Genomic DNA, 230,686 nt, shown 5'->3' on the forward strand with positions numbered 1-230,686 from the left:
TTCAGCCTGCTGGTCGCGCACTTGGTAGCGGTGTTCAAGGCTCAGCGTATTGCGAATACGCTGCAGCACCTCTTCGTGAAGGAATGGCTTGGTAATGAAGTCGCGCACGCCCATGTTAAGCACGCGATGGCGTGTCTCATCATCAATTTGAGCGGTTAACACAATGGTGGGTGGCATCTGGTGCAAAAAGTGTTGCTGCAGCTGGTCGATAATAGCGTAGCCATCCAGGAAGGGCATGCGAATATCCAACAGCAGCAAGTCTGGCTTATGCTTTACACAGTGGGCAAGCACCTGGCGTGGGTCGCTAATACCGTGCACATTGGTAAAGCCGTGATCGTCCAAAAGATCCAGGAGCAGCTCTGCATTGGCTGCATTGTCGTCCACCACTAGCACATGCTTGCTGGCTAGATTCATGGCGATTTCCTCGGCGCTAGGTTGATAAATTTGGTCAGCGTGGCAGCGAGTCTGTCAATATCCAAGGGCTTGGTAAGATAGGCATCAAAACCCGCTGCGAGGCCATGCTTCACATCCCGTTCCATGGCATTGGCCGACAGGGCAATGACGTAGATGCCACGTAGTTGCACATCTTTTTGAATGATATCCAGCGCCTGGAAGCCGTTCATGCCAGGTAAGTGAATATCCATCAGCACCACATCGGGCAGCGAGTGGCGCATCATCTCCAGGCCGATTTCGGCGCTGGGTGCAATCAGCAATCTAAGCTCATCAATATCTTCAATGATATCTTCCATAAGCCGTTGGTTGGCGGGGTTGTCTTCAATGTATAACAAGTTGAAAACGCGCTGGTTATCAAAGTCAAAGCTGACGCTGTCTGATCCATGATGCGCCTTGGAGACTGCTTCCATGTCGGCCATCGGCAGGGTAAACCAGAACGTGGTGCCTTGGTCTGGCTTGCTATCAACACCAATTTGGCCGTTCATGCGCTCAATCAGCTGACGTGTAATTGCCAAACCTATCCCGGTTCCTTCGATGGCACCATATTCCGCATCCAGACGGTTAAAGGGCTCAAACAATTCATGGTGGCGTTCAGTCGCGATCCCAAAACCGGTATCGGTGACGTTAATGCGTATCTCGCTGCCCTGTTGCTCTGCGCAAATTATGATTTTGCCATTCGGACTATTGTATTTAATGGCATTGGAAAGCAGGTTTAAAAGCACCTGCTTGGTGCGTGTATAATCGGCTGCTACATGCCAGGGAGCTGATGGGGGCATGCGAATTAGCCCAATGCCCGCTGCTTTCATGTTGGCTTCTAGTGTCTGGCAGGCGTCATCCAGCACGTTCTCAAGCCACAGCGGTTCAATGGAAAAGGCCATTTGGCCTGCCTCTATTCTGGCCAAGTCAAGCACTTCGTTAATCAGGCTCAGCAAGTGCTGGCCACTTTTTTCGATCTGGTTGACCTGGCGCTGCTGCTTGCTGCCCAACGGCTCCCGGCGCCCTTTGCTGAGCAGCTGTGCAAATCCGATAATGGCGTTTAGCGGCGTTCGCAGCTCATGGCTCATCGAAGAAAGAAACTCGCTTTTGGACTTGTTGGCCTTTTCTGCCTGATCGCGGGCAGCGCCCAACTCGGCCATTACCTGCTCGCGTTCGGCCATTTGGCGGTAAAGATTGATCAGCAGGGCACAGGTAGCGGTAAACGGTTGCAGCCAGTCGAGCAAACCCTGATTGAGTGGCTGCTTGCTATTGGCAATTGCATACATGCCGATCAGCTGTTCGCCATTAAAAATCGGTACGCCTAGATAGTTATCTAGATGAGGGTGCCCAGGCGGAAAACCACTGCGCTGGGGATGGGTGAGTATCTCATTGGTCATGACGACTTCGCCAAAGGCATACACCCGACCCAGCAGCGAATGGGGGTTTGTCAGCATCATGTCGCCGCTGCGCAGACGCTGCATCAAGTGGCGTGATTCATCATTCCAAGAAAGATCGGTAATGGCATGGATTTTAAGCGTGTTAGTGGTCGTAGAAGGCAATACTTCACCAATCAGTGCATAGTCGCTGTCAGTCAGCTCGCGTAGTGCCTCCATTAAGAAGGTCCACAAACGCTCGCCGGACATCAATGCCTGATAATCCGTTATCCCCTGGTGGAGCACTTTAAGCAGGCTTTGCTCTTTATGAATGCGCTGGTTGGCCGTATGGATATCGCTTAAATCAGTTAAGATACCTAAAAACTCAACCACCTCCCCCTGGTCATTGGGTATGGCGTTGATGGCAAGATGGACTGGAACGCAATGCCCATCTTTGTGCTGGGCATCCACCTCTCGGCCGCGCCCGATTACCGTGGGTTCACCACCCGCCAGATAACGGGCAATAAAGCCATTATGATGGGCAGCAATATCGGCCGGTGTGAGAATGGCAACATTGTTGCCAATGAGTTCGGCTTCGGTGTAGCCCAAGAGCTGAAGGGCAAACGGGTTAACGGCAATGATGTTACCGGCGCGGTCGATACGCACCTTGCCAGTGGCACTTTTAGTAAAAAGCGCTTCAAAACGGCGTGCTGTGCTGGTAAGCGACTCTTTTAGTGTGTGCTGGCGTAGCAGCTCTTCAATCTGCTGGGCAAGCCCTTCAAGTATACGCTGCTCACGAGCTGAGAAGCTCCGCGGCTGACGACCAATAATGCAAAGTGTGCCGACCGGCAGGCCATCTTCTAAGCGTAGAGGGTGCCCTGCATAAAAGCGTATAAACGGACTGCTGCTGACCAGCGGGTTAGCGTTAAAGCGTGTGTCCTTTTGGGTATCTTCAACGACTAAAGGAGCGTCTTGAGTAACAGCGTGGGCACAAAAAGAGACGCTGCGAGAGGTTTCGCAGGCATCCAGGCCCTGACGTGATTTAAACCATTGGCGATCCGTGTCTACCAGCGAGACAAGAGCAATGGGAACGTCGAAAATTTCGCGTGCCAGCTGGGTGATGCGATCAAATGATTTTTCAAGTGGGGTATCTAGAATATTCAGAGCATGCAATGCCGCGAGGCGTTGTGCTTCGTTATCAGGCTTGTCAGCGGCTTGCATCAGCTATCCAAATGAAAAAATAGGTAAGTTAACCTATTAGTTATCGGTCATTGTCGAGCAAGCTTTAGCCAAGCCTAAGGAATTTTATTAGCCAGCGCCGGTACGGCGGCTGTAGCAATCGACTAGGGGCATGTTTAGCTTGATAAAACAGGCCGCGCAGATGACTGAAGCGATCAAAGCCCGTGCGCCCATGGTAGGCGCCCATGCCGCTTTCACCGATGCCGCCAAACGGCAACGCGGGTACGGCGTGGTGTAGCAAGGTGTCATTAAATACCAAGGCGCCGGAGCGCGTCGCGTGCAGTAAGCGTGATTGTAGTGCCTTATCGTCAGTAAACGCATATACCGCTAGCGCATGAGGGCGTGCGTTGATGAATCCGATAGCTGCCTCCATATGCTTGACGCTGATAATCGGCAGACAGCGGCCGAAAATCTCTTCGCGCATAATGCGCAGTTCCTGAGTAGGGTCAATCACCAACGCTGGCGCGTAGCTGCCGTGGTCGATAACCCGGCAGCCGTGATCACGAGCCTCTTCGAGCATGCTCTCAACGCGCCGGCGGTGGGCGTCGTTGATCGGGTCGGTTGCCTCCCTGTTGTCTGGCCGCTGTTTAAGCACTGCGCGGTTCAAGGCACTAACTAGCTGATCCAGATGGCGGCTCTCCACCAGAACATAATCAGGCGCCAGGCATGTTTGCCCACCATTGAGCGCCTTGCCGAAGATAATCGCCGCGGCGGCTTTTTCCATGTCGGTATCGCCTGCCACCAATGCCGGAGACTTGCCGCCTAGTTCAAGCGTAACCGGAGTAAGGTTAGTTGCGGCCGCGCTTGCGACCAAACGTCCCACGCTGGTCGAGCCGGTAAACACTAGGTGATCAAACGGCAGGCTGCTAAACGCCTGGGCAACATGGGCATCGCCTTCGACGACCGATAGCTCGTCTGGCGTAAAGTATTGCGCCGCCAAGCGTGCAAGCAGGGCACTGGTCTGGGGTGAGAGCTCGCTAGGCTTGAGCATCACCACATTGCCTGCGGCGAAGGCGTCGATGATGGGCAACAGCGCCAGACTCCATGGATAGTTCCAGGGTGAAATAACACCGACAATACCTAATGGCTGAGGGGCGATGCGTGCCCGGGCGGGCAATAGCCGCCAGGGAACGCCCACTCGCCAGGGGCGCATCCAGTGCCAGACATGGCGGCGAGTGTGACGGATTGCCTGAAGCACGGCATTGATTTCTGTCAGGCGGATTTCCACTTCGCTGCGGTGACCAAAATCTGCCTGAATCGCGCGGACGATTTCGTGCTGATGGCGTTTGGTCATGTGTGCCAAACGCAGCAGACGGGCGCGTCTGACACTCAAGGGTGGAAAAGGCGTTTGATCGACAGCATGCCGCTGAGCGTTAAAAATATTGGTTAAAGCATGCTTCATAGCTTCTCCTTATCGTTTGTTTTATGTGTCGGTCAGGAAAATAATGACGGGCTCGCGTTACGTTAACCTGCCTGTATTAATGATAAAGTAGCGGCAGGCAACCGGATGCCATCGCTTTGCTCTCTGGGAGATACCATGTCTGTGTGCTCACTAAGACGCTCTACGTTATCCGCCATGGAAGATATCGAGGCGAGTCAGTGGGATGCTTTGGTCGGGCGCGACCAGCCGTTTTTACGCCATGCATTCCTGCATGCCCTTGAAGCGAGCGGCTCGGTCAGCCATGACACGGGCTGGGAACCTTGCCATGCCTGCGTTTGGCAGGGTGGCCAGCTGGTCGGGGCATTGCCAATGTACCGCAAGCATCACTCCTATGGGGAGTATGTGTTTGACTGGGGATGGGCCGAGGCGTTTGAACGCGCTGGCGGCGCTTATTACCCCAAACTGCTCAGCGCCGTGCCGTTTACCCCAGTGCCTGGGGTGCGCACCCTGATCGCTGAGCAGTGCCCTCATAGCGCTGTTCGCGCTGAACTGGCTGCGGCCTGGCAGGCGTCTGACCAGACATCGCTTTCAAGCTGGCACCTGCTGTTTGCCAATGAGCGCGATGTCGACGCCTGGCAGGCGCAGTTTCCTGAGTTAATTACCCGCGAAGGCGTTCAGTTTCAGTGGCGGGATGCAGGTTTTGGCAACTTTGATGGCTTTCTGGAAAGCCTTACCTCCAAACGGCGCAAGATGATCAAGCGCGAGCGTCGCCTGGTAGCTGACCAGGGCGTGAGCCTTAAACGCCTTGAAGGGCATGACATTACGCAGGGCGCGTTGGCGCACTTCTATCGTTGCTATTCGATGACGTATTTTGAGCGCGGCCGCTCGCCCTACCTGAATCAGGATTTTTTTGAGCGTTTGCGCAACACCATGCCTGAGGCGCTGATGCTGGTGCAGGCGCAGTTGGATGGGGTGCCGGTCGCCTCAGCACTCTACTTTCGCGGTGATCAATCTCTGTATGGGCGTTACTGGGGAAGTGAGGTGGTCGCTGACTGCCTGCATTTTGAAGCCTGTTACTACCAGGGCATCGAGTACTGTCTCGAAAAGGGGCTTACGCTGTTTGATCCAGGTACCCAGGGGGAGCATAAGCTGGTGCGCGGGTTTGCGCCCCAACGAGTGCGCTCGCTGCACTATATGGCGCATCCTGGGCTGGCCGCTGGCGTGGCACGGTTTTGCCAGGAAGAGGGCGCGCATATCAAGGCTTATCGGGAAGCTGCCCAACAGGCGTTACCCTTCAAGTCATCTGTGGCTCGCTGATACTGCGTCATGATGGCATAATGCGCGCCGTTACGGCGGGTGGCGGCACCCTCTATTTACCATATCCTCAGGAGATCGGTGATGCACAAATGGCTGGTGGTTGCACTGGTTGCCGTGCTGGGCTTACTCCAGTATACGCTGTGGCTAGGCAACGGCGGCTGGCGTGATCTGCAGGTGGTTGAGCAGCGCGTTGCCGTTCAGGAAGCCGACAACCTTCCCATGCGTGAGCGCAATGCCCGCCTGGCTGCTGAGGTCACCGATCTTAAAACGGGTCTTGATGCTATCGAAGAGCGCGCCCGTAGTGATATGGGTATGGTACGAAGCGACGAGCAGTTTTTCTGGGTCCCAGGAGTTGCCATTGCAACTGAGCTACTGGGTATCAATGCCGGCCTGGTCACCCAACCAAGCCTGGGCCGCGAGCGGCCGACCCCGTGAGTGAATTTACGTTAAACGGCGATAGCACGCTTTGGCTGGTGGTGCCTGCCGCCGGGCAGGGGCGCCGTATGGGCGCCGATAAACCCAAACAGTATCTGACACTTGCCGGGCAGCCGATCATAGCCCACACCCTGGCGCGGCTGTATCAAGCGTTTCCCGAGGCGACGCTGGTGCTCTGTCTGGACAGTGACGACCGCTGGTTTCAGCCTGAATGGGTACCCTTTACCCGCTGGCTGCGCGTCACTGGTGGCAAAGAGCGTATGGACAGTGTCCTGAATGCGTTGCATGCCATACCGGCACAGGAGGCGGACATCGTCATGGTGCACGATGTCGCGCGCCCCTGTATTACACCGGATGATTTGCACGCGCTTTATCAGGCAGCAGCCAGCCACACGGCGGGTGCGCTTTTGGCGATGCCGGTGGCGGATACCATGAAACGGGCCAACAGCGAGCAGCAAAGCGCTCGAACGGAGCCCCGCGATGGGCTCTGGCATGCGTTAACACCTCAAGGGTTTCGCTACGCGCTGCTGCGTCAGGCGCTGGAAAGTGCACGCCACTATCAGCGCGTGGTGACCGATGAGGCATCTGCGGTAGAGGCGCTGAACGAACAGCCACTGCTGGTCAGCGGGCGGCGTGATAATTTAAAAGTGACTCACCCGGATGACCTCGCTCTGGCCGCCGCTATTTTATCAGCACAAAATGATCAGTTTAGTTAGGAGTGATAATGCGCATTGGCCATGGATTTGACGTACACCGTTTCGGCCCCGGCGACCATTTGATGATCGGTGGTGTCAAGCTGCCGTTTTCGCAAGGTTTTGTCGCCCACTCTGATGGCGATGTGCTGCTCCACGCCATTAGCGATGCGCTCTTGGGTGCCTGCGCGCTGGGCGATATCGGCCACCACTTTCCTGATACCGACCCCGAATGGAAAGGGGCGGACAGCCGTGCGCTGCTGCGCCATGTGGTGGAGCTGGTACAGGCCGAAGGCCTGGGAGTCATTAATCTGGATGCCACTATCATGGCGCAAGCACCTAAAATGGCACCCCATATTGAGGCAATGCGCCATACCATTGCGGATACGTTAGGCGTGGCGCTTGGCCAGGTAAACGTTAAAGCGACCACAACCGAGCAGTTAGGGTTTACCGGACGTGGTGAAGGCATTGCTGCGGAAGCCGTGGTGCTACTTGCACGGCCCGAGGCAAGGGATGAGTAAGTTACCCCAGTGGTCACGCCGTTTGGATACCGCATTTGGGCCGCCCAAGCCGGGCCAGTACCGCGCTAAGCCGGAAGATTTTCTGGTGGACGAGCAGCTTGATTTCACCCCGGAAGCCCATGGTGAGCATCTCTGGTTGCGGCTTGAAAAGCGCAACCAAACCACCCTGGAAATGGTGAAAAGCATCAGCCGGATTTGTGGCGTGACGCCGAGAGATATCGGCTATTCAGGCATGAAAGACCGCATTGCAGTTACCCGCCAGTGGTTAAGTGTCCACCTGCCGGGACGGGAAGCGCCTGAGGGGTTGGAAGCCTTATTAGCGGCGATTGGCATCAAGGTGCTGGAAAAGGCCCGCCACCCGCGTAAATTAAAGCGCGGTGTGCATCGCACCAACGCCTTTACTCTGCGGTTAACCGGGGAGGCCGTTCAGGCCGACGACTTTGAGCGTCGCTTCCTGGCGCTGTGCGAGCAGGGCGTGCCCAACTATTTTGGTCCCCAGCGCTTTGGTCCCGAAGGACGCAATTTACAGCGCGCCGAAGCGCTGCTGGCACGAGGCTGGCGTAAACGGGATGACCGCCAGGGCATGATGCTTTCAACCGCGCGCAGCTTTTTATTCAATGAGCTATTAAGCGCACGGCTAGCGGATGGTACCTGGAACCAGCCAATCGCCGGAGACACGCTGATGCTTGACGGTACGCAGAGCGTATTTGGTATCGACACCGTGGATGAAGGCTTGGCGGCGCGCGCAGTGAAGCTGGACGTTCATCCAACGGGCGTACTCTGGGGCGTTGGCGACGGCGCACAGGGCGAGGCAGGCGCTTATGAAACGCAGCTGGCTCGTCAGCATCCGGCCCTGTGTGAAGGGTTAGAGAAAAGCGCTGTAAAACGTGCACGCCGAGCACTGCGCATGCGATTGACAATGCCCCAGCTCACCTGGGAGGCAGATGCCGTGCTACTCTCGTTTGCGCTACCCCGAGGCAGCTTTGCCACTGCCGTGATTGGTGAATTGATTGACCACCCGGACATGGCGTAAGCAACTCAGACTGCCTGATTAACAAGGAGGCATCCATGCGACGACTGCTGCTTTCCAACGACGACGGTGTCTATGCACCTGGGCTTAAAGCACTGCATGACGCCCTTGAAGCACATGCCAATCTGCGTGTTGTGGCCCCGGACCGCGACCGTAGCGGCGCCAGTAATTCATTGACGCTATCGCGGCCGCTGTCATTAACCGCGCTGGATAACGGTTTTTATAGTGTGGACGGCACCCCCGCCGACTGCGTTTATCTGGGTGTTAACGGCATCTGGGATGAACGCCCGGACCTGGTGATTTCGGGGATCAACCATGGCAGTAATCTCGGCGATGACGTGCTTTATTCAGGCACGGTGGCTGCCGCCATGGAGGGGCGCAATCTGGGTATGACGGCAATTGCGATGTCGCTCTGTGGCGAGCGTCATTTTGAGACCGCCGCTAAAGTAGCGGCAAGCCTGATTGGTGCAGCCGACCAGCTTTCCCTGCCGCCTAGAACGTTGTTAAACGTCAATGTGCCTGATGTGCCGTGGGAGGCTATTAAAGGTGTTAAAGTTACCCGGCTTGGCTATCGTGGGCCAGCTGAGAAGCCGCTACCCGTTGAAGACCCGCGTGGGCGTACACGTTACTGGATTGCCCCGGTGGCGGCGAATGCCGATGATGGCGAAGATACTGATTTTGCGGCCATTGCAGCAGGCTATGTGTCGATAACGCCATTGCAAACTGATCTGACGCGCCACCCCGCGCGCAGCGATGTGCAGGACTGGTTGGATGCCTTTGCCTGAGCTTTCTCCGATTGAGCGACGCGGGCGAGGGATGACCTCTCAGCGGACGCGAGACCGTATGATTGACCGTCTCATTAAGCAGGGTATTCACCAGCCAGATGTACTGGAAGTGATGGCCAACGAACCCAGGCACCTGTTTGTCGATGAGGCCTTGGCGCACCGAGCCTATGAAGATACCGCGCTGCCCATCGGATTTGGTCAAACGCTTTCTCAACCGCTTACCGTTGCGCGAATGACCGAACTTGTGGTGCGTGCCACTCCGCGTCGGGTACTGGAAGTAGGCACGGGTTCTGGGTATCAAACGCTGATTTTATCGCGTCTGGTGAAGGAGCTTTACTCCATCGAGCGTATTTATGCCCTGCATGAGCGGGCAAATGAGCGGTTGTGGCGCTTGGAGGCCGAGGCGACGCTTGCCGTTGCCGACGGTGGGGAAGGCTGGCCCATGGCCGCCCCGTTTGATGTTATTTTGTTGACCGCCTGCGCCCAGACGCTGCCGGAAGCATTGCTTGAGCAATTGACCCGCGATGGCGTCTTGATTGCCCCCCTGGAAGAACCTGATGGCAGCCAATGGCTTACCCAGATAAAGCGCATTGGCGGGGCCTTTGAAAAGCGCCGGCTTGAGCGCGTCCGTTTTGTACCTCTGTTGCAAGGAGTAGTGGATTGAAGCGTAAATCCTTGAACGTGTTTCTAAAAGGCGCAGGTATGGGTGCTGCGGATGCCGTGCCTGGCGTCTCGGGCGGCACCATTGCGTTTATAACCGGCATTTATGAAGAGTTGATTGATACCATCAAGCAGTTTGGTCCAGGCGCTTTGGTGGTACTGTATCGCGATGGATGGCGGGCCTTGTTCCAGCATTTGAATCTGGCTTTTCTGATCCCTTTACTTGCAGGTGTTGCGATCAGCCTGGTGAGCGTTGCCCACCTGGCGCTATGGTTGATGGAAGCCCATCCGTTACTGCTCGATGGATTTTTCTTTGGCCTGGTGGCAGCCTCTGCTTTAGTGGTGGGGCAGGCCGGTCAGCGCTGGCGGGTGTGGTACATTATCCCTCTATTGATAGGGCTGCTACTCGCCCGGATGTTGCCCAGCTTGATGCCTCTCATTTTGATGATCGGCAATGAATCGCTGGTTGTTGTGCTCGCAGGCGCTATTGCGATTAGTGCCATGCTGCTGCCGGGCGTATCGGGCAGTTTCTTGTTGCTCACCATGGGACTCTACGGCACGATTATGGGGGCTATCCGCAGCTTCGATATCTCTATTATCATGCTGTTTGGGATAGGCTGCGTAATTGGGCTGGCGCTTTTTTCACGGCTGTTATCCTGGCTGTTAAAACGCCATCATGGCTTCACGTTGCAATTGCTTTTGGGATTCATTGTCGGTTCATTGCCGGTTCTCTGGCCATGGCGAGAACTTCTACGCTACCAGATTGGCCCGGATGGGCAGATGATTCCCCTGGCTTATCACTATTTATTGCCTGATGACTATGCAATGTTGACCGGTACGTCAGCGCAGGTTATTGGCGTGGTAGGCCTGATGGTAGTCGGTGCACTGCTGGTGGTATTGCTGAACCGCCGGGCAGGCACAAAGACAACGACTCATTCAACCGATACCGCTCAGCGCTGAATAAGGAGTAGGGTTTGCATGCGTAAAATCTTCATAATGTCAGCGTTGGTGTTGGCAATTAGCGGGTGTGCCAATCAACAGCACAACACCCCACAAATACGTGATTTGAGCGAAGCACGCCGTGCGGTGGAAAACTCGCCCCAATATACGGTGAAGGCGGGCGATACACTTTATGGTATTGCCTGGCAGCATAATCTGGATTACCGCCAGCTGGCGGCAATGAACAATATTGATGCGCCGTATCAAATCCAACCTGGGCAAACGATTGCCTTGCGTGAGGGGGCAGCCGCTAATGCGCCATCTCAGGATGTTGTGCCTCAGAATAATGCCCGCACTGAATCCCGCGGTGTGGTGGCTACCGGGCTAAACCCCCAGGCAACTGCTGTGGCAAGCAATGACCAGGAGCTTGATTGGCTACTGCCCGATGAATCCGCGATTGAGCGTAGTCAGCGACTCAGTGGTGAGCGTCAGGCGAGCGAGCGTGCCAGTAGCCAAGCAGTGGCCAGCGCCCAGGAAGTGGCTTCTAACAGTCGTCCGATTGAGGAGCCCGTCGCTGAAGTCGCGGTTGCCGAGACAAGTACGCCTACACCGACGCCTGCGCCAACGGCTGAGCCCGAACCAGAACCCGAACCAGCGGCCCAGCCTGCACAGGAGCCCGAGGAACAAGCTGTTGCGCAGGCCGAGATACCTGCTGCCGAACCGCCTGCTCAAACAGACCGTTCCTCGCGCACGTTCACACCTGCCGATACAATCAACTGGCAGTGGCCTACCGATGGTCAGGTGACTGGCAAGTTTGGAGAAGGCGACTCAATTACCGCAGGTATTGATATCGCTGGACAAAAAGGTCAACCTGTTAAAGCGGCTGGCCCGGGTATCGTTGTTTATGCAGGTAGTGGCGTACGCGGCTATGGTAACCTCATTCTTCTCAAGCATAATGATCAGTTCTTGAGTGCTTACGCTCACAATGACAGTTTAAACGTGAGTGAGAACGATGTTGTCGAAGCAGGTGAAGTCATTGCCACCATGGGCAATAGTGATGCAGAAAATGTCAGGCTGCATTTTGAGGTGCGCCGCGATGGCCAGCCTCAGGATCCCTTGACCTATCTGCCCTCACGTTAACCAGACGGCATTGCTAGGTAAAAGGCGCTACGCGACAAAGGAATAGTAGCAAGCTTTCTTGAATCAGCGTTTAAATAGCGGGTTCAAGCCAATAACAATAACGGTACGACACAATAATAACGGTACAACGCACACTGGGTGTGACTACCTTTATTTTTTAGAAAGGCGGGCAGGCGATACTACGGGGGTAAGACCATGAGTATGCTGGAGAAGGATCTACAGGAGGTTGACCTGGATGCTGCCGAAGAAGCGTTGGATGACGCTGATGATACTGCAGTGGAAGAGGATGCCTTTGAAAAAGCATTAGGGCGCGAGGATCGACAGTCGACCCAGAGCCTGGATGCCACACAAATTTACCTCAACGAAATAGGATTTTCGCCACTACTAACGCCTGAAGAAGAAGTTTATTACGGCCGCTTGGCGCGCAAGGGAGACCCGCTGGGTCGTTCTCGAATGATCGAGTCCAACCTGCGTTTGGTGGTCAAGATTGCACGGCGCTACCTTAACCGGGGCCTAACGCTGCTGGATCTGATTGAAGAGGGTAATCTGGGGCTTATTCGTGCAGTTGAAAAGTTCGACCCTGAGCGGGGGTTCCGCTTTTCAACTTACGCGACGTGGTGGATTCGCCAGACCATTGAACGCGCCCTGATGAACCAGACGCGCACCATTCGTCTGCCGATTCATGTGGTTAAAGAGCTTAATATTTATCTACGTGCCGCGCGTGAGCTGACCCAGAAGCTTGACCACGAAGCAACCGCTGAAGAGATTGCCGAGCATCTCGACAAGCCGGTCGATACCGTCAAGAAAATGCTGGGCTTAAACGAACGCGTCTCCTCGGTTGATTATCCTATGGGCGGAGAGAGCGATAAGCCGCTGATCGATACCCTGGCCGATGATGAAGTGCAAGGCCCTGAAGGTTGCTTGGTGGATGGTGACGTGCGTGAGCACGTTGATCTCTGGCTGGATGAGCTGAGTGACAAGCAACGTGAAGTGGTCGTGCGCCGCTTCGGATTACGCGGTCACGAAGCCGCTACCCTTGAAGAAGTGGGTGCGGAAATCGGCCTGACGCGTGAGCGTGTGCGTCAAATCCAGGTAGAGGCGTTAAAGAAATTGCGCCGATCCCTTGAGAAACAGGGCCTATCGCTTGAGGCTATTTTCGAAAGCTAGCCAACACGACCGACCCACAAGCACGATTTCAACGCACCGAGTTTATGCTCGGTGCGTTGTTGTTAGGGCAAGTAATGATGCTGATTTATTACCGATAAGCGAGAGATGTGATGCGCCCCCTAGTGGCCCATATCGATTTAGACGCGCTGCGTCACAACTATCAATTAGCATGCCAGTGTGCACCGCAAAGCCGCTCGTTAGCGGTGATCAAGGCCAATGCTTACGGCCACGGTGCCGTGGCATGTGCCCAGGCGCTTGAAAGTCAGGTGCCCGCGTTTGGTGTTGCCTGTATCGAAGAAGCGCTCGCCTTGCGTGAAGGCGGTATCACCAAGCCGATTGTGCTGCTGGAAGGCATATTCAGCGCTGCTGAGCTGCCGCTGGTAGACCATCACCAATTCTGGGTCGCCGTGCATAGTGCATGGCAGGTAGATGCGTTGTTGGCCTTTTCACCTCAGCAGCCGATTCCAGTATGGTTAAAGGTTGATTCGGGCATGCACCGGCTGGGGTTTGAGGTAAAAGAAGCGTCCGCTGTCTGGCAACGTCTTGACAACGCCCCCCAAGTCGCTGCATTGCATTTAATGAGCCACTTCGCCACTGCTGACGCCAGCGATGGGCGTTACTTTACGCAGCAGATGCAAGCGTTGCAGACGCTGGCCAAGACACTGGGTGCGCCGCTTTGCTTAGCCAATTCTCCCGCCACGCTTGCCTGGCCCGATGCCCATGGTGACTGGAACCGCCCAGGTGTAATGCTCTACGGTAGCGATCCTCTGGAAGTGGCCAATGATACTACCCGTCAGTTACGTCCGGTGATGAGCCTGCGCTCGGAAATTATTGCCCTGCGCGAGCTAAGCGAAGGCGAGCCGGTCGGTTATGGAGGGCGTTGGCATGCCAAGCGTCGTTCACGTATTGCGGTAGTCGCCGCAGGCTATGGTGATGGCTATGACCGCCACGCAGTAGATGGCACACCGGTGCTGGTCAATGGGCAGCGCTGCGCCATCGCTGGCAAGGTATCAATGGATATGCTGACGGTCGATGTGACCGATATCCAGAGCGCTGCCATTGGCAGTGAGGTGGTGCTTTGGGGAGCTGCCAGCAATGGGGCTGTGCTATCGGTCGATGAAGTGGCACGCTACTGCGACACGATTAGCTACACCCTGTTAACCGGCGTATTGCCACGCGTACCCCGGCACTATCAAGCGCCACAGTTTAGGTGTTAGGCATGTCGAAAACACGTTATCCACGTTCCTTTGCTCATCCGCGTTACTGGGGCACCTGGCTTGCCATTGGCGCCATGTACGTGGCGGCCTGGTTGCCCTGGGGATTAAAACTCTGGGTAGGCAAGGTGATTGGCCTGCTTGCCTGGCGGTTTGCCAAGCGTCGACGCCATATTACCGCCACGAACCTGGCACTCTGCTTCCCTGAAAAAAGCGCTGATGAGCAGCAAAAGTTGGTGAAAGATACCTTTATCGCCAACGGTATCGGCCTGGTTGAAACCGCCACCGGCTGGTGTCGCAGTGCTGAAGGGTTTCGCCATCGGGTGGCGTACCATGGCCAAGAGCATCTGGCTCATGCCAAGGCACAGGGCAAGGGCGTGCTGGTGGTAGGGATTCATTTCTCAACGCTTGATTTGGGTGGTGCGCTGCACTCTTTGTTCTTTCCTGCAGACGTGGTCTATCGACCGCACAATAACCCGCTTTTCGAGCGCTTCATGACGCGTGCCCGCTCGCGCATTTTTGGTCAGGCGATTGACCGGCATGATTTGCGAGGCGTGGTGCGGCGTATCAAGGCCGGGCATATTGTCTGGTATTCGCCCGATCAGGACTTTGGTCGCGATGTCAGCGTGTTTGCGCCGCTATTTGGCCAACAGGCAGCAACGATTCGCTTGACCGCCAAGATTGCCCGAATGACCGGGGCGCCGGTCGTACCGCTAATGTTTCACCGCAACCCGGATAACCGTTCCTATACTATCGAGTGTTTGCCCGCGTTTGAAAACTTTCCCAGTGGCGATGAGGTTGACGATGCCACTCGGATTAATCAGTTTATCGAGCGTGCCATTCGCAAGCATCCTGAGCAGTATCTCTGGCTACACCGACGCTTTAAAACCCGCCCTGAAGGGGAAAAGGGATTTTATTAGTGGGGGTGAATACTCTCGCGCGCTGGTTGCTCGAGACCTTGTGACTAATCGCGCTGGATCGTTAATCAAAAAAGCCGACTAGCGTCGGCTTTTTTACGTCTACTTGACTAAGCGATTAGTCCAGATTGCGCGAATAGAAGATTTCCAGCATTTCCTTACGCAGACGGCTTTCGATATCGCGTGCTTCTTCAAACGTGATATCGCGACGCGACGTGCCGAACAGGTAATTGTCGAGCTCGAAATCCTTGAGCAGCATCTTGGTGTGGAACATGTTGTCCTGATACACGTTCACATCCATCATCTGATACGCCTGCTTGGTATCTTCTGCCAGGTAATCCTGGATCGAGGCAATATCGTGATCAATGAACAGTTTTTTGCCATCCACATCGCGGGTAAAACCACGCACGCGGTAATCCATGGTGACGATGTCAGAATCAAAGCTGTGGATCAGGTAGTTCAGCGCTTTCAACGGGCTGATATGACCGCACGTTGACACGTCAATATCCAGGCGGAAGGTGCTGATGCCGTTGTCAGGGTGCGATTCCGGGTAGCTATGTACGGTGACATGGCTCTTATCCAAGTGAGCAACCACGGTTTCAGGCAGCGGGCCAGGGCCTGGCTCCGTTTTCTCAGGATTGGCGTCATCAAGCTCATGTTCAGCAATGAGAATGGTGACGCTAGCCCCGTGAGGTTCATAATCTTGACGGGCAATATTCAGTACATGCGCGCCGATAATATTGGTGACATCCTTTAAAATTTGCGTCAACCGCTCGGCATTGTAAAGCTCATCGATATAGTCGATATAAGCGGTACGCTGCTCTTCGGTTTTGGCGTAGCAGATGTCGTAAATATTAAAGCTCAGCGAGCTGGTCAGGTTATTGAACCCGTGGAGTCGGAGATTATCTGTCATGTCCGAACCTCCCTATGGCAGATGAAGATACCCCGACGAGCCAGCGTCGGAACCGAGAAAGAACCTACTGCCATGCGTGAAGCTCGCTTTGTAAAAGCGCGGACAGGGCAGTAAGGGGTAACGCAAGGAGGCGTATTATGCCCGGCCGGGGCAGGGTATGCATCCCGGCAGAGCATTTTTTTTACGTACGGTGTGCAGTACACCATAAGAGCAAACGCAGTGGCGCTGTCGTTCTGCTTCAAGCTTCTACAATCTCATAGGAGTGCGTAATATCAACGCCGCCTTTTACGAGCATGATAGACGCACTGCAGTATTTTTCTGCGGATAGTTCTACCGCACGCGCGACCTGCTTCTCTTTTAACGCCCGGCCTGTCACCACAAAGTGCACGTGAATCTTGGTAAACACTGCAGGCACTTCATCAGCACGCTGAGCATCAAGTTCAGCCACGCAGTCGGTGACATCCGCGCGCGCTTTATCGAGAATATTGAGGATATCAAACGCCGTGCAGCTACCCATGCCCATGAGCAGCATTTCCATGGGACGAGGCCCGGTATTTCGACCGCCATGATCGGGTGGGCCATCGATCACAACGCTGTGCCCGCTACCCGACTCGGCGATAAACTGACGACCATCCGTCCATTTTACCTTTGCTTTCACGTGGCTCTCCTTATCTAGGCGACGATAGGTAAGTCGCGCAGCATAACATCTCTTTGCCAGGGCGCACGTCTGAATGCCCGGCTATTCGTCCTCTTTAACGGCTATGGGTTAGCAAACTCTCCAGCGCTGTCAAACGCTCGGGTGTGCCTACGTCCACCCAGTGGCCGGTAAAATGCTCGCCACTTACGCGCTGCGCGCCCATGGCCTGTTTGAGAAGCGGTGCCAGGGCAAAGGCGCCGCTAGGTTTGCCGGCGAGTAGAGCCGGATGAATGATGCTGACCCCGGCAAAGGTCAGTCGCGGCGTACCTTGCGTGCTCACCCGCCCCTGATTCAAGGCAAAATCGCCTTCCGGATGATGCTCGGGGTTACTCACCAGCACTAGATGCGCCAGATCATCGTCTTTCAGCAGGGCGCGGGCGGGCAAGTAATCACTCCAGATGTCACCATTGACCAGCAAAAAGGGCTGGTCGCCTAGCATGGGAAGGGCTTTTTGAATGCCACCCCCCGTTTCAAGCGGCGTCGGCTCGTGGCTATAGTGAATGCGCAGGCCATACGTGCTGCCATCGCCCAGTGCCTCGACAATTTGCTCGGCACGGTAGCTTACGTTAATTACCACCTCGCTAATGCCAGCACGCACAAGCCGCTCAAGGTGATGCACAATCAAGGGCTTGCCCGCGACGGCAAGTAACGGTTTGGGGCAGTGATCGGTCAAGGGGCGCATTCGCTTGCCTAGCCCGGCGGCCAGAATCATCGCTTTCATGGGGTATCTTCCAGACGTTGAGCAATGGCCGGGCGCAGGGTGGTGCTCACCCAGTCTGCAAAGTCTGCATGTTCCGGCAGGGCGGCCAGGCTATCCTCAAGATGATCTATGAAGTGCGGCAAGCGCTCCAAATAGCCCTGCTTGTGATCGCGAAGGGTCAAGCGGCAGAAAATCCCCAGCACCTTGAGCGAGCGCTGGGCTGCCATGGCATGGCACTGAGTGATAAAAGCATCAAAGGGGAGAGCGGCCGATAACCGCCCATCGCGACGCGCCTTATCATGAAAAATGCCGACAAGATGGGTAAACTGCTCATTGCTAAACCGCCAGTATCGGCCACGCAATAGAGAAATAACGTCGTAGCTGATGGGGCCTGCCACGGCGTCCTGAAAGTCGATCATGTAAAGTTGCTCATGATTAACCATGAGGTTCATGGCATCAAAATCACGGTGTACGCTTACCGTAGGCTGAGTGAGCGCTGATTGAACAAGCGCTGCGCGAAGCACCTCCCAGCTTTGGGGAACGGGCAGCGCCAGCCACTGTTGCAGGCACCATTCAGGAAAAAGGTCGAGCTCACGCGTAAGTAACGGTGCATCATAGTCAGGCAGCGCCGCCGGGCTCGCCCGGTTTTGTAATTCGGCAATCAAGGCCAGCGCTTTTTCGTGGTAGCTGATCACTGAGGCTTCATCGGTGAACCGGTCCTGCAGGGGCGTGCTGCCCAGGTCGTCGAGCAGTAAAAAGCCATCCTTCAGATTGGTGGCATGGATCTTGGGTACAGGTAAACCGGCGGCGTACCAGCGGTTGCCGATGGCAACGAACGAGGAAGAGTCCTCCTGGGCGGGTGGGGCATCCATCACAATTTGCGTGTGACCGTCTGGAAGCGTTAAACGAAAATAACGCCGAAAACTGGCGTCGCCGCCTGCCGGGGAGAGAGTGATATTGGCCTGATTCAGGCGATGTTGTTCAGCGGCCCATCGGGTGAGGGCATCAATCCGTAAAGAGGACATGCAAGCTCCTTGCTGGTCGGGCATCATGCGGGCTGTATAATACCTATTCTGGATGCCAAGGATAATGAACATGGGCAAGCGATTTACGCGCACCTCACCAGTTGCGCATACGCTGATGGGCAGTTTGCTTGCTGGGGCCTCGTTCACGGCAGTGGCTCAGGATCAAACGTTGCCCCCCGAGGCACTTGATTGGCAGCCCTGGGAGCAGAGCGAAGCATCGCAACAATTATGCCGCGGGCGATATGTCATGCCCGGCTACCGGCTGCCTGTAGAGCAGAACCCGGAAACCCTGTCGGTTGAGACCCGGGAAGCGGATTACGCCGCTGATGGTGAAGCGCTTTTAAGGGGTGATGTGGTACTGCGGCGTGGAAATACCGAGCTTGAGGCCGAGCGAATCTTTTTGCCTGCCGATCGTCAGCAGGTCGATGCCGAGGGCAATTTGGTGCTGCGTGACGGTCAGGCTTTGCTGCGTGGAGACAACGCCACGCTAATGCTCAACGAAGACCGGGCCACTATCCGCAATAGTCATTATGTGCTGTATGAAGAACATTTGCGTGGCCAGGCAAGCCAGCTTGAGCAAATAGGTGAGGCGCGGTATCGCCTGCACGATGCCACCTTCACGACCTGTGACCCTGGTGCAAACACCTGGCAACTGGTTAGCAGTGATATACGGCTTAACCAAGAGTCGGGGTTTGGCACCGCACGCCACGCCCGCTTACAGGTAAAAGATGTGCCTATCTTTTACTGGCCATGGCTGCGCTTTCCCATTGATGACGCGCGCCATACTGGGCTGCTGTCGCCAGCGATCGGGTTTTCAACCGACGGAATTGATTACGCCCAGCCATTTTACTGGAACATCGCCCCCAATCACGATGCCACGATCACCCCACGCTGGATGACGGATCGCGGCCTGCTGCTCAATGGCGAATACCGTTACCTGCTGGACGATAGTGCGGGTACCGTGGAAGGTGGCTACCTGAGCAGTGATGACGGCAACTCCAATAACGATAACCGCTTTGCCGGTGAAGAGCGCTGGTATATCGATGCCCAGCATGCCGGCCGGGTGAATAGCCGCAGCAACTACAACTTGCGTTACGGCGCCGCTAGCGACGGCCGCTACTTCGATGATTTTGGCGGCGAGTTTGGCGACAGCGACCGCACGAGCATGGAGCGTATGGCCCAGGTGGATTACCGGGGCGAGCGCTGGCAGCTTGATGCACGGGCGCAGGGTTTTCAGCGCCTTGAAGACCCGCTTAATGACACCGACAAGCCGTTTTATCGCCTGCCCAGCCTGACCGCGAACTCCAACTGGCAGCTAGGTCACGGGCTCTATAGCGAATGGCGCTCCAACGCGACCTATTTCTGGCGTGATGTGGATGAGCGGCGCGTGCCGGAACGAGAAGCCGCAACAGGTAGTCGACTGCACCTGACCCCAGCGTTGGGTTGGCGTGGAGAGGAGTCCTGGGGGTACATCGAGCCGCGTACCGAGCTTTGGTATACCGCCTATGAGCTTGATTACGGCGAGCGGGAAACTGATCGTGGCACCTCGCCAACACGTAGCGTCGCGGTGACGTCAGTGGATAGTGGTTTGGTGTTTGAGCGCGAGCTGGAGCTTGGCAATCGGGATTACCAACAAACCCTGGAGCCACGCCTTAACTACGCTTACGTACCGCGTACCAATCAGACGCAGTTGCCCGACTTTGATAGCCGCGAGCGCGCCTTTTCCTGGGACCAGCTATGGTCGCCTCACCGCTTTTCCGGGGCTGACCGGGTGGGCGATCTTAACCGTGTGTCGCTGGGTGTACAGTCACGCTTGATTGAAGACAGCAACGGGCGGGAACGCTTGACGTTTGGTGTTGGTCAAAGCGTCTATTTTGCCGAGCGGCGTATTGACAGTGAAGGGGACCCTGACACGTTACCCGCAAGCCCCGAAGAGGACCCTAACGTTAACCCGCAGCGCTACTACCAGGCCACACGCGACCGCTCGCCTCTGGTTACCCGGCTGGACTGGCAGATCAATGATCGCTGGAGTACCGGCTACGAGTGGCTATACGATGACCACCGCGAGCAGACCGAACGCTCAAGCGTTGACCTGCGTTATCGCCATCCGGAAGGCCATGTAGTGAACCTTGGTTACCGCTGGGAGATCGAAGGGTTTGATCCTGACGTAGTGCCGGGCGATGACAGCTTTCGTAATTACAGCCGCGAAGAGTGGGATCTGTCGTTTGCCTGGAAAGCCAGTCCCAGTATTGATTTGATTGGCCGTTATCTGCACGATCAAACCAATGACCGGTCGCTTGAGCAATTGGCTGGGTTGCAATGGAACGACTGCTGCTACGGCGTGCAGCTTGTTTGGCGTGAGTGGGTAGATGATAACGACACGGCGCGCATTGAAGATGATTTCAACGATCGCGGGCTGTTTTTACGTTTTGTATTCCGTGGCTTAGGTGGCATTGGCCAGCAGGCCGACAGCTATTTTGAACGGACCATTCCCGGCTATCGTCCTACTCCCCTGTAACGACGTTGTTGAATGGCGACTGAAAGAGACCTTTTATGAAGACCAGAAATACGTTGCTAGCCCAAGCAAAGAAAGTGTCGGCCACGGGTGTCATGGCCCTTTGCATTGGTGCAGGCGCTTTCATGACTCCGCTGGTATCCCAGGCGCAAAATTATGCGTCTACCCAGCGTCAGCCTATTGATAGCGTTGTGGCCGTAGTCAACGACAACGTCATCATGCGCAGCGAACTCAACGGCCGCATGGCGCAGATAGAGCAGCAGGCTCAGGCGCAGGGCGGCTCGCTGCCGCCGCGTGCAACGCTTGAGGCTCAGGTGCTTGAGCGCATGGTAATGGACGAGGTCCAGCTGCAGCTGGCGCGGCGCGCCAACCTAACCATTGATGATACCGAGCTTAACCGCCAGCTGCGTACCATCGCTGAATCCAACAACATGACCTTGGAGCAGTTCGCGGATGCGGTGGAAAGTGACGGCATGACGCTTGCCGATGTGCGCGAAGATATTCGTCGTGAGATGCTGATGCGTCAGGTACAGCAACGCCAGATAAGCCAACGCATTTCGGTAAGCGACCGCGATGTTCAGCGCGTGCTGGACCAGCAGGGGAGCCAGAATGGCGACCAATCATTTGTTGAAGAGATTCGCGCCCGTCATATTCTGGTAGAACTCAACCCCACACGTAGCGAAGACCAGGCCCGTGCGCGTGCCCAAGAGGCGCGCCAGCGCTTGCAGCAAGGTGCTGATTTTGCCTCCGTGGCGCGTGAATTTAGCGATGACAGTGGCAGCGCCCTTAACGGCGGCGAGCTTGGTTGGGTGCGCCCCGGCCAGACCGTGCCAGCCTTTGAAGAAGCCATGCAGTCACTGGGCGCCAATCAAATCTCTGAGCCGGTGCGTTCGCAGTTTGGCTATCACGTGATCGAAGTGGAAGAGCGCCGACGCCAGAACGTGACCGAAGAGAGCCGTCGTGAGCAGATACGTCAGGCTATCTTCCAGCGCCGCGCCAATGAAGAGCTGCAAACCTGGCAGCAAGAAATCCGCTCGGAAGCCTTTGTGGATATTCGGCTCTAATGACATCCAGTACTGACCTGCCGCTGCTGATAACCACCGGTGAACCCGCCGGTATCGGTCCTGAGCTGGTATTGATGCTGGCGGCCCAAGGGCAGCTACCTGAGCAGACGGTGGCAATCGGCGATGTTGATATGCTGCGCCAGCGGGCCGCAGCGCTTGGCCTTGCGGTAGCGCTGCTGGAAACTCGCCCGGGTCAAGAGGTAAAGGCTGCGGTCGGCAAGCTTCCCGTATGGCCGGTCGCGCTCAAAGAGCCTGCCATGCCTGGCGTGCTTAACCCGGCCAACGCAGGCTATGTGCTGGCAACGCTTAAGCTTGCGGTTAACGCCTGCCAGACTGGGCAGGCGGCCGCTATCGTGACGGCTCCACTGCATAAGGGCGTGATTATTGAAGGTGGTTACCCAGACTTTACCGGGCATACCGAGTGGCTGCGCGACGCCTGCGGCGTGGATGATGTGGTCATGATGCTGGCAACAGATAAAGCGCTGCATGCCGGCAACCCCCATTGGCAGGGCACTGGTGATCTGCGCGTGGCGCTGGTGACCACGCATCTGCCGCTACGCCAGGTTGCTGATGCTATTACCTTTGAACGGGTCACGCATATTAGCCGTCTGCTGTCCGCCGACCTGACGCGTCAGTTTGGTATTGCCTCACCGCGGATTGCGGTGTGTGGTTTAAACCCCCATGCCGGTGAAGACGGCCACCTTGGCCGCGAAGAGCTTGAGGTCATTACACCAGCCCTTGATGCACTGCGCGCCGAAGGAATGGACATTCACGGGCCGCTGCCTGCCGATACGCTTTTTACGCCGCGCCACCTGGCGGGTGTGGATGCGGTGCTGGCGATGTATCATGACCAGGGGCTGGCAGTGCTCAAGTATGCAGGTTTTGGCCAGGCGGCTAATATCACGCTGGGCTTGCCGCTCGTACGTACCTCGGTAGACCATGGTACCGCGATTGATTTGGCGGGCAAGGGCGTGGCAGACCCCGGCAGCCTGAACGTTGCCCTATCGCTCGCCCGCCGTCTTGCCAATCAGCGAGCCCGTGCCGCTAGCTAGGTTTTGTATGCCTTGTCCTATATTGTTCCATTCGTTTTACATGCTCCACGACTGAAAAAACCTCCAAGGAACCCTGTTAGATGTCTCAAGTGCCCCAGCAGCACCGTGCTCGCAAACGCTTCGGTCAAAACTTTCTCCGCGATTTGGGGATTATCTCGCGTATTGTGCGCTCCATCGGGCCGCGGGAAGGGGATCGTCTCGTTGAAATCGGCCCAGGCCAGGGGGCATTAACCGGACCCCTGCTGGAAGCGGCCGGGGCGCTGGAGGTGATTGAGCTGGACCGCGATCTGATTCCTGGCTTGCGGGTGCAGTTTTTCAATTATCCAGAATTCGTGATTCATGAAGGGGACGCGCTCAAGTTTGATTTCGCGGCCTTGAAAGGTGATGGCCCGGCGCTGCGCGTGGTGGGTAACCTGCCCTATAACATCTCAACGCCATTGATTGTGCATCTGCTGACCGCGGGTAATGCCGTCGCTGATATGCATTTCATGCTGCAAAAAGAGGTAGTGGAGCGGCTTGCGGCTCAGCCGGGTGGCACTGATTGGGGGCGGTTATCGGTGATGGCCCAGTACTACTGCCAGGTTGATCAGCTGTTTATCGTGCCGCCCGAGGCGTTTGTGCCGCGTCCCAAAGTGGATTCTGCCATTGTGCGCCTGACCCCGCACGCCACCTTGCCCCATGTTGCAGACGATCCGGCGCTTCTGTTCGAGCTAGTGAAGCTGGCCTTTGGTCAGCGGCGCAAAACCCTGCGCAATAACTTTAAGGGTCGCGTTAGTCCTGAGACGCTTGAAGCCCTGGGGATCGACCCGACCCGCCGCCCGCAGACGCTGACGGTTGCAGAGTACGTGGCCATCGCCAACCAGGTTGGGGTGGATGATGCGGCAGGCGCTGAAGGGAGTGACAACGGGTGAGTGGTTTAGCCATTGAAGTCAGCGTGTCGCCTGAGTACCAAGCGTCAGAGTCCAGCGATGCGGAGTCACGCTATGTCTTTAGCTACACCATAACGGTACATAACCAGAGCCCGCATAGCGTTCAGCTAATGGCGCGCTACTGGAAGATTACCCAGGGTAGTGGCGATAGCCAGGAAGTGCGTGGCAAGGGGGTCGTTGGTCAGCAGCCGCTGATTGGTCCCGGCCAACGCTTTCGTTATACCAGCCGGGCTATTTTACAAACGCCCGTGGGGGTGATGGAAGGCGCCTATACGTTGCTGAATACCTATAGTCAGCGCGCCTTTGAAGTGCCGGTGACGCCTTTTCGATTAGCCGTGCCGTGCCAGCTGCACTGAGCACGGCTTTTGAAACCTAGGCTAAGCGTTGTTCCAGGTGATCGCACAGGCGAAGCGCCAGCTGAACAATCGTCAGGGTAGGGTTGGCGTGCCCCGCACTTGCAAACACACTTGAGCCCGCTACGTACATATTCGCCTGGGCGAAGAGCCGGCAGTCGGTATTAACGATACCTTCTTCAGGGCGATGACTCATGCGGGTTCCACCCATATGATGCCGACCGGCAAGCTCGCCGTCGGTGGGTATCGTGACGGGCAGAGCCGCCAGCCAGTCGGCCAGCTGTACACGTCCAATATTCTCTTCAAGCAAGTATTCGCCCAGCAGCATTAAACTCTCGCGAATGGTATGGCGATCAAGCGCTGACTGTGTCCATACCAGCCGGCTGCGCGGAATGCCCAGCGAATCCAGCTCTTCAGAGAGTTCCACACGGTTCTCAAAGCGGGGTTCCTGCTCCCACGCGGCCCTTAGCATGGCGCCGTGGATGACTCGGCCATCGGCCTGCCACGCCCTGATCTGCTCGCCAAGTGTAGGGGCCTGGGTGCTTAATTCCTCTATTAAAGCTTGAGAAGCCTCAGCGTTCATGCGGTGTAATCGCAAACCACAGTTGAGCATCTTCCGGCGTTCAAGGGCCTGCTCGCTAGGCGAAAGAAATACGTTATAGGTCTCATCCAGACCCAGCGCTTCGGGCTCGAATATTAGAGCCTGACCTACCGTCGCGTGAGGGTGCTCCATCCAGTAGCGTCCCAGCTTATCCGCATGGGGAATCAATTGCCCATTGGCCTGCTGGTTACACCAGAGCAGTAAACGAGAGTTTTCGATACCACCGCAGGCCAGTACAAAGTAACGGGCGCGCACCTGGTGTTGCTCGCCAGTATAGTTGCCAAACGTTGCGCGGGTAACATGGCCGTTTTCGGTTTCAAGGCCAAGCAGGTTGGCGGTCAGGCAGCACAGCAGGTGTTCGGATTCGCTGATCGCATCAGCGTACTTATGCTGGACGCGAACCGGTGTTCCCAAGGAATAATGGATACGCTGAAATTCTGCCCCCTCGATGGGCTCATCGGCCGCAATCGGGTCCAGGTCGAGCAGCTCGGCGGCGGCCGTAAAGTAAGGCGATAAATCGTCATTGTTGATTGGCCAGGCGGTCTCGGGGGCAGCAGACTTGGCGGTAAAATCATAAGTATCAAGCGAGCGACAAACGCCGCCCCAGTGGTTGGTAGAGCCGCCTAAGTGACGAAGCCGACTGACTTCCAGAGGAATATATGTATCGCCTTCCACCTCACCGCGATAGCTATCCTGAGAGCGCTCACTGAAGATTTCATCGCCCCCTTCGCACATGAGTACGCGGTGCCCCAGGTGGGAAAGCGTCACCGCGATAGAAACGCCCGCCGCACCGCTGCCAATTACGCACACATCGACCGTATCGCCCAGCTCGCTGAGCGTCTCGAAAGGCACGTACATCAGCGGTCACTCGCACGTAGAAGCCAGCCACCCACCATCACGGTAGGCTTTTTAGCCTGGGCTGCGAGGGGTTGGCGCGTGGCATGAGCATTGGGCAACAAGGTGGTAAACGGCACTAACGCCATGCCTATGCCCGCAAAGGTAGCGGTTTTTAAAAGCCTGCGCCGCGTGTAGGTAGACGTCATAATGGTTGTATTGTCCTTGATCGTCGCGAGTGTTTTACTTCGCTGATTGTTACCTGTCTTGTCTAAGGCAAAAGCGCTTAGATCCATTAGGCTTAATTTATATTGGTTCATGTTTGTCTATCCCACCAGCGCAATCCAGTGGGTACTGCATGGCATCTCACAATGTACGATTTTTTATGGTCAGTATCGTTTATTTTCATATAAGGCTTTGCACATGAGTACCTACGCGATTGGCGACCTGCACGGCTGTTACGCTGAATTTATGGCACTGCTTGAGGCGCTGCATTTTAATCCCACCAATGACACCCTGTGGCTAGTGGGCGATGTGATCAATCGCGGCTCTGGCTCGCTTGAGTGCCTGCGCGAAGCAGAAGCGTTAGGCAGTGCGGTGCGCTGCGTGCTGGGCAATCACGACTTTCACCTGCTGGTAGTAGCGCGTGGCGGCGGCAAACAAAAACGCCACGATACCTTGGATGGGATTTTAGCCGCTCCTGACCGTGAGCGGCTTCTGGACTGGTTGCAGTGTCAGCCGCTTGCCGTGAAACAGGATAGAACCCTCATGACCCACGCCGGGCTACTGCCCCAGTGGAGCGTTGACCAGGCCATCGCCTATAGCCGTGAAGTCGAGCAGGCCCTGGCAAGCGAGCAGTCAGGACATTTTTTGACGAAGCTGTTCGGCAACCAGCCTGACCGCTGGCGCGAGGAGCTTGAAGGGATGGATCGACTACGGTTTATAGTCAATGCCATGGCACGCATGCGCTTTATTGATGGCCAGGGGCGCTTGGAGTTCGACGCTAAAGAAGGGCTTGAAAGCGCGCCAGAAGGGTTTGCCCCCTGGTTTCAATACGCCCGTGAGGATAATCCAAGACTGCTGTTTGGCCATTGGGCGGCGCTTGAGGGCCGAACTCCTGGTACCCAGGTGCGTGCCGAGGCGCTAGATACCGGCTGCGTATGGGGTGGCGCGTTAACTGCGCTTAACCTGGATACTCATGAGCGGATCAGCGTGCCCAGCCAGCAGCGGGAGAAGCGCTAGTGGCTAAGCCAGAGGATCCTCGCACTGCGGGGCTTAATGTATACCGTGTGGGGGGTGCGGTGCGCGATGCACTGTTGGGTTGGCCGGTGTACGACAACGATTGGGTCGTGGTAGGCGCAACACCCGATGTCATGCGGCAGCGAGGCTTCAAGCCTGTCGGGCGCGACTTTCCCGTGTTTTTGCATCCGGATTCCGCTGAAGAGTACGCCCTGGCGCGTACCGAGCGTAAGTCAGGCCATGGCTATTCAGGGTTTGAGGTGCACGCAAGCCCGGATGTCACGTTGGAGGAGGATCTGCTGCGCCGCGATCTTACTGTCAACGCTATCGCCCAAGGAGCCGATGGTCAGTTGGTTGATCCTTTTGACGGCCGGGGCGATATCGAAAAACGCGTGCTGAGACATATTTCCTCAGCGTTCAGTGAAGACCCGCTGCGCGTGCTGCGCACGGCACGGTTTCTAGCCCGCTACGCACCTTTGGGGTTTTCCATTGCTCTCGAAACCGTGGCCTTGATGACCAAGGTAAGCCAGAGTGGCGAGCTTGAGCACTTGGCTGCCGAGCGTGTATGGGTTGAGACGGAAAAGGCGCTGGGCGAACCAAGCCCTGCGGTGTATTTCACAACCCTTGCCGAGTGCCAGGCGTTGAGTGTCTGGTTCCCTGAGCTTAGCGGTGAAGCGCTATCCCAAAGTCTGACATCATTGAAATATGCTCCTGCTCAAAGTCAGGCGCCGCTTGCCCACTGGCGCTATGCACTGTTGGTTTGCGCGCTGGATGATACGGCTCGCGAGACACTGGCCCAGCGCTTGCGGCTACCCAATGCCGTTGCCCAGCTGGCGCGCCATGTGGCATTAACCCTGGAGCTAGTAAAGGCGTCCATGGACGCTGTGTCGGTACTGCACTGGCTGGAACGCCTGGATGGCTGGCGCAAGCCCACTCAGGTGGATGCTCAGCTGGTATTGGTCGCAGAAGTGGCTGACGAAAAAGTCGCTGCCTTGGAGGCCGCCTGGAATAGCGCACGCGCGGTTAGTCCGCAAGCGATCATTGAACAGGGTTTTCAGGGAGCGGCGCTTGGGGAGGCGCTGCGTGAGCAGCGCAGGCTTGCGGTGGTGAATGCGCTTGAAAGCGCCTGACTATCGCGCTACTGCCTTGTAGGGCAAGACCTCCGCCCGGGATAGCCAAGCGTTACCCCAGGTAAAATCAACTGGCCAGAGACGTTGGCTGCCCAGTGAGAAGTTGTTCCAGAGCGTGGCGTAGGGCGTATCGCAGGCCGGGTGCCGTTCATCGGGAAGCAATTCGGCCAGCGGCTGCAGGACAAACGCGTTGTCGATGATTTCAGCGCGGGGTAGGGCAATATCATCGACCACGCCGCAAAGATCGCCGACCGTTAGCAGGTCGATATCCAGCGCCCGGGGGCTGTACTTGAGCGTATCGGGCTTGCGGCCATGAATGACTTCAAGCGCCTTGGCCCAGGCCTGAAGCTCGCCCGGGGAGCGGTCGCTTTCAAAAGCCACCACCAGGTTATAAAAGTTGCGGCCGCCGCTAAAGCCAACCGGCTCGCTTTCAAACACCCGGGAGATCTGCAATGGGCCAAAGGTGTCAAAGAGTGCATCCAGACACAGACGAATATGACGAACAGGCTCGATGTTGCTGCCTAAACTGACGGTAACCAGACTCATGGTTACTCCTTGGCGGTCGGTAACTCGCCACGCGTGATTTCAAGACCGACGCTGGCCGCCTGGGGCACGGCGCCGGGCTTGCGTACTCTTAAGCGTAGCCAGGAAATCGGGAATTCGTGTCGCAAACATTCCGCCAGGCGCTCGGCAAAGGTTTCCACCAGAGCGAACTGATGCGCATCGGCAAAACGCTGGATCCGCTGGCAAATGGCCGCGTAGTCCAGGGTCAGGCTTAAATCATCCGTTGCGGCAGCCGGGCGGATATCGGTTGCCAGCGTAAGATCCAGGCTTAACGACTGTTGAATGGTGCGCTCCCAATCGTAGACACCAATTACGGTATCTACCTTTAGCGCTTCGATCAAAATGCGATCCACGGGCTTTTCCTTGGCTGCAACAAGCCGGCGATTGTACGTTAGGATGAGGCGAAACGACAGCAGGACAGGAAAGACGCCATGGTATGGATCGTAATCGGCTATTTAAGCGGCAGCTGGCTGGCCGCGATTAGCGTTTGCCGAGCGGCGGGCGTGAGCGACCCACGCTACTGTGGATCCTGTAACCCTGGCTTTTCAAACGTTCTGCGCCTTTACGGGCCGCGCCTGGCGGGTGCGACGTTGGTTCTTGATGCGTTCAAGGGCATACCTGTGGTGCTCGCCAGCAAGATGATGGCGCTACCGATAACCTGGCAAGGGCTGATTGGGTTGTCGGTCATGCTGGGGCACAGCTATCCCGTCTGGTATGGATTTCGTGGGGGAAAAGCGGTGGCCAGCGCCTTAGGCGTACTGTTGATGCTGGTGCCGGGAGTGGCGTTAGTCAGTGCAGCCGTCTGGGCGCTGCTGGCATGGCGGCTTAAAACAGCCGCGCTTGCGTCTTTGGTGAGCGCCTTGATTGCCCCGCTTGCCTGTGCCTGGCTGGCGCCTGACTACTTGGGTGTGGTGGGATGCTTGAGCCTTCTGGTGCTGCTGCGTCATTGGCTCAATATTCGAAGGCTAAGGCGCGGTGAAGAGCCGCGCCTTAGGGGGTGATCATCAGGAGGCGCTGGGCGCTGCCAACTGCTCAAGCGGCCAGCGCGGGGTAGCCTGCATGACGCCGTCACTATCCTGCTCGCCAGCCGCCAGGCGCTGTGCGCCCACGTAGGCAATCATGGCGCCGTTATCCGTACAGAAGCGCCCACGTGGGTAGTACGCCTTGGCCTCACGCTTTTGACATTCAAGCGCCAGACGCTCGCGCAGCCGCTGATTGGCGCTGACGCCGCCTGCCACCACCAGCCGCTTAAGGCCCGTTTGGTCCAGCGCGCGGCGGCATTTTATCACAAGCGTATCAACGACCGCCTCTTCAAAGGCACGAGCAACATCGGCGCGGGCCTGCTCGTTAAGCTCACCCGCGGCTTCCAACTGGCGGATGGCGGTTAACGTATGCGTCTTAAGGCCTGAAAAGCTGAAATCAAGCCCCGGGCGGTCGGTCATGGGACGCGGGAAGCGAAACCGTTTGGGGTCACCCTGTTCAGCCAGTCGGGCCACTTCCGGGCCGCCCGGGTAGGCAAGCCCCAGCATTTTGGCCGCTTTGTCGAACGCTTCGCCGGCGGCGTCATCCACCGATTCCCCTAGTAGCTGATAATTCCCCAGGCCTTTCACCTCTACTAGCTGGGTGTGCCCGCCTGACACCAGGAGCGCCACAAAAGGAAATTGCGGGGCGTCCTCTTCCAGCATAGGCGCGAGTAGGTGGCCTTCCATATGATGCACGCCAAGTACCGGGATGCCCAAGGCACGTGCCATGCCGTGAGCGGTGCTGGCGCCCACCATCAGCGCGCCGACCAGCCCAGGCCCTGCGGTATAGGCAATGCCGTCAATATCCTGCCGGGTCAGTTTGGCGTCGATGAGTACCTGCTCAATTAGCGGAAGCAGCCGACGCGTATGGTCGCGCGAGGCCAGTTCAGGCACCACGCCGCCGTAATCCGCGTGCATGGCAATCTGGCTATACAGCGCATCGGCCAGCAAGCCGCTACCACCAGTCAATGAGGTATCGTAAAGCGCGACGCCGGTTTCGTCGCAGGAAGTTTCGATGCCCAATACGCGCATAGCAGAAAAGACTCTTCGGGTGAATATGGGTAAACGTCGTAGTCTACCATTGTCAGGCAATAACCGCGTAAGCATTTGCAAAGACGGTCTTTCACGACTAGACTATCGTGCGCTGTAAAACTGGGTCGTACACCGCACTGGCAGTTATGCAATCAGCGGTGTGCGTACTATCCGAACTCAAGACTCCTTAAGGTAGGTGAGTGCTTAATGCCTTCTGTAAAAGTACGTGATAACGAGCCGTTTGACGTCGCCCTGCGTCGCTTCAAACGTTCTTGCGAAAAAGCCGGTGTTCTCTCTGAAGTACGCCGTCGCGAGCACTATGAGAAGCCGACTGCTGAGCGTAAACGCAAAGCGGCAGCTGCCGTAAAACGCCACGCCAAGAAGGTTCAGCGTGAGCAAAAGCGTTTCGAACGGCTCTATTGATCCGTACCTGGGGAAGGTCAGAGTAGTTAGCTGGCCATCTCAAGAGGGATGCCAAGCGGCCGCCACTAGGTGGCCGTTTGTTTTTCGATTTATCTCTCGTTGTTTAAGGTGATCTGGCGATACGTCTGATGACCCTAAGCAACGCTTTAACTATCAGTAAACCAGCGCTCTGCGCGAGGATGTCCGCAGTTCATGGCAGGCCAGATTCCACAGCGTTTTATTGAGGACCTGCTCGGCCGCGTTGATGTGGTAGAGGTCGTTGGCGAGCGCGTGCAGCTAAAAAAGGCCGGCCGGAACTATGCTGGGCTTTGCCCTTTTCATCAGGAAAAAACGCCCTCTTTTACGGTGAGCGCTGATAAGCAGTTTTATCACTGCTTTGGCTGTGGCGCGCACGGAAATGCACTACGCTTTCTGATGGAGTACGACAAGCTTCCTTTTCCTGAAGCGGTAGAGCAGTTGGCCGGCCGTCTAGGGCTTGATGTACCTCGTGAAGGTGCTGATGACCCCCATGCCCGGGAGCGTGATAAAAAGCGCAAAGAGGGCGTTAACCTGCTTGAGCTTGCTGCCAGCTTCTACCGAGAACGGCTCAAGATGGGCGAAGGCCAAAGCGCTAAACGCTACCTGGAAGGTCGCGGGCTCTCATCTGAGGTGATTCAAACCTACGGGATTGGTTATGCGCCGGGCAGTTGGGAAGCGCTTAAACAACATTTAGGTGAGCGCGGTATTTCGGAGACTGTTCAGGTCGAGTATGGCCTGCTGATTCACCGTGAGGACACCGGGCGAACCTACGATCGCTTTCGCGATCGGGTGATGTTCCCGATCCGTGACTTGCGTGGGCGTACGATTGCCTTTGGCGGCCGGGTGATGGGCGATGAACAGCCCAAATATCTCAACTCGCCGGAAACACCAGTGTTTCATAAAGGGCGCGAGCTGTACGGCCTGTATGAGGCGCGTCAGGCATCCAGCAAGCTTGAACAGCTGGTCATGGTGGAAGGGTATATGGATGTGGTGGCACTGGCGCAATACGGCATTCATAACGCCGTTGCCACGTTGGGTACGGCCACGACAGAAGACCATTTAAGCCGCCTGTTCCGGCTGGTTAGCCGAGTGGTGTTCTGTTTTGACGGTGACCGTGCTGGGCGCCAAGCCGCTAGCCGGGCACTGGAAACTGCGTTGCCGCTGATGATTGATGGGCGTGAAGCGCGGTTTCTGTTTCTGCCTGAAAGTGATGACCCGGACACGCTGGTACGCCGTGAAGGGGCTGACGCTTTTCGGGATCGTGTTACCTGTGCGATGCCGCTTTCTGAGTTCCTGTTTGAGCAGGCCGCCCAAGGGCGTGATCTAAACACCGTGGAAGGGCGGGAGCGCTTTGCAAGTCAGGTGCTTGAAGCGTTGAACAAGGTGCCTGAAGGAATGCTCAGGTCGTTGCTGCTGGAAGCGCTTGCTAAACGCAGCGGGTTGGCTCAGCAGCAGTTGCAGGCGCTTTTGGAGAAGCGCACAGCGCCTCCCAAAGAGCATGCCTACTGGGAGCCGGTAGCAGAATCTGAGGCTGAAGAAAGCAGGGAACCTGAAAATGGCAGGCGGTCTAAGCCCAAGACGCGCAGCCAGGTACTGTCGCCGGTGGGGCGAATCGTGCAGCTGCTTTTGCATGAGCCGGGCATTGTATCGGCGCTGCCGGATACGCTTGAGTGGCTGCCAGAAGATGACTACACATCGTTATGCCGTGATTTGGTTGCCCTATTGCAGGCCGGACGTTACCGCAGCCCACAAGTGGTGTTGGCACATTTTCAAGGCAGTCCTCAGGGCCAGGTGTTGGCAGAACTTGCCAAGCGGGAATTACTGCTTCCAAAAGACACGCGAGAGGCAGAGCTTTTAAGTCTTTTAGAGTACTTGAAGAGCAAACAGCAGCAGCTGTCCCCGCAGAAAGAAGTAGAAACGCTGGTGGAGCAGTTTGCTGCGTTAGTTAAAAAGCAGGAGTCTGGTGAAAAGCTGTCGGCTGACGAAAGACAAAAGTTCATGAAATTGTTAGCGATGACTAAACACTAGATGAGACTTTTGGGGCGAGGGGGGTTGAATTTTGCTCATCTCAGCACCAGATAATGGTTAGTCGCCAAACGCTGAGCTAACCGAATAACCTAACACACCTGATTGACCGCGCAAATACGTTATGCTGGAAAAAGTTCAGTAAATTACGCTATACTGTTCGGCTTGTTGAGTTTAATCGATTCAGCGCTCTAGGTGTTTCATTCTTCTTCGTCGAGATAGGGTTTCTATGGCTGGAAATGCGCAGCAGCAGTCACGTCTGAAGGAGTTGATCGCGCGCGGCAAAGAGCAGGGCTACCTGACTTATGCCGAGGTCAACGACCATCTACCTGAGGATATCGCCGACCCGGATCAAGTGGAAGACATCATTGGCATGATCAACGACATGGGTATCCGTGTTGCTGAAGAAGCGCCTGATGAAGACACTTTGATGATGTCGGATCACTCCACGGACGAGTCCGCTGCGGAAGAGGCCGTTGCGGCACTTGCCGCCGTGGAAAGCGACGTGGGCCGCACCACAGACCCAGTACGCATGTACATGCGTGAAATGGGCACAGTAGAACTCTTGACTCGTGAAGGCGAAATTGAGATCGCCAAGCGGATCGAAGAGGGCACCCGTGAAGTAATGTCGGCACTGGCTTATCTGCCAGGCGCTGTCGCCTCGATTCTGGATGCTTACGACGCCACCCAGGATGAAGAAGCTCCTGGGCGTTTATCGGATCTCTTTTCCGGTTTCATCGACCCTGACGAAGGTATCCCCGGCGTTGCCGAAGCGGATGTGCCTGAGCCTGAAGTGGAAGCCGAGCTGGGCGATGACGACGACGTTGGAAGCGATGACGACGAGGATGACGACGACACAACCGCAAGTGAAGGTGGTCCTGATCCTGAAGAGGCGAAAGCCCGCTTTGAGCAGATTCGCGAGCAGAACGCCCTGGTTGAAGCTGCGCTTGCCAAGCACGGCCGCGGTAGCGCTGAGTTGAAGGCCGAGCAGGCGCGTCTTGCTGAGCTTTTCTCGCCTATCAAGCTTGTGCCCAAACACTTTGAGCGTCTGGTCGGCCAGGTGCGGATCAGCGTCGAGCAGGTACGTGCCCAGGAAAAAGCGGTCATGCAGCTTTGCGTAAAAAAAGCCAAAGTGCCGCGCAAGACGTTTATCAAGTCGTTCCCGGGTAGTGAATCCAACCCCAAGTGGCTGGATGCCTTCCAGGAAGCACAGCCCAAATACGCTGACCGTCTTGAACCGCTGCGTGCTGATATCGCTCGCTCCCAGCGTAAAATAGCTTTTGAAGAAGACATGGTGCAGCTCACCGTGGCGGACTTGAAAGAGGTGAACCGCAAGCTGTCGATTGGTGAGGCAAAAGCGCGTCGTGCCAAGAAAGAGATGGTTGAGGCCAACTTGCGTCTGGTTATCTCGATCGCCAAGAAGTACACCAACCGTGGATTGCAGTTCCTGGATCTGATTCAGGAAGGCAATATCGGCTTGATGAAGGCAGTGGACAAGTTCGAATATCGTCGCGGTTACAAGTTCTCGACGTATGCTACTTGGTGGATTCGTCAGGCGATTACCCGTTCGATTGCGGATCAGGCGCGTACCATTCGTATTCCGGTGCACATGATCGAGACGATCAACAAGCTTAACCGTGTGTCGCGCCAGATGTTGCAGGAAATGGGCCGCGAGCCGACGCCGGAAGAGCTCGGCGAACGTCTGGAAATGCCGGAAGACAAAGTACGTAAAGTGCTTAAAATCGCCAAAGAGCCGATCTCCATGGAGACGCCGATTGGTGACGACGACGACTCTCATCTGGGCGATTTTATCGAGGATGGTACGATGCTGCTGCCCATCGATATGGCGACCGGTGAAGGTCTGATCGAAGCAACCCGCAACGTACTGGGTGGCCTTACCGCACGTGAAGCCAAGGTACTGCGTATGCGTTTCGGTATTGATATGAATACTGACCACACGCTTGAGGAAGTTGGCAAGCAGTTTGACGTAACCCGTGAGCGGATTCGTCAGATCGAAGCCAAGGCGCTGCGCAAGCTTCGCCATCCGTCGCGCTCTGAGCCGTTGCGCTCTTTCCTGGATGAATAAATAATCCCGGGCAGGTAGCATGAAAAAGCCGCTGCTTTTAAACGGCAGTTGCAGCGTATTGACAAGACCCCACTTCAAGTGGGGTCTTGTCGTTTCAGGCCGGTACATTGCTAGCCGCTCCCCTAAACGTGAAACAGCTTCCCAGGCTTACCCAAGCCGGTTAGCAGAATTGGCGCGAACTATGGAAGCTCGCTTTATGTATCTTCTGGAATGCTATTTTTAATAGCCTCTCTTATATACACATCACGTCCTTCACCGAAATTCCGTTCAACGATATAAACTAATTCTTTAGTAGTGGATTTGTCGGCCGATATTCCTATGGTGGCTTAGTGCTCACGTGCCGCCTCATTACTAGAAAAGGCTCAGCGTGAATCAGGCTGCGCATACCCAGGCCCGTCTATAACAACGGGCTTGATAGATAGGCTGACAAGGAAGCGCAATGCGGCGATTAAAAATATGGTTAGTAGCAGGAATGCTGGCGTCGCCTTTGGCGCAAGCAGAGCTTAAGTTCGGTATCGTAGCGCCTGAAACAGGCGGTGCAGCCTCCATGGGACTGGAAATGCAACAAGGCATCCGGACCTATTTTGCCGAGGTCAACGCAGAAGGTGGCGTCAACGGGCAGTCGCTGACGCTCATTTCCCATGATGACCAGTATGACCCTTTACTGGCGGCAAAGCATACGCGTGCCATGATAGCTAATGAGAGCATTCTGGCCGCGATTGGCAACGTCGGCACACCGACAGCGGCCGTTACCGTGCCTATTCATAATGAAGCAGAAATGCTGTTATATGGCGCGTTTACCGGTGCCGGATTGCTGCGTCGATCCCCGCCTGACCGTTATATCGTCAACTATCGGGCAAGCTATGCAGAAGAAGCCGCCACCATGATTAACGGATTGCTGGAGGCTGGCATTGAGCCTGATGAAATCGCGTTTTTCACCCAGAACGATAGTTTTGGAGATGCGGGCTATCACGGTGCGATCAATGCGCTGCATGAAAGGGGAGTAACAGACACCGAGCGCTTGGCGCACGGGCGCTTCACGCGTGGCACACGTAATATCCACCAGGGCCTTGCTACCATTTTGCAGGCACCGGTACCTCCCCGTGCTGTCATCATCGTTAGTACGTTTGGGCCAGCCGCCGATTTTATTCGCGAAGCACGCAAGGACTTGGAGGACACGCTTTTTCTGAATGTTTCCTTCGTGGGTAGCCAGGCGTTGCTTAATGAATTGGGCGATATGGCGGAGGGTGTCATGGTCACTCAAGTAGTGCCTCCGTTGGATTCTGCGCTACCTGCCGTTGAGCGCTACCGCGCGGCCTTGCAGCGCTACGCCGATGGCGCCGAGCCCAGCTTCATTTCCCTGGAAGGCTATCTGGCTGCCAAGCTTTTCGTTGAAGGCGTCAAGGCGGCGGGCACTGCGCCTGATCGCGCTTCCATCGTGAATGGATTGCTTAGCCTTGAGAATGTCGATATTGGACTGGACGCACCCCTGACGCTCAGCGCTGACCTTCATCAAGCCAGTCATGCCGTATGGCCCACCATCATTCGTAACGGCCGTTTCGAGCCCGTGAACTGGGCCACGCTTACACCATAAAAGTGCGTTTTCCTTATCCCCTGACAGCGAAAAAATATGAAAAAATCCTTGAGTATTCGCGCCATGCTGATAGCGCTCTTTCTTGCTGCGGTAGTGGGAGCGCTCGTACTGGCCGTCACCGGATGGGCAACCAACCAACGGCTGATTAACTCACAGCGCTACATTATCAATGACGTGATGCCTTTGCAGAGCGCCAGTCGTAACCTAGTGATGACCATGGGCGAGTTCAGGCAGCGCCATACCGACCTATTGACTGCCGATGCGACTACGATTGACCAGATAATCTCACCAGAACTGCTTGCCTCACGTTTTGACGAAGCGCTTGAAACGCTGCGTAGTGGCCAAACGGCTGTTGAGCAGCGTGATCAGTTGACTACGATTGATACCAGCTATCAGCGCCTATTGGGCAGTGACAGGTTGCTTGAGCAGGTGCGCCGGGAAGCGCTTGTGCTGACTGAACAAATGAGCGAGCGCCTGGTGCAGATGCAGGCGATGATCAAGACGGTGATGCTAAGTGCCGAGGATATTGCTGGCCGTACCGCCCTGAGCCATGTGCGCCAGGAACGTAGCCAACGTGAGCTGATGCAGGCCTGGCGCGAAGATGGCATGACCACACTGCCTACGCCATTGCTGGACAGCATGTTTGAAGTGCAGCCGGATATCGGCCAGCTCAGCGGTAACGTTCGCATGGCCGTTGCGCTGCTGTCTGACTTGGGCAGGCAGATAACGTTAACCAGCGATCAGGATGCATTGGTGCATCTGCGTATCAATGAGATCGCCCAGCAGGTCATGCTGGCACGCCAGTCATTGGCAGCCATTGCCGAGGCGCCGAGTACTGGCTTTGAGCAGCGTGCCCTGATTGAAGACCTGGATCGCATCATTGTCGATGTTGAAGCGTTAATGGTCGGTGATGCGGAGTCGGTCTATGTACTGCGTGAGCAGCAACTGGAGATGGATATTCGCGTACAGGACGTGTTGGGCGAGGTGTCGATGGCGATGGACAGTATGCGCGCCCAGCTTCACGATATCGAAGCCTATGCGGTTCAGCAGGCCGATAGCGCTGCTGGCGAAGCTGAGTCACTGGCCAATGCCGGACGAACGCTGCTGATTGCGGTCACCCTTGCAGTGATTGCACTGTTGGCCATTTTTGGCTGGCGAACCCTGGTTCGCGTACTTGGCCCGTTGGTCACCATGCGTCGTCAAATGGAGAATATCAGCGGCGCCGCGGGCGGCGAGAATGCCGATCTATCCATGCGCCTGGAAATACAGCGTAACGATGAAGTAGGCCAGACAGCGCAAGCCTTCAATTGCATGATGGATACGTTTGAGGGCATGGTGGCACAAATTCGTGAAAGTGCTGAAGCCATTGCTTCAAGCAGCCGCCAGATCGCTGTGGGTAATGAAAACCTTTCCCAGCGCACCGATCAGCAGGCAGCATCGCTCGCCGAAACGGCGTCAAGTCTTGAGCAGATTACCGCGACGGTCAGGCAAACCGCCGATTACGCTGATCAGGCACGGGATGCCAGCCTCAGCGTCGATGGACGTGCCCGTTTGGCCGGTGATGTCGCTACGCGTACGACCGAGGCAATGAGCAATATCCGCGAAGCCAGCGAAAAGATTACCTCCATCATCAAGGCAATTGATGACATTGCCTTTCAGACCAACCTGCTGGCACTGAATGCCTCGGTGGAAGCGGCACGTGCTGGTGATCAGGGGCGCGGCTTTGCCGTGGTGGCCCAGGAAGTACGCATGCTGGCAGGGCGTAGCGCCGAAGAGGCCGCTCAGATTCGCCATTTGGTCGATGACAGCGTTGCCAAGGTGAATGAGGGGGAGCATCTGGTCAAGTCGTCCAGCCAGCATCTTCAGGAGATTATCGGCAGCCTGTCGTCAGTGACGCGCTACGTCACCGAAATTGCTGATGCGACCAAAGAGCAGTCAACGGGGATTGAGCAGATCAATCAGGCGGTTTCACAGCTTGACCAGGTAACCCATCAGAATGCACGTTTGGTTCAGGAAGCCTCAAGCGCCAGCCAGACCCTAGATGAACGTGCAGGCGATATGCATAGCCTAGTGGGGCGCTTTAAAGTGGGCGAGCAGGTAGGCCAGCGCCCTCTGGCACTCTCCGCTGACCGCGCCGGTTAATCTTGGCGCGCAGGGACGAGAAAGCGAGCCATGCGCGCAATCGCAACCGCAACAAAAAAAGCCCGCCGTATCTACGGCGGGCTTTTTTATTGGGCAAGCTTGACGCGTTTTGCCAAGCAGGAGAACTATAGCGTGTAGTAAGTCGCGGAACCCGGACCTACCGGCAGGCCAAGAATAAATACCCAGACAAAGAACAGCAGGCTCCAGCCGATCAGCATAAACAACGTATAGGGCAGCATGATCGCAACCAGCGTCCCGATGCCCATATCCTTGCGATAGCGCGACGCCACCGCAAGGATCAGGCCGAAATAGCTCATCATTGGGGTGATCAGGTTAGTGACCGAGTCACCAATCCGGTAGGCCGCCTGAATTACTTCGGGGGCGTAGCCCATCAGCATCAACATGGGAACGAAGATAGGCGCTGTCACCGCCCACTGGGCTGACGCGCTGCCCAGCGACAGGTTGACGAAGGCACATAGCAATATGAACAGCGCAAACAGGCCCGGGCCGCGCAGGCCCAGCGATTGCAGCAGGTCAGCGCCGGCAACGGCGGTCACCGTACCGAAGTTACTCCAGTTGAATAGCGCCACAAACTGGGCGGCAAAGAAGACCAGAACGATATACAGTCCAAGGCTGCTCATGCTCTTAGCCATGGCGTTCACCACATCACGGTCATTGTGCATGGTGCCCGCCAAGCGGCCGTAGACGAATCCCAACAGCGTGAAGGCGACGGCCACAATAACCACGATGCCGCGTAAGAACGGTGAGCCGCTGACAAGGCCTGTTTCCGGATTACGTAGAATACCGCCTTCGGGCACGACCATGACCGCGATCAGCGCAGCAAGCGCCAGGGCGGCAAGGCCGGTACCTTTCAGCGCGCGCTTTTCTTCCGCGCCAAGCCCTTCCATGCGCTGCTGGTCGATATCGCTCTCGGCGTAAGCTGAGTCGAATTTGCCCAGCTTGGGCTCCACGATGCGCTCAGTGACCAGACCACCAATCAGCGTCACGAAGAAGGTGCTGGCAAACATGAAGAACCAGTTGGCTTCAGCTCCCACGATATAGGCCGGGTCCAACAGCCGCGCGGCCTCCTGGGTAATCCCCGAAAGAAGCGGGTCGACGGTGCCGATCAGCAGGTTGGCGCTGTAACCGCCGGATACGCCGCAGAACGCGGCGGCAAGGCCGGCAAGTGGGTGGCGCCCCAGTGAGTGGAAGATCATGGCGGCCAGAGGAATCAGTACGACGTAACCAAGCTCCGCTGCCATGTTCGACATGATACCGGCAAATACCACGGCATAGGTTACGATACGTGGCGAGCGGTTGAGCACCAGGGCGCGCATACTAGCAGACAGCAGACCTGAATGTTCGGCAACGCCTACCCCCAACATAGCCACCAGTACGGTGCCTAAAGGGGCAAAGCCTGTGAAGTTGGTGACCATTTCAGTGACTAGGCGCCGCAAGCCTTCTGCATTGAGCAACGAGTTGACCGCAATTATCTCGCCCTCATTAGCAGGCCGAGGGTCGGCCACGGACACACCGAGCGCGCCGGCAATGCCGCTTGCGATAACCACGAAGATACACAGCAAGGCGAACAAGGTAACCGGGTGGGGCAGTAGGTTGCCCAGCCATTCGACGCTATCGAGAAAGCGAGTAAAAATGCCGCGGTTGGGACGGCTCTCGTGTGGATTAGGCTTATTCATAAGTTATGGGCCGTTGTTATTAAAAAAGTTGAAGAGGGGTATCGCGCGGAACACTACGGGGACGTGTGGCGCGGTGCAAATGGGTTTGCGTATAGCGGAATCCAAAAAATGAAACGCCGCCCAAGAAAGCTTGGACGGCGCTAAGACTTGAGGGGGCTAATTAAGACGCTAGGCGCTGAGATTTACGGATTCTAAGCGCCAGCAGTAAAAGCTCGATGGTGGCAAACAGAATCAGGCTATAGCCCAGAAGCTCAACAACTTCTTCGGCAACATCCTTGAAGATGCGTGCGTAGTTATCTTCAAGAACGGCACGCCAGAAGATTTGACGTCCATACAGGCGCGAAAAGATATAGGTAGTCAGCACGCCGCCAGCAAACAGGCCAAAGGCAAAGGTATTGCTGTAGTGTGCAAACTCGGCAATAAAGCGACGGCGCTGATAAATCACCCAGCCAAGAACAGGCACAATGATCAACGCCACAATGACCTTCCAACTGTTATCGGCAACGTACACATCCAGAAAGTAGTCCTGTTCGCGAACGAGAGAAGCGGCAATAAAAGCAAATAACAGTAACGTTACATTAGGGAAAACCTTGATTACTTGGCGGATATACAGCAGCAAACCACAGCAGCTGGCAAGCGTTAGCGTTTGGGCAAACTCGGTAAAGCCCAGCTCGGAAAAACGCACGGACGGAAAATAAAGAGCTTCATAATAAGCGCCCTGGGCGATACCACCGATAAAAAGCACGTAAAGCGTAGCCCGCAGTAACGTGGTGCGAAAATCGATGGGCCAAACAGGAGGAGGGAGGTGCATGCTTTTTCCTTCGGTGTCGAGATTTACAGGTCTTGCTGACGAAAAACATTCAGTTGCGAATGTTCATTATATCGTCACCTTTGTATGCTGGCACGCGACACTTGTTAATAATCCATAGGTAATAACGTTTAACCTATGAAACCTTTGATCGCTTTAGCTAGATAGGCCTATCACGTAAAAGCTGCCAGGGCGGCGGGGTCAGCGTGGCTGAGCATCCGGCAGTACGCGGGACATGTTGGCTACCAGGTAATCCACCAACTGGCGAATTTTAGGCGATAGATGACGGTGGCGTGGGTACACCGCCCACACGGCCGTATCGTGATGCTGAAAAGGCTCCAGTACCGCGACAAGTTCCCCACTGGCAAGATAAGGTGCGACATAGTAGTCAGGCAGCTGTGCCAGACCCAATCCCTTGAGCGCTGCATCCAGCAGGGCAGGGCCCGAGTTGCCACTCCAGCAGCCTTCAATACGCACCTCACGGCGCTGGCCGTTCGCTTCGAACAGCCAGTTGGGCCGCGAGCCTATCAAACAGCGATGCTGGCTCAATTCCGCCAGCGTATGCGGAGGCGGCGTTTGGCGAAAATAGGCCTGCGAACCCACAATGTATTCACGTCGCTCGCATAGCCGCCGAGCAATCAGGCTTGAATCCTTGAGCACGCCCATGCGAATGGCAATATCAAAACCTTCTTCAATCAGCTCTACCGGGCGATTGGTGAAATGCATATGAACCTCAAGCTGAGGGTGCAGGCACTGAAAGTCGTTGACCAAAGGCGCTATAAAGCGCTCGCCAAAGGTGGTCGCCGACGTCAGCTTGAGCAGGCCATGGGGCTTGGCCTGCAGTTCACTGATGGCCTGCTCGGCATCCTTTAAACCATCAAACAGGTGCTGGCAGTGTTCGACGTATAAAGCACCCGCATCCGTCAGGCGAATTTGGCGTGTGGTACGGTATAAAAGTTGAATGCCCAGCTGGTTTTCCAGCTGGCTAACCAGCCGACTGATATGCGAGGTGGAGACTTTCAGATGTTGGGCCGCGGCCGAAAAAGTGCCTAAGCGTACAACCTCAATAAACGCTTCAATGCGGTCCCATCGCTGCATAGTGATTCCAGTCAGTTCGTGGATTGTTGCTCAGTGGCAATAATCTTGTGAGTATATCCCGCTTTTTCCCTTACCCCCAGCTAACTTACACTGCCCGCACCTTGACTGCTTAGCGATATGCTTGGTCTATAGTACGGTTACTGTATTAAGGAGTTCATTCATGAAATCACGCGCAGCTGTTGCTCTGGAAGCGGGAAAGCCGCTTGAACTGGTTGAAATTGATGTAGAGGGCCCCAAGGCGGGCGAAGTTCTGGTCAAGATGGCGGCCACCAGCGTTTGCCATACTGATGCCTATACGCTGTCGGGTGCCGACCCTGAAGGCCTCTTTCCTTCAGTCTTGGGCCATGAAGGTGCCGGTGTGGTCCAGGAAGTGGGTGAGGGCGTCACCAGCCTCAAGCCTGGCGACCATGTTATCCCGCTTTACACCGCCGAGTGCGGCAAGTGTAAGTTCTGTCTTTCCGGCAAGACCAACCTGTGTGGCAGCGTACGCGCCACTCAGGGTAAAGGTGTGATGCCTGACGGTACATCGCGTTTTTCGCTGGATGGAAAAATGCTCCACCACTATATGGGCACTTCAACGTTCAGTGAGTACACCGTCCTGCCGGAAGTGTCGCTGGCGGTAGTTTCCAAAGAAGCGCCAATGGACAAGATCTGTCTGCTGGGCTGTGGCGTGACCACCGGTATCGGCGCGGTACTCAACACGGCAAAAGTGGAGCCGGGTTCCACCGTTGCGGTATTCGGACTCGGCGCAATTGGCCTTGCCGTTATCCAGGGCGCAGTCATGGCCAAGGCGGCACGTATCATCGCCATTGATGTCAACGCAGACAAGTTCGAGCTGGCCAAGCAGTTTGGGGCAACCGATTTTGTAAACCCCAAAGAGTACAGTGACCCGATTCAGCAGGTGATTGTCGACTTGACCGATGGCGGTGTGGATTACTCGTTTGAGTGCATCGGCAACGTCAATGTGATGCGCTCAGCGCTTGAATGCTGTCACAAGGGCTGGGGTGAGTCGATCGTGATTGGTGTGGCCGGCGCGGGGGAAGAGATTTCTACCCGCCCGTTCCAGCTAGTGACGGGACGCGTCTGGAAAGGCTCTGCTTTTGGCGGCGTGAAAGGCCGCAGTGAGCTGCCGGGCTACGTTGAACGTTACATGAACGGCGAAATCAATATTGATGACTTCATCACCCATGATATGCCGTTTGAAAAAATCAACGAAGCCTTTGAGCTGCTGCACGCCGGTAAGAGTATCCGTACCGTACTGCATTACTAAGTAGCTACTTGATACGCCCTCCAGGCGCGCGGGTATACCCTGCGCGCCTGCCTCTTCACAAGGAGCCTGCCCATGAGCATGAGTGAAACTCTAGAACTGGTGTCTGCCAACCGCAGCTTTGGTGGCTGGCACAAGCGCTACCGCCACTACTCCCGGGCGCTGGACTGCGATATGGAGTTTGCGGTTTACCTGCCTCCTCAGGCAGAAAGCGAGCGTCTACCGCTGTTATGGTGGCTTTCCGGGCTTACCTGCAACGATGAAAACTTCATGCAGAAAGCCGGTGCCCAACGATTGGCGGCTGAACTCGGCATCGCGATTGTGTGCCCGGATACCAGCCCCCGCGGTACCGATTTACCCGGCGAGCACGAAAGCTACGATCTGGGGTCGGGCGCCGGGTTCTACGTTAATGCGACCGAAGCGCCCTGGAAGCCGCACTACAGGATGTACGACTACATTATCGAAGAGTTACCCTCGGTCGTGCGCCAGCATTTTCCGGTGAACGGGCGCGAGTCGATCAGCGGACACTCGATGGGTGGTCATGGCGCCTTGATTCTGGCACTGCGCCATCCGGGACGTTTCAGCTCGGTTTCTGCATTTGCACCTATCGTCAATCCTATGGAATGCCCTTGGGGGCAAAAGGCGTTCACCAGCTATCTGGGAGACGATCAATCGCGCTGGCGCCAGTACGATGCCTGCGAGCTGGTAGCCAACGGTGCCTCACGACAGCGGCTATTTATCGATCAGGGTGAAGCCGATCAGTTTCTGGAAGAGCAGCTAAAACCTGAACGTCTGGAAGCCGTATGTGAAGAACATGATCACCCGCTTACGTTGCGCCGTCAGCCGGGTTACGACCATAGTTACTTCTTTATTGCCTCGTTCATTGAGGACCATCTGCGTTATCATGCGGAACATCTTATGAAACGCTAAGGATAACGATGCTTAAACGTACGCTGAGCCGCTTTCTTCGTCAGCTATGGCGTCTTGTGTGGCGCGGCGTGCTGCTTTTTGTCCTACTTTCCGTTGCCCTGGTTTTACTGTTCCGCTTTGTTCCGCCACCGGGTTCCATGGTGATAGTGGAACGCAAGATACAGAGCTGGATCAACAGCGAACCGATCAAGGTGCAGCGTCAGTGGCGCAGCTGGGATGAGCTTTCCAGCAGCGCCAAGCTCGCCGTCATTGCAGCTGAAGATCAGCGCTTTCCTGTTCATCGCGGGTTCGACATCGTCGAGCTTCGCCGTGCCTGGAAAACCAGCCAGGATGGTGGCCGCCTGCGCGGTGCCAGCACGCTTAGCCAGCAAACAGCCAAGAACGTTTTTCTGTGGAGCGGACGAAGCTGGACCCGGAAGGGGCTGGAAGCCTGGTTTACGCTGCTGATTGAAACGCTTTGGAGCAAGCAGCGTATTTTAGAGGTTTATCTTAATGTGGCTGAATGGGATAGCGGCGTTTTTGGCCTGGAAGCCGCTTCCCGACACTACTTTGGGGTATCGGCCAGCGCACTTTCTGATCGTCAGGCCAGTTTGCTGGCGGCCATCCTGCCCAGTCCGCGTACGCGCAGTGCATCACGCCCGGATGCCCAGGTAGAAAGGCGCAGCCAGTGGATTGCCCAGCAGATGCGTAATTTGGGCGGTGTTGGCTACTTGCAGCGTTTATAAACCTGAGTTGAGCACTGATAAAATTAATGTTTTATAAAGCTATAAAAAAGAGATAAAATAAAATATAAGGGATTTTAATTAAATTATTGTTTTTATTGAAATTTTTTATATAAATACAGAGGCTATCTAGCGTTATAGGGCGTTTTTTCTTACCTCGTTACATTCTATTACTGAAAAAATTGAACCTGTCCTGAATCATTGCGTCAGACCTTACACATTCACAACGTGTCAATGAGGTTTCTTTCTATGCAACGTTTAACTGCTTTGTTTTCTGCTGCCCTGCTCGCTACCGGCTTAATGGCTTCTACCGCCAATGCCCAACAAGCGCAGGACCCCGCTCAGGATCCTATGGCGACTCAACAAGCGGTACCCGCCCAGGATTTCTCTGACGAGCAGCTACAGCAGTTCGCCGATGCTTCTCAAGAAATCGCCGTGATCTCGCAAGAGTACACACAGCGTCTGCAGGAAGCAGGTGACGAAGCTGCACAACAGGAAGTTCGCGCCGAAGCCAATGATCGTATGATTGAAGTCGTGGAAGATAGCGGCTTGGATGTTGATACCTTCAATGCCATTGGTCAGTCCATTCAGCAAGATCCGGAAATGATGCAGCGTGTTCAAGAGATGGCCAGCGAGTCATAAGTCTCGTTTTTTTACTAGAAGCTGGCTTGATGATTAGCGGTAAGGTTAGTAACAGCTGAATTATCGTTTAGAACATGAAGTAGTTCGCTAGTGATCAATAAAGCCCGGCACGTGAGTGCCGGGCTTTTTATTGCGTCCAGGGTTTACGCTGCTCATTAACAGCTCCAAACTATCTTTTTGCCTGCCGGATATGTCTTAGGAGAATACATGGACATTGAGCTACTCGAAATTCGCCAATTCATGGGCCAGTTTCCGCCCTTTGATGGGCTCTCCGATGAGCTGCTTGATGTCATAGCTGAGCGAGTAGAGGTCAGCTATTTCAAGACCGGCAGCGATATTCTGGTGCTCAACGATATTCTAAACGAGCTATGTTTTATAAGAAGCGGAGCCGTTGAAGTCTATCGTCGACAGGGCGAGCTCTATAACCGCCTGGGTGAAGGGGATATCTTTGGCCACTTCAGCTTATTGCGTAATCATAAGGTGCGCTTTCCGGCTCAGGCGATTGAAGACACGCTCATCTACTTCATCCCCAACGATGTCTTTCAGCGTCTTTGTGAAGAAGATGACGATTTTGCAGACTTTGTAGAGCTTGAACGGCCACGCCTTGAAACAGTTGCCGAACAGCAGAAAAAGTCCAATGACATGATGGTGACGCGTATCCGCAAGCTGGTAACGCGTTATCCGGTTATGGTCGAGGCCAGCACCACTCTACAGCAGGTGGCGAATCAAATCAGCGAGGCGCAGGCATCGGCGGCTATCGTGATCAAGGAGTGCTCGGGAAATCCCCGCTATAGCTTCCAGGACAGCGAAGGTCAGAAATGGCGCATGGAGGGGATTTTTACCGATAGCGATTTTCGGACCCGCGTAGTGGCAGAGGGGCTTTCGCCTCAGGCTGCGATTGGCGATGTCGCATCGTCTCATCTGATTACCATTCAGTCAGATGCCTCAGTCTATGAGGCAATGCTTACCATGCTGCGCAATAACGTGCATCACTTGCCCGTCATCTACCGTCAGCGCCCGGTTGGAGTGGTGCATCTTTCCGATATCATTCGTTATGAAACCCACAGCGGACTCTATCTAGTCAGCAATATTTTTAATCAATCCAGTGCCCAGGGTCTTGCCCGATTGGCGCCTGACGTACGTGCTGCCTTTGTCAGAATGGTGCAGGAAGGGGCTAATTCACAAATGGTCGGCAGTGCGCTTTCAACCATCGGGCGCAGTTTTACCCGTCGCTTGCTGGAACTCGCCGAGGCGGAGCTTGGCCCCCCGCCAGTGCCTTACTGCTTTATGGTTAATGGCTCGATGGCACGTAATGAGCAAAGCATTGTGACCGACCAGGATAATGCGCTCGTTCTGTCTGACGATTTTGTACCCAAAGAGCATGACGATTACTTTTATGCGCTGGCCAAGTTTGTCAGCGACGGCCTGGATGCTTGCGGCTATACCTACTGCAAGGGCGATATCATGGCCACCAATACTCAATGGCGTCAGCCACTGAGCGTCTGGAAAGACTATTTTGAAGACTGGATTTCTAACCCCACGCCTAAAAAGCTACTGCAAAGTTCGATCTTCTTTGACCTGGACAGCATCTATGGCGAGGATCATTTCGTTGAAACCCTGCAGGATCTCGTCGCTAAAAGAGCCGCAGAATCCCCGCTGTTTCTAGCGGCCATGGCGCGCAATGCGCTCAATCGTACCCCACCGCTTGGGTTTTTCCGCACCTTTGTGATGGAAAAAGACGGCAAGCATAATAATTCGATTAACTTGAAGCGGCGGGGTACTGCGCCCATGGTGGATTTGATCCGCATCCATGCGCTGGCCTGTGGTTCAAAAGCCCAGAATACGTTTCAGCGGTTAAACGATATAAGCCAGACGCAGCTATTGGCGACCGGGGTTAGCGATAAGCTGAGCTATGCCTTTGAGTTTTTATGTATGTCACGGATACGCCACCAAATGATAGATATTCAGGAAGAGCGGGTGCCGGATAATAATATCGAGCCTGAAAACGTGGAGGATAGCGAACGGCATACGCTGAAAGATGCCTTTCAGGTGCTCAGCAATGCTCAGAAGTTTTTAAAATTCCGTTACCCCATGCCCGCGCAGCGGCCGAGGCAGTAATATGCTAGGTATTCGTCCACGTCAGCGCGTCACCCAGTCCGACTGGGCCAACTACATGGCACAGCGCGGGCAGCAGGCAAAAGATGATGCTATCAAGCGGTTTTTCTCAACGCCGCTGCCTGCAAGCGATACGCCTATTTCCGATGTGCCCATGGTTGCGCTCGATATGGAAACTACCGGTTTGGATGAAGATCGCCATGCCATTGTCAGTATCGGGGTCGTGCCGTTTACGCTTGATCGCATAAAGCTTGCCGAAAGACGTTACTGGGTCGTCAACCCCACAAGGCCGTTGGCGGAAGCGTCAATCGCTTTTCATCACATCACTCATTCTGAAGTAGCCGAAGCGCCCGACCTGGATATTGTTTTGGATGAGCTGCTGGAAATGTTGGCAGGTCACCTGGTAGTCGTTCACTTTCGTAATATCGAGCGGCCTTTTCTTGATACCGCGATCAAGGCACGGCGTGGCGAAGGAGTGATGTTTCCCATGATTGATACGATGTCGCTTGAGGCAAGGCTGCATCGCCAGACGCTGTGGGCCCGCTTTCGCCGTTGGCTAGGGCGGCCGCCTGTCTCGATACGTTTAAACGCCAGTCGCGAACGCTATGGCCTGCCTAACTATCAGGGGCATCATGCGCTTATTGATGCGCTGGCAACGGCAGAGCTTCTGCAGGCGCAAATTGCCAACCATTACCGGCCCGATACGCCTTTAAAAGATCTGTGGTGTTAACCTATAGCTACAAAAAAACGGGCAGCCAATTGGCTGCCCGTTGATTAAGTGCAAGCTGACAAGGATTATGCGGACCTTGGCTCGCTCATCAAGCCTTTAACAATCGCATAGCAGGCGACCAGCAGAATGATGGTGAATGGGAACCCGGTGGAAACCGCCATGGTTTGTAAGGCTGTCAACCCGCCACCCAGCAATAGCGCAATGGCAATGGCGCCTTCAATAATCGCCCAGAAAACACGCTGTGGCGTTGGTGCATCCACTTTGCCGCCCGCCGTGATTGAGTCAATCACGAGAGAGCCTGAATCGGATGAGGTCACAAAGAAGATAATTACCAGCAGAATCGCGATGAAAGAAGTGATTTGTGACAGCGGTAACTGCTCCAGCATGATGAACAGCTGCAGGTCGACGCCCGCATCGCGCACAGCGCTAATGCCTTGGCTCACATATTGATCAATTGCCGTGCCGCCAAAGGTGGTCATCCAGAGAACCGATACCACTGACGGTATAATAAGTACGGAAATCAAAAACTCTCGAACCGTGCGGCCACGTGATACGCGGGCGATAAACATGCCGACGTACGGTGACCAGGAGATCCACCATGCCCAGTAGAAGGCGGTCCAACCTTGGCTGAAGTTAGCATCTTCTCGGCCAAACGGGTTTGAAAGCGCGGTGAAATTAGCCGCATAGCTCCACAGGTTTTCAAAGAAACCCGTCGCAATGAACAGGGTCGGGCCTACTGCAATCACAAAGAACAGCAGTAACGCCGCCATGGCGATGTTGATTTTGGAGAGCAGCTGTACGCCCTTATCGACGCCGGCAACGATGGATGCGATAGCTACTAGTGTAATACCGACGATCAACAGGATCATCGTGATGTCGCCTTCAGGCGCGCCAAACAGATAGGTTAGGCCTGCAGCCGCCTGGCTAGCGCCTAGCCCCAATGAAGTGGCCAAACCAAATAGCGAAGCAAATACCGCCAGAATATCAATTACGTGGCCTGGCCACCCCCAAACGCGCTCGCCCAGAATAGGGTAGAACACCGAACGCATGGAAAGCGGTAAACCCTTGTTGAACGAGAACAGGGCCAGCGAAAGTGCCACAATTGCGTAAATCGCCCAAGGGTGAAGGCCCCAATGGTAAATAGTCGCTGCCATGGCAAGCGACGTGGCTGCTGCAGCATTCCCCTCAGCGCCTCCCAGTGGTGCCCAACTGTCACCATCAAGCGAGGTTCCGAAGTGGGTGAGTGGCTCATTCACGCCAAAGAACATCAAGCCAATGCCCATGCCCGCGGCAAACAGCATCGAGAACCAACCCATATAGGTATAGTCGGGTTTGGCGTCAGCCCCGCCAAGACGTATTTTACCCAGCGGGGAAAAAATTAAGCCAATACATAAAATAACGAATATGTTGGCAGCAGTAATAAAGAACCAGGACAGATTGCCGGTCAAGAAGCTGAAAATAGCATCATATATCGGCGCAATAGTGTCTTGCAGCGCCAGCGTTAACACTACAAATATCAGTACAACAACCGCCGAGATGCTGAATACCTTGCCATGCAGGTCAAGGTCAAAGCCCATTCTATTGGTCGTAATATTATCTTGGCCGATAACGTAATCGGTATCGATCAGGTTCGCTGCCCCCTCAGGAGCAGGAATGCCCTCTGAGCCCGGTTCATCCGGGGAATGATTAGGTTCTTGCTTATCCACGAGTGCCTCTCCGTTTTGATTAGAAAACACGCGCGTATGCGTCGTGTAGCTTTGATTAACTATATATTAACAAACATTGTATTGATGTTTTTTTGATCGTATTTTTTGTATAACTTTTTTTAAGCAAACGTGCCGGCTACAGCGTTTACTGCAACCGGCACACGATAGATAGCGGTTAGCTATCTAGCCACTGCTCTACAATATCCTGATTATCTTCTACCCATTGCTTGGCGTTATCGTAAGGATCACTGCCTTCTTCCTGATTCATCAGCATGACTTCGCCCATTTGCTCAGGGGTCCATTCAAAGGCATCAAGAATCGCATACGCTTCCGGCATATCGTCTTCGAAACCGCTACGTACCACAGTATGGATCTGTTCGGCACCACCGAACACGTTCTCAGGATCATCCAGATATTTAAGATCCCAGCGGGCGAACATCCAATGGGGTGTCCAACTGGTGACCACAATATCTTCTTCGTTATTAATAGCATTGCTAAGTGCGGCTACCATGGTGGCGTCACTGCCGCTACGTAAGCGAAGATCAAGATCATAGGTATCCACGACTTCTTCGGCCAGCCCCATCAGGCCTGCACCGGGGTCAATACCGATGATCTCGCTATTGAACGAATCGGCGTTATCGTTAAGCTCGGCGATCGAGTCAACGTCTGTGTAAGAGGGTACAACAAGGCCAAGCTTTGTGCCGTCCAGGTTGGGGCCTAAGTCCTCAACCTTGTCGCCAATACGTTGCATGTATTCAGCATGGGTTGTGGGTAACCATGCCGCCACGATGGCATCGGCGTCGCCTGTTGAGAGTGCCTGGAACATGGCAGCCGCCGAAAGAGATGTCATTTCAACGTCAAAGCCAGCCTGCTCAAGTACCGCAGCAATAACGTTGGTAGAGGCCACTTCTGATGACCACTCGACATACGCTAGGTTAACCGTACCCTGATCCTGTGCCTGAGTAGTTCCACTGATGGCTAAACCAGACCCTGCAATGAGTACTGCCGAGGCCAGCCGTATACGACGATTCAACATATGCGTTTTCATTCACTTGCTCCCTTTTGTCATTATCGCCTTGATAAAAATTGTATTAGGCGATTTCAGCATGGTCGTGAAAATCAATCCCATCAAGTCAAGCAGGCTGATAGTGCGCTTAACTCGACGTGCATGGTGCTCTCTAAAGGCTGTGGTCAGCCTATTTGGATGTTTTGCGAACTGACTGGGTCAAACGATCCAGCAGCATGGCCAGAATAACGACCGCAATACCTGCCTCAAAACCGTCGCCGGGGCGAAGACGCTGGATGGCACGCCATACTTCGCTGCCTAAACCATCCGCGCCGATCATGGCAGCAATAACCACCATGGAGAGGGCCAGCATGATGGTCTGGTTGATACCTGCCATTACCGTCGGTAGCGAAAGCGGCAACTGCACTTTAAACAGCTTCTGACTACGGGTCGCGCCGTAAGAGTCGGCGGCCTCAATCAGCTCAACAGGCACCTGGCGAATACCCAGCGTTGTGAAGCGGATGGCGGGCGGCATGGAGAATATTACCGTGGCAAAAATGGCCGATACCGAGCCAATACCAAAAAACGGGATGGCGGGTATTAGATAAACGAACGCGGGCATGGTCTGCATAAAATCGAGGGCCGGCATGATCACGCGGTAAAGCCGTTCTGACAGCGCGGCTGCAATGCCAACAGGAAGCGCGATAATGACCGCTACCAGCGTTGCAATGACCACCAGGGTCAAGGTCTCGATCATCGGGTTCCAAAGACCCAGGTTCCAGATTAATGCCAGGCCTGCCGCGCCACCAATGGCAAGCCGGGGGCCGGAAAGTTTCCAGCAAAGAAGGGCGATAATGGCCAAAAGCGCCCATTCCGGCAGCCACATCAAGCCATCGTTCAAGCTGTTGATACCGGTTTGGGTAAAGCGCGAAATACCCCGAGTAACAACCGAGTACTCACTTGTTAACCAGTTAAGGCCGGTTTCGATCCAACTGCCCAGAGGAAGACGAGGGATTTCCATTACTGCTCTCCTGCTTTGGCCAGTTCATCCAGTACGGCGCCTTTCACCACAACGCCCTGCAGCCGATGCTGTTCGTCTATAACGGCAATGGGAAAGCTCTTTTCACTAAACATGGTAAACAGATGATGCAAGGGCTCATCAGGTGGCACTTTGCAAAAGTCCTGGGTCAGGTAGCCGGAAATGCTTTCAGCACCTTCCTGAATGGCAGTGTTAGCGGCTTCCGCCTCAAGCAGGCCAAGTAATTGACGGTCACGGTCAGTCACGTAGATGGAATCAAGCGCATGCTCGCGCATGCGATGCAGCGCAGTACGCGGGCCGTCGCTATCTCGCGCCGTGGTGCGCAGTGGGCGCATGGCGCTTGCGGCGGTTAACACGCGTGAGCGGTCTACGCCTTCGATAAAACGGCGCACGTAGTCATTGGCAGGTTGAGTGAGAATTTCTTCTGGGGTACCTATTTGGACCACTTCGCCATCTTTAAGCAGCACGATGCGGTCACCGATATTAAGTGCTTCGTCTAAGTCGTGGGTGATAAAGACGGTCGTTTTCTGCATTCTGGTTTGAAGCTGCAAAAGTTCCTGCTGCATATCCTTACGAATCAAAGGATCAAGCGCCGAAAAGGCTTCGTCCATCAACAGTACGCTGGCATCGTTGGCAAGTGCTCGCGCCAACCCAACGCGTTGCTGCATACCACCAGAGAGCTGATTAGGGTAAGCATCCTCCCAACCTTCCAGACCTACCTGTTTAAGAGCGGTATGGGCGATCTGCTTGCGCTCTGCCTTGGCAATACCTCGAATCTCCAGGCCAAACTCGGCGTTTTGCTGCACCGTGCGGTGGGGGAAGAGCGCAAAATTTTGAAATACCATGGAAAAATGCCGACGGCGACATGCTAATAAAGCCTTTTCGCCTAGCGTAGGAATATTCTCCCCATCAATGATGATTTCGCCTTCCGTGGTATCAATCAGGCGGTTGAGGCAACGAATCAGGGTAGATTTGCCCGAGCCCGAAAGCCCCATGATGACCAGTAGCTCACCTTCATAAACATCGAAGGAAATATTGGAAAGACCCAACGTCTGACCTGTTTTTTCCAGAATATCAGAGCGCTTTAATCCCTGGTCGCGTAGCGCCAAGGCTTTTTTCGGCTGTTTGCCAAATACCTTACTCAAGCCGCGTACTTTAATTTTAACAGGACGCTGGTCAACCATTGGCTATGCCTTTTATTAGTAGTAGGCACTTTGTGTGACCGCTTTTCATTACTCAATGCCTGCTATAAAAAGCAGCCACACAAAGTACTCATAAATAAAAAATAGTTTTTTAATAGTTAATTATTAGAAAATATTATACATAAATGCATTGGTTGTGTCACAACGCCTCTTTCAACGCTGCCAACAAATGCCACATGTGCCATTTTTTACCCGGGCTACGGTCTTGGTCAGTATTTTATTTTTTTAATAGGTAACTGTTTTTAAAGTGCTTTATTGATTAATTTCAAGAATTGGTGTGATGCATGCAGAGTATAGGATAGCAGTTCAGGATATTTGCACAGGACGCCATGGAGGTAGAATTTATGGACAAGCATGTAAACGTAAAAATGAAACGCCCGCGTATACTTTCACTGTGCATGGCAGCTACGGCTGCAAGTGTTCTTCTCCTTGCAGGCTGTGGTGACAATGGCGAAGAAGAAATGCCGCCTGCGCAGCAGCCTGAATCTATGGACCAAGGTGCAGTTTCGCCACTCGAGACAGATGACACAGTCACTCAGGAACCTGCCGGTAATTCCCCTACAGGCCAAGCAGGCTCAACAGCTGATGATGCACCCGTTCCGCAAGAGTCTATGCAGCCTGAGGACGAAGCTCGTGAGAACCCAGTAAATGAAGAGCCCGGATTTGGAGAGGGTACGGACCCGATGCCAGGCGCCAATGAAGAAAATGATGACGAGCTAACTAGCGGCCAGTAACCGTTCAACGATCCCTACGATGATAAGCCGCTTCAGCTGTTCGTTCCCTGCGGCTGCTCCACACGGTTTATCATCCTTCCCCCCGCGCTTGCGGGGGTTTTTTTATCTTTGATTCCTTATTTGCCTAATATCGGTCAGCGCCTTGCAACACCAGGGGGCTTGGCTATGTTGATAAGGGTGAATACTCATATCCACTATGATAAGCAAAGGAGAGCGGCATGGTGATACTGAATAAATATCGCATCAAGGCACTATTACTGGCCTTCATCTGTGCCTTCAGTACGGTTTTATTGGTAGGCTGCGGAGAAGATAATCCCCCGAATGAAAATGCTCAACCTGAGCCTGAAGAGCCGCTAAACCAGGGGCCGATGGCAAATGACGATAACAATGGTATACCGCCAACAGAAGATGGCACCTGATCCATTAAGTAAAAAAGGTCCATTAAGTGAAAAAGGCCAGATGAGCGATTGCTGATCTGGCCTTTTAAATGGGTTGGTTCACTTACTCATCGCTGTCTTCAAGCCGACGATAGAGCGTTCTTCGCGCTATTCCCAGCAGCTCCGCTGTACGGCGCTTATTTCCACCTGTAGCTTCAAGTACTTTACGAATATAGCGCTTTTCCACCTCTTCAAGGCTTGGCCAGCGGGTAGGAGCAGGCGCAGGTAGCTGGGTGCCGGGTAGTATTTCACCATTCAAGGTTGGCGTAATTTCAACGCCAGCGTCTTGCGGTGAGTGTTCCCGCAGCCGCTCGGGCAAGTCCTGGTACTGTAAAATACCCTCTTCGCTCAGCGTTACCGCGCGCATGATGGCATTTTCCAGCTCGCGCACGTTGCCGGGGTAGGAGTAGTGAAGCAGGCTGTTGAGTGCATCGGGCTCGATCTGCTCAATCTGCTTATTCTGCGCCTCTGAGTGTTTATCAATCAGGGCAAAAATCAGATGCTCGATATCGCTGCCTCGTTCGCGCAAAGGCGGAATTCGAAGCGAGAAGGTTTCCAGACGGTAGAACAGGTCGCTACGAAAGCTTTCCTGTTCGATCTCTTTGTCCAGGTTGCGGTGGGTTGCGGCAATAATACGCACATCGACGGTTTCTTCACGCTCGCCGCCTACCGGACGCACGGTCTTTTCCTGAAGCGCCCGCAGCAGTTTAGCCTGCAGGTTAATCGGCATTTCACCAATTTCATCCAGAAACAGGCTGCCACCTTGAGCTGTCTGAAAAAGACCCTTACGCGCTTCGTTGGCTCCGGTAAACGCGCCTTTCACGTGGCCAAAAAATTCGCTTTCCATAAGGTCAGCGGGGATACTGGCACAGTTGACGGGCACAAAAGGAGCGTCATGGCGCGGACTTTCCTGATGTATTGCGCGGGCCAGAAGCTCCTTGCCGGTGCCGCTTTCCCCCAGAATAAGAATGGGTGCATTGCTTTTAGCCAGACGGGAGGCGTCATGAAATAGCGACTGCATGGCATCACTTTTACCCACGATGCCATGAAAGTGGCTAAGCTCCGTATCGTGTGAAAGCGATAGGCGCTGGCGTTCCAGTACCCGAAAGACCGCTTCACGAATGGCGTCCAGATCAAGCGGTTTGGTTAGGAAGTCATTAGCACCCAGCTTGAGCGCTTCAACCGCCTGATCGATAGTACCAAAGGCTGTAATAACAATGATTCCAAGCTCGCTGCCACTTTGACGAACCTGTTGTAAAAGCTGAATACCAGTCATCCCTGGCAAGCGTACATCGGTAATCATCATCGCCACAGGCGTATGACTTAGCAGAGCGATCGCCTCCTCAGCACTGGGCACGCCAAGTGTCTGATAGCCCGCATCGTTCAACTCTTCTTCTAAAAGCTCTCGTATAGCGGGGTCGTCTTCCACAATCAGCAAAGGTAAAGGGTGTTCCTGATGGGTCACAAATGTTGTCCTCAAGCGGATGCGGTTTCACTAAGGGGAAGCGTGATTTCGAATCCAGCGCCGCCAAGAGCGCTGTTAAACACGCCAATCGTACCGCCGTGGTCATTGATAATACGGTGAACCATGGAGAGTCCCAGGCCGCTGCCTTGACCCACCGGCTTGGTAGTGAAAAAGGGGTCAAAAACATGCTGATGATTGTCGACAGGAATACCTGGCCCGTTATCTTCTACATAAAGCGTCAATTCATGGTTATTTGTCCGAGCGCACACGCGAACGTGGCTTACATCAGGTGCTTGAGCGGCGTTACGCAACAAGTTGGTAAGCACCTGAACAATTTGCTGTCCATTGGCCAATAAATGGGGGGTAGGGGAGGGAAGATCAATATCCAGTCGAATATTTCGTGGCTCCAGCTCCTCTTCTACCAAGTCACTAGCACTTTGGATCAGTTGGTCTAATGCCAGTTCGCCCTTTTCGACATTGTGCTGACGACCTAATTCCATCAGCTGGCGGACGATTTCTACAATACGCTCCACTTCACCGCGAATACGCCCAAGCTTTGCTCGTTCATCGTCGCCTATGACATTGCGTCGCGCCAGCCTCTGGGCCTGGCCATTGATGACCGTCAGCGGGGCGCCAATTTCATGGGCGACTCCGGCGGCCAGAACGCCTAGCTCAGCCAGTTTTTTAGACTTGCGCAGGCGTTTTTCCAATTCCATCTCGCGGTTTTGACGCGCCTCGATATCGCGATCTTTTTCCGCCATGGCATCCAGCATGCCATTCAGACCTGAGGCAAGCCGGCGGTACTCGGCAGGGCCTTCTATGGTAGCACGCTGGCTTCGGTCGCCATCTTCAACCAGCAGCATAACGTGCAGCAAGCGGTTAAGCGGGCGCTCTATGAAACGTCTGAACCCCCACCAGATGCTGAACACAATGCCAGCAGCACCAATGACAAACACAAGCACGGCCACCACACTGATAAAACCGGTGTAATTTTCGATGCCAGTATTCAGCCGGTTAACCTGAAGCACGCCATGCACGGTACCGTCTTGCGTGCGCAGTGGGGTAATAGCGGAGTAGTAGGTCCAGCCTTCATGCTGGCGGTAGTTGCTATAAAGGTCATCACGCTCAATCACCTGGCGTATCTCCTCGGCAGTAAAGAGATCCTTGCCAAGGCCTAGCCCATACACCTCACGCCCTTGCAGGTCGAACACGTAAGCGCCGTAAATGCGATGAAACGAAAACGCCGACTGAAGAGCTTCTTCAAGCGGGGTAGGGCTGTCCCGGGCGACGGCATAGCTCAATGAAGTGCTGAGCGCCCGGGTGATAATTTCAACTTCGGTCTGTAATTTGGAACGGACATTGTCTTCCAGCGACTTGATCGCCACAAGGCTGAACACCACCAAGACAACAAACAGCGGTACGATGACGGTTAGGATAATTAAATTACGAAGTCGCATGCTGCATCCATGGTGGTGTTAAGCATTTCATCATTGAAAGGCGCCATTATTAAACATGTTAAGGTTGTGCTGCAGGGAGCAAGCGGTAGAGGCTGCCTTGGCTATCGTCGGTTAGCAAGTAAATAGCCCCGTCTGGTCCTTGGCGAACATCGCGGATGCGTCCTATCTGCCCTTCAAGAAGGCGTTCGCTTTCCGTTACTTGGTCGCCATCAAGCGTTAAGCGCAGCAGCATTTCACTGCTCAGCCCGCCTGCCAGCAAGTTGCCTTCCCAGGCGTCAAAGATGCCTCCACTGACTTCTGCCAGCCCTGAGGGGGCAAAGCGAATTTCAAAGTCATGATGGGGGTCGACCATGTCTGGCAACGAGTTTTCGCCCATGGGCTCGTTGGTAGCGTAATCGTTGCCCAGAGTGACGTCGGGCCAGCCATAGTTATTGCCGGGTTCAAGCAGGTTAAGTTCATCGCCCGTTAGTGGCCCGTGCTCCGAGGCCCAGACATCACCGTTATGCCGTACCACCAGGCCCTGAATATTACGGTTGCCCAGCGTGTATATTTCATCAAGCGTGCTGGCATCATCGACAAAAGGGTTATCGTCGGGCACGCCGCCGGTTTCAGTCAAACGCACGGTGGAGCCCGCGTGGTCATCGCTGGCCTGCGCCCTTGATGGGTCAGAGCCTCGATCACCGATGCTCATCAACAGCGTGCCATCGGTTAGCCAGGCAATGCGTGAGCCGTAATGGCGGCCGGGGCCAGAGGCGCGATCCTGTTCAAACAAGTGCTCTACATCGCCAAGTGCGTCACCTTGCCATTTCACCCGGGAAAGCGCGCTGCGGCTGCCATTATCGTCTGGCTTGCTCCAAGTGAAGTAGATCCAGTCGTGCTCGCCGTTACCGTTTCCAAAATCAGGATGCAGCACAATGTCCAGCAGGCCTCCTTGACCGTGATGATTCACACGGGGCACACCCTCCAGTACCTGTGATTGGCCATCTTCTTCAACCAGATTCAATTGGCCATTGCGCTCGCTGACCAGGTAGCGGCCATCCGGTAAAAACGCCACTGCCCACGGGTGCTCAAAACCCTCTGCTACACGCTCAAGGGTAACATCGATATGCTCGGTTTTGATCACATCGCCCACTGCCTCAGCCAGGGCGCTGCCTGCATTTACCGCAAGGCATAGCGCAGTGAACCCGGGCGTTAGCCAGCGAAACGTCATGTAAGCCTTGCTTGTATTATGCATAAAGAGCCCTTTTTGAGGTGAGGTAACCGCAAGGTAAGTGCTGAATTTCCCAGTCTAGCAGTGACTCTTCGCCTTTGGGCAGGGTTCCCCTTTAACGTTACATGAGTAGCGCCAAAAGAAGCGGGAGGTAAAACAGGGCTAACAGCGTCGAGCAAAATACCAGGCTTGCCACGTAGGCTGGTTCACGCTGTGCCCGCTGGGCAAACAGGTAGTTGAACACCGCTACCGGCATGCACATCTGAAGTACCAGAATACTTTGCGCGAGCGGCGGAAGCCCAAGCCACCCAGCAATCAGCCAGGCGGCGCCAGCTGCCAAGGGAATGCGCACCAGGCTAAACCCTAATCCTGAACGTAGGTTTTTTACCTGAATGCTTGCAAGGGAAACGCCAAGTGTAATCAGCATCAACGGCACGGTAAAACCGGACATGAGGCCCACGGTATTGGCAAGCCAAGGCGGTAGTGACGTATTGGTCAGCAGCAGCACCATGGAAATCAGTATGGCGTAAACCGTAGGCGTTTTGACGAGGGTTTTAAGCGGGTTGCCACGGCTGTTGAGGGCGGCTCCCAAGGTGAACTGAAACAGCGACACGGTAATCATCGCCGTAATGCCATAAGCAAAGCCAGCGCTACCAAATGCATAAAGTACGACGGGGAGCCCCATATTGCCGGTATTGGGATACATCATGGGCGCCAATAGAACCCGCCAATCCCGATTCAGCAGTTTGGCAACGCCAAAGGTTGCTACCCCCATCGTGATGATCACCAGTGCGGTGGCAAGCATGGTGCGGCCAAAGGTATTGGCATCGATATCCGCACCGGCTAATGAAGCGAGCACAAGCGAAGGAGTACCGATATTGAAAACCAGACGGGTAACAAAATCGACAGGGTATGGATGCCCTAGACGGATCCATAAAAAACCGAGCCCCGCGCCAGCAAGTACGGGGGCCATCACGGCGAATAGTTCGGCAAGCATTGATAGTCCTTGGCAGCAAGGGCTGGCTATTGTCGTTAATTCGCCACCTTACTGGCAAGTGAATGACCTAAATAGTTAGCGTGCTGGTTTTTCCATTCGTCTGGAATGCTGTTACGCAAAAAATCAAGCAGGGCATGCACACGGCGCGGCTGGTGCCCATAAGCGTATAGCAGCGTAATGGGCATCGCCGCGGGTGACCACTCGGGGAGGCAGGCGATCAGGTCGCCTGGGTGGTGATGCTCGCGCTGCTCTACCAGCCAGTGGGATAGCACGCCAATGCCCTGACCCCGCGCGATAGCGTCCATGTGCAACATGGCCAGGTCAACACGCAAACGTGAACGGGGCGGATGAAAGACAAAGCTTTCCTTGTCAGCATGGTGAAGGGGCAGACCTCCTTGAGTGGTGCCAAGAAGATCCACCCAATCATGCTGGCATAGCTCATCAGGATGTTGGGGTAATGAAGCCCCATCACGGTAAGTCGGGCTGGTATATAGGCCTCGATGGAGTTCCCCTACCGGCTCCTGATGAAGGCCACACTCGCCTAACTCTCCAAGCCAGACGTGTACACAGTGGCTATCCGGCGATGTAGGTAGCGCATCTAACGTTTGCAGCGTTAACTCAATATGCGAATAACGTTGTATGAAAGCATTGATGACCTCGCTTGCCCACCCTCTAGTCAGCGACGTATGCACCTTGAGCGTCAACTGCCCACTGATTTCCTCCTTGAGTTCAGCCAGCGCCTCCTGGCTATTGGCTGCCAACGCTAAAAGCTCTTGACAGTAGGTATGAAAAAGCAGGCCGGCTTCCGTGGGAATAAGACGATTGGCCTGACGGCGCAGTAACGGCTGATCAAGGCGATTTTCAAGTTGACTGATGCGTCGGCTGAGGGTCGATTTAGCTAAGCCCATGGCTTGCGCACTGCGCGTCAGGCTTCCGGTTGCCATTACATTAGAAAAAGCGTTGAGTTCATCAAAGTCGTACATAAGGAGTCGCCAAGGTCTTTACCAAATTTATTATGCCAGTCAGTGTCATGAATGAAAATAATTAGCATTTGGGTTGCGTGTTGATGAACGTAACGTACCGCCCTTTTTAGGAACGAAGGCGTTAAAATGATAATGCTAATAATTATCATTTTTTATTAATGGTTTTTCAATAAAGGAAGTGAAATGCCTGGCCTATTCAACCGAACATTATTTGCAACCGCTATTACCTCCATGTCCGCTGGCTCTGCCATGGCCCAGCAGTCTGAAGCCCTGAATAATATGGTCGTGACTGCCGCTGGGTTCGAGCAGCAAGTAGCTAACGCTCCTGCCTCGATTAGCGTGCTATCTCGCGAGCAGCTGGAGCGCGGACACTATCAAAATGTCACCGATGCGTTGCGCGATGTGCCCGGCGTTATTATAACCGGGGGTGGAGCAGGTGATAATGGAAGCGATATCTCGATTCGCGGCATGCCGTCGCAATACACGCTTATCCTGGTAGATGGCCGACCACAGAATTCCCGTGAGTCTCGCCCCAATGGTTCGGCCGGTTTCGAGCAGGATTGGCTACCACCATTACAAGCTATCGAGCGAATTGAGGTTGTGCGTGGACCTATGTCAACGCTCTACGGCTCGGATGCTATTGGCGGGGTTATCAATGTGATCACACGTAAAGTGGCAGACGAGTGGCACGGTAATGTGCAGCTTGATACTGTTTTGCAGGAAAACAGTGACTCGGGGGATAGCCGTCAAGCAAATTTTTATTTGAGTGGACCGCTGATAGAAGACCGCTTGGGGCTTCAACTGTATGGCCGTGCCTCTCAACGTGATGAAGATGACATCCTCAATGGCTACGAAGATAAAAGCCTGCAAAGCCTGACGGCGCGGCTAAGTTTGGCGGCCAATGACAATCATGATTTTACTTTTGAAGCCGGTATTACCGAGCAGGAGCGACGTTCACTAGTCGGGCGCTCGGCTCCCGCAGAGGACTGCCGGGGTGGGTGTACCGATAATATCGGCGAATATACTAATCAGCATGTGGCTGTGACGCATAGCGGCCGCTTTGATTGGGGGACCAGCGAAACCTTCATCCAGCGCGAGCAGAGTGAAAATAAATCACGCGATATTGAGATAACGAACACGACAGCAAAAACCAGCGTCATCATTCCGCTAGGTATGCATATGCTAACGGTAGGGGCGAACTATGAAGAGGAGTCCCTTGAAGATAGCACAACCAATCAGATTTCTGATCGCTCAAGGATTGAGGGCAGTCAGTGGGCGCTCTTCGTAGAAGATGAATGGATGCTAACGGATGCTTGGGCGTTGACCGGCGGTCTGCGCATGGATGACGATGAAAAGTACGGCAGCCATATTAGCCCACGCCTTTATAGTGTATGGAACATGACACCTGACTGGACACTAAAAGGTGGCGTCTCAACCGGTTTTCGGTCACCCAATTTACGTGAGATCACTCCGAATTGGGGGCAGGTCAGCCGCGGCGGCGATGTTTACGGAAATCCTGACTTAAAACCTGAGACATCGCTTAATAAAGAAATCGCGCTGCTGTATGCCAATCAAGCGGGCTTGAGCGGCAGCCTAACACTCTTCCATAACGATTTTGACGATAAGATTACTCGTATTGCCTGCCCTGAAGGTGTCTGCGCCGATGAGCCTAACCAGTTTGGCAGTAACCATACTTACCGGGTTAACGTTGATGAAGCCATTACCCGAGGGGTAGAAGCCAGTTTTGCAGCGCCGCTTAACAATGCACTTGAACTAATCGCCAGCTATACCTTTACCGACTCCGAACAGAAAAGCGGCGATTACGCGGGCGAGCCGCTCACGCAGCTGCCTCGCCATCAGGTATCGACCTCACTGGACTGGCAAGTGGACAGCAAACTCAGTCAATGGACCAAGGTCACGTACCGGGGCAAAGAGAGCCAACCAACCACGGGGCCCTCTCAAGGTTCGACTGTAGCACCATCTTATACCTTTGTTGATACAGGTCTTAGTTACCAGATTAATGGCAACACAACAGTCAGTGCCGGTATTTATAACCTGTTTGATGAGCGTATAACGTATGAGGAGTATGGCTACGTTGATGATGGCCGACGCCTTTGGCTAGGGCTTAATGTCTCTTTCTAACCACGTATAGCGTATATAAAAGTAGAAGCGGCTATCAGCAGATAGCCGCTTTTTTTATAAGGCATGCTAAAAAAAGCCCCGGCACTGGACCGGGGCATTAAGTCAGTATTGAAACAGTAGCTGGAACGTTGCGAGCTTCTGGAACGAACTATCTTCGCTTAGAAGTCATACGTTGCCGAGACCCAGAAACTGCGGCCATCCAGCGCAACGCCGTCAGTGGAGCGGAACGTCTCGGTGTAGTGGTAGGCAACGTAAGTATCGCTGTCGTATTGATAGGTGTCGTAGGTGGAGAAGTCCTTATCAAAGAGATTATAAATGGTGCCAGCCAAACGAACGTTGTCAGAAACCTGGTAGGAGCTGCGTAGATTAAACAGCGTGTAACCTTTCAGGGTATTGCCCAGTTGATCGACCAGAGCGGCTGACGATCCGGTTACACCGCTGCTAAAGCGCTCACGCGAAGAGTAGTACTCGCCTTCCAGAGCGGTGGACCAGCGGTCGTTGATCGCCCAGTTAAGATCGGCAGTCAGCTTGTGCTTGGGCGCGTTGGTGAGTGCTTGGCCTTCATTCTCGCCGGAAGTAACTTCGGTGTCGGTATAGGTATAACCACCGCTGATCGTCCAGGCAGGCGCAATTTGATAGCTGCTGGTCAGTTCAACACCGCGAGTTTCCGCCCGGTCAACATTGACCGACTGACCGAAGCTGTCCTGCTGAGTGAAGTTACCCACGCTCAAGCAGTTAGCGGCATTGGCAAACGGCTGATTACCATTGGAATCGATGAATTGGCAGTTGGGCAGGGCATCGCCATCGGCGATGCGATCACGGAACTGGGTGAAGAAGGCCGTGGCACCTACAGAGAAGCCATCGAGGTTGTTGTAAATAGCGCCCAACTCATAGTTGGTGCTTTTTTCAGGCTTGAGGTCGGGAGAGCCGAGACTGATCTCCTGACCCTGATTGGTGAAGCCATTGATGCCGTCGTGGAGCTGGTTGAGCGTGGGTGTTTTGTAGCCCTGGCTAATGCCGCCTTTCAGTGTCCAGTTATCAGTGGTTTCCCAGACCAGATAGCCACGTGGGCTAAAGTGACCGCCAAAGGCATCATGGTGCTCGTAACGCCCGCCCAGTGTCAGCGCCAGATCATTACGCAGGAACCACTCATCTTCAAGGAACATTGCCCAGCTTGACTGAGTGAATTTCTCGTTACCTGCCGTGCCGTCCTTGAGTTCGGCATCAATGTACTGGCCGCCAACGGTCACCATGTGGTCATCCAGCGGTGCAACAAATTTGCTGTCGACCACGATATCGCGGTTTTCCAGAAGGCGTGATTCGCCTCCCTGAGCGACATAGCCGTAGTCGGGCGCGTTGCCCGCTGGCAGTGTGCGGCCAAGTGATTCGGTAAAGTTGTGAGTAACGCTACTCTCCAGGGTGCCTGCGGCATAGCGGCCGGTGTGTCCTACGGCAATCTGGTCGCGGTTAAAGCGCAGTTCATCTTCATAGCCGAATGTGGCGCCTGGCTGGGGTGTTGCGCAGTCGTTACGGTTTAAGCCATCTAGGCTGCCCAGGCGGCAGTCTGAGTTGTCGTAAACCTGGCGGGAGCGCTCGGCGTCCAGCCACAGTTCGTTGGTATCGTCCGCTATAAGGTTTAAGCGTCCACCAATCGAGTAGATGCGCGCTTCTGAGGGGCGCGGGTCGCGTCCTACGCTGTTTTCTACCATGCGCTCAGAGCTGTCGCGATCATATACCCGACCGCGAAGCTGCAGGCCCAAGGTATCTTCCACAAGCGGGCCGGAAGCATAGAGATTGATCGCTGAATCATTGCCCGCATCGCGATCCTGTTGGAAGGTGTTCTCGACCGTAACAGAGCCTGCCCAGTCGGTGCCGACGCGCCGGGTAATAATATTGATAACGCCGCCCATGGCGTCCGACCCGTAAAGCGTGGACATGGGGCCACGAATAACTTCGATGCGCTCAATGGCCGAGAGCGGCGGCATAAAGCTGGTGGAGGTCTCACCAAAACCGTTGGGCGTGACATCGCCGGAGGTATTCTGGCGGCGACCATCGATCAGAATCAGCGTATAAGCACTCGGCATGCCGCGGATGGAGATATTGTACCCGCCGGTTTTACCGGTGCCGGAACGCACATCAACGCCCGGTACATCGGCAATGGCTTCGGCAATGTTGGAAAACTGCTTTTGCTCTAATTCTTCTCGCGTTACTACAGAGATACTCGCAGGGGCGCTATTTAACGACTGCTCATACCCAGCGGCGGTAACAACCATATTATTAAGCTGAGTATTCTCCTGAGCATTGGCCGCTCCAGCAGCAAGTCCAAGAGCAACGGCGCTGGTTAAAGCGTTGCGAGTAAAACGTGACATTGCGATCCCCTTGTTTATGACTTATCCGCTAATGATATTGATTATCAAATGAGGCAAGAATTCTAAGAAGAAAAGTTCCCATGCGCGAGTTAATATCAAGGAACGTTATGTTGCAATAGAAGCAACGTAAGAGGTGGCTTTATGCGTTGCTATAAATGGAACGAAAAATTCTATGAATTTCTCTGAAATATGGATGCGTTTGATTTTGAGAATCGTTACTATTAAAGAAATAAATTAACAGTAAGGGTTCACAATGCTGCGTACCGTACTGCGCCTTAGCCTGACCGGTGTATTGTTAAGTAGCTTGGCTGCCAATGCGCAAGCGCGGGAGCTGGATACTGCGTTTGGTGAAGTGGACGTGCCTGATGCACCAGAGCGTATCGTCACGCTTTATGAAGGCGCATTGGATGCGTCGGTCGCGGCGGGTGTCACGCCGATTGGGGCGATTGCTACGCGTGGCGGCAATGAGGTGGCGACTTACATCGGTGAGCATATCGATACCAGCCTGCTGGAAATGGTCGGTGTTGCTCGTGAAACCAATATTGAAGCCATCCTTCGCCTGGAGCCGGATCTGATTCTTGCTGCTCCCCAACTCCCCGAAGAGCAGTACCGTCTGCTTTCACGCATTGCCCCCACGGTTGTGCCCAATACCACAGGCTTCTCACAGGAAGGCTGGAAAGACGAGTCACGCCTTTTCGGGAAGGCGCTGGGTAAAGAAGCCGAGATTGTTGAGGCGCTTGAAGCCGTTGAGCAGCGCGCCGCTGAACTTAATGAGCGCCTCAGCGAGGCCGATGTGGGCGGTACCGCTTATATCGTGCGCTGGATGCCGGCAGGCCCGATGGTCATGTCGTCTGAACTGTTCTCGACTGGCGTTCTTGCTTCTACGGGGCTGACAGTTGATGACGAAGGCCTGGTCAAAGAAGGCAGTGCGCATAGCGATATACTGAGCCTTGAGAACCTCTCGCTAATTGATGGCGACTGGCTGTTTCTTGCCACACTTAACGAAGAAGGGCAGCAGGCCCTGGACGCCGCCGAGCAAAGCAGCGCCTTTACCCGCCTGAACGTGGTGCAGCAGGGCCATGTAGTTCCCGTCAATGGGCAAGTTTGGAGCAGTGCATCAGGCCCCTTGGCCGCTCAAGCTATTCTTGACGATATTGAAGAAGCCTTATTGCCGTGAAGGTTGCCTTCATACCGCAGCGTCTTGAACAGCGTACGCTGCTCGTATTACTACTCACCGCCCTTGTGGCGGTGAGTGTCGTTAGTCTACTCGTTGGCGCGGGCTCCGTTTCGCCCTCCCAGGCGTTTTCGATGCTGTTGGGTAGTGAGGACAGCGAGGCGTATTTCGTGGTGTGGGAGCTGCGTGCACCACGTACTCTGATCGGCATCGCCGTGGGTATGGCGCTGGGCGTATCCGGGGCCCTGTTACAAGCGGTGGCGCGCAACCCGCTTGCCGAACCCGGTTTGCTGGGAGTAAGTGCCGGGGCTGCCTTCGCCGTGGCGCTTGCGTTGGTGCTTGGTGCCAGTGCGGCCTCTTTACGTATTTCAGTCGCCCAGGTGGGCGCATTGGTGGGCTGCCTGTGCGTACTGGGCGTTGCCCGCTGGCGTGGAGTGGGCAACGACCCCATACGCTTGGTGCTCGCTGGGGCGGCTTTTTCAGCGCTGTTAGGCGCGATGACCTCCCTGATTCTACTGTTCGACCAGCGCTCCGCTGACGAAGTGCGCTTTTGGGTAATTGGAAGTCTGGCCGGGCGTCGCCTGGAAGACCTATGGGCCGTTTTGCCTTCCATGGCGTTTTGTACCGTGCTTATCGCTCTGATTGCCCGGCCTCTTTCGGCGTTGGCGCTCGGTGAACGCATGGCCTCTGGGCTTGGCCATCACCCCCAGCTTATTCGAGCGTTGGTCGTTCTTTGCGTTGCTCTGTTAGTGGGCGCGGCCACGGCGATTGCCGGGCCGATTATCTTTGTGGGCCTGGTCGTGCCGTTTATTGCCCGCGCCTTTGCCGGGCCGGATATTCGGCGTACCCTGTGGTTCTGTCTACCCATTGGCCCCTTGATTATTCTGGCGGCTGATATCATTTCGCGTGTGGTAGTGTCGCCTTCTGAGCTGCCGCTCGGCGTGCTGACCGCCTTGTGCGGAGCGCCTGTGCTGATTGCTGCCGTTCGCGCCCGCCGGTTACCGATGTTATGAACTTGCCTATGACGCTGCGCTGGTTGAAACCTGAATTCAGAAAACATGGCGCCGCCGCGCTGGTATCCAATGACTCTTCCATGGGAATAGCGCCGTATGATGATGTGCCAGTAAAGCCACCCAGCGGCTACTGGCGGTGGGGGGAGCGCCGAGGGGATGGGATCAGTATCCTGATCGAGCGACGCGCAGTTTGGGTTAATAGTGGACTGATGATAGTGCTGATGCTCGCCTGTATTGCTTACCTCAGCCTGGGTAGCGTCATTCTTGACCCGCGCGATGTCGTTCAGGCGCTGGCCGGGCAGGGCGATATGATGACCGGATTTATGGTGCAAGAGCTACGCCTGCCAAGACTTGTGGCGGCGTGCCTTACCGGCGGAGCATTCGCGCTGGCCGGCATTCTCATGCAAACCCTGGCCCGCAACCGGCTGGCGACACCAGGCATTATCGGGATCGATAATGGCGCTACTGCGTTTGCGGTGGCCTCGGTGGTGGGCATGAGCGTGTCACTGGCGCCTTCGGCGATGGCGTTGACCGGCGCCGTGACTGCCGCCGTGCTGACCTTTGGGCTTGCCGCAGGCAGCGGCACTCAGGGCTATCGTTTTATCGTGGCGGGCATTGGCGTGGGGGCTGTTTTCGGCGCCATTACCCAGCTGCTGTTGGCACGGGTAGCGATTGATACCGCCAATGCCGCTTACCCCTGGACAGTAGGTTCGCTGAATGCCCGCTCCGGTGGCTCGGTTCAACTGCTGGGCATTGGCCTGGCGCTTGGCTTTGTGGTAGCGCTAACCTTGGCGCGCTCATTAACCGTTTTACGGTTTTCAGAAGCCACGGCCAGCGGATTGGGAATCAACACGAGTGCACGGCGCATTCAAATATTGCTGCTCTCAGTGGCTTTAACGGCACTGGCCGTAGCTGTTGCCGGACCTGTGGGCATGGTGGGGCTCATCGGCCCTGAAATTGCGCGGGCGCTGTCTACTCCGCGCCATGTGCCGGTGGTTGCTGCTACGTTGGCAGGCGCGTTAGTAATGGTGCTGTCTGACCTGGTAGGGCGCACACTGCTGGCGCCTATTGAGCTTCCGGTGGGAATTGTCACCGCGATTATTGGTGGCCCCTGGCTTTTATGGATTTTGATGCGCCCGCAACGGAGCCACGCATGAACGATTTTCGAACTCCGCCGACGCTGGCTACCGAGGCGTTGAGTATGGGCTACGGCGCGCGGCGGGTAATTGATGGCCTGGATGTCAGTCTACCAAGTGCCAAGGTAACGGCCATTGTGGGGCCTAATGGCTGTGGCAAGTCAACGCTGCTGTCGGGTCTGGCGCGCTTGCATAAGCCGGATGTCGGTAGCGTGCTTTTAGACGGCAAGGATATTCAGCGCCTGCCGTCGCGCCAGCTTGCCACGCAATTGGCGTTGCTACCCCAGGAGGCGGTCGCGCCAGAAGGCTTGACGGTCACTGAGTTGATCCGCTTTGGTCGTCAGCCGCATCAGGGTTGGCTTCGCCAATGGTCAGCAGAGGACCAGCGCGTTGTGCAGCATGCCCTCCTGGCCGCAGGCCTTGAGGATCTAGCTGATCGGCCCATTGATGCACTTTCCGGCGGGCAGCGCCAACGCGCCTGGATCGCCATGACCATTGCCCAACAAACGCCGCTTCTTCTGCTGGATGAGCCTACCTCCGCGCTGGATTTAGGCCATCAGATCGAAGTGTTCGAGCTGGTCCGCCACCTGGCAGGCCACGGGCGAACCGTGGTGATGGTACTGCACGATTTGGCCAGCGCCTGCCGTTATGCCGATCATTTGATTGCTATGTGCGATGGAAAAATTGTTGCTCAGGGCGCTCCCGACAAGGTAGTGACGCCCGAGCTAGTACGCAAGCTTTACCAAGTGGAGTGCACCCTGCTGACTGACCCGGATACGGGAAGCCCCCTGCTTGCCAATGTTCGCCGGACCCAGCAGCCTGCCTGAGGGGGCAGACTGTGTCTGTAAAGAGTAGGGAAAAGGCTAACGGTTTATCAGCAGGGCATTCAGAGTGACCGGCACGTGTTCATCAATCTGCTGATAACCCAACATCGATAAAATGGTGCGTACCGTGCCATTGGCCATTAACGCGTTGCCATCCAGCGCCAATGGCTCAGCATGCGTTACGCGCACCTGATCGACGCCTTCGCGGGTAAAGCGTAACGGTACCGATTCCTGCTGATTAACCGCATCGGTCTGCACCCGAAACGTCAGCGTTTCCACCAGTGATTCGCCAATATCCAGCGCATCCAGCCGCTCAGGCGGCATCTGTGCCGTCAGAGTGACCAGCGTGGTATTGGTCAGCAGCCCGGCCCAGGGAGGCAGGTCATTAAAGCGCGAAAGCAGATCGGTCTGGCTTAATTTAAGCGGCAAACGCAGCGTGCCATCCGGTGAAATATCACCCTGCAAATTGCGCACCTGATGGTGATGCGCTTGCGGGGTCGCGCCATCTGTCTGGGTAATGGTCGCTTCTACGCGCGACTGGTCAGGATCAAGCTGCCAATCAGCCTGAACGGGTACCGCCAACAGCAATGGAACTAAGGCAATTAAAGCTTTCACAGCGCGTCTCCGCATAAAGAACTCCCTTCAAGACCCGCAAACCTGCAAAAAGTGCCATTCCTGCATGAAGATACGTTCATAAGGGGGTAGCCTCACCCCCGCACATTCGCTATTATATGCACGCTTTTCGGGCCTATAGCTCAGTTGGTTAGAGCAGGGGACTCATAATCCCTTGGTCGTAGGTTCAAGTCCTACTGGGCCCACCATTTCCAAGTTAGCGCGAAGCAAGCTCATTAAAGAATACTGGGTTGTCCTGAATCGTAGCTAACACTTTGGCTGCAAGGCCCGTAGGGTTGCGACGTTTTCCCTAGCTTTTGATGGTATCCACACTGGTTCCCATAGCTTCAGCAAACTCCGCTTGAGAGACATGAAGATTGGCCCGGATGGTCTTCACATCGGCCACCTTATAGCGTGTGATGCGGCTCGCCTGCGCTTTTCCCTGTTTGATCTCAACGGCTTCCTGCACCGATGTTTGCAGTTCGTCAAAAGTACTCATTAGGAAACCTCCCTCTTTCCACTCATCTTCAGCACTGTCTGGGATATGTTGACTACTACAGACTGCCAACAAAATTGGCTCGTCTAAGATTTAAGTCTTGTTTACCTCGGCCGATATCTACGGACGACCATATGGTCAACATCGGCGTGTCCCTTGATGGTACGCCTCAGTCATAAGGAGCCATCTTGAAGAACCTGACGATAGCCCAGAAGCTTCTGTTCTGCATCAGTCTATCCATGCTGCTGATAGTGGGTGGGGCTACAGTCGTCCAGTACCGTCTTTTTAGTGATTTGGTCACTGAACGAGTCACAGCAGAGGAGCTGCCGGCGACGCTGGAAAGCATTCGCAACGATATCGATGCTACGTTGACCGGACCTATCACTACCGCCCAGAGCTTGGCCCATAACCCTTATCTGCATTCCTGGCTTTCCGAGGGAGAAGTGGAGGAGGGGACTTCCAGAGCGGTAAGCTACCTTCAGACCATACAGAATCGCACAGGTGCAAGTAGTGTCTTCTACATTTCTGCGCAAAGCGGCAATTACTACACGGCGAATGGCATCGCACGCTCAATCAGCCGTGAGAAGGACCAGTGGTTCTATGACCTGGTAGACGCTACCGATGGAGATGCCTATCGGTTGGTTATCAATAGTGAGGATGGCCACGTCCAGGTCTTCATCAACCACGTCGTGGAAATCGACGGGCAGCGTCTTGGTGTCGCCGGCGTCGGTTATTCCTTGGATACCATGGCAGAGATGATACGTAACTATCGACTGGGGAAGAGTGGCAGCGTATTCCTGGCCAGCCTGGACGGAACCATTAGGGTTCACCCGGAGGGGGCCGCCCTAGCCGGGGAACCCATTTCGGCCTTGCCCGGGTGGGGGACTATTACAACTGAGCTGCTGGGTGCCGAGGGGTATCGCTATGCCATGGCACGTGATGCCCAGGGAGCCAAGCAACTGGTGGCCGCTATCGAGGTGCCGGGCACGGAGTGGGCAGTGTTTGCCCAGATTCCTCACGCCGAGCTGTTTGCCGATCTCAACCGAGCTGTGCTGCTCGTCGTATTGATCGTGGCACTGATCCTAGTAGCGAGTCTGTCGGTCATCGCCCTGCTGCTTAAGGCCCTGTTTCGGCCGATACGACGCACGGCCCATGCCATGCGGGAAATCGCCGAAGGAGACGGCGACTTGACGCTGCGTTTGCCAATCGATAGCCGTGATGAAATTGGTGAGCTAGCTACCCAATTCAATGCTTTCGTCGCACGTATGCAGGAAACCCTCCGTGAGGTGCGTACTAGCACTACGAGCGTCTACCGCGCTGCGGGTGATATTGCCCAAGGCAGTGAGGAACTGGCCTCACGAACCGATCAGGCAGCAGCCAACCTGCAGGAGACTTCCGCTTCGATGGAAGAGATTACCTCCACTGTCAATCAGAGTGCGGACTCGGCACAGCAGGCCAACCAGCTGGTGCAGTCAACGACAAAAGTTGCTCGTGACGGGGAGGCATCGATGGCTCAGGTGGAACGCACCATGGTCGACATCAGCCAATCAGCGGACAAGATCAGCGACATCATTAGCATGATCGACTCCATCGCTTTCCAAACCAATATTTTGGCTCTGAATGCCTCTGTAGAAGCGGCTCGCGCCGGTGAGCATGGTCGAGGCTTCGCTGTGGTCGCGCAGGAAGTGCGTATCCTGGCCAGCCGTTCAAGCGATGCCTCCAGCGAGATCAGGAGGCTCATCGATACCTCGGCAGCCCATACCCATGCTGGGGCGGACTTGGTCCGAAAGACCGGTGAGACCATGCGCGAGATCGTCGCCAGCGTATCGCGTGTTACCGATGTAATTGGAGAAATCAGTGCAGCTGCCAAGGAGCAAAGTAGCGGCATCGGTCAGGTGAATACCGCAGTCAGCGAGATGGACACCATGACCCAGCAGAATGCCATGATGGTTCAGCAGACCTCATGTGCGGCAGGGGACATGCGGAACCATGCTGAACGTCTGAACGAGCTGATCAGTAGTTTCGTTCTCGGAGGGGAGACGACCCAGAGTCAGTCTCCATCCTCACCCCGCTCATCAGCTAGGCCTGCCATGGCTTCCCAGAGCCTTTCGGGTAGAACAACAGAGGCTCGGAGGAGAACCCAGCCCGAGGGGGAAGCATGGGAATCGTTCTAAGATAGCTTGCTAGTCGAGCCGGGCAGTATCTCTATCGAGCCTTGCCTTATGGTGGACCCATTTATTTTTTTGTCGACGTGCTAAGGCAGAGTCTAGTGCCGCCATCAATCGGCGCTAGATCCGCATGCCGCCTCTAGTCAGGTCAGGGGGCTCATTTGCCCCCCCTTCCACTCATCTTCGGTTGCTATGACTTGTACCTGACTGCAAATATGGTTGTCATCTGGCTGCTAACAGGGTGATAACAGTGTATGTAGTGTACATCATGGAAAATTATAACTCATTAATAAGTCTTGGTTTACACGTCGCAGGCGCGATCCCAAAGTTTGTTTAGTTGCACTCATAATCTCTTTTTCGTAGGTTCAAGTCCTACTAGGTACACCACCCTTTCATGATTTCTGCAAAATCATCCCGCAAGCGTTACACCTACCAGCACTAACCCAAACACTGCCACACCCGCTGCCACCGGCAATCCCATTGAACGCACGCGCTGCCACACGAGTAGTGTCACCAAAAGCCCGATGGCCGTTGCCCCCCATGAAACAGCGCCGGGATTGACTGGCACGAGAGAAACCCCTAAAACCGCCGCGATCATCAGCGGGCCTAAGATGCTGATCCATTGAGGAATGCTGTTTAGGCCGGTATCGCTTCCTAGCCGGCGCTGCATCCATAGAAAGGGCACGACGCGTATAAGTAGCGTACCCAGTGCCGAGGCGATCACCGCCAACCAAAGCGCTGTGCTCATAAAACGTTCTTCCCTGGATGAAATTTCACCATATAAAAGCAGATAGCCCCGCAGGCGGCTGCAAGCGGGATGGCGACATTGCTCCAGCCATAAAGGGTGAAGAAGAGGGCAGATGCAATGGTGCAGCCCAAGGCTAACGCCCAGCGTTTATCGGTGAAGCGTGGCGCGACCATGGTGAGAAACAGTGCGGGCAGGGCAAAGGGCATGATCTCGCCCAGAAGTGGCCAACGAGCGGTAAGGGCTTCTCCACCGGTTGCACCCACGACGGTACCCGCAATCCAGACTACCCACGCTAGCAGTGCTGCTCCTAAAAACCAGCCAAAGCGCTCAGCTTCGCGAAGCTGAGGCAGGCGCGTATGGGCTAAGGCAAAGACTTGGTCGGTGAGGCCATGCATCAGCCAGAGCCAATGACGGCTAGGGGGGAGCCATGCAGCGAGGTTGGGCCCGTAAACCACATGGCGTATGTTAATCAGTAGCGTCAACGCGATCACCAGCCACAGCGGCGAGCCCGCGGCTACCATGCCGACAAATAGAAACTGTGAGGCGCCCGCATAAATCAATAGGGAGATAGCAGCCGCCTCCCAGGTAGTGAACCCGGCTTGGGTAGCCACTAGTCCAAACGATAGAGAAACAGGAATATAACCACCAAGCAGCGGAATGGCTTCTCGCACCCCTTTTAGCGCTGAGCGGGCGGATACGTGGCTCATGGAGTATCACCATTGTTACCATAGGTGATGGTCATAAGCAGCGTCGCCTCGGCATCTTCGGCGCGGTAAATATGCGGCTGATCAGCAGAAAAGGTGACAGGAACACCCAGCCTAAGCGGCATAGCTTTACCTTCCGGCCCGGCCTCCAGCCAGCCGCTTATCAAGGTAAGGGATTCCCAGGTGCCAGGCGTATGCGCCTCTGCGCGGCGTTGCGTGTGGGGCGCACAGCGCATCCAGTAAACATCTACGTGGGGGGAATCCTTACCCTGCTCAATGAGACGCACCTGTACGCCATTTTCGCCCAATGGTACGGTAATCGGCGCTATCAGGGTGCTAAAGGGGACGTTTAGCTGTACGGCCAATCGCCAGATGGTATCCAGAGTGGGATTGCCGTTACCTTGCTCAAGGCGGCATAAGTTGGATTTAGCCATGCCTGCTGCGTTTGCCAACTGCGAAAGCGATAGGCCTTGCTTCTGGCGTAGTGACTGTAAATGCTGGCCTAGCGTACTGAGTGAAAGCTCATCCATGAAAGACGTCTCATTGTTCGTTATATAGAACGTTCTATATAAAGAACACCTGCATGTCAACTACGTCTCGGCGAGACGTCTTTGGCATTTTATATGCATCTTTTTTGTATTAGTTGATAACTGTTCGCTGTAAGTAAGGAGGTGGGATGCATTCCTTGTCAATGCTTAAGCCAGTTAAGTCCATACTGTGGAGCGTGGCTCTGTTGTTGCTCGGCAATGGATTGCTTAATACGCTTCTGACCCTGCGCGGTACGACCGAGGGGTTTTCCAGTGCCCTCTTGGGTATGGTGATGTCGGGTTATTTTATTGGGTTTATTTGTGGCACTTGGGTAAGTCGACGTTTGATCAGGCGTATGGGGCATATACGCACGTTTGGGTTTTGTGCCGCTATTTGTGCTTCTGTAGCGCTCTTGCACCTGCTGTTCATCAATCCATGGGTATGGTTGCCACTACGCATTCTGTATGGACTCTCGTTTATTACCTTGGTCACAGTAATTGAAAGCTGGTTAAACAGCCAAACGGCCAGTCATGAACGCGGTCGTATTTTTGCGGTTTATATGGTGGTCAACTTGGGCGCATTAGCCGCTGCCCAGCAATTGCTGCGTCTCTCATCGCCGGAAGACTATCTGCTCTTTGTGTTAATCGCGATTTTTATCTGTTGGGCGCTACTGCCTATTACGATGACCCGGCGCGCGCAGCCCCAAATGTCTGAACGACCCAAAAGCAGCCTACGATCATTACTAGGCTTTGCTCCTTTGGCCGTGTCATCGGCTGGATTATCAGGACTGGCGATGGGGGCATTCTGGTCGATGACGCCCATTTATGCGACTCAGCTTGGCTTTGATACCAGCGGAGTAGGGCTGGTCATGAGTGTAGCGATTATTGGTGGGGCGTTGCTGCAGATTCCTATCGGACGGTTCTCTGATAAGCATGACCGTTCCAAAGTGATGACGTGGGTCGTGTTATTGGCAGCGGCAGTGGCCGCGTCCATGCCTTTTGCGCCCAATCATGAGGTGTTGCTAGGGCTTTATTTCGTCTGGGGGGGCTTGGCTTTCTCGCTCTATCCGTTGGCCGTGGCGCAGTTGGTGGATCAGTTACATCCAGATGAAATTGTCTCTGGCTCGGCGGATATGCTCGTTATGCACGGGGCGGGCTGCGCGGCAGCACCTATTTTGGCTGGTTCATTGATGACGTTGGTAGGAAGCCATGGATTGCCGCTCTATATTGCCACTGTTTTCGTTCTGTTGGGGGGCTATGCCCTTTACCGCCGCCGCCGCGTGAGTGACCTGAATACCCACACGGCCCACTTTGAACCTATGGTTCAAAGCAGCCCGGAAGTGTTGGAAATGGTCTTCGACGATACGCAGCCCGATCTCTTCGATGATCCTAGCTTTTATGTGCAGGCTGAGCGATAGAGGTGTTAGGACTAGCTTTTTGCCTCTCGCGCCCGGCAGGCTGCCGCCGTGAACAGTACGTCGGTCGAAGAGTTAAGTGCGGTTTCGGTCGAGTCCTGTACCACGCTAATCACAAAGCCAATCGCGACCGCCTGCATGGCCACTTCGGTCGGAATGCCAAACAGGTTAGCCGCCATGGGGATCAACATAAGCGAGCCGCCAGCAACGCCGGATACCCCACAGGCGGCAAGCGCCGATACCACACACAGTAATAGGGCCGTGGGGAAGTCGACATTGATACCCAATGTGTGCGTAGTGGCCAGGGTGATGATGGTGATGGTAATGGCCGCGCCGCACATGTTGATGGTGGCACCCAGCGGAATCGAGATGGAGTAAGTATCTGGGTCAAGCTTCAGTTTGCGGCATAGCTCAAGGTTCACCGGAATGTTGGCCGCCGAGCTACGCGTAAAGAAGGCGGTAATCGCGCTGCCCCGCAGGCAAGCAAATACCAGTGGGTAAGGATTCTGGCGGGTAGCGATATAAACCAACAGTGGATTACTCACTAGGGCTACAAACACCATACAGCCCACAATAATACTGAGCAGTTGTGCGTAGTTCAGCAGCGCATTAATGCCGGATTCTGCCAGTGTGCCTGCTACCAAGCCAAAAATACCCAGCGGGGCTAAGCGAATGACCAATGCAACAATACGCGAAATAGCGTTGGATAGATCGTTAAGGGCAGTGCGTGTGGTCTCGCTTGCCTGGCGTAGCATCAAGCCCAAACCTACTGCCCAGGCAAGAATGGCGATGAAGTTGGCCTCCATCAATGCGCTCACGGGGTTGGCGACGGCATTAAGTAGCAAGTGGCGAAGAATCTGGAAAATATCCCCCGGTGGGTTGCCGTCTGCCCGCGGGGCATCCAGTGTAAGCTCAGTGGGAAATGCAAAGCTTGCCGCCACGGCAATAAGGGCGGCAGCCAGCGTGCCGACAATATAGAGAACTAGTACCGAGCGAATATGGGTTGGTTGCCCCTGCCGATGGGCGGCAATAGCGGCCGCTACCAATACAAATACCAAAATGGGAGCGACGGCCTGAAGTGCGGCGATAAACAGCTGGCCCAGTAAGGCTACGTCACTGGCAATGCCCGGCGCGAAGGTGGCAAGCAGGGCACCTGCCATGATGCCGATAAGGATCTGAGGGATAAGGCCCAGCTGTAAAAGCGGGCGGAATAAGCCTGTGGCGGTTGCAATCATTGCGCGTCACTCAGGTAGTAGAAGGTGGATTGGCGCCATGGGCGCCGCCCAAAAAGGGCAGTATTCTACCATCTGTGATAATTCTGCGGGCTTTTGGTGAGAAGTTTATGGCGATAAGCCGTGAAAAACGCATAGGGCTTGCAAGCGGCCATGAAGCTGATTGTTCAGGATGCTGTACTTTCGTTGATTGACGTGTGCCGTGCTGCCGTTTTACCGCGGCGCCTTTTATAATTGCGACGGAGCTATCGAGCGCTGGTGGATGCAGGTGCTGATGGTTGGAAAATCAAAAAAGAAGGGAACGTTCTGATGCGATTCATATTGGGCTTGGCGGGGTGGGTACTGCTCTGTATGTCAACGGTGGTCAGCGCTGCCGATTACTATGTCGATATTACCAACCGTACCGGTTATACCCTCTATTACATGTACGTTAGCCCTGCGAATTCAAAGAGTTGGGAAGAAGATGTATTAGGAGAAGACGTGTTGGTGAACGGCGATACGCAGCGCGTCACGTTAACAGGCTATACCAACCCGTATTTTGATATTCGCCTGGTGGATGAGGACGATGATAGCTACACGTTCTGGACAGTGGATGTTTCAACACAGGATATAGTGGTAACGCTTGATCATCTTGATCAATAACAACTTGCTTCCCTTACCGTCCTGTTGGAACGGCAAGGGAAGCATCAAGGTAACGCTGGCCTGGAATAATTAGGCAGCGACCGTTTCGCGTGATGGCTGGTTGGCAGGGACAGATGAAAGCGTTTTGGCTGAGTTACTGGCGCTCATGGTGGCTACCATGGTGTAGCCTTTTTCGGTCAGCTCAATAACGTCAGGTGATGAACCCCATTTCAGCAGCATCTCGTCAAGCTGACGTTCTGCGGCATCAAACTGGCTGCAATGGCAAAGCAACTTGGCAATGGTGTAATCACACTGAGGTGTATCAAACATTTCTTCCTTGATCTCTTGAATAGCAAGTTGAAGACCGGCTTGGGAAATCTCTGCTAGATGGATATGGTGCATGCCACTACTCCTTGTGAATGCTGAGGTTATTTGTACGCAACTTGTACTCTTCGAGGGTAATATAGCTTCTCCCGAGAAGCAAACACCAATTGGTCGTAGCAGTGAAGTTAGGTCCAAAAAAAATCCCTTTACGCCAAGTAAAGGGATTTCGCTGTTCTTTTTTCTCGCTACTACATGATGGGTAATGTTGCGAGCAGTGTCACCACACAGCCTGCCAGAAAAGCCAGAGAAGCAAGTTTTACCATTTCAGTCTCTTGGCTTTTTTCGCGCCTATGCCGCTGTTCCGTAAGGTAATATTCAAGATGTTCGCGGCTGCCTGGTTTTGCTCCATTGTAAAGATGTTGACGTATCATCTCGACTCCTTGAGCGTTGCGGTTAGTGATTTCCCTCGCCCCCGCCTTTTAAAGCCCATGATAATGGGTAACTGCACGACATTTATTGATACACACTATTTTGTTTCAGCATAGACCACGATAAACAGAATTTGCTCAAAAAAAGCTATACAAAAAATTAATAATATTGTCACTGCCGTGTCACTAATGGGGTTAATGAAATTAAAACGACACGAGTATTCGTTAATTTCTTGAGATCATTCAGTAAGTAATAAACGTTAGCTTTGAAAATAAATGTTGGGTAGACAGGCCCCGAAGCGATACCTCGTTACAACCAAAGTTGTTAGACTTTGGTTGTAATTGCGGGTGATTTACTGGACTAATGGCTTATTGCAGTGAATAAAGGGCCCCAAGAAACGGTTGGGCCCTTGCTGATTGAAAGCAAATTGTCCGCTATTTTTCTACTGTGCTTTTTCGTTTACCTGACAAGAGCGGTACTTTTCCAATGCGCAGAACTGCCACGATGACGCTCTGGGATCAGCTTTGGCATTCCCACGACCAAGTCAAAAATCTACTAATGTGTGCGCTGCCAACATCAGGCACTCCGCGTGCGCCCACCTCAACCGGTGAAGGCCACGGGGGCACGGGGTCCAAACCGCCGCGTTCCCCCGCCTATACCACACCGCAAAAAGTTGGCTTGATTCTAGGGCCTGCGCTGTTTGCCTTTGTGCTGATGTTTTTTCACCCGGCAGATTTGAGTTTGGAAGGGCGGATGGTGCTGGCAACCACGCTATGGGTTGCCGTCTGGTGGATCACTGAAGCTATTCCCATTCCGGTTACCTCGTTACTGCCTATCGTGCTGCTGCCGATTACCGGCGCCCTGGAAGGCGGCGCGGTAACGGCGGCTTACGGTAACCCGATTATTTTCCTGTTTCTGGGCGGCTTCATGATCGCGCTGGCCATGGAAAAGTGGGACCTGCACAAGCGCATTGCCCTGACGATTATTTCCGTGCTGGGCACCAGTATTAATAATATTGTTTTCGGTTTTATGGCAGCGACCGGTTTCTTGTCGATGTGGGTGTCCAACACCGCAGCCGTCATGATGATGCTGCCTATTGGTACCGCCATTGTTTACCAAGTGACCCAGGAGCTGAATAAAAGCGAAGGGGACCACACTACCGAGATCGACAAGTTCAGCAAGGCGCTTATTTTCGGGATTGGCTACGGTGGCACAATCGGTGGTCTGGGTACGTTGATTGGTACGCCGCCCAACATCATTTTAGCAGCAGTGGTCAGTGAGCTGTTTGGGGTAGAAATCTCCTTTGCTAGCTGGCTGATGTTTGCCTTCCCGGTAGTGGTTGTTTTGCTGCTGCTAAGCTGGCTGCTGCTGACGCGGATTATCTATCCGATCAATTTCAACAAGCTGCCGGGCGGCAGAGAAATGATCCAGAAAGAGAAAGCGGAGCTGGGTCGTATCTCTTTTGAAGAGAAGGCAGTGCTGGGCATCTTCCTGTTTGCTGCTTTCATGTGGATTACCCGGTCATTCTTGTGGCAAGGGCAAATCATCAATATCCCCGGCATCAGCGATACCATGATCGCCATTGTCGCTGCTATTCTGCTTTTCCTGGTGCCTTCCCCCAATAAAGGCGGTTGCCTGCTGGGTTGGGATGTTGCAAAAGATGTGCCCTGGGGCATCCTCTTACTGTTTGGAGGCGGTCTGGCGATTGCCGCTGGTTTTGGTTCTACTGGCCTGGCCTCGTGGATTGGCGGGCAAATGAGCGTGCTGGAAGGGGTTAACTTCCTTCTGGTTATTCTACTGGCCACCGGCATGGTGCTTTTCCTTACCGAAATCACTTCAAACACTGCAACCGCCACGATGATTCTACCTGTACTGGCATCGCTGGCGCTGGCGCTGGATATCCACCCCTTCGTACTCATGGTGCCTGCCGCCATGGCAGCCAACTGCGCCTTCATGCTGCCGGTAGGTACGCCGCCTAACGCGATTATCTTCGCGACAGGTAAAATCAAGATCATTGAAATGGTACGTAACGGTTTCTGGCTTAATATCGCGGCAATGCTGCTGATCGTGGCCGCCGTGTACTTCCTGTTGCCGATACTGTGGGGAGTTGACCTGACCAGCTATCCGGATGCCTTCCGCAGGTAACGTGCATTAGAACAACATGCTTATCAAAGCCCCTATCATTAGATAGGGGCTTTTTTTACGCGCTTTGTTATTAACAAATAGCTAATTTTCTTGTTTGGTTTTCAGTCTGTTGTGAGGGCAGCTACTTTTTAAGGAGGAAAGCAACTTGATATAACCCACCGTTGGTTAGGAGTACGCAATGGAATTGCTTGAACACGTCACCGACTATCTAAAAGAGCATCAGCTCAAGCTGGCAACTGCCGAATCCTGCACGGCAGGGCTTATTGTTTCTGAGCTGGCGAGCGTCCCTGGCAGCGGGGAATCCATCGATTGCGGTTTGGCGGTCTATTCGCCAGAGGCGAAAAACCGCTACCTATCGGTTAGCTTCGATACGATTGAAAAGTATGGACTTACCAGTGAAGAAACCTCACGAGAGCTGGCAAAAGGCGCGCTGGATAAAAACGATGCCAATGTAGCCGTTGCCAATACCGGCGTGGCAGGCCCTGAATCAATGGATGATATTCCTGCCGGTACGGTGTGTTTTGCTTGGGCATTTCGCCATGACCAGAAAGTGTATCTGATAACGGAAACTCGGCACTTTTCTGGTGGGCGTAATGATGTCCGTCTTGCCGCCGCTCACTATGCGTTGGAATGCATTCCCAAGCATCATCGTGATGTACTGGAAGGCAACGCACCGCTTGATAAGTAGATAGAGGCGCATTTCTGACCTAGCCTGAAAACATGTCATTAATTCTTGATGACTGCTCAACGCTGCAAGGAGGCCAATATGACAGATCAACGGGAAATGCAGTCGCATATCCAAACGGCATTACAGGTAAAACCGAAGATTGATGCTCAACAAGAGGTGGAAACTCGCGTTGATTTCTTATGCCGCCAGATGATGGAATCCGGGCAACATGCTTTGGTGTTAGGAATCAGCGGCGGCGTGGATTCCACTGTTGGGGGGCGCCTGGCGCAACTGGCCGTTGAACGGGCAAGAGAGCAAGGAGTAAATGCTTACTTCTATGCCATGCGCTTGCCCTATGGCACCCAGCATGATGAAGAGGACGCTCAGCAAGCGCTCACTTTCATCAAGCCTGATCATGTACTCACCGTTAACATTAAACCGGCAAGTGATGCGCTGTTAGCCGAGCTTGAAGAGGGTGGTCTTGCGTTTAACGATGAAGGCCACCGGGATTTTGTTCTGGGTAATATCAAGGCACGTCAGCGCATGGTGACCCAATATGCCGCGGCAGGCGCCCGCGGCGGCTTGGTGGTCGGCACTGACCAGGCAGCAGAAGCGCTGATGGGCTTTTTTACCAAATATGGCGATGGCGCCTGCGATGTGGCGCCGCTTACTGGGCTTACCAAAAGCCAAGTGCGAGAAGTAGGCGCAGCGCTCGATGCCCCGGCCTCCCTGGTCGAAAAGCAACCCACAGCCGACCTGGAAACGCTCAAGCCACAGCTTGCCGATGAGGTCGCGCTCGGCGTCACCTATGTGGATATTGATGCCTTCCTGGTAGGAGACACCGTCAGCGATCAGGCATATAAAACCATCATTGATACCTATACGCGCACTGCGCATAAACGCCAACTGCCTATTGCACCTTAATGGCTGCGCCCCAGTCAGCGCTAAACGCCGCTCGCTTAGCTTGTTATGATGCAAACATCTAACCTGCTATTGAGCTTGCCATGCGTTTATTGCATACCGCCGACTGGCACCTAGGGCGTCTGTTTCATAACGTCTCGCTGCTTGAGGACCAGCGCCATGTTCTCGAGCAATTAATCAAGATCATCGACCAAGAATCCGTGGATGCGGTACTGATTGCGGGTGATGTCTACGACCGTTCGGTGCCGCCCGCAGCAGCAGTAACCCTGCTGGATGATGTGCTGGGCGAGCTTTGCCAGGTGCGTGGCCTGCCGGTCGTGATTATTTCAGGTAACCACGATGGCGCCGAACGGCTGCGCTTTGGTGCCCGGCATCTGCGTCAGGCCGGGCTGCATATCCTTTCCGATCTGGCTGACTGTTTTACCCCGGTTACGCTTACCCTCAACGGGCGCGACATCGATATTTTCGGGGTGCCTTACGCTGACCCTGAATACGTTCGCAGCCAATTTGGCGTTGATGTACGCGATTTCGATAGCGCTCACCGCTACCTGCTTGAGTGTATCGACAAGCACCGTCACGCTACCCGCCCAACGGTATTGATGAGCCATTGTTTTGTGGATGGCGGCAGCGCGTCGGATTCCGAACGCCCGTTAACCCTGGGAGGTGCTGAAAGTGTTGCCTGGGCGCCCATGCAACATTTTAATTACGTAGCACTTGGGCATCTCCATGGCCCTCAGTATCGCGGCGGAGAGCATATTCGCTACAGTGGCTCGCTGCTTAAATACAGCTTTTCCGAAGCGGCCCATCGCAAAGGCGTCACGCTGGTAGATATCGATCAGGCGGGCAGTGCACAGGTCAGGCAATTGCCCTTGATGCCACGTCGAGATGTACGCGTGCTGGAAGGCGAGCTGGAAGCGTTGCTGGCACAAGGAAAGCACGACCCCAAAGCTGATGACTATCTGCTGGTCAGACTGATGGACCGGCACGCTATTCTTGATCCGATGGGCAAACTTCGGGCGGTGTACCCTAATGTCCTGCATCTTGAAAAACCTGGCATGCTGGGCAGTCAGCAACGCCAGCAGTTGGACCGCGATCGATTGCGCTTTGATGCGTTGGATATGTTTAGTGATTTTTTTGAACAGACCAGTGGCGAGGCCATGACTTCTGAGCAGGCAAGCGCCATGAGTAAGCTGATTGCCCAGCTGCAGCGTGATGAGGAGCAGGCCCCATGACACCGCTTGCGCTCACCATGCAGGCCTTCGGCCCTTTCGCAGAACAGCAGTCGATCAATTTCTCCGAATTGGGTAAAAACCCGCTTTTCTTGATCAATGGGCCGACAGGCGCCGGCAAAAGCTCGATTCTGGATGCGATCTGTTTTGCGCTTTACGGCCAGACGACGGGCGAGGAGCGTTCGGGGACGCAAATGCGTTGTGACCAGGCTAAAGCCTCGCGGCTAACCGAAGTCACGCTGGAATTTTACCTGCGTGGCAGCGTCTACCGAGTGCGCCGGGTGCCGCAACAGGAGCGACCCAAAGCACGCGGGGAAGGCACTACTACCCAGAATGCGGAGGCCCAGCTATGGCGGTTAACCAAAAAAGGTGAGGAAGATGAATGCCTGGTGGCCCGAAACGTAGGTGAAGCAACCACCCAGGTGCAGACGCTTTTAGGCCTGGATGCCAGTCAGTTCCGCCAGGTGATGGTACTGCCTCAGGGCAAGTTTCGTGAACTGCTGCTGGCGGAATCCAAAGACCGCGAAAAGATCTTTTCCCAACTGTTTCAAACCCATATTTTTCAACGCATTGAAGAGCATTTACGCACTCAGGCTAACCAGATAGAGCGTGCCGTTAAAGATCACCAGCACCGTGTCCAGGGAATCTTGGATGCAAGCGATAGTGAGAGCGAAGCGGCACTTATTGAGACGCTTGAAGCGCTGGCCCCAGAGCATCAGGCTTCTGAGCAGGCGTTAACCATTGCCAAGCAGCAGCGTGAACAGGCCCAGGCAGCCGAGCGTCAGGGGCAGGAGTGCCAGGCGCTTTTTGATCGCCATGCGACACTGGGTACAGAAAAAAACCAGCTGTTACACCAACAGCCGGAAATAGAGCGCGCTCGAGAGCGCTTAAGCGCTCATGAACACACCCAAGCACTGGCCGAACCTTTTCACCGCGTGCAAACGGCGCAGCGAACAGCGCACGCTACCCAACAAGAGCGCGTTCAGGCTCAAACGGCCGTCGAAAAACAGCAGGCTGGCCATCGACACGCTCAGCAAGCGTTGCACCAAGCACAAATCCGCTGCCAGCAGTTGCCGGAACGCCGTGAACAGGCTGGCCGTTTACAGCAAGCTTTGGAGCAGTTTCAGGCACTTAATTGCGTCGAACAGGAATTGTACCAAGCCCAAAGTGCCTGGCAGGGCCTGCACCAGCAGCTAAGCCAACAAACGCAGCAGCGCGATACCATCGCCGAGCAGGGCGAGGCACTTGCCGCCAAGCTAAAAGCGGAACAGGTGGAGCGCAATAACCTTGCGGGCTGCGGTGAGGTGCTAAAAAGCCGCCAGGCGCTGCACGGTCAGCGGCAAACGCTGGCCGGGCTTGAATCCCAGCGCGCTGCGTTGGCCGGGCAGGTGGCTCAGGCGGTAAGGGATGTCGAGAGTCGCCAGCAAACGGTTGAACGCTATAAGCGTCGAGCCACCGAGCAGGAAATGCATTGGCATCAGGGGCAGGCCGCGCTTCTTGCCGCTCGGCTGGAAACTCATCAGCCCTGCCCGGTGTGCGGCAGCCGTGAGCACCCCGCGCCCGCCATACAAGAACAGCCCCCCGTTACTCAGGCTGATGTACAGCGGGCACGCGCGGAGTATGAGCAGGTGCATCAAATGCTGGTGCAGGCTCAACAGTTACAACAGAGGTTAACTCAGCAGCTCAGCCATAACGATGAGCAGAGCGAGTACCTGCGTCATACGCTGGGAGAGTGGGGAACCAAGCCGCTAAGTGCTTTGGAGGCCGCCTGCCAGGAGAGCCAGCGCCATGTTAAACGCTATCAAGTGCTTACTCGAGAACTGGCGGCGCAGGAACGTACACTTGAACAACAGCGCAGCGAATGGAAAGCGCTGGATACCCAGATAAAGTCCCAGCAGCCTCAGTTAGAGGCCGCCCAAAAGCGTTGCCACCAGCTAGAAGCCCAGTGTGAGCAGCTGCGTAGGGCGCTGCCTAAGGCGCATGGATCACTTGAGGCGCTGCAGGCAGAGCTTGGCCGTGTGCAAAGCGACATTCAGCAGTCTGAGGCGGTGTGGCAAGCTGCCCAGGAGAATGCCCAGCACGCGCAAACGGCGCTGGCCCGCGCTGAAACCACGCTGTCAGATACAGCTCAGCGCGCCGCCGCTGCTACGCAGGCGTTAAGCGCGGCCCAGAATGAATGGCAAAAGGCGCTGAGCGGCAGCGCTTTCGACAATGAGTCTGACTTTATTCACGCTCGCCTGGAAGCGCCCGAACGCCAAGCGCTTATTGAAACCGTCACCCTCTTTCAGCAGGCGCTGGCCAAGCTGGATGGTCAGCTTGAAGCGAGCCAGACACGTCTTGAGGGGCTAACGCCGCCTGATTTAACCGCTCTGGCTGAGCAAGTGGCTAGCGCGCAGGCGCATGAACAGGTTTGCGATCAAACCTACCAGCGCTTGGCGGCTCGGATTGCGCAGCTAACCACCACTCAGCAAAAGCTCAAGGCCGCCCACGCCGCCGAGGCGGAGCTTGAGGCCGAGTATCGGCTGTGGGGAACGCTAAGCGAGATCGCCAATGGGCGCACCGGGCACCGGATTAGCCTGCAGCGTTTTGTGCTTGGCGTGCTGTTGGACGATGTACTGATCCAGGCATCCGAGCGGCTAGTGCGAATGAGTCGGGGGCGTTATCAGCTGGTGCGCCGCGAAGATCCCTCAAAAGGTAATAAAGCGTCAGGCCTGGAGCTTGATGTTGCCGATACGTATACCGGTAAAAATCGACCCGTTGCCACACTCTCGGGCGGCGAATCGTTTATGGCTGCGCTGGCGCTGGCGCTGGGGCTTTCTGATGTGGTGCAGGCGTATGCCGGTGGCATTCAACTCGATACGCTATTTATTGATGAGGGCTTTGGCAGTCTTGACCAGGATGCGCTTGATCAGGCCATCGCCATGCTGAGCGAACTGCAAATGGGTGGGCGTATGATCGGAATTATTTCCCATGTCAGCGAACTCAAAGAGCAGATGCCTGTTCGTATAGAGGTACGTGCCAGTCGTCAGGGGAGTACGGTGCAAGTTCAAGGGCTGAGAATGCCCCTCCTGCGCTAAGCTCGGTTTTGGCTGTCCACTTACGTGATTTACTCACCCTGTCAGATCACCCTGTCAGAACAAGGAGTGCAAGGATGAACGCGAGTAAAATTCTTCAGCAATTGATGCAGCAGGCTGGCGGTAGTCAAACAGGCAGCAGCGGGGTCGATGTGAAAGGCATGCTGAGTGGTCTTTCCAAGCAGTTGGGCGGTGCCAGCAGTGGCCAAGGTGGTCATTCCTCCGGCGGTTTGGATATTAAAAGCCTGCTGGGCGGCGGCGCCATGGGCATGCTGGTGGGGTCCAAGCGTGGCCGCAGCATGGGCGGTAAAGCGCTTAAATATGGCGCCATTGCAAGTGTTGGCATGCTGGCGTGGAAAGCATGGCAGAGTTCACAAGCGGCCAAGAGTAGTGACGCCCAAGCTTCAGATGCGCAAGCAGGTAATCAGGAGGGCGAGCGGGTTGAGGTGCTCAGCGGCGAGTTTCAGGAACGGCGTAGCCTGGAACTCTTGCAAGCCATGATCATGGCTGCCCGAGCCGATGGCCATATTGATGAGCAGGAGCAGGCGCTGATAACCGAGCAGATTGACGCCCTGGGGGCGGATCAGGAGATGCATGAATGGGTGGAGCAGCAGCTCAAGGTCCCGCTTAACGCCGAAGCGTTGGCGCGCGAGGCCGACTCGCCCCAGGCCGCTCGCGAGATGTACCTGATGAGCGTCGCGGTCGTTGATGATCAAAATCCCATGGAGCGTGCCTGGCTAGATCAACTGGCGAGCGCGTTGAACTTGTCTGAAGAGATGACCCGCGAACTCGAGCGCCAGGCGGAGCAGGCCGGTTAATACGCAAAGAAAAGCGCCGCACGCCTTAAAGGCGTGCGGCGCATATTTTCAATGCATACAAGCGTAGCGGTTAAGCGACGTTATTCGCTGACCACAATGACGGACTTGGCATTAACAAACTCGTGCATGCCAAAACCGCCGTGCTCGCGCCCGTAACCAGAGTCTTTTACGCCACCAAAGGGCATTTCAGGTGTAGCCACGCCAAAGCCGTTGATGAATACCATGCCGGTATCGAAGTACTTGCTGGCAAGCTCCGTGGCACGTTTTGTGTCTTTGGAAATGATCCCGCCGCCAAGGCCATAACGGCTGTCGTTAGCAATGCGCATAGTGTCTTCATCATCCTTGGCACGAATCAGGGCCGCGACGGGGCCAAACAGCTCGTCATCATAAGCGGGCTGGCCGGGGGTAACGTTGTCCAGTACGGTCACCGGATAGAAAGCGCCTTTACCCGTGGGCTTTTCACCGCCACAAAGTATTTTGGCGCCTTTGCTGACACTTTGCTCTACCTGTTCGTGCAGCGCATCGCGCAGATCCACGCGTGCCATCGGGCCAAGATCCGTATCACTATCGTTCGGGTCACCGACTTTTAGCGATTTCATTTTTTCTACAAAGCGCTCTTTAAAAGCCTCGTAGTTGGCGTCTGTGATCACAAAGCGTTTGGCCGCTACACAGGTTTGGCCACCGTTAAACACGCGCCCGGTGACACAGGTATCGACCGCGACATCAAGGTCAGCGTCATCCAGCACCAGGAACGCGTCGTTTGACCCCAGCTCCAGCACGGTCTTCTTCAAGTTTTCAGCCGCTTTGGCGGCTACCTTGCGTCCGGCGCCATCGCTGCCCGTTAGCGTGACACCCCGTACGGCCTTATGAGCAATCACTTCATCGGAAACGTCGTGAGAAATGACCAGCGTACGGAAAACGTTTTCAGGCAGACCCGCTTCGCGGTAAATCTTCTCAAGCAGTAGGCCGCTGCCGGTCACGTTTTCAGCGTGTTTCAGCAAAACGCTGTTACCCGCCATGATATTGGCAATGGAGTAACGCACCACTTGATAGGCGGGGAAGTTCCACGGCTGAATGCCGTAAATAACGCCCATCGGCGAGTAGGTAATAAAGCCGCGCTCACCGTTGCCGGGCTTGCGCTCTTCATCGGCCAGCTTCTTGGGGCCGTGCTCAGCCGTGTAGTCGCAGATACCGGCACACAGATCGATTTCCTGGCGCGCCTGCTCCGGAGGTTTGCCCATCTCTTTAACAATCAGCTCGGCCAGCTCTTCTTTATGGTCGGTGAGCGTCTTGCCAATGGCTTTAACGATCTTGGCGCGCTGTTCAAGGGGTTGTAACCGCCAATCAAGAAACGCTTGGTGGCTTGCCTCGACAACCTGCTTCGCCTGGCTGGAATCCATCAGCGTATAGGTATTTAGTGTGTCGCCGGTCGTCGGGTTTACGGTCGTGATGCTGTTGCTCATAAGATCTCCTATCTTTAGATCAACGCTTCAATGTCCATATCGGTTAAAACCGACTGGTCTAATTTAGATGACTATCTACCTTAGTAGACAATCAGCCTTTATGCGTAACGGTGGGGCAGTATCATTTTTAAAGAGTTCATAAAGCGCTAATAAAAAGCGCGTACGTTTTTCATCAATGGTTGGCTGGCTTATATTAGCGACGGCTCAGCCCCGCTTTCTTAAGCCGGTTTTTTAAAGCCAGTATTTTAAAGCGAGGGCCATACTTCACTCAGCGTGCGCAGCGCCGCGTCAATGGTCGGTTCTTCTGAGCGATCATGGCGCCAGATCAAGCTAAGTGCGCAGGGCAGGCGAATATTATTGGCAACGACAAGGCCGCTTTCCTGACGCTCGGCCATGGCCAGAGCATCGCGTGCCAGGCTCAAGCCAACGCCCGCGCGTACTAAATCCAGCATGCAGGCTTCCTGATCGACCTGGGCAACGCGGTTGGGCGTGGCGCCACTGCTGGCAAGCGCATGTTGTAAAAGGCGGTGATGGGCAGAGTCCTCGGGCGTGACGATCCAGGGCAACCGGGCCAGGGCCTCCCAGCGTGTATCGGCTAGTTGGGCATCCCAGCCCATTGGGGCAACAACGTAATAGTGAAAATGGGTCAACTCGCGCCAGGCAAGCACCTCTTGGTCGGCACCCAGGCCGGGCGGCGCCAGGTAAAACCCCACGTCCAGGTCGCCTTGCTCAACACGTCTTAACGTACTGCCGCTCATCCCGTGATGAAGCTCGGTTTCAAGCTGCGGTGCCTGCGTCATTAAGCGACGCAGGAAAGCGCCCAGGCGAATAAATTCCGGGTCGACAATCGTGCCTATCTTGAGCCTGCCTCTTGGCGTGCTGTGTAACGTATTGGCCGTTTGCTCAAAGGCATTAGCGCTTGCCAGGGCTTTTTCGGCAGAGGGGAGCAGGGCGTGGCCATCGGGGGTTAGCGCTAAGCCCTGGGGGCGGCGTTCAAATAGGGTAAGCCCCAGACTTAGCTGAAGCTGCTTCAACTTTAGGCTGATAGCGGGCTGGGTAAGGTGCAATTGCTCAGCCGCGCGTGAGACGCTGCCTAGACGGGCGACCGTCACAAATGCCCGTAGTGTCGCGTATTCGTGCATGGAACCTCTTGGTTTTCGTTTTGTTATTAGCTGAGCTTATATCCCAATTTAAATTTACTCAATTGATCGTGCAAGCAATCACGTTAGTCTGGGGAGATACTATTTTTTCTGCTTATAAAGGTAGTCGTGATGACAACAACAGCAATTCAGCACTTTATTAATGGTCAGATCAGCGCAGGTAGCTCTGACGATGTTCAGGATGTGTTCAATCCGGCCACCGGCCAAGTAACCGGCCGTGTCACTCTGGCGTCACAAAGCGATGTGGATACGGCTGTAAAAGCGGCCATTGCAGCGTTTCCTGCGTGGGCTGATACGCCTCCCATTCGCCGGGCCCGGGTGTTATTCAAGTTTCTGGAATTACTGAACACCCATAAAGATGCCCTGGCTGAGGCGATCACCCAGGAGCATGGCAAGGTGTTTACCGATGCCCAGGGCGAGGTGGCGCGCGGGATAGATATTGTCGAGTTTGCCTGCGGCATCCCCCAACTGCTTAAAGGTGACTACACCGAGCAGGTCAGTACCGGTATTGATAACTGGACAACCCGGCAGCCGCTTGGCGTTGTTGCGGGTATTACGCCGTTTAACTTTCCGGTCATGGTGCCGATGTGGATGTTCCCTATCGCCATTGCCACGGGTAACACCTTTATTCTTAAACCAAGCCCGCTCGACCCTAGCGCTTCATTAATGCTGGCAGACCTTCTGAAGCAGGCCGGTTTGCCCGATGGCGTGTTTAACGTGGTGCAGGGAGGGAAAGAGTCTGTCGCAGCACTAATGGATCACCCCGAGGTAAAAGCTCTCTCGTTTGTCGGCTCGACGCCGATTGCTAACCTGATTTATGAGCGGGGTGCCAAACATGGCAAGCGGGTGCAGGCGCTGGGCGGGGCGAAAAACCATATGGTCGTCATGCCCGACGCACATCTGGATAAAGCGGTGGATGCATTAATCGGCGCCGCCTACGGCTCGGCGGGCGAACGCTGCATGGCGATTAGCGTAGCGGTACTGGTCGGTGACGTAGCAGATAGCGTGGTGCCCAAGCTTGCTGAGCGCGCTAAAGCGCTAAAAGTAAAAAATGGCATGCAGCTGGATGCCGAAATGGGGCCGATCGTAACGCGCCAGGCCCACCAGCGTATTACCGGCTACATCGAAAAAGGCGTGTCTGAAGGCGCGAAACTGATCGTGGATGGCCGCGAGTTTGATACTGCCCAGGTGGGTGATGACTGTGCCGACGGCTTCTGGATGGGTGGCACGCTTTTCGACCACGTCACGCCGCAAATGACGATTTATAAAGAGGAGATCTTTGGCCCGGTGTTGGTTTGCGTGCGCGTGCCGGATGTAGCGACGGCCATTCAGTTAATCAACGACCACGAATTCGGCAACGGCGTCAGTTGCTTTACCGAAAGCGGCAGCGTGGCAAGAGAGTTTGGGCGCCGCATTCAGGTGGGTATGGTGGGTATCAATGTACCTATCCCGGTGCCGATGGCATGGCACGGCTTTGGCGGTTGGAAGCGTTCACTGTTTGGCGATACCCACGCCTACGGTGAGGAGGGCGTACGTTTTTATACCAAGCAGAAGTCGATTATGCAGCGCTGGTCAGACTCGATTGATAACGGGGCTGAGTTTGTGATGCCAACTGCCAAGTAATAAGTTGATGCGGAGCAAGGCAAATGACACAACAACAAACCTTGGCATTTGACTACATTGTGATAGGCGCAGGCACCGCAGGATGCCTGATGGCCAACCGGTTAAGCGCCGACCCGAATAATCGGGTACTGCTGATAGAAGCGGGCGGGCGCGATAACTATCACTGGATCCATATTCCGGTGGGGTATCTGTACTGCATCAATAACCCGCGCACCGACTGGCTGTTTCGGACCGAGCCCGAGCAGGGCTTAAACGGCCGCTCGCTGATTTACCCGCGGGGTAAAACCCTGGGCGGCTGTTCGAGCATTAACGGCATGATTTATATGCGCGGTCAGGCGCGCGATTACAATCACTGGGCTGAGGTCGTAGGTGATGATGCCTGGCGGTGGGAAAACTGCCTGTCGGACTTTATGAAGCATGAAAGCCACTACCGGCTGGATGAAGGAGGCGATGCTGATGCCGAGCAGCGTGACTTTCACGGAGATAGCGGTGAGTGGCGGGTTGAAAAGCAGCGCTTGAAGTGGGAAGTGCTGGACGACTTCGCCGAGGCGGCCGTGCAGGCCGGTATTCCACGCACTCAGGATTTTAACCGCGGCAATAATGAAGGCGTCGCCTACTTTGAAGTAAACCAGCGTAATGGCTGGCGCTGGAACACGGCCAAGGCGTTTCTACGCCCTGCGCTTAAACGTAAAAACCTGACGCTTTGGCACTCTACCCAGGTGAATCGGCTCTACTTTGAAAATGATGAAGGTAGCCCACGCTGTAAAGGGGTAGACGTTACCCAGCGCGGGAAAAGCGTTAACGCCCACGCCAGCAAAGAAGTAATTTTGTGTGCCGGCGCCATTGGCTCACCGCATCTTCTGCAACTATCCGGTATCGGACCTAAAGCGCATCTTGAAGAGCACGCTATTAATGTAGTGCATGACCTGCCGGGAGTGGGCGAAAACCTGCAAGATCACCTCCAGATACGCTCGGTGTATCGTGTCACCAATGCAAAAACCCTAAACGCCATGGCAAGTACCTGGTGGGGAAAAGCGGGTATCGGATGGGAGTATTTTAGTAAGCGAACGGGGCCCATGAGCATGGCGCCTTCCCAATTAGGTGCCTTCACAAGAAGTGCCGATGAGTATGAGTTTCCTAATATTCAGTACCACGTTCAGCCATTGAGCTTGGACGCCTTTGGGCAGCCACTGCACGCTTACCCGGCGATTACCGCCAGCGTATGTAATCTGAACCCCACCAGCCGGGGGACGGTACGTCTTAAAAGTAATCATCCAGGTGAGCCGCCAGCCATTGCGCCCAATTACCTGAGCACCCCTGAAGATCGCAAGGTGGCCGCTGACTCCTTGAGAATCACCCGCCGTATTGCCGCACAGCCTGCTTTTGATAAATACAGGCCAGAAGAGGTTAAGCCTGGGGTTCAGTATCAAAGTGATGATGAGCTGGCGCGTTTGGCGGGCGATATAGGTACGACTATCTTTCATCCTGTGGGTACCACGCGTATGGGACGCGCTGATGACCCCATGGCCGTGGTCGATGCCAGATTGCGCGTGCGAGGGATCAAAGGCGTGCGTATTGCCGATGCGGGTATCATGCCGACGATCACCAGTGGCAACACAAATTCGCCCACGTTAATGATTGCTGAAAAGGTGGCGAATTGGATTTTAGAAGAAAATTCATTGCATTAAGTTTTTTTCAAGCATAATGTTGACGTGCGCTTTTGTTAAGTGCATGCTTTCTGCAGTAGGTTAGCAAGTCGAACGTTGTCAGCAGTACCGAACGCCCAAGCGTAAGTCTGGTGAAAGTTTCTTGTTCTACCCACTGCAATTCGGGTATTGCCCGGCTTTACATTAAGTAATATCGAGGATTTCGATCATGGCAACTGGTACCGTTAAGTGGTTTAACGACACTAAAGGTTTCGGCTTCATTTCTCCGGACGACAATGGCGACGACCTGTTCGCGCACTTCTCCGAAATTCAAGCTGACGGTTTCAAAACTCTGCAAGACGGCCAGAAGGTTTCCTTCGACGTTACTCAGGGTAAAAAAGGCCTTCAGGCTTCCAACATCAAGGTTCTGGGTTAATTCTCAGCATTTGATGTTCGCCACTAGCGTTTAACGCTAGCGTGCTAAAACCCCGCTTAAAAGCGGGGTTTTTTGTGCGCGTATGAAAACTTTATATTCTATTTCGATATTTAAATGTTTCTAAAAATAACTTTTTAGAATATGCAGTTGGCGTCACAATAGCACATGCTTTTTTGTTAGGGATGCTGCGTTATGACGCTGGATGCTTGGATTGCGGTAGCCGTAGTTGTCACCATTTTTCCGTTGATGGCCGCCTCGCGTTTGGGGCCGGATATCATTTTACTAGGCGCCGTCATTGTACTGATGACGCTGGGCGTGCTGGAGCCTGCAGAGGCGTTAAGCGGTTTCTCCAATAGCGGCCTGTTTACCGTTGCGTTTATGTACGTGCTGGTGGCCAGTATTCGTGAAACGGGCGGCATCGATTTAATTATCCGCTATGTGCTGGGGCGCCCCAAGACCGAGCGAGGCGCCCTGGTGCGGTTGCTGTTGCCGGTGGCTTCACTAAGCGGTTTTTTAAACAATACGCCAGTGGTGGCAACGTATATACCGGCGGTGATGAGTTGGAGCCGACGTTTGCGGCGCTCGCCCCAGCGCCTTTTGATGCCGCTCAGCTTCGCCTCGATTCTCGGCGGCACCATTACTCTGTTTGGCACCAGTACCAATCTGGTTGTTCATGGGCTGCTGGTCGAACGCTACCCAGACCTGGTCATGGGATTGTTTGATCTCGCCTGGGTAGGCATCCCTGTGGCCGTTGTCGGCCTTACCTATCTAATTATACTCGGCCCTCGGCTGTTGCCGGCCCGGGAGGGGCTGGCCAACGTGTTTGCCAACCCGCGTGAATTCACCATCGAGATGGAGGTAGACCGTGAAGGGGTGCTGGTTAACCGTACGGTTGAAGAGGCGGGATTGCGCCACCTGCAAGAGCTGTTTCTGGTTGAAATTGAACGCGATGGCAACGTTGTCAGCGTTGTCGGGCCTGGCGAGCAGTTAAAAGGCGGCGACCGGCTGGTGTTTGCGGGCACCAGCGATGCCGCGGTCGAGCTGCAGCAGATCCGTGGGCTTGTGCCTTCGCGCGATAGTGCCTCAAGTCTTGAAAAGGAGTTCAAGGAGCGCCGCTTGGTCGAGGCGGTCGTCTCCAACCAGTGCCAGTTTATCGGTCAGCGCATTCGCGATGGCCGATTTAGAACACTCTATGGCGCTGCCGTGCTGGCAATTTGCCGAGGCGGTGAGAGGGTTCGAGGTAACCTTGGGCAGGTGCGCCTGCAGCCTGCCGATGTATTGCTGCTGGAGGCACGCCCGCCGTTTATCGAGCGTCATCGCCAGTCAAAGGACTTTCTTTTGATCAGCGAGCTCAACGGCTCGGCAAGGCCGGTTCACGAAAAAGCCCCGCTTGCCTGGGGTATTCTACTGGGCGCTGTACTGCTGGCCGCCTTGGGGGTGGTCAGCATGCTGAATGCCGCCATGCTGGGGGCTGCGTTAGCGCTTCTGACCGGCTGCTGTTCGGTTGACGCCGCCAAGCGTGGGCTCGATAGCCAGGTACTGTTAACGATTGCGGCCTCTTTCGGAGTAGGCGCTGCGCTGCAAAGCTCAGGTGCGGCAGACGCGATTGCCGGTGGCGTTCTGAATATCGTGGGCGGTAATCCTTGGCTTCTGTTGATAGGTACTTACTGTGTCGTTGCGCTGTTAACCGAGCTTGTCACCAATAACGGTGCCGCCGTGATTATCTTCCCAGTGGTCATGGCTGCTGCCGAGAGCTTGGGGGTTAATCCCATGCCGTATGTGGTGGCGGTCATGTTCGCTGCCTCAGCCAGTTTTCTAACCCCGATCGGTTATCAAACCAATTTGATGGTGTATGGCCCCGGCGGTTATCGAATCAGCGATTTCCTGCGGGTAGGCGGCGGATTGAACGTCATTACCGGTATTATTGCGCTTGTCTTGATTCCTCTGGTGTGGCCCTTTTAGGCGCAATTGCTCGCCGTGAATGCCGGTTTGCGCTAGGGTGCTGTTTTTCAATTAAGTAAGGATGAACACAATGACCGCTCCGGGCGAACTGATTATTGAGCCGCAAAATGGTCAACCCGCCGATGCTTGCGTGTTTATTATTCACGGCTTGGGAGCCGATGGGCATGACTTCGAGCCGCTGATCCCCGCGCTACAACTGCCTGACGATGCGCACGTGCGCTTTATCATGCCCCATGCGCCCCGGCTGCCGGTAACGGTTAACGGTGGGATGGTGATGCCTGCCTGGTACGACATTCTGGCCATGGATTTGGGGCGCCGCGTTGATGAAGTGCAGCTCAAGCGCTCGGCCGAGCGTATTCAGGCGCTGATTCAGGAGCAGATTGATCAGGGAATCGTCAGTCAGCGAATTATCGTGGCGGGCTTTTCCCAGGGGGGCGCCGTGGCCTACCAGGCAGCGCTGTCATTCCCGCAGCCGCTTGGCGGGTTACTGGCCATGTCGACCTACTTTGCCACCGCCGACAGCATAGAGGCGAGCGAGGCAAACCGATCATTGCCCATTGAAGTACACCACGGTAACTTTGATCCCATTGTGGCAGAGACGTTGGGGCGCGCGGCGTTTGATCGCCTGAAAGAGCAGGGCTACACGGCCAATTATCGCCAGTATCCCATGGCTCACGCTCTTTGCCCCCAGCAGGTGGGGGATATCGGCCAGTGGCTCACCAAGCTTCTGGGATAATCAGCGCATCGACAAGTGATGCAAAGGCAGGCACAGTAACCTAACGATAAGCCGGTGCAAGGATAGCAAAGGCAGTGATAGCATCTTTTGATGGTGTAGAAGTAGGTTTAGCGCTCTGTATGGTGACAGCAGCGCTGTTTTGTTTATTTGACCGTCATTTGCTGCGTGCCTGCTGCTTTTTTGTGGGATTCACTCTTTGCATGGCGCTTGCCTGGCTGATACTGGAAGCGCCCTGGCTTGCCGGTGTTGAAGGACTGATAGGGGCGCTTTTAACCGCACCGTGCCTGTTTTATGCCTTGGGCAGCTTTTCGCATGCCGCCAAGCTGCCGCCTTATGATCACATCAAGGAACCGCTTTCTCGCGGTGTCATGCGTACACTATTGGCGCTCGCCTGGTGCCTGATGGTGGGCGCGACCGTGCGTTTTATCTTTCCCGAAATGGTCTATTCGCCCACCGAACACCCACTGCTATTGGCAGGCATTGTAATGATCGCCACGGCGATGGGGGCTTTTGCCTGGCATCGCCACCTGGTGCGGCGTCTGCTTGCCTTTAACGTACTCGGCTCAGGTGTATTTTTGCTTCTGGCGGGGCTTGCGGGAACGAGCGCGCAAGGTCAGGCGCTGGTTACGGTTGGCCTGGTGGTTGCCTGGTTAGGTTCACTTTTGGGCGCCTTGGTGATTCGCAGACTCTACCAGCTGGAAGGGCAGGTCGCCTTGTCGGACGAAAGCGCGCTCAAGGAGAAGGGCAAATGATGTGGCGCTTTGGTCTGGTAGAAAGCACGTTTGCACCCATGCTCACCAGCCACTGGGCGCTGGCGGCGGTTCTGTGCCTACCGCTTCTGTTCGGCGCTCTGGCGGCTATTTTCCCCCCAAAACGTATGTGGCCCGTTGCATTGGCCTGCGTTCCCATTCTCGTCGCCGGCTTATATCTGTTAATCGATACCCTGCAGGCGGACCTGCTACGCTGGCAGTGGGAGTTCTCTGGGGTGAGCATCGCTTTTCGCCTGAATGGATTGAGCATATTGCTTTTGCTGTTAACCCAGTGGCTGGGCGCTGCGGCAGCTCTCTATACACCTGGCCTGCTACGTATTTCAGAACCTGAACGTTTCGCCCGCTGGCTCTGGCCATTGATAGGGACAGTGATAAGCGCGCTGTCGCTTGCCTGGCTGGCAACCGACCTGCTTACGCTTTACATCGCTTTGGAAATGATGGGGCTGGCGGCAGTTGCCATGCTGCTGCTTTCCGGCAAGGTGGCCGCGCTGCAAGCGGGTATGCGCTATCTGCTGCTTACGCTGGTGGGGTCACTTGCCTACCTGTTAGGTGTCGCCCTGGTAGTCGGCTATTGGGGGCAGCTTGATTTGGCCGGGCTCGCCCAAGTGATGGAGCCAGGGCCGGTTGCCTGGATGGCGGCGGCGCTCATGGGGGCAGGGCTTGCCTTGAAGGCAGCCCTGTTTCCACTTCACGGTTGGCTCTCCCCTGTGCACGCCAGTGCCTGGACGCCGGTAAGCGCGCTACACGCCGGTCTGGTCGTCAAGGCATCACTGTTCGTGCTGCTTCAGCTGTGGAGCCTGTTGCTGCCGGATACCTTCTGGGCACCCCGCTTGATTGCCTGGATGGGAATGTTGGCCATTGTGTGGGGAGGGCTGATTGCCTGGCGTGCCGAGTCGCTGAAAACGCTGGTGGCCTCATCCACCGTCGCACAGCTGGGTTATCTAATGGTGGTGTTTCCCCTGTTGATCGGGCCGGATATCAGCCCGCTTGCCCGCGCACTTGCCTGGGAAGGGTTCTGGCTGCAGCTGATGGGCCACGCGCTGGCCAAGGCGGCGATGTTCATGGCGGCTGGTAATCTGATTCTGGCGACCGGCGAAACCACGTTAAAAGGACTTGCCGGTACCAGCCGCCGCCTGCCGCTCTCATTATTAGTTTTTGGGGTGGCCTCGGTAACGCTTATGGGGCTGCCGCCCAGCGCGGGCTTTACGGCGAAATGGCTGCTGTTACACGCCATGGTGGTCTCCCAACAGTGGTTGGCGGTTGCCGCGTTACTGGTCGGCACGCTGTTGACGGCAGCCTACATTTTCCGATTTTTTCGCTATTCGTTTATGGAAACAGCCCCGCGCCAGCGTTATCAGCCCCTTGCCCCCGGTATGGACATGATTGCGCTTTGCCTGGCTCTGGCGGCATTTGTGCTGGGGCTGCTTGCGCACTTCCCGCTAGAGCTCCTTCAAGGAGGTAGTGCATGAATGCTGCCTGGCTACCCCTAACGGCAATAGCTGCTTCATTGCTGGCTGCGGTCATCATCTTTACCCTGCCCGAAGACGCCAGGCGCCTGCGCACCAGCATTAACCTGTTGGCTGCGGTGATCAAGATCACGCTGGTTGCGCTGATGGTGGGGCGAGTGGTGCAGGGTGATGAGGCCATTTTCAGTTTTCAGATAGTAGGAAATATCGATTTTGTTCTGCGTGCCGATGCCCTTGGCGTGATGTTCGCCGGGCTTTCGTCGGTGCTATGGCTGTGTACCACGGTGTACGCTATTGGTTACCTGGAAGGAACCGCGAACCGTAAACGCTTCTTTGGTTTCTTCAGCCTCTGTGTGGCAAGCACGTTAGGCATTGCGCTCGCGGGCAACCTGTTTACCTTCCTGATTTTCTACGAAATGCTGACGCTTTCCACCTATCCGCTGGTGGTCCATTCAGGGACTGACAAGGCGCTGAAGGCGGGGCGGGTTTATCTACGCTATACCCTGACCGCAGGCGTCGTGCTGCTGTTTGGAGTGGTGCTTCTGTATAGCTTCACGGGCGAGCACTCGTTTGCCTCCGAACGCGGCCTGGGGGATTACTTGGGTGATCACCGAGCGTTACTCACCTTTATCTTCGCCCTGTTGGTCGGAGGATTTGCCGTCAAGGCTGCCATGGTGCCGCTGCATGGCTGGCTGCCTCGGGCAATGGTGGCCCCTGCACCGGTCAGTGCACTGTTGCATGCGGTAGCCGTGGTCAAGGCGGGCGCTTTTGGCATCTTGCGAATTATTTACGATCTTTACGGCATTGAGTTAAGCGTAGAGCTGGGGGTTACCACGGCGCTGGCCGTGGCGGCCTGTATTACTATTATTTATGGCTCATTGCGTGCCATCGCGCAGCAAGAATTAAAACCCCGGCTTGCCTTTTCTACCATTAGCCAGGTGTCGTATATCGTGCTTGGGGTTAGCCTGTTTGGCCCTTTCGGCACCATAGGCGCGCTTGCTCACTTGCTGCACCAGGGGCTGATGAAAGTAACCCTGTTTTTCTGCGCGGGCATCTATGCAGAGGAGTTAGGGATTCACTGTATTGATGAAATGAATGGCGCCGGCAAGCGCATGCCGCTTACCAGCCTGGCCTTTACGATAGGGGCGCTGGGCATGATTGGCCTGCCGCCGGTGGCTGGGTTTATCACCAAGTGGTATTTGGGAATCGGCGCCATTCAGGCCGAGATGTACTGGGTAGTTGCCGTGCTGGTGGCCAGCAGTACTCTCAATGCGATCTATTTTTTACCCATTGTGCATCGCCTGTGGTTTCGCGTGGGTCCCGCCCATGGGCATGGCACCTGGCCAAACGAGCAGCGACTGGGGCGCCTGGAAACCCATGGCTGGCTGCTCTGGCCGGCTGTTTTTACCGCGTTCATCAGCCTTGCCGCTGGGCTGCTTGCCGGGCTGCCGTTTAGCCCGCTTGATTGGGCGACCCGGGTTGCAGTGGGGGAATATCTACAATGATCACCCTGCTACTGATATTCGCCCTTTGCTGGCCGCTGTGTATCGCCCTTGCCAGCGCCTGGCAGGCATACCGTACTTCTGCATCCCAGGGGCGCTATTTGTCCTGGTGGTGGGTGAGTGCCGCGTGGCCATCGCTTTTACTGCCTTACGCAGGCGAAGCGCAGTGGGTAATCGAGGCCTGGATGCTGGGCGGACAGTGGTCGCTTGATGCGCTTAGCCGTCCCTGGCTTGCCTTTACCACGCTGCTGTGGAGCTTGGCCGCCGTGCATGCCCGCGGTTACCTTGCTAAAGAGCAGGTCAAGGCGCAGGTGGGAGATAGCAGCGCTGAGCGCCGTTTATTGCGCCTTACACTTTTATGGCCGCTTACTTTACTGGGTAACGTACTGCTGATTATCGCTCAGGATATCGCCAGTTTTTATTTGGGCTTTGCGCTGATGACGTTTGCAGCCTATGCCCTGGTGGTGCATACCGGCACGGATGAGGCGAAGTTGGGAGCCAAGGCCTATTTGATTATGGCCGTGCTGGGGGAGGGATTAATCCTGGGCGGACTGTTATGGGCGGCAGGCGATGCGCAGAGCGTGCTGCTTGAAGGCGTGCGTGAAGGCATCGCCAGTGCTGAACACGGCGCACTTATGGCGGCACTGCTCTGGCTTGGGCTGGGCGTTAAAGCAGGCGTTATTGGTCTGCATGTATGGCTGCCATTGGCGCACCCGGCCGCCCCGGCGCCAGCCAGCGCCGTGCTAAGTGGCGCAATGATCAAGGCGGGGCTGCTGGGCTGGTTATACGTACTGCCTTTGGGGGAAACATCACTTTCGCCTGAACTAACCCGGTTGGGAGACATCATGCTGATCGCCGGCCTGGCCGCCGCGTTTGGCGCAGCGCTCTATGGAGTTTGGCAACGTCATCCCAAGGCGGTGCTGGCATATTCAAGCATAAGCCAGATGGGCATGCTGACTGCCATGGTGGCCATGGGACTCGCCGCGCCCGAAGTATGGCCTTTGCTGCTGCCGGGCGTGGTGCTGTTTGCAGCCCATCACGCCCTTGCCAAGGGCGCACTCTTCATGGGCACCAGCATAAGTGAGCACCTACCTCGTTGGCCGTCAGCACTTGTCTGGATTTTGCTGGCACTGCCTGCCTTGTCGCTTACAGGAGCATTTGGCGCAGGCATGATCAGCAAGTGGACCGTAAAAAGCGCTTTATATGAGATGCATCACGAGTCCTTGATTACGCTGTTAACCTGGGCGGCTATCGGCACCTCGGGGCTGGTAGGCGTGAGTCTCTGGCGCCAGTGGCAGCAGCGCCATGCAGGCGGCAGTCACTCAGCGCAGTGGGGCGCCTGGCTTGCAGCGCTAACGGCAGCTCTTGTGACGCCACTGTGGCTGCCGCTTCCTGAGGGTAGTGTGGCTATACCGCCGCTAAAAGAGTGGGTCAGTCTGGTGTGGCCGCTGCCGGCAGGGGTAATGGCCGTATGGATCGGCGGGTGGCTAACGCGTCATTTACGCGTTGGCACACCGCCCGCCGGCGATTTATGGTGGTTTTATGCTTGGTTTGCGCAAAACGTTTTGGTAGCCATAAGGGGTATCGGACAGTGGTGTAGTGGTATTAAAGCGGCGAGTGTTAATGTCACTTTAGCCATTGAAAAGCGGATCATGGGGCGCTTAACTCAACTAACGACTATGGAAAGCTGGATGCGCCATCATACGAGCGGTTTGATGATGGCGCTAGCCGTCATACTGGCATTGCTACTAATGTGGGAAGGGGCGTAATGAGTCACGAGAATTCATCGAATCATCGAGGGCGTCGAGCCGAGAAGCCAGATGAAATTACGCGCCGTGGCTGGTTTGATATTGTTTGGCGCGTGCTGCGCGCGGCCAAGCGTGACCGTCTTACCATGTTGGCTGCTGGCGTGGCGTTTTACGCATTGCTAGCGCTATTTCCTACCATTGCTGCGGTGATCTCGCTGTGGGGATTACTGTTCGACCCGGTTGAAGCGGGTCGGCAGCTTTATGAGATAAGCCGCTTTATGCCCCCTGACGCTGCAAACCTTATTGACCAGCAGACCCAAGCAGTGGTCGAAAGCACCGAATCCGGCAATGTGATGGCGGTGTTTGCGGGCCTTTTAGTGGCGATGTATATCGCGTCCAAAGGGGTGGGTGTGCTTGTGATTGGTCTCAACGTGGTTTATGGCGAAAAGGAGCAGCGTAATATCTTTCTTCGCGGTGTTGTACTAATACTGCTGACGTTTGGACTGATCGGCATGACGCTTATATCGCTTGGCTTTATCGCTATCGTGCCTGTGCTGGTCGATGCCTTAACCGTGGAACCACCCTTTGATAAAGTATTTAAGTGGCTGCGCTGGCCTGCGTTATTGATCATCATGAGCTTTTTAATTGCCTTGTTGTATCGGTTTGCGCCTTATCGGCGAGCAGCGCAGTGGCGCTGGTTAAGCTACGGCACGCTGTTGGCCACTACCTTATGGCTACTGGGGTCAGGTGGGCTTTCACTTTATGTGCGCTACTTCTCGAGCTTCAGCGAGCTTTACGGCTCACTGGGCGCGGTAGTGGTGTTGATGATGTGGTTTTGGCTTTCAGCCTTTGTAGTATTGCTTGGCGCAGAAGTGAATAGTGAGATGGAGCGCCAGACCTCTCGGGACACCACCGTAGGCGAGGAGCGCCCGTTAGGCGAGCGTGAAGCCTTTGCCGCCGATACGTTAGGCGTCGAAAACCCCTGGAATGGCGATAAAGAAAAAACCCGCCAGTAGCTAGCTGGCAGGTTTACCGTACGTTTGCCGAGGATGTTAACCCCGCTATAAAAGCTCTTCAGCCGCCAGCGCCAGGCGCGAGCGCTCAACGCTTTTAAGCGTAATGTGCCCGGCATGCGGCCAATCACGAAAGCGCTCTACTACCGCCGCCATGCCGCAGGTGTTGGCGGTAAGGTAGGGTGTGTCGATCTGGCCAACGTTTCCCAGGCACACAATCTTGGTGTTACGTCCGGCCCGGGTCACCAGTGATTTAAGTTGTTTGGGGGTAAAGTTCTGTGCCTCATCGATAATCAAAAAGGTGTCGTTCAAGGTGCGTCCGCGCATAAAGCTTGGCGAGCGAATTTGTACCCGCGAGCCAATCAGCTGGCGTGTGGCACCGTTATCCCACGTTGACTCCCCCTCCTCGTTGCGCAGCAGGTTATCCATATTGTCGTGGAAGGCACCCATCCACGGCGACATTTTCTCCTCCTCGGTGCCGGGTAGAAAGCCGATATCCTCGCCCATGGGAATCGGCGCGCGGGTAAACACGATGCGTTCAAACAGCTTGGCATCCAGAGTTTGCTGGAAAGCTGCCGCAAGCGTCATGAAGGTTTTACCCGTGCCTGCGTTACCCGCAATGGTGACCAAGTCAATATCCGGGTCCATCAGCAGGTTAAGGGTAAAGTTCTGGCGGCTGTCGTGGGCGTGAACCCCCCAGACGCCTGCATGATGACGGTAATTGGTTAACAATTGCAGGCGGGCGGAGGAGGGGGAAAGTTCACGGATAATGGCTTCAAACTCGGCACCGTTTTCGCTATCCGATACCAGCATGCCCAGGTGCCAGTGACGGGGCATATCACCACTTAGCTGATAAAACGTCTGGTGATCTACGCGCTCAACCGTGACCTCAACATTCAAGGCTTCCCAGAGTGACGCACCGTCATGTCCGGCATCGGCATACACCTGGGCGCCTTCAATCATGGCATCGCTATCAGAGAACGCCCGGTCGTTATGGTAATCCTCTACGGGTACCTTAAGTGCCGCGGCTTTTACGCGCAGGTTGATATCTTTGGTAATCAGAATGACGGATGCATCAGGGCGTTCATCGCGCAGGCGACAGGTTTCAGCCAAAATGCGGTTGTCGGGGCTGTCGTCTAATGCGTCAAACGGTTTCAGGTCGTTGTAGCACAAAAAATGCAGGCGCCCCGTTTCCCCACTGATCCGGGGAATGGGAATGCCACGTTGAATTTCGTCAAAAGTGACTTGGTTGGTGAGGTCAGAGAGCGTACGACTGATTTGCCGCGCCGTACGGGCAATTTCACGAATTCCGTTTTTGTGCTTGTCCAGCTCCTCAAGAACCGTCATAGGGATAACCACGTCATGCTCGTCAAAGTGATAGAGCGCAGCGGGGTCGTGAATCAGGACATTGGTGTCCAGGACATAAAGCCTAGTCGCTTTCTTATCGAGTCTTACCATCGTGGATATAACTCCTTGGTTGACGGCAACATCGACACTGGCAGTTACATCTTACGCCTTTATGACACTTGCCTGTGTCGTTCCCCGGGCGTGTCCTTGGATCTCCTTGTGTGGCTCTTTTTACTAGCGTGGAAGGCAATCGCGTTTTTTTCCACTGTTATATTTCAATGGGGTGACCGTTAGCGCATATTTCCTAGAAAGCGCGCCACGTTAGCGAGAAGAGCAGTTGCCACAACACCTAGATTTTCACCCTCTAGATAACGGTAATAATGGCTATCCAGCGTCAGGTCGTGGTTCAGTGCGCAAAGCCTGTTACCTTCCAGTGCCTCTTTGACCAAGGGGCGGGGGAGAAGCGCCCATCCCGTGCCGTTAATCACCGCATCCCGGATTACCTCAAACATGGTGAAACCCAGGTAGTTAGCGGAAAACAGTGCTTCGTTTACCAGCTTATCCCCCTGGTCATAGGTGAGGCACACCTGGGTATATTGGGCGAGGTCGTCGCGGGTCACGTTAGGCAGGCGACTTAATGGGTGGCTAGGAGCGGCTACTAAAAACATGCTGACGGGCGCGAGGTTACTGGCATTAATGGAGACGCCTTCAGCGGTATACAGCCCAAAGGCGATATCCACCGTTTGACGAAGCACAAACTGGGGGTGCTCCTGAGGCGGCAGTAGGTAGACCGATATGGCCGTCAGCGGATAGCGCTGTTTTAAATCATGCATAACCTGCCGCCAAAACGCTTCAGGCAGGGCGTCATCGCGGGCAATACAGAGCTGGCTTTCAACGCCCTGGAGGTGCTGTTGGCAGTGCTTATTAATTCGGCTGGCGCTGGTTAGCAATCGGTAACAATCAGGCAGTACGCTTTCACCTACGGCGGTTAGTTGTAGACTGTTCCCTGAGCGCTCAAAGAGCGCGACGCCCAGACTATCTTCCAGCGCATTAACAGCTGCGCTTAACGTGCTGCGCTTGACCCCCGTGTGCCGAGCGGCGGCGGCGAACGAACCGTGTTCAGTCACATCAATAAACGCCTGTATTTGCTCTGCACGCATGGTGTTGCCTCATTGAGTGCCAAAATAGTTGGCGCTGAGCGATTGGTGAACCGTTAGTGTACTCACTATGATGGCTTGCGTTTATCACCTTCCATCGGAGCAACCCGCGTGACCCCCTTTATTGCCGAGCGCCGCGCGCTTAGATTTTCAGCTATTTCAGCAAGCCTTTTTGCATTCTCTGGTCTGGTCCTGGGATTGGCCAGCGGTTCAATCACTATTTTGTTCGATAGTGGCTATTCGCTATTAAGTCTTGTTCTGGCATCGCTTTCCCTACTCGCCTTGCAACATGCCCGTAAACCTGCGGATGATCACTACCCCTTTGGGCGGCTGACGGTAGAGCCACTTGCCGTACTGCTCAAAGGCGTGGTGATCGCGTTGGTGTGCCTGTTTTCAATGGTCTCAGCAGTATGGAGCTTGCTTCAGGGCGGGCGTCCGGTAACGCTCGATCTTGCCATACTGTTTAGTATCGTGAATGTCGGCGGCTGTTTATTGACCTGGTGGTGGTTGAAGCGCTACGCCCGGATTGCCCGCTCATCACTGCTGGCGGCTGAACTTCGCCAGTGGCAGATGGACACCGGACTAAGCGCGGCGGTAATGCTTGGTTTCGCCCTTACCTGGCTGTTAACCCTGACCCCTTGGGCCAGCTACGCTCGGTTTGCCGACCCGGTGATGGTACTGATCATTGCGGGCTACTTTTTGCCCATGCCGATCCGCATGGTGCGCGGGGCACTGCGCGAGCTGATGTTTGGCGAACCCATGGGCAGCATTCGCCAGGACATGGTGGAGGAAGTCGCTGACTTTGATATCGTCAGTGACGATGTGCGCATGGCTCAGGTAGGCAGTTTTCTGATGGTGGATATTCAGCTCGATAAGCAGCAAATGGACGATGCCGAAGAGATTGTGGAAAGCGTTGAGCAGCACTGCATACGGCGTAACTTGCGCCCCATCACCAGTATTACCCTGGTTACTACGTAAGCCACCCCATAAGCCTGCGAGTAAAAAGATTGACGCTATGAGGGAGGAGTGCTATCTAGCGCTACCGACAAACGGTGTCGGTCTTACATTGCACTTTTGAGGGTTTACAAAACATGCCACTGCGCCGCTGTTTGCCCGTGCTGCTCGCCACCATTCTGGTGGCTGGCTGCGCAAGTTCTACTGTTGCTCCCCGCTACACGACGAATAATCCCGATGTAATCCGGATTGGTGGGGAGCGCCCTGCCAATGCCGACCCGCGTACGGAAGACGCCGGTTCCTACTGCATGGAAACCGCCGAACGCTGGAACGAGCATGGCCGCACGCCGGATGGACAAACACTGTGGGCCAAAGATACCCTGCGCCGGGTCGTACCCTGCCAGTAAGGGCAAGTCGGTAGTCAGCATAACGCCAGCTCGATAAGCTGGCGTTATGCTATAAAGCGGCAACATATAAGTAAGGAATTTAATCGCCTTTTTTCTGCGGTTTACCTTTGCGCTGGGTACTTGCCATCTCTTCAAGCTCTTTTTCGCTCATCGAGTCGTACATATCCTTGGATGCACCTTGAAGCTCGCTCTTTTTGGTGTCCCCACGCTTGGCGGAAAGCGCGGCACCTGCGGCTTTTTGCTGGGCTTTCGATGTGGCTGGCATAATAAAGCTCCTGTCAATTGACTTTCCTTTAGGGCTTACGTTATTTAGCCTAGCAGGCAGGGGGAAGCTTTCCAGAGCTCTCCATTAGCGCTGCCCACTTTTATTAATAATTAAGAGAGCACCATGACACCAGCCATCAACACGGCAAAAAAAGCGGGTATCCTGTTTGAAATTCATGAATACCATCACGATGCGGCAGCAGAGTCCTACGGCCTGGAAGCCGCTGAAAAACTGGGGGTGGCTGCCGAGAAGGTATTCAAAACGCTGGTCGTGACGCTGGATGGCAAAGCGCTTGCGGTAGGCATTGTGCCGGTTACCATGCAACTGGGCCTGAAACAGATTGCCAAAGCCGCTGGGGCTAAAAAAGCTGTCATGGGCGTGCCTGCCGAGGTTGAACGTGCAACCGGCTATGTCTTGGGCGGAGTAAGCCCGCTGGGGCAGAAAAAGCGCTTGGCCACCTATATTGATGCTTCGGCTGCAAGCTTTGACACTATATTTGTCAGTGCCGGACGGCGCGGGCTTGAAATCGAGCTGGCGCCAAGTGATCTGGCAACCCTTTGTAAAGCTAACTTTGCGCCCCTTGCGGTATGAGAAGCACGCAGGGATAGGCACTTTCTGGTATGGTGCTTTCCTTTAATATGCATTTTGTTAGTTATCTTTTTACTGGCCGTTGAACGGCCCTGTAGGTCTTATTGTGTCAGACGCTTCCTTCTCATCGCTTGCCTTGCCGGCAGCGCTGCTTACCAACCTTGAATCGCTGGGCTATCATCAGATGACGCCGGTGCAGGCCCAGAGCCTACCGCCCATGCTTGCCGGGCGAGATGTGCTGGCGCAGGCTAAAACCGGGTCGGGTAAAACGGCAGCGTTTGGTTTGGCGCTGCTTGCCGAGCTGCGCGTAGAGGCGTTTGCCGTGCAAGGTCTGGTGCTTTGCCCCACTCGTGAGCTTGCCGATCAGGTTGCTGAAGAGCTTCGTCGCCTGGCGCGGGCCATGGCCAACGTCAAGGTATTAACACTTTGCGGCGGCGCACCGTTTGGCCCTCAGCTCGCGTCACTGGAACACGGCGCGCATATCGTGGTGGGAACGCCTGGGCGTATTGATGAGCATTTGCGCAAAGGGTCGCTGACGCTGGGTTCACTGCGCACGCTGGTGCTGGATGAAGCCGATCGCATGTTGGATATGGGCTTTCAGGCGACGCTGGATGCGATCATTGCCGAAACCCCGGCTGACCGCCAAACGCTGCTGTTTAGCGCAACTTTCCCGGATGAGCAGGAAGCCGGTGGGCTCGCTACCATGACGCGTGGCGTCATGGTGGACCCCGTGACCGTGAAAGTGGCCGAACTGCATGATGCCACTACCATCGATCAGCACTTCTATGAAGTGGCCAACGAAGATGCCCGCTTTGCCGCGCTCAAGCAGCTGCTGCTGGTCAACCGGCCTACTACCAGCGTGGTGTTTTGCAACACCAAGCGTGAAACCCAGACAGTAGCCGATCGTCTGGTGGATGCAGGATTTAGCGCTGTGGCGCTGCACGGTGACCTGGAACAGAAAGATCGCGATCGAATTTTGATACTCTTTGCCAACCAGAGCGCATCGATCCTGGTAGCGACTGATGTAGCGGCCCGTGGGCTGGATATTGCCCAGCTGGACGCTGTGTTTAACTACCAGATTGCCCGCGAGCTGGACGTTCACGTTCACAGGGTAGGGCGCACTGGGCGCGCCGGGGCAAGCGGTATCGCCTGTACCCTGGTCACGCCTCAGGAAACCTATCGATTGGAGCGCCTGGCGGATCTTCTGGGCGAGACGCTAACGACCGAAGCGTTACCCAAGGCAACCCACACAGCACCTTTTGAGCCACCCATGGCCACACTGCAGTTGGCGGGCGGCAAGAAGGACAAGCTGCGCCCAGGCGATATTCTGGGTGCGCTAACCAGTGATGGCGGGCTCAAGGGCGATCAGGTGGGCAAGATCAAGGTGCTGGCGCGCAGTGCGTATGTGGCCGTCACCTATTCAGCCGTTGACAAGGCTCAGGCCAAGCTTGAGCGCGACAAGTTAAAAGGGCGGGCCTTTCGCGTTCGCCGGATTCGTTATTAGACATCGCCGGTATTCGATAGTGTTAGCCGTGCCTACTCATCAAAGGAGCCATTGCAGCTACCCATGAAGACACCCAAACGATTACAGCCCCTGGTCGATGACGGCCTGATCGATGAGGTATTGATGCAGTTGATGAGCGGCAAGGAAGCGCAGGTTTTCGTTGTTCGCTGTGGTGATGACGTACGCTGTGCCAAGGTATTCAAGGAAGCCAAGCAGCGCAGCTTCAAGCAGGCGGTGCAGTATCAGGAAGGCCGTAAAGAGCGCAACAGCCGCCGGGCCCGCGCGATGTCGAAGAAAACCCGCTACGGCCAGAAAGAGCAAGAGCAGGCGTGGCTAACCGCCGAGGTGGATGCGCTTTACCGATTGGCGGCCGCCGACGTGCGGGTGCCCAAGCCTTACGGCTTTGTCGATGGCGTACTGCTGATGGAAATGATCACAGACGCTGAAGGTGATGTGGCTCCGCGTCTTGATGATGTCACGCTGACCCATGAACAGGCGCTGCGCTACCACGACAAGGTCATCACGGATGTGGTGCGTATGCTGTGCGCTGGCCTGATCCACGGCGACTTATCGGAATTCAACGTGTTGGTGGATGCCGAAGGCCCCGTCATCATCGATTTACCTCAGGCCGTTGACGCTGCCGGGAACAATAGCGCCGCCGCCATGCTTGAGCGTGATGTGGATAATATGCGCGCTTATTTTGGCCGCTTTGCGCCCGAGCTTCTGACCACTCATTACGCTAAAGAGATGTGGGCCCTGTATGAAGCAGGCGAGCTGCACCCGGACAGCAAGCTGACGGGCCACTTTACGTTCTCAACTCACACTGCCAATGTTGATGAGCTAATGGAAGTGATCGACGACGCCAAGGAAGAAGAGGCCGAACGTCAGGCGCGGATGCGTGATGATGACGACAGCGACGAGATCCCCCAGCCTTACTAGGCTCTGCTGTTCAAAGAGTAAGCTGGTGCGCTAGGACTCGCTCATCAGTAAGCGGCACTCATAGCCGGCGGCTTTCGCGATACACAAGGAGTGGATGTGAAGGGCATCAAGGTGAGCGCAGGGACGGCAAAAGGGCTAATCTCATCGCTTGGAGTAGGCGCGCTGGGAGGCGTTCTTTTTCAGCTCACCGGCTTACCCCTTGCCTGGATGCTAGGGCCGCTGACGGCCAACTTGCTGGTGTCGTCACAAGGCCTTAATGTGGTCATCCCCGAGCCGCTACGCAATGTCTTTCTCGCGGTCATGGGGCTAGTGCTGGGCAGTCAGGTGACTCCTCAACTCGCCAGCCGGGTGGTGGATTGGCCACTTTCCGCCGCGCTTTTGCTGCTTGGTGTGGCAGCCTCGACCGCGGTCGCGGCAGCGTGGTATCGACGTTGCGGATTTGATTCGGTCAGCGCCTGGTTTGGAGCCGCGCCGGGGGCCATGACTGCGATGATTCTACTGGGCGATAAATGCGGCGGTAATCCCCAGCGCATCGCCATTGCCCAATCGCTGCGTGTGATTTTGGTCATTCTGTTTCTCCCGCCGCTTTTCTGGACCTATGAAGGCGGTAGCGTGGAAGGCGCCACGCAGGTCTCAGGGTTTGAGCACGGTTGGATGTTGCTGTTGATTCCTCTTTTATTGCCTCTTGGCCGCTGGTTACGTTTTCCTACCCCCGCATTGCTGTTTCCCCTGCTAGTCGCCTCGCTTCTCTCGGGGGTTGATATTGCAAGTCTCAAGCTGCCTGACTGGGGCATGAACCTGATGCTATGGGTATTGGGCAGTGCCATTGGCTCGCGCTTCAAAGGCATGACGCGGCGGCTGTTCGGACGCTATCTGTGGCAGTCAGGCGTTGCCACGCTGCTGGCCTTGGGGGCACTTGCGGTATTTGCCGAGTTGATTCATCAGTTGGTAGGCGTGAGGCGCGATGTAGCGCTTTTGGCCCTGGCACCGGGTGGTATTGGTGAAATGGCTATTCTCGCGGTAGCGCTTAATATTGATCCGGTGTTTGTCGCTTTTCATCATCTTCTACGTATGGTGGCGCTGATGGTATTTGCGCCTTTTTGGGCGCGTTGGTTGTTGCGTCGCCAGACCGCTGATACATCCAGCGATAGATAAGTAACGTAAGGAACCCCCATGTTTTCTCGTCTGATGCACCCGCTGTTTCATTACTTTGAAACCCGTGTAAACCCCTACCCTGAAGGTGAGGTACAAACGCCGCCCCAAGGACTTTTGCCGTTTATCTGGCATTTTTCTCGCCCAGTGCTGCCGCTTCTGCTTGTGATGACGCTGTTCACTGCACTGGTGTCATCTGCCGAGGTGTTCTTCTTCAGCTACATGGGCGAGCTGGTGGATTGGCTTGGCAATGTAGAGCGGGAAGGCTTCTGGTCAGCTCACGGCCCTTGGCTTGCGGGCATCGGTGTCATGGTGCTGGTCGGGCTGCCGCTTCTGGTATTGGGTCAGTCGCTGATTACCCACCAAAGCATCTTTGGCAACTACCCGATGATTGGTCGCTGGCTGTCGCACCGCCATATGCTCAATCAGAGCCTGGCGTTTTATCAGGATGAGTTTGCCGGGCGCGTGTCCCAGAAAGTGATGCAGACGGCGCTGGCCATCCGCGAGACGGTCACCAAGGTCATGGGACTTCTGGTCTATGCGATTGTGTACTTCACTGGGGCCGCGATTCTATTGGGGCGGGCTGATCTTTGGCTATTGTTGCCCTTGGGGCTCTGGCTGATCGGTTATCTGGCCATCATGCGCTTTTTCGTACCTCGGCTGCGCGATGTTTCCATGGCCCAAGCGGATGCGCGTGCCCAGATGACCGGGCGCGTGGTCGACAGCTACAGTAATATTCAAACCATCAAACTGTTTGCCGATACCGACCGTGAGCAAGGCTATGCCCGCGATGCCATGGAAAGCTTCATGGTCACCGTGCACCGCCAGATGCGCTTGGTCACTATCATGAGCGTCTGCCTGACGCTGCTGAATACTGCGCTGCTGGTGGGCACGGCTGGAATGGCGATCAGTACCTGGTATTACGACGCTATTTCGCTTGGCGTACTGACCATCGCGATTGCGCTGGTGATGCGGATTCGGTTTATGTCTGACTGGATTTTATGGGAAGTGGCGGGGCTGTTTGAAAATATCGGTACCGTGCAGGACGGCATGAATACCATCGCGCGCGACCCTACCATTCGCGACGTGCCCAATGCGCCTGCGCTTGAGGTTCCTGCGGGCGAAATCCGCTTTGATGCTCTGCGCTTTAGCTATGAACAGGCCAAAGGGGAAAGCCGGACAGTGTTTGATGGCTTGGACCTGACCATCGCCCCGGGTGAGAAAATTGGCTTGATTGGCCGCTCCGGGGCGGGCAAGTCTACCCTGGCCAACCTGCTGCTGCGCTTTTATGACGTACAGGGTGGGCGCATCCTGATTGATGGTCAGGATATTTCGCAGGTCACCCAGACCTCGCTGCGCCACCAGATTGGCATGGTGACCCAGGATACTTCACTGCTGCACCGCTCGCTGCGCGATAACATTCGCTACGGCACACCTCAGGCAAGCGATGAGGATGTATGGACTGCCGTATGCCGCGCCCACGCTGATACGTTTATCAATGACCTGGTGGACCCCAAAGGCCGTCGCGGGCTGGATGCACATGTGGGTGAGCGCGGCGTTAAGCTATCCGGTGGCCAGCGTCAGCGTATCGCCATCGCGCGGGTGCTGTTGAAAAATGCGCCTATCCTGGTATTGGATGAAGCCACCTCAGCACTGGACTCTGAAGTGGAAGCCGCCATTCAGGAACAGCTGGATACGCTGATGGAAGGTAAGACGGTAATCGCCATTGCCCACCGGCTTTCCACCATCGCGATGCTTGACCGACTGATCGTGGTCGAGGAAGGGCGGATAGTGGAAAGTGGTACCCATACGCAGCTGCTGGCGCAAGACGGTATCTATGCGGGCCTTTGGAAGCGCCAGTCGGGCGGCTTTTTAGGCGTGGACATGTGAGAAGAGCAATCCTCTGCTAACGTATCTTTCACTGAATGGCTGAATCAGGAGATCATCAAATGCAAGTTGTAACGCTACAAGCACCCGGCGGGCTGGATAAGCTTAATGTGCAGGATGTTCCCGCTCCGGACGCGCCTGGCCCGGGTGAGATTCGGGTTCGAGTGCACGCAAGCTCCCTCAATTTTCATGATTACGGCGTAGTGGCAGGCAAGATGCCAACCGCCGACGGACGTATCCCGATGTCAGACGGAGCGGGAATCGTTGAAGACGTGGGTGATGGGGTGACCGAGTTTTCCGTCGGTGATCGCGTGGTGTCAACGTTCTTCCCCTATTGGCTAGAAGGGCCGGCGCGCATTGCTGATTTTACCACCACACCCGGCGACGGCGTGGATGGCTATGCCTGTGAACAAGTCGTGCGCCCGGCGCAGTGGTTCACCCATCAGCCCAAGGGTTACAGTCATGCTGAATCAGCCACGTTAACGACCGCCGGGCTGACTGCCTGGCGTGCACTGGTGGTGGATGGCGGCCTCAAGGCCGGCGATACCGTACTGGTACTTGGTTCAGGTGGAGTGTCCGTATTTGCGCTTCAATTTGCGCGTATGATGGGCGCAGAGGTGATTGCCACTTCGTCCTCCAACGAGAAGCTTGCTCGTCTCAAGGAGCTGGGCGCGGCGCATACCATCAACTACAAGGAAGAACCTGAATGGGGCAAGCGAGTGCAAGCGCTGACCCATGGCGCGGGTGTGGATCATATCATTGAGGTTGGTGGGCCCGGCACGCTGCCCCAGTCCATTGATGCAATCAAGATTGGTGGACACATCTCGCTGATTGGCGTATTGACCGGGCGCCAGGGCGACGTGCCGACGGCCAAACTGATGGCCAAGCAGGCTCGCTTGCAGGGGCTGATTGTGGGAAGCCGCCGCCATCAAATGGAAATGATCAAGGCGCTTGAAGCCAATGATATGCGTCCGATCATTGACCGCGAGTTTGCTCTATCGGAAATAGCAGATGCATTCCGCTATCAGGAAGCTGGCCAGCACTTGGGTAAAATCTGTTTAACGTTCTAAAAGTATCTTGCTGCAAGTAGACTCACCAGCAAGCGCTATTGATAGCGCGCTGGTGAGTACGTGCTTATTCGGCTAAACGACTATACACCACGCCTTTGATTTCCAACTCCCAGATAGTCTCGTAGGGTACAGTGATACTGCTGATATCGTCAGACGATTTATCGCTGTTACCTAATTGCTTTTCCGGAATAACGGTGGCATCCATCCCGCGAGCCTGCTGAATACGAGCGCTAAAACGATCACCCTCACGGTCAATCAGTACGCGTTCTCCCGCCATACATTTTTCAAGCTTGGCGTATAGCTCTTTCTCGCTAACATGAACAATGCTCATGATCGCCTCCTGCATAAACTCGAAGTTTGCGGGTAAAGGGTATTACTATAAAGATTGCATTTTAGCTGATAAGTTCGTATAGCCCCCATAACACTTAATATCGGCATACGCATCTTAATCTTGTTCAATCTATCATAAGCCTTGGGGCAGACGATGCCACAGCGTTCAATAAAGGCCGCTTCACCGCCATGGGAAATAGTGGCACTGGAAAAATTCTCAACCCCTCAAAATACCCAGGCAAGCCAATGGCGACGAAGCTGGCGAGCAGCCGCTACCTCGCTGGTTGGTAAGCGCGCTGCCGAGCAGCAGGCCAAGGATGAAGATGAGCTGCGCCTGCTGCCGGAAGTAAAGTTGGCGCACTTGGTGCCCCCCATCGACTGGTCCTCTGCTGCAGCGCTGCTTTCCCAAACGCTTTTTCAGCATAAGCTGGATAATGAGCCGGTGGTGTTCTTTATTACCCCGCCCCATGGCGGTCATGCACCGATAGTCAGTCACTGGGCGGAGCAGCAAGGTATTAACGAAATAGCGCCCCCGACCTATCAGGAACTCACCGGTGGGAGCCTTGAATGGGTGGAGCGCTGTGTGCCGCTCAAACGCTGGGCAGTACCCGCACTTGAACGGCATCTGCTGCGTCATTCTTATGGGCTTCAAGGCGTACGGGCGTTGCTGGAACGCGCCTTCAGCGGCCGCTTAGGGCAGGGAGTGATCGGTTGTGATAGCTGGACCTATGCCTATTTGCAGCATGTGGTAGGTGTCGAAGGAGCGCCCGTGTTTACCCTGCAGGCGCTAGGGGGCGAACAGCTAGCGCACTATTTTGCCGATATTGCCAATAATGGCAAGGATGATATCTGCGTGTATAGCACGCGCACCGGCAACCCAGTGTTGGGTCATTCGGAAGAGGACAATACTGCACACAAGGCATCGGCTCATAAAGAGCTGCAGCGTTTGGCGGCGCATTGCCGTGGGCACATGGGGATTGCGTGGCATTACTGGCGTGCGCGATTACGTGGGGCTGCGGCTGCAAAAGGGGACGATGCATCGCAAGACACGTCTCAAGAGCTGTGGCTGGTCGATGCCTTGGCCGATGCCGAGTTGTCAGCCGATACCGGTGATGTGGCCATGCTGGTACTGCATACGCTGCTGCTTCACGGCGGACTTGAGGATCAGGTGTTGGGCGATGTGCTGCCGTTTTCGCATCATGAGGCGTTAAATGCTCGGCTGGCGCTGGCCCGCCAGGGCATTCTTGCCCGCAAGGAGGATGGCCGCTGGCAGGTGGCACCGCTAAGCTACGCCAGCGTCCGGCAACTTCTGGAAACACGCAACTATCTTGTCGATCCGCTGTAGGAGACCTGATGGACGATCAAAAGCAGTACGCCAAACTCTTCAATGATATCGACAGCCAGGCCCTCATTAGCCTAGGTATTATACTCGCCAGCGTTATTCTGCTGACCGTTGTCAGTCAGCGTGTTTTGAACGGGCTGGCTAACCGACTGCATGGCCAGGTCCGCTTTCGGATATTCGCTCTGGTACCGCTCACCCGGCTGGTAATTCTAATAGTCGCATTGGCGATTGCCGTACCTATCATGATTGAGCCGTCACTGCGTAATATGGTGACGCTTCTGGGTGCTATTGGCCTGGCAATTGGCTTCGCCTTGAAAGATTACGTCAGCAGTCTAATTGCTGGCATGGTAGCTGCCGTGGAGCTACCTTATCGGCCAGGCGACTGGGTGGATATTGAGGGTACTTACGGCGAGGTGAAGCATGTCGGAATGCGCACCGTGGAGATACAGACACCAGATGATGATCTGGTCGCAGTGCCACATCTCAAACTGTGGGACACGGCTATTTACAATGCCAATAACGGGGAAACCAGCCTGCAGTGCGTGGCAAGCTTTTACCTTCATCCAGAGCACGAGGCGCAATGGGTACGCAAGGCCTTGCGGGATGTCGCCCTGACCAGTGCTTACCTCAAGTTTGATCAACCTATTATCGTGGTGGCCGAAGAGAAACCTTGGGGCACGCACTACCGGATTCGTGCCTACCCTGTGGACCCACGCCAGCAGTTTCTGTTTATAACCGACCTGACCGTGCGCGGTAAGCAGGTGCTAAGCCGGGCAGGGATCAAACCGGCGCTGCTGCCGCCTGACGTGGCGCTGGAGGCGCCGGATGTAGCAGGAGGACGCCGCGGATTACGCGACTAAAGCCGCCAGCGCTAAGCAAGCGGCCTTTGTGCACCGACTGACTATTCGCTTTCTTCAGGTAGCTCTGCGCTATGAAAGACGTTTTGTACGTCATCCAGTTCGTTAAGCATGCTTAAGAATTTCTCGAACATGACCACATCATCGCCTTCGATCGGCGTGGTGGTTTGCGGCAGAAACTGAATTTCATCGGCCTCAAAGTCGATTTCACCAAATGCATCCAGCAACGCCTGCTTGGCTTTTGCATATTCGGTATGCGGTGCGAAAACGGTAATACGATCTTCTTCCTGCTCGATATCAGTGACATCGACGTCAGCTTCCATCAGCGCTTCAAGCACGGCCTCTTCTTCTTGACCGGCAAAGGCAAAAATCGCGCAGTGGTCGAACATGTGGCTAACACTGCCGGGCGTGCCGATCTTGCTCTTAGTTTTGGTAAAGCAGCCGCGTACATCGCCAAAGGTGCGGTTGGGGTTATCGGTCAAACAGTCGACAATTACCATGGCATTACCAGGGCCGAAGCCTTCGTAGCGGGCCATGGAGAAATCTTCGCCGCCTGAACCACTAGCCTTGTCCAGTGCTTTATCAATAACGTGCGAGGGCACCTGATCTTTTTTCGCACGCTCCATCAAACCGCGCAGCGCAAGGTTGCCATTGGGGTCGGTACCGCCGGCCTTGGCGCAGACGTAGATCTCACGCCCATACTTGCTGTAAACCTTGGTTTTTGCTGCGGCCGTTTTGGCCATAGATTCTTTACGGTTTTGAAACGCCCTACCCATATTGAAGTCCTTTATTAGCCATGCAACGCCTGTCTTGATTGCAGGCGTCATTTTCATCAAAAAGGGGAAAATTTTACCCAACAGCGTACCATGCTAACAGCGTTATTTAAGCGCTATGGCATTATGCATGGATCAAACCCAGCTCTTGACGGCGTTGGCGTATACTGGCGTTTACCTATTACTAAGAGAATGTGAGTAAACATGCCGTTTTCACTCTGGTTATCGCTGGCGGCAATCTGCGCCATGGGGGCTATGTCACCGGGGCCAAGCCTTGCACTGGTATTGCGCCATACACTCGGCGGCGGGCGGTTGCCAGGCATTACGGCAGCGCTGTTTCATGCCTTGGGGGTCGGGTTTTATGCGCTTTTGACTGTATGGGGGCTAGGCGCCTTGATAACGCGCTCGCCTGAGGTTTTTCAACTGATTACCTGGGGCGGGGCGGCTTATTTGGCCTGGTTGGGTATTCAGGCGCTGCGAGCAGGTAAGGCAGGCGCAATAAGCGCAAGTGCCGTTGTCACCACTAACCGTCAGGCAGCAAAAGAGGGTGTGCTGGTCGCGTTGGGTAACCCCAAGCTAATTATCTTTTTCGTGGCCCTGCTTAGTCAATTTGTTACGCCGGACATGAGCATAATAGCCAAGGCGATCGTGATATTGACCGCTATGCTTATTGATGGCGGATGGTACGTGCTGGTGGCCGTCGGCTTGTCGCATTCACGGGTGCTGCCGTGGCTACAGCGCCATGCCCACTGGGTTAATCGGGTAACGGGCGTGCTGTTAATTGCGCTGGCGTTAAGGGTAGTGGCTGGCCCCATCACGATCGGGTGACGCATGTGAGACGCTGGTGTGCTTTCGAGGAGCGTGGCAAGGTAATGTTTATATTGCCTAAAAGGCCTAAGGCCCAACAATGACGATTTACGATAAAGACTGTTATACCCATCAAGGTCAACCGTTTAATCTGCGTGCCTTACGCGGGCAGGTGCTGCTGGTGGTTAATGTGGCAAGCCAATGCGGATTTACGCCGCAGCTAAAAGAGCTTGAGGCGCTGTACCAACGCTACCGTGACCGAGGCTTTACTGTGCTGGGTTTTCCCTGCAATCAGTTTGGCCGACAGTCACCGGAAAGCGCTGAAGCGTTTTGTAGCTTTGGCGAGCAGACGTTTGGAGTCACCTTCCCACTCATGGAGAAGGTCAACGTCAATGGAGGCAATGCTCATCCGCTTTTTGTGCTGCTTAAAAAGCAGGCGCCAGGGGTGCTGGGGACGCAAGCTATCAAGTGGAACTTCACCAAGTTCCTTGTAGACCGTGACGGCAACGTCATTGCTCGCTTTGGCCCAAGAGATCATGGTCGCCCGCTGAGGCTTGCAGTGGAAGCAGCGCTTGACCAAGGGTAGTTAGGTTTCGCCGCGGGCAACTTTGACCCGGTTCATAAGCTCAACCCAGCGGTGACGTACCATCATGGTGGTAAGCCCTGAGAAGAGCGCCCAGCTTTTACGCCGCCAGCCTTTCAGGCGCAGGTTATGTCTGACAAGCTGTTGCATTAGCTTGTAGTCATCAAACTTTCGCCATTCGCTGGCAATCGACAGCTGATGGCGTGACATTACCGGCGCCAGCTCCAGGCGAAACATCCACTCAAGCTCCACCAGCGACATGTCGTACCGCTGAATGACATCGACCATGCGGGCGTAATCGCGTTCGCTGGGTTCGTGGTCCAGCCATAAAGGGGCCAAGGCAAGCCAAAGGTCGCCGCGCTCGTCGACTAGCTGCTGTGCGTTCATGATGGCCTCATAGGCATTCAAAAGAAGGGGCACTATCGTGCCGTGAAAGGCAAGTAAGCTCAAGAGCGGACAGCGCTCGCTTGGCAGGCTAAAATAGCTGCCATGCTTACAGCAGAGTCATGCTGATAATGAAATCAATCCGATAGTGAGGTCCGATGTGATTATTAAACCTAAGGTGCGCGGCTTTATCTGCACGACCACTCATCCTAAAGGCTGCGAACAGAACGTTCGCGAGCAGATTGAAGCGACCCGCGCGCGTGGTTTGGATAAAAGCGCCGGCCCGAAAAAAGTTTTGGTGATTGGCGCTTCCAGTGGTTACGGCCTGGCGGCACGTATTACCGCTGCCTTTGGCTATGGCGCTGATACCTTGGGCGTGTTTTTTGAAAAGCCCAGCAGTGAGACCAAAACCGGCACGGCCGGTTGGTACAACAGCGCTGCGTTTGACAAGTTTGCCAAGCAAGAGGGGCTTTACAGTAAATCGATCAATGGCGATGCCTTCTCTTCTGAGGCGCGTGAAAAAGCCATTGAGCTGATCAAGCAGGATATGGGCGAGATTGATCTGGTGGTGTACTCACTGGCGTCCCCCGTGCGCAAGCTGCCCGATAGCGGTGAGCTCAAGCGTTCAAGCCTTAAGCCGATCGGCGGAACTTACCGCGCCACAGCCATCGACACCAATAAAGACACGATCATCGAAGCCGAAGTGGAACCCGCCACTCAGCAGGAAATCGACGACACCATTACCGTAATGGGTGGCGAAGATTGGGAACTGTGGATGGGAGCGCTTGATCAGGCGGGCGTTCTGGCCAAAGGCGCGCGCAGCGTGGCCTTCAGCTACATCGGCACCGAGATTACCTGGCCGATTTACTGGCACGGAGCACTGGGTAAGGCGAAGGAAGATCTGGATCGCGCAGCCAGTGCGATTGATGACAAGCTGAAAGTGAGCGGCGGCGGTGCTAACGTCGCGGTGCTGAAGTCCGTTGTTACCCAGGCGAGTGCTGCCATTCCGGTCATGCCGCTGTATATCGCCATGGTGTATCGCATCATGAAAGAGCAGGGTGTCCACGAAGGTACCATTGATCAGTTGAATCGCCTTTTCGGCGAGCGGCTTTACGGTTCAGACATGAGCACCGATGAAAAGGGTCGGCTGCGCCTTGATGACTGGGAGTTGCGTGATGATATCCAAAAGGCCTGTCAGGATCTCTGGCCGCAAGTAACCACCGAAAACCTGTTCGAGATTACCGACTACGCAGGCTACAAGCACGAGTTTTTGAAGCTGTTTGGCTTTGAGCGTGACGACGTCGATTACGACGCGGATGTAGACCCTAACGTTGCGTTCGATGTCGTTAGTCTCTAAGCCACTGCGCTGATTGTACGTCTGATTTGTACGTTTGAGTTGGACATCTGAATTGCCGGGCCTTTGCGCCCGGCAATTTTCTTTAGCACTGTTGAGTCGTGGTAAAAGCCGGTCGCGGCAGGAATAAAATCAATCGCTGTTAAACTTTTACCGCTGGGTATGCAAGGCATTGAAAGTTCTGCCATGGTTAGGAGGAGGGTGTAAACGCTTTGCCAAGGAGGAAATATGACCCGGACAGCACGAGTCGAGCCGATAAGTAAAAAGCAGGAGGACGCGATCATCGTATCAGGGTGGCGCGTTGTTGATGTTACCGAACCCGACGCCCCTCAGGAAATATCCCAGCACGAAACTGAGCCGCAGGCAATTGAAGCGGCGCGCCGCTTTGAGGCCGAAACGTCACATGAACCTGGCTCAGCGCCTGATGACACTCAGGACTACGATGCGTCTGATCCAAACGCAGGCAAGTACTTTCCATAATAAGTTCATTTCAATTTCTGGCCAGGAGGCGTCATGAAATCGATATGGCAAGCAGGGGTAGATAGTCTCTGTAATTTTCCCGAGTTGGCTGACAATATTGAAACGGATGTGGTGATCGTAGGAGCGGGTATTACAGGCCTAACGACAGCACAGCAATTAATTGAGAGCGGTAAACGCGTGGTGATTCTGGAAGCCCACCGCGTAGGAAGTGGTTGCACCGGTGGCGCAACCGGTAATCTCTATAGTCCCGTATCGTCTGGATTGGCACAAACCGGGGTTAAATGGGATGACGATACTCTTCAAGCCATTGTTCAGGCACGAGCTGGTGCTATCGATTTAATCGAAGAGACTGTTCATCGTTTTAATATCGACTGTCAGTTCAAGCGGGTCCCGCTTTATCGGCTGCTTACGGAAAATGATCAGAAGAGCGCCGAAGCATTGGAAGCAGAGCACGAAGCCATGATGCAGGCTGGGCTTAATGCCAAATCCTTTCTAGATATGACGCTGCCTTTTCCAGTAACCCATGGGGTAAGCGTCGATCATCAGGCACAGTTTAATGCCTTTCATTATGTTCAGGGCCTTGCGAAGGCGATTAGCCAGCATGGCGTCACTATCTATGAGCACAGCCCTGTGCGCGATATCGACTATGAGAACTGTATCGTTAAAACCGATAACGCCCAGGTAAAGGCAGCCGATATTGTATTGGCAACCCATACCCCCAAAGGGGTGAACATGCTGCAAACCGGTATGATTGCCTCCCGGGAGTATGGGGTCAGTGCCAAACTCAATGCTGAATCTTTTCCCGATGGCATTTTCTTTGTGCTGGACCCCTTTCATTCCGTACGTAGTTATCGCTTGAATGGCGAAAACTACATCATGGCGATTGGTGAAAAGCATCAAACGGGTGAGGAGAAGTCTGAACGCGAGCGTTATCAAGCATTGCGTAGCTACTTAAGCGCGCACTTTGATGTAGGCGAGTTTGAGTACGAGTGGTCCGCACAGCAGTACAGCTCGGGTGATGGCCTACCTTATATTGGGCGAACTTTTGCCAGCGACCATGTGTATGTGGCGACCGGCTTTGCCGCCGACGGTCTGACCTGGGGTACCGTCAGTGGAAGAATGATCGCCGATATCATCGAAGGGCGTGAGAATGCCTGGTACCGCTGCTTTGATTCGCAACGCTTTACGCCCGTTAATTCCGCCGAGCACTGGCTAAAAGAAAATATCTCCGTGGTGAAACACTTCATTAAAGATCATTTCGGTACGAAGAAGCTCAAAGAGCTTGATGAAGTGGCACCCGGCCAGGCAAAAGTCGTTACCTTGCATGGCGAAAAATTGGCTGTCTATCGCAATGAAACAGGCCATTTATCTGTTCTCTCGGCGGTTTGTCCTCATTTGAAGTGCGTGGTGCACTGGAATGATGCTGAAACAACCTGGGACTGCCCCTGCCACGGCAGCCGATTCGATCTTCAGGGCGAAGTGATAGAAGGGCCTTCCTTGCATCCCTTGGAACATCGCCATTCAAGCTCAAGCTAGGGCCGCCCAAAGATAAGCGTTTGCCCGATATTGGTTATTTAGAGTCCTGTCGTCTAACTTGTAAGAGTGAGCTTAATCAAGGAGAGACAATATGAAACGGACTACATTAGCTATTGCGATTGCTGCTCTTTGCACAGGGATGTCTGGCGGAGCATTTGCCGAGAATAGCCAGGCAGAAGAAGATCGGCCGGAAGGCGCAATGGATCAGCAACAAGAAGCGGTCAACGAACAGGAAGGATCGGAAGGCAAGCGTCCGGCGGCTATGGAGCATGGCTACGCCAGATCCTCTGCAGATGGTGATGAGCAGGGCAGTAATCCCGATGATCTTATGACTCAGCAGATTAGAGATATTGAAGGCAAGTCAGTGGTTAATCAGCAAGACGAGGAAATAGGTAATATTGATCGAATTGTAGAGCATAAAGAGTCAGGCGATCTCTATGCCATTATTTCCATTGGTGGACTTTGGGGGATTGGTGATGAAAAGGTAGCGCTGCCACTGGAAGATATTGTGCTTGAAGATGATCAACTGATCACTAATACAACTTACGGTAGTGATGAGATAGAAGCGTCCGCAGAGAAGTATGATGAAGAAAATTATAGCCAAGTAGACAATAACATGACCTTGAATCAGGCTCAGCAGCATCCTAATTAAAGTAGAGTTAAATAGGCTTAATAAAAAAAAGCGCTACGCTAGACGTTTTTAAATAACATAGAGTAATAAAATTGCCTTATTTTATTCTTCCGAGAATGAAGTAAGGCTTTTTTGTTGGCGTACTAAATTATCAAACAGTTAGCTATTAACTTTCATTCAAAATTTTAAGAAAGGTATTTAAAACTGTTTTATCTTCCGCCCGCTAACTAACTTTAAAAAGTAAGCCAAGCTAAGGAGGACATCACATGAAGCGAACAATGCTAGCCATTGCCATTGGTGCGATCTGCACGGGAATTTCAGTAGGCGTTTTGGCTAATAGTAATGATGCGTCTAGTTCTAGTGGCGATGGTCAGATGACACAGAATCAAGATGCAACGACTGCAGGTCAACAGCAAAGTACCGATACGACAAGTAGCCAAGGGCAGAGTAATACAGAGCGTCGTACAGGTACCCAGGGGCCTCAGCAGGATTCAGAAGGCGATAATCTGGACATGCAGGACCAAGAGGATGTAGACAACTCTGATATACGAGAAGAGCAGAGCGGTAACAGCATGGACACCCAAGATCAACAGGATGCAGGCAGTCCAGATGGCACCGGCAGTACAGGCAGTACAGGCAGTACAGGTAGCGGTAGTACAGGCGGCGGCGGTACTGGGGGGTAGCCTCTCAGTAATATTCAATCAAACGACAACGCCTTATTTTAATTAACTAGTCAATATTAGGCAGGAATAAGGCGTTTGTTATGTAATGCTTTAATTTAGATGAGCAGTTGGCGTTTAATAAATATTAACTTTTATAATAATTGCCTTTTAACTTTGATCTAAACCGATCATGTCTACTAGCCTTTTTAAGTGTAAGCCAACCCAAGGAGAGACATTATGAAACGGACAACACTAGCTATCGCAATTGGTGCCATTTGCACAGGACTTTCAGGTGGCGTTCTAGCTCAGGACAACAATCTGAATGACACGGATGCTTCCGAGCGCATGACCCAACAGCAAGATGCTACGGCGACCACCCAACAGCCAGGTACTGCAGGCAGCGGTCAGCGTCAGGCTAATGATGAAACCATGGATGTTCAGGTGGACCAAGAGCCTGCTGAGGTGAAAGTCGAGCAGGAATCACCGGATATTAGAGTTGAGCAGTCGCAGCCTGAAGTGACGATTGAACAGCCTGAGCCTAAAGTCACTATCGAGCAGCCCGAGCCTAACGTAACGGTTGAGGAAGCTGAGCCCAACGTTACCGTTGAGCAAGGCGGCCAAGCTGATGTAACGGTAGAGCAGGCTGACGATGCACAGGTTGACGTTAACAATGACGACGAGCAGGAGCGTCAGCGCGCCGAGCGAGATACCCAAGGTCAAGGCGGGTCATTAATGACACAGCAGGTTAGCGACCTGGAAGGCATGACCGTGGTTAATCAGGAAGGCGAAGAAATTGGTGATATCCAGCACATCGCCCAACATAATGATTCTGGCGATTTATATGCGATCATCTCGGTAGGCGGCATTTGGGGCTTTGGCGCCACTGACATTGCCTTGCCTGTTGATGAAATGCAGTTCGAAAATGATCAGCTGGTTATGAATACCGATTATGGTAGCGAGCAGATCGAAGAATCCTCGGAAGATTATAATGAAGACAGCTACACGCAAGTCGATGGCGATATGACGTTATCTGAAGCACAGCAGCAGTAACGCTTGATGGGTTAGCCACCCTTTACAGGCTATTGATCGGGGCAAGGCGTTTTCGTCTTGCCCCTTTTTAATGGGCGCTACTGTTTATATTCACGCTATGCGAACCCAGGTTTTAAACCTTTTTACGCTTCTGCCTGTTCTGCAACACTTGAACTGTTATTCAAATGCTTATCTGAGGTGGTTGCTAGAGGGGGATGTTCCGCAGTACTACTGGACGCAGATGGCTTCATGATCTCAACGGGCGCGTCACAGAAGCTGCTTTTCAACAATTCGTTATCGGCGCTCATATCGATACTTCCATGAAAAATGCTGCCATCTTCCAGTACGAGGCATGGAGAAACAATGGTGCCTGTCACTTGGGCACCCTTATGAATCGTTGCGCGGTGTGATGCCACTAGATTGCCTTCTACTTCGCCTGATACATGAAGTGTGTGAGCAAACACATTGCCTTTTAGGTAACTATTTGCGCTCAAAGTAACAGTGTGTTGTTTGCAGGTAATAATGCCGCTAACGCGCCCCTTCACGGTCAAATCTTCATCGCTACTGATATCTCCTTCTACTTGCGTATGACTGCCGATAACGGAGGTGCTTGGTCGTGCATTGCTGCTGTTAGAGGTACCAGATAACAATGCGGCCCTTGAGTCCGATGAGCCGGACGGCGTTGTTTTATGCTCAGCGGTGATATTCTTGGCTTTGCTAAACATCGTTAACTCCTGATAAATGGCGGTATAGCGCTTTTAATACCCGATTCGTTAAGCATAAAATTCACCGAGTACTTTAATCTGCTTACCTATTTGATAAAGCTCAGAGTTAAGCTGAATGAAGGAGGTTATTCGCGCCGCTAGAAAAAATTAAAGCGCGTATAACCTTAGTCTGGACAACAATATTGGCAGTGGCAGGACGGGTGTATGGGCATTGAAGCATGGCTTATTGTCATCGGTGTTAGTGCAATGACACTGATTGTGTGGGATGGCAGATGTCGTAAGGCAAAACAACGCCCTGCAGATCAGCCGACTTTTTGCACCACTCAAGGTGGACTTCAGATGCCTCATGCTGCTGTTTCTTTTGCTCCTGATGAAGTTGTTGAAAATACGCGACCTGAAGCGGGTATTACGCCGGTTATAGCTCCCTTAACAGAGGGCAGCCGGGTCGGAGCGGCAACGCATATTTCAGGTAACATAAAGGCCAATGAACCCGTGCTTATTAAAGGGAGCGTGCAGGGAAGGGTCGTTGTGTATCATCACTCCATTACGGTGACTTCAACCGGACACGTGGGTTCGTATATGAAAGGTAACTGTATTGCTGTTGATGGGCATGTAGTGGGAGCGTTGAAAGCTATTACCAAGCTCACCTTGCTTTCACAAGCGCGCGTACAAGGTGTAATCGAGACTCCATGCTTAGAGTGCGTTGCGGGTGCTTTGCTTCAGGCAAACGTGTCGCATAGTACCAGCCAGCAGGACGTGTGCACGGTTTCTTAAGAACTGCCATCTATCCTTATAGCCTATCCAGTACCCTAACGTTTTATCTAAACGTACACCTGCGCTAGGCGCTGCGACATCTTTTTGTAGCCAGAGTCGACGAGCGCTGCCCAAAATCGCGCAATTAGGTAAGATGGAACCTCATTTCCTGACGGCGTTTTGGCATGCAGCACAGCCTCTTAGCTTCTTCCACCACGTTTGCGCGACAGCGTATTGGCGTATTACTGCTGCCTGGCTTTTCCATGCTCTCCCATGCCTGCGCTGTGGAACCCCTGTTTATGGCCAATCAGCTAAGCGGCCAGCTTCTTTATCAAATTTTTACTCTGAATGGCGATGAACAGCCTGTACGCAGCAGCGCGCAACTGACCTGCAATACGGATTATACCCTTGAGGCTTCGCCGCCTGATCTGGATATGGTGCTGGTCTGCGCGCCTTCGCCATTGCCTTATGCGCTGCCTGCAAAGCTGGTGGAATGGCTACGCCAACAGCCAAATCGTACGGTGTTGGGCGGGCTTGCTGGTGGCGCTGAAGTACTGGCACGCGCAGGTTTGCTGGAAGGTTATCGGGCTACCTTGCCCTGGCAGCGTTTTGCTGCGTTTGCCCAAGCCTATCCGCAGGTAACACTTTCCCAGCAGCTGTTCGAGATTGACCGTAATCGCATGACCTGTGCCAGCGGCACCGCGGCAATGGATATGATGCTGACCATGGTGCGCCAGCAGCAGAACGACCGTCTGGTGGAGCAGGTATCTGAGCACTTCATGTGCGAGCGTATCCGCATGGCTGATGAACGCCAGCATGTGCCGCTGCGCCATCGCTTAGGCCATGCACCGCAAAGTCTGGTAGATGCTGTGACGCTAATGGAAGCCAATATTGAAGAGCCGCTTTCCACCCTGGAGCTTTCGGAACATCTCGGCATCTCCCGCCGCCAGCTTGAGCGTCTGTTCAAGAAGTACCTTCAGGCGGTACCCAGCCGCTACTATTTGAACCTGCGCCTGCAGGAAGCCCGCAAGCAATTACGGGAAAGCGACCGGCCTGTGGGCGATATTGCTTTCGCGACAGGCTTCTCTTCCGGCGCTCACTTCTCGACTGCCTACCGCAATCATTTTGGGTTAACCCCGCGTGAAGAGCGTTTAGGGTAACGCCGTCTAGGTCGCAAAATCTGCAGCCAGGTAACGACCACGCGGATAACTATCCAGAAATAATCTGAAATATGTGCGGCATTTCATAATTTACCGTCACATTGCTGAAAGCGGGCGACTGTATTTGCCCCGTATACTGCTTTTACTGATTGACTCTACTGGAGATATCGACCCATGAGCACGACCCCGACCCGGCCGGATTTCGACCACTACATGACGCCCAACTATGCGCCCCAGCAAATTATTCCTGTGCGCGGAGAGGGCAGTCGACTATGGGATCAAGAGGGACGTGAGTATATCGATTTTGCAGGCGGCATCGCGGTGAATTCGCTTGGCCACTGCCATCCAGTCCTGGTTAATGCCTTGAAAGAGCAGGGTGAAAAGCTTTGGCATCTGTCCAATATCTATACCAATGAGCCGGCACTCAAGCTTGCCAAAACGCTTGTCGAGCGCACCTTCGCTGATAAGGTCTACCTGTGCTCTTCGGGTGGTGAAGCCAATGAAGCCGCACTAAAGCTTGCCCGCCGCTATGCCGTGGATCACTACGGCGAGCAGAAGGACAAGATCATCTCCTTCAACCAGTCCTTTCATGGCCGCACGCTGTTTACCGTAAGCGTAGGTGGCCAGCCCAAATACTCCCAGGGGTTTGGGCCGGTACCCGGTGGCATCCTGCATGCCAATTTCAATGACCTCGAAAGCGTGCGCCAACTGGTCGGTGACGACACCTGCGCCATCATGGTGGAGCCTATGCAGGGCGAGGGCGGCATCATTCCGGCAACGCCCGAGTTTTTACAAGGCCTGCGCGATCTGTGTGATCAGCACAATGCGCTGCTGATTTTTGATGAAGTGCAAACCGGCGCAGGTCGCAGCGGTGAGCTCTACGCCTACAAGAATTTTGGTATTACACCGGACATTCTTACCAGCGCCAAGTCGCTGGGCGGCGGCTTCCCTGTTGGCGCTATGCTGACCACCGATAAGGTGGCGAAGTCGCTGGCCTTTGGTACCCACGGTTCTACCTACGGCGGTAATGCACTCGGTTCTGCCATTGCCCTGGCAGCCATTGAGTTTATCGATACCCCAGAAGTGCTAGAGGGCGTGAAAAAGCGTCATGACCTGTTCCGCGAACATCTTGAAACCATCAACCGCAAGCACGGCGTGTTCAAGGAAATACGCGGCATGGGGCTGTTGATCGGCGCCCAGATGTCGGATGCATTTGAGGGCCGCGCCAAGGATATCCTTCCGTTGGCTATTGAAGAGGGATTGATGGCGTTGATTGCCGGGCCTAACGTGTTGCGCATGGCGCCCTCACTCGTGATTCCTGAAGCGGATATTGCTGAGGGCATGGCGCGCCTGGAGCGGGCGATCGAGCGGCTTGTTGCCAGCGCATGAGTCTGCCAATGGCAGTATCAAGAGAGGGAGCAGCCACCATGCTGGTGATTCGTCCGGTGACAATTGCGGATATCGATGCGCTGGTGACATTGGCAGAGCATGCAACACCTAAGCTCACCAATTTACCCGCCAACCGTGAACGCCTTGAGGAGCGCATTGTGCGCTCCCAGGCAGCATTTAACGGCGATATTGAATTTCCTGGCAACGAGCACTACACCTTTGTTCTAGTTGATGAAGCGCGCGGCGATGAAGTGCTGGGAACAGCCACCATTCGTGCCCAGGCGGGCGCCCAGGAGGCCTACTATACCTATCGCCAGGAAACGCTGATTCATGCCTCCCAGCAGCTAAATGTGCGCCGGGAAGTGCAAACGCTGGCGCTGTCTCATGAAGTGTCGGACGCCACGCTGCTATGCGCCTACTCCTTGAATCCGCGCTATAAGGGTACTAGCGCCGAAAGCCTGCTGCGTCGTGCCCGGTTAATGTTTATTGCCCAGTATCCCGAGCGTTTTTCGCGCATATTAGCCGTGGCATTCCCCGGTTATCTGGATAACCAGAACGAATCGCCCTTCTGGGAAAGTGTGGGACATCATTTTTTTGCTCGTAGCTTTCACGATATCAACCATATTGCCGGGGTGCGTTCGAAAAGCTTTATTGCTGAAGTCATGCCACAGTTTCCGCTGTATCTGCCGCTGCTGACGCCTCAGGCCAGGGCGGCGATTGGTCGGGAGCACCCGGCCCATGAAGAAGCTTTACAGGAAATGCTTGCTGAAGGCTTTGTGCGCTCGCGCCATGTGGATATTTTTGATGCAGGCCCCATCGTTAAAGCCGAGCGCGAGCGCTTGGCGACGTTCAATCGGGCAGCCTGGCATCCGGTGCGGCTTCGCCCGCAAGAGAGCCTGCCCGACGCAGAACCTGCCTTGATCGCCAATCAGGCGCTGGGTAATTTCCGCTGTATTGTGGCTCGCTATGCGCTTTCGGCCACCGGGCAACTGATGCTGTCCGACGCGGATGCCAAACGTTTAGGCGTGGAGGAGGGGCGAGCCGTATTGGCCGCACCGCTGGCGCTGCCCTCGGCAGTGGATGCCTTTGATGAAGGAGAAATCTAATGCGCATTCGTCCCATTGCCCGCGCGGATGTGGATGGGCTGCTGGCGCTTGCGCAGCAGGCGGGGGTGGGCTTTACCTCGCTGCCCAACAACCGTGAGTTTCTGGCGGGCAAGATTGAAGCCTCCGCACGTGCTTTTGAAGAGCGTACCCCTGTCAACAACCGGCTCTACTTCTTTGTGCTGGAAGATGAAGACAATGGCGAGCTGGCTGGCTGCTGCGCCATTGAAGGCCAGGTAGGGAATGAAGTGCCTTTCTATAACTACCGGTTGGGTACACTGGCGCACTCATCGGTACAGCTGGATCTACACCGCACGATCGATACGCTGTTTTTAAGCTCGGATCACACCGGTGATGCGGAGGTGTGTTCGCTGTTTTTGCGTCCTGAATACCGTGGCGAGGCCAACCGGCATCTGCGCAACGGCGCGCTGCTTTCCAAGGCGCGTTGGTTGTTTATTGCCCAGTTTCGCGACCGTTTCCCCGAGAAGGTTCTCGCAGAGATGCGTGGCGTGTTCGATGAGAACAATAGAAGCCCGTTCTGGGAGAGTTTGGGCAAGCACTTCTTTCCCATGGATTTCAGCGAAGCTGACCGGCTTACGGGCCTGGGTCAGAAGAGCTTTATTGGCGAGCTGATGCCGCGCTTTCCCATTTACACCACTTTTATGGCTGAAGAGGCTCGGGCGTGTATTGGTCAGGTACACCGGCATACCCGTCCCGCGCTTGAAATGCTCAAAAAAGAGGGCCTGCGCTGGGAAGGCTATATCGATATCTTCGACGGCGGCCCTACGGTGGAAGCCTATATTGATGACGTGCGGGCTGTGCGCGATTCCGCGCTCTATCACGTTGAAGTGGCAGTGAGCGCGCCTGAAGAGAGCGTTAGCCGCTGGCTGGCAGCCTCGACCCAGCTATCATCGTTTACCGCCGCCTGGGTAGGCCGCGCGCCCAATCGCGACACTATCGTTTTAAGCAGTGCAGAAGCCAAGCGCCTGGGCGTTGCCTCGGGCGATACCCTGCGGCTTCTGGAAACCTGAAACAGTTAGGAGAACACGATGCACGCCCAACAGCAGCAGCTTATCAACGGCGCCTGGGTGGATGGCGCTGCAGAGTCGTTTGGCAAGCACGACCCCGTATCGGGCAATTTTCTCTGGCAGGGGACGGCCGCCAGTGACGCCCAGGTTGATGCGGCCGTGACGGCAGCCCGCGCAGCGTTCCCTGCCTGGGCAAAAGCGGCGTTCAGCGAGCGTCAGGCGCTGGTTGAGCGCTTTGCCGAGGTGCTCAAATCGCGCACTGAAACGCTGGCGGTGGCCATTGCCTCTGAAACCGGCAAGCCGCTCTGGGAAGCGCGCACCGAGGTGGCCGCCATGGTCGGCAAGGTGGCGCTTTCCATCAAGGCGTACAACGAACGTACCGGCGAGCGGGAAAAAACCGTAGGCAGCGCTAAAGCGGTGCTGCGCCATCGTCCTCATGGGGTGATGGCCGTATTTGGCCCCTATAACTTCCCCGGCCACTTGCCCAACGGCCATATGTTGCCAGCGCTACTCGCAGGCAACACCGTGGTCTTCAAGCCCAGCGATCAGACCCCATTAACCGCTGATCTAACCCTGCAGTGCTGGCTGGAAGCTGGGGTGCCTGCGGGGGTTATCAATCTTGTTCAAGGCGGCGTGCCGGTGGGGCAGGCCCTTTCTGTGCATCCAGGCATTGATGGGCTGCTGTTTACCGGCAGCGCCACGGTGGGCGGTATGCTGCAACAGCAGCTTGCCGGCCAGTTGGATAAGATTCTTGCCTTGGAACTGGGCGGCAATAATCCGTTGGTCGTCAAGGATGTGGATGACCAGCGCGCCGCGGTACTGACGATCCTACAGTCGGCATTTTTATCCGGCGGCCAGCGCTGCACCTGTGCGCGCCGCTTGATGATACCCCAGGGTGAGGTCGGCGACCGGCTGATTGATGCGCTTAGTGACGCGATTGCCAAGCTGCATGTGGCCGGCCAGTTTGAAGAAACACCCGCACCGTTCTATGGCGGCTTGGTAAGTGTGGCGGCCGCCGATGGCCTACTCAAGGCGCAAGATGCACTTGAAGCCCAAGGCGGTACGGTGATCAACCGCATGCAGCGCCTGCAAGACAACACCAGCCTGCTCAGCCCCGCACTGATCGACGTAACCGGCCTGGAAGTACCCGATGAAGAGTACTTTGGTCCATTACTGAAGATTCATCGTTACCGCGACTGGGATGAGGCGCTTACGCTTGCCAATAATACCCGCTACGGGCTTTCCGCCGGGCTGATTGGTGGCGAGCAGGCCGACTGGGACGATTTTCTGCTGAAGATTCGTGCTGGCATTGTGAACTGGAACCGCCAGACCACCGGTGCCTCCGGCGATGCGCCTTTCGGCGGTATCGGCGACAGCGGTAATCATCGCCCCAGCGCCTACTACGCGGCGGATTACTGCGCCTACCCGGTGGCTTCCATGGAGGCCGACACCCTGGAGATGCCTGAGACATTGCCGCCGGGAGTTAGCCTATGAGTGGGCTGGCTAACAGTAGCGCGTATGGCGTGCGCGAAGTCAATTTCGACGGCTTGGTAGGCCCGACGCATAACTACTCGGGGCTGGCCGTAGGGAACGTGGCTTCCATGAGCCATGGTGGCCTGATCTCCAACCCCAAAGAGGGGGCGCTGCAGGGGCTTTTAAAAATGAAGTCGCTGATGGAGGCAGGCTACGCTCAAGGCGTGCTGCCGCCCCAACAGCGCCCGGATATCAGCGCACTGCGTGATCTGGGCTTTAGCGGCAGCAATCACGAGGTGCTTGCTCGCGCCGCTAAAGAAGCGCCACAACTGCTGCGGGCCGTATGCTCGGCCTCAAGCATGTGGACAGCCAATGCCGGTACCGTAACGCCCAGCCTGGATGCGCCGGATAGTCGGGTTCACTTTACCCCAGCCAATCTGCAGTCAAGCTTTCACCGCTTTCTTGAACCGCAAACTACTGGCCGCGTGCTGCAAGCCATTTTTCACAGTGAACAACACTTTGTACATCATCCGATGCTGCCCGCCACACCTGCCTTTTCCGATGAAGGCGCGGCTAATCATACCCGCCTATGTGGCGAGTACGGTGAGCCAGGGGTTCACCTGTTTGTGTATGGACGTCAGGCATTTGGTGGCGAGCGCGAACCCAAACCCAAACCCAAACCCAAACGCTATCCCGCCCGCCAAACGTTAGAAGCCAGCCAGGCGGTAGCCCGCCAGCACGGGCTTGTTGAGTCGCAAACGGTGTTTGCCCAGCAGCACCCCGACGCCATTGATGCGGGCGTGTTCCATAACGATGTCATTGCCGTGGGCAATGGCTCCGTGCTGCTGTATCACGAAATGGCTTTCCTGGATGAAGAGGGTACGCTCGACGAGCTGCGCAGCAAGATGACGACGCCCTTGATTCCCGTTCGGGTGCCGGTTGAAGCGGTAAGCCTGGAAGATGCGGTGGCGTCGTACCTGTTTAATTCGCAGCTGCTTTCCAACCCGGATGGCACCATGACGCTGGTCGTGCCGAGCGAATGTCAGGAGCGCGAAGCGGTCTGGCGCACCGTTCAAGATTACCTGCTGGCAGGCAATAACCCGATCAGTGAGGTGGTGGTAAAGGACGTCAAGCAAAGCATGCGCAACGGCGGCGGCCCTGCTTGCCTGCGCCTGCGGGTCGTTCTGTCAGAAGCCGAGCGCGCAGCACTGACAGGTCGTGTGCTGCTCACTAATGATCTTTATGAAGATCTCACTACGTGGGTCAACCGCCATTATCGCGATCGCCTCGCAACACAAGACCTTGCTGACCCGCAGCTCGCAGAAGAATCCCTCACTGCCCTGGACGAGCTGACACAGCTTTTGAAAATGGGCTCGGTCTATCCGTTTCAGCTGGAGTAGGGTAGGCACTAGAAAAAAATTGAACGCCAAGTCATCGCCTTGGCGTTTTACGTTGTATGAGCATCGATATTCATGCAAGGCGGCAAGCGTAAGCACATCACAAGATAATTGGGCGTAAGGACAGTTCTGTCGCGTATAAGACTGAAAGAGCGCTAGGGCGTATAGTGTTGGTTGTTAGTAAAAGGCGGCCGCTCAAGGGGTTATGGGGAGCATCCGTTGGGAAGTCAGGTTTTGCTGGAGAGGGTTGATGTGAAAAAAGTGCTGATGAGCGCCTGCCTGCTTGGGAAAAAGGTTCGTTATGATGGCAATGCGCTGACGGTGGCGGATGAAGTGGTGGCGCGGTGGCGCTCTGAAGGGCGAATCGTTTCCGTGTGCCCTGAAGTGGAGGCGGGAATGAGCATTCCCCGAAAACCCGCCGAAATATCGAGAGGCAATGGGCAGCATGTCTTGAGCGGTGAGGCCGAGGTCATTGAAAAGGGCGGCCACAATGTCACCCACGAGTTTCTGGCCGGTGCTGAACTTGCGCTCGATCTATGCCGGAAGTTCGATATTAATGTTGCCGTGCTCGCCGAGTTCAGCCCCTCTTGCGGTAGTACGATGATCTATGATGGCAGCTTCTCGGGCAATAAAATCCCCGGCATGGGGGTGACGGCGGCGTTACTGCGCGAGCATGGCGTTCGCGTATTTAGCCAGCATCAGATGGTCGAGGCGGATAATACGCTGACGGGTAAAAGTGTTTGAATGCTGCAGGAGTAGTGAGATGACCCCAATCATTCGGCTGACTCATGACAAGGCGTACGCGGAAAACTTAATTCGTCACAACATGTCAGGCTACTACGAGCAGCTGGGCATGCACTGGGATCCTGATTTGTTCGATAAAAACTGGAGCGAGCTTGATGGCTACGAGCTGGTTATCAACGCCTCCAGAGTGGGCTTGTTGTGTTTAAATCATGATGAAAACGCCTGCTATATTCGAGAGCTGCAAATCGACCCGCTGTGGCAGAGGCAGGGTTTGGGAGCGGCAGCCATTCACTATGCACAAGAAACCGCCCGCCAGTTGGACATCCGTTTGCTGCGGCTTCGCGTGTTTTGCATCAACCCGGCGTTAGCGTTCTATGAGCGTATGGGGTTTCGCATCCGTAAAACACTGGATGATACCCATTATATGGAGCGAAGCATCTTGTAAGGCCCAAAAGCCTTCCAGCGTCATGGTGGGTCGATCTTGGCCTGCGGTTTAACTTTACCGATATTGAGCAGGGCAATGCCTGCCCCTATGAGTAAAATGGCGGGCAGCAAGCCCTCGGGGGCGACTTCCCCCTGAAGCAAGATGGCAACTGGCACGCCGACCACTGCCCCGACCGAGCCTAGCAGGCTCAAGAGTACCGGCCCACCGGTTTTCTGAAGCAGGAAAAGCAGTAAAAACTGGCCTGCAAACACCACTGATTGAATACCGATCAGCGCCAATGCAAGGCGCTGCCCCTCAGGAATGCCAAGCGAGAAGCCGGGCAGTAGGCTAACGCAGACCAGCAGGGCGACGGCGGCGACCAGCATGCCGGGGGCGAGGGCATCGCCCGAGACACCTGCCGGCCAGCGCAGCGTGCGATAAAGGTTGCCGATGGCCAGGAGCACCGGCCCCGCCAGGGCGAGACAAATCCACACATAGTCGGCATCCGGCGTAGAAAGCTTATGAGCCGCCAGGGTGATGGCGCCGGCAAGGGCGGAAATAACGCCTGCCGCCCGCAGCACCTGAAAGCGCTCCAGCTTTAATACCAACGCACCCACATAGGTAAGCAGCGGCGGCAGGGTAATCACCAGCGCCACGAAGCCCGCCCCAATATGCGGGATAGCCGAGAAGAAAATCAGGTTAGACCCTGCAACGCCCACAAAAGCGGAAACCAGGTAATACTCCAGCGTGCGGCCGGTGACAGGCGGCAGGTTGCCTCTCAATGCTGCCACCACTAAAAGAATGACGGCGGCGCCTGAAATGGACCAAAACAGAAAGGCGAGGGGGGAAAGCGCTACCTCACCGGCAAGCTTGGCCAGATTGGTCGAAAGGCCCAGCAGCGCGCCGCCCGTGACAAGATAGATAAAGGCGGCGAGCCGCCTACGTTTTAGTGTTCCAGCAGTAGCCTTTGATGATTGCATGGCGTGGCCCATGTGATGTTTGAATACCTTGATATCAAGGTATCTGGTTTTTTACCTTGACGTCAAGCTAAAAAACGGTAAGCATGTGCGGTATGGATCATGTCGATAAAATACTCACACAGTGGCAACGAGAGCGCCCCGACCTGGACGTCGCCCCCATGGGGACGCTCGGTCGGGTCAAGCGACTGCACCAGTGCTTGATGCGGCGCATGGATCAGACCTGGGCGGTGTATGGCCTCAATGATTCAAGCTTTGACGTGCTGGCCACGCTGCGCCGAGAAGGGGCGCCCTATGCGCTATCACCCAGTGATTTGATGGCCTCCACCATGGTGACGTCCGGTACCATGACGCACCGGCTTCAGCAGCTGGAAAAAGCGGGCTTGATCGAGCGGGTCAAAAACCCCGCGGATGGGCGAGGGTTTCTGATCTCGCTCTCGGAAAAAGGGCTGGCGTTAATCGATGAGGCCGTCGCGGCCCATGTGGCGACACAGGCCGAGCTAGTGAGCGGCTTAAGCGATGAGCAGCGCGTACAGCTGGACGAGCTGCTCAAGCAGTTCCTGGCGGGGCTTGAGTCGACATAGCGGGCGCCGGGTCTATCGGGCTACTCGTTTTGCTCGCGTACTCCTTGCGTTATGGCATTCATAAACGCTCGTACTCTGGCCGCATAGCGTAAATCGGGGTGAGTCAGAAACCAGAGTTCGGTGGTGAGCTCTTCAATCGGCTTGCTTAGCCGAATCAACTGGTCATCGGCATCTCCAAGGTAGCAGGGCAATACTGCAATGCCTGCCCCCTGGCGCACCGCCAACTGCATTCCCAGCATGCTATCCAGCCGGTAGCCTGTGTTTTTATCCATCATCCATTTTTCAAGCGCTACATCGCCCATATGGGTATCCGGCCCAATCCAGCTTTCTTCATCCATTGATCCAGTACCCAGCGGCAGAGAAGCCGTTTGCCAGCGTTTTTTCTGCCCGTAAATGGCCAGGCGGATATCGGCTAGCCGGCGGCCCACCAGGGTATCGGGCGGGCAACGCGTTGGTCGAATGGCGATGTCGGCTTCTCTTCGCGACAAGCTTTGCAGCCGGTTGGAGATAACCACTTCCAGCGTGATATCAGGATACTGCTGGCGAAAGGCTGCAAATAGCGGACACAGCCAGCCTGCAAACAGCGTGTCGGTGGTGGTGATACGCAGGCTTCCCGAAAGCTTCAGGTCTTGCCCGATAAGGCGGCGCTCAGCGCTATTCACTTCTGCCTGAACGCGTGTGGCCGTTGCCGCCAGATCCTCGCCTGCCAGTGTCGGGGTATAGCCATGACGATGGCGTTCGAACAGGGCAACGCCCAGGCGTTTTTCAATACCATTAAGACGGCGAAATATGGTGGCGTGGCTGATATGCAAGTGTCGGCCAGCACCTGACAGTGAACCTGCCCGAGTGATCGCCAGTATCACTTGAAGGTCATCCCATTTTAAATGCTGTTCAATCATGCAAGCCTGGTTCTCATATTTTGGGAATGTTGAGGCAAATATGAACAGGGTAGCCTGTCACTGAACCCAGCGACAGGTAAGGTGCTGTATGAACGTATTGATTATCCTGGCCCATCCAGAGCCGCGGTCGTTTAACGGCGGGCTGGTGGATACCGCCGTTGCTCGATTGAAAAGAGCCGGGCACTCGGTTGACGTGAATGATCTTTATGCCGAGCGCTTCGATCCGCTAGAACAGGCTGACCACTATTCCCAACGCGCCGATCAGGACTATTTCGCGCCCCTTGACGAGCAGCGCCACCATCACGAGAAAGCCGCCTTACCGGCGGATATTCAGCGGGAATTGGCAAGACTGGAGTGGGCCGACCTGGTGATTTTTCAGTTCCCCTTATGGTGGCATGCACAGCCTGCCGTGCTCAAAGGCTGGTTTGACCGGGTGCTGGTTTATGGAGGACGTTACACAAGCCGAATGCGCTACGACCAAGGCTACTTCAAGGGCAAACGCACCATGCTCTCGGTGACCGCGGGCTCGCCGGAAGCCGCCTTTCAACCCTTTGGCCGAGCCGGCAATATGGTGGCCTGGTTATGGCCCATTCACTCATCGCTTTATTACGTGGGGTTTGACGTGCTGGCTCCGCAGGTAAGCTACGGTGTTCAAGGAGGCGGAATTGAGTATAAGAAAGAGGATGCCTTACGCAAACATCTCAATGTCTGCAAACTGCGCTGGGCCGAGCGTCTAATGCATTGGGAGCGTGAAAAGCCGATACCGTTTGCCGGATGGGAGGACTGGGACAGCGAAGGTATGCTGCTAGCGACAAGCCCTTGGCGCTGGCGGCTAGGCTAAGCACATATACCGGTTAATACCGTGCTAAAGGCTTCGCTACTCAATCTTGTGTACACTTGGCGTTCGCAAAATAACGCCACGGGTAAAAGGTAGCCGGTATGTCCTTGGATTTTCGCTGGTCGCGGTTTGATGAGCTCAACACGCGCGAGTTTTACGAGATTGTGAAAGCGCGTGAGACAGTATTCGTGGTGGAGCAGCAGTGCGCCTATCAAGAGGTTGATGAGCTGGACCCGCTGGCTTGGCATCTTACCGCCACGGTTGAAGGCCAGCTTGCGGCGTATATCCGCGTGGTGGGGCCGGGCGATAAATTCGACGAGCCTTCCATTGGCCGAGTGATGACCCTTAAAGCCTTCCGGGGCCATCAGTATGGCCGTGCTCTTATGAGCGAGGCGATTCGTTTTACCGAGCAAACCTATCCTGGCCTGGGCATCAAAATTGGCGCTCAAGTTTATCTGACCGCTTTCTATGAGTCGTTTGGATTTAAGCGCGCAAGTGAGCCCTACGATGAAGACGGCATACCGCATATGGATATGACCAAGCCTGCACCCCACGTTTAAATGACAATGAAACAGAAGGCTATACCCGTGACCATTCCAGACGGCTGCTTTACAGAGAGTGAACGCCACGGGCTTTATCGCGCCATCTATGAGCGCCGTGACGTGCGCTCACAGTTTCTCCCCGACCCGGTTCCGGCCGACGTGCTTGTGCGTCTATTGCAGGCCGCCCACCATGCACCTTCTGTTGGGTTCATGCAGCCCTGGGATTTTATTGTCATTGAAAGTCGTGAGGTCAGGGCATCCATTTTGGCGCTGTTTGAGCAGGCAAACCAAACGGCGGCTGAGCGTTTTGACGGTGAGCGTAAAGGCCTTTACCGCAGCCTCAAGCTTCAGGGTATCGTCGAAAGCCCCTTGAATCTATGTATCACCTGTGACCGCAGCCGCGGCGGCCCTCATGTATTGGGACGCAACAGCATTGTGGAGACAGACCTGTTCAGCACTTGCCTGGCGGTACAAAACCTATGGTTGGCCGCAAGGGCTGAAGGGATTGGCGTCGGCTGGGTAAGCATTCTTGAGCAGGCTCAGCTAAGCAAGGTCTTGAACCTGCCTGATCACGTATATCCTGTGGCGTATTTATGCCTTGGTTATGTCAGCGAGTTTCTGGATCAGCCGGAGCTTGAAGCCAAGGGCTGGCGCTCACGGTTGCCGTTAAGCGAGCTAGTACATGGCAATCATTGGGGAGAAGCGCTCATCAATGAGCCGCTTGAAACGGCGTTAAACGAGCAGCCCATTTCCGGGAAAAACGCATAACGTTACGTTAAACGCTCGCTAACTCCCATAGTGATTGACGGTATATATCACTATCATATCTGCCTTTGCTAAATACTCTGGAAACCGTATGCACGATGCGATCACTATTGAGCGCCTGGACACGGATAGCCCGCATGTGCCCATCGTCGCCAGATGGACGTTCGAGACCTGGGGGCAGCAGCTGCACCCGGGGCGTACGTTTGCCGAGGCGGTGGAAGAGACCCGCTTGGAGTGCGGCGAGCGGGGCGTACCGTCGCTGTTCGTAGCGCTTGCAAACGGCGTGGCGGTGGGTACGGCCAGCCTGATTGCCGAGGATATCTCGAGCCGGCCTGAGCTTGCGCCCTGGCTTGCCTCAGTGTTCGTGCTGCCCCAGTGGCGCGGGCGGGGGATCGCATCACGCCTGGTTCAACGCGTGGAGCAGGAAGCGTTTGAAAACGGTATCAAGCGTTTTTATCTCTATACCCCGGATCAGCAGGCGCTCTACCGGCGCCTGGGTTGGCAGGATCTTGAGCAACTTACGTATGGTGGTGAGACGGTGACGATCATGTCGCGCCAGTTGACTGCCGAAAGGGATTGAGGAGGCATCATGATCAGTGGCCGCGCGCTGCACTATTTCGATACCGTGGCCCGCTGCCGCTCGCTGCGCCAAGCAGCGGCCAGGCTCAATATTGCTCCCACGGCCATCAGCCGCCAAATTGATCTATTGGAGGAGCAGCTGGGCGCGCCTTTGTTGGAGCGTGGCCCTAGCGGCATCAGTCTGACCGCCGCGGGCGAGCTGCTCGCCGCCCAGGCGCAGCATACCTTGCGCGACCTGGAGCGCGTTCAAGAGCATATCGCCGACTTGCAAGGCCTGCGCACTGGGCGCGTTCGCCTGGAAGCCGCCGAAGGCGTGGTGGCAGGGCTTTTGGCGCCTACACTGGCCGATATGGGAAAGCGCTACCCGCAGCTGCGCTTTAATATCGGTATCGCAAGCGCCGGGAAAATAGTGGAGCGGCTGCGCCTGGGAACGGCGGATATTGGGCTCTCATTTTTCATGCCACGCCACGACGATATCGTCATCGTGGAAAGCGCCCGGCTCGAGCATCACGCGGTAATGGCACTCGATCATCCACTGGCCGGCGCCCGAGAGGTTTCGCTCGAGTGTCTGGCCAGGCATCGCATTATTTTGCCGGGCGAGTCTTTCGGGGCGCGTCAGGCGCTAGAGCGCAGCGCTCACCGCGCCGGCATCACGCTCGTGCCTGCCTTCGATACCGCGTCGCTCGAAACTCAGAAGGCGTTGGCGCTGAACGGGGCGGGCGTGTTGATTCTGCCGCCCATGGCAGTCGCACGGGAGTGCCAGCGCAAGGAGCTTATCAGCGTGCCGCTGGCCCCTGACGAGCTGGAGCCGGCGCGCATTGATCTGTGCGTTTACCGCCACCGTATAAGAAGCTTCGCTGTCGATGCATGTCTTTCCCATCTCTCCGACTCCCTGCAAGCATTGGATAACCCGCCAACATAAAAGTGCACACAAAAAGTGGACACCATGGGTTTAAATTGGAATAGTGTGTGTCACCTGCGTACGCTATTGAGGCTTACACGCTACGCTGGCCATCTTTCCAATAACTAACGTTTGTGCCGATCGCGACTCGCGAGCGCGCAATTAGGGATCCTTTATGCGACGTCTGTTCGTTCTGCCCACTTCACGTGCCGGGTGGGGGCTTTTAGCTGCCTTCATCTGCTTGGTCGTGGCGGGCACCTGGCCGGTGATCGGCTTGCTCAATCGAGCCATGCTGGTGCTTGGCATACCGCTGATGATCCTGTGGAGCTACGCAATCATCTTTGCCTGCGTGGGCGTCATGCTTCTCGGCAACCGCATCGTAGAGAGGGACGATCATGAATAGCGTCTGGCCGTTAGTCATTACCCTGGGGTACGTGGCCATCACCATGGTGATTGGCTTGAAAGCGCGCGCCGGGCATCGCATGGACACCCTGGAACAGTGGGGTGTGGCCGGGCGCAGCATGGGGCCGGTGACGCTGTATCTATTGATCGCCGCGGGCAGCGTGAGTGCGTATACCTTCATGGGCGCGCCGGGCTGGGCCTACTCCAAGGGGGTGGCGGTCTTTTATGTGGCCATCTATCTCGCCTATCTCGCGCTGGTGGCGTGGTACTTTGGGCCGAAAGTGTGGCAGTTCGGCGAGCAGTTCGGCCACGTAACCCAGGCAAGCGCCATTGCCGACCGCTACCAGAGCCCGGCGCTGGGAGCGCTGGCGGCCCTTGTCATGGCGGTAGGGTCCATCGCCTATGCAGTGCTGCAGACCGTGGGCTCGGCGTACATTCTCTTCGTGATGAGTGGCGGCGCCATTCCCGTCTGGCTTGGCGTGATTATCGTGCTTGGCTGTATCGCGGTGTATCTTTACATCAGCGGCCAGCGCGCAATCGGGCGCACCAACGCTTTTCAGGGAGCGCTGATGCTGGTGGTGGCCTGGGCGGTTGGGCTCTGGGCGGTGCACAGCGCCACCGGCGGGCTCGACATGGGCGCGGTGTTCGAGCGTATCCAGACCGATCACGCCGAGTTTCTGACGCTGCCTGGAGCGCGCGGCGACATGAGTTTCAGCTTCTGGACCACCTCGATCATCGTGTCGATGTTCTCCTTCATGCCGCCGGTGTGGACCCAGTGGATGTGCGCAAGTTCGGCGCGTACGATTCGCCGCAGCGCCACCTGGCTACCCACGTATTACATCGTGATTCTGCCCATGGTGGTGGTCGGGTTTATCGGCATCTACTCGCTGCCGGATCTGGCCCGAGCCGATACAGTGGTGCTGGAGTACGCCATGGCCAACCTGCCAGTCGTGCTGGTGGGGCTTCTAGGCGCCGGAACGCTGGCCGCCTCGATGTCCTCGAGCGAGCCGTTCATTCACTCGGTGGCGCTGTCTACTACCAAGGATGTGCTGCAGCCGTTGTTCAAATTATCAGACGCGTTCACCGCGAAGCTTGCGCGCTGGCTGCTGCTGCCGGTGATGGCACTGGTGATCGCGCCGCTGGCGATTGCCGAGCCGGGGAGTCTCGTGATGATTCTGCTGGTGGGACTGGGGTTTGCCTCTCAGGTACTGCCTGCTTTCATTGGCATGTTCTTCTGGCCCCGGGCGTCAAAGCTTGGAGTAATGGCGGGCATCGTGGCGGGCTTTTTGGTTACCGTTGCATTTACCACCCTGTGGTCACATCCGCTGGGTATTCACGCCGGTTTTTGGGGGCTAATGCTCAACCTGCCGGTCTTTATTGGTGTGTCGCTGATGACGCCCGCCACTCAAGCCGATGTAGTCGAGCGGTTTTTCCGTATCTCGGCGCCGCGGGGCTTTAAGCACTTGGGGAAGTCTGTGTCTTAAACCCTTAATGAAGCCCGGCTATGCTGATGAACTAACATTCATCGACGCAATGTATCGAAAACATCGTCCATTGAAAACGTTCATCGAAAAAGGCAGTGCAATGAGCCAACGGCTAGCCGGGCGCAATCGCCCTCAACAGGTCATCGAGGCGCTCTATAGCGCCAATGAGGCGCTCTCCAGCGCACACCGCCAGGCTAAATTCGCCAGGATGGCCGTCTCGCCGTACCGATTTTTTGGCGACTCCGATATCCTTTACTGGCAGGACGTGTGGCTTGATTGGCGCTTCGCGCTGTTTGGCGGCTGGCCCGATACTCAGACCTGGCTGCATGGCGACGCCCAGGTCGCTCACTTCGCTGCCGTCGGCTACCACCACGAGCCCATTCATTACGGCCTAATAGGTGTGGACCGCGCCTTGATTGGCGACTATCAGTTCGATCTTTGGCGCCTGGCCACCAGCCTGGTGCTAGAGGCGTGCGAGCATACCGAGCTTTCAGCCAAGGCGGTCGATAAGGCGCTCTGGGAGCTGGGCATGGGGTATCTTGAAACACTAAAGGCGCATCGAGAAGGTAAGAGTCTCAAGGCCGAAGCGCCTAAAAGCGCACAGGGGCCACTCAAGGCGTTTATGGGCAAGGTGGCGGACAAGCAGCATCCCCAGCGTGCGCTGGACAAATGGACCGAGCTTACCGAGAGTAAAGGGCGCCAGTTCGCCTTGCGTCCGGGGCAGCTTGCCAATCTGCCGGCGGATGTCGCAAGCAAACTCAAGCGCATCATCGAAAACGAGTACCAGCAGACCCTGCAGGTGAGCACCAAAGAGGGCAATGAACCTCACTTTCGAGTAAAGGATACCGCCCGCCGGCTGAATGCTTCGGGTATCGAGCACTACTACGTGCTGCTGGAGGGCGGTGGGGAGCGCCAGCACGACGATGTGATTGTTGAGGTAAAAGAGCAGCGATCGCCCGAAGCGTTCCATCATCTCGGCAAGGCCGGTCAGCAGAGCTGGCAAAAGCTTTTCCCCAACGAGGGTCTGCGCCACGCGGCCGCCTTTCACGCTCTGAGTCCCCATACCGACTCCTACCTTGGCTGGCTCACCCTGAATGATCGAGTATTTTCGGTGCGTCAGATGCCGGGGTTTCAAAAGCAGCTGCCTACTCACAAGATCAAAGGCGGCAAGGCGTATCGCAAGCTGGCGCGCCAGTGGGGCGAGCTTCTCGCGACCCAGCATGTGAAAGGCGCCAAGGCGCTCAATCATGGGGAAAACAAGTTTGCGGTCGCGGTATGCGAGCGCATCGAAGGGCGCGAGGAGGAGTTTGTCGATAGTATATTCGCCTTTGCACACAGCTACGCCGACTGCGTCGAGCAGGATTACCGCCTCTTTATTGAGCATTTCATGGAAAGCACCGCCTGAAGCAGGGCGTGCTGACGGGGAAATAAAAAAGTCGAGCCAGGGGCTCGACTTTTGGGTAGCGTCTTATTGGCCGGCCGCGCCGCCGACTACGCCGCTTTGAAACGCGTTTGAGCGTTGGCGGCTGGTGGCGTCGCTTTGGCGCAAGTGGCTTGCCACGGTATCTTCCGGCGAGCCTGCCATTTCGCGAAACATGCCCATCGAGCCCAAAAGTGCCGAGGACTCGTAGGGCACGAAGACCCGTTCGCCCTTTTGCGCCATGTTGGGCAGCACCTTGATGTAGCTCTGGCCCAGTAGATAGCCGACCACGGTCCGCTTGTTCTCTTCGCTGTCGCCAATGGCATTAAGCACCAGTTTGATGGATTCCTGCTCACCTTGGGCGCGCAGAATGGCCGACTCTTTGTCACCTTGGGCGTTGAGAATGGAGGATTCCCGCTGACCCTGGGCCATGGCGATGGCGGCGGATTTTTCGCCTTCGGCTTCGGTCACGGTGGCGCGGCGTTTCCGTTCGGCGGCCATCTGCAGGCGCATGGCGGTTTCCACTTCTTCGGGCATGGCGATATCCTGCACTTCTACTCGGGATATCTTGACGCCCCATTTGGATGCCGGCTCTTCCATGGCGGCCTGAATCTCGTTGTTTACCTCCGCACGTGATTCAAACAGCTTGTCCAGCTCCATTTTACCGACGACCGAGCGTAGCGTGGTTTTGGCCAGAACCTCGACGGCCTGGCTCATGTTGACGACTTCATAAACCGCACGCTTAGGGTCGATGATTTGATAATAAAGCGCGCCATTGATGCGTACCGTCACGTTGTCGGTGGTGACGACCGGCTGGCCGGGGAAGTCCATTACCGTCTCGCGGCGGTCGATGCGAATCTCGTCGGTGGTGATCGCTTGGTACTCCTCGCCCATTTTGCGATAGCGCAGCATGGTGATGGCGCGGGGCTGCTCGATAAAGGGAACGATGATATTGATCCCGCTTTCGAGTACGCGATTAAACGAACCGAGGCGTTCAACCACCATGACTTCAGACTGGCGAACAATCACCAGGCCTTTGGAAATGATCACGATGCCGATGACGACAACAATCAAGCTAATCAATAAGCCGGGGCTAATAGGTAAATCCATACTCAAGGCTCCTTATGTAGGATGGTATCGTCTTGCAGAGGGTTAGACGCTGACGAGGGAAGGGCAACCAGCGCCGTGGTGCCTTCAAAACGCTGAAAGATAACGGATGTATCGGGGGGAAGTTCGGTAGTGCCCGTATCGATAACGCGTAGACGGTAGAAGTCGCCGTTAATTTTGATGCCTGTTGCATCGTCAAAGTCGCGTCGCAGCGTGTAGTAATAGTTGCCCTTTTCCACGCCTGTGCCGGTAGTGCCGTAGGCAACGCCACGGGGTGAAAAGCGCGGGCGGATTACCCAGATACCTATCGGTACCAGGACACCGGTAAAGATACCCATGCTTAAAAGCTGCCAGGGTAGCGATAGCCCCAATGCGGTAACGGCCGCAGTCAAGGCGGCGGCTATACCAAGCGCCAGTAGCACCATGGCGCCTGACGTTAACTCCCCCAAGCTGAGAAGTAGCGCCAGCACTAACCACGTATAGGCAGGATTCCAATCCATAGTGCCTCCTTCTAAAGTTATCGTCAGCCTACCTTAAGGCACGGTATTAAGTCTGCTTAATTCGCGCATAAGTAAGCGATAAACGTAAAACGCTTTAGTGCTATTCTGCCTGCTTTAAGAACCATAGCGCACAAAGGGGAATCGCGTGACAGGTGTGGTGTACTGGCTGGATATGGCAGGGGTTATTGTCTTTGCGCTGTCGGGCGTTATTCTGGCGTGCCGCTCCAAAATGGATCCGTTTGGCATGCTGGTACTGGCGGCGGTTACCGGTATTGGGGGTGGCACACTACGCGATCTGGTGCTGGGGGTGCGTCCTGTCTTTTGGGTGACCGATCCCACTTACTTATGGGTCATTCTGGCAACAGTAGGCGTGTCACTGGTGGGCTTTCACTATATTCATCGCCTGTCGCGGGGCTTTCTGCCCATTGCCGATGCGTTTGGGCTTGCCCTGTTTACCGTCATCGGCACCCATAAAGCGCTGTTACTGGGGACCTCTGGGGTGGTGGCGGTATTGATGGGCATGATGACCGGCGTGGCAGGGGGCATGATTCGCGACATGCTGGCCCAGCGCGTACCCATGGTGCTGCGCGAAGAGATATACGCCACTGCTGCCATGGCCGGCGGGATTGTCTATGTCACGCTGCAAGCCCTGAATGCGCCGCTGAGCGTAAGTATTGCCATGGCGCTTGCGCTTACTCTGGGGCTTCGGCTGGCGGCCATTCACTGGCACCTGGCGTTGCCGGTCTTTGCCTGGGTGACACTACCGCCCAAAGAGGTAGATTCAGCCGCCCCGCTTTCGACGCCTGCAAAAGCCAAAGAGCGGGTGAGAATGATTCGGCGCGAGCGCAAGACAAAGCGCTAACGGTGCGGTGGTGCGTCAAGAGTGGGCGATTGGGTCTGGCGCCAACGATCAAACCAACGGCGCGGCTGAAAGATATGCAGCTCCGGCTGGTTGTCTTCAAGCTCTACCGCTACTCCTAACGCGCCTAGGCGTGCATAAAGTGCACCATCTGCACGACGCTCGGCCAGGTTGATATCCGAAAGCAGCAGTAGCGGCCCGCCGGTTAAGACAAGATCCTTCAAGCTGGCGCGTTCGCCGTTAATCACAAGCTCGGCAAAGCCGCTAATATTACGCACGCTGAGTAAACGCCCCAACCATTCCTTTTCACGCGCCCGCTCTAGAAAAAGCCTGGCGAGCAGTCCTGTGTCGCGCATTTCAAGACCAACCTGACTGACTAAATGCACGGGGGCTGCCCAATCCAGCTGGGCTTTGTTCATGGAGAGCTGCACCCACCAGCCGGCATCCGCTGAAATGCCTTCATTCGGGCGAGTGATGTTTTCCAAGCGTAAAAAGGAGTTATCGGCGGTAAAGTGGCGCGTTTCCAGATCGCCGTCCGTCAATGTTAAGGAAAGGTGCAGGTCCCCGCGCAGGCGCTGATCAAGCAGCGCCATATCGGCGCCAAACGCTCGCAATGAAAGCTCTCCCTGAGCCTTCAGGCCGTCCAGCAGCCATTCGCTGGCAAGGCTTGCCTGTCCGCCTAACAGCGTAATACCGGCACTTTCGGGCAGGTAACGGTTATAACGAGTAAAGTCCGGCACTTCGGTAATGGGCAGGGCGATACGCGTAACAAAATACTCCGGCGCAGGCGTCGCCAGCACCTTACTCAACTGGTCTGTCTGGGTGGTGAGCTCAAAATGCCGTCCTTCTACATGAGGGCGCTCGTCATCTTTACGCTGAAGGGCAAATTGCGGAATGCCTAGCGAAAGCTGGGCCTGCTCGGCGCTGTCGATTTGTGCGGTCAGCTCGCCGCGTCCGGTGGCCAGGTAGTCCAGAAAAGCCACCTCAAGCTGGTTGGCATTGATACGCAATCGGGTAGGGGCCAGCAGGCGGTCATCGCGAAACGAGCCTTGGGCAAACAGTTGACCGTTACCTGATAGGGATACGCCGTGGGCAGCGGGTAAAAAGGTATTCAAGAAGCCCAGGCGCTGCACGCTACCCTCCAGTTTAAATTGCCCGCTAGGGGTGTCGGCGCGTCGTTGAAAGTGGGCCTCGCGGAGCACCAGAATACTTTCCAGGCGCTCACCGGGCTGCGTGTTATCGGCTACCTGCCAGCGCAGGCGGCTGCCGCTTATATCCAGAGAAGTGCTGTCGGTAGCAGCCTGATTAAGCAGCAGTGAAAGCTGCATGTCGCTGGTCAAGGTAGTGCGCTGGTCACTGCGCTGCAAACGGGTGGTTAATGCATTTCCCTCCAGTTGAATCTCGCCGCTCAGCTGCTCGCGGGTGACGCTAAGCACCCCCTGGCTTTGCGCCTGACCACTGATCAGCCTCAGCGGCGCCGGGTCGGGCAGGTAAGTGTTTATATAGGGTTGCAGGGCATTGATATTGGGCAGGCGCGCGTTGTGCCAGCTAAGCGTGGCGGTGGCCTGCTCGCGGGCCTTTATTGGGTCAAGCGGACTTTGAGCGGTCAGGTTGAACATCGCGTTATCCAGCAGCGTTCGCTCAAAGTGGGAAAGCGTTGCGTTGCTGAAATCAAGCGTGGCATCAAGGGTTGAAGCGTCGCTCAACTCAGCGTCCAGTGTACCGCTACCCTGAACCGCGACATCCAGCGCTTTGGCCGCGAGGTTCTCGGCTTCAATCCATAAGTGGCCGCTATGGGCCTGAGTGTCACGAACGCTGATATCGGCCACTATGCGACCATTGCCCGAGAGGCGAACTCCTTCGCCTTGCAGTGTATCGGCCAGATAGCGGTCCAGCATATCCAGCCGGGTTATTGTGCCTTCAAGCGTGAGCTTGGCATCCGTGGGCGAGACGAGATGGTCCAGACGCTGATTGGCGATACTGCTGGTCAGGCTTAGCTCGGTATCAACGGCGTAGGGCTGGGTGTCCGCCAGGATGACATCCGTAAGCAGGGTTTCAAACTCAAGTCGATCTTCGTTGACGCCGAGCGTTACGCTGCCTTTACCGGTTGCCGTGTGGCGGGGTGGCGGCGTGTCCGCAATAATCCACGCGGGTGGATGTTCTGGCTGACGAAGCCTCCGTTCATCCAGCGCCAGGTGTAATTCGGGTGCATTCAGGACAAGCTGACTGCCAGGCTCAAGGGTGCCCGAGGTCAGGTCAATATGACCGGCCAATGCGCCTCGGCCATTTAAAGATAGCCAAGGCAGCGCCTCCAGATAGGGCATAAAGACATCCCAGGCATCTGCCTGGGCCTGGATATCAAGCGTTGCTGAAAGGGCCGCTAACAGCTCAGGGTTAAGCTCACCTGTGGCCGGATCGGTGGGCGTGACCTCATCAAGTGACGCCACTGCTTCAAGGTTAATCGCGTTAACCAGCGTGGTTTGGTCACTTAGCCGTACTAAACGTCCCCCGGTGATTGCCAGATTAACCCTGGGTGTGGCTAAGCGTTCCCGACTTAGCGTTGTATCTACCACTTCTAGCGTGCCTTGTGCTTCAAGGGCAATATCGCCCACCGTCAGGCGGCGAATCCCTTCGGCATCCATGGCGTTAATATGCAGTTCGCCACGCAGAAGTGACAACAGCGAGAGGTGCAGCGTGGCGCGTTCAGCTTCAATGGTAATGGGCAGCGCATCATCTTCGCGCGCCAGATACAGGTTCTCTACCTCCCAGCGGCCTGGATGGCGACTGGCACCTTGGCTCCAACGGATTTCAATGCCTTCAAACTGAGAAATCCGCTTGGGTAACCACTGGCTATTGAGCAGCCAGTAGCTGCCCATCAGCCAAACCGCTATGATAAACAGCACACTGATCAACATTGCTAACGCAAAGCGCAATAAGCGTTTTTGGGCGATATTTGTGTTTGGCATACTCGCTTCCTTGCCTTAGTCTCCTGTTAGTGCGCGTTTTATGGCATTATGCGCGACGTTGGGCAGTTATGGGTTTTCGATTTCAACGCTAGGCAGGCAGCAAACGCCATGTTCAAGGATTTTTACTCGCAGAGCGGAGAGTATGTCGTTATCTCTGCAGAGCAGGCCAGCCGTTTCGCCAAAGGCGTGGCCGGCGATTACAACCCGATTCACAATCCGGATGCACGTCGTTTCTGCGTGCCTGGTGATCTGCTGTTTACTCTGATACTTGTGAAATTTGGGCTGTCGCGACAAATGGAATTTCGCTTCACCAATATGGTAAGTGCTAATACGCCGCTGTGCTTTAGTGAAGCGGATAACGGTGAGCTTCACGTATGTGACGAGAGCGGCAAGTGTTATCTCCAGGTGGTGCGCAGTGGTGAAACAACCTTTGATAAAACCGCCATTGAAGCATTTGCCCGTTGCTATGTGGCATTTTCAGGCAAGAACTTCCCGCACTATTTAAAGCCGCTCATGGAACAGCACGGGGTAATGTTCAATCCTAAGCGTCCATTGGTTATATACGATAGCATGGGGTTTTCATTAGAACGTCTGGATGGGTTTACCCCTGACCTTGACTTGACCCGCTCATCGCTGGATGTGCAGGGTAAGCGGGCGGATGCACTGCTTGAGTTTTCCATAGAATCAGCCGGTAACACCGTCGGAGTTGGCTCCAAGAAGCTGGTGGTTAGCGGCCTTTGCCACTATGACGCTACTGAGATGGCCGCGATTGTGGATGAGTTTTACCGTTTGAAGGCCGCTTACGAAGCCGCCTGATAGTGCGATGATGTACCCTGTTGAACGGCCACCCATGTTTAGCGGGTGGCCGTTTTTCCTTTAGGCTAGCTTGAAGCGGCCTCTACCGATGGGCCAGGCTGCACTATCGTTAAACCGGCCGTGGTAATCCGCCCTTCAAGCACGCCTTCAACGGATAGCGTCACGCTACCCAGCCTCAAGGCATCGCCTTCGCTGGGGCTATCGGTCAGGCGTTCGTGTAACAGGGCATCCAGCGTGCGGCTCATATCGTTGTCTAGCGCGATACCATACGAGTGGAGTACTTCACCCACGCTTGTGCTGCCTTTCAGGCGTAAGGTTTGATCGGGAAACTCACGGCTGTTGATAGCGGCGCCTTCGGCAAAAACACAGTCAACAAAGGGGCGTATGTCGGGGCGCAATACGACAAACAGGTGATCGCCAGGCAGCAGCATGGTAGAGCCTCTTGGCGGGATGACATCCTTGCCCCGGGTGACCATGGCAATCACGGTGCCATCAGGCAGCGCTATTTGTGATAAACGCCGGTTGGCAGCGCGGGCAAAATTCCCTAGGCGATACTCCACGATATCAGCATCGACATCTTCAAGGGCGGTAATTTCAAGGCTTGCAGCAGGCACGGCGGGCGGCTCTTCGGTCAGGCCTAATTTTCGCGCCACATAAGGAAGGGTGGTGCCTTGAAGCGTGGCTGAGATCAACACCACAAAGAAGACCACGTTAAAAATCAGCTCCGCGCCTTCCAGGCCAAAAATCAGCGGGAATATGGCTAGAATGATCGGCACGGAGCCGCGTAGCCCGACCCATGCCACTAGGCCCGTTTCCCGGTTGTTAAACCCGAACAGCTTGAGAATGGGCACTACCGCGAGTGGACGTGCCACCAGGATCAATATGGCTGCGATCATCAGACCTTCAAGCCAGACATCCAAAAGGGAAACCGGATTGATCAGCAGCCCAAGCACTACGAACATGACGATTTGGCTCATCCACGCCAAGCCATCGTGAAACAGAAACGTGCTGCGTTGAAAGGCGATCGGGCGGTTGCCAATCATCACACCGGCCACAAAGATGGCCAGGAAACCACTGCCGCCCAGGTTCGCGGCAACGCCGAAAGCGAAAAGGCCGCAGGACGCCACCAGCACTGGATAAAGCCCTGAGGTGACCAGCTGGATACGGTTAATCAGTTGAACGGATGCCCAGCCAACCAGTAAGCCCACCGCACCGCCAACGCCAATCTGCATGATAAAGAGCTTTAACAGACCCACTCCCAACGGCATATCATTGACCAGCACTTCGAGCAGGCCGATGGTTAAAAATATGGCCATGGGATCGTTTGAGGCGCTCTCGATTTCAAGCGTCGATTTAAGCCGCCTGTTGATATGAATGCCTGCGTTGCGTAACTGGGAAAAAACCGCGGCTGCATCGGTAGAGCCGACGATGGCCCCCAGCAATAAACCATCCAGTAGCGGTAGCTCGAGAATGTGGGCCGCCGCCACGCCGGTAATTAATGACGTAACCAATACGCCAAGCGTTGCCAGTAACGAAGCAGGCTTCCAGACCATGCGAATAGAGGACATTGGCGTTTGCAGGCCGCCATCAAACAAAATCATGGCCAGGGCCATGGTGCCCAGGGCGTGGGCTAGAATGGGATTATCGAAATCGATGCCACCAATTCCGGCTTCTCCTGCAAGCATCCCTGTTCCCAAAAACAGTACTAGCACCGGCATACCCAAGCGTGCCGATAGCTTGCTGGAAATAATGCCGATCAGCAGCAGGATGGCTGCCATTAAAATAAGTTGATCCACTTGAAACATACACGCTTCCTACCGAACGATGTAAACGGGCGCCCCGATAAAACGTGGTGCCATTTAGTAATAAAGTTCTGACAGTACGATTAATGCGTTAGGTAGTAGGTGGTGCGCGACTAGGTGGAAGGCAGCCGGGCGGGTTATCTGCCCATTGCGTGATCGTAAGCGGCAGAGCACAACCGCCTGTGCGGGCTATATCAACCGGTGCTAAATGCGCAGGTAAGGCAGCCTCGCCCGTTCCCCGGTCGCTGGCATCAACGGGTAGCGCCTTGCTACTGCGAACCCGTAGTGAATGGCCCTGCGTTGCAGCCGGCAGCAGCGATTCGCGTTGATCGACATGGCTGGATGAGCTGTGGGTACCGGCCGCAAGTGGAGAAGACGAAGACGGAGTAGCACACCAGAGCAGCAGAGTTAGGATGCATAGACCGGCATGGCTCAGCTTTGGGTAAATCACCGTGGTGAATGCGTGTTTCTGATAAGGCAAAGCGCCATCTCCGTAGTTGTACGCTTTATCATCCTTTATTGGTAAGGCAGGTCAAGCGGTTAAGGCAGGCTGGGCGTTATTTTTTATTGACGCATCTGTTGAAGACGCTAGTTCGTCTTAATCGCTAATTGACGTTTACGTTAACTAGCTGATATACCCTGTGCATGCCTTAAAAAGACATCGATAATGGCTCAATAATAAACACAATCTTTAGCAGGAGTAGCGTAATGGCCGTTCGCGAAATTCCCATGATCATTGATGGTCAGGCCGTCATATCCGAAAGTCCGGAGTGGCGTGACGTGGTTAATCCGGCGACCCAGGAAGTCGTCGCCCGAGTTCCCTTTTGTACCCCGGAAGAGGTTGAGCGCGCGATTGCGAGTGCGCAGCAAGCGTTTAAAGAATGGCGCAAAATGCCCTTGGGCAAGCGTATGCGCATCATGCTTAAGCTGCAGGCGCTGATTCGCGATAATACCGATGAGCTGGCTGCCTTGATTACTGAAGAGCACGGCAAGACGCTGCCAGACGCCAAAGGTGAAGTAGGCCGAGGCTTGGAAGTGGTGGAACATGCCTGCTCGATTACCTCGCTCCAATTAGGCGAAGTGGCTGAAAACGCGGCAAGCGACGTGGATGTTTATACCCTACACCAGCCGTTAGGCGTGGGGGCGGGGATAACCGCATTCAATTTTCCCATCATGCTGCCCTGTTTCATGTTTCCACTGGCGATTGCCACAGGCAATACGTTCGTCTTAAAGCCTTCCGAGCAAGACCCCAGTTCCACCATGCGCTTGGTAGAGCTTGCCCATGAGGCCGGCGTACCTGCCGGGGTATTAAATGTCGTGCACGGCGGCCCCGATGTCGCCAACCAGATTGCCGATCATCCGACCATCAAAGCGCTGTCGTTTATCGGCTCCAGCCACGTTGGTTCGCTGCTCTATAACCGTGCGGCCGCGGCGGGCAAACGTATGCAGGCGATGATGGGGGCAAAGAATCACTGTGTGGTCATGCCCGATGCCAACCGCAGCCAGGCGATCAATAATCTGTTGGGCTCGGCATTTGGTGCCGCTGGGCAGCGCTGTATGGCCAACTCGGTAGTGGTGCTGGTGGGTGAGGCGCGCCAGTGGATTGACGATATTGTGGAGGGCACGCGCAATATGAAAGTGGGGCCCGGCACGCAACAGGATGCCGATTTAGGCCCGCTGGTATCGCCCGCCGCCCGGGACCGTGTGGTGCGCCTGATTGAGGCAGGCGAGAAAGAGGGCGCCACACTGCTGGTCGATGGACGCAACTGCCAGGTAGCCGACTACCCGAAAGGCAACTTCGTCGGCCCTACGTTGTTCACCGATGTGACGGCCAATATGGCCATTTACCGCGAAGAGATATTTGGCCCGGTACTGTGCGTGGTGAACGTGGAAACCCTGGATGAGGCGATTGCCTTTATCAATGAAAACCCTAACGGTAATGGCACGTCTATCTTTACCAACTCGGGCTGGGTGGCGCGCTGTTTTGAAACCGATATCGATGTGGGGCAGGTGGGCATTAACGTACCGATTCCCGTGCCGGTTGCTTATTTCAGCTTTACCGGTTCAAGAGGTTCCAAGCTCGGCGATCTAGGACCTAATGGCAAGCAGGCCATCGCCTTCTGGACACAAACCAAAACGGTGACCGCACGCTGGTTTGAGCCGGAAAACGTGTCAAGTGGGATCAATAGCACCATTTCATTAAGTTAAATCTGACAACGTCCAGGCGCCGCTTGCTGGCGTCTGGACGCTGCTAGTAGCTCGGGCCTTCCGCTTAAAAATCGTGTAGCAGGCTGACACTTTCCTCAAGCAGCTTTTCAATCGGCTGAAGCTGACTTTCATGCAAAACCAACAACCCCGGCGCCTCTTTGGCGTTGGCGTCACTGCTTAACGGAACCAGAATCGCGAACTCGCCTTCTTCCAGGTGAAATTCATGAATTTCACGCGGGCCATGGGGCGTTTGGCACTGCGAGCAGCGATAAGCGTCGTCTTCCCCATATACCAGGCGATGGTACATTTTAAACAGCGTATAAAGAGCGAGGCCGCCTTCAAAGGCTGGCCAGCGCGCCGGGGTCGTTTTGATTTCATCCGTCACTATCTGCCCTTCAGCCTGCGCTTCGGCAATCGCGTTGGCCAATGGCGTGGCTAGAATGGCTGAGTCTTCGGCGGGTAGCGGAGCGTTTTGTTTCGCCGCCTGCTCAAAATCCCTGACGGCGCGCTTGAAATCCTCCAGCGTGTCCAGAGGGTAATCAAGATGCTGTAGGTCTCCTGGCTCAAAACTGCCGTTTTCCCAGCCATGAATCACGCGAAGCGTCATGGTGCCGCGTGCCATGGGGCGAGCCAAAAGCATATATAGCATTACGTGAAGATGAAGTTGGCGCTCATCCGTTTCGTTTTCAAAAGCGCGGTAGGGGTCAGCAAAGAGGGCGTTAAGACGGCCCTGGGTATGCTCCTTGGCTTCGGTGTATGGCATGGTAGTTTCCTGTAAGTGAGCCATCTATTCAGTAGGGCTCTTTTGGCATAGGTGCTTATCCGCAGCAGGCATTAACAAGCGTCGGTATTACCCCATGCCTCTATTAATAATATTCGAGCTTTGATTAGTCTAAGCAAGCTTGCAGATAATGAATAGCTGAAGTAGGCCGGTTTCCGCTCAGTTATTTAATTCATGGGATAACGGCACATGCGTGACATACCTTAACAGTCAGATAACAGATATTTGAGCGCAATAGTGGATTTTGACCGCTGGCTGTTTTTCGCTCAGGATACATGCCCTATCAGCTATGAGTAGTGGATTACTAAATGTCACTAAAATATCGTATTCCGGCCTGAAGTGTTTCCTGATTTATTTACGGAGCTTAGCGTGTCGCGCAGTAAAAATAGTTTAGCGCTATGATGAATAAAATCACCTGACAACTTGCGTGAAGAATTAAATGAGCTATCCCATACCGTCAGACGAAAAAGAACGCTTAGAGGCGCTATATGAGCTTGAGTTGCTCGATACGCCCAGCGAACCAGTGTTTGACCGTATTACCCGACTTGCCGCGAAGCTGCTTAATGTACCTGGCGTCACGGTTACCCTGATTGATGCCAAACGTCAGTGGTTCAAGTCACGTGTTGGCCTGGATATCCAGGAAACGCCCCGCGATGTCGCTTTTTGCGCCTACCCGGTTGCCGAATCTGCCCCCTTAGTGGTTGAGGATGCCTGCCTCGATAGCCGGTTTGCGCAGAACCCATTTGTTACCAAGCCTGGCGGGATACGTTTTTACGCTGGATTACCGTTAAAAACTACGCGGGGCCTGGTGTTGGGCACTCTCTGCACCATAGATACTAAACCGCGAAAGCTCAGCAAAGACGATTTTTCTGCGTTGCAGGACCTTGCCGATATTGTGACCGAAGAGATTCAGCTTCGTGAACGACTCATCCGTGAGCAAAAAGAAAAAGAGGCCTCCCAGAAAGCCTTGGCTAAGCTTCATCGTAGCCTTGAGCAGCAAATTGAGCAGCGTACTCACGAGTTTAAGTTGGTAATCGAAACGGCTTACGATGCCTATGTGAGTGTTGATGCTAACGACTGTGTGTTGGACTGGAACTTGGCCGCCACCACCATGTTTGGTTGGTCACGCGAGCAGGCATTGGGGAAGCCGATCAGCCAACTGATGCTGCCTGATGGCTTGCCCTGTGAAGCTGAAAACGTGCCGGTTACCTACCATGCGTGCCGTCGCGACGGCAGTCTCCTGCCTGTTGAAATCCGCTTTAAATCACTCACTTTCCATGGTCGCCAATGGCGCAGCCTATTCATTCACGATATTAGTGAGCGCCATCAGCTTGAGCGGCTAAGAGACCAGCAGGCCCGTGAAGATGTGCTGACCAAGCTTGCCAACCGCCGTGCACTGGATGAGCGACTGCCCGATGCCATGGCACGTGCCCGGCGGTTACAAAAGCCATTGGCGGTACTGTTTATGGACCTGGATGGCTTCAAGAAAGTTAACGACAGCCACGGCCACGCCGTTGGCGATGAGCTTTTACGTGAAATTGCCAAGCGCTTGATCGCCTCTGCCCGGGAGACGGATTTTGTATCCCGCTGGGCAGGTGACGAGTTCGTTTTGATTCTGGAAGGCGTTGAGCCTGAGTCGGTTAAGCCATTGGCGCAAAAGCTTATTGGCAAGATTGAGCAGCCATTGGTGATTGGTGAAACCACGCTTGAAGTCAGTACCAGCATTGGGGTCGCGATGTATATGCCGGGTGCGCCTGAGACAGCGCAAGAGCTGATTAAACGAGCCGATGTTGCCATGTACGAGGCAAAGAGGGCGGGCAAGGCCCAAGTACGCATCGCCTGAGTCGTACATTACGTTGATTAAACCAGGGGCGACTATGATTCGCAGTATTTTGGCAACGCCTAATGGGAACATTCAGGAGGGCGATGAGCAGCTGTTTGATCAATGGAAAGTGGTCCCCGATAGTCATATCTGGGTCGATATGCAGGGTGAAACTAACGAGTGCGTACAGCAGTTGCTTGAACGCTTTGAATGTCATCCGATGGCGATTCAGGATGCTCAGAAAGAGCGTCATCCACCCAAGATCGAAGAGTTCGATAACCATACGCTGATTATTTATCGCGGTATTTCATCCTTTGACGCCAAGCTTAACTTTGTTCCTCAGCAGGTCTGCTTTTTTATTGGTGAACGCTTTCTGGTGACACTGCACTCCGGTGTAGCCATGAGCATCGAGCGGCTTTTCAACGAACATGGCAGGACGCTCTTGGCGCTCTCGCCCGAGCAGGTAGCGCTTAAAATCATGTACACCTCGGCAGGTTACTACATTGATAGTCTGCTCGAATTCGAGGAGGAGTTAAGCGATCTTGAAGATGAGCTACTGGATAATGGCAACGACGTACTGATGCGCAAGATCACCGCCTACCGTTCTCGACTGGTCAAAATGCGACGGGTGTTTAGCTATCATAAGGGTATTACTCAAGAGCTGACGGCCTACGATTACAACCACCTGCCGCGTGAAAACAGTGAAACCCTGCATGCCATTACCGATGTGGCCGAGCGTTTTGAGCGGCTCTATACCCTGACCCAGATGTATTACGACATTTGCGGTGACCTGGTCGATGGTTATATTTCGATTTCATCGCACCAGCTTAATATCACCATGCGGGTTCTAACGGTGATTACTGCCGTCTTTGTTCCCTTGACGTTTATTGCCGGTATTTACGGTATGAATTTTGAATACATGCCAGAACTTGGCTATCGCTACGGCTACTTTTTTGTCTGGGGGGCCATGGTCGGAATCGCTGGCGTACTGATCTGGTTATTTAGGCGCAAGGGGTGGTTCTAAGCTGATAGGCATTTGAGTCACTCCAAGAGTTTGTTATGGTCGGCCAGTGGTTTTATTCCTTTACCAAGGAGCCTGTCAATGGCCGAATCTGCTACTGCCGTTCCTGCCACGATGGCCGCTATGCTGCTGACTGGACATGGGGACGTCGAAAAACTGCATTATCGTGAAGATGCCAAGACACCCACTCCGGGTCCGGGTGAAGTGCTGGTGCAGGTGACCGCAACGGCAAAAAATAATACGGACCGTAAAGCCCGTGAAGGGCTATATCCCACGAAGGAAAAGGGGGACGTTACCTCCTTTGCCATGGGGAAAACGCCAACGCTGACGTTCCCGCGTATTCAGGGGGCCGATGTGGCTGGTCGTATTGTAGCGGTCGGGGAGGGCGTGGAAGCCGAACGTATTGGCCAGCGTGGCCTGCTCGATTTCAATATCTATGCCGATGAGCGCCGGGATATCAATCTGACGCCCGACTATTATGGCCACGGCTCCGACGGCGGGTATGCCGAATATATTGCCGTACCGGCTGACCAGTTTCACCATGTGCCTAACCCAGAGCTGCGTGATGCCGAACTGGCTTCCATGGGCATGTGTTCGTACCAGACGGCCTACCATATGATGACCTCGGCACGGGTAAGTGCGGGTGAGCGTGTGCTGGTAAGTGGCGCGAGCGGCGGCGTGGGCACGGCATTGATCCAGCTCTGTCGAATTGTGGGCGCCATTCCTTACGCGGTCAGCCAGCCAGATAAAGCAGAAGCCTTGATCGCACTAGGCGCCGAGGCGGTGATTGATCGAGGCAACCTGCCGACCTTTGTTGAGCGCGTACTCGAAGCTACTGGCGGTCAGCCGATTGATGCGGTCATGGATCTGGTCGGTGGTGAAATGACTGATCTGTTTATCGATACCATGATTGTGGATATGCAGAGCCGTCAAACCTATCCGCGCCTTTCCATTGCGGGTGCCAGCGGCGGTAATCTCAGTGAGATCATGTGGACGCGTATCTACCTTTACCAAGTGCAGATTTTCGGTGTTTCCCACGGCACCCGGGAAGAAGCCGAGCAGCTCATTGACTGGATTCGCAGCGGTGAGCTCAAGCCCGTACTTCACGCCGCCTTCAAGCTTTCCGAGCTGCATGCCGCCGAGCACTACTTTGTGAAGCGGGGCAGTAATTACCTGGGTAAGATCGTGATTGTTCCGGATGCCCAGTGGGAAGCTCACGGTGTCCCCTTTGCTCTCACCTCTACTCAGGAGTCGCGCGCGTGAAGAATATCCATACCCTTCAACTGATGGATACCCACGCGGGCGGCGACGTTAGCCGTATCGTGACCGGTGGGATTGATGCGCTGCCAGGCGCCACCGTGCGTGAGCAGATGGAGTATCTGCGTGACGATGCCGATGGCCTGCGCCGGCTGCTGCTTGAAGAGCCCTACGGCATTCCTGAAATGTCGGTCGACCTGTTAGTACCTGCCACCCACCCTGAAGCGGTAGCAGGTTATATCATCATGGAAGTCATGGGGTACCCGATCTACTCGGGCTCCAATACGTTATGTACCGCGACCGCCGTGCTCGAGTGCGGGATAGTACCCAAGCAGGAGGGCATTCAGCGGTTTGCTCTGGAGGCACCGGCAGGCTTGGTTCAGATCGAAGCGCGTGTGCATAACGGGGTAGTGGAGTCGGTGACCTGTGAAGGGCTGCCAAGCTACATTGATACCTACCGCGATACCATCCAGGTGCCGGGGATTGGGGAGGTAACCTACTCGGTTGCCTACAGTGGCGGTTTTTATGCATTGGTGGACGCCACCAAGCTTGGCTTCAAGCTGATTCGCGAGGAAGAGCAGGCGCTTTCTGCGTGCGCCCATAAAATTGTGGAGGCCATTCAAGCCAAGCGCGGCTTCTCACACTATACGTTGGGTGATGTAGGGCCTTTGCCGTTTTTGCACTTTATGGGGCCGGAAGAGCAGGTGGGGGAAGGCTATGTGCGATCACGCTCCACAACCTATGTGCATCCCGGTGTAATCTGCCGAAGTACGACCGGGACAGGTACGTCCGCCCGGCTGGCGCTGATGAACTATGAAGGCCGCCTCAACGTAGGCGATAAGCTCGAAACGATATCGCTGCGTGAAACCGGGTTTATCGGCACTTTTACCGGCACTCACCAGGAAGGCGCTTATCAGGTAGTTGAAAACACGATCACCGGACGCAGCTACGTGCTGGCCCATTCTGATATTGTGATTAACTGCGATGATCCACTGGTGGCCTGTGGCGAGCTGCACCATATTCTGAGCGATCGCCATCACGCTAATGCGGTTAAGGAGAGTTCAATCAGGAGCGCTTAAGAGGTGGAGACCTTGCCTCGCAGCGACTTGGTCTTGCCTTTACGGGTTTTATGATCCACCCGGCGGCGCTGGGAACCTTTGGTCGGCTTGGTGGGGCGACGTACCTTCTGCGTCTTGGCAGCACTTACGATAAGGGCTTTAAGGCGGGCAAGGGCATCCTCTTTATTAAGCTCCAGCGTGCGGTAGCTCTGGGCCTTGATAATCACCACGCCCTCCTTGCTGATGCGCTGGTCATTGAGCATCATCAGGCGCTCTTTATAAAACGCAGGCAGGGTGGAACGCGGTATATCAAAGCGTAAGTGCACCGCTGAGGCCACTTTATTGACGTTCTGGCCGCCCGCACCTTGCGCGCGGATCTGGCTGATATCGATTTCCCAGTCGGCCAAGGTTACATGAGTGGAAATAGTGAGCATCCAGTCCTCTGTGTCACGGGTAAGTTATAAGGCTAGCACAATTGACGCAGAGGACGGCGCAATAAGCAGGCTACGCGGCGAGGTTATCGACCGGCTCACCATTAATAAACGCGACGAGATTGCCAAAGGCATCGCCAAAGTAGAGCTCATAACTATCTTTTTCAACGTAACCCAAATGAGGGGTCGCGACACAGTTGGGCAATGTAAGCAGTGGACCGTCACAGGTTGGTTCGCTCTCGAAAACATCGACTGCTGCACGCCCCGGCTTACCTGACTCAAGGGCATTAACCAGCGCGCCGGGCTCTATAAGCGGTGCACGACTGGTATTGACCAAAAGCGCGCTGGGCTTCATGCAGGCAAGATGCTCTGACGTGACGATTCCTTGGGTGTCCGCGTTCAGGCGCAGATGAAGACTAAGCACGTCGGCACGCTGAAAAAGATCATGCTGGCTCTCGGCCACCGCTAAACCTGCCTCAAGCGCCCGCGCTCTTGTGCCTTCACGACCCCACACTAAAACGTCCATTTCAAAGGCCCTACCGTAACGGGCTACCAGGCTGCCAATTTTGCCGTAGCCAAAAATACCCAGCGTGCGGCCTTTAAGGCCCGTGCCAAGAGTGCGCTGCCAGCGGCCAGCCTTGAGGTTTTCCACCTCCTCAGGAAGGTGGCGCATGGCGGAAAGTATCAGACCCCAGGTTAACTCGGCGGCTGCATAGGGCGATCCTCTGCCGGTCATGACGGTTATCCCATGGCGACGACAGGCGTCCAGGTCTACATGGGCTGCTCCGCCGCCGGTTTGGCTAATCACCTTTAAATTGGGTAAACGCTCAAGCAGCGCTGCGGTAATAGGCGTGCGCTCGCGAATTAATACTAACGCGTCGGCTGAGTGGAAGCGTTCAACCAGCGAGTCCATGTCGGTCAGCGTATCGTGATAAACCGTTACCTCATGACCCCTGAGCGCCTCAAAGGCATCCAGTTGGCGCACACAGTCCTGATAATCATCGGAAATCACGATCTTCATTGGCAGGTCCTTGGTAGGTATGAAATAACCAAAAAAAGCAGCATCAATACAGCCCTGTTATAAAGTGATACTACTCTCTAGCCCGGCAATCAAGGAGCAATACATGAGCGACTATCTGTTGGATGAATCACCGTTAAGTGCTGGAATTATCTACCGGCTGCTCTCGGGAAGTATCTGCCCCCGGCCAATTGCCTGGGTAGCCACTCAGAGCCTAGACGGTCAGGCCAATCTTGCGCCGTTTTCGTTTTTCAATGTGGCAAGCGTTAATCCGCCTGTTTTAGCCTTTTCACCGTTGCTGGATGGCAACGCGCAGCCCAAGGATACCGTACGTAATCTTGAGGAGATGCCTGAATGCGTAGTGCATATTGGCAGCGAAGCGCTTATTGAAGCGCTGAATACCACCAGTGCCAGCCTGCCTAGAGAAGAAGATGAGTTTGAATTGGCAGGTCTGGAAAAAGCTCCCATGGCGGGCATCACGGTGCCGCGTATTGCAGCCTCGCCGGTTGCCTTTGGCTGCAAGCTTTATGAGCTGATTCGGTTCGGCGATCAGCCGCTGGCGGGTACGCTGGTGCTAGCGCAGGTAGTGTCCATTCATATTGATGAAAGCATATGGGATGGTCGTCACGTGAATATTGACCTTTTAAAACCTATTGGACGCCTGGCGGGCAACGACTACGTACGTGCGACCGACCGTTTTGCTATCGAGCGGCCAGCCTAACGATAGACCTGGCACTAACAAAAAATAGTAAGCCATTGATATAAAATATTTTTTTTAATGAAAGTAGTTGCTAAATTAGTCTAAGTATAAATAAGCTTTAGTTGCGGCAATTTCTGCCGATACTTCTGTTGCGCATTCTTAATAGAAATAGCGTTTCAAACGCCCAAGTTGTTAATTTCTGTAATTTTTATTGGGAAATAGTGCCTGGTTTAAGCGCTTCGAGGTTATCCTTAGCTGCCTGAAAATGTGCTTTTTCTCAAAAAAATCAGACGTTACCTGCATGCCTCTAGACACAAGCGAACACGTATAATGAAAAAGACTTTCAGTATCCGCGCCATGCTAATCAGCCTTTTTATTATGGCCATGCTGGGTGCGGTTGCCCTTGCCGCGACCGGCTGGTTCACCAACCAGCGGCTGATCAACTCTCAGCACTATATTACCGGTGACGTACTTCCCTTACAGGATGCTAGCCGCCGCTTGGTGCTCACCATGGCCGCCTATGGCCAGCGCCATAACGAACTTCTAGCAGCAGAAAATGAGTCTGCTCTGGAAAACATCGTCTCTGAAGAAACGCTTAACCAGCGCTTTATGAATGCCCGCGAAGCACTTGAAAGGGAGGGCGCCGAGACGCAGCTGGCAACGCTTGATAATTACTATAATGCTCTACTCGATGGTGATGCCGAGCTTGAAATGGTGCGCCAGGTGGAACTTGGTTTGAAAGCGGAAATGGCGTCCCAGTTAAGTAACATGGAAATGTTTGTCAGCAGTGCGATGAGTAGCGCCGAAGAGATCGCCAATGTCTCAGTACTTAATCAGCAACGCTATGAGCGGGAACAACGAGACCTTATGGAGGCGTGGCGTGAAGATGAAATGACCACGCTTCCCACCACGATATTGGATGGCCTGTTTGTTCAGGGGGCCAATATTGGCCGTTACAGTGCGGATGTGCGTACCGCTCTGGCACTGTTGGCAGGGTATGGTCAGCAAATGGTGCAGGCACCCAATAGCGATGCACTTTCCATGCTGCGTCAGCAATTTATTGAAACTCAGTTCAGCCAGGTGCGCAGCTCTTTAGCGGCTATTCTCGATGCCCCCGATTCCGATCCAAATCAGGCGCGTATGGTGAATGCGCTGGCCGAGGTAGTCGATGAGCTTGAAAGCATCATGCTAACCGGGTTCATGTCGGTATCCATGCTGCGTGAACAACAGCTGGAACTTGGCGAACAGGTTCAGACAGCGCTTGCCAAGGTTGCAGGTGCCATGGATCAAATGCAGTTAGCGCTAGGCGAAGTAGAAAGCTATACCGTTGCCCAAGCGGATAACGCCGTTAATCGGGCTGAAGCCTTGGCTGCTACCGGGTTAACGCTATTGATTGGCGTAACGCTTGGGGTTGTCGCACTACTGGCTATTTTTGGCTGGCGTACGCTGGTACGTGTGTTGGGCCCGCTAACGGCCATGCGCCAACAAATGGAAAGCATTAGTGGCGCGGCTGGACAAAATGCGGACCTTTCCATGCGTCTTGCGCTACAGCGTAATGATGAAGTGGGTCAGACGGCCCAGGCCTTCAACCGCATGATGGATACGTTTGAGGGTATGGTGGCTCAAATTCGCGAAAGCGCGGAAGCCATTGCCGCCAGTAGCCGACAGATCGCCGCAGGTAACGAGAACCTGTCTCAGCGCACTGACCAGCAGTCTGCATCCCTGGCGGAAACGGCGTCAAGCCTTGAGCAGATCACCTCGACTGTGAAGCAAACGGCCGATTATGCAGACCAGGCAAAAGGGGCCAGCGGAAGCGTGGATCAGCGAGCTCGCTCAGCGGGTGATGTAGTCAAACGCACCACTACGGCTATGAGCGATATTCGCGAAGCGAGCCAGAAAATCACGTCGATCATCAAGGCAATTGATGATATTGCCTTTCAAACCAACCTGCTGGCACTTAACGCTTCCGTTGAGGCAGCCCGGGCAGGGGAGCAGGGACGCGGCTTTGCCGTAGTGGCCCAGGAAGTACGTAAGCTGGCCGGACGCAGCGCTGACGAGGCTGCCCAGATTCGCCATCTAGTGGACGATAGCGTTGCCAAGGTTAGTGAAGGCGAGCATTTGGTCAATGCGTCCAGCGCGCACCTGCAAGAGATCATCAGCAGCCTTTCAGAGGTTACCCGCTACGTAACGGAAATTGCCGATGCAACGCAAGAGCAGTCCACGGGCATAGAGCAGATCAACCAAGCGATCTCGCAGCTAGATCAAGTGACTCATCAGAATGCTCGGCTGGTTCAAGACGCTTCAAGCGCAAGTCAGGAGCTGGATGAGCGAGCTGGTGACATGCATACGCTTGTTAGCCGTTTTCGGGTAAGTGATGGCGCGGGCCACCAGGCGCTTTCCTTACCGCAGCAAGAGGAACCTGCCCAACTAACCTGACGCTATCGTTGGATCCTTACTCAGCGAACGTGCCTATGGCGCGTTCGCTGTTTTGCGTTTCAGGGGGTTGTTTTATGTACTCGGTGCCTGCACTCATCAATAAGCTGTAGTTCAATCCAAGCATTTACAAGGGGGCAAAATGACGACATTGGTGATTGGTGCCAACGGACAGATCGGCAAGCAGTTTTGTGAGCTTTCCCAACAGGCGGGTGAGCCTGTCAAAGCAATGATCCGCGATGAAAGTCAGGCTGAGTGGTTTGAAAAACGCCATATCTCAACCGTGGTAGCGGACCTTGAAGGCGAATTGGAGCATGCTTTTGATGGCTGTGATAATGTGGTGTTCACTGCCGGCTCAGGCCCGCATACCGGCCCTGATAAGACCTTGATGATTGATCTCTTTGGGGCTATTCGCGCGGCAGATATTGCCAGCCAACGCGGGCTTTCCCGGTACATTATGGTGAGTGCCATGCGTGCCGAGCAGCCGTTGGATGCACCGGAAAACATGCGCCCCTATATGGCGGCAAAATTCGCAGCTGACGCCCACCTGCGTCAGAGCGGTGTGTCCCATGTAATTCTTAAACCGGGGCGGCTTAGTAATGAAGCGGCCAGCCAGCGGTTTGCAAGCTCCTTTGAAGAAGCCGGAGATAACCAAATCTCCCGAGCGAACGTTGCTCACGCGCTGCTTCATGTAGTGCAAACGCCAAGCATTGTTAATCAGGAGTATTTACTGTTGGATGGCGAGCGCCCTATCGGCGATATCATCAGTTAGTGATGATGCCTAATGACGATGAGTGATGTGATGGATATCGACTTGCCGGTAGGCGTTATCGCCGATACACACGGCCTGCTGCGTGATGACGCCCTTATCTGTCTGGAGGGATGTGGGCTGATTCTGCATCTTGGCGATGTGGGGCAGGCGCCTGGCGATGAGGTAATTCTTGCCCGTCTGGCATCCATCGCGCCTTTGTATGTCGTTAAAGGTAATATCGATACCGCCCGTTGGGCCAAGCAGCTGCCTGAGGTACAAAACCTTACCGTCAATGGATGGCGACTGCATATGGTTCATCGCTTGGTTGATTTTGATGACGCCACGCCTTGTGATGTGGTATTACACGGCCACTCCCATAAACCGCGCAATGAGTGGCAGGGCGACAAGTTGCTGTTCAATCCAGGGGCGGCGGGCAAGCGCCGCTTCAAGCTACCTATTACGCTCGGCAAATTATGGCTTGAAGAGCATCAGATAAAGCGCGCCATTATGCACTTGCCGCTTTGATGGCGCGTTTTGGGTCGTAAAAAGCATTGTAGTAATGGCGTACTACCTCTGATGGAAAAGCGCTTGTTAGGCTTGTGTTACACACTCAGCGTGTGCTCGATGATAAAACAATAAGGAGTACGGAGATGAGCAGCAAGCGTATCTTGATGATTACCGGCGACTTTACTGAAGATTACGAAACCATGGTTCCCTTTCAGGCGTTGATGGCGGTCGGCCACCAGGTTGATGCCGTTTGCCCCGGAAAGACATCGGGTGAAACCGTGGCCACGGCGATTCATGATTTCGAAGGCGATCAGACCTATTCCGAAAAACCTGGCCATCGCTTTGCGCTCAACGCTGATTTTGAGCACATCAATCCCGCCGATTATGACGCCCTGGTGGTACCCGGTGGGCGTGCCCCGGAATACCTGCGTTTAAACAAAGATGTGTTAACGATGGTGCGGCACTTTTTTGAGGCCAATAAGCCTGTCGCTGCGATCTGCCATGGCGCACAACTGTTAGCCGCTGCAAAGGTGCTCGAAGGAAGGCAGTGTTCCGCGTATCCGGCCTGCCAACCAGAAGTTGAGCTGGCGGGCGGGTCTTTTGCCAGTATCGACGTAAGTGAGGCGGTAACCGACGGCAACCTAGTGACGGCCCCCGCTTGGCCAGCGCACCCGGCCTGGCTTGCTCAATTTATGGCGCTGCTAAATAAGTAATCGCTGGGTCGTCAACGTAAGCATATAAAGCGAAGCATACGCGCCTAACAGACATTGGGCGCGTAGCGTATTTGCCCACTATGCTAACGGCTTATCTGAACGTTAAGAGATCACGCCCATGTGTAAACTCTTTATTCACGCCAATCCTGAACTGTGGTCCAGCGCTACGCATTCATTGCGCATCGATGGCATGGTGACTAGCGTGTGAATGGAGCACTACTTCTGGCACATTCTGGAAGAAATCGCCACGCGTGATGGTATGAATACTGCTCAGTTGATTACCCGCTTGTATCATGAATCTATCGACGCTGGGCATGACTTGGGTAACTTCACCTCGTTTTTACGCGTCTGCGCGCTACGTTATCAAGCGCTTCAACTAACGGGAGATATCCCCACTCAGCATGGGGTACCTATCGCAACCCTGGATGCTGAGGGGATTTTAGCGCGTGAAAGCCGCCCCAAGCGCAACCAGATGCATTAGATGCATTAAGAGCTATCTCTCTAACGCCGAGAGAGCCGTATGGTTTAATAGCATTCTGATAACCGCCGTTCGAACGTTATAGCGAGTAGCGGTTGCGATGATAATGAAGGCCATCACTGGATAGTGGCGGATGTAGTAACTAACAGGATTTTCATGGCAGATATAGCAACAGCCGTACGCCAATTGCTAACCGCAGCACCTGACAAAGCGCTACCGATGACGTATCAGCAAGTGGCTGCATCAATGGGATTAACGCCTCCAGGAACAATACAGCGTGTTACTCAGGCGCTAGAGCAGCTTATGCGCGATGATGCCGCTACCCATCAGCCGTTTATCGCTGCATTAGTGGTAAGCCGCCGGGGTGATAATATGCCCGGCGCTGGATTTTTTGAGCTGGCCGTGGCGCTGGGTCGTTTTCCCGCTGACTCCACGCAGCATGCCAAGGCGTATCGCGCTGAATATCAGCAGGCGTTGGCATTGCGTTCAAATACATAATCTTATTTAGACGGCTTGCGTAACGGGTCAAGCAAATCGCTTAAGCCATTATGATCAATTTCCTGCATCAGTTGCAGCAGTTGACCAATCTCTCCCGATGGAAAACCCTCCCGTGCAAACCAGTTAAGGTACGGCCCAGGCAGGTCGGCAATCAGGCAGCCCTGGTGCTTGCCGAACGGCATCGTGCGAGTTACCAGTTTTTCAAGGTCTTCAGGTCTCATGTCTTACTTTCCTTTGGGCTTATCTATCGCGCTGGTTTCCGAAAAGATGTAATTTTGTTAGACTTTGGTCGACGAATAATACCCCCTCGATGCCGGGCATTTACAGCTTCGGCAAGTTATTTCTGTATCGTCAGGATATGACATGCATAAACATTTAAGTTTTTTACTCTGCACACCGCTTTTAGCGTTTGCAGCGATGCCCGTTGCGGCGGATGAGCCTGTTGATGTTGTATTGATTGGTGGCGGTATCATGAGCGCCACGCTAGGTACTTACCTTCAGGAGTTAGAGCCCGATTGGGATATCCATCTTTACGAGCGCCTGGGCCAGGTAGCTGAGGAGAGTTCCAACGCTTGGAACAACGCGGGCAGCGGTCACTCTGCCTTCATGGAAATGAACTATACGCCGGGTGATGGCGATCACGTTGAAATTGAGCGTGCGGTTAATGTTACCGAACAGTTTGAAATTTCTCGTCAGTTCTGGGCTCACCAGGTTGACCAGGGCATCCTGAGCGACCCCAAGGCTTTTATCAACTCGGTGCCACATCACGCGTTGGTGTGGGGGGAAGACGATGTCGCTTTCCTGCGCGAACGCTATGCACGCATGACCGAAAATCCGCTGTATGAAGGCATGGAATACTCGGAAGATCGCCAAGAGATCGCTGAGTGGATGCCGTTGGTGATGGCAGGTCGTGATGAAAACGAGCCCGTTGCCGCCACGCGCATGCAGATGGGTACCGAGGTCAATTATGGCGCCCAAACCCGCCAAATGATTGAAGGTTTGAGCGATAGCGATAACTTCACACTCTCGCTTAACAGTGAAGTGCGCGGCCTTGAGCGTAATGACGATGATACCTGGCACGTGACGATCAAAAACCTGGAAAGCGGTGATGAATCCACCGTTGACGCGCGGTTTGTGTTTATTGGTGCTGGCGGTGCCGCGCTGCCGCTGCTTCAGGAAGCAGGTATTCCCGAAGCTGATGCCTACGCCGGCTTCCCGGTGGGTGGCCAGTTCCTTTACACCACCAATCCTGAAGTCGTAGCCCAGCACCAGATCAAGGTGTATGCCAAAGCGGGCGAAGGTTCTCCGCCGATGTCAGTGCCTCACATGGACTTCCGTAATCTGGATGGCCAACCTGCGCTGTTCTATGGTCCGTTTGCCACATTCTCTAGCAAGTTCTTGAAAGAAGGCTCCTGGACTGACCTGTTTGGCTCCTTGACGTTTAGCAATATTTGGCCGACAACCCAGGTAGGGCTGCATAACTTCAACCTGGTGCGCTACCTGGTCGGCCAGGTGATGATGTCTGACGACGACCGCTTTGAGGCGCTGCAGGGCTTCTATCCTGAAGCAAACCGTGATGAGTGGAAACTTTGGACAGCTGGCCAGCGGGTTCAGATTATCAAGAACGATCCTGAGCGTGGCGGCCTTCTACAGTTTGGTACCGAAGTAGTAAGTTCTGAAGACGGCTCAATTGCAGCACTTCTGGGTGCTTCACCTGGTGCGTCAACCGCGCCGCCCATCATGCTGCATTTGCTGGAAAACGTGTTCTCTGAGCAGGTGCAAAGCGATGCGTGGCAGGAAAAATTGACGCAAATCGTACCGTCTTACGGCCAGCGCCTTTCCGAAAACCCGGAGCTGTTGCGTGAAATGCGTGTGTATACCGCAGAAACGCTCAAGTTGAACGAGCCGATGAATGCTGCTGAAACAGGCACAGATGCTCAAACAGAAGTGGAAAACGTACAGCCTGAATCTGAAGCCGCTGATGCCGGTGAAGAAAGCAGCGCTGACGAAAGTGCCGATACGCAAAGCGAAGAGCAGGACGCCGAAACACAAGAAGTTGCTCTGTAAGGTTTTGCCTACTCAAGCTTGAATGCACTGATGTGTCATATCAGGTGCAGTCAATAACGCTAGCTCCTTTCAAGGGGCTAGCGTTTTTTTTGGCTTCAATGATGAGGATTGGCAGCTTCACAAATCAGCTGGGCAAGGGCGCGGGCTGGAGTGCTCAACTGGCTACTGTCGCGATGGATCAAGCCTACATCGCGATGAAACGTATGCTCGCTGAGTGGGATGGCGCGTACCGCGGTTGGCCAGGGCTGCAGTGCGGCCACTTCTGGTACCAGGGCAATGCCCACGCTATTGGCAACCAGTTGGATAATTGTATCCAACTCGTCCACCTCACACAGTTCACGCACGTGACAGTGCTGGGCGCGTAAAAAGCGGTCGACCTGGCGGCCGCCAAACGAGGTGCGGTCGTAGCGGACAAAAGACTCACGGGCAAGCAACTCACGCCAGTCGTCGCCTTTAATAGCGGCTGGAACTATCAGCCGGTAAGGCTCATGGGCAAGCGTCGTCCAGCGTAAATCGCTATGCAGCGAGAAAGACGGGCGAATAATAGCCGCCATATCAAGCTCACCCGCATCCACCTGATTGACCAGCGCCATGGAAAGCCCTGGCAACACGCGGCTTTGGCAGCCTGGATAAGCACGGTGAAAGCGGGCCAGGGCACTGGGCAGTAGCGAGCGCTGAATGGAGGCGATAGCGCCTATGTTCACCGGGGTGCTGGTAGGCTTACCGGTATTGGCTTCGCCAAGCGTCCGGTAAAGGGCTAATAAGGTATGCGCCTGTTGAAGGACTTCCTGACCTTGCGCCGTTAATACCGCCGCGCGACCTTTTCGAGCAAACAGGGTAACGCCCAGCTGCTCTTCCAACCGCTTCATCTGTGCGCTGACAGCCGCTTGTGTTAAACCAATTTTTTGGCCTGCCGAGGCAAAAGTGCCTTCTTGAGCAACGGCTGTTAAGGTTTTCAATTCTCGTATCATTGATAAATAATATTTGTGAGTTGGCAAAAAAGATATTGATTTTATTTTTATATGGCTCGGCCTAGGATAACCATTACAGGTTGGCACTCTGTGTCACTCATTACATAACGATAGCGAGCAGGAGACCACTATGAGCCTTTCCCCTTTCCATCTGGCCATTCCAGTTTACGATGTGGCATTAGCCCGGGCTTTTTACAACGACGTTTTCGGCTTGGAAGAAGGGCGCTCCAGTGACAACTGGGTCGACTTCAACTTTTTTGGCCACCAGCTGGTCATTCATGGCCACCCTAAAACACCTAGCCAGGAAAATGCTCATACTAATCCTGTGGATGGTCATGACGTGCCGGTGCCGCATTTCGGCGTAATTCTGGAGTGGGATGAGTGGGAAGACCTGGCTGAGCGCTTGAAGTCACGCAACACCGTCTTTGTTATCGAACCTTACGTGCGCTTTAAAGGCGAAGTGGGCGAGCAGGCCACCATGTTCCTGCTCGACCCCTGTGGTAACGCATTAGAGTTCAAGGCGTTCAAGGACAAGAGCCAAATCTTTGCCAAGTAAGCGATAATTACCCCTGCAGCATCTGCTCCTGGCGGCGATGTTGTAGGGGAGATTCGCCAAAGTAGCGTTTATAGTCGCGGCTGAATTGCGGCACGCTACGATACCCCACCGCCAATGCCGCCTGATTGACGTTATGCCCCTGCTGCGACAGAAGCTGCTGGGCTTTTATCAGCCGCAGCCGCTTCAGATACTGGGTTGGGGAAGCGCGAGTGATCTGCTTGAAATAGTGATGAAATGTCGAAACGCTCATGCTGGCCTGCTGGGCCAGCTGCTCGACCCTAAACTCATCAGCGAAACTTACGTGAAGCTTCGACAGCACCTGCACTATTCGTGAGTAGTGCCCTTGGCCGTTCACTAGCGCTCTAAGTGCTGGCCCTTGCTCCCCTTTCAGCGCCTCGAAAACCACCTCACGAATGCGTGCTGCTCCCATGATGGCGCATTCTATTTCGCACGTCAGTGTACCGGCTAGCCGATCCACCGCATCCTGCATGCCTAATGTCATGGCAACCGACGCCATGGGTTTCGGGGAAATAGTCGGTGCGCTGATATCGCCCATGGCCATAACCATTTCGCTTAACAGCGCCGGATCCAGCTTTACCGAAATACCCAGCAGCGGCGCTTCGGGTGAACCATGGGTTTCACACTCAAACGGCAGCGGTAGGGTCTGTACCAAGTAGTGCCCGGGGTTATAGTGAATTTCACGATCGCCCAGATAGCCCACTTTCCGGCCCAGGGTAATAACGGTCAGGCTGGGCTCGTACAGTAAAGGAGTACGCGCTTGATGGCGCCCCAGACGAAGCAGTGAGACGCTCGGTAAGTGCGTCGGGGTGATGCCGTCTGCCTTGGTTAGCGCTGCAATAGTGTGTGCCAAGGACGGGTAGGTATGAAGCAGCGTGCTCATGAAGACCTGCCTGAAAAGTTTGGAAATGGATGGCTTCGGATAATAGTGTCAAAATATCGGCTATTTTTTGTTATTTTATCACACTTATATGGAGGAATAGGCAAAAAATACGGAGCTTCGCTCATCGTTATTGCAGCTCAATCGGCGAATAATGGTCAGGCGTCCTCATGGTCAAGAGGATCACCGATTTAAGGAGTTTTATCTGATGAGCCAAGCTAAATCCTACGCTGCCTTTGCGGCGGATAAACCGTTAGCGCCTTTTTCATTTGAGCGTCGTCAACCGCGTGCTGATGATGTCGCCATTGAGATTCTTTACTGTGGGGTTTGCCACAGCGACCTGCACTTTGCCCGTAACGATTGGGGCATGAGTCAGTATCCGGTCGTGCCCGGCCATGAAATCGTGGGTCGTGTCACTGCAGTAGGCGACAAGGTGAGCCGCTTCAAGGAAGGCGACCTGGTGGGTGTTGGCTGCATGGTCGACTCCTGCCGCACCTGTAGCGCCTGCAAAGATGGCGTGGAGCAGTACTGCCTGGAAGGGTTTACCATGACCTACGGCAGCCCTGATCGACAGGACGATACTATTACTCAGGGCGGTTACTCGGACGCCATCGTTGTCAGCGAGCACTTCGTGCTAAAAATGCCGGACGATATTGATCTTGCCTCCGCCGCGCCGATTTTGTGTGCCGGTATTACCACCTATTCACCGCTTAAGCATCACGGCGTGGGTAAGGGTCACAAGGTAGGCGTGGTCGGCATGGGCGGCCTTGGCCACATGGGTGTGAAGCTTGCCAAAGCGCTGGGGGCGGAAGTCACCGTATTTACCCGCTCTGATGCCAAGGTGGAAGAAGCCAAGCGCAACGGCGCTGACCACGTGGTGGTGTCGAGCGACCAGGCACAAATGGACGCGGTGGCGGAAACCTTCGATTTCATGCTGGATACCGTACCGGTACAGCACGACCTGAACCCTTACCTTACCTCACTCAAATACGACGGCACGCATATCATTGTTGGCCTTTTGGAGCCTATTGAGCCGGCTATTGAAGCCTTCAACCTGGTGTTCAAACGTCGAGTGGTAGCGGGCTCGCTGATCGGCGGCATCACTGAAACTGAGGAGCTGCTCCAGCTGTGCGCCGAGCAGAATATTACCTGCGATATCGAAATGCTGGATATCAACAACATCAACGAAGGCTTTGAGCGCATGGAGAAAGGCGATGTGCGCTATCGTTTCGTGATTGATATGGCAACGCTTAAAAATACCACTATTTAGAAGCGTGGATATTTATCTACCCACCCTGACCTCGGTCACGGTGGGTTTTTTTATGCCTTTTCGTTATACATAAGTCGATAGCACCCCGCAAAGCGCTTAAGCTTGGTTTGCTCCGGCCGATACCCATAAACGAACTATAAAAAAACAAAGGGATCAACAGGATGAGACATCTTTCAATTAAGTGGAGTTTAACGGCGGCGTTAGCCTTGATGGTGCTCATGATCGGATTGATCAGCGGGCTCGGGTTCTACGCCAATCACACCAGCGGCAGAACTCTTGAAGAGTTAACCGATATCAACGTGCGGTTAACCAATCTGGCTAACCGCACTCAGGTAAATGCGCTACGAGCGCAAACCTTCCTCGATCGTTTTGCAAGTTTCAGTACCCAGGGAAACCCTGAAAAAGGCCAGGAAAACCTGCAGCTAGCCATTGAGGCCGTGGCGGCGGCCCAGGCGAACTTTGACGACTTCAAGACTTTGCCAGTGCCTGTGGAAAGCGAGCTTGTCAGCTACCGTGAGGCTATCGTGCTGAGCTATGCAGCATTTATCACTGAAGGCATTGTGCCTTTGCTGGATGCGCCGCCATTTCAGGTGCAGCGCCGCCAGGAAGCATTAGGCGAGATTGGTGTGCAGTTAGACGAAGCCATGCATGATTTTATCGCCTACACCGAAGCGCAGGGGCAGCGTGTAATTGAGCAGGTGGAGACCCTGACCCAAACCATCGGAGTGATTGCGGTCGCTTTACTCATTCTTTCATTAACTGCCGCCATCATTATCCGCATGGCCATGATGCGCAGTGTTGTGCGCCCCCTTAATCAGGCAATCGCCCACTTCGCCACTATTGCGGATGGGAACCTGACTGACCGTATTGAAGCGCGCGGGCGTAACGAAATAGGTCAACTATTTAGAGCGCTGGCTGACATGCAAGCCAAGCTGAAAACCCTGGTACTTTCCTTACGCAGTAGTAGTGAAAGTGTTTTTAGTGGTGCAGGCGATATCTCGGCGGGAAGTCAGGATCTCTCTTCACGCACCGAACAGCAGGCGTCTGCACTGCAGCAAACGGCTTCCAGCATGGAGCAGATGTCGACCACCGTCAGTAAGAATGCGGAGACAGCGCAAACCGCTGATCAGCTATCGGGAGCGGCTTCCCAGTCAGCAGCGGCAGGGGGCGAGGAGGTTCAGCGCACGGTAGCTCTGATGCGTGAAATAGCGGCCAGCGCAAACCGCATTAACGATATTATCGGCGTTATCGACTCGATTGCTTTCCAAACCAATATTCTGGCCCTCAATGCCTCGGTGGAAGCGGCCAGAGCCGGTGAACAGGGACGTGGATTTGCGGTGGTGGCCAGTGAGGTTCGCTCGCTGGCTACACGCAGTGCCGCCTCGGCAAAAGAGATCCGTAGCCTGATTGAGCAGACGACCTCACAAATCAATAGCGGCGCTGAGCAGGCAGAACGCAGTGGCTCGACCATTTCACAAGCGGTGCAGGCAATCGGGCAAGTGACAACGTTGATGGGAGAAATATCCACCGCGAGCCGCGAGCAGAATGGGGGGATTGAGCAGATTAATGCTGCACTGACAGAAATGGATTCAGTGACTCAGCAAAATGCGGCACTGGTGCAGCAGACCAGCAGCGCAGCTAGCGCGCTTGAAGACCAAGCGCGCCAACTGGCAGAGCTAATGGCTACCTTTCGTCTTGATGAGCAGGCAGGCAGTGCTGACCAGAAAGCGTTAGTTACTCCACCTCTACCTGCTTCACATGCCATGCAAACGAATAGGGCTTCCGGTGCTAACCCTTCGCGGAAGGTGTTGGTCAAGGAAACCGATGATTGGGATGAGTTCTAGACCGACACTGCTGACCACCTACCCGTCTTGCTTCAGTCTTAATGCGTATTGGCAGGTGGGTGGAAAGCTTTATACGTGAGCGGATACGCGCAGGCGTACGTAATCGGCGGTCCAGTTGCCCTGACCGTCGCTTAAACTGTGGGAAAGGAGCACTAAGGTGTTATCAATAATTGAGTGGCGAAGATCCTCCTCCAAGCCGCTCAAAAACGGATTGGCGAAGGTTTCAAGCCAGCCCGCCATGCCGGTTGGCAGGGGGGTGGGTCTTGGGATCAGTTCAATTGTATCGACCTTGAACCCTACGGTTTGCAGAATGTTGGCGTACTCTTCAGTAGTGGGGAAGTACCATGGGTGACGCCCGCGAGAACTAATACCCCGAAACTGCAGGGAGGCAATCAGGGCCGTGCAGATAGCTGCTACGTTGCCGTGCCCCCCAAACTCTGCCACAAAGCGGCCGCCCGGCTTCAGCGCCCGCTTTACGCCAGCCAAAACCGCTTGAGGGTCAAGCATCCAGTGAAGCGCGGCGTTGCTGAAAACGGCATCAAACTCATGGTCAAAGGGGAGCTCATGGGCATCGACAACGCGTGCGGTAACACCCCGTTCGCGGGCAGCGGACACCATGTCTTCTGAACTATCCACGCCTAATACGTCAGCACCTAATTGGACCAGACGCTCGGTTAGTGCGCCATCCCCACAGCCCAAATCCAGAATACGCTGCCCCGGTTGAGGTGATAAAAGCTTAATCAGCTCGTGACCTAGTTTTGGAACAAAGGGAGCATTTTCAGCATAGTGGCTAGCATTCCATTCCTGGCCAGACGCGTGAGACGTAATATTATTCATGGCAGCTTCCTAGCATCGTTATATTTTGCACGGGGAGTATAAAGAGTATAGCTCGGTGCAACCTAACGTCTTCTCTCGCTAAAGAATATTTTTTGGCTGCATCACCTGACGTTATACGGGCAGGCGACGAATGACATTAGCCACTAGGAATCAGTTTGATTTATCGAATCCCTCCACCCTTATCCATGCAATGCAGATCCTTGTGCCGCGCAGCGAGAACGCCGTCGCGCCAGCATTGATGACTATTTAACGGCGCTTTATTCCAGCTAACCGAGGCTTTATCGCTTACTCAAAAGCTTCTACTCTTGGTAGATAGGCAATCAAATAGGAGCAAAGTGATGGCCGGGGGATGGGCAAAGGATGGTGCCGAGCAGGAGCAGATTGAAAGAACGCTGGATGATGCCGTGGAGCGAGCCCGTAGCCAGCTTCCACGTGGGGAAAGTCGTCGGTACTGTGAGGAGTGCGATGCCCCCATTCCTGAACCGCGGCGTCTCGCTGTGCCCGGCGTTCGGCTGTGTATAGCGTGTCAGAGCGAGCAGGATAAAAAACAGTCTAATGTCAGCGGTTATAACCGACGGGGGAGCAAAGATAGCCAGCTGCGTTAGCAGAGGTTTACTTGCATTGAGTAAATTTGCCCTCATTAGGTAAAGCGTCAGGTTCGTTATTTAGATAAGCGAGGTATCATGAACGACGTCATCAAGCTGCTGAAATCCCATCGCTCCATTCGTAAATTCAGTGACCGTCCCATTCCGCATGAATTACTGGTCGAACTTATCCGGGCAGGGCAGGGGGCGGCTACGTCCAGCCATGTTCAGGCCTATACCGTCATTCATGTTAAGAATCCTGCCAACCGAGAGCAGATTGCCGAGTTGGCGGGTGGACAAAGCTATATAGTCAACTGCTCAGACTTCTTGGTCTTCTGTGCGGATATGAAACGCCCTACCGAAGCATCAGAGCGGACCGGCGCCAATGTCATCCGCGGCATGACTGAACAGCTTCTGGTAGCTACCGTGGATACCGCCTTGATGGCGCAAAATGTCGCTACAGCGGCTGAGTCCGAAGGGCTGGGCATCTGTTATATCGGCGGTATTCGCAATAATCCTCAGGCCATCAGCGATCTATTGAAACTGCCTGAACACGTCTATCCCGTATTCGGGATGTGCCTGGGTTACCCAGAGCATGAGCCTGAAGTGAAACCCCGCTTACCGGTTGAGGCTATTTTAAAAGAAGACTACTACAGCGACGACGGCGAACAGGTCGAGGCATTCGATACCACCATGCAGGCTTACTATCAGTCGCGCAGTAGCAGCAATAAAAATACTGACTGGTCACATAACCTTACGCCACTGTTTGATAACAAGCTGCGACCCCACATGCGTGAGTTCTTGATTGAGCGGGGTTTTGAAATGAAGTAAGCGCCTTACAGGCGTAACCCTCGCTCTCGCTTCTGTTTTGACGTAATTTACTTCGTGAACGGTCTAATTCACTGTGGCCAACGGGCTGCAGTGATAACCTGTAAGTTGCCGTTGTCGAGGAAGCATAATGCATAAGCTACACACAGGTTTTAGCCTGATACTGGTGTCTTTATTAGTGCTCGCTGGATGCGGTGGGTCGGAAGAAGAGCCGCTACGTGAATTGCCAGAGCAGACATCTGCTCCCGCTCAAGTGGATGCGCCGGCCGTTGTAGATGAGCAGGTCGACCCATTGAATGTGACGATTTCTACATCCGTTTCACTGCGCAGTGACCGCCGCCTGATGGTAGAAGGCGAGACCAATTTGCCTGACAGTGCCCAGGTGCAGGTTGTTGTCGAACGTGAGTTGAGCCGCGTTCGTTGGCAGTCACGCACCGCGGTAAGCGATGGGCGCTTTAGCGCTGGGCCATTTGGTTCAGGAAGTGGTCTGCCGGATGGTGGGTACATGGTCCATGTACAACTCTCTGAAGCAAGTGTTCAGCCGGAAACTGTGCGCGAGCGTATTGGTGATAGAGGCGAGTATTTGGCGGGAGAGCTGGTCAGCCAGTCCCGCCATGGGTTAGGTCAGGTAGCCACCTACTCACGCCGTTTCTTGGTGGGGGATGAACCAAGACGTACACGTGACCAGGTGGAAGTTCATTAAACGATAGGGGAGAGATGCTTTAGACAGAACGCCAATGCGCTAACAGTACCGCATGAATTGCCGTATCAGAAGGCGCTTTTGCAAAATGCTCAAGAACAAAACGCTCATCGCGCAAAATGAGATAATGCCCTGCTTTATGGAATACATGCGTTGGGCCAAGTAGCAGCAGATCATTAGCCGCGACTGGTGTAAAGTCCGTATCAGGGCCGGGGGTAGCCATGACGCACGGCGCCTTCCAATCAATATTTAAAGACAGGTAGTGCGGAACAGTTATCGTGGTTGCCTGTACTTGCTCCCAGGGGAGAGGGCCAGTATGGGTCAACGTCAATAGCTGAGGAGCAGTATCACCTTCCAATAGGGTAGCCAGCGAGCAATCCAATGCCTCGGCAAGCGCAACTAAGCGCTCATGACCGATTTGCTTGATTGCCCCAGACTCCCAGTAAGAAATGGTGACATCAGACACACCAACTTTGCGCGCCAAGGCAGCCTTATTAAGCTTGGCCCTAAGCCGCAATTGCTTGATACGTGAGCCTAGCGATTCCATTTCGATTTCCTATAAATGAGCGTTATCAGCTCGTTAAGTTAACTTTTACCACTTATACGGTGATAGAAGCATTCTAGATGCATTTAAAGCTCTTTTTTATGCACAATCGCCAATTTTGGCGACAGCACAATTCTATGCGATTGTGTAAAACCGCGCATCCTGAAATCTATAACCTTATTACGTTTACTTTGACGCTTATATACGTAAGACGTTCCCTCCATGACGCTGTTGGTTGTGCGTAGGGTAGGTATAATATTGCTACGCTTTCTCGCTATAAGGATGTCTTGATGACCGTTCGCACTCGCATAGCCCCTTCCCCCACGGGTGACCCCCACGTTGGTACGGCTTATATTGCGCTGTTTAATTTATGCTTCGCGCGTCAGCATGGCGGGCAGTTTATCTTGCGTATCGAAGATACGGACCGCGTACGCTCAACGCCTGAATCCGAACAGATGATTCTGGATTCCCTGCGCTGGCTAGGACTTGAGTGGGATGAAGGTCCAGACGTAGGCGGCCCGCATGGGCCATACCGTCAAAGTGAGCGGGGGGAAATCTATGCCCAGTATGCTCAACAACTCCTGGACGCCGGTCACGCTTTTAAATGCTATCGCACTACCGAAGAGCTGGATGCGCTGCGCGAATCGCGCAAGGAAGCCGGCCTGCAGCTTGCATTCAAGCCGAGCGATTTAGCGCTGGATGATGCGGAAGTAGCTCGCCGTGAGCAGGAAAACTGGCCCTATGTCGTGCGCATGAATGTGCCAAGCGAAGGCGTCTGCGTTGTGAAGGACATGCTGCGAGGGACGATTGAAGTCGACTGGGCACAAATTGACGCTCAGGTGCTGCTCAAGTCCGATGGCATGCCGACTTACCATCTGGCCAATGTGGTTGATGATCACTTGATGGGCATCACCCACGTACTGCGTGGCGAGGAGTGGATCAACTCGGCGCCCAAACATCAGCTGCTGTACGAGTACTTTGGCTGGGAAATGCCCGAGCTGTGCCATATGCCGCTGTTGCGCAACCCTGATAAATCAAAACTTTCCAAGCGTAAAAACCCTACCTCGATCAATTACTATCGTCGGATGGGCTTTTTGCCCCAGGCGGTTACCAACTACCTGGGACGCATGGGCTGGTCGATGCCCGATGAGCGCGAAAAGTTTAGCTTGCCCGATATGATGGAAGAGTTCGATATTCAGCGTGTGTCACTAGGTGGACCGGTATTTGACCTTGAAAAGCTGACCTGGCTCAACGGGGTGTACATTCGCGAAGATCTTGATGATGACGCCCTGCTTAACGCGCTACGCGAATGGGCGTTCAATGACACTTATATCAAGCAGATACTGCCTCAGGTGCGTCCGCGGGTAGAAACACTTTCACAGGTAATGCCGCTGGCGGGGCACTTCTTTTCAGGGTTGCCTGAACTGAGCGAGGATGACTTCAATAGCGTCAAACTTGAGAAAGAAGAGCTGGTGAAACTGCTGCAGTTCTTGGTATGGCGCCTTGAGGCCGTGCCGGCTTGGAATAAAGAGGCATTGCTTGAAGAGGTGAAAAGTCTTGCAGTCCACTTTGAGCTAAAAATGAAGGCGTTCCTGGCGCCTGTGTTTGTCGCCATTACCGGAAGCACGTCCAGTACGTCAGTAATGGATGCAATGGCGATTCTGGGCTCGGATGTAACCCGGGCACGCCTGCGCAGTGCCATTGATGTGCTGGGTGGGGTTTCCAAGAAGCAGGCGAAACGCTTCGAGAAAGAGTATCGGGACCTGTAAATCGTTAAGCTGATCGCTCTGGGAAACGCCATTTTCCGTAGCCCTTATGAATTTGGCGTTTTCCTGTGTTCGAGAGGGTTGACGAAGGCGAGGGTAATCAGTACTATACGCTCCGTCTTCAGGACATGTGGGGCCTTAGCTCAGCTGGGAGAGCGCAACACTGGCAGTGTTGAGGTCAGCGGTTCGATCCCGCTAGGCTCCACCACTATTGTTGATGATTCGGTTACAGTCATCGCAATGAGGTTGCTGACTAATAGTCGGTAGCTTGATCGTTCAACGTCCCATTCGTCTAGTGGTCCAGGACACCGCCCTTTCACGGCGGTAACAGGGGTTCGAACCCCCTATGGGACGCCATCACTTTGCATGCTTCCCCATTTTTTAATACAGCAATGATCTCATTCATTTGCTGTGTTTTTGCCTGTCCGCTGCTTCTTAAAAGCAAGCTAAATTCTCTCTTATTGCGAGGATTTTCGCTTGACTTGTCCACTTTTTGTGATCTTTTAGGCGAGTTGTGCACAACTCGTTATATCTGCTCAAAAAAATATTCAAAATAGATTATTTTGTTTAAAATCAATTACTTATGCAAGGTCAAAAAATAACCAATTTAAGGCTAGGCCACTGTTCATGGCGATTGCGGGACGTTTTCGAGTGGTTATAAACAAGCTTATCCACAGATAGTGTGGAAAACATTTTTCTAAACCCGCTGGCGAGAATGTCAAGCCTTATTGCCAGTATCAAGCCGCTTTTTTAAGTGGTGCTTTCGTCTACTGCCGTACATTAAGGTTGGGGTTCTGTCGCGGCTATAGAGCGCTGTGGAGGTGCTAGGAGGCAAGGCTATGGCTAGGGTGTTAATGGGACATAAAAAGCGCTAGGGCGAAAGACAAAGGGGCATTGGCTTGAGGGTATAAACCAAGAAGGCCACCCGTGGGTGGCCTTCTGAACGATTAAACGTCGAGCAATTACTTCTTTGGATAATCGCGCTGATCGTGGCCCGTGTACAGCTGGCGCGGACGACCGATCTTGTAGCTTTCGCTGAGCATTTCGTTCCAGTGGGAAATCCAGCCAATCGTGCGTGATACGGCAAAGATGACCGTAAACATGTTGGTGGGGATACCCATGGCTTTCAGAATGATGCCCGAGTAGAAGTCGACGTTCGGGTACAGCTTGCGTTCGATGAAGTACTCATCTTCCAACGCAATCTGTTCAAGGCGCTTGGCAATCTTGAGCTGCGGATCATCGGCCAGGCCCAGTTCGGCCAGTACTTCATCGCAGGTCTCTTTCATTACCTTGGCACGCGGATCAAAGTTGCGATAAACGCGGTGACCGAAGCCCATTAGCTTGAACGGATCTTCCTTGTCTTTAGCCTTGTCAACGAACCGCTGAATGTTCTCTTCGGAATCGTCGCCGATTTCGTCAAGCATCATCAGTACGGCTTCGTTGGCGCCGCCGTGCGCCGGGCCCCAGAGTGCGGCAATGCCTGCGCTGATGCACGCAAACGGATTGGCGCCGGTCGAGCCTGCCAGGCGTACGGTAGAAGTGGACGCATTCTGCTCATGGTCGGCATGCAGCATGAAGATGCGATCCATGGCTTTCGCGTAAACCGGATTGATTTTGTACTCTTCGCAAGGGTTGCTGAACATCATGTAGAGGAAGTTCTCTGCATAGTTCAGGTCATTGCGCGGATAGTTGAACGGCTGGCCGATGTTGTACTTGTACGACATGGCGGCAATGGTAGGCATTTTCGCGATCAGACGAATAGCGCTAACCGTACGATCTTCTTCCTTGGTGATGTCCATATGGTCATGGTAGAACGCCGCCAGGCCGCCAACTACGCCACACAGAATGGACATCGGGTGCGCATCACGGCGGAACCCTTTGAAGAAGTTATTAATCTGATCATGCACCATCGTATGGTTACGAATACGCGCAGCGAAATCAGCGTACTGCTCGTCATTAGGCAGTTCGCCAAAGAACAGCGTATAGCACATCTCAACAAAGTTGGACTCTTTTGCCAATTGATCAATGGGGTAGCCGCGGTGCAGCAGTACGCCCTTGCCGCCATCGATATAGGTAATGGCAGATTGGCAAGAAGAGGTGGCCATAAAGCCGGGGTCGTAGGTGAACAGGCCTTCGGCCCCCAGGCCGCGAACGTCAATAACGTCGGGGCCAAGAGTGCCGGAGTACATGGGCAGCTCGATCGTTTTGTCTAGACCGTCTACCGTCAATGTTGCTTTCCTGTCAGCCATGCTGGCCTCCTTTCGGATTCGGGTTGGGACGTAAAGTCATTGTTTCGCTTACCGCGCCGGCGAAAAGGTTTGCCCACTATAGAAGCGTGCGACATTTTGTCAATTGGGCAAAACGCTAGGCATGGTGAATGCAAACAAGGTTATGCAGAGCTTATTTTTGTGAATAATATTTGTATATGGACGATACTGATCATAGTAGCGAAGTGTTAGAGCTTTGACGACTTCTTAACAGGCTTATCAAATGATCTAAGCTCTGTCACTATATCGATGCTGCATCGCAAAATCGACTCGGGTTGGCCGCTTTTTTTTGCACCATAGTCGAGTTAGGCCCGAGTTCGGTTTGTCAGCAGGGGCGAAGGTTCTTATAATCCTCGGCGCGCGACCGGGAGGTAGGTGGTCGTGCTTGACTTGGCAAACGGCCGAGCCCCTTCCAGCAACCACTGCCCGCTCGGGCTATGCCCGACCTGTCGCAGAGCGGGCCAAGAGAGTGTGTATAAGCCGTGAATAGCAAACGACCCGTAAATCTAGATCTAACTACGATACACTTCCCACTGCCGGCCCTGACGTCGATCACCCACCGTGTTACGGGTGTCATCCTGTTCGTTGGCCTGGTATTCGCTTTTTGGGCGTTGGGCAAGTCACTGTCCTCTCCGGCAGGCTTCGATGCGGTTAGCAACGCACTGGCCAACAACTTACTGGCCAAGTTTGTTGCCTGGGGGCTGCTGTCCGCTCTGGCGTTCCATTTCGTGGCAGGGATTAAGCACCTGTTAATGGATGCGGATATCGGTGTGACTCTTGAAGGTAGCATACAAAAAGCACAGATCACCGTAGTGGTCAGTGCGGTTCTGATTATTCTGGCAGGAGTCTGGGTATGGTAACCAACATCACAAGTTTTGGCCGCAGCGGGCTGTCTGACTGGTTGATGCAGCGCGTTTCTGCGGTTGTGCTGGCCGTTTATACGGTCTTTATGGTTGCTTACCTGCTGTTTAATCCAGATCTTGATTACTACACCTGGAGCAGCCTTTTTAACCAAACGTGGATGCGGATCTTCTCGCTGCTAGCCTTTATTTCCATTGCAGCACACGCGTGGATTGGCCTGTGGACCGTAACTACCGATTATCTCAAGTCCACTCGCCTGCGCGTGGGTGCCCAGACGCTGATCATTCTGGCCATCTTCGTCTATCTGGTGTGGGGCATTCAAATTCTGTGGGGAGCTTGATACATGTCTAACCTTCGTAGCCTGACGTTTGACGCCATTATTATTGGTGGCGGTGGCGCTGGCCTGCGCGCTGCTCTGGAGCTGGCCAAATCCGGTAAGAAGACAGCCGTTCTTTCCAAAGTGTTCCCGACACGCTCCCACACCGTTTCTGCTCAGGGTGGTATTACCTGTGCTATCGCCTCCGCCGACCCTGAAGATGATTGGCGCTGGCACATGTACGACACCGTTAAAGGCGGCGATTATATTGCCGACCAGGACGCGTCGGAGTACATGTGTTCTGAAGGCCCTAAAGCCGTATTTGAGCTTGAGCACATGGGTCTGCCGTTCTCCCGCTTTGATAACGGTCGTATTTACCAGCGCCCATTTGGCGGTCAGTCCAAGAACTTTGGTGAAGGCGGCCAGGCAGCACGTACCTGTGCGGCGGCTGACCGTACCGGCCACGCGCTGCTGCACACGCTTTACCAGAACAACCTGAAGAACAACACGACGTTCTTGAATGAGTGGTACGCGGTTGATCTGGTGAAGAATGGCAGCGGTGATGTGGTGGGCTGTATCGCCATGTGCATCGAAACCGGCGAAGTCGTTCACGTTAAATCCAAGGCAACCGTGCTGGCGACCGGCGGTGCTGGCCGGATCTTTGCTTCGACCACCAATGCCTTGATCAATACAGGCGACGGTATCGGTATGGCACTGCGTGCTGGCTTCCCGATGCAGGACATGGAAATGTGGCAGTTCCACCCGACCGGTATTTATGGTGCGGGCACGCTGGTCACGGAAGGTTGCCGCGGTGAAGGTGGCTACCTGATCAATAAAGACGGCGAGCGCTTCATGGAGCGTTACGCGCCCAACGCGAAAGACCTGGCGGGTCGTGACGTTGTTGCGCGCTCCATGGTTATGGAAATTCTCGAAGGCCGCGGCTGTGGTGAGAAGGGCGATCACGTCTTCCTAAAGCTTGACCACCTGGGCGAAGAAGTCCTGAGCAAGCGCCTGCCGGGTATCGTTGAGCTTTCCAAAACCTTCGCCCATGTTGATCCGGCGAAAGATCCGATTCCGGTCGTACCGACCTGCCACTATATGATGGGCGGTATTCCGACCAATATTCATGGTCAGGCGATTCTTCAGGACGAAAGCGGCAACGACCAGATCATCAACGGTCTGTTTGCCTGTGGTGAGGCGGCGTGTGTATCGGTTCACGGTGCTAACCGTCTCGGTGGGAACTCTTTGCTTGATTTGGTGGTCTTTGGACGTGCGGCCGGCATGTTTATTGAGGGCGCGCTGAACGAAGGTATCGAGTACCTGGATGCCTCCGAGTCTGACATCGAATCCGCCATGAAGCGTATCACCCGTTGGAACGAGTCTGAAGGTGGTGAGAGTATTCCGGCGCTGAAAGCGGAACTTCAGGACATCATGCAAACTTCTTTCGGTGTATTCCGTGAAGAGAAAAACATGGTGGAAGGCGTTCAAAAGCTTGCCGACCTGCGCGGTCGTATTGCCAACGCCCACCTGCCTGACAAATCCAACGCTTTCAACACTGCCCGTGTAGAAGCGCTGGAACTTGATAATCTGATGGAAGTGGCCGAAGCGACGGCAATTGCCGCCCTTGAGCGTAAAGAGAGCCGCGGTGCCCATTCACGTTACGATTACCCAGACCGTGATGACGTCAACTGGCTGAAACACTCGCTCTACTTCCCGCTCACCAAAGAGCTGAAGCAGCGCGACGTCAACTTCAAGCCGAAAACTGTTGATACGTTCGAACCCAAGGTTCGTACCTACTAAGCTCCGTATTGACGAGAGGGAGTTACAATGTCCAATCTTCAGGTATCCGTATACCGTTATAATCCGGAAACCGACTCCGCACCCTATATGCAGGAGTTCCAGGTCGATACCAAGGGACGCGACATCATGGTGCTGGATGTTCTGCACCTGATGAAAGAGCAGGATAGCGGTCTGGCGTTCCGTCGCAGCTGCCGTGAGGGTGTCTGCGGCTCTGACGGTATGAACATGAATGGCAAGAATGGTCTGGCCTGTATCACGCCGTTGTCAGACGTTGTAAAAAACAACAAGCTGACCCTGCGCCCGCTGCCAGGCCTGCCGGTTATTCGTGACATGGTTGTGGATATGGGAATCTTCTATAAGCAGTACGAGCGTATTCAGCCGTACCTGCAGAACGATACCCCGGCGCCGGCCATCGAGCGTCTGCAGTCACCTGAAGACCGTGAGAAGCTTGACGGTCTTTATGAGTGCATTCTGTGCGCCTGCTGTTCGACATCCTGCCCGTCGTTCTGGTGGAACCCGGACAAGTTCGTGGGGCCGGCCGGTCTGCTGCAGTCTTACCGCTTCCTGGCCGACTCGCGTGATAACGCTACCCGTGAGCGGTTGACCGATCTGGAAGACCCGTTTTCGGTGTTCCGCTGCCGTGGCATCATGAACTGTGTGGCGGTTTGCCCTAAAGGCTTAAACCCGACACGCGCCATCGGTAAAATCCGTGACTTGCTGCTCGCGGACGCAACATAAGTACCTTATGAGTAAATAAAATGCGATTGCCACGCAACAAGTCGCGTTTTACTACTTAAATCGTGGCGCTTCGCTTGTTATCATAGGGTTTGTCACAAGGTGCGGCGACGCGTCGCACCTTTGACCAGTCAAGTTTAAAAGCCGGTGCTGTGCGTACCGGCTTTTGAGCATGAACTGATAGAGAAACACTAGATTAGTAGGGCTTCCGGCCTCAGGTCGGCGCCGCCGGCAAATGTCCCGCCCCGCCGGCAGGGCAATAGCGATGTCGCTGTTTTTTGCAGCGATGCCGATACCACCCCATCAGTGCAGGGTGACCGAGAGATGCAACAAGGCATAATGGAGTTAATGTGGCGTTCCTCTCACGTTAGTGGTGGCAATGTCCACTACGTGGAAGCGCTTTACGAGCAGTACCTCGACGATCCTGATGCTGTCCCTGATGAATGGCGTAGCTATTTTGACCAGCTACCGCGTGAGGGCAGTGCCTCCCACGATGTTCCACTAAGCCCCATTCGTGATCAGTTCTACCAGCTGGGTCGAGAAAGTCGTCCCGGACGTGTTGCGGCGGCAGCCGACAGCGGTGAGAACAAAAAGCAGGTGAAAGTCCTGCAGCTGATCAACGCGTATCGCTTTCGTGGTCATCAGAAGGCTGACATCGATCCGCTTGGGCTGCGCAATCCCACCCCCGTCCCTGATCTCGATTTGTCATTTCATCAGCTGACAAAAGCTGATCTTGATACCGAGTTCCAGACCGGTTCGTTTTTCCTGGGTATTGATACGGCCCCGCTGCGTGACATCGTGGATGCGCTGGAGAAGACATACTGTCGCTCCATCGGCTGCGAGTTCATGCACATTGTGGACACCGAAGAGAAACGCTGGCTACAGCGCCGCTTCGAATCAGTACGCAGTGCGCCTAAATTCAGCGACGATGTGCGCAAGCATGTGCTTGAGCGTTTGACCGCTGCTGAAGGGCTGGAAAACTACCTGGCGTCTAAATATCCAGGCACCAAGCGTTTTGGTCTTGAAGGTGGTGAGGTCTTTGTACCGATGATGGACGAGCTTATCCAGCGTGCCGGCGGTTACGGTACAAAGGAAGTCGTTATCGGTATGGCGCACCGCGGTCGTCTGAATCTACTGGTCAACATTCTGGGTAAAAACCCCGCTGACCTGATTGACGAGTTCGACGGCAAAAAGGTGATCGAACGTGGTTCTGGCGATGTGAAGTATCACCAGGGCTTCAGCTCCAACGTCATGTCACCGGGTGGCGAAGTCCACTTGGCCATGTCGTTTAACCCGTCGCACCTGGAAATTGTCGCACCGGTAGTCGAAGGTTCCGTACGCGCGCGTCAAGACCGCCGCAACGATCCGGATGGCGACAAGGTACTGCCCATCAATGTGCATGGCGATGCAGCCTTTGCCGGCCAGGGTGTGGTCATGGAGACATTCCAGATGTCCCAGACGCGCGCCTATAAAACGGGCGGCACTGTGCATATCGTGATCAACAACCAGGTGGGTTTTACGACATCCAATCCGATGGATGCACGCTCGACCGAATACTGCACTGATATTGCCAAGATGGTTCAGGCGCCGATTTTCCATGTAAACGGCGACGACGCGGATGCGGTCTTGCACGTTACGCAGGTAGCGCTGGATTATCGTCAGCAGTTCAAGAAAGACGTGGTGATCGACCTCGTCTGTTATCGCCGTCGTGGCCATAACGAAGCGGATGAGCCGTCAGGCACCCAGCCGCTCATGTATGCCAAGATCAAGGATCATGCCTCTTCGCGCACGCTTTATGCCAAGCGCCTGGTTGAGGAAGGCGTTCTTTCTGAAGACGACGCCAAGGCGATGACGGAAACGTATCGCGATGATCTGGTGGCAGGTAACCATGTTGCTAATGCGCTGGTGCAGGAACCCAACAAATCCTTGTTTGTGGATTGGGCGCCGTATCTTGGGCATGAGTGGTCCGGCGATGCCGATACTTCAATTGATATGAAGCGTCTGCAACAGCTGGCGGCAAAGATGTGCGAGATCCCTGACGGGGTCGAAGTACAGCGTCAGGTTTCCAAGATCTACGAAGACCGCCGCAAGATGCAGGCGGGCGGCATGCCGATGAACTGGGGCTTTGCGGAAACCCTGGCCTACGCCACGCTGCTTGACCAAGGCCACCCGATCCGGATTACCGGACAGGATGTTGGCCGCGGTACGTTCTCACACCGCCATGCAGTAGTGCATAACCAGAAAGATGGTTCTACCTACGTACCGCTGCAGAACATGGCCGATGGTCAACCGCGTTTCACCATCCATGACTCCTTCCTGTCGGAAGAAGCTGTTCTGGCCTTTGAATACGGTTACTCGACAACAGCGCCCAATGATCTGGTCATTTGGGAAGCTCAGTTCGGTGACTTCTTCAACGGGGCTCAGGTGGTGGTCGACCAGTTCATCTCCTCCGGTGAAAGCAAGTGGGGCCGTCTGTGCGGCCTGACCATGCTGTTGCCCCATGGCTATGAAGGTCAAGGCCCAGAGCACTCATCAGCACGTCTTGAGCGCTTCCTGCAAATGTGTGCCGAGCACAACATGCAGGTATGTGTACCGACAACGCCTGCACAGATTTTCCATTTGCTGCGTCGTCAGGTTATTCGCCCGCTGCGTAAACCGCTGATCGTCATGTCGCCCAAGTCGCTTCTGCGTCACAAGGAAGCGGTGTCGAGCCTTGAAGATCTGGCCTATGGCAAGTTCCAGATGGTACTGCCCGATCAGGCGGATCTAACGGCTGAAAGCGTCACCCGCGTTGTGCTGTGTTCGGGCAAGGTCTATTACGACCTGGCTGCCTGGCGCACTGAAAACGAGCGTAACGATACGGCTATCATTCGTCTTGAGCAGCTCTACCCCTTCCCGAAAGAAGAACTTCTGGAAGTACTTCAGGCGTATACCAATGTGGAAGATATCGTCTGGTGTCAGGAAGAGCCTTTGAATCAGGGCGCCTGGTATTCAAGCCAGCACCACATGCGTACAGTGGCTGATATGCTCAAGGATGGCCTGGGACGCGAGTTGAAATTTGCAGGACGTCCTGCCTCTGCCGCACCGGCAGCGGGCTACATGTCCGTTCATACTGAACAGCAGCGCCAGCTGGTGGAAGACGCTTTTAATCTATAAAGCGCCCACCGGATTTAGAGAACATATAAGGGAAACGACATGGCTATCGAGATCAAAGCGCCGACCTTTCCGGAATCCGTTGCCGAAGGTAGTGTGGCAGCGTGGCATAAAAAGCCGGGTGATAAGGTCGAACGCGACGAGCTGATTGTTGAAATCGAGACCGATAAAGTGGTGCTGGAAGTTGTTGCACCGGAGGCGGGTGTCCTGACTGACGTGATGGCCGAAGAGGGCGATACCGTTCAGTCTGATCAGGTACTTGGCAAGATCGGTGAAGGCAGCGCTTCTGGCGACAGCGAGAAAAAAGAAGAGAAATCTTCTGGCGATGACAGCGCTGAAAAGTCTGAAGAGAAATCTGACGGCCAGAAAGAGCAGCAAGCCAGCGCCGGTAAGCAGCATGACATCAAGGCCCCAAGCTTCCCTGAGTCTATCCAGGAAGGCACCGTGGCTACCTGGCACAAGAAGGTCGGTGAGCCAGTTAAGCGTGATGAAGTGCTGGCCGATATCGAAACCGACAAGGTAGTGCTTGAAGTGGTAGCGCCGGCTGACGGCGCGCTCCAGGAAATCAAGGCCGAAGAGGGCAGCCAGGTAGAGTCCGAAGCGATTCTGGCGACCTTCGTCGAAGGCGGCGGCAGCGATTATGCTAACGCCACCGACAATAGGCCTGCAGCTTCTGCCGACGATGGTGCCAGCGACGAGCAGATCGGCGACAAAATTGTCGCTCCGGCAGCGCGTAAGCTGATTGCCGAACATGACCTTGACGTTGCCAAGATCGAAGGCACTGGCAAGGGCGGTCGCGTTCTGAAAGAAGACGTTCAGAAAGCGGTAAAAGATGGCTCTGCCAAGAAAGCGGCGAAGTCTTCTTCCGCACCGGCCAAGGCAGCCGCTGCTCCGGTTGCTGAAGGTGAGCGCACTGAGAAGCGCGTACCGATGACCCGCTTGCGTCAAACTATCGCCAAGCGTCTGGTACAGGCCCAGCAAACGGCCGCCATGCTGACCACGTATAATGAAGTGGACATGACTGAGATCATGGCCCTGCGTGCTCAGTACAAGGATACGTTCCAGAAAGCTCACGATATCAAACTGGGCTTCATGGGCTTCTTTGTAAAAGCCGCTTCTGAAGCACTCAAGCGCTTCCCGGATGTTAACGCCTCAATCGATGGCACCGACATTGTTTACCACGGGTATCAGGATATCGGCGTTGCAGTATCCACCGACCGTGGCCTGGTCGTGCCGGTTCTGCGCGATACCGACAGCATGAAAATTGCTGACGTTGAGCGCAAGATTGTCGACTTCGGTAAGCGTGGCCGTGATGGCAAGCTGGGTATGGACGACATGATGGGCGGTACGTTCACCATCACCAACGGCGGTACGTTTGGTTCGCTGATGTCGACGCCGATCATCAACCCGCCGCAAACGGCCATTTTGGGTATGCACAAGATCCAGGATCGTCCGATGGCGGTTGACGGTAAGGTCGAAATTCGTCCGATGATGTACCTGGCGCTCTCCTATGACCACCGCATGATCGATGGGAAAGACGCTGTTCGATTCCTGGTAACGATTAAAGAATTGCTGGAAGATCCGGCACGCCTGCTGCTGGACATCTAAGATACACAGGTAAAGTATCTTCGCGTATTGATATTATCGTACGCGCCACCATTGTTATGCAGTCGCACACAGCTTTCCTCCTGGTGTTTTAGACGGGAGGGAAGCCACCAAGCTAAAGGAGCCAACATGGCTGACAAGTTTGATGTGATCGTTATTGGCGCTGGCCCTGGCGGTTACGTTGCTGCCATTCGCGCAGCTCAAATGGGTTTGAAAACGGCCTGTGTTGAAAAATGGGTCAATAAAGAAGGTAAAACCGTTCATGGCGGCACCTGCCTGAACGTGGGCTGTATTCCTTCTAAAGCGCTGCTTGAAACATCACATAAGTTTGTTGAAGCGCGCGACCACTTTGCTGAAGTGGGCATTGAGGTCGACGAGCCGAAAGCTAACATCGCTAAAATGCTCGAGTTCAAGAACTCGGTCATCAACAAGAACGTGGGCGGCATCAGCGCACTGTTCAAAGCGAATGGCGTTACCTCGCTGGAAGGTAAAGGCAAAGTTACTTCTTCAACAGAAGTTGAAGTGACCGACCATGATGGCAATGCCACTACCTACACTGCTGACAATATTGTTATCGCCGCAGGCTCCGTGCCGGTTGAAATTCCGCCGACCCCGTTGACCGATGACCTTATCGTCACCTCTACCGGCGCGCTTGAATTCACTGAAGTACCCAAGCGTCTTGGCGTAATCGGTGCCGGTGTTATCGGCCTTGAGCTGGGTAGCGTGTGGAAGCGCCTGGGCGCTGAGGTTACCGTTCTTGAAGCCATGGACAGTTTCCTGCCGATGGTTGATAGTGCGATCGCCAAAGAAACCCAAAAGCTGCTTAAAAAGCAGGGCCTAGATATCAAATTGGGCGCAAGGGTTACCGGTTCTGAGGTCAAGGACAGCGAAGTTGTCGTCAAGTACACCGACGGCGACGGCGAGCAGGAAATGACTTTCGACAAGCTGATCGTATGCGTCGGCCGTCGTCCCTACACCCAGGGCGTGATTGCCGATGGCGTAGGCGTTGAGCTGGACGAGCGCGGCTTTATCTTTGTCGATGACCAGTGCCGCACCAACGTGCCGAACGTCTATGCGATCGGTGACTGTGTGCGTGGCCCGATGCTGGCTCACAAAGCGTCAGAAGAAGGCGTTATGGTGGCTGACATCATCGCTGGCCATAAGGCCGAAATGAATTATGACGTCATTCCCAGCGTTATCTATACCTCGCCTGAAGTGGCTTGGGTAGGGATGACCGAGCAGGATGCCAAAACGAAAGGCATCGAAGTCAAAACCGGCTCCTTCCCATTCTCGGCCAACGGCCGTGCGCTTGCCAACAATGCGCCTGAAGGCATGGCCAAGATTATTGCCGATGCCGAAACAGACCGCATTCTGGGCATGCATATCGTCAGCCAGCACGCCGGTGAGCTGATTGCTCAGGGCGTTATCGCTATGGAGTTCGGCTCCAGTGCTGAAGACCTGGCCTTGACCTGCTATGCCCACCCGAGCACGTCAGAAGCCATTCATGAAGCCGCTCTGGCGGTGGAAGGCCACGCTATTCATATGGCCAATCGTAAAAAGCGTTAAATAAGTTCAGCGGTAACCACCAAGCGCCACCACCAGGTGGCGCATCGCTTTCGGCTGTGTTGTAAAATAGCCGCCGAAAGTACAGGGATGGCCAGGTCAATTGATCTGACCATCGTTCGAGTCACATGCAACCAATGGCATGAATCGATGAACCTTCACGAGTATCAAGGCAAACAGCTGTTTGCCGATTATGGTCTGCCAGTGTCCAAAGGCTTTGCCGTGGACACTCCCGAAGAAGCAGTAGAAGCCTGCAAAAAGATCGGCGGCGACATGTGGGTGGTTAAAGCCCAGGTGCACGCAGGCGGCCGTGGTAAAGCGGGCGGTGTTAAGCTGATTAAAGATCCGGCTGAAGCAAAGGCGTTTGCCGAGCAGTGGCTGGGTAAGAACCTGGTAACCTATCAGACTGACGAAAAAGGTCAGCCGGTTGCCAAGATTCTGGTTGAAACCTGCACCGATATCGCCGATGAGCTGTATCTGGGTGCCGTGGTTGACCGTACTACCCGTCGTGTGGTCTTCATGGCCTCGACCGAAGGTGGTGTGGAAATCGAAACGGTTGCCGAGCAGACACCGGAAAAGATTCTGAAAGCCGAGATCGATCCGCTGGTAGGCGCACAGCCTTACCAGGCGCGCGAACTGGCCTTCAAACTGGGCCTGAAAGGTGACCAGATCAAGCAGTTCACCAAGATCTTCCTGGGTCTTTCCAAGCTGTTCCATGACAAGGATCTGGCACTGCTGGAAATCAACCCGCTGGTCATCACCGACGAAGGCAACCTGCACTGCCTCGACGCTAAACTTGGCCTCGACAGCAACGCACTGTACCGTCACCCGGACCTGCAAGCCATGCGCGATCCTTCTCAGGAAGATCAGCGTGAAGCCGATGCAGCGAAGTGGGAGCTTAACTACGTAGCGCTTGATGGCAACATCGGCTGCATGGTTAACGGTGCTGGCCTGGCCATGGGTACCATGGACATCGTCAACCTGTCTGGCGGCAAGCCTGCCAACTTCCTGGACGTTGGTGGCGGCGCGACCAAAGAGCGCGTTGCAGAAGCGTTCAAGATCATCCTGTCTGACGACAATGTTAAAGCCGTTCTGGTTAACATTTTCGGCGGTATCGTTCGTTGCGACATGATTGCTGAAGGCATTATCGGTGCCGTTGAGCAAGTGGGTGTCAACGTGCCGGTTGTCGTTCGCCTGGAAGGTAACAACGCCGAGCTGGGTGCTGAAAAACTGGCATCTAGCGGTTTGAACATTATCGCTGCTACCAGTCTGACCGATGCGGCTCAGCAGGTCGTTAAAGCGGCGGAGGGCAAGTAATGAGCATCCTGATCGATAAGAACACCAAGGTCATCTGCCAGGGTTTCACTGGTGGCCAGGGCACGTTCCACTCCGAACAGGCGATTGCCTACGGTACGCAAATGGTCGGCGGTGTTACGCCGGGCAAAGGCGGCCAGGAGCACCTGGGCCTGCCCGTTTTCAACACCGTTGCTGAGGCGGTCGAGAAAACTGGTGCAGAAGCCAGCGTTATCTACGTTCCGGCAGCGTTCTGTAAAGACTCTATCCTTGAAGCCGCTAATGCCGGCATCAAGCTGATTGTCTGCATCACCGAAGGTATCGCTACCCTCGATATGCTTGAAGCAAAAGTAAAATGCGACGAGCTGGGCGTTCGCCTGATCGGTCCGAACTGCCCGGGTGTTATCACTCCCGGTGAGTGCAAGATCGGTATCATGCCGGGTCACATCCACCAGCCGGGCCGCGTAGGTATCGTTTCCCGTTCTGGCACCCTGACCTACGAAGCCGTCAAGCAGACCACTGACCACGGTTTCGGTCAGTCTACCTGTGTGGGCATCGGTGGCGACCCGATTCCGGGTTCCAACTTCATCGATATCCTAGAGATGTTCGAGAAGGATCCGAAAACCGAAGCGATCGTCATGATCGGTGAAATCGGCGGTACGGCGGAAGAAGAAGCGGCGGCCTACATCAAGGATCACGTTTCCAAGCCTGTTGTTTCCTACATTGCCGGTGTAACTGCACCTCCTGGCAAGCGTATGGGCCACGCCGGCGCGATCATCTCCGGCGGTAAAGGCACCGCTGACGAGAAGTTTGCTGCCCTGGAAGACGCCGGTGTTAAAACCGTTCGTTCTTTGGCGGAAATTGGCGATGCGCTGAAAGAAGTGACTGGTTGGTAAGTCACGTTCTACCTGGCGCGTCAAAAAAAGCACCCTTCGGGGTGCTTTTTTATTGCCTTCGTGTTGGCGTTCTACGCCAGCCAGCCATGCAGTTAGGGCTTAATCATTACCCGGGGCGGCCAATGTCAGACTCAAGTGCTAAAGAGCGCTGCCGTAGGCTTCGAAAACCGAACCATAGCAGTACCGGCGCACCTGCCAGAATGTAAAGATGATAAGAGACTAGCCGCCAGATCAATACCGCGGCGCCAACCTGGGCCGTCGTTAAAAAGGGCATCAACAAAGCGCTGACGCCGATCTCGGCAGTACCGGCCCCGCCTGGCAGGAAGCTGAACTGGCTAGCTGCCATGCCTAGCATTTGGGTGAAGAAGGTCCAGAGCCAATCAATATTTCCTCCCACACCGGCCACCGCGAGATACAACAGGCTATAGCGAGCGAACCAATGCATCATTGTCAGTACCAACACCGTACCCAGCACACGCTTGGGAAGCTTGAGCGTGCGCAGAAAGGTGTGGCGAGCCCGTAAATAGCGGCGAAGCAGTTTACGTTGCCACGCGCGCCCAAAAAGAGACCTGCGTCCAGGCGATCCAATACGCCAGCGAGGCAATGTCCAAAGGCAAAGTGACACCAGCACAATCGCCGCCAGTAACCCCGCCAATGACCACCGAATCAGGGCCTGATAAGGCCAGCCCGTATCAACTGACAAGGTATACACGACCAACCCGCTCAATAAACTGATAAAAAATAGTGAGTCGAATCCTTGGTCGATCAAAAATACGCCAGCCCCTTTGGAAGGAGAGAGGTCTCGCCGCGCCAGAAGCGCCAGCAGGACGGCAGGCCCGCCGCTACCACCGGGTGTTGCGCAGAGGGCGCATTTGGAGGCAAGTTCGATGCCTAGAGCGCTTCGCTGGTTCATAGGACCGGCACGGCCGTTCAGCAACAGACGTAGCCGCCAGGCGTTCAGATTCCAGCACAGCACTGCCAGGGCAAGCATGGCCAGAAAGATGGAAAAGGGAAACGATGACAGCGCGCTCCAGGCAGCATCCCCCCCTATCCAGTGAGTAAGCAACAGTGGCGCCGCCAGCGCCAGAATAACGAAGAGCAAATGCAAGGGCCATCGTTGCCACGCGCGCTGCTTAACCGATTTTTGCATGATGAGTTAGTGTCTCGGGCTGGTGTAGCGTCTGATAATGATCCATCAGATCGCGGACCACCTTATCCCAGTTGAAGTTACGCTCGACATGACGGCGCGCATAGTGGCCGCTGGCGACAATATCGCGACGGAAAAGAGCGCGGCAAGCATCCGCCATGGCGCCAGGGTCAAGTGGTTCACAAAGTATACCACCCCCCAAAGGGACATTTTCAGCCAAGGCTCCGGTATTGGCTGCAATAACAGGAATGCCACAGGCCATCGCTTCCTGAGCCACCAAACCAAAGGTTTCACGGGTGCCAGCATGCAGGAAGGCATCACTACTGGAAAGAGCCCGGGCAACCTCATGGGCGTTACAGCAACGATCAATGACCGTCACGTTGGCAGGCACTTGGCGCGGCATGCCTGGGCCTATCAGTAAAAGGTGATAGTCGTCACCCAGTTGACGCATGGTGGCCAGCAGCACATCGATATTTTTTTCGCGCGAATAGCGGCCCACAAAGATCAGCAGACGCTTATCGGGGTCGATGTCCAACGAACTGCGCATACGAGGGTCATGGGCGCTGGGATGGAAGCGCTCAATATCAACACCCAGCGGTTGCACCCGCACATTAGCAACGCCCCATTCCATTAGTTGGTTAGCCAGGGCTTGAGATGGGGCCAAAACACTATCAAAGCGCGAGTAAAGGTCCACGACATAACGTTCAAGTCGTTTACATACCCGTTTGCCAAAGCGGTCACCCATCAGGCGCGGCAAATCAGAATGATAAAACCCCACCACCGGTACCCCCAGTTGCTGGCCCGCTGAAAGGGCTGCCCAGGCCGTTACATAAGGGTCGCCCGCTTCGATAAGGTCCGGTTTCAGATCTACCAGTGCTTGATGCCATGGCGTACGACGTACGGGAAAGCGGTAACCCTGGCCAAGCGGAAGTCGCGGTGCAGGCAGAGTATGCAGATCACCCAGGCTATCGCGTTCGGCGCCGGGAACCAGCAGGCTGGCGCGAAAGTCAGGATAGCGGCTCATGACGCGATGCTTGGCCTGAAGATAGGTGCGTACGCCACCACTGGAGGGTGCATGAAACATAGTCACATCGGCAATGTGCAAAGTAACCTCCAAGCCATAAAGGTGTCATGGGTTTACCATAAAGTAGAAATAAGTCAGTAATACGACAAGTGCTGATGGCTATTAACCACGCTGGCAGCCGTCAGCATTGTTTTCAAAAGTACCGTTCAAGCTTACGTAACAAGTAGTTTATAAGACTGTTTTTTCTCATCTTCTTACGCTTTTCCTCCTTTTTTTAGCGTATTTAACCTCCCGCTTATTAATGAAATATTTCTTATACCTTGACGTCTGCCAAGCAAGGTCTATTATTACCATCTATTGACCATCCATATAGATGGTATATGGATGGCATAGTTGGTTGGCTTAATATCGTTATTACGCTGTTAACCGGCAGTCAGCCGCTGTTAAAAATGAGGAAGTAAATATGAGCGTGCATGAACTGCGCCGTAAGTCTGGCGACTCCAGTGAAAAGATCACTATCAATCTAGGCGTTATCGATCTGGGTCAAATCGATCTTCTTGTTCAGGAAGGGTTCTATTCCAATCGAACCGATTTGATTCGTACGGCCATTCGTAATCAGCTAGCGACCCATTCTGAGGTCGTTAAAGAGACAGTAACCCGCAAGGCTTTCGTACTGGGGCTTGAACACTATAGCCGCGAGGATCTGGAAGCTCTGCAGGCAGCGGGAGAGATGTTGCAGATTCAGGTGTTGGGTATGGCCAGCATTGCTAATGACGTATCACCCGAGCTTGCCATTGCTACCATTGAATCGGTGGTAGTGCTAGGCGCTCTGCATGCAAGCGCAGCGGTGAAGGCCGCTCTTGCTGATCGCATCCACTGATGTACTGAAGAGGGGCTTTGATAATGATCGATGCCACCATGACCAAACGAATGGAAGAAGCGACGCGGCTTACCCGCGCCGGAAAATTGAGTGAAGCCATGGCGCTGCTTCAAGGTGCTGGGGATAACGTCAAAAGCCAGCAGGCACCAAAAGCTTCTTCTCAGCCGGGTAACGTGTATGAAAGTACCTGCCAGGTTGTTGACGAAGATTTTTCAACAGTAAAACCTACGCCTTCCTCTTCCTCCTATGAGCGTACCCGTAAAGCATCAGCCTGGGCCGATAAATGGTCCAGCTTTCAAGGCATGGCGCAGCCCAGCCCTACACCTGGCCGTTCTGAAGAAGCAAGGCCGGGTGCCTTTACCGCAGGTAGTTTCAGCAATCGAGCGGGTTCGCGGGATTACAAGCTTTTTCTGCCGAGTAGCTATCACGGCCAGGCGATGCCTCTTGTGGTCATGCTGCATGGCTGTACGCAGAACCCTGATGATTTCGCGGCCGGAACCAATATGAATCAACTAGCCGAGGAGCAGTCATTTTGCGTGCTTTATCCGGCCCAGCCGATAAGTGTCAACAGCTCCAAATGCTGGAACTGGTTCAAGGCTGAAGACCAGCAGCGTGAAGGTGGGGAGCCCGAAATTCTGGCAGGCATGGCCCGGCAGATTATTCAAACCCAGGGACTTGATGCCTCACGGGTGTATGTGGCGGGCCTTTCTGCCGGGGGGGCTATGGCGACAACGCTGGCGATGAATTACCCGGATCTCTTTGCGGCAGTGGGTGTTCACTCCGGGTTGCCTCATGGCGTGGCCAAGAGCCTGCCCGATGCCCTGGCCGCCATGCAGGGAGGCACGTCAACGCAGGCGGGACGCTTCTCCTCAGACGTGCCAGCCATCATTTTTCACGGCGACCGCGACACGACCGTTCACCTAAGCAACGCCGAACGCGTGGCGGCGCAATACGCCGTCACAAAGACCAAGAGGGATATTAACGCGGAACAGGGGCGGGTGGCGGGCGGCCATGGTTATACACGCACGGTCTATCACGATACCCTTGGCGAGGCGCGCCTGGAGCAATGGCGCATACACGGTGCCGGCCACGCTTGGGCCGGGGGAAGCGCGAAGGGAAGTTACACTGACCCGAAGGGGCCTGATGCAACAAAAGAAATGCTGCGCTTTTTCATGCAGCACCGTCAAAAAGATACTATGTGCTAATCAGCTGTGGTCACGATGATCATCAAAAAAACGGCGACGCCTGAGGGCGCCGCCGTTTCTATTTCGAGTGCTTGGCCTGTTTATTCGGCAGGCTTGGCCACCAGCGAGCGAGTTTCCTCGCGAGCTTCCACCAGTGCGACGCGCAGGCTGTCACCCAGCTTATAGCGTTCTTCGCCTTCGATCTGAATGCGTCCTTCTTTATCATCGATAACGACTTTGTCACGGTCGCTGTGCATCAAGGGGGCAGGCACGAACGCGGTTGCGCCATTTTCAATCAGGCGCACGCGCATACCGCCGCGGTTGATCGCCATGATATCGGCCTCAAACGTATCCTGATTTTGTGCAGCCGGGGTCAAAAAGCGCACGTAGAGCCAGTCTTTTACATCGCGCTCGGCCATACGGTTCAGGCGGCGACGCTCGGTGAGCTGCTCGGTTAACGCCTGGCTTGCTTCAGCCGGGGCCTGCTCACTTTTCAGCACGCGTTTGATCAAACGGTGGTTGACCATATCGCCATACTTACGAATTGGCGAGGTCCAGGTAGCGTAAGCGGGTAACCCAAGGCCAAAGTGCGGGCCGGGCTGAGCGGACATGCTGGTAAAGCCTTGGAAACGGCGCAGGCGGGCATCTAGCCAAGCGTCGTCACGGCTCTCAAGCGCGCGCTTAAGCTCTTTATAATGAGTGAGCTCGGTCAGTGCTTCACGATCAACGGTGATTTCCTGGCTGGCCAGGAACTCTTGCGCCGCTTCGGCCTTTTCCGGTTCAAAGGCACGGTGCACGTTAAAGATACCGTGACCGATATGGCTTGCCAGGAAGTCTGCACAGCAGGCGTTGGCTGCAATCATCGACTCTTCGATCATGCGGTTGGCAATGCGCCGCTCTTCGGTATTGATCGCCAGTACATTGCCCGCTTCATCCAGCTCAAACACGTAGTCCGGGCGGTCCTTGAAGACTAGAGCGTGCTCGTTACGCCATGCGGTGCGCGCTTCGGTCAGCTCGCGCAGGGCAGTCAGCTGCTCGGCAATGTTGTCCGCCGGTGCCCAGTCGCCCTGACCTTCGATCCAGTCGGAGACGTTGTCATAAACGAGTTTGGCATGAGACTTCACGTTAGCCGCGAAGAAGCGATAGTCACCCAGGCTGCCATCGGCATTGATGTTCAATGTGCAGGCCAGCGCCGGGCGCTCTTGATCTTCCCACAGCGAGCACAGGTCGTCGGCCAGCTGCTCGGGCAACATGGTCACGTTCTGCCCAGGCAGATAGACCGTAAAAGCGCGGGTACGGGCTCCCAGATCAGCGGCATGGCCCTCTTCCACATAGGCCGTGGGGTCGGCGATGGCGACGCTCAACTGCCAGCCGCCTTCGGGGCGCACGCTTACGTGTAGCGCATCGTCCATATCGCGGGTTTTTTCACCGTCGATCGTAAAGAAGGGCTGGGCGGTCAGATCTTCGCGCGTCAGGCCTTCATCGCGCAGTGGCCAGTCGCTACCGGCATCCGGGCACTCCTGTTCCAGCGCATGACGGGCAAGGGTTACACGCCATGGCACGGCGGGGTTATCCGCTTTGGCCACCAGCTCATCAATCTGAGCAAAGAAGCCGCGATCGTTCTCTTTAAGCGGGTGACGGACCAGCCGGGCAACGACCCAGTCGCCGTCGCTGATGCTGTCTTCATCCAAGCTGTTCTTAATACGTGACTTGAGCACGTTGCGGATGGAGGGGTGATCGGGCACCACGGCCAAGCGGCCTTCGCGCTTTTGAACCCGGGCGACAAAGCGATCAAGGCCTGCTTCGATCAGCTTTTCGGGCTCGACCGACTTTTTGTCACCGTTTTCGTGAATCACCGCTTCTACGCGGTCGCCATGCAGCACCTGCTTCATGGCGGGCGGCGGCACGAAATAGGATTCACCGTTATCGGTTTCGAGAAAGCCAAAACCTTTCTCGGTAGCTTTAATCACCCCTTCAGCGCGCGGGGTGGTGTCACGAATCTGTTGCTTGAGCTGAGCAAGCAGGGAATTATTCTGAAGCATGAGGTCAATCAGTTGGCGAGAGTAGCTTGCCACTATACGGATTCCCGAAGGCCGCGCCAATTATCCGCTGCGGAAGTTGGTGATGGTTAACCCACATCAACGCTTTACCTCGCTAGAGCGGGATCGGTTAAGCTAACCATTCATTTATGGGGAGCATGCTATGACACCGCGGCTGATTGTTTCGGATCTGGATGGCACGCTGCTAGGCAGCGATCATCGATTACACGCAGACACCATTGAGGTACTGAGAACACTTGTGAGCCATGGGCACCATCTAGTGCTTGCCTCGGGCCGCCACTATGCCGACATGCGTGTGTTCCGAGATGAGCTTGATGTCCCCATTCATCTGATCAGCAGTAACGGCGCCTACACCCACGACCCGGCCGATAAGCTGCTGGATGCCAACCATATAGACCCCCGCCAAGCCGCAGCGCTGATCCAGCTGCCGCGCCCAGAAGGCGTGCGTTTAAGCCTGTATATGGACGATGCCTGGTATATCGATGCCGAGTCGCCAAGACACCTGGAAATGCACGCCGCCACGGGCTTTGTCTATCAGGTGGTACCGCCTGAGCAGATGCCTACTGAAGGTATCGGCAAGATTCTTTACGGCGGCCATCCTGATGCGCTTTTCAAGATCGAAACCGCGATCCGCGAGAGCAGTGACGGCTCGCTGCACGTCACTTACTCAACCAGCGATTCGCTTGAGATCATGGCCGGCGGCGTCAATAAGGGCGTGGCGCTGGCGGCTCTGCTCAAGCGTATATCCATTGCGCCTGAACACTGCCTGGCCTTTGGCGATAACCTGAACGATGTCGAGATGCTCAGCCTGGTGGGCGAGCCGCATTTCATGCTCAACTCGCACCCCGACATGGCCGGGCACCTGAGTGCCGCGCGGCAGATCGGCCACCACGGTGAAGCGGCGGTAGCGGTATTGCTACGCGAGCGTTTTGGTCTGCCTGCCAACGGCTGAATCAGCGTTCCTGATGAGGGCGCGGAGCGGAAGCAGGCTCCTTATCCAACCGCTTGATCTGGCGCCAGAGATCCTGGCGCAGGTCAGCCATTCTGGGCTGCTCTTCAGGCGTGAACGCGACTGGGCGGCACAGGCGCTGGGCGCGTAGCCCCAAACGGGCGCTTAAAAGCCCGGTGGCCAGCCCCTGACCTGCCCGAGCGGAAAGCCTGCCGGCCAGGTGCAGCGATAGCATGTCCATGCTGGCATCGGTGGCCAGCTCGCTGGCGCCGGCAAAGGCCATGTTGCTCAGCACGTTGCGAAACAGGCGCAGGCGGCTGGCGTAGCCAAGCTCCAGACCATAAAGCCGGCACAGCCTGTCGACCATGACCAGGCTGCGCCAGGCCACCAGGGCCATGTCCACCAACGTCAGCGGGCTAATAGCCACCATGATGGCGGTTTCCCCGGACATTCGAGTGACCAGTCGCTGGGCTTCGCGGTCGCGTGGGGCGAGCAGGTGATGGCGCAGCAGGGCCTGGATCTCTTCACCGTTATGGTGCGGTTGGCAGGCGCGCTGAAAGGCCTGCCAGTGTGGATCATCTTCAGATAGCTTTAACTGCTGGCGCAGCTGCTCGGCCATCTTCTGGGCTTGGCTGGGCGAGCGCTGGGGCAGTTCGGTCAGGTCGCGGCGCAGCCGGTCGTGGCGCTTCAGGCGCTTCAACCGCCACAGCTCCTTGAGCAGCGACATTCCGCCCAAGCCAATCAGGCTGATACCGAACAGCTGCCACGCCACGCTCATCCACGCTGATTGCGACAGCGCCTCGGGAATGCCGGTGGCAAGTTCGATGGTGCCGAGCGTGGCACCACCGGCCAGCGCAAACATCAGCCCCCAGCGGCGCTTGCGCGGCGTGCCTAGGCTCGCTGCTGGAAGCGCCTGCTCCTCAGCGGCGGTCACCAGCGGCTGGTCGTCGTCGGTTGCCGCGAATATTTCGCGCTGGCGCAAGCGTTCGCGCTCGGTGACGCTTTCAGGGGTGTCGTCCAGGCTGAAGTGGCGCCGTGGCTGCGGGTCGGTCATGCGAGTTTATCTCCAATCAGCCAGTCAATGGCGGCATCCATGCGGATATGCGAAAGCGCATCAGAAGAGGACGGCATCGGTCTGAAGCTCGGGAAGTCAAAGCCCTGGTGCTGCCAGAAATCGGCGTTGGGCAGGCGGTTGGGTACATCGCCCGGGTAGACCAGCACGTCTTCGCCTTCAAGGGTAGTGCCGCGCAGTGCCGAGGAGCGCTTGCCGTCGTGCACCACTTCACGCGCCTCGGTGGCGCGAATGGCTGCAAGCGAAAGCGCCTTGACCGGCACGTTGGCGAAGCGCAGGTCTTTAAGCGGCTCGGCCAGAAGCGCTTCAAGCAGCTGCACCACGTGGCCGTGCTGGTCGGGTGTTACGTGATCCGCCTTAGTGGCGGCGATGGCAAGGCGGTCAATCTTGGGCGCAAACAGCCGCGAAAGCAGGCTGCGCTTGCCGTAGTCAAAGCTCTGCATCAACTGGCGCAGCGCGCGGGACAGGTCTTCAAACCGCTCAGGCCCGGCGTTAAGCGCGCCCAGCACATCAACCAGCACAATCTGGCGATCAAAGCGCCTGAAATGATCGCGATAAAAGGGGCGTACCACCTGCTGCTGATAGTAGCGAAAGCGTGCGGCAAGCGTGGCGTAAAGACTGCTGTCGGGCAGGGTGTCGAGCATTTCTTTTGGAGCATCCAGGTGCGGCAGAGGGAAAAACTGCAGCACGGGGGCGCCCGAAAGCTCGCCGGGCAATAAAAAACGCCCTGGCTGAAGATCGGAAAAACCGGCCTGTTTGGCGCGGCGTAATCCCTGTGCATACATCTCCGCCAGTTGCGCCAGTTGCGCTTCGTCGGCATCCGAAGCGGGGTCTAGAGATGCGACCGCGTCGAGCCATTCGTTAAACAGCGCACGCCGCTGCTCGCCTTCAAGCAGCGGTTGCGCCTGGCACCAACTGTAAAAGTCGTGCTGCAACAGCGGCAAGTCGAGCAACCATTCGCCTGGGTAGTCAAACAGATCAAGCGTCAGGTGGGCGATGTCCGGCGCAAACCAGCTGCTTTGGGCGGGGCGGTAGCGTAGCTGAAGGCGTAGTTCGCTAATACCCCTGGTAGGCTCAGGCCAGCGCGGCGGCGTATCGCGCAGAGCCGCCATGCCTGGGTCGTAAGGAAAGCGCGGCACGCCCAAATCCGGCTGGTTAAGCCGTTGGGCCCCCAGCAGGCGGCCATCCCGTGCGGCGGGCAGCAGGTCCAGCTGTGCTTCAACCCCTGCGTGACGCAGCTGGTTTACCAGCGAGGTTAAAAACGCCGTCTTGCCTGCCTGGGATAAACCCGTTACCGCCAGGCGCAGCTGACGGTCGCGTCCCCGCTCCAGTAAATTACTCAGTTCGCGGCTTAACGGCTGGCGCATCCAGGTACTCCCTTTTTTCTCATCATAACGCCATCAGGTGGTTAAGCGCTTTTTCAATACCGGCAGTCGAGCCGGCTATGCCCGTTAACAGCATAGCCAAAGGTTCGTGAACCGTGCATTAACCGCGACTTAGCGTGGTGCCCAGAAGATGCTGCGCACCGGGTACCAGCCAGACCGGGTCGAGGCGCGTGTTGGCGGCTTCAACGCACACAAAGTGACGCGCGGCGTCTGCGGGGGTATCGCCTGGCAGTGCGGTGTCGGGATGCCATACAACCGTTGAGTCACTCGACTGCTTGGCAATACGCAGACTGCGCACGCCGTCATTGAGCAGTACCGCTTCGTTGCTGTGATAGATGCGGTCGATTCCACCGCGTATCGCCAGGATCCCTTGCTGCTCGGCTTCGGCAAAATCACGCAGTTTATCCAGATAGCGCGCGCCGGAAAGGCCCTCAAGGCGGCAGTTATGCACCTCGTTAACAGCCAGGTACGTGTGCAGCGCGCCGCTGGTCTTCACCGGTGTATCGCCAATGTTTTCGCTGATCAGCTCGACATTCAAGCGCTGGGCGTTAGCCTGGATGACCACGCGCGCGGTTAGCTGGCTGTGCAGGCGCTGGTCAGGGGAGAGGTGGACTTCGATACCTTCAGCGTGCTCATCGACGGCGTCCAGGCGCCAGGCCGCCTGACGCGCCAACCCATGGAACGGACCGTTGCGCTCGGCACTTTCATCGGCATAACGCTCGTCGGCAAACCAGGGCCAGCATAGCGGGATGCCACCGCGTAGGGTGCCCGGCAGAGCCTCAGGTGTCGGTGTTACCCACAGCCAGTCAGTATCATTTTGGGGCTTGAAATGAAGCACCTGAGCACCTTGCAAACTGATCGCAAGCTCACCCCAGGGCATATTGAAAAGCACTACATCACGTCCTTCCCAGTTAGCCGTCTGCTGGCCTTCTGTATGGGCGATGAGGTTGGCAAGAGAATCAGGGATCATGGGTTTTCCTTAAAAGGGATGACATCAAATTAGGCAGAATTGTCGCGCTGTGTGCTATGGTAGGACAAGCAAGACGAATAGGTAAAACCCTGACTAAAGTGGATATCAAGGAGGCACTATGGGCTTTATTGCATGGTTGATCATTGGTGGTTTGGCTGGCTGGATCGCTGGCAACATCATGCGTGGCGGCGGCTTTGGCATTTTGGGCAACATCGGCGTAGGTATTGTCGGTGCGCTGCTGGGTGGTTTCATGTTCAGCCTATTAGGCCTTCAGGCTGGTGGTTTTATCGGCTCACTGGTCACCGCGACCGTGGGTGCTGTTGTCCTGCTCTGGATAATAAGTAAAGTTAAAAAAGCTTAGCACTGCCTAGCTTGCGTGTTAATTGCTGCCCGGCCTTGTGCCGGGCAGCGTCGTTTTACGCCATTAGATCAGTTTAGCTATCGGTCTTGGACCTACTTTCCGTTACACTAAGCCGCTTTATTCTGGCGCATTGCTGGTGGATTTTTGCTTTCGAGGTGTCTCTTGGTCGACGCGTTAAATGCCTGGTGGGCCCAACAGCTGGTGCTATGCGATTGGGCATTTACCCCTCATCCTCTTTCAGTGGATACAAAAGCGGCGGAACAGCGCCTTTTGCAACTGGGTATTACCAGCCGCAATGAACTGGCTGAACAGCTTTTTCATGCGTTAGGGAGTTCGACAGGCCAAGCTGACCGCTTGCTGGGGGCGCTTGAGTGGACAGCGCTTGCAGGCGCTGCCGGGTGGCTTGACGCCAAGCAGGCTAACACCTGGGCGCACCACGTGATTCGGCGTATCACTTCCGATTATGGCGATTTGCGCGCTTGGCTTTCAGATCTGCGCCGGGTGCTGGGTGCCAAGGGCTGGGAGATAGGCGCAGATGATCGTTTTATCGACGCCTGCCAGGCGCTGTCGGCCCTGGAAAATGAAGGCGAGGGAATCACTTGGGCAGTGCTTGAGGAAACGCTTTCGCAACTGCCAGCTCCGTCCTCTTTATGGCCTGAGGTGGCGCAAGCGCAGGCATGGCGTTTGTGTGCCCTGTTTCGCCCGGTCATCAGCTATCCGGCAAGTCATGCCGACTGGCCGGATGCCAGCCAGTGGCTTGAGCGTATCTGGCAGGTCAACGACCGTGAGCAGCTTCTGGAAGTAGCGCTATGGCTAAGTGCTCAGGGTGAGCGTCAGCGCTGGGATATCGAAGCCCGTGAGCTGCTGACCATGGATAACGCCCAGCGGCTTGCTTGGCAGCGCGATTCAATCCAGGATTCACCCTATGCCGGGGTTTTGAACGCCTTTGTAAGCCAGGGCGAACCGCTTGAATGGGCCGCCTGGGACTGGCTTCGGCTGGTTGAAATTGCCTGGGCGGGAGCTTGTTGCGGCTGGCTGAGCCAGGCCGAAGCGGATGATCTGGCGTGCCACGCGGCAGACCTTATCAGCCATCGCTACCATGATTGGCGCGCCATATTGAAAGCCTATATGCGCGGGCAAAGCCTTTTTGAAGGTGTCGATCGGCGCAATATGACGCCGAATGCGCACCATGTATTACTCATTAATGCCTCGCATAGCCCGTGGAAGCTTGCGCCTGCCAGTCTGCTTGATGAGACAACGCGCAAAGCCTCTCAGCAGCGCATCCGACAGTGGCGCAATACCCCACACCATTGGCTGCTGGCGATGGCTGGCGTCCGTGAGCCGGATGTAATGCTTCGCCAGCATGATCCCGCCGCACCCGTTGCCGAAGAGCGCCGCGCGGATGCGGCGCTTTACCTACAGGAGTCACTTGGCCTGCATGCCGATGAAGGCCCGCAGGTCATGGCCCGCTATTGGCTGCCTGCCCAAGCGCACCATCTGAATCAGCTGGCTGCCGATGCGGTGCACGGTGTGCTGCCGCCCTCGCAAACACTGTTTGGCCAGCCAACGCCTGATGAATTGAAGCAGCGTAATGCGGTCAAGGGTGTGAGCCGGCATGCGGCCACCATTCATATGGCGGAAAAATTCGCCTTCTACCTGCATATGGCGCTGGACAGCGGGCTGTTTGAACGCGAGCCGCTGCTGGCATACGCCAGCTCGCTGCGTAGCTGCCTATGCCGTTTCTATCCAAGCCCCAAGCGTCTGCTGGAGGCGTGGTTCGCCTGGGAAAGCTGCCTGCCCGAACCTGAGCACGCCTCTTTAATCAATGAAATTGCCTGGCACCTTGAAGACCCAGGCAGCCTTTTCTACTGGTTGGATTGGCGCCCTGATGCCTGGTGCGAGCCGGGCGGGCGGCCAACGCTTACGCACTTTACCGCTATGTCGCTGGTAGGGCCGCTCAATAGTGCTGTGTGGAGCGAGCCTCAGCCGGAAAGTCAGCGTGAGTGTACCGATATCCGTGAGTGGGTGGAGAGCCACTACCACCTGACTAATGCCGCCGATATGCAGGAATTTATAACCTTCATGTTGGAGGCAGGCGATCGGCAGGAGTACCAGATCAATTACGCCCCCTATACGCTCAATCCTGAGCGTCTGGAGGCTGAAATTGCCATTCTTGAGTCGGGTGACTGCGCCGAAGAGGAGCGCCATCACCTGCTTCGCTTGCGCCGCGTTCAGGGCAATGAAGATCGTTGTAATGATGTCGACATGGCCGCATGGGATATTGCCCAGCTGGTGGATCTGGCGATTGCCGCCCGCCAGCTTGGCTGGCTGGAAAGTCAGGCGTTTGCCGATGTGCTGGACCGTGCCTATCAACTGGCCGCTGATCACTATGCCGGTTGGCAAGAGTATGCCGCAGGCATGTATGCCGGGTTCTCCTTTTTCATGGGCGACACGCCTGAGCGTGAAAGCTTTTTAGCCGGATTCCGTCAAGCGATGGTGGCCTGGGTTTGCGGGGCACCGATTCTTGCCGGGCCTTGGGCCAGTCTGGATTTTCCGGGTAACAAGCCGCGCCATTTTGCACCGCTACATATCGATACCCTGCCGGGTGATCAACGAACATTACATTGAGGCTCGCCAAGCATGCATTATCTAGCTTATAGTCTGACATTTGTTGCCCATTTTACTTTCCCAAAAATGTTAAGAGGTTAAGCGCATGGTTGCGTTGCCACACCCTGCTGTGACCGCTGTCCGTGTTGTAAGTGTTTGTATTGTCGTCTCTTTTCTTGCTGGCTGCGCAGGCTCTTCTAATCGACCCATCGAGCCGCCCGAAGATTATTTTGCGATGACGCTACCTAGCATGAACAATGGGTTTAGCCCGCAAATGTCGCCCGTGAGCAATTCGATTGCCCAGTTGCGCAGTTTTCAGACACCGCCACCTACGTTGGTACGCCAAGCGCTACTCGAACAGCACCAGCGATGGTCGGGGACGCCTTATCGGATTGGCGGCACGACGGCGCAAGGGATCGATTGTTCAGCCTTGGTACGCAATGTTTTCCGAGAGACGTTTAATTTAGAATTGCCCCGTTCCACCTACGATCAGGTACATGAGGGACGCTCGATCGACCGCCAAGAGCTGCAGGCGGGCGATCTGGTTTTCTTCCGGCCCCCAGGACGTTACAACCATGTGGGGATTTACGTAGGGGATGGTTACTTTCTCCACGCCTCGACTTCCCAAGGCGTGATCATGTCCAGTTTGGATAATAGCTACTGGCAGCGTTATTACTGGCAGTCGCGCCGCGCGCTGGAGCCTACCAATCTGGCGTATTTAGGCAGTAACTTCATGCCGTGATAGCTAGTGGGCCGCAGGGCCCGCTATTAGGAATGGCATGATTGAAGACAAGACACGCGCCTGGTGGCGAGCCACAATGGCCCTATGCTTAGGGTCATTTTTGGTTTTTATCAATCTGTATGTGCCTCAGCCGTTACTCCCTGAGCTCAAGACCCTTTACGGTGTATCGACATTAGGCGTTAGCCTACTGATGTCGGTAGCTACTCTGTCACTGGCTTTTGCTCTTTTAGTATTCGGGCCGCTTTCTGATGCCATCGGCCGCGAAGGCATCATGCGTATTACCCTGTTGCTTGCCGGAGGCTTGTCGCTTGCGCTGGCGTTTGCGCCGAATTTTGAAAGCCTGCTGTTGTTGCGCTTAGTTCAGGGATTCGTGCTAGGGGGGCTGCCCGCCGTGGCGATTGCCTGGATGGGGGATGCGTTTGAGAAGCCGGCCTTGCTGAGCGCGGTAGGGCTGTATATTGGTGCAAACTCCTTGGGTGGTATCAGCGGGCGTATCGTGGGTGGGGCCGCCGCCGAGGTTGGCGGGCCGCAGGCGGCGTTCATTGCCGTTGGCGTGATGACGCTAATCGGCTGTGTGGTGTTTTGGCGACTACTGCCCAATAGCCGTACCTTTGTGCCCAAGCGTTTTCAGCTGCGCCGTGCGCTTGCCGATCTCGTCGGCCATTTACGCACCCCGGTACTCCTTGCTGCCTACTGCCTGGGTGGCATCAACTTCCTGATTTTTATCAATCAGTACAGCTACATTACCTTTCGCTTAGCCGCCGAACCCTACCAATTGGCAGCGACCGGCCTCGGGCTGATTTTTTTGACCTATCTTGGTGGTACCTTCGGCTCCACTATCTCCGGGCGTCTAGCCCAGCGATTTTCGCCCGCGACCTGCATGATGGCCGGCATCATCATCTTGATGGTGGGCACTGGCGTTACCCTGAGTAAATCGCTGGTGCTGATTATCCTGGGGCTGACCATCAACGCCTTCGGCTTTTTCATGGCCCACTCGCTGGCTTCCAGCTGGGTGGGTCGCTACGCCCAAGGCGCCCGCGGCAGTGCTTCCGCGCTGTATCTGGTGTTCTACTACGTAGGGGCAAGCCTCGGTGGCTTCTGGCTGGAGCTTTTCTGGCAGGGGGCGGGCTGGTCCGGCGTCGCCTGGGGCTCGTGGGTTCTACTGTGCATCACGCTGATGATCACCCTGGGCATGCGCCGCTTCGAGCAGCGTCAGGGTAGTTGATGATGTTCAGCGGCGTGCAGTCGGGCGTTTTCAAGATGGTAGCGGCGTTGGCACAGCCTTTTAAGCAGGGCCGCATCGTGGCTGATCACCAGAACGCCGAGCTTGCGCTTTTCGGCTTCCGCCTTTAACGCCTGCCAGAGGGCCAGCTGAGTTATCGGGTCGAGCATGGTCGAGATCTCATCGGCGATCAGGTAGCGCACCCCGGGCGCCAGCGCGCGCAGCACGCAAATGCGCTGCAGCTCGCCACCGGAAAGTGTGCGCACCGGGCGGTTCAGCCACTGAGACTTTATCCCAAAGGCGCGGCGCAGTGCTTCGGGCGGCTCCCAGGCTTCGTTCAGTACGCGGACAACCTGCCAACGCGGGTTGACGGCAAGCTCAGGGGATTGCGGCAGCCACTGCACCGGCCTGAGCCCCTTGGTGGAAAACCGCTCACCCTCTATTCGTATACGGCCAGCGGTCGGTTCGTCATACCCGGCAAGCAGCCGGCCTAGCGTTGATTTGCCGGCGCCGGAATTGCCGCTCAGCCCAACCCACTCTCCTGCTTCAATACGCAGCGATACATCCTCGAACAGCGGCGGCTGAGGAGGAAAGGCGTAACATAGCTGGCAGGCTTCAAGCAAAATGCGACTCCCTTGCGTATTCGGTATCTATTGTAAAGGCGTTATCCGGCAGGGCTTGCCAGAGTGCTCGGGCGTAGGCGCTTTTCAGCGTCTGGCCCGTACCTTGAAACGCGCTCGCGTCGGCGGTTTCCACGCAGCGACCTTCGTGCATGACCGTGACGCGGTCGGCAATGTTCAGCGCGTGACGCAGGTCGTGGCTAATCAACATCACCGCCTTGCCTTGCCGGGTCAGGGCAGCCAACGCATCAAGTACCCGGCCGCGCTGGGCCGGATCAAGCCCGACGGTAGGCTCATCGGCAATCACCAGCGATGCCTGGGTCACATGCGCCATGGCGGTAAGCACGCGCCGCGCCATGCCTCCGGAAAGTTCATGGGGGTACGCCCGGCGGGCGCGCTCATCAAGCTGGTAATGGGCCAGCGCCTGGCAGACCGTCTGCCGAGCAGAGGCCGGGGCAAGACCCGCCCGGCGCGCCGCCCAGTTCACCTGGTGCTGGCTGCGAGCCAGTGGGTCAAGGGCGCTTAGGGATTGCGGAATCAGCGCAAGCTCTCGGCCGCGCAGCGCGCGTTTCCGCGGCTCATCAAGCGGTGTCTCCTTAAAGAAGCAGCTGCCGCCTAACTGCGCACCCTTGGGCAAAAGCCCCATGATGGTATGCGCCAGCAGACTTTTACCGGCACCCGAGGCGCCCACGACAGCGTGCACGCTGCCCGCCGCCACGCTGAAGCTGAGCTGATCCAGGTGCGTGGCATAGCGGCGTCGCCAGAAGCGCGGATAGTAAGGCAGGGCAAGCGACAGTTGCTCGATACGTAGCATCAAGGCCTCCAGGTAGTCAAAGCGCACGCCGCAGGCCGCTGGCGATGCGTTCGATACCCAGCACCATCAGCAGTAGTCCAAGCCCCGGGAAAACGCCCAGCCACCAGTACCCCCCGCTCAGGTAGCGCATGGCGTCGGCCAGCAAGATGCCGATGGCCGGCTGGCTGGGGCTCAGGCCAACGCCCAGAAACGTGAGCGCCGCTTCATGCAAAATGGCGTGAGGAAACAGCAGCAGCGCCCCGACCAGGCAGTGGGGCAAAGCGTGGGGCAGAAAGTGGTGCAGCAGGATAAACCCCTGGGATTTACCCAGCGCCCGGGATATGCCGATATAGGGTGCTGCGCGCAGTTGCAGCAGCTCGGCGCGCAGCACGCGCGCAAGGCCGGGCCAGTGAGTGGTGGCCACGGCAATCACCACTGCCTGCAGCCCGCCACCGAGTGCAAAGGCAATCAGCAGCAGCAGGATAAGATGCGGCACACTGAGCAGCGTATCGATCAGTAGCCTGACCAGCGCGTCCAGGCGCGGCGAAAGGGTCGTCAAAAGTGCCAGACCAAGTGCGATGGCGCTGCCCAGCAGGGCGGCTAGAAGGCCTACCCGGAAGCTCAGGGCAAGCCCTGCTAGTGTGCGTGCCCAAAGCTCACGACCCAGGGCGTCGGTACCCAGCCAGTGGTCAAGGCCGGGCGGGGCCAGGCGGGCATCGAACTGCATGCGCCCCGGCAGGTCGCCGAGCCACCACTGACCGGATAACAGCGCCAGCAAAAGCAGCACCGCAAGGCCTGAGCAGGCAAGCGCGCGCAGCCGCGGCTGGGCGGCTTTCATGACGCGATTGACCCCGGCTTCCGGGGCCTGCGCATGCGCGGGTCAACCATGTGGTAAAGGCTGTCGGCCAGCATATTGCCGATACTCACAAATAGCGTGGTAAACAGGGCAATGCCCAGCAGCAGCGGCACGTCGCTGCGCAGCCCGGCCTCTACCGTTGCTTGGCCAAGGCCCGGGTAGGCGAACACCTGCTCGATCAGGATAGAGCCGCCGAACAGCTCGCCGAGTGACGCCAGTGCCAGCGTCAGCGCGGGAAGGCTTGCATGGCGCACGCCGTGGCGCCAGGCGATATCCGCTCGGGTGGCGCCTTGGGCAAAGGCGTGGGTAGCGATATCCGAGCGCATCAGCGCCACCATGCGCGCCCGGGTGTGCAGCGTGATCGAGGCCGTGCCCAGCAGCGTCAGCGTGCTGACCGGCAGTACCAGATGGTGAAGGCGGGTGGCCAGGTGGATATCCTGACTTGGCACGCCGACAGGCCCGGCGCAGCACGCCGGGGCCCAGCCCAGGTAAACCGAGAACAGCAGAACGCCCAGCAGCGCCAGCCAGAAGGTAGGGGTGGAGGCGGTCACGTAGGCGTAGGCGCTGATGACCTTGTCCAGCGGCGAGCGCTCCTTGGCGCCGGCCATCACGCCTAATGTGAACCCCAGCAGTAACGACAGCAGCCAGGCGCTGCCCAGTAGCGCAATCGAGCGCGTGAAGCGCTGGCCGATCACTTCCCCAACGGGCTGGTTGTAGACGTGACTTACGCCCAGGTTGCCGCTCATCAACTGCTGCAGCCAACGGCCAAACTGAAGAGGTGCCGGGTCGTCAAACCCCCAGCGTTGGGCGATGAGTTCGCGCTGCTCCGGGCTTACCTGGGCAGCCAGAGGACCGAGATAGGCATCTACCGGGTCGACTGGCGAGGCCATCATCAGCCCGAATGACACGCCGGCCACGCAGAGCAGTATCAGCCCCAGCCGCAGCAGGCGGCGTAGCGTGGCGAGCGCTAGTCGCACGTCCAGCGCCACTCAAGCAGATTGGCCGTTACCGGCCAGCCATGACCATGCGGGGCCACACCTAGATCGCCAACGTCCAGGCATGTATCTACCGCATAGACATGAGCCAGATTGACCATCCAGGCCCAGCTGGCGTCACCGCGCACGCCATAGCCGGTCTCCCCATCCCACTGAGCAGCCTGCCAGTGCCGGTTGGCTTCATGTGTATTCGCCGCCGCCTGAGCCGCCTCCAGGTGACGGTCCACGGCAGGGTTGGCGTAGTAGCCGCTGTTGTAGAAGTCGTTTCCTGCATGCTGGCTGTGGTAGAGGTAGTAGATCTCTTGGGGGCTATGACTGCCAAAGCCCATCACGACGGCATCCTGGTGCAGTGCCAGGCGCTGAATCTCGTCCCAGTGGCGCCCGGTTGGCTGCATGTCGATACCCAGCGGGCGCACCATTTCGGCGCTCACCTCGGCAAGCAGCTGCCGGGTGCTGTCACCGGCGGGGTAGGTCAGCCTGAAACGGGCGGGCTGGCCCTGCTTGTGGCGCAGGCCATCGCCCTGGCGCTGCCAGCCAGCAGCATCGAGCAGAGCTTTGGCCTGCTCAAGGTCAGGTGCCTGGATATCTTCATCGCGACGGCTCCAAGGCAGCCCGTCTGCCGGGCCGAACGCGGGGCGGCCGAAGCCGTTGAGCACAACGTCCACCAGCGTCTGGCGGTCAAGGGCTAGATTGATCGCACGGCGAATGGCAATGTCCGCGGTTACACCGTTGCCGATGGGCGCGCCGGAGGGCGCGCGCTGGCCCTGGGCGGGTTGCATGGGAAACATGATGCCCCGGTTGTCCACGCTCTGCATCGTGACGGCGCGCATGTGTGAAGGCAAAGCGTTTGCCAGCGCCGGCGGCAGGGCGGCCAGGTCGACATCGCCGGTACGCGCGGCGTTCAGCGTGGTGTCTTCGCCGGTAAACAGAAACACAAGGCGTTCAAAGGCGGGCGTTTGCCCGTAGAAATAGGGGTTGCGCTCGACGATCAACTGCTCGCCCTCCTGCCACTCCACCAACTGGTAGGGGCCCGAGCCAAGAGGATGGCGGCCATAATTCTCGTCATAGCCGTTTTCACGGCTGGCTGCGGGCACGATACCCAGCGTCACCAGCTGGTCGGCAAAGGTAATGCGCGGCTGGTGAAGCGTCAGCGCCACGCGATGGGAATCAAGAGCCGTGGCTTCTTTCAGCGCGCTGAGGTCTGCCCGCCCACCCGCCTTGGCCGCTGTATTGAAGGTATAAGCCACATCACTAGCCGTGAGCGCGCTGCCGTCTGAAAAGCGCGCATCGTCGCGCAGGGTGATGGTCCAGGTCAGTTGGTCGTTCGAGAGAGTCCAGGCGGTTGCCAGCTCTGGCTCCAGGTCAAGGTCCGCACGGCGGGAAAGCAGGGTCGACTGAAACAGCGGGTTGCCGTACTGCCCCCAGCCCAGCAGTGGGTCGAAGCCCTGCTCGGGCTCACCGCCAATGGCGAGTACCAGTTGCTCTTTAGCGCTGGCCGGGTTGGCAATCATAAGGCAACCGGCGGCTGCGCCGAGTATCAGGGTGCGAAGAAGTGATAGCATGATAATCGTCTGCTTATAATAAATAGTATGACCTTTTTACAATAACATCATACTCGAATCGTCAAAAGCCAATACGCACGCCATCATTTAAAGGAGACAGGTATGCAGCGCGTCACAGTCACATTGGATGAAGAGTTGCTGAACGCAGTCGATGAGCTGATGCGCACGCATGGTTACCAGAACCGATCGGAAGCGATTCGTGATTTAACGCGCAGCGGCTTGAAGCAAGTCAAGGAGCAGGCGGTGCCCGAAGTGCCCTGCATGGGCGCGCTTGTGTATGTGTATGATCACGCCGCGCGGGATCTGTCCAGGCGCTTGACCCGCCACTCCCACGATCATCACGATCTGACACTTTCGACGCTGCACGTGCATATCGACCAGGATAGCTGTCTGGAAGTCGCCCTGTTGAAAGGCCAGGGCCAGGAGCTCAAGCGGTTTGCCGATGAAGTGACATCATCGCGCAGCGTGCGCCATGGCCAGCTTGTGCTGATTCCGGATGCCTGAAAGTTCAGCCGGTGTGCTGCAGATACAAAAAGGGCGACCCGCAGGCCGCCCCTCTCGATAAGCGTAAGCTGGGCTGGATTGGCCAGCTCGCGTTGGCAATCAGTGCTCAACGCCGCCTTCACCGTGCACATGGCCGTGCTCGGTTTCTTCCTGGCTAGCTTCGCGAACGCTTGCAATCTCAACATCGAAGTTGAGGTGCTCACCGGCCAGCGGATGGTTGCCGTCAACGATAACCGTATCGCCTTCAACACTTTTTACTGTAACCATCAGCGGACCGCCTTGCGTCTGGGCCTGGAACTGCATGCCCGGCTCGATACCTTCAACGCCTTGGAAGGCATCACGCGGTACTTCTTGAACCAGCTGTTCCTGAACTTCACCGTAACCCTCTTCAGGCGTTACTTTGACGTTCAGCTTGTCACCGGCTTCGCGGCCTTCCAGTTCTTTTTCCAGACCCGGAATGATGTTGCCCGCGCCATGGAGGTAGGTCAGCGGCTCACGGCCTTCAGAACTGTCTAGCACTTCACCTGCATCGTTAGTCAGAGTGTAGTGGAACGCGACAACCGAGTTTTGTGCAATTTGCATTAAATAACCTTTCGGTGAGTGCATGTCCCAACATGGTAACGCGTGAGGCGTGGCTTGTCAGGGGATAAGAGCAGTTTTTACGCGTATCCGTCTTTTGCGGTATTGCGCCTCAAGATGACCAGGGATACCCTACACCCACCACTTTTCCCTCTTTAAGACCCTAATTCATCGGAGTTTGCTATGACGATCTTTCTTATTTGGCTGATTGCGTTTGGTCTGATTGCCTATTTTGTCGACCAGCGCTGGAGTCGTGGCGTTAGCCAAGGTCTTGACCGGTGCTTGCCTAATGTATTGAAAAGCCATGGTGAAAACCGCTTTCTATGGATCATGACACTCGCCGTGTTAGGCGCGACTACATTGGTTTTCCCCGTAGAAATGCTGCTGGTCGTTATCCTGATGGCGTTAATTGGTCTTCTGGTAGTAAAGCTTGCCAATTGGGCCAGCACTCTTACCCATTAAGCGCATTTGAATACATGTTAAAAAGCCCGGCCATCGCAAGATAGCCGGGCTTTTTGATATAGATCACATCAATAAAATACGCTACAGCATTAAATTAATAGGGGGCAACGCTCAGGTTGCCGCCGCTACCAATCAATCGCACGCGCTGGCCAGCTTGGTATTGATGGTCAGCTCGTTGTACAACGACGACATCGGTGCCGTCGTCACGACGAATTTCCATTTCCAGGGCACTCACGCGGTTGGCGCGATCTTCCGCTGCTGAACCAGCCACCGAGCCACCCAAGGCGCCTGCAACAGTTGCCAACTGACGGCCTGAACCGCCACCTACCTGACTACCCAAAAGGCCGCCGATGATGGCGCCGCCGCCGGTGCCCAGCAGGCCTCCCGCACGGCTGTCAGCCTGGATTTGCACTGGGCGAATAGCCACGATGGTACCGTAAGCAACGCTTTGGCCAGTTTGCGCTTGATTGCCGCGGTACACATCACCCGAATAGGGCGACGTGTTGGCACACCCAGCTAAGGTCAGGATGCTTAACGCAGCAACAGGTAGTAAACGTTTCATTAAAACCTCCATGATATGGCAACTTAAAATAGCAGTGACAGGACGCTTCAATTACAGAACAGTGTTCGCTAAAAGATAGCTGAAGCTACTCGCTATGACCAGCACTTGATTAAAAAGGTCATAAATCAAAGGGCATAGTTGTAGTGTAGACAGGGAATAAGAAAACAGTGTGCACATATAACGATAAAAACCAGGAGCTCAAGAGCTCCTGGTAGGCAGAATTTTCCGATGGCTGAGTAGGGGGCGTTAGCCAAACTGGTTCATCGTATTATCCTTACCGCCTGCTTTAAGCGCGGCATCGCCGTGGAAGAACTCCTTATGGTCATCGCCGATATTGGAACCTGCCATATCCTGGTGCTTCACCGTAGCAATCCCTTGACGAATTTCTTCTCTCTGAACGCCGCGCACGTAGGCCAGCATTCCTTCCTCACCGAAGTAGCCTTTTGCCAGGTTGTCTGTGGAGAGCGCCGCTGTATGGTAAGTGGGCAGGGTGATCAGGTGGTGGAAAATGCCCGCCTCGCGCGATGAGTCACGCTGGAAGTTGCGCGTCCACTCATCTGCCAATTGGCCAAGCTCGGTCTTGTCGTACTCGACGCTCATCAGCTTATCGCGGCTATAGGCCGATACGTCCTTGCCTTCCTGTTCCCAAGCATCAAACACCTGCTGGCGGAAATTCAGTGTCCAGTTGAAGGAGGGCGAATTGTTATACACAAGCTTGGCGTCCGGGACTACTTCACGGATACGGTTGACCATGCTGGCAATCTGCCCAACGTGGGGTTTTTCGGTTTCGATCCACAAAAGATCCGCGCCGTTTTGCAAGCTGGTGATGCAGTCAAGGATGACGCGGTCTTCACCGGTGCCGGGCTTGAACTGGTAAAGGCCGGAAGCAAGGCGCTTAGGCTTGACCAGCTTGCCGCCTTGCTTGATGACCACGTCGCCATTATTGATATCAGCGGCATTCTCGATCACGTCGCCATCCAAGAAGCTGTTGTACTGATCGCCCAGGTCGCCCGGCTGGTGAGTCACCGCGATTTTCTGAGTCAGTCCGGCGCCTAGTGAGTCAGTTCGCGCAACGATGACGCCATCCTCCACGCCAAGCTCTAGGAACGCATAACGCACGGCGTTGATCTTGGCCAGAAAGTCTTCATGGGGAACCGTTACCTTGCCATCCTGGTGGCCGCACTGCTTCTCGTCGGATACCTGATTTTCCAGCTGGATGCAGCAAGCGCCGGCGAGGATGAATTTCTTGGCAAGCAGGTAGGTGGCTTCGGCGTTGCCAAAGCCTGCGTCAATATCGGCAATAATCGGCACGATATGGGTTTCATGGTTATCGATCTTGTCGATGATTTCCTGCTCTTTGGTCCTGTCGCCAGCAGCCTTGGCATCATCCAGCGCACGGAACAGATGGTTAAGCTCCCAGGTATCGGCCTGTTTCAGGAAGGTGTAAAGCTCTTCGATCAGGTTGGCGACCGAGGTTTTTTCATGCATGGACTGATCGGGCAGGGGCCCAAACTCGGAGCGCAGCGCGGCGACCATCCAACCTGAGAGATAGAGGTAGCGGCGTTTAGTGGTGCCGAAGTGTTTTTTGATTGAAATCAGTTTCTGCTGGCCAATAAAGCCGTGCCAGCAGCCTAGCGACTGGGTGTACTGTGCAGTATCGGCATCATAAGCGGCCATATCGTTACGCATGATCGTGGCGGTGTAGCGCGCAATATCCAATCCGGTATGAAAGCGGTTCTGGGCGCGCATACGAGCTGCGTATTCAGGTTTGATAGCCTCCCATTTTCCACTTTGCGCTTCGCGTAACTGGGCCATGGCTTTAATATCGTTGAGCAATCCGGTCATGAGATACCTCCAAGGTCGTAATAGCGGTTCGCAAGTGGGTTAATAGGTTTGCTGCGCTTGCGAAGTGTTTTTGGCATTGACCAACATAAAGCTGATAGTTGGCGACGTTATGAGCAGGCTCGCTGGCGCTGCAGTGCAATAACTATTGACGACAATAAGGGATCCAACAATTGACACTTGGGGGCAGACGGGGTTGTAGCTCGACGACAACGGCTTAGCAAAACGGCGGGTTTAGGTAGTCGTTTTTCGTCAGGTATATAAACAGAAGACAAAAAAACGCCGCCCTAAGGCGGCGCTCTGGCGTCGTCAGCTGGCTAGGCCAGAAGATAAATCGAGGCCAGCTACTCTGGGTCTTCCTCACCCATAAAGCCCAAACTGCCTGAATTGACCAGCTGGGTCAGCAAAGAGGCGGCGCCTTCAAGCTCAAGCACTTCTTCGTACATCGGCTCGGTGTCTGCCAGGCGTTTTGCAAGCGCCTCTGAGCAAACGTGGCCATCGCCATCGACAAACAGCGTGGTACCGCTTGTATCGCTGCGCCAGGCAAAGCGTGATCCGGGCATGTGGAAAAGCGGTTCACCCTCTTGCAGATGCGCTACCACTGCGGCTTCTTCCATGGATGTATCCAGCGGCACAACCTGATCCATGTACTTAGGCTGAGTCATCACACGGCCAAACCACTGGGCGATTTGCTCAGGGTTGTCGAGTGTGGCCAGCATGAACTGTCGCATACGCTCAATGGCCGCATCGTCAAGCTCGCCGGTCTGGCTAGCAGGCGCCATGCCTGCATCGCTGTAGCGCTGAGAGGCAGGCAGCTGTTCGCCCAGGTAGTCGGCGTAAGAGGTAATCGACTCGTCCGCAGACGGCGCCCTGAAGCCTACCGAAATGGTCATGCAGTCATCGGTCTGGCTAACGCCGTGATGCGCCCAACCCGGCGGCAGGTACAGCATGTCGCCAGGCGCCAACGTCCAGTCGGAATCGGGCTCGATCTCAAAGGTTTCCAGAATGCGCAGGTCAATGCCCTGAACGATTGGAGCATCGTCCGGCTGCTTGCCACCCAGCTGCCAGCGACGGTGGCCGCTGGCCTGTAGTAAAAAGACATCGTACTGGTCGATATGCGGACCCACACTACCGCCGGGAGGGGCGTAGCTGATCATGATATCGTCCAGCCGCCAGCGGGGCAGGAAATCAAACTCGTCCATCAGCGCGGCGATAGAGGGTACGTAGTGATCTACGGCCTGAACGAGCAGACTCCAGTGGCCCTCGGGCAGGCGTTCAAACGTTGCTTCATCAAACGGGCCGTGGGAAACCTGCCAGGCACTGTCCGGGCCTTTCTCTTCGACCAGGCGTGCTTCTACGCCGGGTTCGCAGGCAAGCCCGGCAAGCTCGTCGGGCTCGATGGGGCTGACAAAATCGGGGATAGCACCACGAATCAGCAGCGGCTTCTGTTGCCAGTAGTTGGCCAAAAAATCTGCAGGCGTGAGATCGCCCAGCAGGGTGAGTGGCTTATCGTGTTGGCGCATGGTGATATCCTAATTGAGTGGCCGTCGCGTTTGTGAAAACGCTTATGACAAGCTGCCAAGGCGTTGGGTAAGCGCTTCTGCCTGGGCTTGTGCATTACCAATATAGCTTGCCGGTGAAAGCTCTTTAAGCTCTGCTTTAACGTCATCCGGCAGTTCAAGGGTGTCGATAAAGGTAGCAAAGCCTACCTGATCGATCCGCTTGCCGCGTGTCAGTTCCTTGAGCTTTTCGTAGGGCTTTTCAATACCGTAACGGCGCATGACAGTCTGGATCGGCTCGGCGAGCACTTCCCAACTGTTATCTAGGTCCTCATTCAAGCGTTCAGGGTTGGCTTCCAGCTTGCTGATACCCTTGAGGCTGGCGTGATAGCCGATCAGACCATAAGCCAGGCCCACACCCAGGTTGCGCAGCACGGTAGAGTCGGTCAGGTCGCGCTGCCAGCGGGAAATTGGCAGTTTCTGCGCAAGATGGCCGAGTACCGCGTTGGCCAGCCCCAGGTTGCCTTCAGAGTTTTCAAAATCAATCGGGTTGACCTTGTGAGGCATGGTGGAGGAGCCAATTTCACCCTCTACCGTGCGCTGCTTGAAGTAACCCAGCGAAATATAGCCCCATACGTCGCGGTCATAATCGATCAGGATGGTATTGAAGCGGCAGATGGCATCGAACAGCTCGGCAATGTAGTCGTGGGGTTCGATCTGCGTGGTGTAGGGGTTGAAACCGAGGCCCAGGCCTTCGACGAAGGAGCGTGCATTGGCTTCCCAGTCGATATCCGGGTAGGTGGCCAGGTGGGCGTTGTAGTTGCCTACTGCACCGTTGATCTTGCCCAGAATTTTGACGCGCTCGATCTGCTTGAGCTGGCGCTTTAAGCGATACGCCACGTTGGCCATCTCTTTGCCCAGCGTCGTGGGGCTTGCGGTTTGGCCATGGGTGCGCGAAAGCATCGGCTGTGCCGCATGGGCAATGGCAAGCTTGGCCACTTCATCGGCCACTTCGTGCATGGTGGGCAGCAGCGCCTTGAGACCGTCGGCCAGCATAACGCCGTAAGAGAGGTTGTTGATGTCTTCAGAAGTGCACGCGAAGTGAATGAACTCGGTGACCGCATTCAATTCGGCGTTACCGGCAATCTTTTCCTTCAGAAAGTACTCAACGGCTTTTACATCATGGTTGGTGGTGCGCTCAATCTCCTTGATGCGCTCGGCGTCCTCAAGGGAGAAGTCACGAATCAGCTGCTCAAGAAAGGCGCCTGCCTCGGCGGAAAGAGGCGGCACTTCGACGATCTGGTCGTGCTCGGCCAGACGCTGTAGCCAGCGGACTTCCACAATGACACGGGCGCGGATCAGACCAAACTCGCTGAAATGTTCGCGCAGGGCTGCGGCTTTGGAGCCGTAGCGTCCGTCAACGGGGGAGAGAGCAGTCAAGGCGGAGAGTTGCATGGCGTCGTTTCCAAGTAGTTCGAGAGTAAGTGATTCAAGAGCAAAAGCAGTGAGAAAGCCTGAAGTGGCACGCTAAGCGGGCCTAGCCGAGGCTGTCCAGCGCGCGGCGCAGCGCCTTACGCTGAAAGACCAGTTTCCAGCGGCGCCCCCCTTGCTGGTGCCATAAAAGCCCGAAACGGATACCGGCCAGCAGGCAGGCCCGTACGCGCTCCGGCATCATGCGGCTTTGCAGTAAAGAGGGGTCGCCCTGTACCACAATGCGCGTTTTAAACGTTGAGATGGTCTTCTGGTAGGCTTCACCCAGGCTTGCAATCACGTTTTCATGCGTGGTGCCAAAGTGCTCTGCCTGTCCCTGAATACGGGTCAGGTGCTGGCCAAGGGAGTCCATCATGGCGTTGTTGGTGCGCAGCTTGTTCATGACCAGCAAAATTGTGAAACCGTAGCGCAGCACCACCGGGTTTGCCTGTTTGCGGCCCACCAGAGCTTCGAGAGTTTCAAGACCCCGGCGCAGGTTGTTGGGGTGGCCGCCATAAATCGCTTCGAAGCTTTCCGGGTTGGTATCTACGGTGGCTTCAATCAGGGTATCCCAGGCGCGGGTATCTACCTGGCCGGTGCGGGCCAGCTCATCGACCAGGCTTGCAGCTTGAAACACGCCCGCCAAGGCAAGCGCCTGGCGCATAGAGGGAGAGTCCGGGGCGCGATGAATCGGCGTTGGCGTATTCATGCGCCTGTCTCCGCGGCGTTCCAGGTGGCGCGGATAACGCCGCCGCCCAAACAGATATCGCCATCGTAAAGCACCAGCGATTGGCCAGGCGTGACCGCCCACTGCGGATCGTCGAACGTGACTTCAACACCACCATCGGGCAGGGTGCGCATTTCACAAGGGCAGTCGCTCTGGCGGTAGCGGGTCTTGGCGGTAAACCGGCCTGACTGAGCCGGCGGCTCGCCCGCCACCCAGTCCATGGCTTCGGTCGCCAGCGTGTCGGAATAGAGCAGTGGATGATGCTTGCCCTGCACAACGATCAACACGTTACGTTCAAGATCTTTGGCTGCCACGTACCAGGGCTCTTCCGAGTAGTTGGCAAGCCCGCCAATCCCCAGGCCCTGACGTTGGCCCAGAGTGTAGTACATCAACCCCATATGCTCGCCGATGGTATCGCCTTCAGGCGTTTCGATCGTGCCGGGCTGGGCAGGTAGGTACTGCTGTAAAAAATCGCGGAAACGGCGCTCACCGATAAAACAGATACCGGTGGAGTCTTTTTTCTTGGCGGTAATCAGGTCGTGCTGCTCGGCTAGGGCACGGACGGCCGGCTTTTCAAGCTCGCCAACGGGAAACAGCGTGCGGGCAATAGCCGCTTCGGGCACCGCGTGCAGGAAATAGCTCTGGTCCTTATTGCCATCCAGCCCTTTAAGCAGGCGTGGGCGAACATCGCTAGTGCCTTGGCGGACCCGTCCTTCACGAACATAGTGGCCGGTGGCGATTTTCTCGGCGCCCAGCATTTCCGCATACTCGAGGAACACCTTGAACTTGATTTCCCGGTTGCACAGGATGTCGGGATTGGGCGTGCGCCCGGCCTTGTACTCTTCCAGGAAATGCTCGAACACATTATCCCAGTACTCGGCGGCAAAGTTGGCTGTATGCAGCTTGATACCCAGCTTGGCACATACTGCCTCGGCGTCGGCAAGGTCTTCCTTGGCCGTGCAGTATTCAGTACCGTCGTCTTCGTCCCAATTTTTCATGAACAGGCCTTCCACCTCGTATCCTTGCTGCTGCAGGATCAAGGCGGAAACAGACGAATCGACGCCACCCGACATGCCGACAATCACTTTGCCGGCTGCGGATGACTCGGTGATGGGTGAGCCATTGGTGGATGTCATTGGCATCCTCGGTTGAAGTGGTATGCAATTGGGCGGTGATTATACACGATGGGGGGTTGGTGCTTCGAGTGCTTCACTCTTGAATGACGTTCAATGGATAGCAGCGTTCGCTGACAGCGTCCTCAATGCGCTTGAGTACCAGCGGGCTTCTTAAACGGTTTTCGGCATTCAAGGCGCGGATTTCGTCAAGCGTCAGCCAGTGTGTCGCGACAATATCGGCATCTAACGGCGTGTCGAGAAAGCTCGCCGGTTCGGCTAAAAAACCGTGGCTATGAAAGGTTTGCCCGCCGGGGGCGTGAAAAACATACAGCCCCAGGTAGCCGGTGAGCGTGACACGCCAGGCGGTCTCTTCCTCTACCTCGCGAAGAACGGCGGCCATGGGCCCTTCGCCGGCTTCGACATGCCCGGCCGGCTGATTGAATACCGTTTTGGGGCCGCCCTTGGCTTCTTCTACCAATAAAAACCGGTTATCCCGCTGAATGACGCAGGCGGCTGTACTGTGAATGGCGATGCTTCGGGTAGTGCTCATGAGGTCTTCCTGTGGCGAGATACGGCCGGTTTGCCCGAGCGCCTGGTACTTTGCGCTTGGCGTGGGGCGTGCAGGGTTTCCTTGCGCCACTGGCCGAGTTGCAGGTCGCCCAGTTGCCAGGGGCCGATCGAGGCGCGAATCAACCTGAGTGTGGGAAACCCTACGTGGGCGGTCATGCGGCGTACCTGGCGGTTGCGCCCTTCGCTGATGGTAAGTTCAAGCCATGAAGTAGAGGGGTGGCGTTTCGGGTCTATGGCAGGCTCACGAGGGGCTAGAGCTGGCGGTCCTATCAACCGCGCCTTGGCAGGGCGGGTAGGGCCGTCTTTCAAGGTAATACCGGTGCGCAGCGCGTTGAGCGCCTTGTCATCAATCTGGCCTTCCAGTTGCACCCAGTACGTTTTGGGCTGCTTGTGACGTGGGTGAGCGATACGGTGAATAAGCGCGCCGTCATCGCTGAGTAACAGAAGGCCTTCAGAGTCATAATCAAGCCGGCCGGCCGCATAAACACCGGGTACATCAATAACGTCGGCCAGGGTTGCCCGCCCCTCGGTATCCGTGAACTGGGAGAGCATGCGGTAGGGTTTGTGCAGTAAATATAGGCTGCTCATAAAGTCTCTTACATCTTGCGCCGGATTTGTCGACAATCTCTCATGCGGTTAAAGTGCAGCGCTGGTATACTCCTGCGTGACCGCTGGAGTCGTCGTCAACACCACCGAAGTGATAGTAAAGCAGCGCGTTAGCTGCTTAGTGCGCTTCGCGGCACGGGCTATCGTCGAATGAGCCGCGTAGCTTAGGATTTTATAACTAAAGCGACAGAGAAAAGAGGTTAACGCAAAAATGTCCCAAACGCCGAAGATCATTTACACGCTTACCGACGAAGCCCCTGCGCTCGCGACATATTCCCTGTTACCGATTATTGATGCCTTTACAGACTCTGCCGGTATTGAAGTCGAGACTCGCGACATTTCCCTGGCGGCGCGCGTGCTGGCCCAGTTCCCTGACCTGCTTAACGACGAGCAGCGTGTCAGCGATGACCTGGCCGAACTTGGCAAGCTTGCCACCACGCCTGAAGCCAATATTATCAAGCTGCCCAATATCAGCGCCTCCGGCCCGCAGTTGAAGGCCACGATCAAAGAGCTTCAAGGCCAGGGCTACCCGCTGCCGGACTACCCGGAAGAGCCTAAAAACGACGAAGAAAAAGCCATCAAAGCGGCTTACGACAAAGCCAAGGGCAGCGCCGTTAACCCGGTGCTGCGTGAAGGTAACTCTGACCGCCGTGCGCCCAAGTCGGTCAAGAACTACGCCCGTAAATACCCGCACCGCATGGGTGAGTGGAGCAGCGACTCCCAGTCCCACGTGGCTCACATGAGCGAAGGCGACTTTTACGGCAGTGAGCAGTCCACCGTTATCGAGAAAGCCGGCAAGCTAAAGATTGAGCTCCAGCAAAAAGATGGCACTACTACCGTCTTGAAGGAAGGCCTGGCCGTTCTCGAAGGCGAAGTGATTGATGCAGCCTGCATGAGCAGCCGTCGCCTGCGCAGCTTTATCGACAGTGAAATCAGCGATGCCAAAGCGCGCAACGTGCTGTTCTCTCTGCACCTGAAAGCCACCATGATGAAGGTTTCCGACCCCATCATGTTCGGCATCGTGGTTGAAGAGTTCTACAAGAGTGCGCTTGAAAAGCATGCAGATGCGCTTAAAGCCGCTGGTTTCAACCCCAATAGCGGTATCGGCGATCTCTACAGCGCGATTGAGTCGCTGCCAAGTGACCAGCAGGAAGCAATCAAAAACGATATCGACGCGCTTTACCAAGAGCGTCCACCCTTGGCGATGGTCAACTCCCACAAGGGAATCACCAATCTGCACGTGCCAAGTGATGTGATTATCGACGCTTCCATGCCGGCGATGATTCGTGACTCCGGCAAGATGTGGGGCGCTGACGATCAGCTTCACGATACCAAAGCCGTTATCCCGGATCGCTGCTACGCAACCATCTACCAAGCGGTTATCGAAGATTGCAAAAAGCACGGTGCGTTTGATCCGACCACCATGGGCAGCGTGCCGAATGTGGGCCTGATGGCACAGAAAGCCGAAGAGTATGGCTCTCACGATAAAACCTTTCAGATCGCTGCCGACGGTACCGTGGTAGTGAGTGATGAGAACGGCAATACGCTGTTCAGTCATGACGTTGAAGCGGGTGATATCTGGCGTATGTGCCAGACCAAGGACGCGCCGATTCAGGATTGGGTGAAGCTTGCCGTTACCCGCGCGCGTGAAAGTGGCGTTCCCGCTATCTTCTGGCTGGACGCTAACCGTGCCCACGATGCACAGCTGATCAAAAAGGTAGAAACGTACCTTAAAGACCACGATACCAACGGTCTGGATATTCGCATTCTGGCGCCGGTAGACGCCATGGCGGTATCGCTTGAGCGTATTCGCAAGGGCGAAGACACCATTTCGGTCACCGGCAACGTGCTGCGCGATTACCTCACTGACCTGTTCCCGATCATGGAACTGGGCACCAGTGCGAAGATGCTATCTATTGTTCCGCTCATGAACGGTGGTGGCCTCTTTGAAACCGGCGCAGGCGGTAGCGCACCCAAGCACGTTCAGCAGTTCCTGGAAGAGAACCACCTACGTTGGGATTCTCTGGGTGAATTCCTGGCGCTTGCAGCTTCTCTTGAGCATCTAGGCAGCACGTTCGGCAATGCACGTGCCACAGTGCTTGCCAAAACGCTGGATGAAGCCAACGGCAAGTTCCTGGACAGCAACAAGTCTCCTTCACGCAAAGTGGGCGAGCTTGATAACCGCGGCAGCCATTTCTACCTGGCCCTTTACTGGGCACAAGCACTGGCCGCACAAAATGATGACGCCGAACTGAAATCACTGTTCGCCCGCCTGGCAGAAAAATTGAAAGCCAATGAAGAGACCATCGTTGCTGAACTCAATGATGTTCAAGGGAAGGCCGTTGATATTCAGGGCTATTTCCGTCCGAACGGCGAATTGGCAAGTCAGGCAATGCGCCCCAGCAAAACACTGAATGAAGCCCTGGCCATGGTTGCCAAGGGCTAACGTCGCATCGCCTTGGGCTACCGGGGCGTTGTAGCATAACCCTCGTCCCTGTAATGGGCGGGGGTTTTTTGACTTTTGCGGTATGCTATTTTTAGTACCGTGTGAACCCTTGTAGAACTTGAGCGTCATAGCTATTGACTGGTCACTATTGCGGGTTGCAATTGCTGAGTAGCACAGGCTGGGTCGTTCCTGAGTCTTTGAGATAACCAACAGTGCAATCTATGTCCAAGTTAGCGTTTGAGGTAACAGCGGCTTCCCATGGGATGGCCGGTATGACACGACCTGATATGCCCGATGATGGGGATACTGCCGTTCAGCAGGCTAAGCCCGAGCTGGCGCAGCCGCCTCTATATAAGGTCGTGTTACATAATGACGATTACACACCCATGGATTTTGTCATTGAGGTGCTGCAAGAATTTTTCAGTATGGACAGCGAGAAGGCTGTTCAGATAATGCTTGCTGTACATACCCAGGGTAAGGCGACCTGTGGCATTTTCACTCGCGATATCGCAGAAACGAAAAGTCATCAGGTAAATGAATACGCCCGTGAATGCGAGCATCCGCTGATGAGTGATATTGAGGCTGCAAATTAACAGCATTGATAAAAATTTGTCAGCGAAGGCTTGCAACCCTGCCATTTGTACCCGATGTTGAAAGTACCGGTCGATTAAACTGATCCGACGCAAGTCCTAGGGGGCGATACGCCCTAGGTAGTAGCTAAAAGGGGACTGCCATGCTGAGCAAAGAACTTGAACTGACCCTGAACACGGCCTTTACCGTGGCCCGCTCAAAGCGCCACGAGTTCATGACGGTTGAACACCTGCTGCTGGCGTTGCTGGACAATGCCTCGGCAGTGGATGTGTTAAAGGCGTGTGGGGCAAACCTCGACAAGCTGCGATCCGATCTGCAGGATTTTATCAATTCGACCACACCGTTGATTCCTGAAGGCCATGGGGATCGTGAAACGCAGCCTACGCTCGGTTTTCAGCGTGTGCTGCAGCGTGCGGTGTTCCACGTTCAATCGTCGGGAAAAAGTGAAGTTACCGGCGCCAACGTGCTTGTCGCTATTTTTTCTGAACAGGAAAGCCAAGCGGTCTATTTCCTCAAGCAGCAAAGCGTTGCTCGAGTAGATGCCGTCAACTACATCGCCCACGGTATTTCCAAGGTGGCAGGCCATGGTCCGTCACAATCAACCTCCTCCCAAGAGGGTGAGGATGTTGAAGAGGGCGCGACTGAAGGCGGCACACATCCGCTTAACGGATACGCCACCAACCTTAACGAGCAGGCACGGCTAGGCAAGATCGACCCCTTGATTGGGCGTGATCATGAGCTTGAGCGCGTGGTACAGATTCTCGCTCGGCGGCGTAAAAACAACCCGCTGTTGGTTGGCGAAGCTGGCGTAGGTAAAACCGCCG

General features: G+C 55.2%; 213 protein-coding genes, 3 tRNA genes and 1 pseudogene (2 of these 217 cut by a window edge). 140 read left to right on the forward strand and 77 right to left on the reverse strand.

Translation table 11 applies throughout. The features are described 5' to 3' along the window. From ELY25_RS10095 to ELY25_RS10105, 3 genes are all read right to left on the reverse strand, one after another. Positions 1–414, reverse strand: partial view of an EAL domain-containing response regulator gene (locus ELY25_RS10095; protein ID WP_126951162.1) — the 5' end (the start) only. 1,350 nt of this gene lie to the left of the window's left edge; only the first 414 of its 1,764 coding nucleotides appear in the window; it begins with the start codon at positions 412–414; its stop codon lies off the left edge, out of view. Continuing rightward, complete coding sequence (locus ELY25_RS10100; RefSeq protein WP_126951163.1) at positions 411–3,023, reverse strand: GAF domain-containing protein; 2,613 nt, start codon at positions 3,021–3,023, stop codon at positions 411–413. The genes ELY25_RS10095 and ELY25_RS10100 overlap by 4 nt, the downstream gene beginning before the upstream one ends. A 64-nt stretch (positions 3,024–3,087) precedes the next feature. Continuing rightward, entirely contained in the window at positions 3,088–4,443 is a 1,356-nt protein-coding gene (locus tag ELY25_RS10105) for an aldehyde dehydrogenase family protein (RefSeq protein WP_126951164.1), read from the reverse strand. Positions 4,444–4,578: 135 nt separating this feature from the next. On the opposite strand from ELY25_RS10105, the gene ELY25_RS10110 reads away from it, so the two are divergent. From ELY25_RS10110 to lpxL, 12 genes are all read left to right on the forward strand, one after another. Next, entirely contained in the window at positions 4,579–5,739 is a 1,161-nt protein-coding gene (locus tag ELY25_RS10110) for a GNAT family N-acetyltransferase (protein WP_126951165.1), read from the forward strand. Positions 5,740–5,820: 81 nt separating this feature from the next. Then, complete coding sequence (gene ftsB, locus ELY25_RS10115; protein ID WP_126951166.1) at positions 5,821–6,174, forward strand: cell division protein FtsB; 354 nt, start codon at positions 5,821–5,823, stop codon at positions 6,172–6,174. Beyond that, positions 6,171–6,890: a 2-C-methyl-D-erythritol 4-phosphate cytidylyltransferase gene (gene ispD / locus ELY25_RS10120; RefSeq protein ID WP_260579413.1), complete on the forward strand. Its 720-nt coding sequence runs from the start codon at positions 6,171–6,173 to the stop codon at positions 6,888–6,890. Before ftsB ends, ispD begins: the two co-directional genes overlap by 4 nt. Positions 6,891–6,898: 8 nt before the next feature. After that, positions 6,899–7,387, forward strand: a complete 489-nt coding sequence (gene ispF, locus ELY25_RS10125; RefSeq protein WP_126951167.1) for a 2-C-methyl-D-erythritol 2,4-cyclodiphosphate synthase — start codon at positions 6,899–6,901, stop codon at positions 7,385–7,387. Next, the gene (truD, locus tag ELY25_RS10130) at positions 7,380–8,420 is read left to right on the forward strand and encodes a tRNA pseudouridine(13) synthase TruD (RefSeq protein ID WP_126951168.1); all 1,041 of its coding nucleotides are present in this window, start codon (positions 7,380–7,382) and stop codon (positions 8,418–8,420) included. The genes ispF and truD overlap by 8 nt, the downstream gene beginning before the upstream one ends. Before the next feature lie 35 nt (positions 8,421–8,455). Continuing rightward, positions 8,456–9,202, forward strand: a complete 747-nt coding sequence (surE, locus tag ELY25_RS10135) for a 5'/3'-nucleotidase SurE (protein ID WP_126951169.1) — start codon at positions 8,456–8,458, stop codon at positions 9,200–9,202. Then, positions 9,189–9,866: a protein-L-isoaspartate(D-aspartate) O-methyltransferase gene (locus ELY25_RS10140; protein WP_126951170.1), complete on the forward strand. Its 678-nt coding sequence runs from the start codon at positions 9,189–9,191 to the stop codon at positions 9,864–9,866. The genes surE and ELY25_RS10140 overlap by 14 nt, the downstream gene beginning before the upstream one ends. After that, a complete protein-coding gene (locus tag ELY25_RS10145) occupies positions 9,863–10,822 on the forward strand; it encodes a DUF368 domain-containing protein (RefSeq protein ID WP_126951171.1) in 960 nt (319 codons plus the stop codon). The genes ELY25_RS10140 and ELY25_RS10145 overlap by 4 nt, the downstream gene beginning before the upstream one ends. Before the next feature lie 18 nt (positions 10,823–10,840). Further along, positions 10,841–11,941 carry a peptidoglycan DD-metalloendopeptidase family protein gene (locus tag ELY25_RS10150; protein WP_126951172.1) on the forward strand — a complete coding sequence of 367 codons (1,101 nt, stop codon included), beginning with the start codon at positions 10,841–10,843 and terminating at the stop codon, positions 11,939–11,941. A 195-nt stretch (positions 11,942–12,136) separates the two neighbouring features. Further along, positions 12,137–13,108 (forward strand): RNA polymerase sigma factor RpoS, encoded by a 972-nt coding sequence (rpoS, locus tag ELY25_RS10155; protein ID WP_126951173.1) that lies wholly within the window; start codon positions 12,137–12,139, stop codon positions 13,106–13,108. Between the two features lie 110 nt (positions 13,109–13,218). Further along, complete coding sequence (gene alr / locus ELY25_RS10160; protein WP_126951174.1) at positions 13,219–14,325, forward strand: alanine racemase; 1,107 nt, start codon at positions 13,219–13,221, stop codon at positions 14,323–14,325. 2 nt (positions 14,326–14,327) lie between these two features. After that, the gene (gene lpxL, locus ELY25_RS10165; RefSeq protein ID WP_126951175.1) at positions 14,328–15,242 is read left to right on the forward strand and encodes an LpxL/LpxP family Kdo(2)-lipid IV(A) lauroyl/palmitoleoyl acyltransferase; all 915 of its coding nucleotides are present in this window, start codon (positions 14,328–14,330) and stop codon (positions 15,240–15,242) included. Between the two features lie 115 nt (positions 15,243–15,357). Here lpxL and speD read toward each other — a convergent pair whose 3' ends face one another. The 4 genes from speD to ELY25_RS10185 all read right to left on the reverse strand — a co-directional run bounded on the left by speD (position 15,358) and on the right by ELY25_RS10185 (position 18,574). Continuing rightward, on the reverse strand, positions 15,358–16,152 hold the full coding sequence (gene speD, locus ELY25_RS10170; protein WP_126951176.1) for an adenosylmethionine decarboxylase: 795 nt from the start codon (positions 16,150–16,152) through the stop codon (positions 15,358–15,360). A 238-nt stretch (positions 16,153–16,390) separates the two neighbouring features. Beyond that, positions 16,391–16,810 carry an OsmC family protein gene (locus ELY25_RS10175; RefSeq protein WP_126951177.1) on the reverse strand — a complete coding sequence of 140 codons (420 nt, stop codon included), beginning with the start codon at positions 16,808–16,810 and terminating at the stop codon, positions 16,391–16,393. Between the two features lie 94 nt (positions 16,811–16,904). Further along, positions 16,905–17,570: an N-acetylmuramate alpha-1-phosphate uridylyltransferase MurU gene (murU, locus tag ELY25_RS10180; protein ID WP_126951178.1), complete on the reverse strand. Its 666-nt coding sequence runs from the start codon at positions 17,568–17,570 to the stop codon at positions 16,905–16,907. Next, positions 17,567–18,574, reverse strand: coding sequence for an aminoglycoside phosphotransferase family protein (locus tag ELY25_RS10185; protein ID WP_126951179.1), 1,008 nt, complete (start codon positions 18,572–18,574; stop codon positions 17,567–17,569). Before ELY25_RS10185 ends, murU begins: the two co-directional genes overlap by 4 nt. 70 nt (positions 18,575–18,644) lie before the next feature. Between ELY25_RS10185 and ELY25_RS10190 the strand changes: the two genes are divergently transcribed. The 5 genes from ELY25_RS10190 to apaG all read left to right on the forward strand — a co-directional run bounded on the left by ELY25_RS10190 (position 18,645) and on the right by apaG (position 24,490). Next, positions 18,645–21,092, forward strand: coding sequence for an LPS-assembly protein LptD (locus tag ELY25_RS10190; RefSeq protein WP_126951180.1), 2,448 nt, complete (start codon positions 18,645–18,647; stop codon positions 21,090–21,092). 35 nt (positions 21,093–21,127) lie between these two features. After that, positions 21,128–22,153 carry a peptidylprolyl isomerase gene (locus ELY25_RS10195; protein ID WP_126951181.1) on the forward strand — a complete coding sequence of 342 codons (1,026 nt, stop codon included), beginning with the start codon at positions 21,128–21,130 and terminating at the stop codon, positions 22,151–22,153. Continuing rightward, positions 22,153–23,205 (forward strand): 4-hydroxythreonine-4-phosphate dehydrogenase PdxA, encoded by a 1,053-nt coding sequence (gene pdxA / locus ELY25_RS10200; protein ID WP_126951182.1) that lies wholly within the window; start codon positions 22,153–22,155, stop codon positions 23,203–23,205. Before ELY25_RS10195 ends, pdxA begins: the two co-directional genes overlap by 1 nt. A gap of 80 nt (positions 23,206–23,285) precedes the next feature. Further along, positions 23,286–24,116, forward strand: a complete 831-nt coding sequence (gene rsmA / locus ELY25_RS10205; protein ID WP_126951183.1) for a 16S rRNA (adenine(1518)-N(6)/adenine(1519)-N(6))-dimethyltransferase RsmA — start codon at positions 23,286–23,288, stop codon at positions 24,114–24,116. Then, on the forward strand, positions 24,113–24,490 hold the full coding sequence (apaG, locus tag ELY25_RS10210) for a Co2+/Mg2+ efflux protein ApaG (protein WP_126951184.1): 378 nt from the start codon (positions 24,113–24,115) through the stop codon (positions 24,488–24,490). The genes rsmA and apaG overlap by 4 nt, the downstream gene beginning before the upstream one ends. A gap of 16 nt (positions 24,491–24,506) precedes the next feature. On the opposite strand, the gene ELY25_RS10215 is transcribed toward apaG, so the two are convergent. Further along, positions 24,507–25,946 (reverse strand): FAD-dependent oxidoreductase, encoded by a 1,440-nt coding sequence (locus ELY25_RS10215; RefSeq protein WP_126951185.1) that lies wholly within the window; start codon positions 25,944–25,946, stop codon positions 24,507–24,509. Next, the gene (locus tag ELY25_RS18015; protein WP_236995695.1) at positions 25,946–26,242 is read right to left on the reverse strand and encodes a hypothetical protein; all 297 of its coding nucleotides are present in this window, start codon (positions 26,240–26,242) and stop codon (positions 25,946–25,948) included. The genes ELY25_RS10215 and ELY25_RS18015 overlap by 1 nt, the downstream gene beginning before the upstream one ends. A gap of 103 nt (positions 26,243–26,345) precedes the next feature. On the opposite strand from ELY25_RS18015, the gene ELY25_RS10225 reads away from it, so the two are divergent. Beyond that, a complete protein-coding gene (locus ELY25_RS10225) occupies positions 26,346–27,164 on the forward strand; it encodes a symmetrical bis(5'-nucleosyl)-tetraphosphatase (RefSeq protein WP_126951187.1) in 819 nt (272 codons plus the stop codon). Beyond that, positions 27,164–28,291 carry a tRNA nucleotidyltransferase/poly(A) polymerase-related protein gene (locus ELY25_RS10230; protein WP_236995696.1) on the forward strand — a complete coding sequence of 376 codons (1,128 nt, stop codon included), beginning with the start codon at positions 27,164–27,166 and terminating at the stop codon, positions 28,289–28,291. Before ELY25_RS10225 ends, ELY25_RS10230 begins: the two co-directional genes overlap by 1 nt. Here the strand turns inward: ELY25_RS10230 and folK are convergent, their stop codons facing one another. After that, positions 28,292–28,837: a 2-amino-4-hydroxy-6-hydroxymethyldihydropteridine diphosphokinase gene (folK, locus tag ELY25_RS10235; protein WP_126951188.1), complete on the reverse strand. Its 546-nt coding sequence runs from the start codon at positions 28,835–28,837 to the stop codon at positions 28,292–28,294. It abuts the gene before it with no gap. A gap of 2 nt (positions 28,838–28,839) precedes the next feature. After that, entirely contained in the window at positions 28,840–29,208 is a 369-nt protein-coding gene (folB, locus tag ELY25_RS10240; RefSeq protein ID WP_126951189.1) for a dihydroneopterin aldolase, read from the reverse strand. Positions 29,209–29,286: 78 nt separating this feature from the next. On the opposite strand from folB, the gene plsY reads away from it, so the two are divergent. After that, a complete protein-coding gene (gene plsY / locus ELY25_RS10245) occupies positions 29,287–29,856 on the forward strand; it encodes a glycerol-3-phosphate 1-O-acyltransferase PlsY (RefSeq protein ID WP_126951190.1) in 570 nt (189 codons plus the stop codon). 3 nt (positions 29,857–29,859) lie between these two features. On the opposite strand, the gene tsaD is transcribed toward plsY, so the two are convergent. After that, positions 29,860–30,909, reverse strand: a complete 1,050-nt coding sequence (tsaD, locus tag ELY25_RS10250; RefSeq protein WP_126951191.1) for a tRNA (adenosine(37)-N6)-threonylcarbamoyltransferase complex transferase subunit TsaD — start codon at positions 30,907–30,909, stop codon at positions 29,860–29,862. Positions 30,910–31,116: 207 nt separating this feature from the next. Between tsaD and rpsU the strand changes: the two genes are divergently transcribed. The 5 genes from rpsU (at position 31,117) to ELY25_RS10275 (ending at position 39,197) form a co-directional block, all read left to right on the forward strand. Beyond that, the gene (gene rpsU / locus ELY25_RS10255) at positions 31,117–31,332 is read left to right on the forward strand and encodes a 30S ribosomal protein S21 (protein WP_008956349.1); all 216 of its coding nucleotides are present in this window, start codon (positions 31,117–31,119) and stop codon (positions 31,330–31,332) included. Positions 31,333–31,524: 192 nt separating this feature from the next. After that, a complete protein-coding gene (dnaG, locus tag ELY25_RS10260) occupies positions 31,525–33,378 on the forward strand; it encodes a DNA primase (RefSeq protein ID WP_126951192.1) in 1,854 nt (617 codons plus the stop codon). Positions 33,379–33,604: 226 nt separating this feature from the next. Next, positions 33,605–35,461: an RNA polymerase sigma factor RpoD gene (rpoD, locus tag ELY25_RS10265; protein ID WP_126951193.1), complete on the forward strand. Its 1,857-nt coding sequence runs from the start codon at positions 33,605–33,607 to the stop codon at positions 35,459–35,461. Between the two features lie 439 nt (positions 35,462–35,900). Then, positions 35,901–37,055, forward strand: coding sequence for an ABC transporter substrate-binding protein (locus ELY25_RS10270; RefSeq protein ID WP_126951194.1), 1,155 nt, complete (start codon positions 35,901–35,903; stop codon positions 37,053–37,055). A 36-nt stretch (positions 37,056–37,091) separates the two neighbouring features. Continuing rightward, positions 37,092–39,197: a methyl-accepting chemotaxis protein gene (locus ELY25_RS10275; RefSeq protein ID WP_185856091.1), complete on the forward strand. Its 2,106-nt coding sequence runs from the start codon at positions 37,092–37,094 to the stop codon at positions 39,195–39,197. A gap of 125 nt (positions 39,198–39,322) precedes the next feature. Here ELY25_RS10275 and ELY25_RS10280 read toward each other — a convergent pair whose 3' ends face one another. The 3 genes from ELY25_RS10280 to ELY25_RS10290 all read right to left on the reverse strand — a co-directional run bounded on the left by ELY25_RS10280 (position 39,323) and on the right by ELY25_RS10290 (position 42,800). Beyond that, positions 39,323–40,894, reverse strand: coding sequence for an AbgT family transporter (locus ELY25_RS10280; RefSeq protein ID WP_126951195.1), 1,572 nt, complete (start codon positions 40,892–40,894; stop codon positions 39,323–39,325). 160 nt (positions 40,895–41,054) lie between these two features. Next, on the reverse strand, positions 41,055–41,705 hold the full coding sequence (locus ELY25_RS10285; protein WP_126951196.1) for a hypothetical protein: 651 nt from the start codon (positions 41,703–41,705) through the stop codon (positions 41,055–41,057). 198 nt (positions 41,706–41,903) lie between these two features. Continuing rightward, positions 41,904–42,800, reverse strand: a complete 897-nt coding sequence (locus tag ELY25_RS10290; RefSeq protein WP_126951197.1) for a LysR family transcriptional regulator — start codon at positions 42,798–42,800, stop codon at positions 41,904–41,906. A 160-nt stretch (positions 42,801–42,960) separates the two neighbouring features. Between ELY25_RS10290 and ELY25_RS10295 the strand changes: the two genes are divergently transcribed. The 6 genes from ELY25_RS10295 (at position 42,961) to ELY25_RS10320 (ending at position 49,206) form a co-directional block, all read left to right on the forward strand. Further along, on the forward strand, positions 42,961–44,070 hold the full coding sequence (locus ELY25_RS10295) for an S-(hydroxymethyl)glutathione dehydrogenase/class III alcohol dehydrogenase (protein ID WP_126951198.1): 1,110 nt from the start codon (positions 42,961–42,963) through the stop codon (positions 44,068–44,070). Between the two features lie 72 nt (positions 44,071–44,142). Further along, a complete protein-coding gene (gene fghA, locus ELY25_RS10300) occupies positions 44,143–44,997 on the forward strand; it encodes an S-formylglutathione hydrolase (protein ID WP_126951199.1) in 855 nt (284 codons plus the stop codon). 8 nt (positions 44,998–45,005) lie between these two features. Then, on the forward strand, positions 45,006–45,722 hold the full coding sequence (gene mtgA, locus ELY25_RS10305; RefSeq protein WP_126951200.1) for a monofunctional biosynthetic peptidoglycan transglycosylase: 717 nt from the start codon (positions 45,006–45,008) through the stop codon (positions 45,720–45,722). Positions 45,723–45,968: 246 nt separating this feature from the next. Continuing rightward, positions 45,969–46,361 carry a DUF4168 domain-containing protein gene (locus tag ELY25_RS10310; RefSeq protein ID WP_126951201.1) on the forward strand — a complete coding sequence of 131 codons (393 nt, stop codon included), beginning with the start codon at positions 45,969–45,971 and terminating at the stop codon, positions 46,359–46,361. Positions 46,362–46,568: 207 nt separating this feature from the next. Continuing rightward, entirely contained in the window at positions 46,569–48,479 is a 1,911-nt protein-coding gene (locus ELY25_RS10315; protein WP_126951202.1) for a DUF294 nucleotidyltransferase-like domain-containing protein, read from the forward strand. A 1-nt stretch (position 48,480) separates the two neighbouring features. Next, positions 48,481–49,206, forward strand: a complete 726-nt coding sequence (locus ELY25_RS10320; RefSeq protein WP_126951203.1) for a 3'-5' exonuclease — start codon at positions 48,481–48,483, stop codon at positions 49,204–49,206. Positions 49,207–49,271: 65 nt separating this feature from the next. On the opposite strand, the gene ELY25_RS10325 is transcribed toward ELY25_RS10320, so the two are convergent. From ELY25_RS10325 to ELY25_RS10340, 4 genes are all read right to left on the reverse strand, one after another. Next, on the reverse strand, positions 49,272–50,912 hold the full coding sequence (locus tag ELY25_RS10325; RefSeq protein WP_126951204.1) for a BCCT family transporter: 1,641 nt from the start codon (positions 50,910–50,912) through the stop codon (positions 49,272–49,274). 175 nt (positions 50,913–51,087) lie between these two features. After that, entirely contained in the window at positions 51,088–51,960 is an 873-nt protein-coding gene (locus tag ELY25_RS10330; protein ID WP_126951205.1) for a glycine betaine ABC transporter substrate-binding protein, read from the reverse strand. 148 nt (positions 51,961–52,108) lie between these two features. After that, complete coding sequence (locus ELY25_RS10335; RefSeq protein WP_126951206.1) at positions 52,109–52,939, reverse strand: ABC transporter permease; 831 nt, start codon at positions 52,937–52,939, stop codon at positions 52,109–52,111. Continuing rightward, positions 52,939–54,141: a quaternary amine ABC transporter ATP-binding protein gene (locus ELY25_RS10340; RefSeq protein ID WP_126951207.1), complete on the reverse strand. Its 1,203-nt coding sequence runs from the start codon at positions 54,139–54,141 to the stop codon at positions 52,939–52,941. The genes ELY25_RS10335 and ELY25_RS10340 overlap by 1 nt, the downstream gene beginning before the upstream one ends. A gap of 362 nt (positions 54,142–54,503) precedes the next feature. Between ELY25_RS10340 and ELY25_RS10345 the strand changes: the two genes are divergently transcribed. Continuing rightward, on the forward strand, positions 54,504–54,893 hold the full coding sequence (locus ELY25_RS10345) for an LptM family lipoprotein (RefSeq protein WP_126951208.1): 390 nt from the start codon (positions 54,504–54,506) through the stop codon (positions 54,891–54,893). Positions 54,894–55,111: 218 nt separating this feature from the next. Next, positions 55,112–55,312: a hypothetical protein gene (locus tag ELY25_RS10350; protein ID WP_126951209.1), complete on the forward strand. Its 201-nt coding sequence runs from the start codon at positions 55,112–55,114 to the stop codon at positions 55,310–55,312. A gap of 82 nt (positions 55,313–55,394) precedes the next feature. On the opposite strand, the gene ELY25_RS10355 is transcribed toward ELY25_RS10350, so the two are convergent. From ELY25_RS10355 to ELY25_RS10375, 5 genes are all read right to left on the reverse strand, one after another. Beyond that, a complete protein-coding gene (locus tag ELY25_RS10355; protein WP_126951210.1) occupies positions 55,395–56,795 on the reverse strand; it encodes a sigma-54-dependent transcriptional regulator in 1,401 nt (466 codons plus the stop codon). 11 nt (positions 56,796–56,806) lie between these two features. Then, positions 56,807–58,252, reverse strand: coding sequence for a sensor histidine kinase (locus ELY25_RS10360; protein ID WP_126951211.1), 1,446 nt, complete (start codon positions 58,250–58,252; stop codon positions 56,807–56,809). Positions 58,253–58,310: 58 nt separating this feature from the next. After that, the gene (locus tag ELY25_RS10365; protein WP_126951212.1) at positions 58,311–59,486 is read right to left on the reverse strand and encodes a PQQ-dependent sugar dehydrogenase; all 1,176 of its coding nucleotides are present in this window, start codon (positions 59,484–59,486) and stop codon (positions 58,311–58,313) included. A gap of 97 nt (positions 59,487–59,583) precedes the next feature. After that, on the reverse strand, positions 59,584–60,459 hold the full coding sequence (locus tag ELY25_RS10370; protein ID WP_126951213.1) for an AEC family transporter: 876 nt from the start codon (positions 60,457–60,459) through the stop codon (positions 59,584–59,586). Between the two features lie 35 nt (positions 60,460–60,494). Further along, the gene (locus ELY25_RS10375) at positions 60,495–61,442 is read right to left on the reverse strand and encodes a LysR family transcriptional regulator (RefSeq protein ID WP_126951214.1); all 948 of its coding nucleotides are present in this window, start codon (positions 61,440–61,442) and stop codon (positions 60,495–60,497) included. A 183-nt stretch (positions 61,443–61,625) separates the two neighbouring features. Here ELY25_RS10375 and ELY25_RS10380 point away from each other — a divergent pair, with 183 nt between their 5' ends. After that, complete coding sequence (locus ELY25_RS10380; protein WP_126951215.1) at positions 61,626–63,584, forward strand: ligand-gated channel protein; 1,959 nt, start codon at positions 61,626–61,628, stop codon at positions 63,582–63,584. A 158-nt stretch (positions 63,585–63,742) separates the two neighbouring features. Here ELY25_RS10380 and ELY25_RS10385 read toward each other — a convergent pair whose 3' ends face one another. Further along, positions 63,743–65,953 (reverse strand): TonB-dependent receptor domain-containing protein, encoded by a 2,211-nt coding sequence (locus ELY25_RS10385; protein WP_126951216.1) that lies wholly within the window; start codon positions 65,951–65,953, stop codon positions 63,743–63,745. A 253-nt stretch (positions 65,954–66,206) separates the two neighbouring features. Between ELY25_RS10385 and ELY25_RS10390 the strand changes: the two genes are divergently transcribed. The 4 genes from ELY25_RS10390 to ELY25_RS10405 all read left to right on the forward strand — a co-directional run bounded on the left by ELY25_RS10390 (position 66,207) and on the right by ELY25_RS10405 (position 70,103). Further along, a complete protein-coding gene (locus ELY25_RS10390; protein WP_126951217.1) occupies positions 66,207–67,130 on the forward strand; it encodes an ABC transporter substrate-binding protein in 924 nt (307 codons plus the stop codon). Further along, positions 67,127–68,140 (forward strand): FecCD family ABC transporter permease, encoded by a 1,014-nt coding sequence (locus tag ELY25_RS10395; protein WP_126951218.1) that lies wholly within the window; start codon positions 67,127–67,129, stop codon positions 68,138–68,140. The genes ELY25_RS10390 and ELY25_RS10395 overlap by 4 nt, the downstream gene beginning before the upstream one ends. A gap of 80 nt (positions 68,141–68,220) precedes the next feature. Further along, entirely contained in the window at positions 68,221–69,297 is a 1,077-nt protein-coding gene (locus tag ELY25_RS10400; protein ID WP_422822378.1) for a FecCD family ABC transporter permease, read from the forward strand. After that, the gene (locus tag ELY25_RS10405; RefSeq protein WP_126951220.1) at positions 69,294–70,103 is read left to right on the forward strand and encodes an ABC transporter ATP-binding protein; all 810 of its coding nucleotides are present in this window, start codon (positions 69,294–69,296) and stop codon (positions 70,101–70,103) included. The genes ELY25_RS10400 and ELY25_RS10405 overlap by 4 nt, the downstream gene beginning before the upstream one ends. A gap of 36 nt (positions 70,104–70,139) precedes the next feature. On the opposite strand, the gene ELY25_RS10410 is transcribed toward ELY25_RS10405, so the two are convergent. After that, positions 70,140–70,715, reverse strand: coding sequence for a hypothetical protein (locus ELY25_RS10410; protein ID WP_236995697.1), 576 nt, complete (start codon positions 70,713–70,715; stop codon positions 70,140–70,142). Positions 70,716–70,844: 129 nt separating this feature from the next. On the opposite strand from ELY25_RS10410, the gene ELY25_RS10415 reads away from it, so the two are divergent. After that, positions 70,845–70,921, forward strand: a tRNA-Ile gene (locus ELY25_RS10415). 101 nt (positions 70,922–71,022) lie between these two features. On the opposite strand, the gene nadS is transcribed toward ELY25_RS10415, so the two are convergent. After that, positions 71,023–71,211, reverse strand: coding sequence for a NadS family protein (nadS, locus tag ELY25_RS10420; protein ID WP_236995698.1), 189 nt, complete (start codon positions 71,209–71,211; stop codon positions 71,023–71,025). A gap of 185 nt (positions 71,212–71,396) precedes the next feature. Between nadS and ELY25_RS10425 the strand changes: the two genes are divergently transcribed. Beyond that, positions 71,397–73,382 carry a methyl-accepting chemotaxis protein gene (locus ELY25_RS10425; RefSeq protein WP_126951222.1) on the forward strand — a complete coding sequence of 662 codons (1,986 nt, stop codon included), beginning with the start codon at positions 71,397–71,399 and terminating at the stop codon, positions 73,380–73,382. A 403-nt stretch (positions 73,383–73,785) separates the two neighbouring features. Here the strand turns inward: ELY25_RS10425 and ELY25_RS10430 are convergent, their stop codons facing one another. From ELY25_RS10430 to ELY25_RS10440, 3 genes are read right to left on the reverse strand one after another with little or no spacing between them, the layout of a single operon-like run. After that, complete coding sequence (locus ELY25_RS10430; protein WP_126951223.1) at positions 73,786–74,124, reverse strand: AzlD domain-containing protein; 339 nt, start codon at positions 74,122–74,124, stop codon at positions 73,786–73,788. Further along, on the reverse strand, positions 74,121–74,831 hold the full coding sequence (locus tag ELY25_RS10435) for an AzlC family ABC transporter permease (RefSeq protein WP_126951224.1): 711 nt from the start codon (positions 74,829–74,831) through the stop codon (positions 74,121–74,123). Before ELY25_RS10435 ends, ELY25_RS10430 begins: the two co-directional genes overlap by 4 nt. Beyond that, on the reverse strand, positions 74,828–75,358 hold the full coding sequence (locus tag ELY25_RS10440) for a helix-turn-helix domain-containing protein (RefSeq protein WP_126951225.1): 531 nt from the start codon (positions 75,356–75,358) through the stop codon (positions 74,828–74,830). Before ELY25_RS10440 ends, ELY25_RS10435 begins: the two co-directional genes overlap by 4 nt. 146 nt (positions 75,359–75,504) lie before the next feature. On the opposite strand from ELY25_RS10440, the gene ELY25_RS10445 reads away from it, so the two are divergent. Continuing rightward, on the forward strand, positions 75,505–76,773 hold the full coding sequence (locus ELY25_RS10445) for an MFS transporter (RefSeq protein ID WP_126951226.1): 1,269 nt from the start codon (positions 75,505–75,507) through the stop codon (positions 76,771–76,773). A gap of 11 nt (positions 76,774–76,784) precedes the next feature. On the opposite strand, the gene sstT is transcribed toward ELY25_RS10445, so the two are convergent. Beyond that, positions 76,785–78,005: a serine/threonine transporter SstT gene (gene sstT, locus ELY25_RS10450; protein WP_126951227.1), complete on the reverse strand. Its 1,221-nt coding sequence runs from the start codon at positions 78,003–78,005 to the stop codon at positions 76,785–76,787. 306 nt (positions 78,006–78,311) lie between these two features. Between sstT and ELY25_RS10455 the strand changes: the two genes are divergently transcribed. Further along, entirely contained in the window at positions 78,312–78,644 is a 333-nt protein-coding gene (locus ELY25_RS10455) for a hypothetical protein (RefSeq protein WP_126951228.1), read from the forward strand. Positions 78,645–78,713: 69 nt separating this feature from the next. Here ELY25_RS10455 and ELY25_RS10460 read toward each other — a convergent pair whose 3' ends face one another. After that, positions 78,714–79,025, reverse strand: a complete 312-nt coding sequence (locus ELY25_RS10460; RefSeq protein WP_126951229.1) for a hypothetical protein — start codon at positions 79,023–79,025, stop codon at positions 78,714–78,716. 170 nt (positions 79,026–79,195) lie between these two features. Continuing rightward, positions 79,196–79,378 carry a hypothetical protein gene (locus ELY25_RS10465; protein WP_126951230.1) on the reverse strand — a complete coding sequence of 61 codons (183 nt, stop codon included), beginning with the start codon at positions 79,376–79,378 and terminating at the stop codon, positions 79,196–79,198. Positions 79,379–79,880: 502 nt separating this feature from the next. Between ELY25_RS10465 and ELY25_RS10470 the strand changes: the two genes are divergently transcribed. The 6 genes from ELY25_RS10470 to ELY25_RS10495 all read left to right on the forward strand — a co-directional run bounded on the left by ELY25_RS10470 (position 79,881) and on the right by ELY25_RS10495 (position 88,230). Then, entirely contained in the window at positions 79,881–81,521 is a 1,641-nt protein-coding gene (locus ELY25_RS10470) for an SLC13 family permease (protein ID WP_126951384.1), read from the forward strand. 178 nt (positions 81,522–81,699) lie between these two features. Continuing rightward, the gene (locus tag ELY25_RS10475) at positions 81,700–82,209 is read left to right on the forward strand and encodes a CinA family protein (RefSeq protein WP_126951231.1); all 510 of its coding nucleotides are present in this window, start codon (positions 81,700–81,702) and stop codon (positions 82,207–82,209) included. Between the two features lie 78 nt (positions 82,210–82,287). Then, positions 82,288–83,112, forward strand: a complete 825-nt coding sequence (gene nadE / locus ELY25_RS10480; protein ID WP_126951232.1) for an ammonia-dependent NAD(+) synthetase — start codon at positions 82,288–82,290, stop codon at positions 83,110–83,112. A gap of 80 nt (positions 83,113–83,192) precedes the next feature. Further along, positions 83,193–84,341 (forward strand): exonuclease SbcCD subunit D, encoded by a 1,149-nt coding sequence (locus tag ELY25_RS10485; RefSeq protein WP_126951233.1) that lies wholly within the window; start codon positions 83,193–83,195, stop codon positions 84,339–84,341. Beyond that, a complete protein-coding gene (locus tag ELY25_RS10490) occupies positions 84,338–87,415 on the forward strand; it encodes an AAA family ATPase (RefSeq protein ID WP_126951234.1) in 3,078 nt (1,025 codons plus the stop codon). The genes ELY25_RS10485 and ELY25_RS10490 overlap by 4 nt, the downstream gene beginning before the upstream one ends. Positions 87,416–87,489: 74 nt before the next feature. After that, positions 87,490–88,230 carry a tellurite resistance TerB family protein gene (locus tag ELY25_RS10495; protein WP_126951235.1) on the forward strand — a complete coding sequence of 247 codons (741 nt, stop codon included), beginning with the start codon at positions 87,490–87,492 and terminating at the stop codon, positions 88,228–88,230. An 80-nt stretch (positions 88,231–88,310) separates the two neighbouring features. Here the strand turns inward: ELY25_RS10495 and ELY25_RS10500 are convergent, their stop codons facing one another. Beyond that, positions 88,311–89,693: an NAD-dependent succinate-semialdehyde dehydrogenase gene (locus ELY25_RS10500; protein WP_126951236.1), complete on the reverse strand. Its 1,383-nt coding sequence runs from the start codon at positions 89,691–89,693 to the stop codon at positions 88,311–88,313. A gap of 245 nt (positions 89,694–89,938) precedes the next feature. Further along, positions 89,939–90,835, reverse strand: a complete 897-nt coding sequence (locus ELY25_RS10505) for a LysR family transcriptional regulator (RefSeq protein WP_126951237.1) — start codon at positions 90,833–90,835, stop codon at positions 89,939–89,941. 129 nt (positions 90,836–90,964) lie between these two features. On the opposite strand from ELY25_RS10505, the gene ELY25_RS10510 reads away from it, so the two are divergent. The 10 genes from ELY25_RS10510 (at position 90,965) to ELY25_RS10555 (ending at position 103,758) form a co-directional block, all read left to right on the forward strand. Next, positions 90,965–92,476: a CoA-acylating methylmalonate-semialdehyde dehydrogenase gene (locus tag ELY25_RS10510; RefSeq protein ID WP_126951238.1), complete on the forward strand. Its 1,512-nt coding sequence runs from the start codon at positions 90,965–90,967 to the stop codon at positions 92,474–92,476. Between the two features lie 23 nt (positions 92,477–92,499). Continuing rightward, a complete protein-coding gene (locus tag ELY25_RS10515; RefSeq protein ID WP_126951239.1) occupies positions 92,500–94,164 on the forward strand; it encodes a GMC family oxidoreductase in 1,665 nt (554 codons plus the stop codon). A 187-nt stretch (positions 94,165–94,351) separates the two neighbouring features. Beyond that, positions 94,352–94,558, forward strand: a complete 207-nt coding sequence (locus ELY25_RS10520) for a cold-shock protein (protein ID WP_054641278.1) — start codon at positions 94,352–94,354, stop codon at positions 94,556–94,558. A gap of 192 nt (positions 94,559–94,750) precedes the next feature. Beyond that, entirely contained in the window at positions 94,751–96,520 is a 1,770-nt protein-coding gene (locus tag ELY25_RS10525; RefSeq protein WP_126951240.1) for an SLC13 family permease, read from the forward strand. 70 nt (positions 96,521–96,590) lie between these two features. After that, entirely contained in the window at positions 96,591–97,256 is a 666-nt protein-coding gene (locus ELY25_RS10530; RefSeq protein WP_126951241.1) for an alpha/beta hydrolase, read from the forward strand. 74 nt (positions 97,257–97,330) lie between these two features. After that, positions 97,331–98,008 (forward strand): hydrogenase subunit MbhD domain-containing protein, encoded by a 678-nt coding sequence (locus ELY25_RS10535; protein WP_185856111.1) that lies wholly within the window; start codon positions 97,331–97,333, stop codon positions 98,006–98,008. Further along, on the forward strand, positions 98,005–99,495 hold the full coding sequence (locus ELY25_RS10540) for a complex I subunit 5 family protein (RefSeq protein ID WP_126951242.1): 1,491 nt from the start codon (positions 98,005–98,007) through the stop codon (positions 99,493–99,495). The genes ELY25_RS10535 and ELY25_RS10540 overlap by 4 nt, the downstream gene beginning before the upstream one ends. Beyond that, a complete protein-coding gene (locus tag ELY25_RS10545) occupies positions 99,492–100,997 on the forward strand; it encodes a complex I subunit 5 family protein (RefSeq protein ID WP_126951243.1) in 1,506 nt (501 codons plus the stop codon). The genes ELY25_RS10540 and ELY25_RS10545 overlap by 4 nt, the downstream gene beginning before the upstream one ends. Then, entirely contained in the window at positions 100,994–102,763 is a 1,770-nt protein-coding gene (locus tag ELY25_RS10550) for a proton-conducting transporter transmembrane domain-containing protein (RefSeq protein ID WP_126951244.1), read from the forward strand. Before ELY25_RS10545 ends, ELY25_RS10550 begins: the two co-directional genes overlap by 4 nt. After that, complete coding sequence (locus tag ELY25_RS10555) at positions 102,763–103,758, forward strand: YihY/virulence factor BrkB family protein (protein ID WP_126951245.1); 996 nt, start codon at positions 102,763–102,765, stop codon at positions 103,756–103,758. Before ELY25_RS10550 ends, ELY25_RS10555 begins: the two co-directional genes overlap by 1 nt. Positions 103,759–103,803: 45 nt before the next feature. Here ELY25_RS10555 and ELY25_RS10560 read toward each other — a convergent pair whose 3' ends face one another. Continuing rightward, positions 103,804–105,213, reverse strand: a complete 1,410-nt coding sequence (locus ELY25_RS10560; RefSeq protein WP_126951246.1) for a PhoH family protein — start codon at positions 105,211–105,213, stop codon at positions 103,804–103,806. A gap of 179 nt (positions 105,214–105,392) precedes the next feature. After that, entirely contained in the window at positions 105,393–106,262 is an 870-nt protein-coding gene (locus tag ELY25_RS10565) for a LysR family transcriptional regulator (protein ID WP_126951247.1), read from the reverse strand. Positions 106,263–106,370: 108 nt separating this feature from the next. On the opposite strand from ELY25_RS10565, the gene ELY25_RS10570 reads away from it, so the two are divergent. Together ELY25_RS10570 and ELY25_RS10575 are read left to right on the forward strand one after the other, a co-directional pair. After that, the gene (locus ELY25_RS10570; RefSeq protein ID WP_126951248.1) at positions 106,371–107,237 is read left to right on the forward strand and encodes a cation diffusion facilitator family transporter; all 867 of its coding nucleotides are present in this window, start codon (positions 106,371–106,373) and stop codon (positions 107,235–107,237) included. Positions 107,238–107,350: 113 nt separating this feature from the next. After that, positions 107,351–107,620, forward strand: a complete 270-nt coding sequence (locus ELY25_RS10575; RefSeq protein WP_126951249.1) for a hypothetical protein — start codon at positions 107,351–107,353, stop codon at positions 107,618–107,620. A 79-nt stretch (positions 107,621–107,699) separates the two neighbouring features. On the opposite strand, the gene ELY25_RS10580 is transcribed toward ELY25_RS10575, so the two are convergent. Continuing rightward, positions 107,700–107,885, reverse strand: a complete 186-nt coding sequence (locus tag ELY25_RS10580; protein ID WP_126951250.1) for a DUF3008 family protein — start codon at positions 107,883–107,885, stop codon at positions 107,700–107,702. A 123-nt stretch (positions 107,886–108,008) separates the two neighbouring features. On the opposite strand from ELY25_RS10580, the gene ybaK reads away from it, so the two are divergent. The 6 genes from ybaK to ELY25_RS10610 all read left to right on the forward strand — a co-directional run bounded on the left by ybaK (position 108,009) and on the right by ELY25_RS10610 (position 115,025). Then, positions 108,009–108,476 carry a Cys-tRNA(Pro) deacylase gene (gene ybaK / locus ELY25_RS10585; RefSeq protein WP_126951251.1) on the forward strand — a complete coding sequence of 156 codons (468 nt, stop codon included), beginning with the start codon at positions 108,009–108,011 and terminating at the stop codon, positions 108,474–108,476. 103 nt (positions 108,477–108,579) lie between these two features. Further along, a complete protein-coding gene (gene dbpA, locus ELY25_RS10590) occupies positions 108,580–109,977 on the forward strand; it encodes an ATP-dependent RNA helicase DbpA (RefSeq protein WP_126951252.1) in 1,398 nt (465 codons plus the stop codon). 63 nt (positions 109,978–110,040) lie between these two features. Next, positions 110,041–110,916, forward strand: coding sequence for a PA4780 family RIO1-like protein kinase (locus ELY25_RS10595; RefSeq protein WP_126951253.1), 876 nt, complete (start codon positions 110,041–110,043; stop codon positions 110,914–110,916). A 96-nt stretch (positions 110,917–111,012) separates the two neighbouring features. Then, on the forward strand, positions 111,013–112,071 hold the full coding sequence (locus ELY25_RS10600) for an AbrB family transcriptional regulator (protein ID WP_126951254.1): 1,059 nt from the start codon (positions 111,013–111,015) through the stop codon (positions 112,069–112,071). Positions 112,072–112,089: 18 nt separating this feature from the next. Further along, complete coding sequence (locus ELY25_RS10605) at positions 112,090–113,958, forward strand: ABC transporter ATP-binding protein (protein WP_126951255.1); 1,869 nt, start codon at positions 112,090–112,092, stop codon at positions 113,956–113,958. Between the two features lie 59 nt (positions 113,959–114,017). Next, positions 114,018–115,025, forward strand: coding sequence for a zinc-dependent alcohol dehydrogenase family protein (locus ELY25_RS10610; protein WP_126951256.1), 1,008 nt, complete (start codon positions 114,018–114,020; stop codon positions 115,023–115,025). 64 nt (positions 115,026–115,089) lie between these two features. Here ELY25_RS10610 and ELY25_RS10615 read toward each other — a convergent pair whose 3' ends face one another. Beyond that, the gene (locus ELY25_RS10615) at positions 115,090–115,356 is read right to left on the reverse strand and encodes a hypothetical protein (RefSeq protein WP_126951257.1); all 267 of its coding nucleotides are present in this window, start codon (positions 115,354–115,356) and stop codon (positions 115,090–115,092) included. Positions 115,357–115,509: 153 nt separating this feature from the next. On the opposite strand from ELY25_RS10615, the gene ELY25_RS10620 reads away from it, so the two are divergent. Beyond that, the gene (locus ELY25_RS10620) at positions 115,510–116,700 is read left to right on the forward strand and encodes a hypothetical protein (RefSeq protein WP_126951258.1); all 1,191 of its coding nucleotides are present in this window, start codon (positions 115,510–115,512) and stop codon (positions 116,698–116,700) included. Positions 116,701–116,708: 8 nt separating this feature from the next. Further along, the gene (locus tag ELY25_RS10625; protein WP_126951259.1) at positions 116,709–117,557 is read left to right on the forward strand and encodes a mechanosensitive ion channel family protein; all 849 of its coding nucleotides are present in this window, start codon (positions 116,709–116,711) and stop codon (positions 117,555–117,557) included. 41 nt (positions 117,558–117,598) lie between these two features. Here the strand turns inward: ELY25_RS10625 and ELY25_RS10630 are convergent, their stop codons facing one another. Beyond that, a complete protein-coding gene (locus ELY25_RS10630; RefSeq protein ID WP_126951260.1) occupies positions 117,599–118,330 on the reverse strand; it encodes a YebC/PmpR family DNA-binding transcriptional regulator in 732 nt (243 codons plus the stop codon). 201 nt (positions 118,331–118,531) lie between these two features. Between ELY25_RS10630 and ELY25_RS10635 the strand changes: the two genes are divergently transcribed. Together ELY25_RS10635 and ELY25_RS10640 are read left to right on the forward strand one after the other, a co-directional pair. Then, positions 118,532–119,155: a LysE family translocator gene (locus ELY25_RS10635; RefSeq protein ID WP_126951261.1), complete on the forward strand. Its 624-nt coding sequence runs from the start codon at positions 118,532–118,534 to the stop codon at positions 119,153–119,155. Between the two features lie 79 nt (positions 119,156–119,234). Further along, positions 119,235–119,720 (forward strand): glutathione peroxidase, encoded by a 486-nt coding sequence (locus ELY25_RS10640; RefSeq protein ID WP_126951262.1) that lies wholly within the window; start codon positions 119,235–119,237, stop codon positions 119,718–119,720. Here ELY25_RS10640 and ELY25_RS10645 read toward each other — a convergent pair whose 3' ends face one another. Then, the gene (locus ELY25_RS10645; protein WP_126951263.1) at positions 119,721–120,104 is read right to left on the reverse strand and encodes a DUF7079 family protein; all 384 of its coding nucleotides are present in this window, start codon (positions 120,102–120,104) and stop codon (positions 119,721–119,723) included. Between the two features lie 157 nt (positions 120,105–120,261). Here ELY25_RS10645 and fabV point away from each other — a divergent pair, with 157 nt between their 5' ends. The 6 genes from fabV (at position 120,262) to ELY25_RS10675 (ending at position 125,814) form a co-directional block, all read left to right on the forward strand. Further along, entirely contained in the window at positions 120,262–121,458 is a 1,197-nt protein-coding gene (gene fabV, locus ELY25_RS10650) for an enoyl-ACP reductase FabV (RefSeq protein WP_126951264.1), read from the forward strand. Positions 121,459–121,683: 225 nt separating this feature from the next. Then, positions 121,684–121,935 (forward strand): hypothetical protein, encoded by a 252-nt coding sequence (locus ELY25_RS10655; RefSeq protein WP_126951265.1) that lies wholly within the window; start codon positions 121,684–121,686, stop codon positions 121,933–121,935. Between the two features lie 33 nt (positions 121,936–121,968). After that, on the forward strand, positions 121,969–123,471 hold the full coding sequence (locus ELY25_RS10660) for an FAD-dependent oxidoreductase (RefSeq protein WP_126951266.1): 1,503 nt from the start codon (positions 121,969–121,971) through the stop codon (positions 123,469–123,471). Positions 123,472–123,562: 91 nt separating this feature from the next. Then, positions 123,563–124,123, forward strand: a complete 561-nt coding sequence (locus ELY25_RS10665) for a PRC-barrel domain-containing protein (protein ID WP_126951267.1) — start codon at positions 123,563–123,565, stop codon at positions 124,121–124,123. Positions 124,124–124,368: 245 nt separating this feature from the next. Then, complete coding sequence (locus ELY25_RS10670; RefSeq protein ID WP_126951268.1) at positions 124,369–124,785, forward strand: hypothetical protein; 417 nt, start codon at positions 124,369–124,371, stop codon at positions 124,783–124,785. Between the two features lie 216 nt (positions 124,786–125,001). Then, positions 125,002–125,814 carry a PRC-barrel domain-containing protein gene (locus tag ELY25_RS10675; RefSeq protein ID WP_126951269.1) on the forward strand — a complete coding sequence of 271 codons (813 nt, stop codon included), beginning with the start codon at positions 125,002–125,004 and terminating at the stop codon, positions 125,812–125,814. 122 nt (positions 125,815–125,936) lie between these two features. On the opposite strand, the gene ELY25_RS10680 is transcribed toward ELY25_RS10675, so the two are convergent. Continuing rightward, positions 125,937–126,518, reverse strand: a complete 582-nt coding sequence (locus ELY25_RS10680; RefSeq protein ID WP_126951270.1) for a bactofilin family protein — start codon at positions 126,516–126,518, stop codon at positions 125,937–125,939. A 204-nt stretch (positions 126,519–126,722) separates the two neighbouring features. Here ELY25_RS10680 and ELY25_RS10685 point away from each other — a divergent pair, with 204 nt between their 5' ends. From ELY25_RS10685 to ELY25_RS10725, 9 genes are all read left to right on the forward strand, one after another. Further along, on the forward strand, positions 126,723–127,292 hold the full coding sequence (locus ELY25_RS10685) for a bactofilin family protein (RefSeq protein ID WP_126951271.1): 570 nt from the start codon (positions 126,723–126,725) through the stop codon (positions 127,290–127,292). Positions 127,293–127,456: 164 nt separating this feature from the next. Beyond that, entirely contained in the window at positions 127,457–128,431 is a 975-nt protein-coding gene (locus ELY25_RS10690) for a GlxA family transcriptional regulator (RefSeq protein WP_126951272.1), read from the forward strand. Positions 128,432–128,605: 174 nt separating this feature from the next. Continuing rightward, positions 128,606–129,820, forward strand: coding sequence for an aspartate aminotransferase family protein (locus ELY25_RS10695; RefSeq protein WP_126951273.1), 1,215 nt, complete (start codon positions 128,606–128,608; stop codon positions 129,818–129,820). A gap of 38 nt (positions 129,821–129,858) precedes the next feature. Then, positions 129,859–130,926: an arginine N-succinyltransferase gene (locus tag ELY25_RS10700; protein ID WP_126951386.1), complete on the forward strand. Its 1,068-nt coding sequence runs from the start codon at positions 129,859–129,861 to the stop codon at positions 130,924–130,926. Beyond that, entirely contained in the window at positions 130,926–131,954 is a 1,029-nt protein-coding gene (astA, locus tag ELY25_RS10705; RefSeq protein ID WP_126951274.1) for an arginine N-succinyltransferase, read from the forward strand. The genes ELY25_RS10700 and astA overlap by 1 nt, the downstream gene beginning before the upstream one ends. Before the next feature lie 18 nt (positions 131,955–131,972). Next, positions 131,973–133,445, forward strand: a complete 1,473-nt coding sequence (gene astD, locus ELY25_RS10710; RefSeq protein WP_126951275.1) for a succinylglutamate-semialdehyde dehydrogenase — start codon at positions 131,973–131,975, stop codon at positions 133,443–133,445. Beyond that, positions 133,442–134,824 carry an N-succinylarginine dihydrolase gene (gene astB, locus ELY25_RS10715; RefSeq protein ID WP_126951276.1) on the forward strand — a complete coding sequence of 461 codons (1,383 nt, stop codon included), beginning with the start codon at positions 133,442–133,444 and terminating at the stop codon, positions 134,822–134,824. The genes astD and astB overlap by 4 nt, the downstream gene beginning before the upstream one ends. 264 nt (positions 134,825–135,088) lie before the next feature. Next, positions 135,089–135,565 (forward strand): 2-thiouracil desulfurase family protein, encoded by a 477-nt coding sequence (locus ELY25_RS10720; protein WP_126951387.1) that lies wholly within the window; start codon positions 135,089–135,091, stop codon positions 135,563–135,565. Positions 135,566–135,584: 19 nt separating this feature from the next. Next, the gene (locus ELY25_RS10725) at positions 135,585–136,010 is read left to right on the forward strand and encodes a GNAT family N-acetyltransferase (protein ID WP_126951277.1); all 426 of its coding nucleotides are present in this window, start codon (positions 135,585–135,587) and stop codon (positions 136,008–136,010) included. A 20-nt stretch (positions 136,011–136,030) separates the two neighbouring features. On the opposite strand, the gene ELY25_RS10730 is transcribed toward ELY25_RS10725, so the two are convergent. Further along, on the reverse strand, positions 136,031–136,969 hold the full coding sequence (locus ELY25_RS10730) for a DMT family transporter (RefSeq protein ID WP_126951278.1): 939 nt from the start codon (positions 136,967–136,969) through the stop codon (positions 136,031–136,033). 92 nt (positions 136,970–137,061) lie between these two features. Here ELY25_RS10730 and ELY25_RS10735 point away from each other — a divergent pair, with 92 nt between their 5' ends. Beyond that, a complete protein-coding gene (locus tag ELY25_RS10735; RefSeq protein WP_126951279.1) occupies positions 137,062–137,550 on the forward strand; it encodes a MarR family winged helix-turn-helix transcriptional regulator in 489 nt (162 codons plus the stop codon). A 20-nt stretch (positions 137,551–137,570) separates the two neighbouring features. On the opposite strand, the gene ELY25_RS10740 is transcribed toward ELY25_RS10735, so the two are convergent. Further along, entirely contained in the window at positions 137,571–138,449 is an 879-nt protein-coding gene (locus tag ELY25_RS10740; protein WP_126951280.1) for a LysR family transcriptional regulator, read from the reverse strand. Positions 138,450–138,537: 88 nt separating this feature from the next. Between ELY25_RS10740 and ELY25_RS10745 the strand changes: the two genes are divergently transcribed. From ELY25_RS10745 to ELY25_RS10780, 8 genes are all read left to right on the forward strand, one after another. Next, a complete protein-coding gene (locus tag ELY25_RS10745) occupies positions 138,538–139,290 on the forward strand; it encodes an NAD(P)H-dependent oxidoreductase (protein WP_126951281.1) in 753 nt (250 codons plus the stop codon). A gap of 98 nt (positions 139,291–139,388) precedes the next feature. After that, entirely contained in the window at positions 139,389–139,847 is a 459-nt protein-coding gene (locus ELY25_RS10750) for a GNAT family N-acetyltransferase (protein ID WP_126951282.1), read from the forward strand. Between the two features lie 6 nt (positions 139,848–139,853). Next, positions 139,854–140,597: a 5,6-dimethylbenzimidazole synthase gene (gene bluB, locus ELY25_RS10755; protein ID WP_185856113.1), complete on the forward strand. Its 744-nt coding sequence runs from the start codon at positions 139,854–139,856 to the stop codon at positions 140,595–140,597. A gap of 88 nt (positions 140,598–140,685) precedes the next feature. Further along, entirely contained in the window at positions 140,686–141,174 is a 489-nt protein-coding gene (locus ELY25_RS10760) for a GNAT family N-acetyltransferase (RefSeq protein ID WP_126951284.1), read from the forward strand. Positions 141,175–141,183: 9 nt separating this feature from the next. Then, positions 141,184–142,095: a LysR family transcriptional regulator gene (locus tag ELY25_RS10765; protein ID WP_126951285.1), complete on the forward strand. Its 912-nt coding sequence runs from the start codon at positions 141,184–141,186 to the stop codon at positions 142,093–142,095. A gap of 154 nt (positions 142,096–142,249) precedes the next feature. Then, positions 142,250–142,477, forward strand: coding sequence for a hypothetical protein (locus ELY25_RS10770; protein ID WP_126951286.1), 228 nt, complete (start codon positions 142,250–142,252; stop codon positions 142,475–142,477). Continuing rightward, entirely contained in the window at positions 142,470–143,960 is a 1,491-nt protein-coding gene (locus tag ELY25_RS10775; RefSeq protein WP_126951287.1) for a sodium:solute symporter family protein, read from the forward strand. Before ELY25_RS10770 ends, ELY25_RS10775 begins: the two co-directional genes overlap by 8 nt. Before the next feature lie 100 nt (positions 143,961–144,060). Further along, entirely contained in the window at positions 144,061–145,365 is a 1,305-nt protein-coding gene (locus ELY25_RS10780; protein WP_126951288.1) for a DUF2252 family protein, read from the forward strand. 63 nt (positions 145,366–145,428) lie between these two features. Here ELY25_RS10780 and ELY25_RS10785 read toward each other — a convergent pair whose 3' ends face one another. Both ELY25_RS10785 and ELY25_RS10790 read right to left on the reverse strand, forming a co-directional pair. Beyond that, the gene (locus tag ELY25_RS10785; protein WP_126951289.1) at positions 145,429–146,490 is read right to left on the reverse strand and encodes an SPFH domain-containing protein; all 1,062 of its coding nucleotides are present in this window, start codon (positions 146,488–146,490) and stop codon (positions 145,429–145,431) included. Between the two features lie 2 nt (positions 146,491–146,492). After that, positions 146,493–146,987: a nodulation efficiency, NfeD-like protein gene (locus tag ELY25_RS10790; protein ID WP_126951290.1), complete on the reverse strand. Its 495-nt coding sequence runs from the start codon at positions 146,985–146,987 to the stop codon at positions 146,493–146,495. Between the two features lie 145 nt (positions 146,988–147,132). Here ELY25_RS10790 and ELY25_RS10795 point away from each other — a divergent pair, with 145 nt between their 5' ends. Then, the gene (locus ELY25_RS10795; RefSeq protein ID WP_126951291.1) at positions 147,133–147,849 is read left to right on the forward strand and encodes a trimeric intracellular cation channel family protein; all 717 of its coding nucleotides are present in this window, start codon (positions 147,133–147,135) and stop codon (positions 147,847–147,849) included. On the opposite strand, the gene ELY25_RS10800 is transcribed toward ELY25_RS10795, so the two are convergent. Further along, the gene (locus ELY25_RS10800) at positions 147,846–150,812 is read right to left on the reverse strand and encodes a translocation/assembly module TamB domain-containing protein (RefSeq protein ID WP_126951292.1); all 2,967 of its coding nucleotides are present in this window, start codon (positions 150,810–150,812) and stop codon (positions 147,846–147,848) included. The genes ELY25_RS10795 and ELY25_RS10800 overlap by 4 nt on opposite strands. 108 nt (positions 150,813–150,920) lie before the next feature. Here ELY25_RS10800 and ELY25_RS10805 point away from each other — a divergent pair, with 108 nt between their 5' ends. After that, on the forward strand, positions 150,921–151,628 hold the full coding sequence (locus tag ELY25_RS10805) for a DUF3581 family protein (RefSeq protein ID WP_126951293.1): 708 nt from the start codon (positions 150,921–150,923) through the stop codon (positions 151,626–151,628). A 65-nt stretch (positions 151,629–151,693) separates the two neighbouring features. Here the strand turns inward: ELY25_RS10805 and ELY25_RS10810 are convergent, their stop codons facing one another. Next, the gene (locus tag ELY25_RS10810) at positions 151,694–153,433 is read right to left on the reverse strand and encodes a potassium/proton antiporter (protein ID WP_126951294.1); all 1,740 of its coding nucleotides are present in this window, start codon (positions 153,431–153,433) and stop codon (positions 151,694–151,696) included. A 705-nt stretch (positions 153,434–154,138) separates the two neighbouring features. On the opposite strand from ELY25_RS10810, the gene ELY25_RS10815 reads away from it, so the two are divergent. Further along, positions 154,139–155,638: a CoA-acylating methylmalonate-semialdehyde dehydrogenase gene (locus ELY25_RS10815; protein ID WP_126951295.1), complete on the forward strand. Its 1,500-nt coding sequence runs from the start codon at positions 154,139–154,141 to the stop codon at positions 155,636–155,638. Between the two features lie 64 nt (positions 155,639–155,702). Here ELY25_RS10815 and ELY25_RS10820 read toward each other — a convergent pair whose 3' ends face one another. Next, positions 155,703–156,401 carry a hypothetical protein gene (locus ELY25_RS10820; RefSeq protein WP_126951296.1) on the reverse strand — a complete coding sequence of 233 codons (699 nt, stop codon included), beginning with the start codon at positions 156,399–156,401 and terminating at the stop codon, positions 155,703–155,705. Between the two features lie 457 nt (positions 156,402–156,858). On the opposite strand from ELY25_RS10820, the gene ELY25_RS10825 reads away from it, so the two are divergent. The 4 genes from ELY25_RS10825 to ELY25_RS10840 all read left to right on the forward strand — a co-directional run bounded on the left by ELY25_RS10825 (position 156,859) and on the right by ELY25_RS10840 (position 161,598). Next, positions 156,859–158,262: a sensor domain-containing diguanylate cyclase gene (locus ELY25_RS10825; RefSeq protein WP_126951297.1), complete on the forward strand. Its 1,404-nt coding sequence runs from the start codon at positions 156,859–156,861 to the stop codon at positions 158,260–158,262. Between the two features lie 34 nt (positions 158,263–158,296). After that, positions 158,297–159,265 (forward strand): magnesium/cobalt transporter CorA, encoded by a 969-nt coding sequence (gene corA, locus ELY25_RS10830; protein WP_126951298.1) that lies wholly within the window; start codon positions 158,297–158,299, stop codon positions 159,263–159,265. A 78-nt stretch (positions 159,266–159,343) separates the two neighbouring features. Continuing rightward, complete coding sequence (locus ELY25_RS10835) at positions 159,344–160,525, forward strand: alcohol dehydrogenase catalytic domain-containing protein (protein WP_126951299.1); 1,182 nt, start codon at positions 159,344–159,346, stop codon at positions 160,523–160,525. After that, complete coding sequence (locus ELY25_RS10840; protein ID WP_126951300.1) at positions 160,522–161,598, forward strand: proline racemase family protein; 1,077 nt, start codon at positions 160,522–160,524, stop codon at positions 161,596–161,598. Before ELY25_RS10835 ends, ELY25_RS10840 begins: the two co-directional genes overlap by 4 nt. On the opposite strand, the gene arfB is transcribed toward ELY25_RS10840, so the two are convergent. Continuing rightward, a complete protein-coding gene (gene arfB / locus ELY25_RS10845) occupies positions 161,595–162,011 on the reverse strand; it encodes an alternative ribosome rescue aminoacyl-tRNA hydrolase ArfB (protein ID WP_126951301.1) in 417 nt (138 codons plus the stop codon). The genes ELY25_RS10840 and arfB overlap by 4 nt on opposite strands. Before the next feature lie 70 nt (positions 162,012–162,081). Then, entirely contained in the window at positions 162,082–163,029 is a 948-nt protein-coding gene (locus tag ELY25_RS10850; RefSeq protein WP_126951302.1) for a D-2-hydroxyacid dehydrogenase family protein, read from the reverse strand. 103 nt (positions 163,030–163,132) lie between these two features. Here ELY25_RS10850 and ELY25_RS10855 point away from each other — a divergent pair, with 103 nt between their 5' ends. From ELY25_RS10855 to ELY25_RS10885, 7 genes and pseudogenes are all read left to right on the forward strand, one after another. After that, positions 163,133–163,747 carry a flavin reductase family protein gene (locus ELY25_RS10855; RefSeq protein WP_126951303.1) on the forward strand — a complete coding sequence of 205 codons (615 nt, stop codon included), beginning with the start codon at positions 163,133–163,135 and terminating at the stop codon, positions 163,745–163,747. Between the two features lie 309 nt (positions 163,748–164,056). After that, positions 164,057–166,162 (forward strand): methyl-accepting chemotaxis protein, encoded by a 2,106-nt coding sequence (locus tag ELY25_RS10860; RefSeq protein WP_126951304.1) that lies wholly within the window; start codon positions 164,057–164,059, stop codon positions 166,160–166,162. A 139-nt stretch (positions 166,163–166,301) separates the two neighbouring features. Then, positions 166,302–166,931 carry an SDR family oxidoreductase gene (locus ELY25_RS10865; RefSeq protein ID WP_126951305.1) on the forward strand — a complete coding sequence of 210 codons (630 nt, stop codon included), beginning with the start codon at positions 166,302–166,304 and terminating at the stop codon, positions 166,929–166,931. A gap of 12 nt (positions 166,932–166,943) precedes the next feature. Next, the gene (locus tag ELY25_RS10870; protein WP_236995701.1) at positions 166,944–167,435 is read left to right on the forward strand and encodes a metallophosphoesterase family protein; all 492 of its coding nucleotides are present in this window, start codon (positions 166,944–166,946) and stop codon (positions 167,433–167,435) included. Positions 167,436–167,560: 125 nt separating this feature from the next. Beyond that, positions 167,561–168,130, forward strand: coding sequence for a DJ-1/PfpI family protein (locus ELY25_RS10875; protein WP_126951306.1), 570 nt, complete (start codon positions 167,561–167,563; stop codon positions 168,128–168,130). Between the two features lie 118 nt (positions 168,131–168,248). Continuing rightward, a pseudogene (locus tag ELY25_RS10880) lies at positions 168,249–168,611 on the forward strand (ribbon-helix-helix domain-containing protein). A gap of 153 nt (positions 168,612–168,764) precedes the next feature. Then, the gene (locus ELY25_RS10885; RefSeq protein WP_126951307.1) at positions 168,765–169,106 is read left to right on the forward strand and encodes a hypothetical protein; all 342 of its coding nucleotides are present in this window, start codon (positions 168,765–168,767) and stop codon (positions 169,104–169,106) included. A gap of 2 nt (positions 169,107–169,108) precedes the next feature. Here ELY25_RS10885 and ELY25_RS10890 read toward each other — a convergent pair whose 3' ends face one another. Then, on the reverse strand, positions 169,109–169,327 hold the full coding sequence (locus ELY25_RS10890) for a DUF3820 family protein (RefSeq protein ID WP_126951308.1): 219 nt from the start codon (positions 169,325–169,327) through the stop codon (positions 169,109–169,111). 142 nt (positions 169,328–169,469) lie between these two features. Here ELY25_RS10890 and mqo point away from each other — a divergent pair, with 142 nt between their 5' ends. Further along, positions 169,470–171,173 carry a malate dehydrogenase (quinone) gene (mqo, locus tag ELY25_RS10895; RefSeq protein WP_126951309.1) on the forward strand — a complete coding sequence of 568 codons (1,704 nt, stop codon included), beginning with the start codon at positions 169,470–169,472 and terminating at the stop codon, positions 171,171–171,173. A 95-nt stretch (positions 171,174–171,268) separates the two neighbouring features. Here the strand turns inward: mqo and ELY25_RS10900 are convergent, their stop codons facing one another. Further along, the gene (locus ELY25_RS10900; RefSeq protein WP_126951310.1) at positions 171,269–172,144 is read right to left on the reverse strand and encodes a LysR family transcriptional regulator; all 876 of its coding nucleotides are present in this window, start codon (positions 172,142–172,144) and stop codon (positions 171,269–171,271) included. A 130-nt stretch (positions 172,145–172,274) separates the two neighbouring features. Here ELY25_RS10900 and ELY25_RS10905 point away from each other — a divergent pair, with 130 nt between their 5' ends. Then, positions 172,275–172,700, forward strand: coding sequence for a VOC family protein (locus tag ELY25_RS10905; RefSeq protein WP_126951311.1), 426 nt, complete (start codon positions 172,275–172,277; stop codon positions 172,698–172,700). A 7-nt stretch (positions 172,701–172,707) separates the two neighbouring features. Here the strand turns inward: ELY25_RS10905 and ELY25_RS10910 are convergent, their stop codons facing one another. Beyond that, on the reverse strand, positions 172,708–173,601 hold the full coding sequence (locus ELY25_RS10910) for an AraC family transcriptional regulator (protein WP_126951312.1): 894 nt from the start codon (positions 173,599–173,601) through the stop codon (positions 172,708–172,710). On the opposite strand from ELY25_RS10910, the gene ELY25_RS10915 reads away from it, so the two are divergent. The 3 genes from ELY25_RS10915 to ELY25_RS10925 all read left to right on the forward strand — a co-directional run bounded on the left by ELY25_RS10915 (position 173,584) and on the right by ELY25_RS10925 (position 176,712). Then, positions 173,584–173,793, forward strand: a complete 210-nt coding sequence (locus tag ELY25_RS10915) for a hypothetical protein (RefSeq protein WP_126951313.1) — start codon at positions 173,584–173,586, stop codon at positions 173,791–173,793. The genes ELY25_RS10910 and ELY25_RS10915 overlap by 18 nt on opposite strands. Before the next feature lie 13 nt (positions 173,794–173,806). Further along, complete coding sequence (locus ELY25_RS10920; RefSeq protein ID WP_126951314.1) at positions 173,807–174,868, forward strand: NAD(P)-dependent alcohol dehydrogenase; 1,062 nt, start codon at positions 173,807–173,809, stop codon at positions 174,866–174,868. 161 nt (positions 174,869–175,029) lie between these two features. Beyond that, positions 175,030–176,712, forward strand: coding sequence for a methyl-accepting chemotaxis protein (locus tag ELY25_RS10925; RefSeq protein ID WP_126951315.1), 1,683 nt, complete (start codon positions 175,030–175,032; stop codon positions 176,710–176,712). 69 nt (positions 176,713–176,781) lie between these two features. Here ELY25_RS10925 and ELY25_RS10930 read toward each other — a convergent pair whose 3' ends face one another. Next, positions 176,782–177,549 (reverse strand): class I SAM-dependent methyltransferase, encoded by a 768-nt coding sequence (locus ELY25_RS10930; protein WP_126951316.1) that lies wholly within the window; start codon positions 177,547–177,549, stop codon positions 176,782–176,784. A 338-nt stretch (positions 177,550–177,887) separates the two neighbouring features. Here ELY25_RS10930 and ELY25_RS10935 point away from each other — a divergent pair, with 338 nt between their 5' ends. The 3 genes from ELY25_RS10935 to ELY25_RS10945 all read left to right on the forward strand — a co-directional run bounded on the left by ELY25_RS10935 (position 177,888) and on the right by ELY25_RS10945 (position 179,664). Continuing rightward, the gene (locus ELY25_RS10935) at positions 177,888–178,154 is read left to right on the forward strand and encodes a DksA/TraR family C4-type zinc finger protein (protein WP_126951317.1); all 267 of its coding nucleotides are present in this window, start codon (positions 177,888–177,890) and stop codon (positions 178,152–178,154) included. A gap of 78 nt (positions 178,155–178,232) precedes the next feature. Next, positions 178,233–178,964: an oxygen-insensitive NADPH nitroreductase gene (nfsA, locus tag ELY25_RS10940; protein WP_126951318.1), complete on the forward strand. Its 732-nt coding sequence runs from the start codon at positions 178,233–178,235 to the stop codon at positions 178,962–178,964. Between the two features lie 127 nt (positions 178,965–179,091). Then, positions 179,092–179,664: a hypothetical protein gene (locus ELY25_RS10945; RefSeq protein ID WP_126951319.1), complete on the forward strand. Its 573-nt coding sequence runs from the start codon at positions 179,092–179,094 to the stop codon at positions 179,662–179,664. A 19-nt stretch (positions 179,665–179,683) separates the two neighbouring features. Here ELY25_RS10945 and ELY25_RS10950 read toward each other — a convergent pair whose 3' ends face one another. Continuing rightward, complete coding sequence (locus tag ELY25_RS10950; RefSeq protein ID WP_126951320.1) at positions 179,684–180,208, reverse strand: helix-turn-helix domain-containing protein; 525 nt, start codon at positions 180,206–180,208, stop codon at positions 179,684–179,686. A 287-nt stretch (positions 180,209–180,495) separates the two neighbouring features. On the opposite strand from ELY25_RS10950, the gene gltX reads away from it, so the two are divergent. The 3 genes from gltX to ELY25_RS10965 all read left to right on the forward strand — a co-directional run bounded on the left by gltX (position 180,496) and on the right by ELY25_RS10965 (position 182,328). After that, the gene (gene gltX / locus ELY25_RS10955; RefSeq protein ID WP_126951321.1) at positions 180,496–181,974 is read left to right on the forward strand and encodes a glutamate--tRNA ligase; all 1,479 of its coding nucleotides are present in this window, start codon (positions 180,496–180,498) and stop codon (positions 181,972–181,974) included. Between the two features lie 129 nt (positions 181,975–182,103). Beyond that, a tRNA-Ala gene (locus ELY25_RS10960) sits at positions 182,104–182,179 on the forward strand. 73 nt (positions 182,180–182,252) lie between these two features. After that, positions 182,253–182,328, forward strand: a tRNA-Glu gene (locus ELY25_RS10965). Positions 182,329–182,933: 605 nt separating this feature from the next. Here the strand turns inward: ELY25_RS10965 and gltA are convergent. Next, positions 182,934–184,220 carry a citrate synthase gene (gltA, locus tag ELY25_RS10970; RefSeq protein ID WP_126951322.1) on the reverse strand — a complete coding sequence of 429 codons (1,287 nt, stop codon included), beginning with the start codon at positions 184,218–184,220 and terminating at the stop codon, positions 182,934–182,936. 500 nt (positions 184,221–184,720) lie between these two features. Here gltA and sdhC point away from each other — a divergent pair, with 500 nt between their 5' ends. The 9 genes from sdhC (at position 184,721) to sucD (ending at position 196,460) form a co-directional block, all read left to right on the forward strand. After that, a complete protein-coding gene (gene sdhC, locus ELY25_RS10975; RefSeq protein ID WP_126951323.1) occupies positions 184,721–185,098 on the forward strand; it encodes a succinate dehydrogenase, cytochrome b556 subunit in 378 nt (125 codons plus the stop codon). Beyond that, entirely contained in the window at positions 185,092–185,439 is a 348-nt protein-coding gene (gene sdhD / locus ELY25_RS10980) for a succinate dehydrogenase, hydrophobic membrane anchor protein (RefSeq protein ID WP_126951324.1), read from the forward strand. The genes sdhC and sdhD overlap by 7 nt, the downstream gene beginning before the upstream one ends. Positions 185,440–185,442: 3 nt before the next feature. Next, positions 185,443–187,215, forward strand: coding sequence for a succinate dehydrogenase flavoprotein subunit (sdhA, locus tag ELY25_RS10985; protein WP_126951325.1), 1,773 nt, complete (start codon positions 185,443–185,445; stop codon positions 187,213–187,215). A gap of 27 nt (positions 187,216–187,242) precedes the next feature. Then, the gene (locus ELY25_RS10990) at positions 187,243–187,953 is read left to right on the forward strand and encodes a succinate dehydrogenase iron-sulfur subunit (protein ID WP_126951326.1); all 711 of its coding nucleotides are present in this window, start codon (positions 187,243–187,245) and stop codon (positions 187,951–187,953) included. Between the two features lie 321 nt (positions 187,954–188,274). Continuing rightward, the gene (locus ELY25_RS10995; protein WP_126951327.1) at positions 188,275–191,106 is read left to right on the forward strand and encodes a 2-oxoglutarate dehydrogenase E1 component; all 2,832 of its coding nucleotides are present in this window, start codon (positions 188,275–188,277) and stop codon (positions 191,104–191,106) included. A gap of 39 nt (positions 191,107–191,145) precedes the next feature. Further along, positions 191,146–192,711, forward strand: coding sequence for a 2-oxoglutarate dehydrogenase complex dihydrolipoyllysine-residue succinyltransferase (gene odhB / locus ELY25_RS11000; protein WP_126951328.1), 1,566 nt, complete (start codon positions 191,146–191,148; stop codon positions 192,709–192,711). Positions 192,712–192,837: 126 nt separating this feature from the next. Continuing rightward, entirely contained in the window at positions 192,838–194,274 is a 1,437-nt protein-coding gene (lpdA, locus tag ELY25_RS11005; protein WP_126951329.1) for a dihydrolipoyl dehydrogenase, read from the forward strand. A 147-nt stretch (positions 194,275–194,421) separates the two neighbouring features. Then, positions 194,422–195,588, forward strand: coding sequence for an ADP-forming succinate--CoA ligase subunit beta (gene sucC, locus ELY25_RS11010; RefSeq protein ID WP_106373464.1), 1,167 nt, complete (start codon positions 194,422–194,424; stop codon positions 195,586–195,588). Beyond that, positions 195,588–196,460 carry a succinate--CoA ligase subunit alpha gene (gene sucD / locus ELY25_RS11015; protein WP_106373463.1) on the forward strand — a complete coding sequence of 291 codons (873 nt, stop codon included), beginning with the start codon at positions 195,588–195,590 and terminating at the stop codon, positions 196,458–196,460. The genes sucC and sucD overlap by 1 nt, the downstream gene beginning before the upstream one ends. A 106-nt stretch (positions 196,461–196,566) precedes the next feature. Here the strand turns inward: sucD and ELY25_RS11020 are convergent, their stop codons facing one another. Both ELY25_RS11020 and ELY25_RS11025 read right to left on the reverse strand, forming a co-directional pair. Then, the gene (locus ELY25_RS11020) at positions 196,567–197,568 is read right to left on the reverse strand and encodes a glucosaminyl phosphatidylglycerol flippase (RefSeq protein ID WP_236995702.1); all 1,002 of its coding nucleotides are present in this window, start codon (positions 197,566–197,568) and stop codon (positions 196,567–196,569) included. A gap of 25 nt (positions 197,569–197,593) precedes the next feature. After that, positions 197,594–198,712, reverse strand: a complete 1,119-nt coding sequence (locus ELY25_RS11025) for an N-acetylglucosaminyl phosphatidylglycerol synthase (protein WP_126951331.1) — start codon at positions 198,710–198,712, stop codon at positions 197,594–197,596. A gap of 382 nt (positions 198,713–199,094) precedes the next feature. Here ELY25_RS11025 and ELY25_RS11030 point away from each other — a divergent pair, with 382 nt between their 5' ends. Beyond that, on the forward strand, positions 199,095–199,511 hold the full coding sequence (locus ELY25_RS11030) for a CopG family transcriptional regulator (RefSeq protein ID WP_126951332.1): 417 nt from the start codon (positions 199,095–199,097) through the stop codon (positions 199,509–199,511). 23 nt (positions 199,512–199,534) lie between these two features. Then, positions 199,535–200,716, forward strand: coding sequence for an extracellular catalytic domain type 1 short-chain-length polyhydroxyalkanoate depolymerase (locus ELY25_RS11035; protein ID WP_126951333.1), 1,182 nt, complete (start codon positions 199,535–199,537; stop codon positions 200,714–200,716). Between the two features lie 80 nt (positions 200,717–200,796). Here ELY25_RS11035 and ELY25_RS11040 read toward each other — a convergent pair whose 3' ends face one another. Then, a complete protein-coding gene (locus ELY25_RS11040) occupies positions 200,797–202,737 on the reverse strand; it encodes an exoribonuclease II (protein WP_126951389.1) in 1,941 nt (646 codons plus the stop codon). A gap of 160 nt (positions 202,738–202,897) precedes the next feature. Here ELY25_RS11040 and ELY25_RS11045 point away from each other — a divergent pair, with 160 nt between their 5' ends. Then, a complete protein-coding gene (locus tag ELY25_RS11045; protein ID WP_126951334.1) occupies positions 202,898–203,707 on the forward strand; it encodes an HAD family hydrolase in 810 nt (269 codons plus the stop codon). A 1-nt stretch (position 203,708) separates the two neighbouring features. On the opposite strand, the gene ELY25_RS11050 is transcribed toward ELY25_RS11045, so the two are convergent. The 3 genes from ELY25_RS11050 to ELY25_RS11060 form a co-directional block, all read right to left on the reverse strand. Then, positions 203,709–204,758, reverse strand: coding sequence for a YcjF family protein (locus ELY25_RS11050; protein WP_126951335.1), 1,050 nt, complete (start codon positions 204,756–204,758; stop codon positions 203,709–203,711). Beyond that, entirely contained in the window at positions 204,755–206,143 is a 1,389-nt protein-coding gene (locus tag ELY25_RS11055) for a YcjX family GTP-binding protein (RefSeq protein WP_126951336.1), read from the reverse strand. The genes ELY25_RS11050 and ELY25_RS11055 overlap by 4 nt, the downstream gene beginning before the upstream one ends. A gap of 118 nt (positions 206,144–206,261) precedes the next feature. Continuing rightward, positions 206,262–207,131, reverse strand: a complete 870-nt coding sequence (locus ELY25_RS11060) for a D-hexose-6-phosphate mutarotase (protein WP_126951337.1) — start codon at positions 207,129–207,131, stop codon at positions 206,262–206,264. A 118-nt stretch (positions 207,132–207,249) separates the two neighbouring features. On the opposite strand from ELY25_RS11060, the gene ELY25_RS11065 reads away from it, so the two are divergent. The 4 genes from ELY25_RS11065 to ELY25_RS11080 all read left to right on the forward strand — a co-directional run bounded on the left by ELY25_RS11065 (position 207,250) and on the right by ELY25_RS11080 (position 212,066). Further along, a complete protein-coding gene (locus ELY25_RS11065) occupies positions 207,250–207,492 on the forward strand; it encodes a GlsB/YeaQ/YmgE family stress response membrane protein (protein WP_126951338.1) in 243 nt (80 codons plus the stop codon). 162 nt (positions 207,493–207,654) lie between these two features. After that, positions 207,655–210,120, forward strand: coding sequence for a DUF1266 domain-containing protein (locus ELY25_RS11070; protein ID WP_126951339.1), 2,466 nt, complete (start codon positions 207,655–207,657; stop codon positions 210,118–210,120). A gap of 85 nt (positions 210,121–210,205) precedes the next feature. Continuing rightward, a complete protein-coding gene (locus ELY25_RS11075; protein WP_236995704.1) occupies positions 210,206–210,841 on the forward strand; it encodes a C40 family peptidase in 636 nt (211 codons plus the stop codon). 37 nt (positions 210,842–210,878) lie between these two features. Further along, the gene (locus ELY25_RS11080; RefSeq protein WP_126951340.1) at positions 210,879–212,066 is read left to right on the forward strand and encodes an MFS transporter; all 1,188 of its coding nucleotides are present in this window, start codon (positions 210,879–210,881) and stop codon (positions 212,064–212,066) included. Here the strand turns inward: ELY25_RS11080 and ELY25_RS11085 are convergent. The 5 genes from ELY25_RS11085 to ELY25_RS11105 are packed head-to-tail and all read right to left on the reverse strand — an operon-like array spanning position 212,054 to position 216,889. Further along, the gene (locus ELY25_RS11085; protein ID WP_126951341.1) at positions 212,054–212,686 is read right to left on the reverse strand and encodes an ABC transporter ATP-binding protein; all 633 of its coding nucleotides are present in this window, start codon (positions 212,684–212,686) and stop codon (positions 212,054–212,056) included. The two genes, ELY25_RS11080 and ELY25_RS11085, sit on opposite strands and share 13 nt — an antisense overlap. Continuing rightward, a complete protein-coding gene (locus ELY25_RS11090; protein ID WP_126951342.1) occupies positions 212,679–213,497 on the reverse strand; it encodes an ATP-binding cassette domain-containing protein in 819 nt (272 codons plus the stop codon). The genes ELY25_RS11085 and ELY25_RS11090 overlap by 8 nt, the downstream gene beginning before the upstream one ends. 16 nt (positions 213,498–213,513) lie before the next feature. Next, the gene (locus ELY25_RS11095; protein WP_126951343.1) at positions 213,514–214,314 is read right to left on the reverse strand and encodes an ABC transporter permease; all 801 of its coding nucleotides are present in this window, start codon (positions 214,312–214,314) and stop codon (positions 213,514–213,516) included. Further along, entirely contained in the window at positions 214,311–215,309 is a 999-nt protein-coding gene (locus ELY25_RS11100) for an ABC transporter permease (RefSeq protein ID WP_126951344.1), read from the reverse strand. The genes ELY25_RS11095 and ELY25_RS11100 overlap by 4 nt, the downstream gene beginning before the upstream one ends. Then, positions 215,300–216,889 (reverse strand): ABC transporter substrate-binding protein, encoded by a 1,590-nt coding sequence (locus ELY25_RS11105; RefSeq protein ID WP_126951345.1) that lies wholly within the window; start codon positions 216,887–216,889, stop codon positions 215,300–215,302. The genes ELY25_RS11100 and ELY25_RS11105 overlap by 10 nt, the downstream gene beginning before the upstream one ends. A gap of 102 nt (positions 216,890–216,991) precedes the next feature. Here ELY25_RS11105 and nikR point away from each other — a divergent pair, with 102 nt between their 5' ends. Beyond that, on the forward strand, positions 216,992–217,393 hold the full coding sequence (nikR, locus tag ELY25_RS11110) for a nickel-responsive transcriptional regulator NikR (protein WP_126951346.1): 402 nt from the start codon (positions 216,992–216,994) through the stop codon (positions 217,391–217,393). A gap of 99 nt (positions 217,394–217,492) precedes the next feature. Here the strand turns inward: nikR and ELY25_RS11115 are convergent, their stop codons facing one another. Continuing rightward, on the reverse strand, positions 217,493–217,975 hold the full coding sequence (locus tag ELY25_RS11115; protein WP_126951347.1) for an FKBP-type peptidyl-prolyl cis-trans isomerase: 483 nt from the start codon (positions 217,973–217,975) through the stop codon (positions 217,493–217,495). 180 nt (positions 217,976–218,155) lie between these two features. On the opposite strand from ELY25_RS11115, the gene ELY25_RS11120 reads away from it, so the two are divergent. Beyond that, positions 218,156–218,434, forward strand: coding sequence for a hypothetical protein (locus ELY25_RS11120; protein ID WP_126951348.1), 279 nt, complete (start codon positions 218,156–218,158; stop codon positions 218,432–218,434). 94 nt (positions 218,435–218,528) lie between these two features. Here ELY25_RS11120 and ELY25_RS11125 read toward each other — a convergent pair whose 3' ends face one another. The 8 genes from ELY25_RS11125 to ELY25_RS11160 form a co-directional block, all read right to left on the reverse strand. After that, entirely contained in the window at positions 218,529–218,996 is a 468-nt protein-coding gene (locus ELY25_RS11125) for an outer membrane lipoprotein (RefSeq protein WP_126951349.1), read from the reverse strand. A gap of 246 nt (positions 218,997–219,242) precedes the next feature. After that, a complete protein-coding gene (locus ELY25_RS11130) occupies positions 219,243–220,841 on the reverse strand; it encodes an isocitrate lyase (RefSeq protein WP_126951350.1) in 1,599 nt (532 codons plus the stop codon). 341 nt (positions 220,842–221,182) lie between these two features. Then, entirely contained in the window at positions 221,183–222,361 is a 1,179-nt protein-coding gene (locus tag ELY25_RS11135) for a cupin domain-containing protein (RefSeq protein WP_126951351.1), read from the reverse strand. Between the two features lie 42 nt (positions 222,362–222,403). Further along, a complete protein-coding gene (gene purB, locus ELY25_RS11140) occupies positions 222,404–223,792 on the reverse strand; it encodes an adenylosuccinate lyase (RefSeq protein ID WP_126951352.1) in 1,389 nt (462 codons plus the stop codon). Between the two features lie 82 nt (positions 223,793–223,874). Then, positions 223,875–224,516: a high frequency lysogenization protein HflD gene (hflD, locus tag ELY25_RS11145; RefSeq protein WP_126951353.1), complete on the reverse strand. Its 642-nt coding sequence runs from the start codon at positions 224,514–224,516 to the stop codon at positions 223,875–223,877. Then, on the reverse strand, positions 224,513–225,670 hold the full coding sequence (gene mnmA / locus ELY25_RS11150) for a tRNA 2-thiouridine(34) synthase MnmA (RefSeq protein WP_126951354.1): 1,158 nt from the start codon (positions 225,668–225,670) through the stop codon (positions 224,513–224,515). The genes hflD and mnmA overlap by 4 nt, the downstream gene beginning before the upstream one ends. Before the next feature lie 73 nt (positions 225,671–225,743). Further along, positions 225,744–226,199 carry an NUDIX hydrolase gene (locus ELY25_RS11155; RefSeq protein ID WP_126951355.1) on the reverse strand — a complete coding sequence of 152 codons (456 nt, stop codon included), beginning with the start codon at positions 226,197–226,199 and terminating at the stop codon, positions 225,744–225,746. Further along, a complete protein-coding gene (locus tag ELY25_RS11160) occupies positions 226,196–226,807 on the reverse strand; it encodes a pseudouridine synthase (protein ID WP_126951356.1) in 612 nt (203 codons plus the stop codon). The genes ELY25_RS11155 and ELY25_RS11160 overlap by 4 nt, the downstream gene beginning before the upstream one ends. A 229-nt stretch (positions 226,808–227,036) precedes the next feature. Here ELY25_RS11160 and ELY25_RS11165 point away from each other — a divergent pair, with 229 nt between their 5' ends. The 3 genes from ELY25_RS11165 to clpA form a co-directional block, all read left to right on the forward strand. Beyond that, complete coding sequence (locus ELY25_RS11165; RefSeq protein ID WP_126951357.1) at positions 227,037–229,271, forward strand: NADP-dependent isocitrate dehydrogenase; 2,235 nt, start codon at positions 227,037–227,039, stop codon at positions 229,269–229,271. A gap of 287 nt (positions 229,272–229,558) precedes the next feature. Further along, a complete protein-coding gene (clpS, locus tag ELY25_RS11170) occupies positions 229,559–229,864 on the forward strand; it encodes an ATP-dependent Clp protease adapter ClpS (RefSeq protein WP_126951391.1) in 306 nt (101 codons plus the stop codon). Between the two features lie 140 nt (positions 229,865–230,004). Continuing rightward, positions 230,005–230,686, forward strand: partial view of an ATP-dependent Clp protease ATP-binding subunit ClpA gene (clpA, locus tag ELY25_RS11175; protein WP_126951358.1) — the start only. 1,595 nt of this gene lie beyond the right edge of the window; the window shows 682 of its 2,277 coding nt (coding positions 1–682); its start codon is at positions 230,005–230,007; the stop codon falls past the right edge of the window.

The sequence above is a fragment of the Vreelandella populi genome, assembly GCF_003989825.1.
In the GTDB taxonomy this organism is placed as follows: Bacteria; Pseudomonadota; Gammaproteobacteria; order Pseudomonadales; family Halomonadaceae; genus Vreelandella; species Vreelandella populi.

Coding starts and splice junctions, on each gene's coding strand:
- ELY25_RS10610 (WP_126951256.1), top strand. CDS start 114,018: ATGCAAGTTGTAACGCTACAAGCACCCGGCGGGCTGGATAAGCTTAAT.
- ELY25_RS10915 (WP_126951313.1), top strand. CDS start 173,584: ATGAAGCAGCGTGCTCATGAAGACCTGCCTGAAAAGTTTGGAAATGGA.
- ELY25_RS10745 (WP_126951281.1), top strand. CDS start 138,538: ATGAACGTATTGATTATCCTGGCCCATCCAGAGCCGCGGTCGTTTAAC.
- ELY25_RS10335 (WP_126951206.1), bottom strand. CDS start 52,939: ATGGAAATCCCTCGTCTTCCTCTGGGCAGTTGGATCGAAACCGGCCTT.
- ELY25_RS10720 (WP_126951387.1), top strand. CDS start 135,089: ATGAGCGCCTGCCTGCTTGGGAAAAAGGTTCGTTATGATGGCAATGCG.
- ELY25_RS10685 (WP_126951271.1), top strand. CDS start 126,723: ATGGGCATTGAAGCATGGCTTATTGTCATCGGTGTTAGTGCAATGACA.
- ELY25_RS10770 (WP_126951286.1), top strand. CDS start 142,250: ATGCGACGTCTGTTCGTTCTGCCCACTTCACGTGCCGGGTGGGGGCTT.
- ELY25_RS10855 (WP_126951303.1), top strand. CDS start 163,133: ATGAGCGACTATCTGTTGGATGAATCACCGTTAAGTGCTGGAATTATC.
- rsmA (WP_126951183.1), top strand. CDS start 23,286: ATGTCTCAAGTGCCCCAGCAGCACCGTGCTCGCAAACGCTTCGGTCAA.
- ELY25_RS10345 (WP_126951208.1), top strand. CDS start 54,504: ATGGACAAGCATGTAAACGTAAAAATGAAACGCCCGCGTATACTTTCA.
- ELY25_RS11125 (WP_126951349.1), bottom strand. CDS start 218,996: ATGAAACGTTTACTACCTGTTGCTGCGTTAAGCATCCTGACCTTAGCT.
- ELY25_RS10465 (WP_126951230.1), bottom strand. CDS start 79,378: ATGATACGTCAACATCTTTACAATGGAGCAAAACCAGGCAGCCGCGAA.
- ELY25_RS10935 (WP_126951317.1), top strand. CDS start 177,888: ATGGCCGGGGGATGGGCAAAGGATGGTGCCGAGCAGGAGCAGATTGAA.
- ELY25_RS10285 (WP_126951196.1), bottom strand. CDS start 41,705: ATGCACCTCCCTCCTCCTGTTTGGCCCATCGATTTTCGCACCACGTTA.
- ELY25_RS10270 (WP_126951194.1), top strand. CDS start 35,901: ATGCGGCGATTAAAAATATGGTTAGTAGCAGGAATGCTGGCGTCGCCT.
- astA (WP_126951274.1), top strand. CDS start 130,926: ATGCGCATTCGTCCCATTGCCCGCGCGGATGTGGATGGGCTGCTGGCG.
- ELY25_RS10835 (WP_126951299.1), top strand. CDS start 159,344: ATGGCCGAATCTGCTACTGCCGTTCCTGCCACGATGGCCGCTATGCTG.
- ELY25_RS10950 (WP_126951320.1), bottom strand. CDS start 180,208: ATGGAATCGCTAGGCTCACGTATCAAGCAATTGCGGCTTAGGGCCAAG.
- ELY25_RS10545 (WP_126951243.1), top strand. CDS start 99,492: ATGAATGCTGCCTGGCTACCCCTAACGGCAATAGCTGCTTCATTGCTG.
- ELY25_RS11135 (WP_126951351.1), bottom strand. CDS start 222,361: ATGCGCCAACACGATAAGCCACTCACCCTGCTGGGCGATCTCACGCCT.
- ELY25_RS10945 (WP_126951319.1), top strand. CDS start 179,092: ATGCATAAGCTACACACAGGTTTTAGCCTGATACTGGTGTCTTTATTA.
- ELY25_RS10310 (WP_126951201.1), top strand. CDS start 45,969: ATGCAACGTTTAACTGCTTTGTTTTCTGCTGCCCTGCTCGCTACCGGC.
- ELY25_RS10575 (WP_126951249.1), top strand. CDS start 107,351: ATGCCACTGCGCCGCTGTTTGCCCGTGCTGCTCGCCACCATTCTGGTG.
- ELY25_RS10430 (WP_126951223.1), bottom strand. CDS start 74,124: ATGAGCACAGCGCTTTGGTTGGCGGTGATCGCCTCGGCACTGGGTACG.
- ELY25_RS10560 (WP_126951246.1), bottom strand. CDS start 105,213: ATGGTAAGACTCGATAAGAAAGCGACTAGGCTTTATGTCCTGGACACC.
- ELY25_RS10905 (WP_126951311.1), top strand. CDS start 172,275: ATGAGCCTTTCCCCTTTCCATCTGGCCATTCCAGTTTACGATGTGGCA.
- ELY25_RS10695 (WP_126951273.1), top strand. CDS start 128,606: ATGAGCACGACCCCGACCCGGCCGGATTTCGACCACTACATGACGCCC.
- ELY25_RS10140 (WP_126951170.1), top strand. CDS start 9,189: ATGCCTTTGCCTGAGCTTTCTCCGATTGAGCGACGCGGGCGAGGGATG.
- lpxL (WP_126951175.1), top strand. CDS start 14,328: ATGTCGAAAACACGTTATCCACGTTCCTTTGCTCATCCGCGTTACTGG.
- alr (WP_126951174.1), top strand. CDS start 13,219: ATGCGCCCCCTAGTGGCCCATATCGATTTAGACGCGCTGCGTCACAAC.
- ELY25_RS10460 (WP_126951229.1), bottom strand. CDS start 79,025: ATGCACCATATCCATCTAGCAGAGATTTCCCAAGCCGGTCTTCAACTT.
- ELY25_RS10675 (WP_126951269.1), top strand. CDS start 125,002: ATGAAACGGACAACACTAGCTATCGCAATTGGTGCCATTTGCACAGGA.
- ELY25_RS11155 (WP_126951355.1), bottom strand. CDS start 226,199: ATGAGCACTACCCGAAGCATCGCCATTCACAGTACAGCCGCCTGCGTC.
- ELY25_RS10800 (WP_126951292.1), bottom strand. CDS start 150,812: ATGCCAAACACAAATATCGCCCAAAAACGCTTATTGCGCTTTGCGTTA.
- ELY25_RS10850 (WP_126951302.1), bottom strand. CDS start 163,029: ATGAAGATCGTGATTTCCGATGATTATCAGGACTGTGTGCGCCAACTG.
- ELY25_RS10340 (WP_126951207.1), bottom strand. CDS start 54,141: ATGGTTGACCAGCGTCCTGTTAAAATTAAAGTACGCGGCTTGAGTAAG.
- ELY25_RS10930 (WP_126951316.1), bottom strand. CDS start 177,549: ATGAATAATATTACGTCTCACGCGTCTGGCCAGGAATGGAATGCTAGC.
- ELY25_RS10280 (WP_126951195.1), bottom strand. CDS start 40,894: ATGAATAAGCCTAATCCACACGAGAGCCGTCCCAACCGCGGCATTTTT.
- ELY25_RS11165 (WP_126951357.1), top strand. CDS start 227,037: ATGTCCCAAACGCCGAAGATCATTTACACGCTTACCGACGAAGCCCCT.
- ELY25_RS10670 (WP_126951268.1), top strand. CDS start 124,369: ATGAAGCGAACAATGCTAGCCATTGCCATTGGTGCGATCTGCACGGGA.
- clpS (WP_126951391.1), top strand. CDS start 229,559: ATGCCCGATGATGGGGATACTGCCGTTCAGCAGGCTAAGCCCGAGCTG.
- ELY25_RS10780 (WP_126951288.1), top strand. CDS start 144,061: ATGAGCCAACGGCTAGCCGGGCGCAATCGCCCTCAACAGGTCATCGAG.
- ELY25_RS10330 (WP_126951205.1), bottom strand. CDS start 51,960: ATGAAAACGCATATGTTGAATCGTCGTATACGGCTGGCCTCGGCAGTA.
- mtgA (WP_126951200.1), top strand. CDS start 45,006: ATGCTTAAACGTACGCTGAGCCGCTTTCTTCGTCAGCTATGGCGTCTT.
- ELY25_RS10520 (WP_054641278.1), top strand. CDS start 94,352: ATGGCAACTGGTACCGTTAAGTGGTTTAACGACACTAAAGGTTTCGGC.
- ELY25_RS11045 (WP_126951334.1), top strand. CDS start 202,898: ATGACACCGCGGCTGATTGTTTCGGATCTGGATGGCACGCTGCTAGGC.
- ELY25_RS10475 (WP_126951231.1), top strand. CDS start 81,700: ATGGAATTGCTTGAACACGTCACCGACTATCTAAAAGAGCATCAGCTC.
- ELY25_RS10815 (WP_126951295.1), top strand. CDS start 154,139: ATGGCCGTTCGCGAAATTCCCATGATCATTGATGGTCAGGCCGTCATA.
- ELY25_RS10640 (WP_126951262.1), top strand. CDS start 119,235: ATGACGATTTACGATAAAGACTGTTATACCCATCAAGGTCAACCGTTT.
- folK (WP_126951188.1), bottom strand. CDS start 28,837: ATGAGTCTGGTTACCGTCAGTTTAGGCAGCAACATCGAGCCTGTTCGT.
- ELY25_RS10605 (WP_126951255.1), top strand. CDS start 112,090: ATGTTTTCTCGTCTGATGCACCCGCTGTTTCATTACTTTGAAACCCGT.
- ELY25_RS10765 (WP_126951285.1), top strand. CDS start 141,184: ATGATCAGTGGCCGCGCGCTGCACTATTTCGATACCGTGGCCCGCTGC.
- ELY25_RS10920 (WP_126951314.1), top strand. CDS start 173,807: ATGAGCCAAGCTAAATCCTACGCTGCCTTTGCGGCGGATAAACCGTTA.
- tsaD (WP_126951191.1), bottom strand. CDS start 30,909: ATGCGCGTATTGGGCATCGAAACTTCCTGCGACGAAACCGGCGTCGCG.
- ELY25_RS10760 (WP_126951284.1), top strand. CDS start 140,686: ATGCACGATGCGATCACTATTGAGCGCCTGGACACGGATAGCCCGCAT.
- ELY25_RS10775 (WP_126951287.1), top strand. CDS start 142,470: ATGAATAGCGTCTGGCCGTTAGTCATTACCCTGGGGTACGTGGCCATC.
- ELY25_RS10350 (WP_126951209.1), top strand. CDS start 55,112: ATGGTGATACTGAATAAATATCGCATCAAGGCACTATTACTGGCCTTC.
- ELY25_RS10290 (WP_126951197.1), bottom strand. CDS start 42,800: ATGCAGCGATGGGACCGCATTGAAGCGTTTATTGAGGTTGTACGCTTA.
- bluB (WP_185856113.1), top strand. CDS start 139,854: ATGAAACAGAAGGCTATACCCGTGACCATTCCAGACGGCTGCTTTACA.
- fghA (WP_126951199.1), top strand. CDS start 44,143: ATGAGCATGAGTGAAACTCTAGAACTGGTGTCTGCCAACCGCAGCTTT.
- rpsU (WP_008956349.1), top strand. CDS start 31,117: ATGCCTTCTGTAAAAGTACGTGATAACGAGCCGTTTGACGTCGCCCTG.
- ELY25_RS10315 (WP_126951202.1), top strand. CDS start 46,569: ATGGACATTGAGCTACTCGAAATTCGCCAATTCATGGGCCAGTTTCCG.
- ELY25_RS10225 (WP_126951187.1), top strand. CDS start 26,346: ATGAGTACCTACGCGATTGGCGACCTGCACGGCTGTTACGCTGAATTT.
- hflD (WP_126951353.1), bottom strand. CDS start 224,516: ATGAATACGCCAACGCCGATTCATCGCGCCCCGGACTCTCCCTCTATG.
- ELY25_RS10630 (WP_126951260.1), bottom strand. CDS start 118,330: ATGGGTAGGGCGTTTCAAAACCGTAAAGAATCTATGGCCAAAACGGCC.
- ELY25_RS10380 (WP_126951215.1), top strand. CDS start 61,626: ATGCCTGGCCTATTCAACCGAACATTATTTGCAACCGCTATTACCTCC.
- ELY25_RS10445 (WP_126951226.1), top strand. CDS start 75,505: ATGCATTCCTTGTCAATGCTTAAGCCAGTTAAGTCCATACTGTGGAGC.
- ELY25_RS10595 (WP_126951253.1), top strand. CDS start 110,041: ATGAAGACACCCAAACGATTACAGCCCCTGGTCGATGACGGCCTGATC.
- nadE (WP_126951232.1), top strand. CDS start 82,288: ATGACAGATCAACGGGAAATGCAGTCGCATATCCAAACGGCATTACAG.
- ispF (WP_126951167.1), top strand. CDS start 6,899: ATGCGCATTGGCCATGGATTTGACGTACACCGTTTCGGCCCCGGCGAC.
- ELY25_RS10665 (WP_126951267.1), top strand. CDS start 123,563: ATGAAACGGACTACATTAGCTATTGCGATTGCTGCTCTTTGCACAGGG.
- sdhA (WP_126951325.1), top strand. CDS start 185,443: ATGTCTAACCTTCGTAGCCTGACGTTTGACGCCATTATTATTGGTGGC.
- ELY25_RS10190 (WP_126951180.1), top strand. CDS start 18,645: ATGGGCAAGCGATTTACGCGCACCTCACCAGTTGCGCATACGCTGATG.
- ELY25_RS10490 (WP_126951234.1), top strand. CDS start 84,338: ATGACACCGCTTGCGCTCACCATGCAGGCCTTCGGCCCTTTCGCAGAA.
- ELY25_RS10740 (WP_126951280.1), bottom strand. CDS start 138,449: ATGATTGAACAGCATTTAAAATGGGATGACCTTCAAGTGATACTGGCG.
- ELY25_RS10440 (WP_126951225.1), bottom strand. CDS start 75,358: ATGGATGAGCTTTCACTCAGTACGCTAGGCCAGCATTTACAGTCACTA.
- ELY25_RS11055 (WP_126951336.1), bottom strand. CDS start 206,143: ATGCGCCAGCCGTTAAGCCGCGAACTGAGTAATTTACTGGAGCGGGGA.
- ELY25_RS10110 (WP_126951165.1), top strand. CDS start 4,579: ATGTCTGTGTGCTCACTAAGACGCTCTACGTTATCCGCCATGGAAGAT.
- nadS (WP_236995698.1), bottom strand. CDS start 71,211: ATGAGTACTTTTGACGAACTGCAAACATCGGTGCAGGAAGCCGTTGAG.
- ybaK (WP_126951251.1), top strand. CDS start 108,009: ATGACACCAGCCATCAACACGGCAAAAAAAGCGGGTATCCTGTTTGAA.
- ELY25_RS10525 (WP_126951240.1), top strand. CDS start 94,751: ATGACGCTGGATGCTTGGATTGCGGTAGCCGTAGTTGTCACCATTTTT.
- ELY25_RS10400 (WP_422822378.1), top strand. CDS start 68,221: ATGGGAATAGCGCCGTATGATGATGTGCCAGTAAAGCCACCCAGCGGC.
- ELY25_RS10785 (WP_126951289.1), bottom strand. CDS start 146,490: ATGGATTTACCTATTAGCCCCGGCTTATTGATTAGCTTGATTGTTGTC.
- ELY25_RS10530 (WP_126951241.1), top strand. CDS start 96,591: ATGACCGCTCCGGGCGAACTGATTATTGAGCCGCAAAATGGTCAACCC.
- ELY25_RS10390 (WP_126951217.1), top strand. CDS start 66,207: ATGCTGCGTACCGTACTGCGCCTTAGCCTGACCGGTGTATTGTTAAGT.
- ELY25_RS10900 (WP_126951310.1), bottom strand. CDS start 172,144: ATGATACGAGAATTGAAAACCTTAACAGCCGTTGCTCAAGAAGGCACT.
- ELY25_RS10185 (WP_126951179.1), bottom strand. CDS start 18,574: ATGTCCTCTTTACGGATTGATGCCCTCACCCGATGGGCCGCTGAACAA.
- ELY25_RS10990 (WP_126951326.1), top strand. CDS start 187,243: ATGTCCAATCTTCAGGTATCCGTATACCGTTATAATCCGGAAACCGAC.
- ELY25_RS10860 (WP_126951304.1), top strand. CDS start 164,057: ATGAAAAAGACTTTCAGTATCCGCGCCATGCTAATCAGCCTTTTTATT.
- ELY25_RS18015 (WP_236995695.1), bottom strand. CDS start 26,242: ATGAACCAATATAAATTAAGCCTAATGGATCTAAGCGCTTTTGCCTTA.
- ELY25_RS10100 (WP_126951163.1), bottom strand. CDS start 3,023: ATGCAAGCCGCTGACAAGCCTGATAACGAAGCACAACGCCTCGCGGCA.
- ELY25_RS10510 (WP_126951238.1), top strand. CDS start 90,965: ATGACAACAACAGCAATTCAGCACTTTATTAATGGTCAGATCAGCGCA.
- ELY25_RS10925 (WP_126951315.1), top strand. CDS start 175,030: ATGAGACATCTTTCAATTAAGTGGAGTTTAACGGCGGCGTTAGCCTTG.
- sdhD (WP_126951324.1), top strand. CDS start 185,092: ATGGTAACCAACATCACAAGTTTTGGCCGCAGCGGGCTGTCTGACTGG.
- speD (WP_126951176.1), bottom strand. CDS start 16,152: ATGACAGATAATCTCCGACTCCACGGGTTCAATAACCTGACCAGCTCG.
- ELY25_RS10700 (WP_126951386.1), top strand. CDS start 129,859: ATGCTGGTGATTCGTCCGGTGACAATTGCGGATATCGATGCGCTGGTG.
- ELY25_RS10625 (WP_126951259.1), top strand. CDS start 116,709: ATGGACGATCAAAAGCAGTACGCCAAACTCTTCAATGATATCGACAGC.
- ELY25_RS10555 (WP_126951245.1), top strand. CDS start 102,763: ATGAGTCACGAGAATTCATCGAATCATCGAGGGCGTCGAGCCGAGAAG.
- ELY25_RS10910 (WP_126951312.1), bottom strand. CDS start 173,601: ATGAGCACGCTGCTTCATACCTACCCGTCCTTGGCACACACTATTGCA.
- ELY25_RS10405 (WP_126951220.1), top strand. CDS start 69,294: ATGAACGATTTTCGAACTCCGCCGACGCTGGCTACCGAGGCGTTGAGT.
- mqo (WP_126951309.1), top strand. CDS start 169,470: ATGCATAAACATTTAAGTTTTTTACTCTGCACACCGCTTTTAGCGTTT.
- ELY25_RS10825 (WP_126951297.1), top strand. CDS start 156,859: ATGAGCTATCCCATACCGTCAGACGAAAAAGAACGCTTAGAGGCGCTA.
- nfsA (WP_126951318.1), top strand. CDS start 178,233: ATGAACGACGTCATCAAGCTGCTGAAATCCCATCGCTCCATTCGTAAA.
- ELY25_RS10820 (WP_126951296.1), bottom strand. CDS start 156,401: ATGCCATACACCGAAGCCAAGGAGCATACCCAGGGCCGTCTTAACGCC.
- ELY25_RS10565 (WP_126951247.1), bottom strand. CDS start 106,262: ATGCGTGCAGAGCAAATACAGGCGTTTATTGATGTGACTGAACACGGT.
- ELY25_RS10360 (WP_126951211.1), bottom strand. CDS start 58,252: ATGCGACTTCGTAATTTAATTATCCTAACCGTCATCGTACCGCTGTTT.
- ELY25_RS10195 (WP_126951181.1), top strand. CDS start 21,128: ATGAAGACCAGAAATACGTTGCTAGCCCAAGCAAAGAAAGTGTCGGCC.
- corA (WP_126951298.1), top strand. CDS start 158,297: ATGATTCGCAGTATTTTGGCAACGCCTAATGGGAACATTCAGGAGGGC.
- ELY25_RS10655 (WP_126951265.1), top strand. CDS start 121,684: ATGACCCGGACAGCACGAGTCGAGCCGATAAGTAAAAAGCAGGAGGAC.
- odhB (WP_126951328.1), top strand. CDS start 191,146: ATGGCTATCGAGATCAAAGCGCCGACCTTTCCGGAATCCGTTGCCGAA.
- ELY25_RS11160 (WP_126951356.1), bottom strand. CDS start 226,807: ATGAGCAGCCTATATTTACTGCACAAACCCTACCGCATGCTCTCCCAG.
- ELY25_RS10660 (WP_126951266.1), top strand. CDS start 121,969: ATGAAATCGATATGGCAAGCAGGGGTAGATAGTCTCTGTAATTTTCCC.
- ELY25_RS11075 (WP_236995704.1), top strand. CDS start 210,206: ATGGTTGCGTTGCCACACCCTGCTGTGACCGCTGTCCGTGTTGTAAGT.
- ELY25_RS10865 (WP_126951305.1), top strand. CDS start 166,302: ATGACGACATTGGTGATTGGTGCCAACGGACAGATCGGCAAGCAGTTT.
- ELY25_RS11120 (WP_126951348.1), top strand. CDS start 218,156: ATGACGATCTTTCTTATTTGGCTGATTGCGTTTGGTCTGATTGCCTAT.
- ELY25_RS10690 (WP_126951272.1), top strand. CDS start 127,457: ATGCAGCACAGCCTCTTAGCTTCTTCCACCACGTTTGCGCGACAGCGT.
- ELY25_RS10615 (WP_126951257.1), bottom strand. CDS start 115,356: ATGAGCATTGTTCATGTTAGCGAGAAAGAGCTATACGCCAAGCTTGAA.
- ELY25_RS10435 (WP_126951224.1), bottom strand. CDS start 74,831: ATGAGCCACGTATCCGCCCGCTCAGCGCTAAAAGGGGTGCGAGAAGCC.
- ELY25_RS11130 (WP_126951350.1), bottom strand. CDS start 220,841: ATGACCGGATTGCTCAACGATATTAAAGCCATGGCCCAGTTACGCGAA.
- nikR (WP_126951346.1), top strand. CDS start 216,992: ATGCAGCGCGTCACAGTCACATTGGATGAAGAGTTGCTGAACGCAGTC.
- arfB (WP_126951301.1), bottom strand. CDS start 162,011: ATGCTCACTATTTCCACTCATGTAACCTTGGCCGACTGGGAAATCGAT.
- ELY25_RS10295 (WP_126951198.1), top strand. CDS start 42,961: ATGAAATCACGCGCAGCTGTTGCTCTGGAAGCGGGAAAGCCGCTTGAA.
- surE (WP_126951169.1), top strand. CDS start 8,456: ATGCGACGACTGCTGCTTTCCAACGACGACGGTGTCTATGCACCTGGG.
- ELY25_RS10750 (WP_126951282.1), top strand. CDS start 139,389: ATGTCCTTGGATTTTCGCTGGTCGCGGTTTGATGAGCTCAACACGCGC.
- ELY25_RS10215 (WP_126951185.1), bottom strand. CDS start 25,946: ATGTACGTGCCTTTCGAGACGCTCAGCGAGCTGGGCGATACGGTCGAT.
- ELY25_RS10495 (WP_126951235.1), top strand. CDS start 87,490: ATGAACGCGAGTAAAATTCTTCAGCAATTGATGCAGCAGGCTGGCGGT.
- ELY25_RS10805 (WP_126951293.1), top strand. CDS start 150,921: ATGTTCAAGGATTTTTACTCGCAGAGCGGAGAGTATGTCGTTATCTCT.
- ELY25_RS10645 (WP_126951263.1), bottom strand. CDS start 120,104: ATGAACGCACAGCAGCTAGTCGACGAGCGCGGCGACCTTTGGCTTGCC.
- ELY25_RS10995 (WP_126951327.1), top strand. CDS start 188,275: ATGCAACAAGGCATAATGGAGTTAATGTGGCGTTCCTCTCACGTTAGT.
- ELY25_RS11095 (WP_126951343.1), bottom strand. CDS start 214,314: ATGAAAGCCGCCCAGCCGCGGCTGCGCGCGCTTGCCTGCTCAGGCCTT.
- ELY25_RS11065 (WP_126951338.1), top strand. CDS start 207,250: ATGGGCTTTATTGCATGGTTGATCATTGGTGGTTTGGCTGGCTGGATC.
- ELY25_RS10470 (WP_126951384.1), top strand. CDS start 79,881: ATGACGCTCTGGGATCAGCTTTGGCATTCCCACGACCAAGTCAAAAAT.
- ELY25_RS10870 (WP_236995701.1), top strand. CDS start 166,944: ATGACGATGAGTGATGTGATGGATATCGACTTGCCGGTAGGCGTTATC.
- ELY25_RS11050 (WP_126951335.1), bottom strand. CDS start 204,758: ATGACCGACCCGCAGCCACGGCGCCACTTCAGCCTGGACGACACCCCT.
- rpoD (WP_126951193.1), top strand. CDS start 33,605: ATGGCTGGAAATGCGCAGCAGCAGTCACGTCTGAAGGAGTTGATCGCG.
- sucC (WP_106373464.1), top strand. CDS start 194,422: ATGAACCTTCACGAGTATCAAGGCAAACAGCTGTTTGCCGATTATGGT.
- gltX (WP_126951321.1), top strand. CDS start 180,496: ATGACCGTTCGCACTCGCATAGCCCCTTCCCCCACGGGTGACCCCCAC.
- mnmA (WP_126951354.1), bottom strand. CDS start 225,670: ATGACATCCACCAATGGCTCACCCATCACCGAGTCATCCGCAGCCGGC.
- ELY25_RS10455 (WP_126951228.1), top strand. CDS start 78,312: ATGCGATTCATATTGGGCTTGGCGGGGTGGGTACTGCTCTGTATGTCA.
- ELY25_RS10790 (WP_126951290.1), bottom strand. CDS start 146,987: ATGGATTGGAATCCTGCCTATACGTGGTTAGTGCTGGCGCTACTTCTC.
- truD (WP_126951168.1), top strand. CDS start 7,380: ATGAGTAAGTTACCCCAGTGGTCACGCCGTTTGGATACCGCATTTGGG.
- ELY25_RS11040 (WP_126951389.1), bottom strand. CDS start 202,737: ATGCTTCAGAATAATTCCCTGCTTGCTCAGCTCAAGCAACAGATTCGT.
- ELY25_RS10680 (WP_126951270.1), bottom strand. CDS start 126,518: ATGTTTAGCAAAGCCAAGAATATCACCGCTGAGCATAAAACAACGCCG.
- ELY25_RS11060 (WP_126951337.1), bottom strand. CDS start 207,131: ATGATCCCTGATTCTCTTGCCAACCTCATCGCCCATACAGAAGGCCAG.
- murU (WP_126951178.1), bottom strand. CDS start 17,570: ATGAAAGCGATGATTCTGGCCGCCGGGCTAGGCAAGCGAATGCGCCCC.
- ELY25_RS10515 (WP_126951239.1), top strand. CDS start 92,500: ATGACACAACAACAAACCTTGGCATTTGACTACATTGTGATAGGCGCA.
- lpdA (WP_126951329.1), top strand. CDS start 192,838: ATGGCTGACAAGTTTGATGTGATCGTTATTGGCGCTGGCCCTGGCGGT.
- ELY25_RS10725 (WP_126951277.1), top strand. CDS start 135,585: ATGACCCCAATCATTCGGCTGACTCATGACAAGGCGTACGCGGAAAAC.
- purB (WP_126951352.1), bottom strand. CDS start 223,792: ATGCAACTCTCCGCCTTGACTGCTCTCTCCCCCGTTGACGGACGCTAC.
- astB (WP_126951276.1), top strand. CDS start 133,442: ATGAGTGGGCTGGCTAACAGTAGCGCGTATGGCGTGCGCGAAGTCAAT.
- gltA (WP_126951322.1), bottom strand. CDS start 184,220: ATGGCTGACAGGAAAGCAACATTGACGGTAGACGGTCTAGACAAAACG.
- ELY25_RS10375 (WP_126951214.1), bottom strand. CDS start 61,442: ATGTACGACTTTGATGAACTCAACGCTTTTTCTAATGTAATGGCAACC.
- plsY (WP_126951190.1), top strand. CDS start 29,287: ATGGTATGGATCGTAATCGGCTATTTAAGCGGCAGCTGGCTGGCCGCG.
- ftsB (WP_126951166.1), top strand. CDS start 5,821: ATGCACAAATGGCTGGTGGTTGCACTGGTTGCCGTGCTGGGCTTACTC.
- ELY25_RS10620 (WP_126951258.1), top strand. CDS start 115,510: ATGCCACAGCGTTCAATAAAGGCCGCTTCACCGCCATGGGAAATAGTG.
- ELY25_RS10370 (WP_126951213.1), bottom strand. CDS start 60,459: ATGCTTGCCGAACTATTCGCCGTGATGGCCCCCGTACTTGCTGGCGCG.
- pdxA (WP_126951182.1), top strand. CDS start 22,153: ATGACATCCAGTACTGACCTGCCGCTGCTGATAACCACCGGTGAACCC.
- ELY25_RS10385 (WP_126951216.1), bottom strand. CDS start 65,953: ATGTCACGTTTTACTCGCAACGCTTTAACCAGCGCCGTTGCTCTTGGA.
- ELY25_RS11035 (WP_126951333.1), top strand. CDS start 199,535: ATGATCGATGCCACCATGACCAAACGAATGGAAGAAGCGACGCGGCTT.
- dnaG (WP_126951192.1), top strand. CDS start 31,525: ATGGCAGGCCAGATTCCACAGCGTTTTATTGAGGACCTGCTCGGCCGC.
- ELY25_RS10550 (WP_126951244.1), top strand. CDS start 100,994: ATGATCACCCTGCTACTGATATTCGCCCTTTGCTGGCCGCTGTGTATC.
- ELY25_RS10500 (WP_126951236.1), bottom strand. CDS start 89,693: ATGAGCAACAGCATCACGACCGTAAACCCGACGACCGGCGACACACTA.
- astD (WP_126951275.1), top strand. CDS start 131,973: ATGCACGCCCAACAGCAGCAGCTTATCAACGGCGCCTGGGTGGATGGC.
- sucD (WP_106373463.1), top strand. CDS start 195,588: ATGAGCATCCTGATCGATAAGAACACCAAGGTCATCTGCCAGGGTTTC.
- ELY25_RS10890 (WP_126951308.1), bottom strand. CDS start 169,327: ATGAGACCTGAAGACCTTGAAAAACTGGTAACTCGCACGATGCCGTTC.
- ELY25_RS10635 (WP_126951261.1), top strand. CDS start 118,532: ATGCCGTTTTCACTCTGGTTATCGCTGGCGGCAATCTGCGCCATGGGG.
- ELY25_RS11030 (WP_126951332.1), top strand. CDS start 199,095: ATGAGCGTGCATGAACTGCGCCGTAAGTCTGGCGACTCCAGTGAAAAG.
- ELY25_RS11090 (WP_126951342.1), bottom strand. CDS start 213,497: ATGCTACGTATCGAGCAACTGTCGCTTGCCCTGCCTTACTATCCGCGC.
- ELY25_RS10320 (WP_126951203.1), top strand. CDS start 48,481: ATGCTAGGTATTCGTCCACGTCAGCGCGTCACCCAGTCCGACTGGGCC.
- rpoS (WP_126951173.1), top strand. CDS start 12,137: ATGAGTATGCTGGAGAAGGATCTACAGGAGGTTGACCTGGATGCTGCC.
- ELY25_RS10485 (WP_126951233.1), top strand. CDS start 83,193: ATGCGTTTATTGCATACCGCCGACTGGCACCTAGGGCGTCTGTTTCAT.
- ELY25_RS10810 (WP_126951294.1), bottom strand. CDS start 153,433: ATGTTTCAAGTGGATCAACTTATTTTAATGGCAGCCATCCTGCTGCTG.
- ELY25_RS10885 (WP_126951307.1), top strand. CDS start 168,765: ATGGCAGATATAGCAACAGCCGTACGCCAATTGCTAACCGCAGCACCT.
- ELY25_RS10540 (WP_126951242.1), top strand. CDS start 98,005: ATGATGTGGCGCTTTGGTCTGGTAGAAAGCACGTTTGCACCCATGCTC.
- ELY25_RS10875 (WP_126951306.1), top strand. CDS start 167,561: ATGAGCAGCAAGCGTATCTTGATGATTACCGGCGACTTTACTGAAGAT.
- ELY25_RS10580 (WP_126951250.1), bottom strand. CDS start 107,885: ATGCCAGCCACATCGAAAGCCCAGCAAAAAGCCGCAGGTGCCGCGCTT.
- ELY25_RS11080 (WP_126951340.1), top strand. CDS start 210,879: ATGATTGAAGACAAGACACGCGCCTGGTGGCGAGCCACAATGGCCCTA.
- ELY25_RS10150 (WP_126951172.1), top strand. CDS start 10,841: ATGCGTAAAATCTTCATAATGTCAGCGTTGGTGTTGGCAATTAGCGGG.
- ELY25_RS10735 (WP_126951279.1), top strand. CDS start 137,062: ATGGATCATGTCGATAAAATACTCACACAGTGGCAACGAGAGCGCCCC.
- ELY25_RS10105 (WP_126951164.1), bottom strand. CDS start 4,443: ATGAAGCATGCTTTAACCAATATTTTTAACGCTCAGCGGCATGCTGTC.
- sstT (WP_126951227.1), bottom strand. CDS start 78,005: ATGATTGCAACCGCCACAGGCTTATTCCGCCCGCTTTTACAGCTGGGC.
- ELY25_RS11105 (WP_126951345.1), bottom strand. CDS start 216,889: ATGCTATCACTTCTTCGCACCCTGATACTCGGCGCAGCCGCCGGTTGC.
- ELY25_RS10365 (WP_126951212.1), bottom strand. CDS start 59,486: ATGCATAATACAAGCAAGGCTTACATGACGTTTCGCTGGCTAACGCCC.
- ELY25_RS10505 (WP_126951237.1), bottom strand. CDS start 90,835: ATGCACGAATACGCGACACTACGGGCATTTGTGACGGTCGCCCGTCTA.
- ELY25_RS10730 (WP_126951278.1), bottom strand. CDS start 136,969: ATGCAATCATCAAAGGCTACTGCTGGAACACTAAAACGTAGGCGGCTC.
- ELY25_RS11115 (WP_126951347.1), bottom strand. CDS start 217,975: ATGCAAATTGCACAAAACTCGGTTGTCGCGTTCCACTACACTCTGACT.
- ELY25_RS10275 (WP_185856091.1), top strand. CDS start 37,092: ATGAAAAAATCCTTGAGTATTCGCGCCATGCTGATAGCGCTCTTTCTT.